General features: G+C 47.5%; 192 protein-coding genes, 1 tRNA gene, 1 rRNA gene and 1 riboswitch (1 of these 195 cut by a window edge). Of the genes, 89 read left to right on the forward strand and 105 right to left on the reverse strand.

Annotation, left to right across the window (positions count from 1 at the left end):
• The 3 genes from AC4BAP_RS00005 to AC4BAP_RS00015 form a co-directional block, all read right to left on the reverse strand.
• Window positions 1-324: ribosomal RNA gene (locus AC4BAP_RS00005) — 16S ribosomal RNA — on the reverse strand; the annotation flags it as partial.
• Window positions 325-511: 187 nt separating this feature from the next.
• Entirely contained in the window at window positions 512-766 is a 255-nt protein-coding gene (locus AC4BAP_RS00010; protein WP_490580553.1) for a hypothetical protein, read from the reverse strand.
• A 320-nt stretch (window positions 767-1,086) separates the two neighbouring features.
• Window positions 1,087-2,346 (reverse strand): NAD(P)-dependent oxidoreductase, encoded by a 1,260-nt coding sequence (locus AC4BAP_RS00015; RefSeq protein ID WP_490580554.1) that lies wholly within the window; start codon window positions 2,344-2,346, stop codon window positions 1,087-1,089.
• A 270-nt stretch (window positions 2,347-2,616) separates the two neighbouring features.
• On the opposite strand from AC4BAP_RS00015, the gene gcvP reads away from it, so the two are divergent.
• The 3 genes from gcvP (at window position 2,617) to AC4BAP_RS00030 (ending at window position 6,984) form a co-directional block, all read left to right on the forward strand.
• Window positions 2,617-5,535 carry an aminomethyl-transferring glycine dehydrogenase gene (gcvP, locus tag AC4BAP_RS00020; protein ID WP_490580555.1) on the forward strand — a complete coding sequence of 973 codons (2,919 nt, stop codon included), beginning with the start codon at window positions 2,617-2,619 and terminating at the stop codon, window positions 5,533-5,535.
• Between the two features lie 344 nt (window positions 5,536-5,879).
• Window positions 5,880-6,257 carry a hypothetical protein gene (locus AC4BAP_RS00025; protein ID WP_490580556.1) on the forward strand — a complete coding sequence of 126 codons (378 nt, stop codon included), beginning with the start codon at window positions 5,880-5,882 and terminating at the stop codon, window positions 6,255-6,257.
• Between the two features lie 106 nt (window positions 6,258-6,363).
• Window positions 6,364-6,984 carry a DUF4136 domain-containing protein gene (locus AC4BAP_RS00030; protein WP_490580557.1) on the forward strand — a complete coding sequence of 207 codons (621 nt, stop codon included), beginning with the start codon at window positions 6,364-6,366 and terminating at the stop codon, window positions 6,982-6,984.
• A 6-nt stretch (window positions 6,985-6,990) separates the two neighbouring features.
• Here AC4BAP_RS00030 and AC4BAP_RS00035 read toward each other — a convergent pair whose 3' ends face one another.
• From AC4BAP_RS00035 to AC4BAP_RS00060, 6 genes are all read right to left on the reverse strand, one after another.
• Complete coding sequence (locus tag AC4BAP_RS00035; protein WP_490580558.1) at window positions 6,991-9,261, reverse strand: TonB-dependent receptor domain-containing protein; 2,271 nt, start codon at window positions 9,259-9,261, stop codon at window positions 6,991-6,993.
• A 194-nt stretch (window positions 9,262-9,455) separates the two neighbouring features.
• Window positions 9,456-11,432: an OmpA family protein gene (locus AC4BAP_RS00040; protein WP_490580559.1), complete on the reverse strand. Its 1,977-nt coding sequence runs from the start codon at window positions 11,430-11,432 to the stop codon at window positions 9,456-9,458.
• Window positions 11,433-11,450: 18 nt separating this feature from the next.
• Window positions 11,451-12,386: a PorP/SprF family type IX secretion system membrane protein gene (locus AC4BAP_RS00045; protein ID WP_490580560.1), complete on the reverse strand. Its 936-nt coding sequence runs from the start codon at window positions 12,384-12,386 to the stop codon at window positions 11,451-11,453.
• A 33-nt stretch (window positions 12,387-12,419) separates the two neighbouring features.
• Window positions 12,420-16,403, reverse strand: coding sequence for an ice-binding family protein (locus AC4BAP_RS00050; protein ID WP_490580561.1), 3,984 nt, complete (start codon window positions 16,401-16,403; stop codon window positions 12,420-12,422).
• A 420-nt stretch (window positions 16,404-16,823) separates the two neighbouring features.
• Window positions 16,824-17,726: a lipoyl synthase gene (lipA, locus tag AC4BAP_RS00055; RefSeq protein WP_490581138.1), complete on the reverse strand. Its 903-nt coding sequence runs from the start codon at window positions 17,724-17,726 to the stop codon at window positions 16,824-16,826.
• Window positions 17,727-17,856: 130 nt separating this feature from the next.
• Window positions 17,857-18,588: a hypothetical protein gene (locus tag AC4BAP_RS00060; protein WP_490580562.1), complete on the reverse strand. Its 732-nt coding sequence runs from the start codon at window positions 18,586-18,588 to the stop codon at window positions 17,857-17,859.
• A gap of 71 nt (window positions 18,589-18,659) precedes the next feature.
• On the opposite strand from AC4BAP_RS00060, the gene AC4BAP_RS00065 reads away from it, so the two are divergent.
• The gene (locus AC4BAP_RS00065; RefSeq protein ID WP_490580563.1) at window positions 18,660-19,064 is read left to right on the forward strand and encodes an OsmC family protein; all 405 of its coding nucleotides are present in this window, start codon (window positions 18,660-18,662) and stop codon (window positions 19,062-19,064) included.
• Window positions 19,065-19,101: 37 nt separating this feature from the next.
• Here the strand turns inward: AC4BAP_RS00065 and ytxJ are convergent, their stop codons facing one another.
• The 3 genes from ytxJ to AC4BAP_RS00080 form a co-directional block, all read right to left on the reverse strand.
• Window positions 19,102-19,443, reverse strand: coding sequence for a bacillithiol system redox-active protein YtxJ (gene ytxJ, locus AC4BAP_RS00070; RefSeq protein WP_490580564.1), 342 nt, complete (start codon window positions 19,441-19,443; stop codon window positions 19,102-19,104).
• A gap of 30 nt (window positions 19,444-19,473) precedes the next feature.
• Window positions 19,474-19,809 (reverse strand): hypothetical protein, encoded by a 336-nt coding sequence (locus AC4BAP_RS00075; protein ID WP_490580565.1) that lies wholly within the window; start codon window positions 19,807-19,809, stop codon window positions 19,474-19,476.
• 301 nt (window positions 19,810-20,110) lie between these two features.
• Entirely contained in the window at window positions 20,111-22,090 is a 1,980-nt protein-coding gene (locus AC4BAP_RS00080; RefSeq protein WP_490580566.1) for an alpha-ketoacid dehydrogenase subunit alpha/beta, read from the reverse strand.
• A 215-nt stretch (window positions 22,091-22,305) separates the two neighbouring features.
• Between AC4BAP_RS00080 and AC4BAP_RS00085 the strand changes: the two genes are divergently transcribed.
• The 7 genes from AC4BAP_RS00085 to AC4BAP_RS00115 all read left to right on the forward strand — a co-directional run bounded on the left by AC4BAP_RS00085 (window position 22,306) and on the right by AC4BAP_RS00115 (window position 30,268).
• Window positions 22,306-23,565, forward strand: a complete 1,260-nt coding sequence (locus tag AC4BAP_RS00085; protein WP_490580567.1) for a M16 family metallopeptidase — start codon at window positions 22,306-22,308, stop codon at window positions 23,563-23,565.
• A 188-nt stretch (window positions 23,566-23,753) separates the two neighbouring features.
• Window positions 23,754-24,203 (forward strand): MarR family winged helix-turn-helix transcriptional regulator, encoded by a 450-nt coding sequence (locus AC4BAP_RS00090; RefSeq protein WP_490580568.1) that lies wholly within the window; start codon window positions 23,754-23,756, stop codon window positions 24,201-24,203.
• Between the two features lie 53 nt (window positions 24,204-24,256).
• A complete protein-coding gene (locus AC4BAP_RS00095) occupies window positions 24,257-25,075 on the forward strand; it encodes an aldo/keto reductase (protein ID WP_490580569.1) in 819 nt (272 codons plus the stop codon).
• 100 nt (window positions 25,076-25,175) lie between these two features.
• Complete coding sequence (locus tag AC4BAP_RS00100) at window positions 25,176-26,276, forward strand: alkene reductase (RefSeq protein ID WP_490580570.1); 1,101 nt, start codon at window positions 25,176-25,178, stop codon at window positions 26,274-26,276.
• A 177-nt stretch (window positions 26,277-26,453) separates the two neighbouring features.
• On the forward strand, window positions 26,454-26,939 hold the full coding sequence (gene ispF, locus AC4BAP_RS00105) for a 2-C-methyl-D-erythritol 2,4-cyclodiphosphate synthase (protein ID WP_490580571.1): 486 nt from the start codon (window positions 26,454-26,456) through the stop codon (window positions 26,937-26,939).
• A 96-nt stretch (window positions 26,940-27,035) separates the two neighbouring features.
• Window positions 27,036-28,679, forward strand: a complete 1,644-nt coding sequence (locus AC4BAP_RS00110; protein WP_490580572.1) for a M28 family peptidase — start codon at window positions 27,036-27,038, stop codon at window positions 28,677-28,679.
• 215 nt (window positions 28,680-28,894) lie between these two features.
• Window positions 28,895-30,268, forward strand: coding sequence for a LutB/LldF family L-lactate oxidation iron-sulfur protein (locus tag AC4BAP_RS00115; protein WP_490580573.1), 1,374 nt, complete (start codon window positions 28,895-28,897; stop codon window positions 30,266-30,268).
• A 232-nt stretch (window positions 30,269-30,500) separates the two neighbouring features.
• On the opposite strand, the gene AC4BAP_RS00120 is transcribed toward AC4BAP_RS00115, so the two are convergent.
• A complete protein-coding gene (locus AC4BAP_RS00120) occupies window positions 30,501-31,454 on the reverse strand; it encodes an asparagine synthetase A (protein ID WP_490580574.1) in 954 nt (317 codons plus the stop codon).
• Window positions 31,455-31,617: 163 nt separating this feature from the next.
• Between AC4BAP_RS00120 and AC4BAP_RS00125 the strand changes: the two genes are divergently transcribed.
• Window positions 31,618-32,076 carry an Lrp/AsnC ligand binding domain-containing protein gene (locus tag AC4BAP_RS00125; RefSeq protein WP_490580575.1) on the forward strand — a complete coding sequence of 153 codons (459 nt, stop codon included), beginning with the start codon at window positions 31,618-31,620 and terminating at the stop codon, window positions 32,074-32,076.
• A gap of 794 nt (window positions 32,077-32,870) precedes the next feature.
• Here the strand turns inward: AC4BAP_RS00125 and AC4BAP_RS00130 are convergent.
• Window positions 32,871-34,127, reverse strand: a complete 1,257-nt coding sequence (locus AC4BAP_RS00130) for a pyridoxal phosphate-dependent aminotransferase (protein WP_490580576.1) — start codon at window positions 34,125-34,127, stop codon at window positions 32,871-32,873.
• A 221-nt stretch (window positions 34,128-34,348) separates the two neighbouring features.
• Between AC4BAP_RS00130 and AC4BAP_RS00135 the strand changes: the two genes are divergently transcribed.
• Window positions 34,349-35,764 carry a thioredoxin-like domain-containing protein gene (locus AC4BAP_RS00135; RefSeq protein WP_490580577.1) on the forward strand — a complete coding sequence of 472 codons (1,416 nt, stop codon included), beginning with the start codon at window positions 34,349-34,351 and terminating at the stop codon, window positions 35,762-35,764.
• A 32-nt stretch (window positions 35,765-35,796) separates the two neighbouring features.
• Here AC4BAP_RS00135 and AC4BAP_RS00140 read toward each other — a convergent pair whose 3' ends face one another.
• Complete coding sequence (locus AC4BAP_RS00140; protein WP_490580578.1) at window positions 35,797-36,360, reverse strand: DinB family protein; 564 nt, start codon at window positions 36,358-36,360, stop codon at window positions 35,797-35,799.
• 178 nt (window positions 36,361-36,538) lie between these two features.
• On the opposite strand from AC4BAP_RS00140, the gene AC4BAP_RS00145 reads away from it, so the two are divergent.
• Both AC4BAP_RS00145 and AC4BAP_RS00150 read left to right on the forward strand, forming a co-directional pair.
• Entirely contained in the window at window positions 36,539-37,213 is a 675-nt protein-coding gene (locus tag AC4BAP_RS00145) for a hypothetical protein (protein WP_490580579.1), read from the forward strand.
• A gap of 154 nt (window positions 37,214-37,367) precedes the next feature.
• Complete coding sequence (locus AC4BAP_RS00150) at window positions 37,368-38,045, forward strand: hypothetical protein (protein ID WP_490580580.1); 678 nt, start codon at window positions 37,368-37,370, stop codon at window positions 38,043-38,045.
• Window positions 38,046-38,051: 6 nt separating this feature from the next.
• Here the strand turns inward: AC4BAP_RS00150 and AC4BAP_RS00155 are convergent, their stop codons facing one another.
• The 4 genes from AC4BAP_RS00155 to AC4BAP_RS00170 form a co-directional block, all read right to left on the reverse strand.
• Window positions 38,052-38,606, reverse strand: coding sequence for a Crp/Fnr family transcriptional regulator (locus tag AC4BAP_RS00155; protein WP_490580581.1), 555 nt, complete (start codon window positions 38,604-38,606; stop codon window positions 38,052-38,054).
• Between the two features lie 15 nt (window positions 38,607-38,621).
• Window positions 38,622-39,611: a DUF4062 domain-containing protein gene (locus AC4BAP_RS00160; protein WP_490580582.1), complete on the reverse strand. Its 990-nt coding sequence runs from the start codon at window positions 39,609-39,611 to the stop codon at window positions 38,622-38,624.
• A gap of 76 nt (window positions 39,612-39,687) precedes the next feature.
• Window positions 39,688-39,972: an acylphosphatase gene (locus tag AC4BAP_RS00165; RefSeq protein WP_490580583.1), complete on the reverse strand. Its 285-nt coding sequence runs from the start codon at window positions 39,970-39,972 to the stop codon at window positions 39,688-39,690.
• A gap of 23 nt (window positions 39,973-39,995) precedes the next feature.
• On the reverse strand, window positions 39,996-41,147 hold the full coding sequence (locus AC4BAP_RS00170) for an App1 family protein phosphatidate phosphatase (protein WP_490580584.1): 1,152 nt from the start codon (window positions 41,145-41,147) through the stop codon (window positions 39,996-39,998).
• A gap of 178 nt (window positions 41,148-41,325) precedes the next feature.
• On the opposite strand from AC4BAP_RS00170, the gene sdaAA reads away from it, so the two are divergent.
• From sdaAA to AC4BAP_RS00200, 6 genes are all read left to right on the forward strand, one after another.
• Window positions 41,326-42,231 carry an L-serine ammonia-lyase, iron-sulfur-dependent, subunit alpha gene (gene sdaAA / locus AC4BAP_RS00175; RefSeq protein ID WP_490580585.1) on the forward strand — a complete coding sequence of 302 codons (906 nt, stop codon included), beginning with the start codon at window positions 41,326-41,328 and terminating at the stop codon, window positions 42,229-42,231.
• Between the two features lie 601 nt (window positions 42,232-42,832).
• Window positions 42,833-43,564, forward strand: coding sequence for a hypothetical protein (locus tag AC4BAP_RS00180; protein WP_490580586.1), 732 nt, complete (start codon window positions 42,833-42,835; stop codon window positions 43,562-43,564).
• A 161-nt stretch (window positions 43,565-43,725) separates the two neighbouring features.
• Complete coding sequence (locus AC4BAP_RS00185; protein WP_490580587.1) at window positions 43,726-44,901, forward strand: DUF4407 domain-containing protein; 1,176 nt, start codon at window positions 43,726-43,728, stop codon at window positions 44,899-44,901.
• Between the two features lie 537 nt (window positions 44,902-45,438).
• Complete coding sequence (locus AC4BAP_RS00190) at window positions 45,439-45,930, forward strand: NADH-quinone oxidoreductase subunit A (RefSeq protein ID WP_490580588.1); 492 nt, start codon at window positions 45,439-45,441, stop codon at window positions 45,928-45,930.
• Between the two features lie 70 nt (window positions 45,931-46,000).
• On the forward strand, window positions 46,001-46,540 hold the full coding sequence (gene nuoB / locus AC4BAP_RS00195) for an NADH-quinone oxidoreductase subunit NuoB (protein ID WP_490581139.1): 540 nt from the start codon (window positions 46,001-46,003) through the stop codon (window positions 46,538-46,540).
• 48 nt (window positions 46,541-46,588) lie between these two features.
• A complete protein-coding gene (locus AC4BAP_RS00200; RefSeq protein ID WP_490580589.1) occupies window positions 46,589-47,185 on the forward strand; it encodes an NADH-quinone oxidoreductase subunit C in 597 nt (198 codons plus the stop codon).
• 562 nt (window positions 47,186-47,747) lie between these two features.
• Here the strand turns inward: AC4BAP_RS00200 and AC4BAP_RS00205 are convergent.
• Entirely contained in the window at window positions 47,748-48,548 is an 801-nt protein-coding gene (locus tag AC4BAP_RS00205; protein WP_490580590.1) for an SPFH domain-containing protein, read from the reverse strand.
• Window positions 48,549-48,550: 2 nt separating this feature from the next.
• Window positions 48,551-48,739 (reverse strand): hypothetical protein, encoded by a 189-nt coding sequence (locus tag AC4BAP_RS00210; RefSeq protein ID WP_490580591.1) that lies wholly within the window; start codon window positions 48,737-48,739, stop codon window positions 48,551-48,553.
• Between the two features lie 189 nt (window positions 48,740-48,928).
• Here AC4BAP_RS00210 and AC4BAP_RS00215 point away from each other — a divergent pair, with 189 nt between their 5' ends.
• From AC4BAP_RS00215 to AC4BAP_RS00230, 4 genes are all read left to right on the forward strand, one after another.
• Window positions 48,929-50,134: an NADH-quinone oxidoreductase subunit D gene (locus AC4BAP_RS00215; RefSeq protein ID WP_490580592.1), complete on the forward strand. Its 1,206-nt coding sequence runs from the start codon at window positions 48,929-48,931 to the stop codon at window positions 50,132-50,134.
• Between the two features lie 75 nt (window positions 50,135-50,209).
• Window positions 50,210-51,073, forward strand: coding sequence for a phosphatase PAP2 family protein (locus tag AC4BAP_RS00220; RefSeq protein ID WP_490580593.1), 864 nt, complete (start codon window positions 50,210-50,212; stop codon window positions 51,071-51,073).
• 68 nt (window positions 51,074-51,141) lie between these two features.
• A complete protein-coding gene (locus tag AC4BAP_RS00225) occupies window positions 51,142-53,553 on the forward strand; it encodes a DUF5686 and carboxypeptidase-like regulatory domain-containing protein (protein ID WP_490580594.1) in 2,412 nt (803 codons plus the stop codon).
• A 162-nt stretch (window positions 53,554-53,715) separates the two neighbouring features.
• Window positions 53,716-55,230, forward strand: coding sequence for an NAD(P)H-hydrate dehydratase (locus tag AC4BAP_RS00230; RefSeq protein WP_490580595.1), 1,515 nt, complete (start codon window positions 53,716-53,718; stop codon window positions 55,228-55,230).
• Here the strand turns inward: AC4BAP_RS00230 and AC4BAP_RS00235 are convergent.
• The 12 genes from AC4BAP_RS00235 to AC4BAP_RS00290 form a co-directional block, all read right to left on the reverse strand.
• Window positions 55,223-56,125 carry a UbiA prenyltransferase family protein gene (locus AC4BAP_RS00235; protein WP_490580596.1) on the reverse strand — a complete coding sequence of 301 codons (903 nt, stop codon included), beginning with the start codon at window positions 56,123-56,125 and terminating at the stop codon, window positions 55,223-55,225. The genes AC4BAP_RS00230 and AC4BAP_RS00235 overlap by 8 nt on opposite strands.
• A 109-nt stretch (window positions 56,126-56,234) precedes the next feature.
• Window positions 56,235-56,795 (reverse strand): inorganic diphosphatase, encoded by a 561-nt coding sequence (locus tag AC4BAP_RS00240; protein ID WP_490581140.1) that lies wholly within the window; start codon window positions 56,793-56,795, stop codon window positions 56,235-56,237.
• Between the two features lie 58 nt (window positions 56,796-56,853).
• Window positions 56,854-58,557 (reverse strand): alkaline phosphatase PafA, encoded by a 1,704-nt coding sequence (gene pafA / locus AC4BAP_RS00245; RefSeq protein WP_490580597.1) that lies wholly within the window; start codon window positions 58,555-58,557, stop codon window positions 56,854-56,856.
• Window positions 58,558-58,731: 174 nt separating this feature from the next.
• Entirely contained in the window at window positions 58,732-59,619 is an 888-nt protein-coding gene (atpG, locus tag AC4BAP_RS00250; protein ID WP_490580598.1) for an ATP synthase F1 subunit gamma, read from the reverse strand.
• 67 nt (window positions 59,620-59,686) lie between these two features.
• Window positions 59,687-61,267, reverse strand: coding sequence for a F0F1 ATP synthase subunit alpha (gene atpA / locus AC4BAP_RS00255; RefSeq protein WP_490580599.1), 1,581 nt, complete (start codon window positions 61,265-61,267; stop codon window positions 59,687-59,689).
• Window positions 61,268-61,269: 2 nt separating this feature from the next.
• On the reverse strand, window positions 61,270-61,827 hold the full coding sequence (gene atpH / locus AC4BAP_RS00260) for an ATP synthase F1 subunit delta (protein ID WP_490580600.1): 558 nt from the start codon (window positions 61,825-61,827) through the stop codon (window positions 61,270-61,272).
• A 49-nt stretch (window positions 61,828-61,876) separates the two neighbouring features.
• Window positions 61,877-62,371, reverse strand: coding sequence for a F0F1 ATP synthase subunit B (locus AC4BAP_RS00265; RefSeq protein ID WP_490580601.1), 495 nt, complete (start codon window positions 62,369-62,371; stop codon window positions 61,877-61,879).
• A gap of 140 nt (window positions 62,372-62,511) precedes the next feature.
• The gene (gene atpE / locus AC4BAP_RS00270; RefSeq protein ID WP_490580602.1) at window positions 62,512-62,775 is read right to left on the reverse strand and encodes an ATP synthase F0 subunit C; all 264 of its coding nucleotides are present in this window, start codon (window positions 62,773-62,775) and stop codon (window positions 62,512-62,514) included.
• A gap of 39 nt (window positions 62,776-62,814) precedes the next feature.
• Entirely contained in the window at window positions 62,815-63,837 is a 1,023-nt protein-coding gene (atpB, locus tag AC4BAP_RS00275) for a F0F1 ATP synthase subunit A (RefSeq protein WP_490580603.1), read from the reverse strand.
• A gap of 38 nt (window positions 63,838-63,875) precedes the next feature.
• Window positions 63,876-64,265 carry a hypothetical protein gene (locus AC4BAP_RS00280; RefSeq protein ID WP_490580604.1) on the reverse strand — a complete coding sequence of 130 codons (390 nt, stop codon included), beginning with the start codon at window positions 64,263-64,265 and terminating at the stop codon, window positions 63,876-63,878.
• A 5-nt stretch (window positions 64,266-64,270) separates the two neighbouring features.
• Window positions 64,271-64,489: an AtpZ/AtpI family protein gene (locus tag AC4BAP_RS00285; protein ID WP_490580605.1), complete on the reverse strand. Its 219-nt coding sequence runs from the start codon at window positions 64,487-64,489 to the stop codon at window positions 64,271-64,273.
• Window positions 64,490-64,530: 41 nt separating this feature from the next.
• Window positions 64,531-64,815: a hypothetical protein gene (locus tag AC4BAP_RS00290; RefSeq protein ID WP_490580606.1), complete on the reverse strand. Its 285-nt coding sequence runs from the start codon at window positions 64,813-64,815 to the stop codon at window positions 64,531-64,533.
• A gap of 1 nt (window position 64,816) precedes the next feature.
• Here AC4BAP_RS00290 and porW point away from each other — a divergent pair, with 1 nt between their 5' ends.
• Genes porW through uvrC form a run of 3 tightly spaced genes read left to right on the forward strand, consistent with a single transcriptional unit; the run spans window position 64,817 to window position 71,817 of the window.
• Window positions 64,817-67,675 carry a type IX secretion system periplasmic lipoprotein PorW/SprE gene (porW, locus tag AC4BAP_RS00295; RefSeq protein ID WP_490580607.1) on the forward strand — a complete coding sequence of 953 codons (2,859 nt, stop codon included), beginning with the start codon at window positions 64,817-64,819 and terminating at the stop codon, window positions 67,673-67,675.
• Window positions 67,676-67,678: 3 nt separating this feature from the next.
• A complete protein-coding gene (locus tag AC4BAP_RS00300) occupies window positions 67,679-69,997 on the forward strand; it encodes a penicillin-binding protein 1A (RefSeq protein WP_490580608.1) in 2,319 nt (772 codons plus the stop codon).
• Window positions 69,998-70,011: 14 nt separating this feature from the next.
• Window positions 70,012-71,817, forward strand: a complete 1,806-nt coding sequence (gene uvrC / locus AC4BAP_RS00305; protein ID WP_490580609.1) for an excinuclease ABC subunit UvrC — start codon at window positions 70,012-70,014, stop codon at window positions 71,815-71,817.
• A gap of 238 nt (window positions 71,818-72,055) precedes the next feature.
• Here the strand turns inward: uvrC and porN are convergent, their stop codons facing one another.
• The 10 genes from porN to lipB form a co-directional block, all read right to left on the reverse strand.
• On the reverse strand, window positions 72,056-72,913 hold the full coding sequence (porN, locus tag AC4BAP_RS00310; RefSeq protein WP_490580610.1) for a type IX secretion system ring subunit PorN/GldN: 858 nt from the start codon (window positions 72,911-72,913) through the stop codon (window positions 72,056-72,058).
• An 18-nt stretch (window positions 72,914-72,931) separates the two neighbouring features.
• Window positions 72,932-74,533 (reverse strand): type IX secretion system motor protein PorM/GldM, encoded by a 1,602-nt coding sequence (porM, locus tag AC4BAP_RS00315; RefSeq protein WP_490580611.1) that lies wholly within the window; start codon window positions 74,531-74,533, stop codon window positions 72,932-72,934.
• A gap of 49 nt (window positions 74,534-74,582) precedes the next feature.
• Window positions 74,583-75,386 carry a type IX secretion system motor protein PorL/GldL gene (gene porL, locus AC4BAP_RS00320; RefSeq protein ID WP_490580612.1) on the reverse strand — a complete coding sequence of 268 codons (804 nt, stop codon included), beginning with the start codon at window positions 75,384-75,386 and terminating at the stop codon, window positions 74,583-74,585.
• Window positions 75,387-75,445: 59 nt separating this feature from the next.
• Window positions 75,446-76,465: a T9SS ring complex lipoprotein PorK/GldK gene (gene porK, locus AC4BAP_RS00325; protein ID WP_490580613.1), complete on the reverse strand. Its 1,020-nt coding sequence runs from the start codon at window positions 76,463-76,465 to the stop codon at window positions 75,446-75,448.
• Window positions 76,466-76,688: 223 nt separating this feature from the next.
• Window positions 76,689-77,648 carry a PorP/SprF family type IX secretion system membrane protein gene (locus tag AC4BAP_RS00330; protein ID WP_490580614.1) on the reverse strand — a complete coding sequence of 320 codons (960 nt, stop codon included), beginning with the start codon at window positions 77,646-77,648 and terminating at the stop codon, window positions 76,689-76,691.
• A gap of 164 nt (window positions 77,649-77,812) precedes the next feature.
• The gene (locus AC4BAP_RS00335) at window positions 77,813-78,622 is read right to left on the reverse strand and encodes a uroporphyrinogen-III synthase (protein WP_490580615.1); all 810 of its coding nucleotides are present in this window, start codon (window positions 78,620-78,622) and stop codon (window positions 77,813-77,815) included.
• 56 nt (window positions 78,623-78,678) lie between these two features.
• Window positions 78,679-79,794, reverse strand: coding sequence for a DUF4271 domain-containing protein (locus tag AC4BAP_RS00340; protein WP_490580616.1), 1,116 nt, complete (start codon window positions 79,792-79,794; stop codon window positions 78,679-78,681).
• 40 nt (window positions 79,795-79,834) lie between these two features.
• Window positions 79,835-80,884, reverse strand: a complete 1,050-nt coding sequence (locus AC4BAP_RS00345; protein ID WP_490580617.1) for an MraY family glycosyltransferase — start codon at window positions 80,882-80,884, stop codon at window positions 79,835-79,837.
• A gap of 100 nt (window positions 80,885-80,984) precedes the next feature.
• Window positions 80,985-81,389 carry a hypothetical protein gene (locus AC4BAP_RS00350; protein WP_490580618.1) on the reverse strand — a complete coding sequence of 135 codons (405 nt, stop codon included), beginning with the start codon at window positions 81,387-81,389 and terminating at the stop codon, window positions 80,985-80,987.
• A 5-nt stretch (window positions 81,390-81,394) separates the two neighbouring features.
• Complete coding sequence (lipB, locus tag AC4BAP_RS00355) at window positions 81,395-82,108, reverse strand: lipoyl(octanoyl) transferase LipB (RefSeq protein WP_490580619.1); 714 nt, start codon at window positions 82,106-82,108, stop codon at window positions 81,395-81,397.
• 203 nt (window positions 82,109-82,311) lie between these two features.
• Between lipB and AC4BAP_RS00360 the strand changes: the two genes are divergently transcribed.
• Window positions 82,312-82,674 (forward strand): YraN family protein, encoded by a 363-nt coding sequence (locus tag AC4BAP_RS00360; protein ID WP_490580620.1) that lies wholly within the window; start codon window positions 82,312-82,314, stop codon window positions 82,672-82,674.
• Here AC4BAP_RS00360 and AC4BAP_RS00365 read toward each other — a convergent pair.
• Both AC4BAP_RS00365 and htpG read right to left on the reverse strand, forming a co-directional pair.
• On the reverse strand, window positions 82,671-83,645 hold the full coding sequence (locus tag AC4BAP_RS00365; RefSeq protein ID WP_490580621.1) for a toxin-antitoxin system YwqK family antitoxin: 975 nt from the start codon (window positions 83,643-83,645) through the stop codon (window positions 82,671-82,673). The genes AC4BAP_RS00360 and AC4BAP_RS00365 overlap by 4 nt on opposite strands.
• A 182-nt stretch (window positions 83,646-83,827) precedes the next feature.
• Entirely contained in the window at window positions 83,828-85,654 is a 1,827-nt protein-coding gene (gene htpG / locus AC4BAP_RS00370) for a molecular chaperone HtpG (protein ID WP_490580622.1), read from the reverse strand.
• Between the two features lie 262 nt (window positions 85,655-85,916).
• On the opposite strand from htpG, the gene AC4BAP_RS00375 reads away from it, so the two are divergent.
• The 3 genes from AC4BAP_RS00375 to AC4BAP_RS00385 all read left to right on the forward strand — a co-directional run bounded on the left by AC4BAP_RS00375 (window position 85,917) and on the right by AC4BAP_RS00385 (window position 89,417).
• On the forward strand, window positions 85,917-86,240 hold the full coding sequence (locus tag AC4BAP_RS00375; protein WP_490580623.1) for a hypothetical protein: 324 nt from the start codon (window positions 85,917-85,919) through the stop codon (window positions 86,238-86,240).
• Between the two features lie 179 nt (window positions 86,241-86,419).
• Window positions 86,420-88,792 (forward strand): TonB-dependent receptor, encoded by a 2,373-nt coding sequence (locus AC4BAP_RS00380; RefSeq protein ID WP_490580624.1) that lies wholly within the window; start codon window positions 86,420-86,422, stop codon window positions 88,790-88,792.
• A 46-nt stretch (window positions 88,793-88,838) separates the two neighbouring features.
• A complete protein-coding gene (locus AC4BAP_RS00385) occupies window positions 88,839-89,417 on the forward strand; it encodes a hypothetical protein (RefSeq protein ID WP_490580625.1) in 579 nt (192 codons plus the stop codon).
• A 70-nt stretch (window positions 89,418-89,487) separates the two neighbouring features.
• Here the strand turns inward: AC4BAP_RS00385 and AC4BAP_RS00390 are convergent, their stop codons facing one another.
• On the reverse strand, window positions 89,488-90,048 hold the full coding sequence (locus AC4BAP_RS00390; RefSeq protein WP_490580626.1) for a YdeI/OmpD-associated family protein: 561 nt from the start codon (window positions 90,046-90,048) through the stop codon (window positions 89,488-89,490).
• A gap of 201 nt (window positions 90,049-90,249) precedes the next feature.
• Between AC4BAP_RS00390 and AC4BAP_RS00395 the strand changes: the two genes are divergently transcribed.
• The 3 genes from AC4BAP_RS00395 to AC4BAP_RS00405 all read left to right on the forward strand — a co-directional run bounded on the left by AC4BAP_RS00395 (window position 90,250) and on the right by AC4BAP_RS00405 (window position 92,677).
• Entirely contained in the window at window positions 90,250-91,494 is a 1,245-nt protein-coding gene (locus AC4BAP_RS00395) for an MFS transporter (RefSeq protein ID WP_490580627.1), read from the forward strand.
• Window positions 91,495-91,658: 164 nt separating this feature from the next.
• On the forward strand, window positions 91,659-92,216 hold the full coding sequence (locus AC4BAP_RS00400) for a hypothetical protein (protein WP_490580628.1): 558 nt from the start codon (window positions 91,659-91,661) through the stop codon (window positions 92,214-92,216).
• Window positions 92,217-92,344: 128 nt separating this feature from the next.
• Complete coding sequence (locus AC4BAP_RS00405) at window positions 92,345-92,677, forward strand: DUF4286 family protein (protein WP_490580629.1); 333 nt, start codon at window positions 92,345-92,347, stop codon at window positions 92,675-92,677.
• An 83-nt stretch (window positions 92,678-92,760) separates the two neighbouring features.
• Here the strand turns inward: AC4BAP_RS00405 and AC4BAP_RS00410 are convergent, their stop codons facing one another.
• The 3 genes from AC4BAP_RS00410 to AC4BAP_RS00420 form a co-directional block, all read right to left on the reverse strand.
• Window positions 92,761-93,231 carry a GNAT family N-acetyltransferase gene (locus AC4BAP_RS00410; RefSeq protein ID WP_490580630.1) on the reverse strand — a complete coding sequence of 157 codons (471 nt, stop codon included), beginning with the start codon at window positions 93,229-93,231 and terminating at the stop codon, window positions 92,761-92,763.
• Window positions 93,232-93,526: 295 nt separating this feature from the next.
• The gene (locus AC4BAP_RS00415) at window positions 93,527-93,988 is read right to left on the reverse strand and encodes a DUF5362 family protein (protein WP_490580631.1); all 462 of its coding nucleotides are present in this window, start codon (window positions 93,986-93,988) and stop codon (window positions 93,527-93,529) included.
• Between the two features lie 134 nt (window positions 93,989-94,122).
• Complete coding sequence (locus AC4BAP_RS00420) at window positions 94,123-96,312, reverse strand: prolyl oligopeptidase family serine peptidase (RefSeq protein WP_490580632.1); 2,190 nt, start codon at window positions 96,310-96,312, stop codon at window positions 94,123-94,125.
• A gap of 215 nt (window positions 96,313-96,527) precedes the next feature.
• Here AC4BAP_RS00420 and AC4BAP_RS00425 point away from each other — a divergent pair, with 215 nt between their 5' ends.
• Window positions 96,528-97,184: a 2OG-Fe(II) oxygenase gene (locus AC4BAP_RS00425; protein WP_490580633.1), complete on the forward strand. Its 657-nt coding sequence runs from the start codon at window positions 96,528-96,530 to the stop codon at window positions 97,182-97,184.
• Window positions 97,185-97,340: 156 nt separating this feature from the next.
• Here the strand turns inward: AC4BAP_RS00425 and AC4BAP_RS00430 are convergent, their stop codons facing one another.
• The gene (locus AC4BAP_RS00430; protein ID WP_490580634.1) at window positions 97,341-98,342 is read right to left on the reverse strand and encodes a sugar phosphate nucleotidyltransferase; all 1,002 of its coding nucleotides are present in this window, start codon (window positions 98,340-98,342) and stop codon (window positions 97,341-97,343) included.
• Between the two features lie 248 nt (window positions 98,343-98,590).
• Between AC4BAP_RS00430 and AC4BAP_RS00435 the strand changes: the two genes are divergently transcribed.
• The 3 genes from AC4BAP_RS00435 (at window position 98,591) to AC4BAP_RS00445 (ending at window position 100,473) form a co-directional block, all read left to right on the forward strand.
• Entirely contained in the window at window positions 98,591-99,169 is a 579-nt protein-coding gene (locus AC4BAP_RS00435) for a LemA family protein (RefSeq protein WP_490580635.1), read from the forward strand.
• Between the two features lie 89 nt (window positions 99,170-99,258).
• The gene (locus AC4BAP_RS00440; RefSeq protein WP_490580636.1) at window positions 99,259-99,696 is read left to right on the forward strand and encodes a TPM domain-containing protein; all 438 of its coding nucleotides are present in this window, start codon (window positions 99,259-99,261) and stop codon (window positions 99,694-99,696) included.
• Between the two features lie 6 nt (window positions 99,697-99,702).
• Complete coding sequence (locus tag AC4BAP_RS00445; protein ID WP_490580637.1) at window positions 99,703-100,473, forward strand: TPM domain-containing protein; 771 nt, start codon at window positions 99,703-99,705, stop codon at window positions 100,471-100,473.
• Window positions 100,474-100,992: 519 nt separating this feature from the next.
• Here the strand turns inward: AC4BAP_RS00445 and AC4BAP_RS00450 are convergent.
• Window positions 100,993-101,601, reverse strand: a complete 609-nt coding sequence (locus AC4BAP_RS00450; protein ID WP_490580638.1) for a hypothetical protein — start codon at window positions 101,599-101,601, stop codon at window positions 100,993-100,995.
• A gap of 246 nt (window positions 101,602-101,847) precedes the next feature.
• On the opposite strand from AC4BAP_RS00450, the gene AC4BAP_RS00455 reads away from it, so the two are divergent.
• Entirely contained in the window at window positions 101,848-104,460 is a 2,613-nt protein-coding gene (locus AC4BAP_RS00455) for an ATP-binding protein (RefSeq protein ID WP_490580639.1), read from the forward strand.
• Here AC4BAP_RS00455 and AC4BAP_RS00460 read toward each other — a convergent pair.
• The 3 genes from AC4BAP_RS00460 to AC4BAP_RS00470 form a co-directional block, all read right to left on the reverse strand.
• Window positions 104,457-105,815, reverse strand: coding sequence for a sigma-54-dependent transcriptional regulator (locus AC4BAP_RS00460; RefSeq protein ID WP_490580640.1), 1,359 nt, complete (start codon window positions 105,813-105,815; stop codon window positions 104,457-104,459). The genes AC4BAP_RS00455 and AC4BAP_RS00460 overlap by 4 nt on opposite strands.
• A gap of 247 nt (window positions 105,816-106,062) precedes the next feature.
• Window positions 106,063-106,209, reverse strand: a complete 147-nt coding sequence (locus AC4BAP_RS00465; RefSeq protein WP_490580641.1) for a hypothetical protein — start codon at window positions 106,207-106,209, stop codon at window positions 106,063-106,065.
• A 46-nt stretch (window positions 106,210-106,255) separates the two neighbouring features.
• Window positions 106,256-106,612, reverse strand: a complete 357-nt coding sequence (locus AC4BAP_RS00470) for a hypothetical protein (RefSeq protein WP_490580642.1) — start codon at window positions 106,610-106,612, stop codon at window positions 106,256-106,258.
• Window positions 106,613-106,911: 299 nt separating this feature from the next.
• On the opposite strand from AC4BAP_RS00470, the gene polA reads away from it, so the two are divergent.
• Window positions 106,912-109,758, forward strand: a complete 2,847-nt coding sequence (polA, locus tag AC4BAP_RS00475) for a DNA polymerase I (protein ID WP_490580643.1) — start codon at window positions 106,912-106,914, stop codon at window positions 109,756-109,758.
• Window positions 109,759-109,925: 167 nt separating this feature from the next.
• On the opposite strand, the gene AC4BAP_RS00480 is transcribed toward polA, so the two are convergent.
• Both AC4BAP_RS00480 and AC4BAP_RS00485 read right to left on the reverse strand, forming a co-directional pair.
• On the reverse strand, window positions 109,926-111,362 hold the full coding sequence (locus tag AC4BAP_RS00480; protein WP_490580644.1) for an SGNH/GDSL hydrolase family protein: 1,437 nt from the start codon (window positions 111,360-111,362) through the stop codon (window positions 109,926-109,928).
• Between the two features lie 15 nt (window positions 111,363-111,377).
• Window positions 111,378-112,616 (reverse strand): OmpP1/FadL family transporter, encoded by a 1,239-nt coding sequence (locus tag AC4BAP_RS00485; RefSeq protein WP_490580645.1) that lies wholly within the window; start codon window positions 112,614-112,616, stop codon window positions 111,378-111,380.
• A gap of 312 nt (window positions 112,617-112,928) precedes the next feature.
• Between AC4BAP_RS00485 and AC4BAP_RS00490 the strand changes: the two genes are divergently transcribed.
• A complete protein-coding gene (locus AC4BAP_RS00490; protein ID WP_490580646.1) occupies window positions 112,929-113,822 on the forward strand; it encodes an NAD(P)/FAD-dependent oxidoreductase in 894 nt (297 codons plus the stop codon).
• Window positions 113,823-113,828: 6 nt separating this feature from the next.
• Here the strand turns inward: AC4BAP_RS00490 and AC4BAP_RS00495 are convergent, their stop codons facing one another.
• Together AC4BAP_RS00495 and AC4BAP_RS00500 are read right to left on the reverse strand one after the other, a co-directional pair.
• Window positions 113,829-114,704: a cyanophycinase gene (locus AC4BAP_RS00495; RefSeq protein WP_490580647.1), complete on the reverse strand. Its 876-nt coding sequence runs from the start codon at window positions 114,702-114,704 to the stop codon at window positions 113,829-113,831.
• Window positions 114,705-114,814: 110 nt separating this feature from the next.
• Entirely contained in the window at window positions 114,815-115,681 is an 867-nt protein-coding gene (locus AC4BAP_RS00500) for a sterol desaturase family protein (RefSeq protein WP_490580648.1), read from the reverse strand.
• A gap of 315 nt (window positions 115,682-115,996) precedes the next feature.
• Between AC4BAP_RS00500 and AC4BAP_RS00505 the strand changes: the two genes are divergently transcribed.
• Together AC4BAP_RS00505 and AC4BAP_RS00510 are read left to right on the forward strand one after the other, a co-directional pair.
• Window positions 115,997-116,161 (forward strand): hypothetical protein, encoded by a 165-nt coding sequence (locus AC4BAP_RS00505; RefSeq protein WP_490580649.1) that lies wholly within the window; start codon window positions 115,997-115,999, stop codon window positions 116,159-116,161.
• A gap of 53 nt (window positions 116,162-116,214) precedes the next feature.
• Window positions 116,215-116,370 (forward strand): hypothetical protein, encoded by a 156-nt coding sequence (locus AC4BAP_RS00510; protein ID WP_490580650.1) that lies wholly within the window; start codon window positions 116,215-116,217, stop codon window positions 116,368-116,370.
• A gap of 617 nt (window positions 116,371-116,987) precedes the next feature.
• Here AC4BAP_RS00510 and AC4BAP_RS00515 read toward each other — a convergent pair.
• Both AC4BAP_RS00515 and arfB read right to left on the reverse strand, forming a co-directional pair.
• Window positions 116,988-117,557 (reverse strand): hypothetical protein, encoded by a 570-nt coding sequence (locus tag AC4BAP_RS00515; protein ID WP_490580651.1) that lies wholly within the window; start codon window positions 117,555-117,557, stop codon window positions 116,988-116,990.
• Between the two features lie 513 nt (window positions 117,558-118,070).
• Window positions 118,071-118,481 carry an alternative ribosome rescue aminoacyl-tRNA hydrolase ArfB gene (gene arfB / locus AC4BAP_RS00520; RefSeq protein WP_490580652.1) on the reverse strand — a complete coding sequence of 137 codons (411 nt, stop codon included), beginning with the start codon at window positions 118,479-118,481 and terminating at the stop codon, window positions 118,071-118,073.
• A gap of 203 nt (window positions 118,482-118,684) precedes the next feature.
• Here arfB and AC4BAP_RS00525 point away from each other — a divergent pair, with 203 nt between their 5' ends.
• The 9 genes from AC4BAP_RS00525 to AC4BAP_RS00565 all read left to right on the forward strand — a co-directional run bounded on the left by AC4BAP_RS00525 (window position 118,685) and on the right by AC4BAP_RS00565 (window position 133,416).
• Window positions 118,685-120,331: an alpha-amylase family protein gene (locus AC4BAP_RS00525; RefSeq protein WP_490580653.1), complete on the forward strand. Its 1,647-nt coding sequence runs from the start codon at window positions 118,685-118,687 to the stop codon at window positions 120,329-120,331.
• Window positions 120,332-120,418: 87 nt separating this feature from the next.
• Window positions 120,419-121,498, forward strand: coding sequence for a site-2 protease family protein (locus tag AC4BAP_RS00530; RefSeq protein ID WP_490580654.1), 1,080 nt, complete (start codon window positions 120,419-120,421; stop codon window positions 121,496-121,498).
• A 512-nt stretch (window positions 121,499-122,010) separates the two neighbouring features.
• Window positions 122,011-122,400, forward strand: a complete 390-nt coding sequence (locus AC4BAP_RS00535; protein ID WP_490580655.1) for a BlaI/MecI/CopY family transcriptional regulator — start codon at window positions 122,011-122,013, stop codon at window positions 122,398-122,400.
• The gene (locus AC4BAP_RS00540; RefSeq protein ID WP_490580656.1) at window positions 122,397-124,424 is read left to right on the forward strand and encodes a M56 family metallopeptidase; all 2,028 of its coding nucleotides are present in this window, start codon (window positions 122,397-122,399) and stop codon (window positions 124,422-124,424) included. The genes AC4BAP_RS00535 and AC4BAP_RS00540 overlap by 4 nt, the downstream gene beginning before the upstream one ends.
• 195 nt (window positions 124,425-124,619) lie before the next feature.
• Window positions 124,620-126,767, forward strand: a complete 2,148-nt coding sequence (locus tag AC4BAP_RS00545) for an IPT/TIG domain-containing protein (protein WP_490580657.1) — start codon at window positions 124,620-124,622, stop codon at window positions 126,765-126,767.
• A 532-nt stretch (window positions 126,768-127,299) separates the two neighbouring features.
• The gene (locus AC4BAP_RS00550; RefSeq protein WP_490580658.1) at window positions 127,300-128,220 is read left to right on the forward strand and encodes a DUF3667 domain-containing protein; all 921 of its coding nucleotides are present in this window, start codon (window positions 127,300-127,302) and stop codon (window positions 128,218-128,220) included.
• A gap of 22 nt (window positions 128,221-128,242) precedes the next feature.
• Window positions 128,243-129,622, forward strand: coding sequence for a dGTP triphosphohydrolase (dgt, locus tag AC4BAP_RS00555; protein ID WP_490580659.1), 1,380 nt, complete (start codon window positions 128,243-128,245; stop codon window positions 129,620-129,622).
• Window positions 129,623-129,882: 260 nt separating this feature from the next.
• On the forward strand, window positions 129,883-131,217 hold the full coding sequence (locus tag AC4BAP_RS00560) for a M16 family metallopeptidase (RefSeq protein ID WP_490580660.1): 1,335 nt from the start codon (window positions 129,883-129,885) through the stop codon (window positions 131,215-131,217).
• A 117-nt stretch (window positions 131,218-131,334) separates the two neighbouring features.
• Window positions 131,335-133,416, forward strand: coding sequence for a M16 family metallopeptidase (locus AC4BAP_RS00565; RefSeq protein ID WP_490580661.1), 2,082 nt, complete (start codon window positions 131,335-131,337; stop codon window positions 133,414-133,416).
• A 432-nt stretch (window positions 133,417-133,848) separates the two neighbouring features.
• Here AC4BAP_RS00565 and AC4BAP_RS00570 read toward each other — a convergent pair whose 3' ends face one another.
• Window positions 133,849-134,757: a DUF72 domain-containing protein gene (locus tag AC4BAP_RS00570; RefSeq protein ID WP_490580662.1), complete on the reverse strand. Its 909-nt coding sequence runs from the start codon at window positions 134,755-134,757 to the stop codon at window positions 133,849-133,851.
• 336 nt (window positions 134,758-135,093) lie between these two features.
• Here AC4BAP_RS00570 and AC4BAP_RS00575 point away from each other — a divergent pair, with 336 nt between their 5' ends.
• The 11 genes from AC4BAP_RS00575 to AC4BAP_RS00625 all read left to right on the forward strand — a co-directional run bounded on the left by AC4BAP_RS00575 (window position 135,094) and on the right by AC4BAP_RS00625 (window position 149,552).
• The gene (locus AC4BAP_RS00575; RefSeq protein WP_490580663.1) at window positions 135,094-135,732 is read left to right on the forward strand and encodes a septal ring lytic transglycosylase RlpA family protein; all 639 of its coding nucleotides are present in this window, start codon (window positions 135,094-135,096) and stop codon (window positions 135,730-135,732) included.
• A 248-nt stretch (window positions 135,733-135,980) separates the two neighbouring features.
• A complete protein-coding gene (locus AC4BAP_RS00580) occupies window positions 135,981-137,627 on the forward strand; it encodes a TldD/PmbA family protein (RefSeq protein WP_490580664.1) in 1,647 nt (548 codons plus the stop codon).
• Between the two features lie 30 nt (window positions 137,628-137,657).
• Window positions 137,658-138,974 (forward strand): TldD/PmbA family protein, encoded by a 1,317-nt coding sequence (locus tag AC4BAP_RS00585; protein ID WP_490580665.1) that lies wholly within the window; start codon window positions 137,658-137,660, stop codon window positions 138,972-138,974.
• Window positions 138,975-139,099: 125 nt separating this feature from the next.
• On the forward strand, window positions 139,100-139,717 hold the full coding sequence (locus AC4BAP_RS00590; protein WP_490580666.1) for a DUF4159 domain-containing protein: 618 nt from the start codon (window positions 139,100-139,102) through the stop codon (window positions 139,715-139,717).
• A 329-nt stretch (window positions 139,718-140,046) separates the two neighbouring features.
• On the forward strand, window positions 140,047-141,042 hold the full coding sequence (locus AC4BAP_RS00595) for an AAA family ATPase (protein WP_490580667.1): 996 nt from the start codon (window positions 140,047-140,049) through the stop codon (window positions 141,040-141,042).
• A gap of 290 nt (window positions 141,043-141,332) precedes the next feature.
• Window positions 141,333-141,872 carry a hypothetical protein gene (locus AC4BAP_RS00600; protein ID WP_490580668.1) on the forward strand — a complete coding sequence of 180 codons (540 nt, stop codon included), beginning with the start codon at window positions 141,333-141,335 and terminating at the stop codon, window positions 141,870-141,872.
• 211 nt (window positions 141,873-142,083) lie between these two features.
• Window positions 142,084-142,308: a hypothetical protein gene (locus tag AC4BAP_RS00605; RefSeq protein ID WP_490580669.1), complete on the forward strand. Its 225-nt coding sequence runs from the start codon at window positions 142,084-142,086 to the stop codon at window positions 142,306-142,308.
• 39 nt (window positions 142,309-142,347) lie between these two features.
• Window positions 142,348-143,241, forward strand: a complete 894-nt coding sequence (locus AC4BAP_RS00610; RefSeq protein ID WP_490580670.1) for a DUF58 domain-containing protein — start codon at window positions 142,348-142,350, stop codon at window positions 143,239-143,241.
• 368 nt (window positions 143,242-143,609) lie between these two features.
• Complete coding sequence (locus AC4BAP_RS00615) at window positions 143,610-145,103, forward strand: BatA domain-containing protein (RefSeq protein WP_490580671.1); 1,494 nt, start codon at window positions 143,610-143,612, stop codon at window positions 145,101-145,103.
• Entirely contained in the window at window positions 145,104-147,275 is a 2,172-nt protein-coding gene (locus tag AC4BAP_RS00620; protein ID WP_490580672.1) for a hypothetical protein, read from the forward strand.
• A gap of 489 nt (window positions 147,276-147,764) precedes the next feature.
• Window positions 147,765-149,552, forward strand: a complete 1,788-nt coding sequence (locus tag AC4BAP_RS00625; protein WP_490580673.1) for a hypothetical protein — start codon at window positions 147,765-147,767, stop codon at window positions 149,550-149,552.
• Between the two features lie 123 nt (window positions 149,553-149,675).
• Here AC4BAP_RS00625 and AC4BAP_RS00630 read toward each other — a convergent pair whose 3' ends face one another.
• From AC4BAP_RS00630 to AC4BAP_RS00670, 9 genes are all read right to left on the reverse strand, one after another.
• Window positions 149,676-151,679 carry an OmpA family protein gene (locus tag AC4BAP_RS00630; protein WP_490580674.1) on the reverse strand — a complete coding sequence of 668 codons (2,004 nt, stop codon included), beginning with the start codon at window positions 151,677-151,679 and terminating at the stop codon, window positions 149,676-149,678.
• A 15-nt stretch (window positions 151,680-151,694) separates the two neighbouring features.
• Complete coding sequence (locus tag AC4BAP_RS00635; protein WP_490580675.1) at window positions 151,695-152,657, reverse strand: PorP/SprF family type IX secretion system membrane protein; 963 nt, start codon at window positions 152,655-152,657, stop codon at window positions 151,695-151,697.
• A 6-nt stretch (window positions 152,658-152,663) separates the two neighbouring features.
• On the reverse strand, window positions 152,664-157,583 hold the full coding sequence (locus AC4BAP_RS00640; protein WP_490580676.1) for an ice-binding family protein: 4,920 nt from the start codon (window positions 157,581-157,583) through the stop codon (window positions 152,664-152,666).
• Window positions 157,584-158,163: 580 nt separating this feature from the next.
• Complete coding sequence (locus AC4BAP_RS00645) at window positions 158,164-159,129, reverse strand: PorP/SprF family type IX secretion system membrane protein (RefSeq protein WP_490580677.1); 966 nt, start codon at window positions 159,127-159,129, stop codon at window positions 158,164-158,166.
• A gap of 2 nt (window positions 159,130-159,131) precedes the next feature.
• Complete coding sequence (locus tag AC4BAP_RS00650) at window positions 159,132-162,830, reverse strand: DUF8696 domain-containing protein (RefSeq protein ID WP_490580678.1); 3,699 nt, start codon at window positions 162,828-162,830, stop codon at window positions 159,132-159,134.
• Window positions 162,831-163,194: 364 nt separating this feature from the next.
• Window positions 163,195-165,567, reverse strand: a complete 2,373-nt coding sequence (locus AC4BAP_RS00655) for an endonuclease (RefSeq protein WP_490580679.1) — start codon at window positions 165,565-165,567, stop codon at window positions 163,195-163,197.
• A 143-nt stretch (window positions 165,568-165,710) separates the two neighbouring features.
• Entirely contained in the window at window positions 165,711-167,633 is a 1,923-nt protein-coding gene (locus tag AC4BAP_RS00660) for a DUF8696 domain-containing protein (RefSeq protein WP_490580680.1), read from the reverse strand.
• A 309-nt stretch (window positions 167,634-167,942) separates the two neighbouring features.
• Window positions 167,943-168,018, reverse strand: a tRNA-Met gene (locus AC4BAP_RS00665).
• An 83-nt stretch (window positions 168,019-168,101) separates the two neighbouring features.
• Window positions 168,102-169,862, reverse strand: coding sequence for a BamA/TamA family outer membrane protein (locus AC4BAP_RS00670; protein WP_490580681.1), 1,761 nt, complete (start codon window positions 169,860-169,862; stop codon window positions 168,102-168,104).
• 224 nt (window positions 169,863-170,086) lie between these two features.
• Between AC4BAP_RS00670 and hemW the strand changes: the two genes are divergently transcribed.
• The 4 genes from hemW to AC4BAP_RS00690 all read left to right on the forward strand — a co-directional run bounded on the left by hemW (window position 170,087) and on the right by AC4BAP_RS00690 (window position 173,480).
• Window positions 170,087-171,214, forward strand: coding sequence for a radical SAM family heme chaperone HemW (hemW, locus tag AC4BAP_RS00675; RefSeq protein WP_490580682.1), 1,128 nt, complete (start codon window positions 170,087-170,089; stop codon window positions 171,212-171,214).
• Between the two features lie 91 nt (window positions 171,215-171,305).
• Window positions 171,306-171,725: a hypothetical protein gene (locus AC4BAP_RS00680; protein WP_490580683.1), complete on the forward strand. Its 420-nt coding sequence runs from the start codon at window positions 171,306-171,308 to the stop codon at window positions 171,723-171,725.
• A 76-nt stretch (window positions 171,726-171,801) separates the two neighbouring features.
• Window positions 171,802-172,575 (forward strand): cyclase family protein, encoded by a 774-nt coding sequence (locus AC4BAP_RS00685; RefSeq protein WP_490580684.1) that lies wholly within the window; start codon window positions 171,802-171,804, stop codon window positions 172,573-172,575.
• Between the two features lie 65 nt (window positions 172,576-172,640).
• Complete coding sequence (locus AC4BAP_RS00690) at window positions 172,641-173,480, forward strand: DUF3575 domain-containing protein (protein WP_490580685.1); 840 nt, start codon at window positions 172,641-172,643, stop codon at window positions 173,478-173,480.
• Window positions 173,481-173,756: 276 nt separating this feature from the next.
• Here the strand turns inward: AC4BAP_RS00690 and metF are convergent, their stop codons facing one another.
• The 4 genes from metF to rplU all read right to left on the reverse strand — a co-directional run bounded on the left by metF (window position 173,757) and on the right by rplU (window position 179,889).
• Entirely contained in the window at window positions 173,757-174,713 is a 957-nt protein-coding gene (metF, locus tag AC4BAP_RS00695; protein WP_490580686.1) for a methylenetetrahydrofolate reductase [NAD(P)H], read from the reverse strand.
• 373 nt (window positions 174,714-175,086) lie between these two features.
• A complete protein-coding gene (gene metH / locus AC4BAP_RS00700; protein WP_490580687.1) occupies window positions 175,087-178,794 on the reverse strand; it encodes a methionine synthase in 3,708 nt (1,235 codons plus the stop codon).
• 71 nt (window positions 178,795-178,865) lie between these two features.
• Window positions 178,866-178,975, reverse strand: a riboswitch (SAM riboswitch).
• Window positions 178,976-179,234: 259 nt separating this feature from the next.
• On the reverse strand, window positions 179,235-179,504 hold the full coding sequence (gene rpmA, locus AC4BAP_RS00705; protein ID WP_490580688.1) for a 50S ribosomal protein L27: 270 nt from the start codon (window positions 179,502-179,504) through the stop codon (window positions 179,235-179,237).
• Between the two features lie 73 nt (window positions 179,505-179,577).
• Window positions 179,578-179,889, reverse strand: coding sequence for a 50S ribosomal protein L21 (gene rplU / locus AC4BAP_RS00710; RefSeq protein WP_490581141.1), 312 nt, complete (start codon window positions 179,887-179,889; stop codon window positions 179,578-179,580).
• Between the two features lie 643 nt (window positions 179,890-180,532).
• Between rplU and AC4BAP_RS00715 the strand changes: the two genes are divergently transcribed.
• The 3 genes from AC4BAP_RS00715 (at window position 180,533) to AC4BAP_RS00725 (ending at window position 185,451) form a co-directional block, all read left to right on the forward strand.
• Window positions 180,533-181,492 (forward strand): ribonucleoside-diphosphate reductase small subunit, encoded by a 960-nt coding sequence (locus AC4BAP_RS00715; protein WP_490580689.1) that lies wholly within the window; start codon window positions 180,533-180,535, stop codon window positions 181,490-181,492.
• A 354-nt stretch (window positions 181,493-181,846) separates the two neighbouring features.
• Window positions 181,847-184,228: a ribonucleoside-diphosphate reductase subunit alpha gene (locus AC4BAP_RS00720; protein ID WP_490580690.1), complete on the forward strand. Its 2,382-nt coding sequence runs from the start codon at window positions 181,847-181,849 to the stop codon at window positions 184,226-184,228.
• Between the two features lie 140 nt (window positions 184,229-184,368).
• Window positions 184,369-185,451 carry an SIR2 family protein gene (locus AC4BAP_RS00725; protein WP_490580691.1) on the forward strand — a complete coding sequence of 361 codons (1,083 nt, stop codon included), beginning with the start codon at window positions 184,369-184,371 and terminating at the stop codon, window positions 185,449-185,451.
• A gap of 153 nt (window positions 185,452-185,604) precedes the next feature.
• Here the strand turns inward: AC4BAP_RS00725 and AC4BAP_RS00730 are convergent, their stop codons facing one another.
• Both AC4BAP_RS00730 and AC4BAP_RS00735 read right to left on the reverse strand, forming a co-directional pair.
• Entirely contained in the window at window positions 185,605-186,288 is a 684-nt protein-coding gene (locus tag AC4BAP_RS00730; RefSeq protein ID WP_490580692.1) for a hypothetical protein, read from the reverse strand.
• Between the two features lie 299 nt (window positions 186,289-186,587).
• A complete protein-coding gene (locus AC4BAP_RS00735; RefSeq protein ID WP_490580693.1) occupies window positions 186,588-187,040 on the reverse strand; it encodes a hypothetical protein in 453 nt (150 codons plus the stop codon).
• A gap of 65 nt (window positions 187,041-187,105) precedes the next feature.
• Between AC4BAP_RS00735 and AC4BAP_RS00740 the strand changes: the two genes are divergently transcribed.
• Entirely contained in the window at window positions 187,106-187,357 is a 252-nt protein-coding gene (locus AC4BAP_RS00740) for a hypothetical protein (RefSeq protein ID WP_490580694.1), read from the forward strand.
• Here AC4BAP_RS00740 and AC4BAP_RS00745 read toward each other — a convergent pair.
• Complete coding sequence (locus AC4BAP_RS00745) at window positions 187,346-189,088, reverse strand: T9SS type A sorting domain-containing protein (protein ID WP_490580695.1); 1,743 nt, start codon at window positions 189,086-189,088, stop codon at window positions 187,346-187,348. The genes AC4BAP_RS00740 and AC4BAP_RS00745 overlap by 12 nt on opposite strands.
• Before the next feature lie 354 nt (window positions 189,089-189,442).
• Between AC4BAP_RS00745 and AC4BAP_RS00750 the strand changes: the two genes are divergently transcribed.
• Window positions 189,443-189,829, forward strand: a complete 387-nt coding sequence (locus tag AC4BAP_RS00750) for an Hsp20/alpha crystallin family protein (protein ID WP_490580696.1) — start codon at window positions 189,443-189,445, stop codon at window positions 189,827-189,829.
• Between the two features lie 53 nt (window positions 189,830-189,882).
• Here the strand turns inward: AC4BAP_RS00750 and AC4BAP_RS00755 are convergent, their stop codons facing one another.
• Together AC4BAP_RS00755 and AC4BAP_RS00760 are read right to left on the reverse strand one after the other, a co-directional pair.
• The gene (locus AC4BAP_RS00755; protein WP_490580697.1) at window positions 189,883-190,149 is read right to left on the reverse strand and encodes a hypothetical protein; all 267 of its coding nucleotides are present in this window, start codon (window positions 190,147-190,149) and stop codon (window positions 189,883-189,885) included.
• A gap of 424 nt (window positions 190,150-190,573) precedes the next feature.
• Entirely contained in the window at window positions 190,574-191,950 is a 1,377-nt protein-coding gene (locus AC4BAP_RS00760; RefSeq protein ID WP_490580698.1) for a serine hydrolase, read from the reverse strand.
• Window positions 191,951-192,608: 658 nt separating this feature from the next.
• Between AC4BAP_RS00760 and AC4BAP_RS00765 the strand changes: the two genes are divergently transcribed.
• From AC4BAP_RS00765 to AC4BAP_RS00785, 5 genes are all read left to right on the forward strand, one after another.
• Window positions 192,609-192,917: a hypothetical protein gene (locus AC4BAP_RS00765; RefSeq protein ID WP_490580699.1), complete on the forward strand. Its 309-nt coding sequence runs from the start codon at window positions 192,609-192,611 to the stop codon at window positions 192,915-192,917.
• 87 nt (window positions 192,918-193,004) lie between these two features.
• Window positions 193,005-193,688 carry a hypothetical protein gene (locus AC4BAP_RS00770; protein WP_490580700.1) on the forward strand — a complete coding sequence of 228 codons (684 nt, stop codon included), beginning with the start codon at window positions 193,005-193,007 and terminating at the stop codon, window positions 193,686-193,688.
• Window positions 193,689-193,715: 27 nt separating this feature from the next.
• The gene (locus AC4BAP_RS00775; protein ID WP_490580701.1) at window positions 193,716-194,438 is read left to right on the forward strand and encodes an alpha/beta fold hydrolase; all 723 of its coding nucleotides are present in this window, start codon (window positions 193,716-193,718) and stop codon (window positions 194,436-194,438) included.
• Between the two features lie 11 nt (window positions 194,439-194,449).
• Window positions 194,450-194,842, forward strand: coding sequence for a septal ring lytic transglycosylase RlpA family protein (locus AC4BAP_RS00780; RefSeq protein WP_490580702.1), 393 nt, complete (start codon window positions 194,450-194,452; stop codon window positions 194,840-194,842).
• A 146-nt stretch (window positions 194,843-194,988) separates the two neighbouring features.
• Window positions 194,989-195,372 carry a hypothetical protein gene (locus AC4BAP_RS00785; RefSeq protein ID WP_490580703.1) on the forward strand — a complete coding sequence of 128 codons (384 nt, stop codon included), beginning with the start codon at window positions 194,989-194,991 and terminating at the stop codon, window positions 195,370-195,372.
• A 1-nt stretch (window position 195,373) separates the two neighbouring features.
• Here AC4BAP_RS00785 and AC4BAP_RS00790 read toward each other — a convergent pair whose 3' ends face one another.
• From AC4BAP_RS00790 to AC4BAP_RS00820, 7 genes are all read right to left on the reverse strand, one after another.
• Window positions 195,374-195,727, reverse strand: coding sequence for an Mpo1-like protein (locus AC4BAP_RS00790; protein WP_490580704.1), 354 nt, complete (start codon window positions 195,725-195,727; stop codon window positions 195,374-195,376).
• An 82-nt stretch (window positions 195,728-195,809) separates the two neighbouring features.
• Window positions 195,810-196,562 (reverse strand): ZIP family metal transporter, encoded by a 753-nt coding sequence (locus AC4BAP_RS00795; protein ID WP_490580705.1) that lies wholly within the window; start codon window positions 196,560-196,562, stop codon window positions 195,810-195,812.
• Between the two features lie 12 nt (window positions 196,563-196,574).
• On the reverse strand, window positions 196,575-197,312 hold the full coding sequence (locus AC4BAP_RS00800) for an SAM-dependent methyltransferase (RefSeq protein ID WP_490580706.1): 738 nt from the start codon (window positions 197,310-197,312) through the stop codon (window positions 196,575-196,577).
• 157 nt (window positions 197,313-197,469) lie between these two features.
• On the reverse strand, window positions 197,470-197,778 hold the full coding sequence (locus tag AC4BAP_RS00805; RefSeq protein ID WP_490580707.1) for a hypothetical protein: 309 nt from the start codon (window positions 197,776-197,778) through the stop codon (window positions 197,470-197,472).
• Window positions 197,779-197,894: 116 nt separating this feature from the next.
• Complete coding sequence (locus tag AC4BAP_RS00810) at window positions 197,895-198,482, reverse strand: hypothetical protein (RefSeq protein WP_490580708.1); 588 nt, start codon at window positions 198,480-198,482, stop codon at window positions 197,895-197,897.
• A 97-nt stretch (window positions 198,483-198,579) separates the two neighbouring features.
• Entirely contained in the window at window positions 198,580-199,437 is an 858-nt protein-coding gene (gene nadC, locus AC4BAP_RS00815) for a carboxylating nicotinate-nucleotide diphosphorylase (protein WP_490580709.1), read from the reverse strand.
• Between the two features lie 66 nt (window positions 199,438-199,503).
• Window positions 199,504-199,905: a DUF4783 domain-containing protein gene (locus AC4BAP_RS00820; protein ID WP_490580710.1), complete on the reverse strand. Its 402-nt coding sequence runs from the start codon at window positions 199,903-199,905 to the stop codon at window positions 199,504-199,506.
• 214 nt (window positions 199,906-200,119) lie between these two features.
• On the opposite strand from AC4BAP_RS00820, the gene gpmI reads away from it, so the two are divergent.
• From gpmI to AC4BAP_RS00835, 3 genes are all read left to right on the forward strand, one after another.
• Window positions 200,120-201,643, forward strand: a complete 1,524-nt coding sequence (gpmI, locus tag AC4BAP_RS00825) for a 2,3-bisphosphoglycerate-independent phosphoglycerate mutase (protein ID WP_490580711.1) — start codon at window positions 200,120-200,122, stop codon at window positions 201,641-201,643.
• A 9-nt stretch (window positions 201,644-201,652) separates the two neighbouring features.
• Window positions 201,653-202,222 (forward strand): hypothetical protein, encoded by a 570-nt coding sequence (locus AC4BAP_RS00830; protein ID WP_490580712.1) that lies wholly within the window; start codon window positions 201,653-201,655, stop codon window positions 202,220-202,222.
• 84 nt (window positions 202,223-202,306) lie between these two features.
• On the forward strand, window positions 202,307-203,803 hold the full coding sequence (locus AC4BAP_RS00835) for a M43 family zinc metalloprotease (RefSeq protein ID WP_490580713.1): 1,497 nt from the start codon (window positions 202,307-202,309) through the stop codon (window positions 203,801-203,803).
• 258 nt (window positions 203,804-204,061) lie between these two features.
• Here AC4BAP_RS00835 and AC4BAP_RS00840 read toward each other — a convergent pair whose 3' ends face one another.
• The 3 genes from AC4BAP_RS00840 to prfA form a co-directional block, all read right to left on the reverse strand.
• Window positions 204,062-204,481: a secondary thiamine-phosphate synthase enzyme YjbQ gene (locus AC4BAP_RS00840; RefSeq protein ID WP_490580714.1), complete on the reverse strand. Its 420-nt coding sequence runs from the start codon at window positions 204,479-204,481 to the stop codon at window positions 204,062-204,064.
• 168 nt (window positions 204,482-204,649) lie between these two features.
• Window positions 204,650-206,023 (reverse strand): hypothetical protein, encoded by a 1,374-nt coding sequence (locus tag AC4BAP_RS00845; protein ID WP_490580715.1) that lies wholly within the window; start codon window positions 206,021-206,023, stop codon window positions 204,650-204,652.
• Window positions 206,024-206,313: 290 nt separating this feature from the next.
• Entirely contained in the window at window positions 206,314-207,390 is a 1,077-nt protein-coding gene (gene prfA / locus AC4BAP_RS00850; protein ID WP_490580716.1) for a peptide chain release factor 1, read from the reverse strand.
• Window positions 207,391-207,698: 308 nt separating this feature from the next.
• On the opposite strand from prfA, the gene AC4BAP_RS00855 reads away from it, so the two are divergent.
• The gene (locus tag AC4BAP_RS00855; protein WP_490580717.1) at window positions 207,699-208,019 is read left to right on the forward strand and encodes a thioredoxin family protein; all 321 of its coding nucleotides are present in this window, start codon (window positions 207,699-207,701) and stop codon (window positions 208,017-208,019) included.
• 7 nt (window positions 208,020-208,026) lie between these two features.
• On the forward strand, window positions 208,027-208,269 hold the full coding sequence (locus AC4BAP_RS00860) for a DUF6952 family protein (protein WP_490580718.1): 243 nt from the start codon (window positions 208,027-208,029) through the stop codon (window positions 208,267-208,269).
• A gap of 62 nt (window positions 208,270-208,331) precedes the next feature.
• Here AC4BAP_RS00860 and AC4BAP_RS00865 read toward each other — a convergent pair whose 3' ends face one another.
• The 8 genes from AC4BAP_RS00865 to rbfA form a co-directional block, all read right to left on the reverse strand.
• Window positions 208,332-208,940, reverse strand: a complete 609-nt coding sequence (locus AC4BAP_RS00865; protein ID WP_490580719.1) for a TetR/AcrR family transcriptional regulator — start codon at window positions 208,938-208,940, stop codon at window positions 208,332-208,334.
• Between the two features lie 118 nt (window positions 208,941-209,058).
• Entirely contained in the window at window positions 209,059-209,739 is a 681-nt protein-coding gene (locus tag AC4BAP_RS00870; protein WP_490580720.1) for a carotenoid biosynthesis protein, read from the reverse strand.
• The gene (gene crtD / locus AC4BAP_RS00875) at window positions 209,732-211,225 is read right to left on the reverse strand and encodes a 1-hydroxycarotenoid 3,4-desaturase CrtD (RefSeq protein ID WP_490580721.1); all 1,494 of its coding nucleotides are present in this window, start codon (window positions 211,223-211,225) and stop codon (window positions 209,732-209,734) included. Before crtD ends, AC4BAP_RS00870 begins: the two co-directional genes overlap by 8 nt.
• Window positions 211,226-211,294: 69 nt before the next feature.
• Window positions 211,295-211,735 (reverse strand): SRPBCC family protein, encoded by a 441-nt coding sequence (locus AC4BAP_RS00880; RefSeq protein WP_490580722.1) that lies wholly within the window; start codon window positions 211,733-211,735, stop codon window positions 211,295-211,297.
• A 218-nt stretch (window positions 211,736-211,953) separates the two neighbouring features.
• Window positions 211,954-214,875: a DEAD/DEAH box helicase gene (locus AC4BAP_RS00885; protein ID WP_490580723.1), complete on the reverse strand. Its 2,922-nt coding sequence runs from the start codon at window positions 214,873-214,875 to the stop codon at window positions 211,954-211,956.
• A 217-nt stretch (window positions 214,876-215,092) separates the two neighbouring features.
• Window positions 215,093-216,316 carry an ABC transporter permease gene (locus tag AC4BAP_RS00890; RefSeq protein ID WP_490580724.1) on the reverse strand — a complete coding sequence of 408 codons (1,224 nt, stop codon included), beginning with the start codon at window positions 216,314-216,316 and terminating at the stop codon, window positions 215,093-215,095.
• Between the two features lie 74 nt (window positions 216,317-216,390).
• On the reverse strand, window positions 216,391-217,200 hold the full coding sequence (locus AC4BAP_RS00895) for a class I SAM-dependent methyltransferase (RefSeq protein ID WP_490580725.1): 810 nt from the start codon (window positions 217,198-217,200) through the stop codon (window positions 216,391-216,393).
• A gap of 24 nt (window positions 217,201-217,224) precedes the next feature.
• Complete coding sequence (rbfA, locus tag AC4BAP_RS00900) at window positions 217,225-217,617, reverse strand: 30S ribosome-binding factor RbfA (RefSeq protein WP_490580726.1); 393 nt, start codon at window positions 217,615-217,617, stop codon at window positions 217,225-217,227.
• A 102-nt stretch (window positions 217,618-217,719) separates the two neighbouring features.
• Here rbfA and AC4BAP_RS00905 point away from each other — a divergent pair, with 102 nt between their 5' ends.
• Window positions 217,720-219,123, forward strand: coding sequence for a hypothetical protein (locus AC4BAP_RS00905; protein WP_490580727.1), 1,404 nt, complete (start codon window positions 217,720-217,722; stop codon window positions 219,121-219,123).
• Window positions 219,124-219,135: 12 nt separating this feature from the next.
• Here AC4BAP_RS00905 and rpiB read toward each other — a convergent pair whose 3' ends face one another.
• The 8 genes from rpiB to AC4BAP_RS00945 all read right to left on the reverse strand — a co-directional run bounded on the left by rpiB (window position 219,136) and on the right by AC4BAP_RS00945 (window position 227,319).
• Window positions 219,136-219,573 (reverse strand): ribose 5-phosphate isomerase B, encoded by a 438-nt coding sequence (gene rpiB / locus AC4BAP_RS00910; RefSeq protein ID WP_490580728.1) that lies wholly within the window; start codon window positions 219,571-219,573, stop codon window positions 219,136-219,138.
• Window positions 219,573-220,415, reverse strand: coding sequence for a twin-arginine translocase subunit TatC (gene tatC, locus AC4BAP_RS00915; protein WP_490580729.1), 843 nt, complete (start codon window positions 220,413-220,415; stop codon window positions 219,573-219,575). Before tatC ends, rpiB begins: the two co-directional genes overlap by 1 nt.
• Window positions 220,416-220,439: 24 nt before the next feature.
• Complete coding sequence (gene glyA, locus AC4BAP_RS00920; RefSeq protein WP_490580730.1) at window positions 220,440-221,714, reverse strand: serine hydroxymethyltransferase; 1,275 nt, start codon at window positions 221,712-221,714, stop codon at window positions 220,440-220,442.
• 176 nt (window positions 221,715-221,890) lie between these two features.
• Window positions 221,891-224,635, reverse strand: coding sequence for an IPT/TIG domain-containing protein (locus tag AC4BAP_RS00925; RefSeq protein ID WP_490580731.1), 2,745 nt, complete (start codon window positions 224,633-224,635; stop codon window positions 221,891-221,893).
• 358 nt (window positions 224,636-224,993) lie between these two features.
• Window positions 224,994-225,689, reverse strand: coding sequence for a metallophosphoesterase family protein (locus AC4BAP_RS00930; RefSeq protein WP_490580732.1), 696 nt, complete (start codon window positions 225,687-225,689; stop codon window positions 224,994-224,996).
• A 96-nt stretch (window positions 225,690-225,785) separates the two neighbouring features.
• Window positions 225,786-226,025, reverse strand: coding sequence for a hypothetical protein (locus AC4BAP_RS00935; protein WP_490580733.1), 240 nt, complete (start codon window positions 226,023-226,025; stop codon window positions 225,786-225,788).
• A 34-nt stretch (window positions 226,026-226,059) separates the two neighbouring features.
• A complete protein-coding gene (locus tag AC4BAP_RS00940) occupies window positions 226,060-226,362 on the reverse strand; it encodes a hypothetical protein (protein WP_490580734.1) in 303 nt (100 codons plus the stop codon).
• A gap of 87 nt (window positions 226,363-226,449) precedes the next feature.
• Window positions 226,450-227,319, reverse strand: coding sequence for an SDR family oxidoreductase (locus AC4BAP_RS00945; RefSeq protein ID WP_490580735.1), 870 nt, complete (start codon window positions 227,317-227,319; stop codon window positions 226,450-226,452).
• A 108-nt stretch (window positions 227,320-227,427) separates the two neighbouring features.
• Between AC4BAP_RS00945 and AC4BAP_RS00950 the strand changes: the two genes are divergently transcribed.
• The 5 genes from AC4BAP_RS00950 to AC4BAP_RS00970 form a co-directional block, all read left to right on the forward strand.
• Window positions 227,428-227,676: a 4a-hydroxytetrahydrobiopterin dehydratase gene (locus AC4BAP_RS00950; RefSeq protein WP_490580736.1), complete on the forward strand. Its 249-nt coding sequence runs from the start codon at window positions 227,428-227,430 to the stop codon at window positions 227,674-227,676.
• An 86-nt stretch (window positions 227,677-227,762) separates the two neighbouring features.
• On the forward strand, window positions 227,763-228,476 hold the full coding sequence (gene rsmI, locus AC4BAP_RS00955) for a 16S rRNA (cytidine(1402)-2'-O)-methyltransferase (protein ID WP_490580737.1): 714 nt from the start codon (window positions 227,763-227,765) through the stop codon (window positions 228,474-228,476).
• 3 nt (window positions 228,477-228,479) lie between these two features.
• Window positions 228,480-229,697 (forward strand): Lnb N-terminal periplasmic domain-containing protein, encoded by a 1,218-nt coding sequence (locus tag AC4BAP_RS00960; protein ID WP_490580738.1) that lies wholly within the window; start codon window positions 228,480-228,482, stop codon window positions 229,695-229,697.
• A 60-nt stretch (window positions 229,698-229,757) separates the two neighbouring features.
• The gene (locus AC4BAP_RS00965) at window positions 229,758-230,561 is read left to right on the forward strand and encodes an inositol monophosphatase family protein (RefSeq protein WP_490580739.1); all 804 of its coding nucleotides are present in this window, start codon (window positions 229,758-229,760) and stop codon (window positions 230,559-230,561) included.
• 34 nt (window positions 230,562-230,595) lie between these two features.
• On the forward strand, window positions 230,596-230,686 hold the 5' portion of the coding sequence (locus AC4BAP_RS00970) for a FeoB-associated Cys-rich membrane protein (RefSeq protein ID WP_490580740.1). Its footprint extends 86 nt past the window's final position; the window shows 91 of its 177 coding nt (coding positions 1-91); it begins with the start codon at window positions 230,596-230,598; the stop codon falls past the right edge of the window.

Genomic DNA, 230,686 nt, shown 5'->3' on the forward strand with positions numbered 1-230,686 from the left:
TCTCAGTACCAGTGTGGGGGACCATCCTCTCAGAACCCCTAGCCATCGTCGCCATGGTGGGCCGTTACCCCGCCATCTAGCTAATGGCACGCATGCCCATCTTCCACCGCCTCAGCTTTGACAAAAAGGTGATGCCACCCCGTTGTGTCATGCGGTATTAATCCGGGTTTCCCCGGGCTATCCCCCTGTGGAAGGTAGGTTGCATACGCGTTACGCACCCGTGCGCCACTAGCCAAGGGACCGAAGCCCCTTGACCCGTTCGACTTGCATGTATTAGGCCTGCCGCTAGCGTTCATCCTGAGCCAGGATCAAACTCTCCATTGTAAAAGAATTTGCGAAGCAAAATGCTTCAATGTGTCTGTCAGACCCCGGCCTCTTGCTGCCCTCCCCCATAAAGAAGAGGGCGAATCAACTTTTCTTTTCTTGTGCTATCTGTCTCTTGCAATCTCTCAAAGAACTTGCCGAAGAGCTTCCCTCTTCGCCTGAGCGCCACCGTTGTGCGCTGTCTCTTTTATTTAACCCCGCTCGTTTGCGGGGTGCAAAGTTCGGAATCTTTTACTTGATATCCAAAACTTTTTTCAATCTTTTTTTTCACTCTCTCCAACCGGAACTTCCTTCCGGGGCGGGCTGCAAAGGTAGGAAACATTTTCCGTTTCGCAGCAACTTTTTTCAGTGTTTTTTTCGGAAAGCTTTTCTTCCCGATTTCCGCCCTCGGCCCTCTTTCGGAACCGGGATGCAAAGGTAAGAAGCGTTTCCCGATCCGCAAGCTTTTTTCGAAACTTTTTTTTCGGCCGTCCCAGCCTAAAAAACAGCCCTCATGGCCATGCGGCGGCGCTTTCCGGCCTCCCCTCTCATTCTCTCTTTCGCCCCGTCCCTGCCGAACCGGGATGCAAAGGTAAGAAGAGTTTCCGATGACGCAAGGGGTATGGAATAAAAACGCAACTAATAAACGTCAACTATCTGACAATTAAGCCAATTATTTTCATTGTTGTTTATGCACTTATCTTCTAGCCTTCGAATTTCAGTTTATTGGCCTTATACTTATCAGTTATTATCAATAATGCTCCCTATTTATCTTTAATAGCTTCATAGTATTCTTTGCCTCTCTTCATTAGTTACTGCACTGTCGGCCTTAGCCCCATCTGCATAATCCTGTAGGTAACTGTACCTTTCTGTAAGCTTGCCGGCTTTTGCTATAGTAGCTCTCTCCAGTATTCCTTCTTTGTCTCCATTAAAGAACTGTGGGAATACGTGATCTATTAAATGCCTACCGAATTCGCGTGAGGCATTTCTTGGAAGCTCACAAGGCAGGTTGTCTACAGCCATTATAGTTATATTCTCTTTTCGGCTATAAGGCGGCTCTATTTCTCCTGTTTCAGGGTTATAGTCGTAGGCTGGTTCCGGAATTGTTGTAGCACGCTTGGTTGTAGGTATAGATCCATCCACATCGCAGGTAATATCGGCTATGGTATCAATTTTAAAACCCGGCTGACGCGTTTCCTCTTCCGTAAAGAGCTTTGGCGCACGCGGGTCCCAGTATGCACAGGCCAACAACAGATCCGTTACTTTAGTAAATTTCCGGAAGGTACTCTTATATAAGTGTGGATTTGCGTAAAAATCCGGCGAGTCCCATACTTCTACGTCTGGCCGTGCATTATAATCGCCGGAGCGGAGTTGGGCATACACTGGCTCCGTGAACTGCTTATATAAATAGTCGAACACGCTAACCTTCCGGATACCCATTTTATCCAGCACCTCCATCGCGCCGCTTGCCACACGCCCGCCTCCGGTTATTGCTATTTTAATAGGCGGAAGCTTTACTTTAAAATACTCTTCCTGCATGTCTTCCTTTTCAAGACATTGGTATGCCGGCTTCAGATTAAACAGCCTGTGCTTTTTACCATAAGTCAATATACCATTATAAGCACCCACCACCCCAGCATAATAGCCAAATGCAACTAAGCGCTGCCCGTTGGCCGATGTCAGGGTTTCGTAATCTATTAAAGTGATGTTCTTTTCGAGTATGGCACGCAATAGTTTTGCGTTGTGGGGTTGCTTCTTTATAGTATGAGAAAAGAAGAAGTATGTCTTATCAGGAATAAGTTGATCAACGGGCACTTCCTTAACCCCCATCAGCACATCGCAGTCGCTTAGGTCTTGTTGCAAAGGAATACCCAGCTCTGTATACTCTTCATCAGTAAAGCAGCGGATATCACTAGGCTGCACCACTATCTCAAGTTCGGGAAACTCCTGAATAGCCTCCACGCATTTTTTAGGCGTTAAGGGCACACGTTTATCTACAGGTATCTTTCCTTCTTTTATGATTCCGATTCTAAGCTTGCTCATGGATGGGATACGCTTGAATTGTTAAGCTGATTTTTTTGTTAGGCTGAATAAACAAAAAGGGACATCTGTGGCTTTATATTATAGTTATCGGGCTTTCTCCTCTTACACCTATTATATATAAGTATAGATGATTAAGACCTAACTATTTGGCCTTGATGCTTCAATATAAGAAACATTTACTATTACTTTGCAGAAAATAAGAGGCAAAGCAGCGCTTCGCCAATCCATTGAGTAGCTAAACCCATTATTCCCAGTCTATAAATCATTGTTATGATATTTAAAACTAAACCTGCAGACGTGTTTAAGGAGCGCCACAACGGCCCTGACAAAGAGCAAATGCAGGATATGCTTAAAACCATCGGGGTAGACTCGCTGGACCAACTGATTGATGAGACCGTACCGGCCGCCATCCGACTGAAAAGACCACTTGACCTGCCAGCAGCCCTGACAGAGACTGAGTTCCTGAACCAGTTCTCCCAGATCGCGAAGCAGAACAAAGTATACAAGTCTTACATTGGCCTGGGCTACAACGATACCATACTTCCTCCGGTTATACTTCGCAATATTATGGAGAACCCGGGTTGGTATACCGCTTATACGCCTTATCAGGCTGAGATCGCGCAGGGCCGCCTAGAGGCACTGATCAATTACCAGACGATGGTGATGGACCTGACAGGTATGGAGATCGCCAACGCATCGTTGCTGGACGAAGGTACTGCTGCCGCTGAGGCCATGGGTATGTTCTATGCAAACCGTAAAGGCACTTGTAAGAACGCCAACCGTTTCTTTGTATCGGAGCAGGTGTTGCCACAGACGATCGATGTACTGGCATCGCGCGCTACACCAATCGGTATTGAGCTGGTAATCGGAGACCACCGTGAGGTTGATTTCTCTGACGATACATTGTTTGGTGCCCTGGTGCAGTACCCTGCCGCCGACGGTGCCATATTTGATTATACTGACTTTATAGCGAAGGCGCATGCGAACGAGGCTTTAGTAGCTGTTGCAGCTGATATCCTTTCGCTTACATTATTAACACCTCCAGGTGAGATGGGCGCTGACGCTGTAGTAGGTACTACGCAGCGCTTTGGTGTGCCAATGGGTTACGGTGGTCCGCACGCAGGTTACTTTGCTACAAAAGACGCCTTCAAGCGTGTGATCCCGGGTCGTATCATTGGTATTTCTGTGGATGCTGCCGGTAACAAAGCGTACCGCATGGCCCTGCAGACACGTGAGCAGCACATCCGCCGCGAGAAAGCAACTTCTAACATCTGTACGGCACAGGTACTGTTGGCTGTTATCGCAGGTATGTATGCCGTTTATCACGGCCCACGTCGCCTGAAGTATATCGGCCTTAACACACACGCCTTAGCGCAGCAGTTGGAGAACGGATTGAAAGCCCTGGGCTTTGAGCAGCAGAACGAGCAGTATTTCGATACGCTGAAGATCGCTGTTGAGAGTGCTGAGCTTGTAAATGCTATCCGTACAGAGGCTGAGGCGGCAGGTATCAACTTCCGTTACTTCGGAGAGAACAACATCGGTATTTCGCTTCACCAGAACACCAACCTGGCAGATGTGAAAGCTATACTTGCCGTGTTTGCGAAAGTGGCTGGCAAGTCTGCTGATGTGTTAAGTATAGATGCTTTACCAGAAGAGACTGAAATCACCTGGTCAGATAAGCTGATTCGTACAAGTGAGTACCTGACGCACGAAGTGTTTAACAAGCACCACTCTGAGCACGAGATCCTGCGCTACATGAAGCACCTGGAGAACAAGGATATTTCTCTGGTTCACTCGATGATCTCTTTGGGCTCTTGCACCATGAAGCTGAATGCAACTGCCGAGATGATCCCGGTTACATGGCCAGAGATCGGGCAGTTACACCCGTTTGCTCCGGCAGACCAGACAAAAGGTTATGCGCAGATCTTTAAAGACCTGGAAGCATGGCTTTGCGAGATCACCCGTTTCGATGCGGTATCGTTGCAGCCGAACTCTGGTGCTCAGGGCGAGTATGCCGGCCTGATGGTTATCCGTGCGTACCACGAGTCGCGTGGCGATCATCACCGTAACATTTCACTCATCCCATCTTCTGCACACGGCACTAACCCAGCCTCTGCTGTAATGGCCGGTATGAAAGTGGTGATCGTGAAGTGCGACGAGAAAGGTAACATTGACGTAGCTGACCTGCGCGCAAAAGCAGAGCAGTATAAGAATGAGCTGTCTTGCTTAATGGTGACCTACCCATCTACACACGGTGTTTATGAGGAGTCTATCATCGAGATCTGCCAGATCATACATGACAACGGTGGCCGTGTATACATGGACGGTGCCAACATGAACGCCCAGGTAGGTTTGACTTCTCCGGCGCACATTGGTGCCGACGTTTGCCACTTGAACCTGCACAAGACGTTCTGTATACCTCACGGTGGCGGTGGTCCTGGCATGGGCCCGATCGGTGTGGTAAAAGACCTGGCTCCGTTCCTGCCGGGCCACGCTGTGGTAGATCTGGGTCGTAAGGATGCCATTAATGCGGTTTCGGCAGCGCCTTGGGGTTCTGCTTCGATTCTGCCGATTTCTTATGCTTACATTGCCATGATGGGCGGCGAAGGTTTGACAGAAGCTACTAAGATTGCCATACTTAACGCCAATTATATCAAAGCTCGCCTGGAGCAGCACTACCCTGTACTTTACGTTGGCTCTAAGGGCCGTTGTGCGCACGAGATGATCCTGGATTGCCGTGAGTTCAAGAAGTATGGCGTAGAGGTAGAGGATATCGCGAAACGTTTAATGGACTATGGTTTCCATGCGCCAACTGTATCGTTCCCGGTTGCGGGTACGCTGATGGTAGAGCCAACCGAATCTGAAGCACAGGAAGAACTGGACAGATTCTGCGATGTGATGATCTCTATCCGTGAGGAGATACGTGAGATTGAAGCGGGCAAAGCTGACCAGAAAGACAACGTGCTAAAGAATGCGCCGCATACGCAACGCGTAGCGCTTGTTGAGAACTGGGAGAGACCTTACTCCCGTGAGAAGGCTGTGTTCCCGATGGCTTTCCTGCGCGATAACAAAGTATGGCCAACCGTTAGCCGCATCGACAGCGCCTACGGCGACCGTAACCTGGTTTGCTCTTGCGCACCGATCGAGGCATACAATGAGAATGAGAACGAGATGGTAGCTATCGGCTAATCCAGCTCCAACATTATATTTTAAGAAAGCCTGACCCATGTGGTCAGGCTTTTTTTTGCACATGTTGCCTGTTCTTACATTAATTCCTTATCACTCTAGCAATTATCTCAAAAAAACCAGCAAAAAAGTTTAAACAGTAAAAGTTATACTTTTATAGCATCTAAAATTGTTTAAACCCGTAACATAGCAAACACCACAAGATAAAATACCATTTACATATCAAACCATAGCATTTTCTAAAGTATACATTTAACAAAATATATAAAAAGGGCTATGTAAATATAATTTGGTTTTATACCTTTGTGCCGTCAAAACAAAAACCCTGAACAAAAACAATATTAGTTATGAAGAAAATGCTAACTGCGGTACTTACTCTGGTAATCCTACTAGTAATATCCTCGCAGGCATCGGCACAGGTTGCTGCTTTCAACAGCCTTTCACTTCATTTTTCTAATACTATCCTGACCACGGCCCAATACAATCAGGTGCTGGAAGGGAAAAATCCGAACAAACAGCTTGCAGAAGAGAGCAATGCACTTACCAAGCAGCACTTGACGGCACTACCTGCTACCGGCTACCTGTTCGGAGACAACACACAGGAAAACCCGGCGGACATACTGGCAGCCCCTGCCGTGGATGCCGAACCAATGACAGCGGCACTGGAAAACTGGATGAACAAAGAACTTGCCCTGCAACAACCCAAAAAACGCGGAAAGCAGTAACCACGGGTCTCTCCAGGCTATACTAAACATTCCCCAATACCCGTTGTTTAGCCGTAAACCCTTTGGTAGCGTATAGTTACCCAAAGAGCATTCTACAGCTAAACCAATGACGTCACTTTCAAAGATTGCCTTAATCGGTTTTAAAGCAACTGTTACACTTCTGGCTATACTTTTCTGCACAGCCTGTGCCCCAACCGTAGCTGTGCAGTCAACCTTTGATCCGTCTGCCAATTTTAAAGTATACCAGACCTTTGCCTGGCACCCCGCCGAAGTACCCGCCCCGAAACAAGGTAGCGGTGGCCTGCTGTACAGCACCCTGGTAGACCAACGCGTGAAAGAAGCCATTGCCAGTGAGCTTGTAAAAAACGGCATTACCCCGGATGTAAGCAACCCGGGTTTGATCGTAGCCTATGACATTGCCGTGACCGCTCCACAAGATCTTGCCGGCATCAACTTTGTAAATCCGAATTTTGGCTATGGATACAGCTATTGGTATGGTTACCGTTTCCGCTACAACGGCGATACGTTGCAGGAATTTAAAAACATTGCCCAGTTCAGGCCCGGCTCACTGGTGATAGACCTGATAGATGCGAATACGAACCGGGTTGTGTGGAGAGGTGCTCTGGATGCAGAATTAGACCCGGTAACGATAGACATTGACCGCATCAATAAATCGGTGGCGCGGGTAATGTCGCAGTTTCCGCCTGTACCGAGCACCTGGCGCTAAGCATACTTATAGTTTATACTTAAGGGTAAGTCCACCATAGTAGTTGCGGTTAGGTGCAGGCTGAAAGAAACGTCCCCCGAAAGCATTTAAGTCATTCCCCAAACTATACTTTTTGTCTGTAAGGTTATCCGCTCCGCCAAACACCTCCAATTCTATGTTTTTACCCAAGGAGCGCTTAATACCTGCCCTGGCCCCAAGTATAAAGTAGTTGTCTGCAAAAACGGTGTTTGCATCGTTTAGGGGTAGTTTACTTACATAATTAGAGGTAAGGTTTAAGTACAGGCCCATTTTAGTTACCGCATCAAGCCCAGCCGCCACAACATGCGGCGCCACGCCGGTTAACTTGTTCCCAGACAGGTCTTCTTCATTTTTCTGATAATCTTTGAACCTGAAATGGCTGTAAGTATAGCTGCTCCATACTTTAACCGAGCTTACTTGTTGTGTTGGCTGCTCTAGCAAAGTATAAGCCGTTTGTACCTCCAACCCTTTCTGGCTGGTGGCCCCCACATTCCCAAAAACCGCCACACTCGACACATCCTGCCTGCTCACGATGGTTTCCTTTAAACGGAAGTAAAAACCCACCACGTCAAAGCTTAGTTTTCCGGCAAAGCCCCTGATTCCGGCCTCATAGTTAGTGCCTTTTTCAGCCTCTAGATCATTGTTTAAGGCACCATCAGATGTCAGAATCTCCTCTTCGGTAGGAGGAGAGAAGCCTGAGCTTAAACTTGCGTGTGCAGAAACCCGGTTTGAGAGTTGTTTTAGCAACGAGAGCCTGGGAGATAGCACAGCCTCAAAATTTCTGTTAAACCTGTAATCACCGCTGCTTACCTGCTGCAGACGAACAATTTTATACTTTGTATCATTCAGGCTAAGGGCAGCTGTGGCAATTATATCGGCAGGCAGCTCCAGTACTGCCTGGGCAAAGGCAAACCCGGTTGTGGCCGTTACTTCGTCATCGGTGCGTAAATTACCGGGCACGCCACCAATATTATCATAAGTGCGGGCCGCCTCAAAGCCCCTCTGAAACTCTGCGCCTAAGGTAAAACTTGAGCCTATACTTCCGATACGAGTGGTATAAGTAAAGCTGCTACGCCCCCCGATCTCCTGGTTTGTGTTGCGTTCATAATCGGTGTTAAATGGGTTATCCTTGAACTTGTGCAGTCCATACACGGCTGTGGTATTGCGTAGCTTTTCATTGAACCTGTATTCCTGCTTCAGGCCAATGTTTATTCCTTCCAGATCGATGAAGGCGTTTTGTCTAACACTACCAAACTGTCCACCACGGGCCTGCCTGGGGTTCTGGTTGTACTGTTCCAGCGTGAGTCCGCCGGGTAACTCATAGTATAGATCTGTGTAAAGAAGGTTTGCGTTGATCGTTCGTTTCGTAGAAGGCCTGAATTCAGATGAGACCAGCAACACATCGCGGTCCATAGCCGAATGTTCCCGGTATCCGTCATACTTCTGCCTGGTGTACTGCACTAGTAAACTGCTGTTCTCTGCGCCTATACTTGCTGTTGCGTTATACTTCCGGAAACCATACGAGCCTGTAATAGTGCCTACCTGCAAAGACCTTTCGCCGGGGGCGGCCCTGCGTGGCTCCAGCAAAACTGTTCCTCCTGTACCCGCCCCATAAATGCTGCCTGCAGGTCCTTTCAGTATCTCGATGCTGCCGATGTTGGCCGCATCCAAGAGGTTAAGTGCAGTGGTGCCGTTGGCCTCGGTAAACGGAATGCCGTCAAAGTATACTTTCACGTTACGGATGCCATACGGTGAACGCAAGGTGCTCCCCCTGACAGACAGCCTGTAACTTGCAGGTGCCCTTTCTTCCATGCGCACGCCGGGTACGGTGTTTACTGCCCTTACCACCGAGCTTTCGTCGAAGCGTGTTATACTTTCCCTGTCCACGATGCTGATGGCCCCGGCAGTTTGCAGCAGCGGCCTGTTGGTTTCGTAGCCTGTTATAGTCACCTCCTGTAGCTTTGCGGCATCAGGCATTAGCAACACCTTCAGTTCCCGTTCATCAAGCGGTAATTCTATACTTTGCGACTTGTAGCCGATCAAATTAAAAACAATCAGGTTGGCAGCAGGTGATATTGCCAAGCTGAATGCACCATCTGATGAAGTATAAGCCTGCTCACCGGTGTTGGCTGTGATAGTCACACCCTCCAGAGGCAAGGCCGTTTCAGCATCAAGCACAAGGCCTCTAAGTATATTTTGGGCACAGACCAACTGTGGCAGCAGTAAAAAGAGGGTAAAGGTCAGTAGTTTTAGCTTCATGGTAAGGGTGGTATTGCTTACAGAAAACGTACCTGGCGGCCTATTGTTCACACAAACGTTCCTGCTTGTTTTACCAATTCATGGTTGTGTGCAGCAGCAAGTATACGTTGCTAAGGGTATAAAAGAAAAAAAGCTCCGACAGAACCTGCGGAGCCTTTCCAAACTATGAAAGCTAATGAGAATCTTTATATCAATTATTTGATAATCCTGAATTCAGTTCGGCGGTTTAGCTGGTGCTCTTCTTCTGAACACTCTACGCCATCGGCGCAGCCATTAACCAACCTCGATTTGCCGTAGCCTTTGGCCTTAAGCCTGTTTCTGTCTATCCCCTGCGATACCAGGTAGTCCACGGCTGCTTTTGCCCTGCGCTCCGATAACGCTATGTTATACTGTACGCTTTCGCGGCTATCGGTGTGTGAGCTCATCTCTATCTTCACCTTAGGGTTATTCTTGAGCACCGTTACCAGCTTATCCAGCTCAGTGGCGGCATCCTGCCTGATATCCCATTTATCCAGATCGTAGTAGATGTTTTCCAGTACAATAGCCCTGTCAAGCTCATTTTTATCGAACAGCATTGCTATTTGCACCGTGTCTCCGGCGGTGGCCGGTATTTGGGCCGATACCTTTTGCGTCAGGTATCCGTCCTTGGTGCCCAGCAGCGTGAACTCATCGCCACGGCGGGCATCCATAAAATACTGCCCCCTCTCATTTGTGATAACCACAGCCGAATCGTTTAGGTTCTTTTGGGCCACCACTATTTTTGCATTCGGCAGCGGAACCTCCATATTTCGCTTCTGGTCGTTTTGTTTACGCTCCAGCGAGATAAGCTTTATCACAACAGGCCGCTTCAGCATTTTAAAGGAATAAATATCCTCGGTGCCATTCTCAGAGTCGCGGTTGGAGGAGAAAAGGCCCTCTTCGCCGGCTTTGGTAAACATAATGCCGTAGTCGTTCTTCGATGAGTTTATAGGCGCACCCACATTCCTTACTTTTACCCAGTTGCCGTGAGCTCCCTCTGCCTCAAACACATCCAGGCCACCAAAGCCCATGTGCCCGTCTGATGAAAAGTATAGCCTGCCTTCTGCATCTACATACGGGAAGCTTTCGCGGGCAGGGGTATTGATGGTTGGCCCGGCATTTACCGGTTTTCCCCAGCTGCCATCGGCCTGCTTTACGCTGTAAAAGATGTCAGTATCCCCTAAAGTGCCTTCCATATCGGAGGCAAAGTATAGCACCTTACCATCCGGTGAAATGGCCGGGTGGCCCACTGAATACTCTTCTACCTTATTATATGCAAAAGGTTTAATATTTGTCCAGGTATTGCCCTGTTTTTCAGCGGTGAATATCTCCAGGCGGTTCACAAACTCCTTTACTTCAGGTTCTTTCACCCAACTGGTAGGATCAGGATTGCCTGGCTTACGCTTGGGCACCATGTGTGTTCTGGTAAAGTATAAAGTCTTGCCGTCTTCTGTGGCAGAGGCGGTGGCGTTATGGTAATCCGTGTTTATCACCTCTTCGAGGGCTTTTGGAGAGCCCCAGTTACCGGCCTCGTCCTGCTGTGCTGTAAACAACTGCAGGTATGGACGGCCTGTCCAGCCATATACATCGGCTTTTTTGCTATTCTGCAACCCTCGGTCAGAGGTGAAGATGATCTGCTTGCCATACTGCATAGGGCTAAACTCAGAGAAGCCAGGCATGTTTATACTTTCTACAGGTTCCACAGTGGCTGCTGCAGGTTTGCTGGCCCATACCATGGCTCTGTCGCAGGCGGCGATCAGTTCCTGTGCCTTTTCATTTTTTTCTGGCATTGCCTTAGCCCAAAGGTCATAGTTGTTTTTGGCCTCTTCGTACTTGCCGTTGCTGCGCAGCGCCTCCGCATAATAGTATAAACTCATGGCGTCGTGGCCTTCCTGCTGCACTACTTTGGCATACCATTCTTCAGCTTTCTGGTTCTGGCGTGTTAGCCGGAAGGCATCTGCAATGCGCTGCATGGTTGCCAGGTTCGGTTCTTTTTTCTGGATGGCCAGTTGGTAATTATCCAGGGCAAGGGCAAACTCATAGTTCTCGTACTGCTTGTTCGCCTTCTTCAGCTCTGTTTGCGCCTGGGCATTTACGCTCAGGCCCATCATGGCCGCTATTACAAAGTATAAGGGTGTAGATTTATAGTTCATCGTATATAGGGCTTATGATTAAAAATACTGCGGCGTGATAATTCTTGTGTCCTGCTTTTTGAAGAAGTAATAGCCAACAGAGATCTCGTGCGTGTTAAACCCGTTCAGGTCATTCAGCATTTTGTCGTAGGCATATCCCAGGCGCAGCGATCTGTGTATTTGCAGCTCTGCGATCAGGGCCACCGCTGTGCGCTTATTGGCATACTCCAGATCAGACTTGTTATTGAAGATGTTTATGCTGGTGCGGTACGAGCTGCCCAGCCAAAGCTTGTTACCTAGTAAGATAAAGGCATTAAAGTCTACGTTGGCAGGTGCTTTAAAGTCTTCTTTTACCAGTACGCTAGGCTTTACCTTTACAAAGCTGCCCAGGTCAAATACATAGCCAGTGGTAAAGTAGTAGTGGCGCTCCGGCTCTATGTACTGCATATCCTTAAACTGCAACAGGTCCGAGGCAGAAAGGCCCGCATAGAAACGCTCTGTGTGAAAGTAGGCTCCAACTTTTACGTCAGGCTTTATACTTGTCTCTTTCCCAGACGGTATGGTAGGGTCATCGTCTATGCCTAAAGCGGTGCCATCCAGTGTGTGCTGTACAAGGCCAGGGGCAAGGCCCAGGCTAAAGATGCCTTTCTCGCTTACCTGCAGCTTTACTGCCAGGTTTGCATAAGCCGAAAGCTGCGACTGCGCACCGATCTTGTCCCGGGTCAGGCCAAGGCCTATGCCCAGCCTGTTATTGGCCGCAATGCCATCCACAGCCAGCGACTGTGTGGCTGGTGCCCCCTCAATGCCCGTCCACTGCGAGCGGTGGAACGCGTTGAGGTTAAGCACGCCTTTGCTGCCCGTGTAGGCCGGGTTAATGTTCATGCTGTTAAAGATGTACTGCGAGTACTGTGGGTTTTGCTGGGCACTAGCTCCATAGGCAAGCAGTAGGGCCAGCAGGGTGTAAAATAATCTCATTGTCTTTTCTTTATCTGTTTGATAAGAATACTGTTAGCGGAATATGGTCACGTACCCGGTAAATACTTTGTCTGCTCCGTCGCACATGGTCACGCTTACTCTGTAGAAGTAGGTGCCGGCCTCCAGTTTATTACCGTTCCAGTCGTTCTGATAATTGTCCTTTTTGTATACTTCTGAACCCCAGCGGTTGAAGATCACCACCTGATTCTTAGGGTATTTCAGCAGGTTCTCAATTACCCAGGTGTCGTTTTTGCCATCGCCGTTCGGGCTAAAGGCTTTCGGGAAGTTTAGGTCGCCCTGTATCTTGGTCTTGTCGATTGGCAGGCTGGCGGCAGGCCCCGAGCAGGTGCCGTTGTTTGCCATCACACTTACCTGGCCAAAGGCATTCGGGTCATCCATTTTCACCTTGATGGTGGTGGTACCCTGGCCTGACACGATGGTGAATCCAGCCGGTACAGTCCAGGTATAGTCTGTGGCGCCTGCTACACCGTCTATGGCATACTCAAGGCCTCCACACAGGATGCTCTGGTCTTTGATAGCCACTGGTGCGGTTGGCGGTGCCGTTACGTTTACCGTAAGCTTGCTGGCTGCGCTGGTGCCGCAATCATTTGTGGCTGTTACGCTTACCTCACCTCCGTTTGTACCTGCGTTCACCGTAATGCTTATGGTACCCTGGCCACTTACGATCGTCCAGCCTTCCGGCACAGTCCAGTTATACTTGTCGCCACCTGTTAACACTGCAATGCTGTAAGTCAGGTTCTGAGTGTTGGTACAGGTTGCGTTTGGTCCTTCTATTGCGCCTGGCGCTGCCGGAACAGGTGCCGGCGCTACGTCAAGTTTTGCAGTTGCACCCTGGCCACAGGCATTTGTACCAGCTACTGTTATCTGTCCGGAACCGTTGCCTACCGTTACTTCAATGGTGCTGCTGCCCTGGCCGCTGTTAATTGTCCATCCTGCTGGCACTGTCCAGGTATAACCTGTTGCGCCTGCTACGCCATCCACGCTGTAGGTCAGGGTAGAACCCAGGCAGGAGCCGTGGCTGCCGTTGATGGTTAATGGAGCTTGCGGCACGTTGTTTACAGTTGTAGTATAAACGCTGGCTTCGCTTGCGCCACACTCGTTCTCAGCTGTTACAGTCACATCGCCTGAGTTGGTGCCGGCCTTTACCTTGATGGTAGTAGTGCCCTGACCACTCTCGATCACCCAGCCCTGCGGCACAGACCAGGTATAGCCAGTGGCTCCGTTCACAGGATCTATGGTATAAGTCAGGTCGCCGGTGTTTCCGCATGAAGCAGATGGGCCAGAGATGGCACCAGGCTTAGTTGGTGGTGTTTTAATTGTTACAGCTTTGGTTGCCGCAGAGCTTGTACCGCAGGCATTAGAAGCTGTTACCGAAACATTGCCTGCATTGCTACCTACGGTTACCGTGATCGTGCCCGTACCTTGCCCGCTTACGATCGTCCATCCTTCCGGCACAGTCCAGTTGTACTCAGATGCACCTGCTACGCCACTTACAGTATAAGTTTGTGTTGAGCCGAGACATACATTGGCTCCGCCAGTTATACTTGCCGGTGCATCCGGGGTTTTACTTACAGTTAGCGGCATGGTGGCTGGCGAACTGGTTCCGCACTCGTTTTCAGCTGTTACCGTAATGTTGCCACCCGCTGTGCCTGCCGTTACTGTTATACTTGTAGTGCCCTGTCCGCTAACGATAGTCCAGCCTTCCGGCACGTTCCAGTTATACTTTGTTGCTCCATTAACCGGGTCAATGGTATATGTAAATCCGCTCTGTCCGGCGCAGGCGCTGCCGCCTCCGCTTATAGCCGTAGGGGCAACCGGCTTGTCTTTTACATTAACTGCAAGGCTTGTGCTGGCACTCTCACCACATTCATTCTTAGCAGCTACCCCAATCGTTCCTCCTGCAGTTCCGGCCGTTACCTTGATCGTGGTAGTTCCGCCGCCGCTCACAATTACCCATCCTGCAGGCACTGTCCAGTTATACGTTGTGGCACCGCTAACTTCTGGTATTGTGTAACTAACCTCAGAGCCTACGCATACTTCCTGGTCGCCTGTTATAGCTGTTGGAGCAACCGGTGGCACTTTGGTTGTTATAGTTATGGTAGTTGCCTCGCTGGTAAAGCATTGGTTGCTTGTTTTCACGGATAATGTACCGCCATTGGCACCAATGTTCACCGTTACGGTCTTGCCATTCTGGCCACCAACTATCTGCACATCACCTGTAGATGCCCACTCATAGGAGTCTCCTGTGCCCTCTGCTGTGTATGTTACGCCGTTGGTATTGGCGCACACACTTGCACTGCCTGCAATGGTTGGCGCTGATGGTGTGGCAGTTACCACAACCTCTTTCTCTGCTGTGTAGGTCTTTCCGCACTGGTCAGTTACACTGGCAATCACTTTGCCCGAAGCAGTTCCTATATTAACCGTAATGGAGTTTCCGGATCTGGATACTTCTGTTAAACCACCTGTCAGCTCAAAGTTGTAGGTAGCCCCCAGGATTGAGGTAACAGTATAAGTCACATTGGCTGTTTCAGCACACTGCGCTGCGCCGCCGTCTATAGCCAGGGTTGGCACCGGGCATGTCACCTCAATCGGCTCCGGATCGATGTTGTTGCCTGGGTTCGGGTCCGGAGTGGTGGTGCCCACGCTTGCCGTGTTCAGAATCTCTCCGGCTTTTAATATTTTAGCTACAATGGTCAGCGTGGCTTTCTCGTCTTTTGCCAGTGTGCCAACAGTATACTTGCCAGTTACCGGGTCGTAGGCTCCTTTGCTTACAGTATAGCTTAGCAGTTCCAGAGAGTTTGGCAGCATTTCGTCTACTACCACATTCTCGGCTGCATAAGGGCCGTTGTTGGTTGTTACAATAGTATAAGTTACAGTTCCGCCCACCACATAAGGTGCGCCGCTGGCTGTTTTTACAATACTCAGGTCTGCTGAGATAACAGGAACTATGATCGGGTCTTCGCCTTCGTTGTTTCCTGGCTTAGGGTCGGGGTTGTTGGCTCCCACTTTAACCTTGTTCACGATCTCGCCTGGGGCCAGAATCTTGAAGGTTATTTTAAGCACCGCCGACTCGTTTATGCCCAGTTCGCTTATCACCCACTCATGTCTTACAGGGTCGTAGCTGCCGGCAGTGGCACTCTCAACGCGTACAAATTCCAGCTCAGAAGGTATGATTTCGCTTACAACCACATTGGTTGCGGCTCCAGGGCCGGCATTTTGCACAGTGATAGTATAAGTTACCTCATCGCCAACTTTATACTCTTTCTCTGCTGCAACTTTGCCTATGCTCAGGTCAGCAATGATAATGTTCGGAAGGAAAATATTGTTTGTGTTCAGGCTGACACCGCCTTTCAGAGAAATGGCCCTGCCTATCAGGTTCACGCCAGTGTCCAGAAAGATATTTCCTTCTGAAATGATGGTGCCCTGAAAGCTGGTAGACACGCCAAGGTTCACGTTGCCTTTAACAATCCAGAAGATGTTTTTGGGCTGTGCACCGTTCTGCAGCAAAAGACCTGTACCAGGAGCCGGCGGATTTGGTGCCGGCGTGGTCAGGTCGCCATCAATTATGAAGATAAACTTAGAGTTGACATCTCCGTTGCCATCTAAAACAATGATACCATCCAGGTTTACGTTACCGCTGCTGCGGTACACACCCGGCATGGTGCCATTTGCTTTAAGGCCAGCATCTGTAAAAGGCACAGATGGCGCGTTGCGCCAATATGTGTAAACGGCCTGGGCGTCTTGCAAGGCATCTGTTGCCAATTGCACACCCAGGTGTCTGGTACCTTTAACAAGTAGCTCGCCATCGTCTGTGAAAACACCTGTTGGCGCCATACCCACGTCTCCTGTAACGCCGGTGGTACCTGTGTTGCTCACATAGCCTGAACCTAAAACTGCAAAAGTGTTAGATTTTCCGAGGCTTGGTTCTGATTGCGCTCTGCTAAGGGTGGTGCTGCCAATCAGAAAAAGGGTTAGTAGCAGTAAAATTCTATTCATATAGCTTAAGTAAAATAAAATATAGCATATGTCTAATATATATAGATTCGACTATAGTTATTGAACATTTCCATTTACTTAAATCACATGAATTAGTTATACCAAATTCAAAAAATCATATAAGTATTTATTTAATTAGCCAAATATATTTGATTATTAATATTTGCAACAACCACCCATTAAAACATTATTTTATAACTACAATTTACAACATGTGCAATTTTTTATTTATTAGAGTATATAAAGCTTGTAAAGAGCCTTTGATTAAGCGCTAAAACAAGGCGTTTTTCCATGTTTTAACGTCAATCACTGAGACAGCGAGGCCAACCCAACAGGAAACTCCGGCAAAATAGTACAATTACAAAAAAAGAGCCCCGCTGCAGTGATACAGCGGGGCTCCCTTATCTTTCTAAAGCACAATTATACGTGCACGTGTCTTTCGGCGTGGTAAGATGAACGCACCAGCGGACCCGATTCCACATACTTAAGTCCTCGCTTCAATCCCTCTTCTCGGTAGTGATCGAATAGGTCCGGGTGTATAAACTCTGCCACCTCCAAGTGCATTTTGGTTGGCTGCAGGTACTGCCCTAAAGTCAGGATGTCGCAGCCATGCGCAGCGAGGTCGTCCATTGCCTGGTATACTTGCTCACGGGTTTCGCCCAATCCTAGCATGATGCCGGTTTTGGTTCGCTTGCCATACTCCTTAGTGCGCTTTATTTGCTCCAGGCTGCGGTCATACTTAGCCTGTGGGCGCACCTGTCGGTACAGCTCTTTTACAGTTTCCATATTATGCGAAACTACCTCCTGCCCCGGCGATATCATCGTGATCAGGGCATCCCAGTTTGCCTTAACGTCAGGTATAAGGGTTTCGATGGTAGTAGCCGGGGAGAGCTCTTTTACCATACGTACGGTCTCATGCCAGATAGCAGCGCCACGGTCCTTCAGTTCGTCGCGGTTTACAGAGGTAATCACAGCGTGCTTAACGCCCATTAGTTGTATGGCTTCTGCCACACGGCGCGGCTCGTCCTCGTCGTACTCGTTAGGGCGGCCTGTTGCCACGGCACAAAAAGAGCAGCTGCGCGTGCACACATTGCCCAGTATCATAAATGTAGCGGTACCTGCCCCCCAGCACTCACCCATGTTCGGGCAATTGCCGCTTTCGCAAATGGTGTGCAGCTTATACTCGTCTACTATACTTCTAACTTTAGCATACTCCTTCCCGACCGGCAGCTTTACACGCAGCCAGTTGGGCTTACGCGGTTTACCTAAAGCATTCAGCCCCTCGGGTGTCGCGTTGGGCTGTATAACCGGAAGTGTAATCAAATCGTCCATGGCGCAAAGATAGGAAGTTATGCTTTAAGAGTTTAGCCATTGGCCAAGATTTGTGCAGCCACTGAGCGCGGCGACACCCTTCCATAACAGGACGTGAACAGGATTTGTTCGTGAAGGGAGCTTATTTTCGGCGTCCGTAGTACAGGTTAAGATAGACAGAGGTAAACAGTTGCTCATTGTCTGCCTGCGGGATGATCACCATTTCTTTGGGGAAGGCCTCAACCATAAAACCAACCTCGATACCGGCAATACTTTCACGGTAACGCCCATACTCAAAGCTAAGGCCTCCTTTTACATGGGCGCCTATGTTAATGTTAGTTTCGCCCAGGCCCTGAAAAACGGACGCATTTCCTAAAACATTCTCCAGGCTACGGTGCTTTTGCGGGTCGTATTGCTCGGTGCGGATGTCCTGTGAGGTAGGCCCGCCATAGTTGTAACGGATGTAATAAGGCACTAATAAGCCAAGCGACGGCCCTCCGCCGACAATGGCATTTACCTGTACCCCAGACTCTGCGGCCTTTCTGAACAGCACAAACTCGCGCCCGTATTGTGGCCTCACAGAGAAGAAGTAGTTCTGTTTGCCGGCGATAAACTGGTCTCCGGTTGCACTGAAAAGTGGATTTTCTTTGGGGTGCTTTACTTCAACTATCTCGAGGGCACCGAACTGGTACATACGATTGTTCATGAAATAGGCCGACCTGGCAAAAACACCGCCGATCAACCCGCCATTGGAGTTAATGTTAACGCCGTAGCTCAGTTCATTCTGAAAGCTTTCGTCTTCTTCGGTTTGTGCGGATGCTGAGAACGTCAGCCCAAAAACAAGTACCAGTGTAAGTGCAAGATATCTTACCACCCGATTAATAATTTATAGTTAGATAAAAGTAACTAAATTTACGCGGTATTCAAAACTATAGTTCACACCCCATGACAACCATCAAAAGCTCATATAAAGGCGATCTGCGCACCTGCGCAACGCACGTTGCCTCCGCCAACACTATCATTACCGATGCACCCGTAGACAACAACGGAAAAGGAGAGGCATTTTCGCCAACCGACCTTGTATGTGCTGCGCTGGGCAGTTGTATGATGACCATTATGGGCATTGCAGCCAACCGCTGCGGTATCAACATTGAAGGCATGGAGATTGAAACCAAAAAAATAATGGCCGCAGAACCACGCCGGATCGCTGAGATAGTGCTTGATTTCAAAATGCCCTCAAACGGCTATTCTGATAAAGACAAGGCCATACTTGAGAATGCGGCCCGTACCTGCCCGGTGGCCCTGAGCCTGCACCCGGACATTAAGCAAACGATCAGCTTTACGTACTAGTATAACTATAACAGCGGCATAGCAAAAAGGATAAAAGCTATGCCGTTATTTTTTTCTTCAGGGCATCCACGCTTATACTTAGGTGCGAGGCATCGTACGTGCACACGCCATCCTGCACAAGCAGCAATTGTGGCGACTCGTGTCTTACATGCAACAGGTCCGCTATTTCATTTGAAACCGGTCTGTAGCTAAGCAGATCCAGGTAGTAGGGTTTTACGTGATCCAGGCCAGCCCCTTGCCACTGGCGCTCTAAACGACTTTTGGCTGTAGAGCTGATCGAGCAGGCAGTACTATGCTTAAAAATAACAACAGGAGTTCCTTTAGACTCCTGCAGCACTTCATCCAGTTGTTCTACGCTGGTTAGCGGATGCCAATTCATATATTACTGTATCTTATTATTTATACTTGCTTAATTGCTTCGCTTTTTCTTCTTTTTTTTGCCAAACAGGCCTTTCTTTTTCACAGGCTCTCCGGCTTCGTTAAACTGAAACTGAGCCCGTTCGTCGCGTTTGGCACGCTTGCGCCCAGACTCGCCTATTTTAAAAGTATAGGAATTAATGTTGAGATGCGTGTTTTTATACTGCGCTTCTGTTTCGCCGGCCTCTTTTATAAACTTTTTGCGTTGCTGCTTATGGTCGTCGTGCGACTTCTGGTCTATCTGGGCAACAGCGGGTGCTGCCGTAAGCAGAAGCACAATTACAGTGCAGGCTAACAGGTTGGCAACTTTTACAAAAACAGGTTTCACATCACACATCATCATCCCGCTGTTTAGTGTTTATACTGTTTTAAAGCAGGCTGGTTTTATTTGTTAAAAAGGCCTTTCTTCTTCTGTACTCTGCCATTTTTATCCATTGGCACTTTTACTCCTTCCATACTTTGGCTGTTGGGTCCCTTTATTTTGATAATACTGCTTTTGCCGGGAGGCTTGGGGCAACGCAAAATACCTTTGTGCTGGCAGCTACCCAAAAGCATGGTCATACTTAAGAGGCAAAGCAAAAGGAAGCGCACAGATTTTAGCGGATTTGGCATAACAGATGATTAAGTTTCTAATAGGAAAGCATTGCTTCCACTTTTTCGCGCAGGCGCTGCTTTGGTAAAAACTCCTGCTCCAGAGGCGGCGCAAACGGCACGGCAGTATCAAGGCTGGCCACGCGTGCCACTGGGGCATCCAGCAGCTCAAAACAGTTTTCACCAATCCAGGCGGCAATCTCACCACCAATACCACCTGTCAGTGTGTCTTCGTGAAGTATAAGTACCCTGCCTGTTTTTTCTACAGCAGCACGCACAGCTTCTTTATCCCAAGGCAATAGTGTACGCAGGTCCAGTATCTCCAGGCTGGCATCTGCAAGCTCCTGCTGCAACTGCTTGGCCCAGTGCACTCCCATTCCGTACGTAATGATGGTCAGGTCTGTTCCTTCGGACACAGTTCTGGCCTTTCCAATTTCTACGGTATAGTAATCGTCAGGTATCTCCTGGGAAATAGAACGGTACAACAGCTTGTGCTCAAAATACATGACAGGATTAGGGTCTTCTAAGGCAGCGTTTAGCAAGCCTTTGGCATCGTATGGCGATGATGGGTACACTACTTTAAGACCAGGCGTATGGAAGAACCAGGCCTCGTTGCTCTGCGAATGGAAAGGGCCTGCCGCGGTACCAGCACCTGTAGGCATACGCACCACCACATCGGCATGCTGCCCCCAGCGGTAATGGCTCTTGGCCAGGTTATTCACGATCTGGCTAAAGCCTGCGCTCACAAAATCGGCAAACTGCATCTCCACCATACTTTTCTGGCCACGCACCGACATACCCAGGCCAATGCCAAGTATAGCCGATTCGCACAGCGGAGTATTACGCACACGGTCTTTCCCGAATTTATCTACAAAGCCTTCTGTGATCTTGAACACACCGCCATACTCTGCAATATCCTGCCCCATCAGCACCAGTTCCGGAAAACGCTCCATACTTTGGCGCAGGCCATCCGAAATCGCATCTACAAACCGTCGTTCTGTTTTCGCATCCGAGGCAGGCTTGATAACTTCCTGATCAAACGGCTTGTACATATCGTCCAGTTCTTCCTGACGATTGGCTACCGGCATTGGCGTGGCAAAAGCAGTCTGCAGGCCTTGTTCGATCTCGGCCTTTAACTCTTCTTTTATACTTTCCATCGCCTTTTGCGTCAGCACCAGTTCGTCCAGCAGGTAGCGCTCAAAATTTTCTACAGGGTCTTTTTTAGCCCATTTCTCGAACAGCTCCTGTGGCACATACTTGGTACCACTGGCCTCTTCGTGACCGCGCATTCTAAAAGTGATCGCCTCTATCAGCATAGGGCGCGGGTTCTTGCGTATACTTGCCGCAGCCTGCCGCACCGTGTCGTATACTTCTAAAACATTATTACCGTCTACCTGCAGCGCATCAATGCCATAGGCTGGGCCCTTGTCTATAAAATGATTGAACTTGAACTGCTCACTATTCGGTGTAGACAAACCGTACCCGTTATTCTCGATCATAAAAATAACCGGCAGCTCCCATACAGCGGCCACGTTCAAGGCCTCATGAAAATCACCTTCCGATGCTCCACCGTCACCGCTAAACACCAGTGTTACCTTTTCTTTCTTTTCCAGCAAATCCGCAAGGGCGATACCGTCTGCCACGGCTAACTGAGGCCCCAGGTGTGAAATCATGCCCACAATATGGTGTTCGTTTGAGCCAAAGTGGAATGAACGGTCGCGGCCTTTAGTAAAGCCTGTCATCTTGCCCTGAAACTGAGCGAACAACCTGTCCAGTGGCATTTCGCGGCTGGTAAAAACCCCCAGGTTACGGTGCAGCGGCAGAATGTACTCATCCTTATCCAGCGCCAGTGCAGAACCCACAGAGATTGCCTCCTGCCCGATACCCGAGAACCATTTGCTTATTTTCCCCTGCCGCAGCAGCACAAGCATGCGTTCTTCTATCATGCGGGGCTTAAGTATGGCTTTGTATAAGTTTAAAAGTTCGTCGTCGGAGTATTCTTTGCGATTGTAATTCATCTTGAAAAAGGAAAACCTCGTTATAGTTGGGCAAGTTACTATATTAGGCATAGCAACAAAAGTTGCTGCTAATTTATACTTTTGTTCTTACAATAGATACAAGATGTAAGACGCAGGACGCAAGACTTTGCCTCTGCACGAATTAACAGATTGCTTTGTAGTATAACAAATAAAAAGTCTAACGTCTTGTATCTTACATCTAACGTCTCAAAAATATGATACACTTTAAAGAGTTCACTTTAGATAATGGCTTGCGCGTGATCGTGCATGAGGATCATACTTCGCCGATGGCGGTTTTGAATGTGCTGTACGATGTAGGCTCCAGGGACGAGGACGAGGCACACACGGGATTTGCCCATCTGTTTGAGCACCTGATGTTTAGCGGATCCATTAACATCCACAGCTACGACGAACCTTTGCAGCGTGTAGGCGGAGAGAATAATGCTTTCACCAGTCCCGACATTACTAACTACTATTTGTCAGTGCCGGCTCAGAACATTGAAACAGGTTTCTGGCTGGAGTCGGACCGCATGATGGAGCTGCTCTTTAACGAGCATGGCCTAGAGGTGCAGCGCAAGGTGGTGGTAGAGGAGTTTAAGCAGAACTACCTAAACCAGCCTTATGGCGACGTGTGGTTGAAACTGCGTCCACTGGCTTACCAGGAGCACCCTTACAAATGGGCCACGATTGGTAAAGAGATCGCGCACATCGAGGATGCTACCATGGATATCGTGAAGGCTTTCTTCAAGAAGCACTACTCACCGAGCAATGCCATACTTGTGGTAGCCGGCAATGTTACTTTTGATAAAGCCAGGGAGCTTACCGAGAAATGGTTTGGCCCTATACCTGCCGGCCAGAAGTATGAGCGTAACATAAAGCCAGAGCCAAAGCAAACGGAGCCGCGCGTGCTGGAGGCAACCGCCGATGTGCCGCTAAGCGCCATCTACAAGGCCTACCACATGCCGCACCGCACTCACCCAGACTATTATGCCATCGACCTGATCAGCGACATACTTGGCCGTGGCAAATCGAGCAGGCTATACGACAAGTTGGTAAAAGAGCAGAAGCTGTTTAACTCTATTGCAGCGTCGGTTACAGGCTCTATTGAAGAAGGTCTACTGATCATACAGGGCAAACTAAACGAAGGCGTTAACATAGAGGAAGCCAATGCTGCCATCGAGGCTATTAACCAGGAGCTGATGGATACTTTGGTGGATGAGCATGAGTTGAACAAGGTGAAGAACCAGGCTGAAACCAGCTTAGTGTTTTCTGAGATAGAGCTGCTGAACCGCGCTATGAACCTGGCTTATGGTAAACTGCTGGGTGATGCTAATTTCGTAAACACCGAAGGCGAAAAGATACAAGCCGTAACCCCAGCCGATATCCAGCGCTGCGCCAAAGAGGTACTAAACCCGAATAACTGCTCTACTTTGCTGTACAAGGCGGAGAAGAAGCAGGAGGTGGTGGAAGCTTAAAATAGACACAAGACGTAAGACATAAGACACAGGACATCGTGTTATGTGAATCATGTTTAGTTTTTCGTTTAATCCGAAAGTCTTGCGTCTTGTGTCTAACATCTTGTGTCTTTCCAAACCTTTCCCGTCCCACATTTGTATATACAAACAATAGCTTATAACTTTGCACAGCAATCGCAAAAAGCACCATGCGCATAGAGGACGAAATACATCAGAAGGACTTTAAAGACGATTACCGTCGTTTGCTGGTAAACCTATTGTTTACGAACAACTGGGTTAACCAACAGGTGATGCCGTTTTTTAAGCAACTGGGTTTAACGTTGCAGCAGCATAACGTGCTGGGTATACTTCGGGGGCAGCACCCCGAGCCGGTTTGCTTTGGCGATATCCAGAACCGCATGGTGGACCGCAACTCCAATGTAACACGCCTGATCGATAAGCTGATTGAGAAAGGCTACGTTACCCGTGATATTTGCGCTGCCAACCGGCGCATGATTGAGGTGCGCATAACCGAGAAAGGACTTAAAAAGCTGGAGCAGGTGGATGAGAAGTTTCCGGAGCTTTTTAAACAATTCCATAACCTTTCGAAGGAGGAGGCTGTTGTAGCTAGTAACCTGTTAGACAAGCTTAGAGGATAGGCTATTTTTTTAGCCAAATATTTGTATATACAAGTAATGTACAAACCTAATTTATGAAGGAAGTAAAAATAAAAGGAGCAACAATACCAGCTTTAGGCCTGGGCACTTTTCAACTGGATGATGACAAGGCTTTTGAGATTACGAAAGCAGCCTTGGCAGAAGGCTACCGCCATATTGATACGGCCCAAATCTACAGAAACGAGGACGGTGTTGGCAGAGCCATTCAAGCGTCAGATGTAGCACGCGAAGATGTTTTCCTTACCACCAAAGTATGGCGTGAGAGCCTGGCTAAGAAGGATTTTCTGCCATCGGTGGAGCAAAGCCTTAAAAAGCTGAAGACAGATTACGTGGACCTGCTGCTGATCCATTGGCCAAATGCCAGTGTACCTGTAGCTGAGTATATGGAGGAGTTGATGAAGGCGCATGAGAAAGGCTACACAAAGTATATCGGAGTGAGCAACCATACTACTAAACTACTGGATGAGGTATTAGCTACAGGTGCAGACATCATTACAAATCAGGTAGAGTATCACCCGCTCATCAACCAGGAGAAGCTATATACTTACCTGCAGGAGCATACCCTGACACTTACTGCCTACAGCCCTATCGCACAAGGCAAAGTAATGGGCAACCCTACCTTAAAAAGTATAGCCGGAAAGTATGGCAAAAACGAAGTGCAGGTATCGCTGCGCTGGTTGATGCAGCAGGACAGTGTGCTGGCTATTCCGAGAACATCAAAAACCAGCCACCTGAAATCCAACATCGATGTATTTGACTTCGAGTTGACGCAGGAGGAGATAAACCAGATAGACCAGCTGAAGAAGGATAACATCCGCGTTGTCAACCCTTCTTTCGCCCCAGACTGGGATTAAAATCAATTTTGAATGAGTGTGTGAGTGAATGAGTGAATTTGGAAAACTGAATCACACTCCGCTCAACAATTCAACAATCAACAATTTAACAATCCAAACTATGTCTCAACCACTTTTAAAACCTATAAAACTACACGACCTGGAACTGAGAAACCGGGTAATTATGGCACCCATGACGCGCAGTCGTGCCGACAATGCAGAGAATGCTCCGAACGACATGATGGTAACGTATTACACGCAACGCGCCGGGGCAGGATTGATCATAACAGAAGGCTCACAGATTTCGAAGCAGGCTGTAGGCTACATTAACACTCCCGGTATTTACACAGAGAAGCAGGTGCAGGGCTGGAAGAAAATAACGGATGCCGTTCACGAAGAGGGTGGCAAAATATTCATTCAACTATGGCATGTTGGCCGCATGTCGCACCCCGACTTCCATAACGGAGAATTGCCTGTGGCGCCGTCGGCTATTAATCCGGAGTCGAAGTCTTTTACACCAGAAGGATTCAAAGATACAGCTACACCGCGTGCCTTAACCATAGAAGATATCCAGCAGATCGTGCAGGATTATAAAGCAGCCGCAGCTAACGCAATGGAAGCCGGTTTTGATGGGGTGGAAATACATGCCTCTAACGGTTACCTTCTGCACCAGTTCTTCGCCTCAACTTCCAATATCCGCACCGATGCGTACGGTGGGTCAAAAGAGAACCGCGCGCGTATACTTTTCGAAGTGATCGATGCCATAAAAGAAGTAATGCCGGTAGAGCGCATAGGCGTAAGGCTTAACCCAAGCCTGCACGGCACTTTCGGGATGACGCTGAACGAAGACACGATCCCAACTTTTGACTACATCATCGAGAACCTAAACAAGTATAAGCTGTCTTATCTGCACTTAACGGAGGCGTCGCCGTCCAACTACGATGTGCCGCATATTGAAAAACACATTTCTAAACGCTATCGCCCAATCTACAAAGGCAACCTGATCATTAACGGAGGCTTTACACAAGAGAGCGGCAATAAAGTGATAGAGGAGGGCAATGCCGACATGGTGGCTTACGGCGTACCGTTTATCTCAAACCCTGACCTGCCGGAGCGTTTCGCGCAAGATGCCGAGCTGCAGGAAGCAGATAGCAAAACATTTTACGTTCCTGGTGCCAAAGGCTATATCGATTATCCTTCGCTTGCGGAGGTAGAGGCCTAAGCCTGAGGCGCTTTTATATATAACCGCAAAGCCAGCTGCAACAGTAGCTGGCTTTTGCTTTTATACTTGCTTTGTTCCACTAAATTCAAAAAATGGTATCTATACTGGTGCGTAATCGTAATTTTCGGTTAGATTTACCTTTTATACCTGCAAGGTTTATACTTAAAGAACACAAAGATGAAACTGAAGATAAGAACCGGGTTTGGCTACGATGTGCACCAACTACAAGAGGGACTGGATTTCTGGCTGGGCGGCATCAAGATTCCGCACACCCACGGCGCCCTGGGCCATTCCGACGCCGATGTGCTGATACACGTGATCTGTGATGCCCTGTTGGGTGCGGCAAACATGCGCGACATCGGCTTCCACTTCTCTGATAAAGACCCAAAGTATAAAGGCATCGACAGCAAAATACTTTTAAAGGAAGTGATGGAGTTGCTTGCACGGGAAGGTTACGAAGTCGGCAACATCGACTCTACTATCTGTTTGCAGGAGCCTAAGGTTAACCCGCATATCCCGGCCATGAAAACTTGCCTGGCTGAGGTAATGGGCATTCCGGAGCAGGATATCTCCATAAAAGCCACTACCACCGAGCACCTGGGTTTTGTGGGCAAGAAAGAAGGAGTAGCCGCATTTGCAACCGTTCTTATCGCAAAGCAATAGCTTTTAGCCAATCTGAAAGTATAAATTAAACCAGCGGCTTGAACAAGAGTCTAAACACCACAAAAACTAAACTTTACTAACACCTTATCACAAACTATGAGACATAATGTCTATACAGCCCTGCTACTGGCCGCCATCGGCTTTGGCTGCACCAAGGGCCCTAGTGCCAGCAACCCTACCATGGATGCTGCCAAGCTGCGCGAAGCCGCACCAAAGTATGCACAGACCGTAACGGCTGCCGACCTTTCCAAACACCTGCACATTATTGCATCGGATGAGTATGAAGGACGCAACACCGGCGAAAAAGGCCAGAAAATGGCAGCCGAGTACATTGCCCGTGAGTTCAGGGAAGATGGCCTGATTGGCCCCGTGAAAAACAGCACCAACCCATACTACCAAACCTTTGACCTGGAAAAGAGCCAGTGGGGTGAAGGATACATGACCGTGGGCACTGAAAAGTACCTGATGGGGCAGGATTTCTTCGTGCTGGGCAGCAGCTCGCCGTTCCAGACGGAGCAGGCTGTAAATGTAGTGTTTGCAGGCTTTGGCATCGACAGCGACACTTACTCCGATTACACCAACCTTGATGTAAAAGACAAGGTAGTGGTCGTGTTGGCCGGCGAGCCTAAAAAAGCAGATGGCACCTATTTCATCAGCGGCACAACAAAAGCCTCTGACTGGGGCAACGACTATCGTACCAAGCGCAACGCAGCCACTAAACGCGGCGCTAAGGCGGTACTAATTGTTACTGGCACAACTGCCAGCGAATTTAACAGCCTTACCCAGCGTTACAAAACATTTGCTTCCCGTCCATCTCTGGGCCTTAAGAGCAACAATAACCAGCCAACAGCAGCCGCTGTGTTCATTTCGCCGGTGGCAGGAGCCGCTTTGCTGGGCACAACAACCGAGAAGCTGACAGGCTATGCAGACCAGGTTGCCAAGGCAGGGAAGCCGGTAGCAAGCACTTTCACAGCTGCAAAGGATATCAAGATACAGGCTTCACGCATCTCTGAGCCACTGCCTACAGAAAACGTTTTGGGCTTTATCGAGGGCTCAGACAAAAAGGATGAAGTTATTGTGGTGACGGCTCACTATGACCACGTAGGCGTAGACGAATCGAAGACAGGAGATAAGATCTATAACGGCGCCAACGACGATGGCTCTGGCACTGTAGCTGTTATTGAGTTGGCCGAGGCGTTTGCACAGGCTAAAAAAGACGGCTATGGCCCGCGCCGCAGCATCCTGTTCATGACGGTAACTGCGGAAGAAAAGGGCTTATTGGGCTCTGAGTACTATTCTGAGAACCCGATTTTCCCACTGGAGAATACGGTTGCCAACGTGAACATTGACATGATCGGCCGCATGGACACCGAGCACGAGAAGACTAACGACAGCAACTACATTTATGTAATTGGCGCTGATAAACTTTCTTCGGAGTTGCACCAGATTAACGAGGAGGCAAACCAGAAACACGTAAACCTGAAACTGGACTACAAGTACAACGACGAGAACGACCCGAACCGTTTTTACTATCGTTCAGATCACTACAACTTCGCCAAGCACGGTATTCCGATCATCTTCTACTTTAATGGCGTGCACAAAGATTATCACCAGCCATCCGACGAGGTAGACAAGATCCTGTTTGACAGCGCCGAGAAAGTGGCCCGCCTGGCTTTCCATGTAACCTGGGAGCTAGCCAACCGCGACAACCGCATTGTAGTAGACAGCAATAAGAAGTAAGACTTCTGATTTAGAGAGTTTGGGAGTTTAGGAGTTAGAGAAGAAAGGGTTAATAAGGGTAAGTGGCAAAGTATAATTGTTACGGATTCTTAAACTCTTTAACTTTCTAACCCTTAAACTCCCAAACTCTTTATACCTTTAAGGGTGTTTTTCTTTTAACAGAAACACTGTGTAGGTGTAGCCTTTGCACCAGAAAACCGTAGGGTACATACAGTATGAGTAAACTGAAACAGTTTCTGCTGGATGCAGAGACAAAAGCATTTGACCAGGGCCACCGCGCGACCATCAAGTTTAACATCGGCAAGTATAACGCCGCTGTGCAGCGTGGCCTTACCCAATACAGCGACCACGAACTAGCCCGCGAGCGCGGCTCCTTTATAAAAACAAACACCATCAATAACCTGGACAAGTACCTGATGGAGTTTGAGTCTAACTTTACTGCCCGTGGCGGCAAGGTGATCTGGGCACGCGATGCGCAGGAGGCCTTGAAGGAAATTGGCGAGATCATGAAGCGCAAACGCGCCCGCTCTGTGGTAAAGTCCAAGTCTATGATCACCGAGGAAATTCATTTAAATGAATACCTGGAGAAAAACGGTATCGAGACAGTGGAAACCGACCTGGGTGAATATATAGTGCAGCTGGCAGAGCAACGCCCTTACCATATCGTAACACCGGCCATGCACATGTCTAAAAAAGACATAGCTGAGCTGTTTGTGCGCAAACTGGGCATACCTCCTACCGATAATGCTGAGGAACTGGTGGGTGTGGCACGCAGGCTGCTGCGCGAAAAGTATACTTCTGCGGAGGTAGGCATAACAGGGGGCAACTTTCTGATTGCAGATATTGGCGGGGTGGCCGTAACAGAGAACGAAGGCAACGCAAGGCTTTCCACTACATTCCCAAAAACGCATATCGCCATAGTAGGTATAGAGAAAATGATTCCTTCGGTGATGGACCTTGATCTGTTCTGGCCACTGCTAAGTACCAGCGGTACAGGTCAGAACGTAACGATCTACAACACCATCATGACGGGGCCGCGCCAGCCAAAAGAGATGGATGGCCCGGAAGAAATGTACGTGATCCTGCTGGATAATGGCCGCACAGAACTTCTGGCATTACCAGAGAAGCGCGAGGCCCTGAACTGCATCCGGTGTGGCGCCTGCCTTAACATTTGCCCGGTATATAAAAACATTGGCGGCCATACTTACGAAAGCACCTACAGCGGACCAATAGGCTCTGTTATCACACCACATTACAGCGGCATGGCCGAGAACAAACATTTGAGCTTTGCCAGTTCTCTTTGTGGCGCCTGCACTTCCGTTTGCCCTGTTAAGATCAATATTCATAATCTGTTGCTGTTAAACCGCAAACAGAGCGTCGAAGAGGGCATGGCCGACAGTCAGGAAAGGACCGCCTTTAAGCTTTGGGTAAAGGCCATGAAGAGCCGCAAACTCATGGATATGGCACCTGCCAGCATCAAGAACTTTGCCCTGCGTTATGTACAAAAAGACACCTGGAGTAAAAGACGGGAGCCCCTGCAAGTGCCTAAGAAATCATTTAACCAGCTCTGGAAAGAGAGGCGGGGGTAGTTTGATTGTTGAATGGTTTAATTGTTGATTGTTGGTGTTTCTGGGGCAAGCTTTAAGGGTTAGCCATGAAGACGCAACGTATTGCGCTCCTACAAATCCTCGAATAACGAATAACCAACAACGAATAACGATAAACGGCCTGCATCTTAATTGGTGCAGGCCGTTTACGTTACCTTATAATTCGCAGGATTGTCTGCATTATCGCTATTGTCATCCATACTTCTTTTTTCATTTAAAATACTGCTTGAGTAAATGGTTTACGAGAGAAAACTGTTGCCTCATCCACATCCTTTAAGCGGCAGATAAAGCGAGTCATGCGTTCTACGCCAAAGCCGCCACCAGCAGTTTTAGGCAAACCGGTTTCCCTTGCCGCTTCCAGGTAAAACTCAAAGGCCTCTTTTTCTGTACCTGTTTCCTCCATGCGCTTCAGTATCTGCTTATACTCATGCTCACGCTCCGCTCCTGATAAGCCCTCTCCAAATCCTTCGGGCCAGATAACATCATAATTCAGATAAGTGCCTGGCTTGGCAGGGTCTTCTTTGTCGTAAAACTCTCGCTTGTGGTTTAGCAGCCAGAAAGGTGCGATAGCCTCTTCTGATTTGATCTTTTCGTAATCAGGCCCAAGTTCCTCTTCAAGTTTGTCGGTTCGGTATACCGGCCACTTCTCAAACACCGGCAGCAATTCCCCACGAAACTCGATCAGGATCTCCGGAATTTCCCTGTTCAGTTTATCAAATACAAAGTTTACGAGCTCCTCCATAAACTCCATCACAAAAAATCTGTCTTTGCCTTTAAACTCAAAGTCTACCTGCGTAAACTCAAACAAGTGGCGGCCAGTGTCAGCACGGTCAGCAAACTCCAGTCTAACGTTCGGCGACACAATATACAGGCTGTCCAGGGCAGGGCTTAGCAAGGCCAGTTGCTTATGAAAGATCATCGATTTGGTCAGGCTCCAGCGGCGGTCTGCATAACTAATGCTGGCATCCACCACTCCATGATTCAGCGGGTCCGTGATCGGAGAGAGCATGAGCGGCATCAGTTGCGTCAGGCCCTTTTTAAACATAAACTCATGCGTTGCCCGTATGATGCCTTGCTGTACTTTAAGCACTTTAGGCAGCTGGGGCCGGCTTAAGTGTTGCAACGTTGCCTCCAGCAGCGTTGGCTCAGTTAATACTTGTACTTCCATACTTTAATAATTTGTTAAAATTTTGAAGATTTATACTTAACAAATCTAAAAAATGATTCTATATTTTAACAAATTATTAATTATTATTTTTTATATTTGAAAATATTTTAACACATAGGCACTTTCATTGAAACTTTGCAAAAAACTAGAAGTATAGCGGCATATGAATTATGAAATTGACAATCTGGATAAGCAGATTCTGAACCTGCTGATGCATAATGTAACCCGGGCATATACAGATATTGCAAAGGAACTTGGGGTTTCTGGAGGCACTATTCATGTTCGCATGAAAAAGCTAACGGACATGGGCGTAGTGAAAGGCTCTCAGCTTATCATTAATCCTTCTGCCATCGGGTTTGATATCTGCGCTTTTATAGGGGTGTTTCTGGAGAAGGGCTCAGTTTACAAAGATGCAGTTAAGCAAATGCAGCAGGTACCGGAAATCGTGGAGTTGCATTATACTACCGGCTCCTACAGTATGTTCATCAAAATTATTTGCCGCGACACTAACCATCTGCGTGAGGTATTAAATGAGAAGATACAACCGGTAAAAGGTGTACAGCGCACCGAAACGTTTATCTCGCTGGAGGAAAGTATAAACAGGCAGATTTCTATTACCTGAGCAGGGACCGGTGATTAAGGGGATTCGATAGATTGAAAGGATTTTTCTTCAGTACCAGATCCAACTCTTCATAGAAACCAGGGAGGTGGGTTATGTGAATGATTACCTACGTCCATTCAAAGGGTAGGGCCGTCGTTTTAATCAAAGTATAAGTTTCATGGCTACGGTCATTCCTCGGACTAGTCGCGACCCAATACCGTCAATTTAAGAGTTTTGTAATGCTGATTCGGACATCCTTGTCCGAATCTTTTTCTGCTGCGGACTTCCTTGTCCGCGCATTACAGTAACACGGGGATTAGGAAATCCCCGTCAGAAAGCTTCCGGACTGAGAAGTCCGTAAGAGCTATTTCCTAAAGCTGACAGCATTGTGTAGCGGCCTGTCCCTACGAACATGTAAACACACCCTTAAGAGCTCCGCTCGCTAGCTCAAAACGGTCGTTTTGGCTAGTTTGCAAGAGGGGGATTCCTGCGTGGGTTTTAGATCACAGATGTAAACATCCCTCTACGCCCCCTTCAAAAGGGGACTTTTCTGCTATTACTGCTTTAAACTTTCTCTCTAGTAGTGACAGTCGTTGGCTAAGAGGTACCGGTTTCAGCCTTTGGGGGGGGAAGGGGCTTATAGTTTACCCCAAATTTTTAAGGGCCTTGCACGCACCAAAGCAAACTTTAAAACGCTAGGTTGATAAAACTGAGGGCGAACAGCAGCCCGACAAAAGAACTTTAGTATAAATAAAAAAGCAGTACATACCATCAGGTATATACTGCTTTAAATTAGCCTCTCAGAAAGTATAGATCTACTTCAACCTCTCCAAAGCTGTTCTTAATCTCCCCAATGAATCTTTTATTTCCTCCAGAGAAGCGCCGCCAACCGATAGTCTGAACCAGTTAAGATCGTGACTGGAACCGAAGGCGGAGAAGGGCACAACCGCCAGCTTGGCCTCGTGCAGCACGTAAAAGGTAACGTCCTGGCTTGTTTGCAGCGTTTTACCTTCAGGAGTAATTCTACCCGACAGGTCTATTTTCACAGAAAGGTAAATGGCACCCATTGGCTCAATAGCATCCACAGGATAGCCATCATTTTTCAGATCCTGAAACGCCCTGTACAGTGCCTCCAGGCTGGCCTGGATCTTTGGTTTGAACTCGCTCATAAAGCCATCCACTTCCTGTGGCTGTTGCAGGAAACCGGCCATGGCCATTTGTTCTGCCTTGGGAGCCCAGGCGCCAACATGCCCAAGTATAGATTTCATTTTATCCATCACTATTGCAGGTCCGAAAGCATACCCAACCCGCACACCGGTGGCGGCAAAGCACTTGGAAGTACCGTCGATGTAAATCACATACTCCCTGATCTCGGGGCGCAGACTTACCGGGTCGTAGTGTTCGGCGTTGCCAAAGGTTAGCATCCAGTAGATCTGGTCGTAGAGGATGTATAATGGCTTTTCGCCTTCTGCCCTGCTACGGTTTTCTTCCAACACCAGGTCACAGATCTCTTCCAGGTCTTTTTTAGAGAACATGGTGCCTGTTGGATTAAGCGGTGAGCAAAGCGCCAGCATAGTAGCCCCTTTCAGATGTGGCTTTACATCCCCGGCAGTTGGCATAAACTTATGCTCCGGTCTGGTTTTTACCTCCACTGGCGTAGCCCCCGACAAATGGCAATAATGGTTATTGTTCCAGGATGGAGTTGGGTACACTACCTTATCACCAGGATCGATCAGGGCCATGTAGGTGGCATAGATCAGGGGGCGTGAACCGCCTGCCACTAATATGTCATTCTCAGGGTACTCAAGCCCAAGTCTTTCTTTTGTAAACTGCACCACAGCCTTCCGAAGCACGGCCACGCCATTGGCAGGCGGGTAGTTTGTATGGCCCTGTTCATAAGCCTTGCTTATACCTTTTTGCAACGCAGTTGGTATAGGGTAGATACTCGGATTAAAGTCGCCGATGGTTAGGTTACAGATTGGCTCGCCTTTCGCGATCATTGCGTTTACCTCTCCGGCCACACGAATTATTTCGGAGCCGATCAGGTTCTGCGCCATTTTAGAGACTGTCATGAGGAGGAAGCATTTATGTGTCCTACAAGTTAAAAATTTACAACAAACTATATAAACGTTCTGTTGTAAAATCCAGCCATAAACATTTTATACTTTTGCTTGCGGTTACAGCCAACTATAGAACAGTAGTATACTTTAAAAGGCTTTGCAAAAAGCAACAACATTTACTTGTTTAAAACTGTACCCATTAAAAGCAACGCTTCTCCTTACCATACTTTATCATGCTTACAGGCCGCGTAAATGCACCAGAAATCAACACCGAATTCGGTTGGCTTAACACCGATCGGGAATGGTCTATCAAAGACTTTAAGGATAAGATTGTGTTGCTGGACTTCTGGACGTTTGGCTGCATCAACTGCCAGCACATCGTACCGGACCTGAAGAAGCTGGAGGAAGAATACGCAGACATATTGGTGGTGATCGGGGTACACTCGGCTAAGTTTGATGCCGAAAAAAGCAACAGCACCATAGAGCAGGCCATCCGGAAGTTTGGTATTGAGCACCCTGTGGTAAACGATGCCGACTATAAGATATGGAACTACTATGGCGTGCGTGCCTGGCCCACAATAGTATTGATAGACCCCAACGGGAAAGTGATAGGGCAGCATGCCGGTGAGGGAGTGTACGACACCGTGCGTCCTTACATTCAGAAACTGAAGGAGGAGTTTAAAGACCAGTTGAACCGTGAGCCTTTCCAGTTCAGGGCACCGGCTACGAAGGCAGCAGGTTTATACTTCCCATCTAAACTTGTGTTTGATGAAGCGCAAAACATATACCTCTCGGATAGCGGTAATAACCGGATTCTGAAGCTGGACCAGCAAGGTCAGGTACTGGAAGTGGTTGGCAGCGGTGAACAGGGCTTTAACAACGGTGGCTATGCGGATGCTACTTTTTACGAGCCGCATGGCATGGCGCTACATGGCGATACCTTATACATTGCCGACGCCAAGAACAACGCCATCCGGAAAGTAGACTTGAAACACAAAATGGTGAGCACCGCAGCAGGCACGGGGCAACTTGAGTATTACTTTCTGGATGATAAACTTAACGAGCCTGTTAACCCTAATAGTCCCTGGGACCTGCTGATCTATGGCGACAGCATGTTTGTAGCCAGCGCTGGCAACCACCAGATCTTGCGCATGGACCTGAAGACCGGGAAAGTATACCGCTTTGCCGGAACCGGACGCGAGGCCCTGACTGACGGACCATTGCGCGAAGCCGCCTTTAACCAGCCCAGCGGACTTGCCCTTAACAAGCATGTACTCTTTGTGGCTGACGCCGAGGCCAGCGCCATCAGAAGTATAAACCTTAAAACAGGCATGGTATTGACACCACTTGGCAGAGGCCTTTTCGATTTCGGGGATGCCGAAGGACATGTGGACGATGCACTGCTACAGCACTGCGTTGGTTTGGAGGTAATAGACCAGGACATCTACATTGCCGACACCTATAATGGCAAGATAAAAGTACTGGATGTTTCCAGAAACAGAGTGTATACCCTCAGCAGCGGCTTTAGCGAACCAAACGATCTTATCTTTTTAAACGGCAAGCTTTGGGTTACCAGCACCAATAGCCACCAGTTATATAAAGTAGACCTTAATACCGGCGAAAAGCAGGAAGTGGTGGTAACATTCTAGTGGCTAGCAAACCACCAGTTCCAGCTTTATACTTACGCCGCCATATGGCTTTCCTGCTGCTTTTTTACGCTTAGCGCCTGCTGTACATGCCGGTCCTGGTGCGTTACAACAAACTCAAGCGTTTCCCCGATGCGCAGCTTCAGTAGCTTGAAAAACTCAACAGGTACGGCTTTTTTGTTCAGGTTTGTGCCTTTGGCATTTTGCAGCAAAGTTTGCAGCTTTTCCTGGTGCTTCAGGAACTCCTCTATGGTACCGCAACCCAGCTTACTGTTGTTAGGGTTCATGTGCTTCACGGTCTTGTGCTTTTTGTTGTTCTGAGGCCGCACCATTTCTAGTGATTTTTTACCTAACCAGCTATAGCTTATACTTTGCAGAAAAGCGCCGTCGGCGTTCTTGGCAATGGCCTTAGCTAGCACTGGGTTGTAGTAGCGGCTGTAAAGGTTCAGGTGCTCCAGGCATTCCAGTATGCTCCAGCTCTCCGTGCCAGGCTTAAAATTCAGGGCATCCAGGTCCATTCTGGCAAACTCGGTGGCCACCGTTTGGGTAATTGTTTTGTTGATTTGAGAGAGTTGCTCCAGCTTGTTCATGTGTTTCATAGTTTTATTTTGTACATCACAAAGGTAACCTGCACCTTACTGCCAATCCTTGATTCAAATCAATATTTAAATTCTTGTCATAACATCGGATCAATCTGTTAAAAATATTTTTTTTGCTTACATAAATCATATTCAAAAAAAGGTATAAATTGTTCGGTATTTATACCCTTAATCTCAAATGAAGACATTATTTAAAACACTTTTATTGTCTGCTGTTTTCACAATAGCAGCTGTGGCAGGCGCATCAGCGCAGTATGTAGCACTTGTAGACCACATGGGTGTGGCGGTTCGTGCAAAAGCGTACACAGATGTTAACGGCTCTCCTTATCTTTTTGAAGACTGGGTTAAAGGAAGCGTAACCATGACGAAGGGCTCACACTTTGATGGCATGGACCTGATGTACGATCTTGTAACTGACGAGCTTATTTTCAAGAGTGAGAAAGGTGAGTCAAAAAATTTTGCTGATCAGGTAAGAGAATTTTCCCTTAAAGATGAAAAAGGCATTGCGCACGTGTTCCGTAATGGTTTTTCTCCTATTGATGATGCTAAACCCATTACATTCTATGAAGTGCTGGTAGATGAGAAAACAGCGCTTCTGAAAAGAACGGTAAGAATAATTCATGAAGAAGTGGGGTATAGCTCAGCTACTCAAGTGAAGAGCTTCCAGACTAAAACCAGTTTTTACCTGGCCAAAGACAGCAAGCTTACCAAGATCAAAAACGACAAGAAATCTGTGCTGGCCGCACTACCAGAGAAAAGCACCCAGCTGGAGGCATACATCAAAGCCCAGAAACTGGACCTGAAAAATGACAGTCACCTGGTTAAGCTTATCGCATACTATAACACACTGTAAGTTATACCGGGTTTAACAATACCACAGCCGGCAGATTGTTTATGACAACTTGCCGGCTGTTTTTTTTAAACACCTGACTATAAAGTGTTAACACACACATCACTATACTTACAAATAATTCGTAAAACGAAAACAAACCCCTAAGCCAAAAAAGATGAGAAAGGTAATTTATACTTTTATACTTTCGGTAGCCTTGGTTTATACTTTTGATGCTACTGCACAGTTTGCCATAGTAGACCAGATGGGGCAGCCTTTTCTCACTAAGAACTACACCGACGTGCAGGGTTCTGCTTACCTCTACGACAAATGGATGAAGGGCAGCATGACGACAACCAGTGGCGTTACCTTTGATGGCGTGGAATTGATGTATGACCAGGTGGCCGACGAACTTGTATTTAAAGGCGAGAAAGGCGAAGCGAAAACCTCTACGCAGCCACTCGTAGAGTTCACGATAAAGGCTAACCAGAAAGAGTTGCTTTTGCAGGAACGTGTTTTCCGGAGAGGCTTTGTACCTGTTGACGGAGCAAACCCGAATACTTTTTACGAGGTGCTGGCCGATGGAGAGACACAATTGCTAAAACGGGTCTCTAAAAGGATTTTTGAAGAATTGCCCTATGGCTCTGCCACTAAAACCAAAGCTTTTAAAACTGATGTATACTACTACATTGCCCGCAACGAAAAGCTGACGAAGATCAGAAACGACAAGAAATCTGTGCTACAGGCGCTGCACAACAAAGAAGCCGAAATAGCCGCTTACATCAAGGCAAACAAGCCTGACCTGAAAAACGACGCGCACCTTGCCGAGCTGGTATTGTATTACAACACGCTGTAGTGTAGGTTATACTTTAAGCCGGCTTAGGGTTTCCGGGGTCATGCGCAGGTAAGAGGCAATATACTTTTTAGGGATGTGCTGAAACAGGTGCGGGCTGCGCTGCATAACACGCTGCAGGCGCTGCTCAGGCTCCGGTAGCAACAGGTCTACTTCCCGCTCTATTTTACCCACCAGTGCTTTCTCTAGCTGCTCGTACCAGAACCGCTTTATATTGGGGCGCTGCTCCATCAACTGTACAAAATCATACTTACTAATGCCTGTCAGTTCGCTTTTTTTAAGTGCCTGTATGTAATAAGCCGAGGGCTTGCCATCTACAAACGATGGAAAAGAGACCAACAACGTGCCGGGGTAGCCAAATCCTACACAAATCTCTTCGTCGGGGAGGGGGTAATAAATGCGCAGCGCACCAGCTGTTACAAAGTATAAACCCTGCTCTACCTGCCCCTGCTGTATCAGAAAATCATATCGGTTTAGCTGTACCTGCTTTTTCCAAAGCGGCAAAAAAGCCTCAATGTCTTCCGGGGTAAAGTATGGCACTTGCTGTAGTAAGGTGCGGAGCATGGGGTATAAATAGAGCTAATTGCTTGTTTCTATCCACTCTAGATTTGGGAGTTCTAATATTTTTCTTGCGTCATTTAAACCATTTACTAGAGAATAGCTATTCTTAAAATTAGAAAGCAATTCATGAAATTTATAATCATCATCAACAGCAACATATTTTGCAACAAAATCTTCAATACTCTTAGCTTTTTCAATAAGAGTTCTAATAACCTCCGGACTTTGATTTCTGCTTTTAATAAAGAAATCTGGTACAGTGGCATTCTCAAAAGCTTTAAGTTTTCTTGCCTCTCTAGCTTCTCTTAGTCTTTGCTCCTCATCTTCGATAATCGTAGAAGCGTCTTCCATTGACACTTTAGTTACCACTTCTTCTAAGTATCTTTTAAGAGTGGTATTGATGTTAGCAAGTTCACTTACTTGTTCAGTTAATGACTTAATCTGTAACATCTCACTTCTAGCCGAAATCATTTCTTTGAACAGTCCTGCCCATTGTTCCCTTAGCCAAAGCTCAATCTCACTATGTTTCTCAAATGCGAATACTGGATTGTTTCTAGGCTGAGCAAGTATGCGTTCTATCATATAAAAGATGTTGATTGAATCAACATGAGCATACTTTATAGTATCATTATCTCTATTATTTTTATATGTATCATATTCTGCAAAAACTGACTTCTCAACTACTATATAAGTCGGAATATCTTTTTGTATTGCAGTTTCATACTCCATCTTTGTGATGCTCTCATACCGATAAAAGAAATCAGTTGGTATTTTCTTATTCGCCGACGAAGGATTACCATATCTACCGCCAATAATTAATACAAAAATATCACATAGGGTTACTTCCTTGTAGCATGATTCATCTAGTGGGATGTCAGGGTTATAAGCAATAACGCCCTTCTCAGATAAAACAGGTTCATACCCAAGTCTTTCTATAAAAATTTCAATAGAAGACCTAATATGTTTTAGATCGTAATATGTGGAACTGATAAATATCCTAGGTTTAGCCATCTTAGAATTTTAGTAAAACCTATACAATATAATATTTTATCAATAAAATGAACACGTATTCAAATAAACTTCATTCTCACCTCCTCTGCTCAAAACCTTTAAAGCCTTTCAACTCATTCAGGGTTTTAATATCCACCCGATCAACCCTTGCCGCTTTAGGGCCCTCGTGTACCCATTGCTCCAGTTTTCGCAGTGTTTCCGCATCGCCTTCGGCTTCTAAGTATACTGTTCCGTCAGCCTCATTCTGAACAAAGCCGTTCAGCCCGAGTTCTTTTGCTTTTTCTTCGGTACTGGCCCTGAAAAACACACCCTGCACCTTGCCATGCACACGTATTGCCACATGCTTCTTATCTTTTGCCATAGTATATGTATAGTATAAGGAGGTTAACTTTCATCCTGCTTTTCATCTTCGTCGCGGGTACGTTTAACGTCTTCCAGTCGGTTCTCGTTGATCCAACCCATTTTGGCGGCGTGCTTGGCAGCGGCATAAGTTTCTTCAGCCAGTAACATTTCAGTACCCTGCTCTTTTACTTTGCGGGCTATCTCTTTAACTTCCTTGTCACGCTTGTCCGGGGTTACATCCCGTATGTAGATGCCAAGTATGCGGCCCGGATACTCTTCAACGATCTTCTGGTATGTTTCTGGGTCGCGCTGGCCGCTGTCGCCGATGCAGATAAACTTAAGGTCAGGGTATGTGTCCAGGATATGGCGGATCTTTTCGCGTTTATACTCTTCCTCGCTGGTTTCATACTTACCCCGGTCCCAGGTGGTGCCCCGGTCGCGGAGCAGCAAAGGGCCCTCCGGTATTTTGTGGTACTTCAGAAAGCTTACAAGCAGATCGTACAGGTTCCACTCGCTTCCGGACACAAAAAAGACAGGGTTGTGGCCTTTGCCATCTTTCCCTTTCTGCAGTGCCCTTAGGAAACCAGCTATACCCGGAAAAGGACTCCGCTCTGTGGCATTCTTTTTCAGCATTAAGCGCATTCTGCCAATAAAATCATTCACATGTGATACCAACACCGTATCGTCCATATCAGAGATCACACCGAATTCTGCATTCTCGCCGGGCACAAACAAATAGCCTTCAGCATCCATTTCATCATTATCGGTGTACTGGTCCTGCAACTGCAGTTTTATACTGCGGCCATGCTTCTCAAAGTCTATCTTTCCATCGGCATGAATCTCCACCTGAAAGTATCCTTCTTCATCCGTTTCAATGTCTATTTCCTTATCCCCGAACCAGGCTTTAAGTTTTGCACCCGGTATCTCGTCAGACTCCATGCGTTTCCACATGTTTAGCCACTGCTCGGGCATGGTATCTACTTCTTTAGGTTTTTTGATTTTCTCACGCTCCAGCACCCGCCCTTTTAGGTATATATAGTTCTCGCTGGCAAACCCATAGTAAGGCATGATCTTGACAGGCTCCAGCACGTTCAGTTTTCTTTTCGCTGCAAACTTCACCTGCGATACGTTGCTCTCAAGCTCGTCAAGTATACTTAGCAGCTTTTGCTTCAGGTCGTCGGATAATTTGGCCATAAGACATTATTTTGATTGAACGCACTATAAATTAAGCAGTTAATTTTACCCCGGTGTACATTAAACAGAACGTTTGCCGCTACCTAATTTGTTATCTTGTAGTTGTATACAGAATTTGTGGCTATATTGGTCGCCCCTTTGCCAGGGGCACCGGATCTGATTATTAGGAGAATTTACAATGTCGTTATTATTCAATGATTTTAAGAGCTGGGAAAAGCATTGCGCCGAAACCGGAGAGCCGCTTTACCAGCCTGTACTGGAATATGAAATAGAGCAGAAGGGCCGCACAGAAGAGTTTATCTGGGAAAACATAGCCAAGGCTTTTGAGGTGATGAAGGATGCCGTGCAAACCGGCCTTACCGAGAACATGACCTCCCGGTCTGGCATGGTGAACAACAGCGCTAAAAAAGTTGCCAAATCGCCGGTAACTGTGTTGTCGCCGGAGTTCCAGATGCTGGTGTCGCGTGCCCTGGGTGCCAAGGAGGTAAACTCGTGCATGGGCCGTGTGGTAGCAGCGCCTACGGCTGGCGCTTCCGGTATACTGCCGGGTACACTTACCACTTTGCAGGAGCTGCATGGTTTAGAAGACAGAAAGATACATGAGGGCCTGCTGGTTGCCGCCGGCATTGCCCTGATCATTGAGCAGAATGCGTCGCTGGCAGGTGCCGTGGGTGGCTGCCAGGCCGAAACAGGAAGCGCCGCCGCCATGGCTGCAGGCGCTATCGTTTATTGCCTTGGCGGCGATGTGCAGCAGGTGTTTAACGCGGTTGCCATTACAATTCAGTGCATGCTTGGCCTGGTATGCGACCCTGTGGCCGGGCTGGTAGAGGTGCCTTGCATTGTGCGTAATGCCAGTGCGGCAGCTATCGCCTACTCATCTTCACAACTGGCTATTGCCGGCGTAGACCCTGTAATACCTGTAGACCAATGCGTGGCTGCCCTGGGCGAGGTAGGCGAAAGTATGGAACGCAAGTATAAAGAAACTGCCGAAGGAGGCCTTGCCAACACACCAAAAGCCCGCGAAATCGAAAGCTTTGTGCTGGTGCAGGACGTGGAGATCCTTCCAGATGAAGACAATGAGTAGTTAGAGAGTCTCGGAGTTAAAGATTTTAAGAGTTAGAGAGGTGGAAGGCTGCATAGGCTTTTCACCTTTTTTGTTTAACTGCTATCTACAAGAGGGGGCTTTTTTGCTTCTACATTTCTGGCGCGAATCTCCAGATTCGTGACTTACGAATAAGGTTGAGTCTTCCCGAGTCTGCGCTCGGGACAGGCCTCATCAACTGGCCCGGAGGGTCAAAAATAAGTTTGAGAGTATGACTGCTTATGTTCTTAGTATTAAACAACGGCCCTGTACCTTTAAGGACCTAAACACACCCCTGTAAACTCCGCTCACTAGCTCAAAACCCTCGTTCTCGATTGTCCAAGGTGGGGAGTTATCGGTATACGATTACACACCCCTGCACCCCTCTCAAGAGGGGAATCTCCTCTATTACAAATTTGTGCTTGCTAACCAGTTGTGACATCCTGTAGCTAAGAAGTGTCCAACCCTAAAGTGTAACTAATGGCCGTTTAGAAGAAGCAAGAAAGCTTTAGGGAAAATTTCAATAACTTCTGGCATTATATATGCTAAGCCTATACTTGCAATTATTAAATTGCATAACTAACTACAAACCAACCCAAAAACTATGAAAAAGTACCTATCATTTGCAGTGGTAGCACTGATGCTGTCACTCTCTGCCTGCTCTGTTCCTCACATGGCCCTTGAGTCAAACTTTAAGTCTCAGGCGCAGGAAATGCCTGTTGAGGGCCGCAAAACATTTAAGCCAAATGGCAACTTTAAGATCGGGGATTATACTGTAGCCAACGTGCACCGTGGCTGGCGCAATATGGGAGGCTTTTCCATACTCAGCTACAACAACGTAAAGGCCCGCCAGCAACACCAGTTCAGCCTTCAGAACGAGCAGGGACATGAATGGTATGTTTTCGGAGCCAGTAAGCTTCAGGAAAAATCCCTTAAATCAACTACTGGCCTTACCATACGCATAGCACCCAATATGGAGTATTATGCCAGCCAGTTTACTTCTCCGGAAAGCGGGCAGTGGCATTTACTAACCGTAGATCCGGGTGACTATATACGGCGCAAAAAGTTTGAAGGGGAGCTTTCAAACGGTAAAACAACGTTTACTATAGCACCAGTATACAAGTTTGAGGGCAAAGGCCTGCCTATGTCGGATATTGTTGGCTATGAGTTTAAAAAAGGAGATGAAACCATGGCGGCTGTGCAGGTTGTGAACAATGGGAAAGTATGGATGAAACCCGAGGCTGATGCCGATACGCGTATGGTTTTAGCCAGTGCCATGGCATCTTTGCTGTTGTATGAAAAATTGAATGAGTCCACTGAAAACTTTGAACTTTAACATCTGCCGCTTCTGTTGCAAATTTAACTTCAGTTTCATCACTTTTAAAGCACTATTCATCACATTTTAGTTTTTAAAAGTATAAAAACCAATAAGTTGCGCGTTAATAATTTACCCGGCATTACTTGCGCCGGTTTTACTCTGTACAGATAGCTTTTTACATGAAAAGATTATTTTGGTGGTGCGCCGGTGCCGATGACACGATACTTGAGAAATGCTCTAAGTCGGAGCACGTAAAGTATGCGGGTATTGGTGCCACTGTGTTCTTCACAGGATTGCTGGCCGGTATCTCCGGTGCATATGCCCTCCACACTGTTTTCGACACTATCGGGCTGGCCATTGTTTTTGGTTTGCTTTGGGGCGCCGTAATTTTTAACCTCGACCGTTTTATTGTTTCCACGCTGCGCAAAGAGGGCAAGTTCTGGAAAGAGCTGCTGCAGGTAACACCGCGTATCTTGCTGGCACTGGTACTGGCCGTGGTTATTTCGAAGCCCCTGGAACTAAAGATTTTTGACAAAGAGATTCAGGCCATACTTAAAGAGAAACAGGCTGAGCTTGCCATACAGCACAAAGCGCTTGTTGGCAAGCAGTTTGCCGAAGTCGACTCTATTAAGTCTGAGATCGCAGGCATCCGGCAGGAAATAGATGCCAAAGTGCAGGAGCGTAATAAACTGTACGAACTAGTTGCCGCTGAGGCCGATGGTACCGGTGGTACTGGCAAAGTGGGCAAGGGTCCCATTTATGAAGAGAAGAAACAACAGTACGACAAGGTTGACGAGGAACTGAAACTGCTGCAGGCAAGCGCCGCCGACAGGATTTTGGTTAAAGAAAAGCGTATTGCCGAGCTGATGTCTAAGTATGACGAAACAGTAGCCGAAGGCCAGGAGAGTTTTTCAAACTACGATGGACTGATGGCACGGATCAATGCCCTGGACGAACTGCCATGGCTTCCGGTGTTCTTTATAACTCTTTTGTTTATTTGCCTCGAAACAGCCCCGATTTTCACGAAGCTTATTTCCAGCAAAGGCCCTTATGATGATATTCTGAAAGGTGTAGAGCATGAACGCACCACCCAGGAAATGCAGCGCGTTTCTGAGCGCCAAAAGCAGTACGACACACGCCAGGCTGTTGCCGAAGCCAAATTCTTTGCCCGTACAGAGTATGAAATAGAGGCTAAACGTGAGGAAGAACGCATTAAGTCCGATGCGCACCTGGAGGTTGTACGTGAGTCTGCCGCTGTTTGGAAAGAACGAAAGTTAAACGACATAAGCCGCAGCCCTAATACCGCAGCCGATATCCTAAACGACGGTGAGGAGAATGGGTATTATAAGTGGTAATTGATTTTAAAGTATAAAAAATCGCCTGAGTCAGTTGCTGGCTCAGGCGATTTTTGTTTATAACTAGTTCGTAGGTAATATTTTGCCTTTTTATCGAACTACTGTTTATCCTCAGTTTTACTTGCCTAAAGTTTCACTTCTTGCTTTGGTGCCCTCAAGGCCGGGTGGCCTCGTTTCTCTGCATCGCCGCTGTGTTCCCTCCTGCGCTTGCGCGCTGCCGCATCCGCGGCACCGGATCTCACAAGGCGGCTCAACAGAGAAACTGGGATTGACACTTCTTCGCAGCGGCTGTCGCAACTGGCAAGCAAATGTAAAAAAGTAAAAGCGGAAATTCCCCTCTAGAGAGGGGTGCAGAGGTGTGTAATCATATACCGAAAACTCCCCGCCTTGGACAAGTCTCGGATCCCGGACTTGATTCGGGAGAGTCACGAATGGCTCGACCCCACCACTACACAAAAGCAAACCTCCCCCGGCAAAAACCCTGCGTTAAAGCAAATCCCATATTTTGTCGTAAATTTGTGTAAATAGCTGAAAGCAATGGCAGAAAATTATACTTCAGATTTCGGCACTATCCTGCTCTTCCTGATAGGTGGCGCAATTTTCGTGGTGATTGGCATGTTAACAAGCAAGCTGATTAGGCCAAAACGGCCTAACCCCGAAAAGCTGACGACCTATGAAAGCGGCGAGGAACCAATTGGTAATGCGTGGGTTCAATTTAACCCTCGCTTTTATGTGGTGGCGCTTATCTTCATCATTTTTGATGTAGAACTGGCGTTCCTGTTTCCGTGGGCAACTGTTTTTGGCCGCAGAGAACTGATAGAAGCTACCGATGGCGCCTGGGGATGGTTTTCTCTGATAGAGATGTTTATTTTTATTGGTGTGCTGGTGCTGGGATTAGCCTATGCCTGGGCCAAAGGACATTTGGATTGGATAAAACCAAAGCCTGTAATTCCGCAGAGCCGCTCTAAAATACCAATGGACGTGTATCAGCAGTTTAATGCGCAGCAGGAATTAAAGCCCAAAGTATAAAGTAAACAAAGTATAAATGGTAGAGATTAAACTTTGCTTTTTGCCATTCATAATTTATAATTCATAACTCATAGTTGCTTTGGACAAAACTGGAGAAGGCGGTGTGATCATTACCAAGCTAGACGATCTGCTTAACTGGGCTCGGCTTATGTCGCTGTTCCCAATGGGTTTTGGTTTGGCTTGCTGCGCCATTGAGATGATGGGTGCTTACTCGTCAGGTTACGACATGGACCGCTTCGGCATTATACCCAGGGCATCTCCAAGGCAGTCGGATGTGATGATCGTGGCAGGCACTGTTACCTTTAAAATGGCTGACCGAATTCGCCGCCTGTACGAGCAAATGCCTGAGCCGCGTTATGTGGTTTCGATGGGGAGCTGCTCTAACTGCGGTGGCCCTTACTGGGAGCACGGCTACCATGTTGTTAAAGGCGTAGACCGCATTATACCTGTGGATGTGTATGTGCCGGGCTGCCCTCCGCGGCCAGAGGCACTGATAGGTGGCTTTTTAAAACTTCAGGAGATCATCCGAAAGGAAACGATACGTGCCCCAAGGGCAGTGCAGCAGATCATGGCAAAAAAAATGAATAATGAAGTAGTGAATAATGCATAATGGAGTGAATGCTTCTAATTAATCATTAATCATTATTAATTTAAAATTATGAATTTCGGAGAGTTAAGAGATTTTATACTGGAGAAATTTGGCCCTGAGGTTATACTTGAGGCCAAGGCCGATGCGCTGCAGCCATACCTAGTGCTACAGCCAGAACGCTTGCCAGAAGTTTGCCTGGAGCTCCACGATAACCCACTTACCTACTTCGATTTCCTGTCTTGCCTCACCGGCATCGACAATGGCCCGGGGGCTGGTACCATAGAGGTAGTATACAATCTGTACTCTATCCCATTTAACCACCACCTGATGCTGAAGGTGCGCGTGCCCCGCAACAACACTCCCGAACAAAGTATACCCGAGGTTCCTACTGTTAGCCACATCTGGCGCACTGCCGACTGGCACGAGCGTGAGGTCTTCGATCTGCTGGGAATCTACTTTAAAGGCCACCCCGACATGCGCCGCATACTTTGCGCCGCCGACTGGGAGGGCCACCCGCTTCGCAAAGATTATAAATTACAGGACTACTACCACGGCATCAAAGTGCCTTTCGACCAGCATAATGAGTTGAATGGCTTTAAAGGAGAGCCCAATGAGTTTGTAAGTCAGCCAACGCCTTTTTCTGATAAGCGAGAGAAGCCGGAGTAGGTTACTCTTTTTCTCTTTAAAGATTTCCTGACTTTCTATCGGGTTACTGATATTCCTCAGTTTTATTTAATACCAGTTTTACCTCTGGCTTTGGTGCCCTCAAGGCCGGGCGGCCTCGCCTTTTCGCATCGCGTTGCACCGTCTTCCTGCCGGGGGTAGGGGCCCTCTTTATCGTGCCTCGGGCTGCCTCACTCCGTTCGTCACCGGAACCCGCTAAGGCGCTCAACGCAAAGGCTGGGATGGACACTTCTTGGTAAACGGCTGACGCAACTGGCAAGCAAGTATAAATCCTGATTCGTAGGGTCACCTGTCCAAGGAATAGCAGAAGCAATGAAACCTACATCTTATCTTAGCAATAGCAGAGATTCCCCTCTCGAGAGGGGCAGGGGTGTGTTAATCGTTTACAGGAAAACTCCCCGCCTTGGACAATCGAGAACGAGAGCTCGAAGATTGCGAGCGTAGCTCTGAGGGGCTAGGGGTGGTTGGACAACGGCAGCCATAAAACAAAAGCCACCGAAAAACACTTCCAGTGGCCTCTGTTTATACTTTTAATAGCTATACGCTACTGCACATTCTTGAAAAACGTAGGCGAATTGCCGTACAACGGGGTTTTGCCATCCCACCGCTCAATAAACTGCTGCTGAATAAGCAAAGGGGTAAGGGTGCGCTGGCGCAGTTCGTTGGCCTTGGCCTCTGCTTCGGCTTCTACTATTTTTTTACGGGCCTGTGCTTCGGCAACTTTTAACTCGTTCTCTACCTGTAGAGCCTGCTGCACCGCACGGTTCTTCAGGTTTACGGCACGCACGATCTCGTCGGGGTACTGCAGGCCGCTGGTCATCTGCTCCAACTCAAAACCTTCTTTGCGTAAGGCATTATCTAAAGCAAGCTGTACTTTGTCTTCGAAGCTTTGGCGGTTCGAGATGATGCTGTCGGTAGTGTACAGGTTAAACTGGATCCGGAACGCGTCGCGGGTATAGTTGTAGAGCGTGGTTTGCGTTATCTGGTCGATGTCTTTTCTGTACTTGGCAAAGATGCGCGGACTCTCCCCCGGAATCACCCTGAACGACATGGTAGGGTCTACGGTAAACACCGAGCCGTCTTTAGCATTCACGGTAAAAGCACTGTAGTCCACGGTCTGCACGAAGGTCGGGAACTGGAATACTTCTTCTGTAAACGGATTGTACCACACACGCCCTGTTACCAGGCTCACATCCTGCACTCCTTTATCGGTACCGTACAGTTTTACGAGTATACCTTCGTGGCCGGCATCGATGCGGGTACACGACTTCATGGCCGTAATAGAGAACACAAGTATAAGTATGAAGCTAAGGCTCCAGGTTAGTATTTGACGGGCATTATTCATGGTTATGCTTTCAGCTTGTTAATGGAAAATCGGATCAGGAAGTAATTGGCAATAACTAATACAACCAATAGGCCCAAGCCTATGGTTACCGACAGATCGGATGGCTGGCGCACCAAAGAGGCGATCTCAGTAAAAGTAAGGATATCGATCAGGAGCAGCAGACCGAGCAGCAGGATATAACCGAATTTCATGAGGTAGTAGGTGTTAGGTTGGCGGTATATATAAAACCGCTACAAGTATAAATCTTATCAAATATAGCCATTTTACAATAGCCAGGCAATACTATTCTTTCAGCCTATTACTGGCTGTATAAAGTCCCTCTTTTTTCCGAACTTTGCTTAACTTTCTAACTCACTAACTTTTTAACTCTCTAACCCACTTTGTCCACCATCTATAAAAACTACCTGCTGCAATCAGAGCCGAACAAGTTTAGCCTTGATAACCTGAAGGCTGGCGAGATGATTGTGAACATGGGTCCGCAGCACCCGAGCACGCACGGTGTATTGCGCCTGGAGGTGGTTACAGATGGGGAGATAGTGCAGGAGGTGGAGCCGCACATTGGTTACCTGCACCGTTGTTTCGAGAAGCACGCCGAAAGTATGGCTTATAACCAGACCATACCCTACGTAGACCGCATGGACTATGTGGCGGCCATTAACTCGGAGCATGTATGGTGCATGGGCGTGGAAAAACTGATGGGCATTACCGACCAGATACCGAAGCGCGTTGAGTACATCCGGGTGCTGGTAGCCGAGCTAAACCGCATCGCATCACACTTTGTGGCCATTGGCACCTACGCCATCGACATAGGGGCCTTTACGCCGTTTCTGTGGCTGCTCCGTGACCGTGAGCACATCCTGCGCCTGCTGGAGTGGGTAAGCGGGGCTCGTATGCTTTACAACTACATTTGGGTAGGCGGTTTATACTATGATTTGCCAATAGGTTTTGAGGAGCGCTGCCGCGAGTTTATAGATTACCTGGTTCCAAAGCTCGACGAACTGGACACCATACTGCTAGATAATAAGATCTTTATAGACCGTACGGCTAACGTGGGCGTACTGCCGCTGGATGTGGCCATTAACTATGGCTGCTCCGGACCAATGCTGCGTGGCTCGGGCTTAAAGTTTGACCTGCGCCGGGTAGATGGCTATAGTGTATACCCTGAGCTAGACTTTGATGTGCCGGTGGGCAAAGGCTTGGCTGGCACCGTGGGCGATTGCTGGGACCGTAATTACGTACGTGCCCAGGAATGCCGCGAATCGGTAAAGATCATCCGACAGTGCCTGGACAGGCTAACCGGCGATTACAAGCGCACCCCCGACTTTGACCCTCAGGCTGCCTGCCCCAAAAAAATACGCATGACCGGCACACAAGAGCTATACTTCCGGGGCGAGACACCACGCGGCGAGGTAGGCTTTTTCTTCCGGACCACCGACAAAAGCGATGTGCCTTTCCGTTGCCATGGACGCTCTGCCTGCTTCACAAACCTTTCGGTGCTGCCCGAAATAAGCCGGGGTTGTATGGTAGCCGATTTGATTGCCATTGTTGGCTCTATCGATTTTGTATTGGGCGAGGTAGACAGGTAAACCCACTCTGCGCATAGCCGTTAAAAAATGTTGATACTGTAGATACTATTCTGACATTTCCACAGTGGCTAAACCATGAAATCTATGCAATTCAACAAACTTATTCTACTTCACTTCCTTTGGATTAGTATAATTTTGAGCCCTGCGACAGCGGTGGCACAGGTTAAACCAAAGAAGCAACCACAAACAGACACGCTCAAAACCATACTCGCACAGCCGAAGATCTTCGTCCCTGGCGATACGGTGCTCCCCGGCCAGAAAAAGCCTTTCACGGAGTCGCAGCGACTGGAAGGAGACAACAAACGTTACCTGCTAAGAGCTGTAGTGCCATCAGTTGCACTGATCGGAGCCGGAATTTATACTATACAGGACAGGGGGGTGATCAGCAGCTTTGATGCCCGCGACGCCCGCAATAAGGTACTGCCCGAGTTCGCCACCAACGCAGACGATTTTCTGATGCTGGGACCTCTGGTGGGATTGTACGGCTTTAACATCATCTCATCCCAAAACCGACATGAGCTTGGCCGCCAGACCCTGTTACTTCTAACATCCGGAACCATTGCCTCTGCGCTGGTGTGGCCTACCAAAAAGCTTACTGACATTGAAAGGCCGAACGGCAAACCCTTTGCCTTCCCATCGGGGCACACAGCCTATGCATTCACCATTGCCACGTTTATGGATAAGGAGTTCCGTCATAAAAGCCCGTGGGTGAGCGTAGTCAGCTATTCCATTGCCGGTGCCACAGGTGTGCTGCGTGTACTCAACAATGCCCACTGGATGGCTGATGTGCTGGCTGGGGCGGGGGTAGGCATCATCTCCACCAACACTGTGTACTGGGTACACGCAAAGCTGACGAAGGGCGGAGGCCTTAAAACCACAGTTGTGCCGGTAATGCTGCCAAACGGATCGCCGGGCATGGCCTTAACCGTAGCGTTTTAAAAGTTAAAACAGCCTAGGGCGCTTATTCTATTGCAGTGTAAGCGCCCTTTTCTTTTTATCTTTGCCGGATGCCTAAGTTCCTGATACCCTTTTTATACTTTATACTTGTAGCCACGGCTGCCCTGGCCCAGGTGCGCAGCGTGCAGGGTGTGGTCCGCGATGCCAAAACCAACGAGAAACTGGCCTTTGTAAGTATAGCCGCCAACAACGGAGAAACAGGAACAACCACTAACCTGGAGGGGCAGTACCAGCTACGCCACAGCAAACCTATCAAATCACTGCGCTTCAGCTATGTGGGCTACGAGCCACAGGTTATTTACCCCGACTCACAACAAACAATACATGTATACCTGCAGCCCTCGGCGGCACAACTGCAGGAGGTGGTGGTAATGGGCACAGGCGAGAACCCGGCGCACCGCATCATCCGGCTGGCAACACAAAACCGCGACCGAAACTCCATTGACAACCTGCCGGCCTATACTTACCGCACCTACAATAAATTTATAATCACGGCCGTAGATGCCAAGGAAATAGACCTCGGGGACACACTGCGCCTTTCGCAGCAAGACTCTTCGTACCTGCGCATGCGCAAGCTGCTAGCCAGGCAGCACCTCTTCCTGATGGAAAGTATAACCGACTACGCTTACCTGAAGCCGGATAAAGTGAAAGAGACCATACTTGCCACTCGCGTATCGGGGTTACAACAGCCCAGCTTTGGGATAGTGGCCGCCGAAAGCCGCGATTTTTCAGTGTACGAGGATATGTCGGTGTTTTTCGGCAAACGCTACCTTAGCCCCCTAAGCCGTGGCAGTACCCGCAAGTATGATTTTGTGCTGCAGGAAACCAACGTTGTAGGCCAGGACACCGTGTTTGTGATTTCCTTTAAGCCAGAGCAGGGTAAGAACTTTGAAGGCCTGCAAGGGCTGCTTTACATCAACAGCAATGGTTGGGCTGTGCAGAATGTGCTGGCACAGTCGGCGGCCGGAGACGAAAAGCGCGGCATTAAGCTACAGCAGCGCTTCGAGCAGACCGGCCCCCAAAACAGGTGGTTCCTTACGGAGCTGGATGTAGAGATCACGATTCCGCAGCTATCCTTGAAAGGGCACCAGCCTTACGGCCGCCTGCGCACCTACGTCACCAACATCAACCTGAACCCCGACTTGCGCAAGTCAGATTTTGGGGTAATTGCTTTGCAGCAAAAAGCCAATGCCCACCTGCAGCCTGAGAGTCTCTATCAACAGCACCGCCCCGATTCGCTTACAGCCAAAGAGCAGCTGACCTACACCCGCATGGACAGTGTGGGCCGGGCCGACAAACTGGACCGCACTATCCGGCTGATGGAGTACCTGGTAGCCAAGCAAATCCCGCTCGGGCCGATCAGCCTGGATATTAACCGCCTGTTTAAGGTGAGTGCCTTTGAGGGAGTGCGCCTGGGTATTGGGGCCCACACAAACGATCTGTTGTCGGAGCGGTTTATACTTGGTGGTTACTGGGGCTATGGCTTTAAAGATGAGAAGGCAAAGTATGGCGCAGATGCCGCATTTATACTTCATAAGCCATCCGAGCTGCAACTTAAGGCTAATTACTTTAAAGATGTACTGGAGCCCGGTGGGATAAGATTGCCTTTCCAGCAGCGCAGCCTGTTTACAGATATCCGGCCTAACCTGCTTACCAAACGCACCTACGCTACGCACAAAAGTATAGCCCTGGCTGGCAGGCTAACGCGCTACCTGCAGGCACAAACCCAACTGCGGCAGGAGCAGCACCAGCCAACCTTGTTTACTCCCGAAAATTCTCCTTTGTCAACCTATAACCTGACTGAGGCTGTGGTAAGTTTGCGCTATGCCTACGGCGAAAAATACATGCAACAGTTTAACCAGCTGTTGCCGGTTGCCTCAGAGTACCCTACACTGTGGCTGCAGTATACCCATGGTTTAGACGGATTGCTGAACGGAGATTTTACCTACAACAAATACGAGGCAAAAGTAGAGGCTGATTTCAGGCACCGCACTTTTGGCCTGAGCAGTTTTAAGCTGGTAGGTGGCTATATTGATGGCAGCGCGCCATTCTTTACATTGTTTAACGGCTATGGCAGCTTTAACCCTAGCTACAAAGTATACTCCGGCGACGGCTTCGAAACCATGCGCCCCTATGAGTTTTTCTCCGATAGGTTTGCGGCCATGTTCTTTTCACAGAACTTTGGGAAGCGTTTACTGCGCACCAGTTTCTTTAAACCGGATGTGGTGGCAGTAACAAACGTTGGCTTCGGGGACCTGAAGCAGGACGTTATTGGGGTAACTGCGGCCGAGCTGGGTACCATGCGAAAAGGCTTCTACGAGTCGGGGCTGATCTTGAACAATGTTATCAGTTCTACCTTCTCGGGTATTGGCATTGGTGCTTTTTACCGCTACGGGCCTTATGCACTAACTGAAACTAAAGACAACCTCCGCATAAAGCTTACCCTAACCCTGGCTTTTTAAAACATACTTCTTCCTTTACCGGGTAACCAGCCATTTTAGTCACAGACTGAGCGGAAACACGTTATACTTTCAAAAGCATTAAATTGCTCCGGGATCGCCTCCATACAGCCTAAACCACATCAGGCCGGCAAGAGTATATCCACAAAAAAAGCCCAAGCAAACATGAAGATACTGACGGCAGCACAAACCAGGGAAGCAGATGCTTTTACGATCAAAGAAGAAGGTATTACTTCCGCGGATTTAATGGAGCGTGCCGCAAAGGCATTTACAAGCTGGTTCGAAAATAAATTTCAGCCGTCGGAGGAGGTTTATGTGTTTTGCGGGCCGGGCAATAACGGTGGAGACGGCTTGGTGGTGGCCAGGCTATTGCACCAGCGCCAATACAGAGTGCGTGTGTTTTTGGTAGGCGACACCGCCAAGGCAAGCCCCGATTTCAAGATAAACCTGGAGCGGTTGTCTGATGAACTGGCCCCTACAAAAGTTCTAGCCACTGAGGAAATTCCGGAGCTGGGCAAAAGTATAAATATAATTGACGCCCTGTTTGGCACTGGCCTGAACAGACCTGTAACCGGTTTTTTTGCTGAGGTAATCGAAAAGATGAATACTAGCACAGCCTGTATCACGGCGATTGACATGCCCTCCGGCCTGTATGCTGACAGCCAGACGCCTGCAGATGGAGCACTTGTAAAAGCAGATTACACGATCAGTTTCCAGTTGCCCAAGCTTGCCTTCTTTATGCCCCAGCACGAGGACTATGTAGGTGAGTGGCATGTGGTGCCTATCGGCCTCAGCGAAAAATTTATAGCAAGCGCTAAAACAGATCTATACTTTGTTACCCACGATTATGCGCAAAGCCTGCTAAAGCCACGCAAACAATTTTCGCATAAGGGGCTTTATGGTCATGCCTTGCTGCTGTGCGGCGGCTTCGGGAAGATGGGGGCTGCTGTGCTTGCGGCTCGTGCCTGTTTGCGCAGCGGCGTGGGCTTGCTAACAGTTCAGGTGCCATCGGCCGGGTACACGTTGCTCCAAACAGCCGTTCCGGAAGCCATGACACTGGCCGACAAAAACCGGAAACATCTTTCGGAATTACCTCAGGAAATCAGCAAGTTTAACGCTATTGGCATTGGGCCGGGTTTAGGAACTGAGCGTGCTACTAAAACAACTGTAGGCCAGTTGCTGGCCACCTCCACTCATGCGCTTGTTATAGATGCTGACGCCATAAACATTATAGCAAGCAGCGAAAAACTGAAAGGGCAGCTCCCTAAAAACAAGGTTATCTTTACACCACATCCTAAGGAGTTTGAAAGGCTGGTGGGCAAAAGCAACAATAATTACGACAGACTACAGGATATGCTGGAGTTTTGCAAAGAATACAAATGCTACATTACACTAAAAGGAAACAACACGGCTATTGGCACCCCTGACGGCAAATTATACTTTAATACCACAGGCAACCCGGGCATGGCAACCGGCGGCACCGGAGATGTTTTAACCGGGATTATCACAGCACTTGTAGCACAGCACTATACTTTAGAAGAGGCTTGTATACTGGGTGTGTACGTTCATGGCTTGGCTGGTGACCTGGCTCTTAAGGAAGTTGGGGCCATCGCCCTAACGGCTTCCGATGTCATCAAGTTTTTACCGCAGGCTTTCCTTCACCTGCAGCGGCCTAACTAAAAGCAAGGTACACCAGGCCGGCATGCAGCAACATAGCGCCATCGGCTAGCAGGGCATAGTATATTCTGGGCTTGTGTTCATCCGAAAACAGCACTACTACAGCTGCTATCATGGCACTGGCTACCAAAGCAACCAGCACCTCCCCGCTTTCAGATAAATAAGCAACACTTACGTAAACTGCCAGCAGCACCAGCGAAACCAGTTTTGTATTTCGCACCCCGATCAAACCGGGTACTGTCAGCGTGTTCTTGCTTCTGTCATAAATATAATCCCGGATATCGAACAGCAGGGCAAGGGCAAGTATGAAAAGGAAGCGGCGTAGCACCAGCAATAAGCCCTGCGCCTCCCAGGCAGCGCTGCCGGCATCCAGTAACGGAAAACCAGCCGTTACCACCGCCCAGACATACGCAATCAGGAATACTTTTAGCAGCGGTATACTTCGTAATGGCCTTATTCTATCCTTTTTGTAAATGACCGGCACTGTATACCCTATCGAAATAACTGCCAGGTGCAATATGATCCAGGCATTGATGCGGAGCCCAAAGTATAAGTACACGCCTACTGCCGCGGCTATGCTGATGGCACCGGCAATCGCCAATGCCTTTTTGTTGCGCTGCCACCACTCGCTGCCTTCCTTGTACCGCTGTTGGTGCGGCCTGCGCATAAAGCTGTACACACTGCTCAGGTTATAGGTAAACAGCGTGGCCAGTAACACAAAAACAGCCATCGGCAACGAAACAGGCACCTTGGCAAGTTTATAGGTTTCTATGGTCAGGCTAAAAGCACAGCAGGAAATGAACACACTGCTATACACCAGTACACCCAGTAGCTGCTCGGCTAGCTGGGGCATCTGTTTATACTTGCCGATCATACTTATGTCCGGGTGCTGTGCCATTACCTGCAATTACGCAACTATTGTGGCCCATGTCAAACCTCTCTGCAAAAACAAAAAGCCTGACGCAGAGAAAATCTCCATGCCAGGCTTAACAGGAAAAGTAAAGCTTTTACAGTGTCTGCACTTTCTTCGGCTCACCAAATGTAGCATTGTAAAGCTCAATGCTCTCGTTGATGATCTTGTAAGCGTGCTCACGGCCTAAGAACTGCTCTACTACTACTTCTTTGTGCTCCAGTTTCTTGTAATCCTCAAAGAAACGGCGCATCTCCAGAAGTGTGTGCGGAGGCAGCTCAGAAATATCATTGATATGACGTACCGACATATCGTTATAAGCCACTGCTATAATTTTGTCGTCTTCTTCGTTGTTGTCGATCATCTGCATTACCCCGATCACTTTCGCGTCGATCAGGCACATCGGCTGTACGTCAATCGAGCAGATCACCAGGATATCCAGCGGGTCCTTGTCGTCGCAGTAAGTTTGTGGTATAAAGCCATAGTTAGCCGGGTAGTTCACTGATGAGAAAAGCACTCGGTCAAGCTTCAGCATACCGCTTTCTTTATCCAACTCATACTTTGCCTTCGAGCCCTTCGGTATCTCAATGATCGCAGTTACTACTTCGGGAGCTTCATCGCCGTAGCTCACGCTATGCCATGGGTTGTTGTTCTCCATATTCTCCATTTTAAAAAAATTTTAAGTGCGCCGTCTTTTCTCTTTCTCCGGCGCTGATTTATTTCATGTATTGTTGTAATGGTTCGCCTACGCTTCCGTTAGGCTCTTGTATGTATAGCCACGACGCAATTGTTGGGGCGATATCTGCAACTTTAGTTTCTACCGACGACTCTCCCGGCTTCACGTTCCAGCCGTACCAGATCAGGGGCACATGTGTATCGTAGTTTGAGTATGAGCCATGCGTTGTGCCACGCTGCGGTCCTGATCCATATCCTTCAAACCATGCCGGGCTCAGCAACAGCACCACATCACCGCTTCTCGATGGATAAAAACCATTCTCTACGCGCCCCATCATGCCACCTGCCCAACTGTTGGTTGCCAAAGTGTATGCCGTAACAGCTCTTTGCACAGGCTCCAGTCCAACCACATACTCTGCCACTCGCTGCTGCACGTCGCTAAGCATTAGTTTCTTACTTAAGATCAGCTTTCTGTTCAGGTAGATGTTCTGGTTTATATAACGCTCTACCCAAGGGCCTTTACCATACAGCTTGCTCAGGTAGTTTTCTACAGAATCGCGGACAGCTGTTGAGCTGGACACGCCTGCCGGTACTTTGTTTTCTGATAAGAAAGCCGGAACATGTGCTGCGCCGTGGTCTGCGGTTAAGAAGAACAGCACATTGCCAGCACCAACCTCTTTCTCTATTTCTGCAACAAGCTCGCCTATTTCCCGGTCCAGCCTTAGAAATATATCCTCAGCCTCTATCGAGTTAGGTCCAAAAGTATGGCCCACATAATCAGGCGTTGAGAAACTTACGGCCAAAAAGTCGGTATGCTTGCCCTTGCCTAGGCTCTCACCTTTCAAGGCAGCCAGCGCAAAATCCTTTGTAATTGTATTACCACCTGGCGTTGACCGAAGCAACTCAAAATCCTTTTTGCGAATAGCGGGCAGGTTATGCGGGAATACAGGCTTTGCTTCACCTGCAAGTGTTCCCTCCCACGGCATATCGTCGGCAGTGCTTTCAGTATACTGCACAATTGGCAGCAATGTATTCCATACCTGGCTCAGGTACTGGTCCGGGTATTGCTGCTTGTTAAAGCTCTGTACCCACTCCGGAAGATCGTTTCTATAAAAGGTACTTGTTATCCAGTTGCCGCTTTCGGAGTCGAACCAGTAGGCGCCGTTTCCTAAATGCCCTGCCGGTAGTATGGAGCCTCTGTCCTTAAGCGATATGCCGATTACTTTAGAGCCCATCCCTGTTGCCAGTCTCAGCTCGTCAGTAATGGTTGTTGTAAGTAGGTTGGCCGGCGACTGCTGACCAGCATTGGATGTACTTCCAACTGTTTTAACCGTATTGTCTTCCGTGCAGTATACTACCCTGCCCGATTTTCTGTCGTACCAGTTATTGCCCACAATGCCATTTAGCGCCGGCTCGCTGCCTGTGTAAATACATGCATGGCCCGGGGCTGTATAGGTAGGTACGTAGCTATACTGTGTGTTCTTGAAGTTAAAGCCATTGCGCAGCAGCTTCTTAAATCCATTGTCGCCATACTTTTCCCAGTAGCGGTACAGGTAATCATAGCGCATCTGGTCTATCACTAAACCTACGATCAGTTTGGGCCTGTTTAATTCAGTGAAAGCAGCAGTACTGTTATTTGCAGAAGTTGTTGTCTGCGCAGGTTTTGTACAGGCGCTTATCACTACCATCAGCGCGACAGCAGCTTTTGCCCATATTCCAACCTTTGCGATTCCTTTACTCTTCATAATGTATAGTTTATACTTTCTACAAATATAACAGCCTCATTTCTTTTAACTCATGTAAAAGTTGTTGCAACTCAAATTTTTCAATTTGATAACATGCGGTGCCATTGTGTAAGTATAAAAAAGAAAGCAGCGCCCACTTTTGATGGGCGCTGCTATATGGAGTATCTTTTCTTCTTATTTTGAAGCCAGAGCCTCTGCACCACCCACAATTTCCAAAATTTCCTTGGTAATCGCTGCCTGGCGCGTCCTGTTGTAGGTCAGCTTCAACTCTTTTAAAAGCTCACCAGCATTTTCTGTTGCCTTATCCATCGCTGTCATTCGGGCACCGTGTTCAGAAGCATTCGATTCGAGCACTGCTTTGTAAACCTGAATTTTCAGAGATTTAGGGATCAACTCCTGAATGATTTCCTCCTTTGAAGGCTCAAAAGTATAGTCGATCAGCAAAGCAGAAGCATTCTCCTCAACCGGCTTTTCTTCTATTGGCAGGAATTGCTCTACCTGTACAACCTGGGTGGCAACGTTCTTAAACTCGTTGTAAACTAAGTGAACCTGATCAAATTCTCCTTTTACGAAGCCTTTCATCGCATACTCAGCAGCTCCTCTTACCATATCAAAAGAAAGGTTAGATAGAACGCCTGTAAAGTCACCATTTACGTTGTAGCCTCTTTTCTTCAGAGCTTCAAAAACTTTACGCCCGATCGTTAGAACAGTAACGTTACCAGCTGCATACTGTGCGCTATACTTTGTGTTAATTAAATTAACAACTCCTTTTAAAATGTTGGAGTTAAAGGCACCAGCCAGACCACGGTCAGAAGAAACGGCAATTATTAGCACGTTTTTAACTTCACGCTTCTCTGAGTACAGGTTTGTCACAGAACCCTCCGTCATTGACGACAGGTTAGCCAGAATTCCGCTTAGGCGCTGAGCGTAGGGGCGCATACGCAGGATGTTATCCTGGGCACGTCTTAACTTAGCAGCTGCCACCATTTTCATGGCTTTAGTGATCTGCTGAGTAGATGAAATGGAAACGATGCGGCCTCTTACCTCTTTTAAACTTGCCATATTGTTGTTGCTATGAGCATAAACCAGGGGTTAGTAGTTTTCTACCAACCCCTGACTTTTAAATCAACTATTTTTTATACTTAGCCGATACTTCTCTGGCTACTTGCTTAATGGTGTTCGTTGTTTCGTCGTCCAACTTACCAGCTTTCAGAGCGTTTAGCACGTCGTTGTGCTGAGCACGCATTGTACGCAGGAAGTCTTTCTCGAAGTTCTTAACTTCTGAAACCGGAACATTGTCCATCAGACCGTTTGTAGCGCAGTAGATGATAGCCACCTGCTCTTCTACTGATACTGGAGAGTACTGCGGCTGCTTCAGGATCTCAAGGTTACGACGACCACGCTCAATTGTAAGCTTAGTTGCCGCGTCAAGGTCAGAACCGAATTTAGCGAACGCCTCAAGCTCACGGAACTGTGCCTGATCAAGCTTAAGCGTACCCGCAACTTTCTTCATTGACTTGATCTGAGCAGAACCACCCACTCGAGATACCGATATACCTACGTTGATCGCAGGACGGATACCTGAGTTGAACAGGTTTGTCTCAAGGAAGATCTGACCGTCAGTAATTGAGATTACGTTAGTCGGGATATAAGCAGAAACGTCACCAGCCTGAGTTTCGATAATTGGAAGGGCAGTTAAAGAACCACCGCCTTTTACCAACGGACGAAGAGAATCCGGAAGATCGTTCATGTTTTTAGCGATCTCGTCAGATGCGTTGATCTTAGCGGCACGCTCTAATAAACGAGAGTGCAGATAGAATACGTCACCTGGGTAAGCCTCACGCCCTGGAGGTCTTCTAAGAAGAAGAGACACCTCACGGTATGCTACAGCCTGCTTAGAAAGGTCATCATAAACAACCAGTGCAGGACGGCCAGTATCACGGAAGAACTCACCGATAGCAGCACCTGTAAATGGAGCGAAGAACTGCATTGGAGCCGGATCAGAAGCAGAAGCAGATACTACTACTGTATAATCCATAGCACCACCTTTCTCAAGTGCCATTACTACCTGCGCAACTGTTGATGCTTTCTGACCAATTGCTACATAGATACAGAATACAGGCTCGCCTCTTTCGAAGTACTCACGCTGGTTCAGGATTGTATCGATTGCAACGGCAGTCTTACCTGTCTGGCGGTCACCGATGATAAGCTCACGCTGGCCACGGCCAATCGGAATCATCGAGTCGATCGCTTTGATACCAGTCTGTAAAGGCTCGTTTACTGGCTGACGATAGATTACGCCTGGTGCTTTACGCTCCAATGGCATCTCATATAGTTCGCCAGAGATTGGTCCTTTACCGTCGATAGGCTGACCTAGTGTGTTTACCACACGGCCAATAACGCCATCACCTACTTTAATAGAGGCAATGCGATTTGTTCTTTTTACGGTAGCTCCTTCTTTGATCTCGCTGTAGTCGCCAAGCAATACGGCACCTACGTTGTCCTCTTCCAGGTTCAGAACGAGTGCCTGAAGTCCGTTCTCAAACTCTAATAGCTCACCAGACTGTGCTTTGGAAAGGCCATAGATACGAGCGACACCGTCACCCACTTGTAGTACAGTACCAACTTCTTCCAGTTCTGCCTCAGAGCGGAAGTTTGATAGCTGCTCTCTTAATATGGCTGATACTTCGTCAGGTCTTACTTCTGCCATGATTATAGTTTATTAATGTATGGGTTGTCTTTGAATTCATTTCTCAGCTTGCGAAGACTGTTCTTCACGGAGCTGTCTATTTGTTTATCACCTACTTTAAGCACGAAGCCACCAATAAGCGATGGGTCAATTATTTCCTCCAGCTGTATTTGCTGGCCATATTCTGCAGCTATCTTCAGTCCCAGTTGCTCGCGAAGTGCCGGTGTTAACGGCAGAGCTGATGTTACCTGGGCCTTTACGATACCTTTGTATTGATTGTACTGCTCTTCAAATGAAGTAGCAACGTACTCTAACAGAGACTCACGCTGCTTGCGCGCGATCAGCATGAAAAAAGCCAGTGTCAACTCCTGCACTTTGCCTTTAAACACACTGTTCAGTACAGCTAACTTCTTCTCTGGCTTCACAATCGGGTTACGAAGCAACAACTGGAAGTCACGGCTCTGAGATACTACCTGCGCAAACAGCTGCATGTCTTCATGCACCTGCTCCAGCAAACCTTTCTCATTCGCCAGCTCAATCAGTGACTTCGCATATCTGGAAGCAACTCTAAATTCTGACATAATGCTAGTTTATGATACAGCGGAAGTATAAACTACCGCTATTTTTCTTTTAGTTAAGCGTTACTTCGCGGATATAGTCTGCTGCCAGCGCTTGCTGAGCATCCGGGTTGCTAAGTTCTTTTCTCAAGATGCGCTCTGCGATTTCTAGAGAAAGTGTTGCAGCCATGTTTTTCACTTCTGTAAGTGCAGCACGCTTCTCGTTCTCAATCGCCTCACGCGCCTGAGCGATCATGCGGGCACCTTCTTCATTTGCCTTAGCTCTGGCAGACTCTACAAGTGCATTACCAGCTTCTGAGGCCTCTTTCAAGATTCTGTCACGCTCTAAACGAGCCTCTGCCAATAACTTTTCGTTGTCTGCTTTCAAAGACTGGATCTCAAGCTTTGCTCTCTCGGCAGCGCTTAAGGCATCTTCAATAGAAGCCTCACGCTCATGAAGCGCTTTCATTATTGGCTTCCAAGCAAACTTAGCAAGCAAGTACAGAACAATCAGAAATGTTACTAGCTGCCAGAAAATTAGACCGATACCTGGGGTTACTAACTGCATTGTTTATTTTGTTAGAGAAATTATTCCTATTAAGTGGCCTCGATTCTACTCTTACAGACGAGTACCGTCAACTGCTTTAAACTACTTTAGACCTCATCGTCCGGACCATGCGTCCGGACGTGAGATCATCAAAAGACTTACTAGCCTTTGAAAGAAATTAACAAGCAAACTACCACACCGAAAAGTGCAACACCTTCGATAAGGGCAGAAGCGATAATCATGGCAGTCTGGATCTTACCACCAGCCTCTGGCTGACGAGCAATAGATTCCATGGCAGAGCCACCGATTCTACCGATACCCAAACCAGCGCCAAGGGCAACCAGACCAGCACCGATACCGGCACCCATGATAGCTAAACCGAAATCAGTTGTAGCTGCTACTGCTTGAAGCAAAATTGCTAACATAATTGTAGTTATATAGAGTTAAAAAATAAAAATTCAGAATTAATGATGCGCTTCTTCACCGTGGTGATCATGTTCCTCAACTGCACCTCCAAAGTACATCGCTGAAAGAAGCGTGAAAATATACGCCTGCAATAGCGCCACGAACAACTCCAGGAAGTTCATGAAGGTAGCAAACGCCACACTCAAAGGACCTACTGCAATACTCTGGAAGATAAAGATCAAGCTGAACAGGGAAAGAATGATGATGTGACCTGCCGTGATGTTGGCAAAAAGACGAACCATCAATGAGAATGGCTTCGTGAAAATACCGATCAATTCTACAGGGATCATGATCGGAGCCAACCACTTTGGTACACCTGGCGTCGCGAAAATGTGACCCCAGTAGCTCTTGTTACCGCTGAACACAGTGATCAACAAGGTAAACAAGGCAAGAATAAGCGTAACCGCGATGTTACCTGTTAAGTTCGCACCACCTGGCATCAGGCCAAGCAGGTTGTTAAACCAGATAAAGAAGAAAATGGTAAGCAGGTATGGCATGTAACGCTCATACTTAGGGCCAATGTTCGCTTTGGCAATCTCATCACGGATAAAGATGATGATCGGCTCAAAGAAAGACTGCATGCCCTTTGGCGCCTTACCCGGATTTCTTTTGTAAGATGCAGCGATGCTAAAGAACACAAAGAATAACAGGGCCACACTAACAAACATAGACGCTACGTTCTTTGTGATAGAGATGTCAAACAAACCTTGATATCCCTCAATTGGCTCGCCTTCCTCGTTGGCCTTGTAGATATGACCATGCTCCATAACGTAGCCCTTATAAGGAACTACCTCATGCGCTTCGTTGTAGAAGTTGCTCGAAGAAAAAACACTAACCTCTCCGTTATCTACCAGAATAACTGGCAAATAAAGAACCACCCCATCTGCGAAATGCCAAGTATAATCATCCGCGATGTGATGTGTGATCATGTCGCCTGGCTTAAATTCGCCACCTTCAGCCGATCCGGCAGCAGAGGCCGTAAGCGTCAAAAAGGAAAACAGTAAAACTAATAACTTCTTCATTAAGAGAGATTTAGAAACAGATTTTATAAAGCTTTGCCTTATACCTTATCCTGCCTTTTCAAATTCGGGCGCAAGTTAGCCAATAAGCTGTAAATTTCAAACCCGGTAAATAGAAAATAAAATACAAAGAAGTTAAAAACGAACTGTAACTCGTTCTCTGAGAAGAGGTAAACATAAATAAAGACAACCGCAATGCTCAGTATCATCCTGAAGCCCATCGAGCCAAAGTAGTATAACTGAAAGTTATCGTTGTCATAGTTTATGCCGAGGCGTGTTACATAAAACGTGAGAACCGTTACAAGTATAAAGAAACCAATTATGTACCACACCAGCGGGTGCAGCAGCTGATCACCTGTAAAATAAGCCAGGGCTCCCGTCAGTATGCCAACCACACCCGAGAAGATCAACAGATTTTTGATAAAGTTCACGTGATTTATTTTTTGTTAAGAGAAAGTATAACCAGGACCATAGAGGCCACAACAGCCACCACCAAAAGGCTTATTGTGAACCACGGGTTCTGTGTTTGAAAATAATCGTCGAGTTTCATGCCTGCAAAGGCGGCCAGCACCATTGCCCCAATCATCTGAAAAGCCAGTCCGGAGTATTTCAGGTATGGCTTTACATTATCACCTTTTTGTTTTTCTGATGGCATAGAACGCAATATTTAGTGCTGATTTAGAACCGGATGCAAAATTACTTCTTTTTTTCGAGCTCAGTGCACCCCAGCGCCTTATCTTTTGTTACCCAAACGGCAACAGCTTCGCCTGAAACCAAAACTGCTTTTGCATAGTTCAATAGCAGGCTGCATTTGGCACCTTGTTTTACTATTGCCATATTATTGTATTTTTGTATAAATAACTTTCTATAATTAAAGAGGCAACCTTCATAACCTGTAGCTTTTGCTAAGCTATACTTTAGTGCCTCCGCTTTACGTTTATACTTTATTATACCGTATCTAAACCTTTGCCCTAAAATCACCTTGGATAAGCGCTATCTGCATTTATATATTGTTCTGGTAAGCCTCTTGTTGGCCGCCTGCTCTGTGGAGCGTAAAAACCCCATCAGCAAGACGTACCATAACACCACTGCCCGCTATAACGGCTATTTTCTGGCAAAAGAGAAAATGAATGCCATTGAGCAGGGGCTGGTGGACAATATGCAGTATGATTACAACCAGGTATTGCCCATTTACCCCAGAATTGACTCCGCTACCGCAAAGGCGCTTAGCCCTGAGCTGGAGGATGTGATCAAGAAGGCCTCTTTTCCGATACAGTATCATAAAAACAGCAAATGGATAGACAATTGCTACATTCTGATCGGCCAGGCCAATTACTACCAGCTTAACTTCGGAGAGGCTACGCGCACTTTTAAATATGTAAACGCCACCAGCAAAGACGCTGATGACAGGCACAAAGCGCTGGTTTGGCTAATGCGTACTTTTTTGCAAACCGGCGAGTTGGACTATGCGCAGCAGGTTTCAGAGTTCTTGCGCAAAGAGCGCTTAAACAAGGACAATGCCCGCGAGTTATACCTGGCGCGTGCACAGTATAACCGCATGCAAAGCGATACTGCTGCCGTTATTAAAAATCTGGCCCTTTCCCTGCCCAACTTCGAGGATAAGGACGATCAGTCCCGGATCCGCTTTACACTGGCCCAGCTTTACCAGCTAACCGACCAGGACAAAGAGGCATATAAGCAGTACAGCAAGATCTTGCGTCGCAACCCACCATACGATATAGGCTTTTTTAGCAGGCTTTATATCGGGCAGGTTTCCAAACTCGACAACAAACAGGATACGGAGCGCATTGCCAACTACTACAAAAAACTGCTTAAGGACGATAAAAACACCGAGTACCGCGACAAGATCTATTATGAGATGGCGCAGTTTGAGCTGCGCAGGCAAAACTACGACAAGGCGCTGGCTTACCTGGAGCAATCGCTGCGCACGCCGGGCACACTAAAAAACCAGAAGGCATACAGCTATGTGCTGGCCGGAGAAATATACTTTGACAACCTGAGCAAGTATAACCTGGCAGCCGCATACTACGATAGTGCCACCACCGCTTACCCCAGAACGGCACCGGAATACGAGGCAGTAGCAGAACGCCGCGACATACTGGCTGATTTTGCAAAACAGTATGCAACAATCCAGAGGCAGGATAGCCTGCAGCGTTTGGCACGTATGGGTGAAACAGAACGCAACGATTACCTGCGAAACCTTATAAAACAAAGGGAAGAGCAAAGGCAGCGTGACTCGGCAAGGCAGGTAGTTGCCACGAAAAGCGAACAGCAGAGCGTGGAACGGAGCCGCCGAAACAACAGCGGTTTCCAGGGCAACAACACGGCAGGTGGGGTATGGTATTTCGATAACCCATCGGCAATGGCATCCGCCAGGTCGGAGTTCATTCGGCGCTGGGGCGACAGGCCTTTGCAGGATTTTTGGCGTATTCGGTCACGTGGCGAGATAGGCAGCACCAACCAGGCAGAAATATCGCGTGCGCCTGTCGTGCCGCTGGAGCAGCAAATGAGTGCCGAGGAAAGGGCTAACATGCAAATGCAGCAGTACCTGAAAGATATCCCTTTGTCCACTGCCGACCTGTTGCGCTCCGAAAAAGAATCAGAGGACGCATACTTCAGGCTTGGCACTATTTACAGCCAAAAGCTGCGCAACCCGACCAAGGCCACTGAAACTTTTGAGGCGTTTGTAAAACGCTTCCCAAATTCTGAGCACACAGCTGAAGTATACTATAATTTATACTTGCTGCACGGCAAAGCCGATAACAAAGAATTGCAACAGGCATACTATGCCAAAATTAAGCAGCAGTACCCGAATACAACTTATGCCCGCTTAGTGGATGACGCTGATTTTATGTCTAAGAATGCCCTTGACAACCTAAAAGCGCATGCCCTCTACGACTCTGCTTATACTTTATATGAGGAGTATGAATATGTAAAGGCTACCACGATAATCAACCAACTTGTAAGCCAATATCCTCTAAACGACATAAAAGACAAGATTGCCTACTTGCAGCTCATGATCACGGCCCGCACTAAAAAGCCAGAGGAACTTTACGCCCAGCTCAATGGCTTTAAAAGGGAGTATCCGGGTAGCCCTCTTGTGCAGCAGGCAGATCAATTGCTTAAAACATATCAGGAGCTGGAACAGAAAAATATGCTGCGCAAAGATGCACCAGAACCTGGCGTGCCTAAGCTGAAGACCGCAACGGCGCTTAAACCTGAAGAGAAAGTTAGCACAGAAATTGCTTCTTCGGCTGTTGCATCTGCAGCAAAAGACGTACAGCCGGCAAACCCAGTAGTGGCAACGCCTGAGCCTGCTAAGACTGATATTGTCAAAACTGAACAGCCTAAAACTGAAACAGAACCGGCAAAACAGCCAGTGAGCACAGAAAGAAAAGAATCAGCTGATGATCTGATCGCATTGCCGGAGCCCTCTGCGCCTGAGGTTGATCCCCTGGCTTACGATGCTAACGCCGACACAGCTTTTTATGTGGTTTTGCTTTACCCAACAGAAACTGAGGCCTTTAAAGATGTGTTATCTAAGTATGAAAAGTATAACAGCACATATTATAAAAACCAAAAGTTAACCATTGACTCGGTGGCCTATGCCGCCGATAAGGCTATGCTGGTAATGCGGACTTTCCCGAACTTAAAGCTGGCAAAATCTTATAGCATCAATCAAAAAGCGCCTCAGTCGCCGGTAGGTAGAATTAGAGGCGTAGAATTCGTTACCTTTGTCATCTCTTCTGCAAACTATGAAAAGCTTTTGCAGAAAAAAGACCTGGAAACGTATCTGACCTTTTATAAAAACAACTATTAATACATGACTACGCGTCAAAAAACTGCTGAACCACAGCCGAAACCAATTTACCCTAAATTAGCATCCACGCTTTGGTTGCTTTTTGCTGGCGGCTTCGTGGCTTTTATACTTTATGTGTATGCAGTAAGTATAAATTTCCTGAACCTGTTTGGTGAAATGCCAAACTTACGCACGCTCGAAAACCCTAAGAGTGAACTGGCATCTGAGCTGTACTCCGCCGATAACGAGCTGCTTGGAAAATATTTCAGAGAGAACCGCTCGCCGGTTGATTACGAGGACCTCCCTGAGAACCTTGTAAACGCCCTTGTTGCAACAGAGGACATACGTTTCGAAGACCACGCCGGCATTGACCCGCAGGCAATGGTTCGTGTGGCAGGTGGTATACTTACCGGCAGCCGCAAAGGCGGTGGTAGTACCCTTACGCAGCAGGTTGCCAAAAACCTGTTCGATACGCGAAGCGACGAGCTGAACAACGGCCTTTTAAATGACGTGCCTGGTTTAGGTATGCTGATCCTTAAAACGAAAGAATGGATCATGGCTGTTAAGCTGGAACGCTCTTATACAAAGCGTGAGATCCTGACCATGTACCTGAATACCGTGGATTTCGGCTCTAACGCTTTTGGCATTAAGGTAGCGGCTAAAACGTTTTTCAACAAAAAGCCCCAGGACCTTAAAGTAGAGGAGTCTGCCGTGCTGGTAGGTTTGCTTAAGGCCCCTACAGCGTTCAGCCCTAAGTTCAACCCTGAAAACTCAAAGCGCCGACGTAATGTGGTCATGTCTCAGATGGTGAAGTATGACTTTATGACTGAAGATGAGTACAACGCTTTAAAAGAGAAAGAGATTGACCTTGATTACCGTGTGGAAAGCCAGAACGTTGGTCTTGCACCATATTTCCGCACAGAGGCCAGCAAGTTTCTATTGCAGTGGTGCCGCGAGAACGGTTATGACCTGTACGCCGATGGCCTGAGGATTTATACTACCATTGACTCTCGTATGCAGAAGTATGCGGAACAGGCCATGGCAGAGCACATGAAAGGGCAGCAAAAGCTTTTCTTTGAGCACTGGAAAGGTCGTAACCCGTGGGTGGACCGTGACAATAAGGAGATAAAGAACTTCCCGGAAACAGCTATTAAACGCACTGACCGTTACCGCAGATTGAACGAACGTTTTGATGGCAACCAGGACTCTATCAATTATTACCTGAACAAAAAGATCCCGATGACGATCTTTACCTGGGATGGTGAGAAAGAGGTTGTTATGAGCCCAATGGACTCCCTGAAGCACTACAAGCATTTCCTTCAGTCAGGGTTTATGGCGATGGAGCCGCAAACCGGCCACATTAAGGCCTGGGTTGGTGGCATCAACTACAAGCATTTTAAGTATGACCACGTGAAACAAGGTGTACGCCAGCCAGGCTCTACTTTCAAGCCTTTCCTGTACACTGCCGCCATCGAGAATGGTTATTACCCATGCTACGAGGTTATCGACACGAAAGTATGTGTGCCTCTGCCTGATGGTAACATGTGGTGCCCTAACAACTCCGACAACAAGTATAGCGGCAAGAAGTATACGCTACGTAATGCACTGGCAGAATCTGTTAACTCCGTGTCGGCTTACTTAGTAAACAAGCTAGGTCCTGAAACGCTGGTGCAAACGGCTAAACGTTTAGGTATCTCTACACCATTGGACCCTACGCCCTCCCTGGCACTTGGAACCAGCGACGTATCGTTGTATGACATGGTAGGGGCTTATGGCACTTTTGTGAATGGAGGCACATGGGTAGAGCCTAACTTTATCACCCGCATCGAAGACAAGCATGGTAACGTGATCGCTGAGTTTGCCCCTAAAACAGTAGAGGCTCTTAGCGAAGAAACAGCCTACCTGATGGTGCATATGCTTAAAGCCGCAGCAGAGCCAGGAGGTACGGCATACTATGGTCTGCGCCACAGAAACGGCCTGAAAAACGAAATTGGCGCCAAAACAGGTACTACTCAAAATCAATCGGATGCCTGGTTTATGGGCCTTACCCCGGACCTGGTGGTTGGCACCTGGGTTGGTGGCGAAGACAGATCGATCCACTTCCGGACAATTGCTTTAGGGCAGGGTAACAAATTAGCTATGCCGGTTTATGGTGCATTCATGCAGAAAGTATATGCCGATAAAACCTTGGGGCTCTCTAAAGATCCTTTCCCTAAACCTTTAGCGCCTTTATCGGTAGAATTAGATTGTGCTAGGTACCATCAGGGCATGCCTGTAGACTCCTCTCAACAAGACGAGTTTCTGAACATGCCTACTGAAATTGACTTAGACGCTGACTTCTAATTCCATAACACTCAATGCCTGCAAACGAGAAACTGAAAGAGCAGATTTTACACCTGCCACATAAACCTGGTATTTATAAGTTCTTCGACGACAAAGGCATTATCTACGTTGGCAAAGCGGTTGACATAAGAAAGCGTGTCAGCTCTTATTTCAACCGCTCTGCGCAACACAATAAAAAAACTCTGAAGCTGGTTTCCCAGATTAGGCACATCGAATTTACCATTGTTGATACTGAGGCAGATGCTTTCCTGCTCGAAAACAATCTCATCAAGCAGTATCAGCCAAAGTATAACATCCTGCTAAAGGATGGCAAAACATACCCTTATATCTGCATCCTTAACGAGCGTTTTCCGAGGGTAATTAGCACACGTAACAAGGTTAATGATGGCTCACGCTATTTTGGCCCTTACCCTAGCGGTACTACCATGTACGTGGTACTCGATTTGATCCGAACTCTATACCCTCTTCGTACTTGTACCTATAATTTATCTCCGGAGAACATTGCTGCTGGCAAGTTTAAAGTTTGCCTTGAATACCATATTGGTAATTGCAAAGGCCCTTGTGAAGGCTTAGAAGATGAAACAGCCTACAACCACTACATTTCTCAGATAAAAAACATACTTTCCGGCAACCTGTCTGTAGCTAAAAATTATTTTAAAGAACAGATGACTGCTGCAGCAGCCGATTATCAGTATGAGTTGGCGCATCAGTTTAAACAGAAACTAGACCTTTTAGAGGATTTTCAGGCGAAGTCTACTGTTGTGAGCAATACGCTTAGCAATATTGATGTCTTCACGATCACAAGTAATGAGGAGTGTGCGTTTATAAACTACCTGAAAGTTATGAACGGCTCTATCATTCAAACACAGTCTCTGGAGATACACAAGAAGCTGGAGGAAGAGGATGCTGATCTGCTTGCCTCCGTTATCGTTCAATTGCGCCAGGATTTTGAAAGCACTTCCAAAGAGGTCATTACTAACATTGAAGTTAACCTGCCCTTAGATAATATTTCTGTTGCTCAGCCTCAGATAGGAGACAAGAAAAAGCTTATCAATCTTTCCCTCAAAAATGCGATGTATTTGCGCAAAGAGCGGGAGGGTAGACAGGAGAAGAACAAAGAACTCAGCGATCAGCGTGAGATCAGGGTGCTGGAAACCCTTAAAAAAGACCTGCGCCTCACCGAATTACCGCGCCAGATAGAATGCTTCGACAACTCCAATTTCCAGGGTGATAATCCGGTGGCTTCTATGGTTTGCTTTAAAAATGGCAGGCCCAGCAAGAAAGATTACAGGCATTTCAACATAAAAACTGTTGTTGGCCCTAACGACTTTGAGTCGATGTATGAGATTGTTACCAGAAGGTACAAGCGGCTCTTAAATGAGAATCAGCCATTACCACAGTTAATCATCATAGATGGTGGCAAGGGGCAGCTGAGCATGGCTGTAAAGGCGCTTAAAGATTTAAATATCTACGGAAAGATTGCTGTTGTCGGAATCGCTAAACGGCTTGAAGAGATCTTCTATCCTGGCGATTCGCTTCCTCTTTATATTGATAAGAAGTCTGAGTCGCTTAAATTGATCCAGCGATTACGTAATGAGGCGCATCGCTTTGCCATCACTTTCCATAGAAGTAAACGCGATGCCGGCACTCTTAAAACTGAGCTTACAGACCTGAAAGGCATTGGTCCAACAACTGCCCAGGCGCTTTTGTTAAAGTATAAATCCGTAAAAAAACTGCGTGAGCTTTCACATCAGGAGCTTACACAGGAGGTTGGCAAAGCTAAGGCTGACATTCTTTATGCTCATTTCCATCAAGCTTAGATCTTCTCAAATCCATTAAACAACTCAAGTTGCGTTTGTTAAGCCAGGCAGGTGTAAATACACACCTACGCCTTTCTCAAGAGAGGTTTGACATGCACGAGTTTAACTCTCCTCCTCTGGACCAGCCAATACGAGCGTTTTGAGCTGGAGAGCATAGCTCTTTAGGAGTGGGTATCACAACCTGAGTAAAATAAAAAAGGCGACCCATTTGAGTCGCCTTTTCTTTTGCTTTGTATTCTTAGTAGCTCCACAAGCTGTATTCATACTCAATCAAAGCTTCCGCAGCTTCCTGGGCAGCTAACAGGCCTTTCTTGCCACCACCATAAATATCTGCCAAGCCTCTGTCGCCTGGGTTAGAGATCTTCGTGATGTATGAGCTGAATAACCACAGGTCAAATGCATCTGCCAGATTTTTATGCTGTGCATCATTCTGTGCGTTATACCATATCGCCAAGTCTGGGTTGTTACGGAAAACGCGCACAAGATCACTCATCTTAAAGCTGGCAATGTTCTGCTCGAAACCCAGAGGGTTTAGTGTGGATGGTACCTTAAGGCTTATTGTCTGTATGTCGTGGTACATGCGCGAACGCTTTTTATCGAACACGACATTTTCTTTTAGTTCCAGTAAGTATAACTGCTTAGGGAAATACTCATTGCTTACAGGAGCGGCAGCTTGTGTAGCTTTCCCACCCAGGGCTTTACCCCATGGGTCGTCTTCTTCCTTCTGCTTTCCAAATCCAGCTGCAATCTCTTCATCACTCAGCTGATCACCAGACTCTTTTGGAGTCATGTTAGCAATAAACTCTTCGCGTGTAATCGGAGTGTTTACTGAGTCACTCTTATAAGCAACCAGCTCACCACTTTTTACAGCGTTGATAATTATCTTGGTGATCTCTCTGTTTTCAGAGAACATCGGCTTATTCTGCTTTTCACGCAGGTCGATTTTGCGCCATACTGTTTTCTTGAACAGCACGTCGTGCTCTGGAATAGGCCTTGCCGAAGGATTGCTTGATGCAGTGGTCGAAACCTGCTGTGCCATCGCGTTAGCAGATAATAATATACCTGCTGCTACACCTATTACTTTTATTAATTTCATACTCCTGTAATCTCAATATTAATTTAGCGGAACTATCCAGCTGTTATCGCCACCAGTTTTGGCATCAACTGCTTCACCTCTGTAGTTCAGTCGTTTTACTTCTAGAACCTCAATCACAACTCGGTCACCTTTGCTGGCCTTGGCCGCGAAATTAGACAAGTTTGCACTTGGCCCGTTGTAATCTCCCTGATCTATCGGAGCGTTATTTCTTACTAAGTATGCTTTCCACTTAGTAACTCTATAACGTGCTTCGTTAGGTAATAATTGTTTAAAGCCCTCATCTGCAACAGCCTGAATTTCTACAGCCCTGATTGACTGAGCTGGAACACCACGCTTCACATCAATTGGACGGCCATTTACTAAAGGCACAAGTTCCGGCTTAGGTATTGGCCTTACTTTAAATCTTTCAGAACCGATTGCATTACCTCCGCTGCTTACACTTACAGTTACCTCAGTTGAGTTAGGAATAATCGTTACAAGACCTTTCTTAGCACCTTTAATAGCGGAGCCACCACTGGCACTGAAGCTAGGATCATAGATAGCACCAAGAGCTGGCACCTGGATATTCAACTCATTGGCACACTGGAAGTATAGCGCCTGCACTGCAGCAGACTGTACCTGAATTACCGGCTTAGCAACGATATACTCTTCCTGAACTGTGAATGTAGTATCGCGGCCATTCTGGTTAATTGTTACCTGGCCTTTCCAGCTTTGCTTTGAGTTACCCTCTGCATCATAGTTAGAAGCAGCTGCAGTAAACTCAACCTGCCCCATACCGTTCACTACTTTGATCGGCTTACCCTGGAAACTCATTTTTGGGGTTATCGCATCAGAGGAAGCGGCAATAAACATGTCTGCTTTATACTTTGTACCAGCCGCCACTACTTTAGACTCGGCTCTGGCCATGGCAAATATCTTCTCAAACTTGATGATATCTGCACCTACCTGCTGCGCCAGTTTTTGTAAAGCATCAGCCTCATACTTCAGAACTTCGTTCTCTTTTTGAGCAAGTACTGCAAGCGCTGCAACAAGTGGCGTTTCACCGAAGTTTAACTCTGCGAAGTCTTTGTTACGCTGCGTTTTATCGTTCTTTGCCACAGGGTCTTCCTTACCATCGTAAGCCAGTTGATCTGGCATGTTCGGGTTAACCTGCTTCAGAAACTTGGCATACTCGTTCAGCTTATCCTTCAGTACATATGCTTCGCCGTTTCTTTTGTTTGCAGCACCGATCATCATCATCGCCACATGGTCCTCACCGCTTGGGTTAGCATACTGGTTTGGATCATCCTGGCTTCTACCGCCTGTCTTCGCGATCAGTCCATCTCTCAGGCCTCTGATATAGGTAACAAGTTCAGACGTTTTAGTACGAATCTCCTGTGCATTGTTCAGAACACGATTATCTGCAGAACGGTTACCACCTTTATCTACCGCAGATTTTATGTTGGATAGCACATCCGCGTTGTCAGTCACTGTTTTACTATTCACGCCCATCAAACTTTCGTCGAGGAACTGGAATTTCAACAGGATCGCGGAGTTCACTTGTAGGGCAAGAAGAGCGGTCAGTACGAGGTACATCATACCGATCATCTTCTGCCGTGGTGTCTCTTTTCCTCCAGCCATTTCTTACTTTTTTAACAGTTGTTTTCTTGATTTAGAACTTCAGAAAGAATTAACCACGCATTGCAGTTAACATGTTACCGTACACTGTATTCAGGGAGTGCAGGTTCTGTGTTAAGCGGGAAACTTCTTCTTTGAACTGTTCTGTATCCTTGCTGGCATCAGTAAGATTTTCCATGGCCATCGTTAAGTTGCCATAGAATTTATTCATTGCTTTCAGGTGGTTGTTGGCATCCTGAAGTTCCATCTCATAAACAGCGTTAAGAGCACCCAGGTTCCTGGTCATGTTCTGGATCTGGTTATGGTATTCTTTCGCATCTACAGTAGAGCCTGCCATGTGAGAAAGTGCCTCGGCTGTAGTTGCATATGCTTTGTTCATGTTGTCAAGCTGGTCGGCAGCGGCTCTAACACGTACTGTGTACTCCTGCGTAGCTGCAGTAGCTTGGCTAATGTCAGCCAGCTGTGCAGTTGTTTCGCTAAGTCTGTTTAAGCCTAAGCCCAGGTTGTTGATCGTATCTGGCGTAATGTCAGCATCACGCATCATGTCATCCAGTTTCTTTGTTAAAGAAGATCCACCGGAAGTTGCTGCAGTAGCCGGGATCAAAGCCTCTCCAGTGTAGTCATCTGCTAACTGAGGGTAAACTCTTGCCCAATCCGGATCATGTGGCTGTGGTTGGAAAGCACTCAGGAAGAAGATAACAGCCTCAGTACCTAGACCCACAATTAGCATTATATCCGCACCATCCCAGTGCTGGATCTTAAACAATGCTCCGACAATTACGACTGCTGCACCAATACCGTAAATTTTTGGCATCAACACGTCGTACATAAAGCTGCGACCTTTTGCTTTGCTCATTTTGTTTTCTAATTAATAAGTGAACGAATGGATTATTGGGTTTTGAAAAGGGTAATATACTATCTGAATTCTCTTCCTGATGATCTTCCTAAGTAGATCATAGCGTTACGGAAGCCGATGAACGAGCGGGCTGAATCCTGGAACTCGAAATTTCTAGTTCCTGTCTCCAGGAAGTAGGCGATATCTTTCCATGAACCGCCTCTTACTACTTTTCTTGGCTCATTGTCATCTACATAAAGTGGGTTAAGGTCCCAAACAACCGGAACTGAAGCATCAAAGTATGCGTCTTCGCACCACTCTGCCACGTTGCCGGCCATATCATATAAGCCAAAATCGTTCGGGAAGTACTGAGCCACCGGAGCTGTATAAGAGAAGCCGTCGCTGTAGTAGTCACCACGGCCAGGCTTAAAGTTAGCTAACAAACACCCTTTTGCATTACGCAGGTATGGGCCACCCCACGGGAACACTGACATATCTCTGCCACCACGTGCTGCATACTCCCACTCTGCCTCTGTTGGTAGTCGGAATTTAGGCATTGGCGCACGGCCATCCTCTGCATTTGCCTGGTTTTTTAACTTGGTACGCCACTCACTGAAACGCTGGGCTGCCCACCAGTTCACGCCTACCACCGGATAGTCGTCAAACGCAGGATGCGAAAAGTAATACTCCATCAATGGGTCACCCATGTGGTAAGTGAAGTCTTTTTTCCAAACCGTTGTATCCGGATAAAGCTTTGACATCACGTACTCTTCTCCTAACACATCGATAGAGTCCTGCATCATTACCTGGATAAACTGACGATACTCGTTATTGGTTATCTCTGTCTCATCCATGTAAAAGCCACTGATAGTTACCTGCTTATTCAGGTTGGCCATCGAAGCTGCTATATCCTGATCGGCTTGTCCCATATGGAAAGTACCTCCAGGGCATGGCACCATGCCATAAGGTATCTCCTGAGCATTATACTCTGGTCGGTCATCCACACCCACAAGGTCACCTTGTGGACCCCTTCTAAGTCCGCAGCTTGCAAGCAGCACTACCGCCAAAGCAAAGGAAGACAGCTTAAGTAGTTTGTTCATATGAAGTAATCAAAAAGTAATTTTTTTCCAGCTAACTTAATTTAGTACACTTTTTCGAATGTAGCAAATATAAAAGGATTAACAATAATAAAAAAACAATTCGCCATGACTGCTTTTTATTATTTTTTAACGCCTTAAGAAACTGATTATTATTATACTATAAATTATTTTTTTACTGTACTTTTCCAAGAAAAGGCCTTACGGGCACATAATCTCCGTTTTTTTATCTGGAGAAATTATAACGCGGGGTTCTGACAGGGGGCTTAAAGCGTATCACAGGCTCTGGCAACCTGTAATTTACCATAACTTCGTGTGAAGTAGGTGCTTTAGCCTCACGATTGAATGTGGTAAAATCAAACGCATATCCAACCCTCAGGGCGTTCTCCTGGAACAAGGATAATCCTATTAGCGCACTAACAGCTTCTTTATGTCTATAATTCACACCGAGCCAATATTTCTCGTTATAAGTAAATCTGGTGCCGGCATCAAATGAGATCGTCTCGGTGTCATGCTTTAGTAATACGGTTGGCGTCACTTCCAAAGCAGCAGTCAGCGGCAATGTATAACCCGCAGTAACATAAATATGATTCTCACTCAGCAATGTACCCGCCCCCGTTCTCGTGGAGTCCGCAAACTGATATTCCGAGTTCAGCAAATTTGTAACTCCGCCGCCAGCATAAAATGTTTCTGACTGATACCACACTCCGGCCCCAAGGTCATACTTGGTATCTGATGAATTGTAAGGCACACTCGGGTCATTGTCATCAATAGCCCTGTATCTTCCCTTTTTTATATTATTTAAATTGCCCTGCACGCCCAACCCAAGCTTGTTCTCTCCGATGTTGATGTGGAATGAATAGGAAAGAGCTGCTGTAAGTATGGTCGTATTGGCGATCTTGTCCCTCATAAGGTTTAATCCCACCCCGCCATGCAGTAGCCTTACCGGGGTATGTGCTGTCAGTAAAAGCGTCTGAGGCGAGCCACCGTCATCGAATGTCGCATTATACCCCAGCCACTGATACCGGTAGATAGACATAAACTCCGGACGGTTCGTTATACCTGCATAAGCAGGGCTTATCTGCATGCCATTAAAGCCATAATGTGTGAACTGTGGCTGCTGTTGCCCCCAAACTTTTGTCTGGCATAAAAGCATCAGCAACAAAAAGGGTAAAAGCTTTCTCATAAGCAGTAGAAAGATGGCAAGAATTTATATAACACGGTACAGATAAGCAGACTATCAAATATAATGATAAAACGATAAAACGCAAAAGCTAGTATGTTTTTGCTCAATACTAGCTTTTGCGTTTTAATAGTAAGTAAAACAGGAATAAAAGTTACGTTAATTTTCTACTTTTTAGCTTCCTGCTGCTTTTGCTGATTCTGTATATATACTTCGATAGCTCCCGTCATGGATGGCGCATTCGGCATAGGCGCCTCAATATCCAGTTCTAAGCCGGCATCTCTTACTGCTTTTGCAGTAGTTGGGCCAAAGGCTGCGATCCGTGTGTTGTTCTGCTTAAAATCCGGGAAGTTGATGAACAACGACGTGATTCCTGAAGGGCTGAAAAAAGCCAGGCAGTCATACGTTACGTCATCCAGGTCAGACAGGTCGGCAGCCACGGTTTTGTAGATGATCGCCTCTGAGTGCTTGATCTTGTTTGCCTGCAGGAACTCTGGGATGTCGTCTTTTCTGATGTTAGAGCACGGGAACAAAAACTTCTCGTTCTTATGCTTCTTGATCACCTCAAACAGGTCTTTCGCTGTTTTTTCGCCTACAAACAACTTACGCTTGCGCAGCGTGATATACTTTTGCAGGTAGTAAGCCGTTTGGTCAGATATACAGAAGTACTTCATATCCGCAGGCATCTCGATCTTGCTTTCCTGACAGATTCTGAAGAAATGATCTACTGCGTTACGGCTAGTAAAAATAACAGCTGTATGCGACAGGATATCCACCTTGTCCTTTCTAAACTCTTTGTAAGGAACAGGCTCAACCTCAATAAAGGCTCTGAAATCTACTTTAATCCCATACTTTTCAGCGATTGACAAGTATGGCGAGTTATCTGTGGTAGGCTGTGGTTGGGTAACCAGAATACTCTTTATAGGAATTTTGTGTCTTTCAGGGTTAGCACTTCCCTTTGCTTTACTCTCAGCCATATAAATTAATGCGGTTATTTAACTTCCACCTGCTTAATTACCAGAGGCTGTGTTTTTTAGAAATTAAAAACGATTAATTTCAACACTATTGCCAATGGAATTACTTCTGTGGCGCAAAGGTATGAAAATAAATGCAAATTTAGTACAGTAGCTTTCTTATTTACAGTTACAAACACCCGCAGCACGGCCAGTAAAAGCAACAGGGAAACCAAAACATTAGACACCATTACAATAATTTCCGGGATGTAGGTGTTCATGGAAAGGTACAAAAGCATTACAAATGGCAGAAAAATGCCCAGGAACAGAAGTGTTTTAATAAACTCCCGGTACTGTAACAGCACCATCTCCTCCAAGCCAAAGATAAAAGCCATAATTCTAAGAAAGAGGTACTTAAACACAATAAACAGGAATATGGCTAATGTATAAACGGCTATCTTGGTGGTTATGTCGGCTTCAGAAACCGGGAAAAGGCGGTTAAACAGGCGTATGTGCTGCACGTTCGTATGGATGGCAGCTATCAGCAAGGCCAGTGACAGCGAGAAGGCGAGTATAAACAATATGCCCGACCAGGAAGCCAGGGGGTTAGAAAGAAACCCTTCGTCAAGCCGGTTGCTACGCCCGCCATACCTTACATCATATAGCGCCTGGAAGTCGGCTGGGTAGTTTACCCGAAGCCACCCGTAAACCAGCCCTATCAGCAACAGCACAAGTATAAAGGCATTCTGATTTACATAGTCGCGCACCCTGATAGAAAGCGGCCGCTGATCGCTTCTGTTACCCTGGCTCACGCTTTGCACATCATTGTAGAAGCTCTTTATATTAGGTTGCTGCGTGGGGTGCCAAACCGAAAGCAGTATTTTACCATCTACAGGCTTCAGGTCATTTATACTTTCAGTCAGGTCCAGTTTATAGGATGCCGTTGAGTCTGCTTTAAAAACCAAGCGGTTGTTCAGGTATATGCAGAGCCCCTGGGGTGCGGCAAAACCAATCGGGAAAGACTGAGACGGAACGATTGAGAGCCACTGGTGCAAGGCCTTCTGGCTGGAATGCTCCACAGAAACAAAGGGCACCAACTCACCGGACGCATTGTCATACACATACCATTCTCCGGTTAATGAGTTGTTTTGCTCTAATGGTAGCACCTGCGCCTTAATTTGCAGCACTGGCCCCATTATGGCAATAAGTATGAAGCAAATAAGCAGTAAAGCGTTTTTAGGCTTTTGATATATTCTGAACACTGCGTGATTTATAAACTCCTAAAAATATACTTAACAGCACTGAGAACACAGTAAGTGCCATAAGCATTGTTAAATTGCCCCAAACCCCTAAGTATACCACAAAGAAAATTACAGAAAGGTTAACGGAAGCCAGCGTGACAACCGTGGCTATCTGTGAAAAACCCATGCCCAACAGGCAATGGTGGATATGGTTTTTGTCCGGGACAAATGGCGAGTTGCCTTTCAGGATGCGGATAAGAAATACCCGGATCGTGTCGAACAACGGGATGAACAAAATACCCAGGGCAACTGATGGCGCGGCAGGCACCACGCGCATTTCTATAAACTGTATGGCTAACACCGAAAGTATAAACCCGCAGAGTAGTGAGCCTGTGTCGCCCATAAATATGGTAGCCCTTCTAAAATTATACCTCAGGAAGCCAAGTATACCGCCAACCAGGCAAAAGGCCACAGCCGCATAGTTTCCGTAAAGCGCGCCGCCGTACAGATAAAAGTAAACCCCGAATGCGCTGGCTGCGATCGCTACCAATGTGCCTGCCAGGCCGTCCAGTCCATCGATCAGGTTAATGGCGTTGGTTACCCCGATGATCACAATAAAGGTGAAAGCGTAACTTGTTCCTATCTCTAGCTCTCCTACCCCAAAAATTCCCTGGAAGCTGGTTACCCTTATATCGGCCATAAAGATCACAATGCCGGTTGCCAGAATCTGCACAGCAAACTTTTTCAGAGCCGAAATATTGATCAGGTCGTCTTTCAGGCCAATAAAGAAAAGCATGATGCACCCTGCCAGCAGCTGCTGCACCCCATTGTTGAGTTCGGCAAATATTGTAAGCGCAGACATAAACCCCGCAAACATGGCCCCTCCGCCCAGCCTGGGCGTAAGCTCTTCGTGTATTGTGCGGCCGTTTGGCTTATCCAGGATGTTTTTTAGATGCGCTACCCTGATTATGGAAGGCACTGCAAAGATAGCTATGAGAAAAGCCCAGCTTGATGCAAGTATAAGAGGTAGTATTCGTTGATCCATAAAGTCAGGATGAAGCGTGCTGCGACATTTTAAATAAAAGTAATTAACGCCAAAATTCCTACATTAATATTAAGCTGGCGTTCATTTACCTATTTTTTTATTAAGAATGTAACACACCTTTTAGCTGCAGCATGTTTATATCAATTAAGTTCTCTTCTGTGATAGAATCAGGAACAAAAACGAATTTCTTATCAAAGATCTGCCTGTCGATGTAATAGCTGACCCAATACTCGTTATTGATATGGAAAATAGCAGGGTCAATTGGCTCGATCTTTACTGAGCTTTTGGGCTCTACACGCTCAAACATGTGCCTTAGCACAGAAGTCTGGACTTCCTGCCCTTTTACAACTCCGTATCCTTTGGATGAGATAAGTACATTTTCGAGAGGGTGCGTGTTATTGTTAAGCAGGTATACATTCCAGATGTCTTCTCCCAGCTCATTCTTCTGTGTAGCAATAGCAACGGCAATGCCCTCAACTGAGCTAAAGTCTATATCCTTTTTCATGTATGTTAGTCTAAAATTTCGGCCTCAAATAAAACTGCCAAATGCTTTTTAAGCTTTCCCTCTACCTCCGGCAGCGGCACCTCAAAGCCAAGCTCCTGGGCAAGCGAGGTTACTTTCTTATCTGAAATGCCGCATGGAACGATATTGCTGAAGTAATCGAGGTTGGCGTTAATGTTAAAGGCAAAACCGTGCATGGTTACCCAGCGGCTGCATTTCACACCCATGGCACATATCTTCCGCGGGTTTTTCTGATCCTCATGATCCAGCCAAACACCTGTCAGCCCGTCTATCCTCCCCGACTGAATGCCATACTCCGCAAGTGTAAGTATAACTGCCTCCTCCAGAAAACGAAGGTATTTGTGTATATCCGTGAAAAAGTTCTCGAGGTCGAGGATAGGGTACCCAACAATTTGCCCTGGCCCGTGGTAGGTGATATCGCCACCCCTGTTGATCTTGTAATATGTGGCCCCCTTCGCCTTTAAACCTTCTTCGTTTAAAAGTAAATGCTCCTCGTGCCCGCTTTTACCGAGGGTGTATACGTGGGGGTGCGAACAAAACAGCAGGTAGTTGGGCGTTGCCTGCTCCTCACCGGCAGCAGCCTTGCGGTTCTGTGCTTTTAAGTCGAGCACGCTGGTAAACAGTTTGTCCTGGTAATCCCACGCCTCTTTGTAATCTATCAGGCCGAGATGCTCGAACTGTATTTTTTTATTCTGCAGCACAATTCTAGTGTTAGTGAAGTATGGCTTTTAACTGGTTTGGTCTAGGTTGCGGCCCATAAACTTTAACGGGACAGCGAAGTATAAATTTTATACTCAAACATGTTAACGTATTGTAGCTATCGGTTTAGAAAATAGCCGCTTAACAATGTTTAAACCATAACCTTTAAAAGAAATATAAGTTTGTTGCAAATTACGAGTTTTAGATGGCTTCTCAAATAAGCGCCCATATAAGCACTGGGCAGAACGGCGAAGACGCAGCCGCAAATTACCTGCAGAAGAAAGGTTATACTATTGTTAAGCGAAACTACAGGCACAGGCGCGCCGAGGTAGACATTATTGCCATACAGGATGAGGTGCTGGTTTTTGTGGAGGTAAAGACCAGAAGCAGTTCCACATTTGGCTTTCCGGAAGAGGCTGTAAGCGCCAGGAAGGAAGCCCAGTTACTGGCTGCGGCAGACGAATACATTCACAAGGCCGAATGGGAGAAAGAAGTGAGGTTCGATATCATTGCCATTACCCTCACCCCTGAATTGGAGATCCATCACATAGAAGACGCTTTCCACTAACGCTGTGCCTGCGAACGTTTGTCGAACTTGTCTTTTTCGAAAATCAGCGTGCCGTGGCGGTCATACTCTTTTATCAGGTATGGCCCAAAAGATTTGTCATAAGCAGTTTCGGGATACTGGAATTCGTAGTGGCGGCGGCCCCTGAAGTCGTAGTGCTTTATCCAAACACCCACTTTCTTGCCTTTCTCATACTTGCCGATCCATTCTACCTCACCGTTTTCATAGAAGCGATAATAGGTGCCCTGCATCTCCCCATACTCATAAGGCAACACCTCTTTAATTTTTTTGCTGCCATCGTAGTAGGTAATCACGGCATCACGCTGGAAACCTTTCTCAAAATGCTGTTTGTTGGTCAGAATACCTTCTTCGCCTCTTCTGTAGTTTTCCCAACGCAGGTGTTTCGTGCCTATGTAATAGTACCCCTCTTCAACGGTATTCCCGCCTACCTTTTTCTCATAGGGTCCGTGCAGCACCTTGTATCGGGCATTGTCTACTTCGTCGGCGCTGGTGCGGTAGAGCACCTTTTTCTTGGTATCGTAGTAGTACTTTAATGGCGCGTAAGGGTTGGGCTGTTTATAGTTTGGCAGGTAGCTGAACGTTTCGATTTCTTCGCGGCTACCCTTGCCTCTTTTCACAAAGCCGCGGCTCACTTTCTCACCCAAAAAGTAACGCTTGCTATACTTCTTTTTACGCTTTTTATCTTTCTCCTCTACCTTGTCGCCCAGCAGGTCGGAATTAATCTCCGGGGCTGTGGTATCGGCGGAGGCCACTGCATTGGTTTTGGCGTTTTCTTTTATCAGGGCCTGATTCAGGTTATAATCGCTGTTCCATTTAGGCGCGCCGCACCCCGACATGGTTAAAAGACCTACGCCTACAGCCAATGAAAATAACAAACGTCCCGAGTGCCTCATGAATTTTGAATGAGCGAATAAGCGATTGAGTGAATAAGTATAGATATCCAACTCAGACATTTATTCAACAGTTAAGCAATTTAACCTTACAGTATAACGTAAAGATGAACATATTTTATATATCCATCAACTCGCACTAATAACTGTGTCTGGCTTGTGATAGTTTCATGGGTAGCTGGCAAAACTAAAAAGCGGCACCCTGGGGGCGCCGCCTTAAATCTGTCAGGTATATTTATTATTTACTATTCTTTGTCTATCAGCTCAAAACTGCGTTTTACGAAAGCCGTTAACGAAGCCCCTGAAAGCATGTTCTGTGATAATAACGCCAGATCATAGGCTTGTCTTGCAATACGTGGCCTGTTTTCTTCTTTGGCATGCAAAATGCGCTGGTTCAGGCTGTGGTTGGCGTTAATGGTTACATTATACGTATCCGGCATGTCTCCCATAAACATCATACCGCCGCCACCGGCTTTGCTCATATCCTTCATGCGTCGCATAAACTCTGGCAATGTAATTACCACAGGCGCATCATCCGGAGACATCGGCGCAACCTCTACCATCATATTCTTATTATCGATGGCTGTTTCGTAAATACCTTTCAGGTCCTCTTTCTCTTTATCCGTTAATACGCTTTCTTTCGCCTCGTCGCGCTCGATCAGTTTATCAACAGTTTCAGAGTCAACACGCTTCAGAGTGGTTTTCTCCAGCTTCTGCTCCAGCATGCCGATAAAGTGGCTGTCGATCAGCGAGTCCAGCTTCAGCACATCGTAGCCACGGTTCTGGGCAGCCTCCACAAAAGCATGCTGTTTGTCGGCATCTGTTGTGTACAGCAGTACCAGTTGATCATTTTTATCTGTCTGATTGGCTTGCGTAAAGGCCTTATACTCTTCTAATGTATAATACTTGCCTTCAACGCTCTGCAGCAACACAAAGTCCTTGGCTTTCTCATAGAACTTGTCGTCGCTTAGCATGCCATACTTCACAAACACATTAATGTCATCCCAGCTGGTCTCAAACGCGGTGCGGTCTTTCTTAAAGATCTCGTTCAGCTTATCGGCTACCTTTTTGGTAATGTAAGTGTTGATCTTCTTCACGCTGGAGTCGGCCTGCAGGAAAGAGCGGCTCACGTTAAGCGGAATATCCGGCGAGTCAATCACACCGTGCAGCAGCATCAGGAACTCAGGCACCACGTCTTTTACCTCGTCGGTAATGAACACCTGGCGGGAGTACAGCTGTATTTTGTTGCGCTGCAGCTCAAAGTCGTTCTTGATCTTAGGGAAGTATAAAATACCCGTCAGGTTAAACGGATAGTCCACGTTCAGGTGAATCCAGAAAAGAGGCGCCTCTGAGAACGGGTATAGCTCTTTGTAGAAGTTCTTATAATCCTCATCTGTCAGCTCGCTTGGCTGCTTTGTCCAGATCGGGTTCGGGTTGTTGATCACCTCGCCTTCAAACTCAACCGGAACAGGCAGGAACTTACAGTATTTCTCAAGTATGGTACGAACACGCGCCGCCTCCAGGAACTCCTCAGAGTCCTGGGCTACATTAAGTATAACATTGGTACCGCGCGTTTCTTTGTGCGCCGGGGCAATGGCAAACTCCGTGCTGCCATCGCAGGTCCAGTGCGCAGCCTCCGAGCCTTCTTTATAGGATTTCGTAACGATCTCTACGCGCTCAGCCACCATAAAGGCAGAATAGAATCCTAAACCGAACTGGCCAATGATCTGGCTCTTATCTCCTCCGGACTCTTTGTAGCGCTCCACAAACTCAGTGGCACCCGAGAATGCGATCTGGTTAATATATTTCTTGATCTCTTCGGCTGTCATACCGATACCATTATCCGAAATGGTTATGGTACGGGCATCCTTGTCAACGGCCACTGTCACTTTCAGGTCGCCAAGTTCTCCTTTATACTCACCAATAGAGGCCAGGCGCTTCATTTTTTGTGTGGCGTCTACGGCGTTGCTCACCAGCTCGCGCAGGAAAATCTCGTGGTCAGAGTATAAAAACTTCTTAATGATTGGGAAAATATTCTCGGTGTGGATCGAAATACTACCTCTTTCTTCCATGTTTATACTTTAAGGTTATGAATCTGCTTTATAGTCTATGGGGTGGGCTTTCAAATCCTGTTCCATTGTAACAAAGCAGCTAATTCTGTGACAGGTTGTCAGAAAATATTTGATTTATTGACCTTAACATGCCGTGCACGTCATTTTTTTCGTTATAATTGGCACACCGGATTAAACCAAACGGATCGATCTGGCTCTAAGCAATAACAGAAGTATAAGTACATTTGAAATTAAACCAGCCTTTTCGTAGTTATACAGTAAGGTGAACCGCTTTCTGAAACATATCGCCGTGCTTTTGCTGGTGCTCTTTATAAGAGCCATGGTACCAGACGCCCTTTTACTAAGGGTGCATAGCCACGCGCATACGCTTCATACCGAACAATCCGACTCACATAAAGCCGAGGTTGGCAAAAAGCATACGCACTGCCCGGTAGAGGACCTTTTTGGGGCACCTTTCCAGGCTGCAGTCAACGCTGTCAGTTTTGAGCCTTTGGCTCATACGTATACTTACACCGTGCATTATACCGGCAACTGGTATGGCGCATCTGTTCACAACACATCTCTCCGGGGGCCTCCCGCAGCTTAGTTTTTAGCTTTTGGCATGCGCCTGCTTTTCACAGTCAGGGCTTATGCATGCCTATTGTCCTTTTATCTAACGCCCAGCCGCTGGCATGTGCTTATGGCACTATGTTAGCTTATGCACGGGTAATGCAGCCTATTTTGGCTATCAGTAAATTATAGCTAAATCTAAGAGAGTTTTCACGATTGCAATACATATTTAAATCTCCGGTAATGGTAGTGCTTTTGGTGCTGTTGGGTATTTCTTCAGCCTATTCGCAGCACCCTGCTGTGCCTGGGCCAAATGCTGGCACCGAGCAGGATTGCGGGCTTACTATATCGGGGAAAATATTAGACCACGACACACGCACCGCTTTGATTGGCGCAACGGTATATATCCCGCAGGTTGACAGGGCTACGGTTGCAGATGAGTATGGCAATTACCATTTTCATCACTTGTGCCAGGGCAATTATACTTTAAAGGTTACCTATATCGGGTATGAGACCGAGAGTTTCTCTGTAAAGCTGGGCACCTCAACTGTACGCGACCTGCAGCTTCACACGGATGCCACCACACTTCGTACGGTGGAGATTACCGGCAGCCAGATAAAAGAGGAAGCGCAGTCATCGCAAGTAATCTCCGGCAGAGAACTGGAGGAAACACGAGGCCTGTCGCTGGCTGAATCGCTGAAGGGCATTGCCGGTGTTACGACCATCCAAACGGGACCTACAATCTCGAAACCTGTTATACATGGCATGCACAGTAACCGCGTGCTGTTGCTCAACAATGGTGTGCGCCAGGAAGGGCAGCAGTGGGGCGCTGAGCATGCCCCGGAAATAGACCCGTTTGTGGCCAGCGAAATGAAGGTGATAAAAGGAGCCGCCGGTGTGCGCTATGGCTCTGATGCCATTGGCGGTGTAGTTATTGTTCAACCAGCACCGCTGCCAGCAGAAGCCGGACTGGGAGGCGAAGTGAACCTGGTAGGTACTACTAACAACCGCCAGGTGGCTGCTTCTGCTACCCTGCAAGGCAAGTTGAGCACCCTACCTTTAAGCTGGCGTATGCAAGGCACGTTTAAAAAGGCAGGCAATGCACGTACTCCTGATTATTATTTAGAGAATACCGGTTTTGAGGAGCAGAATTTTTCGGGTGCACTTGGTTATAAAAAAGAACGGTTTGGTGGCGAATTGTTTTACAGCCAATTCAATACAAAGTTAGGCATCTTAAAGGCTGCACACATACGTAGCCCAACCGATCTGCTTTTTGCCATAGAAAAGGGGCAGCCCGACAATGCAGACCAGGTAGATTTTACTTACAAGATCGGCAGACCTTACCAGGATGTACAGCACCAACTGCTAAAGGCTAAAGCGTTTTTACTTACCGGCGAGGCTGGCAAACTGGAATTTGTGTATGGCTTGCAGCGCAACCTGCGCCAGGAGTTCGATGCGCACAGAAAAGGCCCTAAGCCTGCCCTGGAGCTGGATCTGATAACGCAGACAACAGAGGCAGTATGGGAGCATGCGCCAATCGGAAACTTCTCCGGCTCTGTTGGCCTAAGCACCATGTACCAGAACAATACCTATGAGTATAATGCTTTTCTGCCATACTTTACCGGAGTAACCGCCGGAGCCTTCGCTATTGAAAAATGGCGAAAAGACAGGCTACAGCTGGAGGCCGGCCTTCGCTACGACTACAAGCACCTGCTGGTGAAAAGACTGGTGAAGAACCGCGACCTGGAGAAGCCTGAATTCGATTTTGGCAATGTATCCGGAACACTTGGCGCCATGTATGATCTTGGCTATCACCTTACGTTTGGCCTTAGCGCTACATCAGCATGGCGTGCCCCCAACACCAACGAGTTGTTTAGCGATGGAGTGCACCACAGCTCTGTAGCCTATGAGAAAGGCGACCCTACGCTTAGATCAGAGCAGGCATATAACTTCGAGGCATCCGTGGATTATTACGCCAATAAGCGCTTAAACGGAAAACTGAGCGTGTACCATAACTTTATTGATAATTACATTTATTTGGCTCCTACCCAGGAAGTAGTGCTGGAGATTAGCGGCGCATTTCCACTTTTTAGGTACAAGCAGACAAACGCCACGTTTACAGGCTTTGACCTTAGCATGGAGTATAACCTGCTGCCTAACCTTGCACTGGAATCCAAAACGTCGGTTGTGCGGGCCAGAAACATCAGCGCCGACGATCACCTGATCAACATTCCGCCGGACAGGTTTGACAACAGCCTGCGCTATGAGATCGGAGAAATTGGAAAGGCTGGTGTATTTAAAAACGCCTATGTTACGCTGGGTGGTGTTTACTCGGCAAAACAATCGAGGGTGCCTACAAAAACCGACGAGGATTTTGCCCCGGCCCCGGCTGCCTATTTTTTGTTGCAGGCAGAGGCAGGCACTACGGTATACTTTGGCAAACAGCCTGTTGAGTTTGGCCTGACTGGCAATAACCTTCTGGATACCAGTTACCGCCAGTACCTTAACCGCTTCCGTTATTTTGCCGACGACATGGGTCGCCTGGTAATGTTCCGCGTGAAAATACCTTTAGATTTTAGCAAACCTTAATCCATAACTTTAAAAAGTAAAGTACATCTATCACTATTAAACCATTATGAAAAAATTATTCAGATCTTACCTTCCCCTGGTTATACTAGGCTCTTTTCTATTTACAGCAACGGCTTGCAGCGATGATGACCCGGAGCCAACCGAAGAAGAGGAGCTTATCACAACGCTTAAAATTACCATGGTGCCAGTAGGCAAGACCCAGACAGTGGTAGGCACTTACAGCGACCCAGATGGGCCGGGTGGGAACCAGGCAACTGTAAATACCCTGCGCCTCGAGGCCAATACAACATACAATGCAACAATAACGCTGTTTGATGAAAGTAAAACGCCGGCTGCTGAGCTTACCAGCGAGATAGAGGAGGAAGCAGACGAGCACGAATTCTTTTATCAGACACTGGACAACCTGATGCTGGCCATTACCAAAACGGATAAGGACAAAAGCCAGCGCCCTGTTGGCTTAAAGGCACAGATCGTTACGTCCAGCTCAAGCACAGGCAAGCTGCGCATTACACTTAAGCACCAGCCAAACTTAAAGGTGGGCGCAAACGAGCCTAACCGTGAGCAGGTCGCTATTACCAAAGGAGAAACAGATGTTCAGGCTGAGTTTCCTGTTATTGTAGAGTAACAATTCTCGATTTCCCTTTTTAAAACAGACAAGGGCAGCCAACTGGCTGCCCTTGTCTGTTTTATGCTTGCTATTTTTTTGCTGCCAGGTCGTCTACAGCTTTCTGTATCCGTTTTGCTCGGGTTTCCGGCCTTTTGGCGTCCAACACAGCTACTGTGTATTCCTTGCGATGGGTAAATGCCAATCTGTTAAACTTCTCCAACACTCCTGCCTGCTCCAGTGCCTGCTGCATATCCTCTGGCAGCACAACAGTTTTGGCAGCTCTGTCAATGCCCGGCATGTCTACTCCAAACATAGATGGCTTGCTGCGCTCGGTTTTGTGCCGGAACCTTGCCGACGACCAGGTATCGTCTAACGACACGAGGCGGGTAGTCTCATAACCTGAGTCCGTTACAGCTTGCCATCCGTTATCGCGGCTAAGGTCTGTTTTGATTCCCGATGATTTTTTAGGGTATGCTATCCAGAACAGCGCATCGGAGTTTAACAGCGGTAGCACCTGGGGCACAAAATGGTTTAACTCATCGGTGTTGCGAACAAACAGCTGCACGGCATCATAGGCGCCTACATGCGGTGCCTCAGCTGAATTGGTAAATGTATAACCCTCCGAGGCAAGTGCATCTGCAACTTGCATAGGCGCATTAAGCAACAAAAGTTTGTATGTATGTTTTAATTGTAATTTTTTACCGAGCTCAGCCATTTTCCAGGGTTTGTGTTAGTATAACTATGGATTAACGTTCTAATCTAATGTAAAATCTGGAGTAACTAAAGTATACCTGGCTGCTTTGTAATTTATTATGCAAAAGCTATATTTAAGGATAGACAAACCGCACATATGGCAGCACCAACGAAATCAAGGCAAAAACATTACCTGTTTAATGCATCTGTAATTGTGGCCGCACTAGGTTACTTTGTCGATATTTATGACCTGGTGCTGTTTAGCATTGTCCGGATTCCGAGCCTGCAAGACCTAGGGGTTACCCAGCAAAGCCAGTTGCTGGAGCAGGGCGTTATGCTTTTGAACATGCAAATGGCGGGTATGCTGATAGGCGGCATTGCCTGGGGAGTGCTGGGAGATAAACGAGGACGGCTTTCCGTTTTGTTCGGTTCCATCTTTTTATACTCTGTTGCCAACATCATGAACGGCTTTGTAACTTCAATCCCAATGTATGCCTTTCTTAGACTGGTAGCGGGCATTGGCCTGGCAGGGGAATTAGGGGCTGGCATTACGCTGGTGTCGGAGGTGTTGCCTAAGGAGAAGCGTGGCTACGGCACCATGGTAGTGGCTACCATTGGTATATCAGGGGCCATACTTGCCGGTATTGTGGGTGAGTACTTTGGCTGGCGCACCGCCTATTTTATTGGCGGCGGCCTGGGTCTGCTGTTGCTTTTCCTGCGGGTTGGGGTATATGAATCGGGGATGTTTGATAATATTAAAAAGACCGCAGATGTTACACGTGGAAATTTCCTGAGCCTGTTTACCAACCTGAAACGCTTCTGGAAATACCTTAAATGCATACTTATTGGCGTGCCCATCTGGTATGTGGTGGGTATACTTATTACCTTCTCTCCTGAATTCGGCATTGCATTAGGCATGGAAGAGCCGGTTTCGGCGGCCAAAGCTGTGTCTTTCTGCTACCTGGGTCTGGTTTTCGGAGATTTTGCCAGCGGGTACCTTAGCCAGCGGTTTAAAAGCAGGCGCTACATTGTGGTTGCCTTCCTTATACTTACAGCTGTTTTCATTGGTGCTTACCTGCTTGGGTCTGCCTTTAGCCTGGATGCATTTTATACTTTGTGCGTGGCACTTGGCTTTGCCAGTGGCTATTGGGCTGTTTTTGTTACCATTGCAGCCGAGCAGTTCGGCACCAATATACGGGCAACTGTAACTACTACTGTCCCTAATTTTGTGCGCGGTGCCGTGGTGCCGCTAACCATCTCTTTCTCTTATCTGAAGGATGGGATCGGGCTGGTGCCGGGTGCCATGGTTTTAGGTGTAATTTCGCTGGCACTGGCCGTGGTCTCCATACTTTCACTGGAAGAAACCTACGCAAAAGACCTGGACTATACAGAGCCGATCTAAATTGTATTGCTAAATGCTAAACTTTTATTGCTTTATCAGACCTGCGTCATATCAAAGTATGGCGTAAAGGCGCTAAACCAAACAATAGGCCCACATCCCGACAACCATAAAATTGCACAGCAAGTATAAATAATTAAACATGTTCCGTTTAATCATACTTGCTTATGAATAAAACCTCTACATCAAAAATCTCCGATTATACCTTATTAACTTTCTTGCTGATAGCCTTTCTTTTCAACTCCTGCTCTGCCCATGTAGAGCAAGACACAAAAGAGGCCACGGCAGGCACTGAAACCGAAGTCCCTAAAAAAGCTATCGCCGTTACAGTGGCCGCCATCAAGAAAACCGCAGATGAGGTATACTTCGACCTGATCGCCGAAACTGACAACTGCCTTGGCGAAGACCTATGGCTGGGCGGTAAACTCGAAAGCGCCGATAAGTTGGTTGTAAGCAATTCAGGAGCCTTCTCCAAAACCAAGGTATTTACGGTAACAGAACTCACTGCTACCGGCCTTAGTACGAACAAGCCATACCAGGTAAGCGATAACAGCAATCTGCTGCAGGCTAAGTATGACAATAAGGAAACTATTTACCTGCAACTGTGCGATGGGCAGCTTCAGCTAAAGGCTTACCCAAGTGCAAAGCCAATAGTGGTTGCTTACCAGCCATACACCGAAAGCAGTTACTACGATGGCAACCTAGGGGACTGGCGGTGCCTGTAGCCCATGGTTAAACCCGGAAAAGCAGTAGTGTCCATTTGTACCTGCTGCTTTTCTGCTAGTTACTGCCTCGTTTCACGTCTTTAGCTTATCTGTTGAGCTAAAGTGCTACCTATTTTGTAATTTTGGGTATGATTTTATACAACGTAACTGTAAGTATAGACAACAGTGTGGCCGATGAGTGGCTGCAATGGATGAAAGATGTGCATATACCAGAGGTAATGGGCACAGGCTATTTTCTGGCTAACCAGATTTGCCGCGTAATGGAAGAGGAGGATACAGGAGGCACCACCTATGCCGTACAGTATACTTGCCGCAATATGGATGACCTGCTGGAGTACCAGCGCGATTTTTCGCCGGCGCTGCAGCAAAAGGTAAACGAACGTTATGCGGGCAGGTATGCCTCGTTCAGAACTGTGCTGGACATTGTGGGCGTAAATGTAGAGCGCAAAGACAAAGAATAGTACACAGCAATTCTAAATTAAAAAGCCGCAGCCCGGAAAGTATAAACCGAGCTGCGGCTTTTTAATTTTTAAGCATCTACTACTTAGGCACTATACTTTTGGATCTGATCTTCGGTCATGGTGCAGTTTATCCATTCGGCATCCAGTTCTGCGCCAATCTTGTTGTAAAAGGCAATTGCCGGCTCGTTCCACTCCAGCACCTGCCATCTAAAGCGTTTGGCTCCCAGGGCTTTTGCCTCTGCTGCCACTGCATCAAACAACTTACGGCCTATACCCGCCCGGCGAAGTTTTTCGGTAACAACCAGGTCTTCTAAATAAATAGTTTTACCCTTCCAGGTAGAGTAGGCTGTATAGTATAAAGCAATACCCACAATACCACTCTCATTCTCAGCCACAAAAAACTTGTAGATCGGATTCTCTCCAAAACCGTCGCGCTGCATGTCTGCCAATGTATTGGTTACCTCCAGTGGGGCGCGTTCATACTCTGCCAGTTCCTGTATCAGCCCCAGTACCTGTGGCAGGTCGTCAATTATTCCTTTGCGTATGTTTATCACTTGTAATTGTTATTTGTTGACCGGTGATTAAGGGGATTTTATAGATTAGACAGATTAACTCGATCTCAACAAGCCACTTTAATCGCCAGTCATTGATTTTATCTGCGCCAGCTCATATTCCATGACTGGATACTTCGTGCAAAAGTATACTTTCTGCTTCTACTATGCTAGCCTAACAGGTAATAGAGGCAATTTTCGGGGGCTCTGATTTAGAAGGACTGGTTATACTAATCTACCAGTAAAACAAAAAGCACCCCTGTTGCCAGACGTGCTTTCTGCAATTGCATATTGCTATTTACATCATAGAGCCAATACCGGCACCTATACTTACAAACAAAAGCCCGAGCGCATAAAAGCCAAGCATCACAATGGTTAGCACACCCATAAACTTAAACAGCGACTTCAGGTTTTTGAACGACTCTGTAATAAGCTCCTCATTTTTATACTTAAGCGCATCCTGCATTTTGTTGGAAAACTTGTACAGGTATAGCACCGGAAAGAAGTATAACAGCGCAAAAAGTATGTAAAACGTAACAAAGAAAGTCCCACCTGCAGCTGAGTTACCGGTTGTGTCCATCATGGCGCCAAACATAGAGCCTGCGAAAACGCCCATCAGCACAATAAAGCCTATCATCACAAATCCGACTATAGCCAGAAATTTCCCCCATTTGGCGGTATTCATCAGAAAATCTTCTGATGCAAGGTTTAGGATGAGTGCCTGTGGTTCCGGCGTGTCTGCGTAAAGTTCTGTTTCCATAAATTAACTGTGGTTTAAATATTAAATCATTTCAATCTAAATATATGAAAATATCTATTGTTATCAACAAAAAAGCCGCGCTACCAGATGCAGGCAGCGCGGCTGAAGTATAAATGGCAGATTTATACTTGTTGTTATTGGTTTGGATAAGGATTTATACCCATGTTCTTATAAACAAAAGCCCAGGTATCGGCCCATTCCTGAATGAGTAGCGATGTTGGCTTGCCGGCACCGTGACCAGCACGCACATCCACTCTTATTAAGTATGGATTACCCGGTGCGCCTTTATCCTGCAACTCAGAGATAAACTTGAACGAGTGCGCCGGTACTACACGGTCATCATGGTCAGCGGTTTTAACTAAGGTTGCTGGGTATTTCACGCCTTTTTTGATGTTATGAAGTGGCGAGAAAGTATAAAGGTTTTTAAACTGCGCCTCGTTCTCTGATGAGCCATACTCCGGTACCCATGCCCAGCCAATAGTAAACTTATGGAAGCGCAGCATGTCCATTACGCCCACAGCAGGTATAGCCACTTTAGCCAGGTCAGGTCGCTGGGTCATAAAAGCGCCTACCAGTAAACCACCGTTAGAGCCACCAGCCACAGCCAGTTTATCCGACGAAGTATACTTCTGGTTGATCAGGTACTCTGCTGCTGCTATAAAATCGTCGAACACGTTTTGTTTGTTTGGCGTCATGCCGGCTTTGTGCCAGTCTTCGCCGTACTCACCGCCACCACGCAGGTTAGGCATAGCGTATACGCCACCATTCTCCAGCCACAGCATGTTGGCAATGCTAAAGCTTGGCGTAAGCGAGATATTAAAGCCGCCGTAAGCATACAGGTAAGTTGGGTTGGTACCGTCAAGCTTCAGGCCTTTTTTATGCACGATAAACATCGGCACTTTTGTTCCATCCTTAGAAGTATAAAATACCTGTTTCGTTTCAAAGGCATCCGTATCTACTTTCACTTCTGTTTTGCGGAACTGGGTTACTTTGTTGTTGGCAACATCGTAGCGGTAAATAGTTGGAGGGTAAGTAAAGGATGTAAACGTGAAGAAGGTCTCCTTGTTATCTTTATCGCCACCGAAACCGCTAACAGTGCCCAGGGTTGGCAACTCTACTGTATTCAGCTGCTTGCCGTTCTGGTCGTATACCACTACCTGGCTGGTTGCGTCCTTCATGTAAGTGGCGATGATGCGGCCACCCACCGACGAAACGCCCTGCATCACATTCTGCGACTCCGGCACCACCACTTTCCAGTTCGACTCCTGTGGCTTTTTAGGGTCTATCATCACCAGGCGATAGCGCGGTGCGTTCTTGTTCGTCATCACCAGCAGCTGGTCGCCAAAGTTATCGATCACGTTATACTCATTCTCAAAGTTCTCGATAAGCGGCTTGATGGTAGACTTAGGGTCTTTCAGGTCTTTGTAGTATAGCGCGTTGGCTCCACTGGCACCCTCCGACACGTTCAGAACCAGGTAACGCTCATCATCTGTGGTCTGGCCATAGAAGTTGCGCAGCGGTTTGGTCTTGTCTTCATAAACCAGTTGGTCCTGGCTCTGCGGGGTGCCAATTTTATGGTAGTATACTTTGTGGTACTCATTTTTCTTGGCCAGCTTGTTCCCGTCGGTTGGGGCATCGTAGCGGCTGTAATAAAAGCCGTCTTTGTACCAGCTTGGGCTCGAGAACTTCACCCACTCAATCTGGTCATCCAGCTTTTTGCCGGTGGCGGCATCCAGCACATGGTACGTGTTCCAGTCGGAGCCGCCGCTGGAGGTACCGTAGGCCATGTACTTGCCGTCTTTTGAGAACTTCAAAGCGGTAAGCGCCACCGTACCGTCGCTGCTTAATTTGTTCGGGTCAAAAAACACCTTCGGCTCAGAGTCCAGTGTTTCCTGCACGTACAGCACACTCTGGTTCTGAAGGCCGTCGTTTTTAAAGAAGTAGTACTTACCGCCCTCTTTAAATGGAGCACCATACTTTGGGTAATTCCAGATTTCGGTAAGCCTTCTTTTTATATTGTCTCTGAACTTTATATCATCCAAGTAGTTAAACGTTACCCGGTTTTGCGCCTCGATCCAGGCATCCACTGCTTCATTGTGCGTCTCCAGCCAGCGGTACGGGTCGGCTACTTTTGTTCCGAAATAATCGTCTACCTGCTCAACTTTCTTGGTGTCCGGGTAATCTAAATCGCTTTTGGTTTCTACGTTTGTCGCTACTGCGGTCTCTGTTGTCATGCCGGTGGCAGTTGTGTCTGTTTGCGTTGATTTGCAGGCCGAAACAGCCGTAAGGCTACCCGCCAGCAAAATTGCCGTTGTCTTTTTCATAATTACTTTGCCTGTTCTTTTGTTTTAGAGTTAGGTGTGTAATGAACCAAGATACGCATTTTACGTGAATTTCTGTACGACGCCACATATCTCACATACTTATGCACATTTAGTGTGTTTGCAAATTCTGAAAAGGCTGCGTATACAACCGATAACATTACTCGTTACTTTTGCGCGCTTTTATACTTAGCGCGAGGCTTTTAAAACCGGAATAGATGACAGAAGAAATAGAAGACGAAAAACTGTTACAGAAGTTTGAACAGATAGCCGACAGGTTATCAGAGAAAGGCTATGCTATCATCGACAATTTTCTGGAGCCTGAGGAGGTCCGTAACTTGCTGGAAGTGCTGTTGCACCACCAGGAGCAGGGCACATTTAAGAAAGCCGGTATAGGCACCGCCGATCAGTTTACAGTAGACAAACAGGTAAGGGGTGATTTTATTCGCTGGATCGAGCCATCAGAGGCACTGCCCCCAACCCAGGTGTTCCTGGACCGCATGCACGAGGTAATGCGCTACATTAACCGCACTTGTTTTCTGGGCCTGAAAGACTTCGAGTTTCATTTTACGGTTTACCCTCCGGGGACTGTGTACCAGCGCCACCTCGACCAGTTTCAAACCAACGATCATCGCCGCCTGTCGTTTATCTGCTACCTGAACGAAGACTGGCAGCCGGAGAACGGAGGCAACCTGCGTTTATACTTGCCAAACAAGGATGGAGCCGAAGAAGAGGTGGATATACTGCCAATTGCCGGCCGCCTGGCCTGCTTCCGCGCCGACCTGATCCCGCATGAGGTGCTGGCCGCAAACCGCCCCCGCTACAGCCTCACCGGCTGGATGCTGGACCAGCTGAATGAGTTGACGTTTTTGTAAAAAAAGACGCAAGTATCAAGACACAGGACACAAGATTTTGTTGGAAAGAGCAGCTATGTATTTTTCATGAGACGACTGTAACTAGTAATCTATTATCAAGAGGGTTTAAATAGTATAGTCTTGCATCTTGATACTTGTGTCTTGAGTCCTAAAATCTTACTGCGAAAAGTTGATCTCGGTGCTGTCGCCGATGTTGAGGCTGTGGCTGAAACCCCTGAACGAAGCATCGCTGCCGATGATGGAATCGTGCATAACGGCGTGGCGCAACTCCGAGTAAGAACCGATAATGGAATTGCTAAGTATGGAGTTGGCAATGGTGGTGTTATCACCAATGGCTACGTTCGGACCAATAATGGAATTCGTGATATCGCAATCCTTGCCTATACTTACCGGTGGTATAATAATACAGCCCGGGCACTGCTCACTGTAATCTTTTGTCCGGAAATGTGACCGGTTAAGCAGCGTTGCGTTGGCGGCCAGTAAGGTGTCTTTCTTGCCGCAGTCAAACCAATGGTCTACGCTCCAGGTCACGATCTTCTCTCCATGCTTGATCATGTGCATCAGCGCGTCGGTCAGGTGATACTCGCCCTGGGTACGCTGGTCTTCGGTGATGATGTGCTCCAAAGAGGCGATCAGTTTGCCTGGGTTAACGATCTTGTACAGCCCCACCAGCGCAAAGTTAGACTTGGGGATCTTAGGCTTCTCCACCACCTTTACAATGTATTCATCAGAGCCTACCTCCGTAACACCGAACAATGAAGGTTTTGCCACTTTCTTAACGCCAAGCACCGATGTAGGTGCCTCAATAATAGGCTTCAGGTCTACGTCTACGATGGCATCACCCAGCATGATCAGCAGGCTGTCGTCGTGCTCATAGGTATGCCGGGCTATCCAGAGGGCGTGGCCCAAGCCTTCGCGCGGCTCCTGCACCACAAACTCGGCATTTATGTTTTTATACTTCTCGCGCACATACTGCTCCACTTTTTCACCGAGGTAGCCTATAATAAACACGAAGTCGGTAATACCGGCATCCAGTACCTTCTCGATGATGTGGCCAAGTATAGTATTGTCGGCAACAGGCACCAACGACTTGGGCTGCGTATGTGTGTGCGGCCTAAGCTTTGATCCAACTCCTGCAACAGGTATAACTGCTTTCATAAACTATACTTTTCATGCAATATATTGATTTTATCCCGGTTTATAAATTTATACCTGCCTGTTAACCCAATTAAATTACTGTTACCAATGTAGTTACAACACAAGTTATACTTAGGTTTAATATCTTCAGGTGTTAATTTCTTCATGTTTATAGCCCGGAACCAACACAGGTTTATTAAATTCGTACTGATATAGCTTTTCAGCACATTATTAATCGTATAGCAAAATCATACTTACTAATTAAACTCATGAAAAAACTTTTCTTTTATCTGATCGGCTTCGTTATTCTGGCATCGCAGTCATCGTGCGGCTACAACACCATGGTACAGAAAGACGAAACCGTGGAGGCAGCCTGGGCCAATGTGCAGAATGCGTATCAGCGTCGTGCCGACCTGGTTCCGAACCTTGTAAACACCGTAAAAGGCGCAGCCAACTTCGAACGCGAAACATTAACGAATGTAATAGAGGCCAGAGCAAAGGCAACCAGTGTAAACATCAGCCCCGATAACCTTACGCCGGAAAACATACAGCGCTTCCAGCAGGCACAGGGCGAATTGAGCAGCGCCTTAAGCAGATTGTTGGTTTCTGTAGAGCGTTACCCTGAGTTGAAGGCAAACCAGAACTTCCTGGAACTACAGGCCCAGCTCGAAGGCACAGAGAACCGCATTGCGGTAGAACGCCGTAAGTTTAACGAAACAGTACAGGATTACAACTCATACATCAGGTCCTTCCCGCGCAACATCGTAGCCGGCATGTTCGACTTCGACAAGAAGGGTTATTTTGAGGCTGAGGCCGGCGCACAACAGGCACCTACAGTAGAATTTTAAAATTAAATTGTTTAATGGCTTAACTGTTTAATTGCTGCTCTCATGCAGAGTTAACAATTAAACACTCCAACAATTTAACCATTCAATCTATGCCACGAGATACGATAACCTCTGCGGATGAGGAAAAGATATTAGCGGCCATACGTGAGGCCGAGCAAAACACTTCCGGGGAAATACGGGTGCACATAGAAAGCAACTGCGACAAAGATGTGCTGGACCGTGCCACAGAGGTTTTTGCCGAACTGCACATGCACCAGACAAAACTTCGCAACGGCGTTCTGTTTTATATTGCCTTAGAAGACCATCAGTTTGCGGTTTTGGGTGATGCAGGTATAAACGCCATCGTTCCGGACCATTTCTGGGAAGATATCACCGCGCATGTGATCAAGCACTTTAAGCAAAAACATTACGCCGAAGGCCTGGCTGAGGGAATTCTGATGGCTGGCGAACAGCTAAAAGCACACTTCCCTTATGACCAGAAAGGCGATGTAAACGAACTGAAAGACGACATTTCGTTCGGAGACTAAGTTATCATGAAGAAAATCTTTTTACTGCTACAGTTCTGTTTAATCAGCTTTCTGGCCCAGGCCCAGAGCAACGATTTCCCGCCAAAGCCCAACCGGCTGGTAAACGACTACGCCGATATGCTGGATGAAAGGGAAGAACAGGCGCTGGAGCAAAAACTAAGGAACTACAGCGACACCACTTCCACGCAAATTACGGTGGTGCTGATGACCTCTATCGGAGGGTACGACCCTAACCAGTATGCCGCTGAGCTCGGCGAACGCTGGGGAGTTGGCTCCGGCAAGTATGATAATGGTCTGGTTATACTTGTTGCGAAAGAGGAACGCACCGTGACGATACAAACCGGCTACGGCATGGAAGAGTATGTACCCGACGCCCTTGCCAAGCGCATTACAGAACGCACCTTAAAGCCAGCCTTTGCCCGCGGGCAGTTCTACGAAGGCTTAGACCGGGCCACCAACCTGATCATAGACCTTGCCAGTGGTGCTTACCAGGCAGACCAGGCCATGGCAACCGAAGACGAGGGTGGCGGCCCATCCATCATTTTCATTATCATCATCGTGATACTTGTGCTGATCATTTTCTCGAAGATGGGAGGCGGGGGCGGCCGTGGCGGCAGGCGTTACTCCAGAACATTCGGCGGCCCCGTGATCATACCTGGTGGCTTCGGCACGTTCCGTTCAGGCGGAGGCATGTTTGGCGGCGGAGGAGGCGGTGGCGGCTTCGGCGGTTTCGGAGGAGGCTCTTTCGGAGGTGGCGGCGCCAGCAGTAGTTGGTAAAATTGTTTACAGTGATAGACAAGAAAAACCCTGCACGTATGAAAACCTGCGGGTTTTTTTATACTTCATTTTACTGCCCAAAATTCACTGGGACAGGTTATACTTCTGTAAGCCGTTTTTTATACTTTAAACTGTACTTCCTGTTAGCAAGTAAGACGCAAAATATAGAGTCTCTATAGAGTCTAACAACGAGTAACTAACAACGAGTAACTAACAACGAATAACGAATCACTGCATCTCTACGATCGTGTAACGGTTAACCAATAATCAACAGCGAAACAATCTTCCCTATAGCCGGCAAGACGCAAAATATTGCGTCTCTACGAACGGGTAACGGCTAACTAACAATGAAGCTATTTTCAGTTTTAGTTAAGAAGTATGACCTCGCCATTGTTGGTGTTTTTCACCAACAATTAAAAGACGTTGGCTATTGTACTTGCTGGTGAAAACACGCAGCAAGGGCAGGCAGAGTAGATTTTGATAAATTCTAAACAGGCTCGACGATTAACGAACAACAAATCAAGCTCCACCTACCACACCAATCACGACTACCATATAAATAACGCTTAGCACGGCTGCACCTGCTCCAAAGCCAGCCGCTGCTGTGCCTATTTTGCGCTTTCGGGCCTGCTTCTGGAAAGCTTCCCGGTAAACAGGTTCCTTCATCAGGTGGCGGTTGGGGTTATACTCTGAATCGATGGCTGGAGGCACGGCCGAAATCACAGCGCCTGTTGCCAGGCCAGCGGCCGGATGTATGATGGTGGAGCCCATGGTGGTCCAGAACACGCCCCTTGCTTTGTAGTAATTGTTGGCATCTATCTTAGCCTGCAGCCGTAGCTGTGCCATCTCGTTTATACTTGTCTCTTCATCAGTATACATATGCACCGACACCTCTACAGGGTCAGCGGTTGCCACGAGCTTTAGCTGGGCCACTTCGCTTTTGGGTAAAGTCTTCACAGGTCCGTTCACGTCGCTGAAATAACGGTAGGCTATCGTTTCATCTCCCAGGGCTATTATTTTACCTATGATCTGCTCCCCACTTTTCTTCACGATCACATCCTGGCTATTTGCGTTATACACGAACAGCAACAGCAGCCCCCACAGAATTTTTAAAACGCGGCCAATCATAAACATAAAACTTAAAAGTGAAAAAACTATATTTTACTAACACAAGCGTAATACTAATCAGCATTAACGTATTCGGGGAATATATGGATATATATATTTAACGGAACGATAACATTAATGTTGAAAATTATACTTGACCTCGTTGATATTCGCTAAATTTCAAGGATTAGCAATTATTTTAAGCCAGAATGCGTTGTGTGTTTTTATCTTTTAGCAAGAAGAGCAGGAAAAATCCCCAATAACTAAATGAAACTTTTTGGAGATAGTATAAAAGCGAAGGTTATTACAGGCTTCGGGCTGATATTGAGCGTAGTGGCTGTGGCCGTATACTTTACCTACACCAGCTTTACCCAGCTACTAAACTCTGTAGATGAGCTTTCGCAGCCTAATACCAAACTTAACAGCCTGCATCATACTTTGGCGACCATATCGGCTGCGGAAAGCTCCATCAGGGCTTACTCCTTAACAAGCCAGGAACAGCATTTTAAATCATACTTAAGCCACCTCGACACCATAGAGAGTCAGCTGAATACACTACGGACTCTGATGCAGGCCAATAAGCCGGATGTGGCCCAGATAGATTCCATTTCTGCTCTGCTGAAGGCCAAACAGCGCAGCATGCAGCGCTATGTGGCGTTAAAGAGGGAACAGCAAAAGCTAAACCCGTCCGATAAGGCGCTGCGCCAGATCGCCTCGGCAGCCGAAGCAAAGCCGCTGGCCACTACCATAAAGCAACATACCACCACTACCATTTCCGACAGGCTGAAACCCGAGCCTGCAGACCAGGCAAGCCCAAACGAGGAAACCGGGGACAATAAAAAAGGCTTTCTGAACAAACTGTTTTCCAAAAAAGAAAAAGCCACGCAGCCAACCACTACCCCGCCGCAGGTAATCGTACCCGAGATCAATGTTACCCGCGAGGTAAAGGTAGATACCAATAAAGTGGTGGCACCGGTTGCGCAACTGGCAAAAGTGCGCCGTATCCTTAAAAACGTAAAGCGCGAGTCGGAGCAGACGGAAGCTATGCTTAAAGCAGAAGAGCTTGCCCTGTTGCAGCAAGACAAGCAGATCATGGACCAGATCCGGACCATGATGTACGCCCTGGAAAAGCACGAGAAAGAACTATCGGAGCAAAACTCGGTAAAGGCCCGCAAAGAAGCCAAAGAGACATCTACTATACTTTTGCTCGTGGGTATAGTAGGTTTGGGAAGTGGAGTAGCATTTATCCTGCTAATACTACGTGATATTACCCGAAGCAACAACTATAAATCCAGCCTGGTGCGGGCACAGAAGGAAGCCGTGCAACTTGCCCGGGCAAAGGAGGCTTTTGTGGCCAACATGAGCCATGAAATGCGCACGCCACTAAACGTTATACTTGGCTTCACCGAGCAAATGCAACATGCCCCACTTGAGGAGCAGCAACAGGAGCACGTACAAGCCATTAACAGTGCAGGGCAGCACCTGCTACATGTTGTAAACGATGTGCTGGACCTGTCTAAACTGGAGGCAGGCAAACTTAACCTGAACCCCGGGCCGTTTAGCTTGCAACAACTTGTTACAGAGTTAAAGCAGGCTTTTACCCTGAAGGCTGCCGCAAAGGATATCAGATTTGCATGCACTGTGTCCGATAGTATGCCGGATGCCCTGCAAGGCGATGCACTGCGTATAAAACAGGTGCTGTTTAACCTGATTGATAACGCCATTAAATTCACGCATGAGGGACAGGTACAGGTAAGTATCGATTTAAAAAGCCAGCGTCGAAACCGTATCACCACCTCCATTACCGTCAGCGATACTGGCATTGGCATCCCGAAAGATCGGCTACAGTATGTTTTTGAAGAATTTCACCAGGCTGACGACTCCATCCTCCGGAAGTATGGGGGCACAGGGCTGGGGCTTTCAATCAGCAAAAAACTGGTGGAAATGCAGGGAGGCACCTTAACCGTGGCCAGCGAACCGGGCAAAGGCACCACGTTTGCCATCGTATTATCTCTGGTAGTTTCAAAGCAACACGTAACCAAAACATCTGACATTAAACCGGCAACAAGTTCGTTCGAGGGCTATTCGGCCCTGGTGATAGACGACGACGCCTATAGCAGAACGTTGGCTGAACTTATACTTGGCAGATGGGGCATGCAGGTATACTTAGCAAATGATGGGCAGGAGGTCCTTGATCTGGTGAAGAAGCAGAAGTTTGATGTAGTACTGACTGACCTGCAACTGCCCGGTGTAAGTGGCAAAACTGTATCCAGGGCCATCCGGAAACACGACAAGCAGGTACCTATACTTGCACTTTCAGCCAATATTCTCAGCAACGACCCCGATTTCTTTAAAGGCTCTGCCATTACAGGCCATTTGCTTAAGCCTTACAAGGAAGAGGAAATGTATCAATTGCTCGCCTCAGTTCTGGCAATCACGCCACCTGCCTCAGGAGTACAGGCAACTAATTGTAGCACAGCTCGCCCCGACCATCCATTGCAGTTATATAGTATAGAAGATGTCAGGCTTTTTACCGGGGACGATACCCAAATGCTGCTTATGGTGCTGGACCTACTAGTGCAGGAGCACGAGCAAAACCTGGAGCAGCTAAAAGTATATGCCCTTGATTTGGAGTGGGATAAGGCAGGCTCTGTTGCCCACAAAATGATTACCGGATTTAAGCAACTGAAAGCAGATACTGTGATACCGCACCTGGCCATATTGGAGGATGCCCTTCATTTACCAGAAGTAGACGATAACGCTTTAACGGAAGCCGCCACCTTAACAGAAGCAAACGCACTTCGAGTTCTGGGCGCATTAAAGCAGGAAGTGGAACGTATAAAACAGCAAACTAGCCAGACTGTTGAAAACACGGTTTAGGCATCTATATTATACTGCTTAAGCTTATTGTAAAGGGTTTTCCTGTCTATATTGAGCAGACGCGCCGCCTTGGACTTATTGTACCTTACCTTTTCCAGTGTGCTTACAATCAACTCACGCTCAGTGCGCTCATTTATACTTTTAAGGTTGGTTTCGGCTGCCACATCGGTCGCTGCTGTACCCACATTTGCACTCACAGGTTCAGGCTTATAGTTTACAACCTCTGGTGGCAGCACCTGTATGGTAATCAAATCGCCTTTTGTAAGTAGCACGGCACGCTTTACCACGTTCTTAAGCTCCCGCAGGTTACCGGGCCACCTGTAATGCAGCATCACGTCCTCAGCGGCGGCATCAAAGCCTTTCACCTGTCGTTCCAGTTCCTGGTTGGCCTGCTTCAGGAAATGCTTCGCAAACAGCAACACATCCCCGTTTCGGTTGCGCAAAGGCGGAATGTTGATTTTAAACTCGTTCAGGCGGTGGTACAGGTCCTCTCTGAATTGCCCGGCACTGATAGCCTGCGCCAGGTCTTCGTTGGTAGCGGCTATGATACGCACGTCTACCTCCAGGTCGGTGGTACTGCCCAGCTTCCGGATCTTCCGCTCTTGCAGGGCACGCAGCAGCTTTACTTGTACCTCATAGGACAGGTTGCCTATCTCATCCAGAAACAGGGTGCCACCTTCGGCTGCTTCAAACTGCCCCTTCTTATCATTTAATGCACCGGTAAATGCGCCTTTCACATAGCCAAAAAGCTCACTTCCGGCCAGTTCCCTCGAGAGGGTACCGCAGTCTATGGCAACAAATGATTTGTGGCTGCGCTTGCTGTTCTCATGTATGGTCCTGGCCACGTACTCTTTCCCGGTCCCGCTTTCCCCTTCTATGATCACCGAAAGGTTTGTAGGGGCCACCAATTGTATAAACTCATCTATCTGCTCGGCTTCGGGGCTTTTCCCGTGCACAAAAGCGGCATTCGCCGATGGCTGTTGTACGGGCTGCGCCTCCTTTTTTAAAGCACTCTGAACCAGCAACAATGTCTCGTCGGGGTTTATGGGTTTGGTAAGATACTCCAGCGCACCCATTTTGATCGCCCTCACAGCCGTCTGGATATCGGCGTAGGTGGTCATGAGTATAACAGGCAGCTCCGAGGAAACGGCTTTGATCTGCATAAGTAATTCCAGACCGTTTTTATCGGGCAGCCTGAAGTCGGTAAGTATGAGGTCCGGGGAAAAAGATCTCAGTAACCGCAACCCGTCGCTGGCTGTAAATGCAGTCTCCACTTCATACTGGTGCCTTTGCAAAAAGGCTTTCAGCATCAAGCTAAAGGCTGGGTCATCGTCTATCAGAAGTATTTTGTGCATAGGGCTGGCAACTGTTCCAACTAGGTTTGGGAACAGGCTAGACTGTAACGGCTAAAACCACCCTATTGTTCGTGATTTTGAGGATTTGGGTTGCAGAACCTTACGCTTAAGGCCTAAAAAAGAAAAAGCCCCCGCGCCAACGGAAGCTTCCCCTTTAAAACTTATATATGAATGGCATCAGCCACTTCACTGGCTTCTTTAATGAAACGGGTACCAGCAATTAACAGTACCTGTTTGTTTTAAAGAATCATATGGTTTGCCAGTTTACCAGATCGCTGCATTTGCAGCAGACCTTTAAAGTATAACCTGGCGGTGCGTTGGGCTTTGCCGTACGCTGCAGCGGGGTTCCGCCATTTAATGCAGTCGTAGCAGCTAAAACACTTTTTCTTGTCATAAATTGGTTAGTTAATGCGTTTAACGTTGTTTAAACTGAGATAAATTTATCTTTTACCTGTAACCGCGTTTCCGTTCTTATAGAAACGAGCCACTGATTTTTTCTTTTCTTCGTTTGTCAAGTACACTTCGTACACTGGCTTTGGGTCTGGCTGCTGCACTGTGCCCCTTACCAGGTATACTTCACTGATGTTCCAATGCTTCAGGTCCTGGTGCTTAAGTGCCTTTTTAACGGCTTTCGGCAATTCATTTACCGCAATCTGCTCTTTGCCTGCTTCAGCGGGCATGCCCTGCAGCACACCTTCCGGCAACTGCGAAGAGGCAGCATAAGGAGCCTGCGCACTAGCAGAAGTATAAATCCCCGCAACTATCAGCAACACTGCAAAAGCAAATATCTTATTCATGAACCTGTTTAGCTTGTAATTGTACTTCCTCCATAAAGCATAATCGTGCCAAAAAAGTTCAGACCAGCCAACTTGCTTTAAATAAGACAATTACAGCATAAGGATATACTAACAGGCAGCCTGTCAGATTTAAAAAACTGTAGAATTTTTCCACAGTTTGTAGCATTCGGCCACACTGTGTTGTTAATACACAGGCAGATAAGTGTAACACAAGTATGATTTAAAACTTATTTGCCGGTACTGTAGCAGCTTATACTTCAAAGAGCAAAACACTGCCCAAAAATGACTAAATTAGCCCCATGAGTGAACCACGTAAGAAACTGTTTTTGCTAGATGCTCTGGCACTGATATACCGCGCACACTTTGCTTTCAGCAAGAACCCGCGCATAAATTCCAAAGGCATGAACACAGGCGCCGCCCTGGGTTTTACCAACACACTGGTAGAGGTACTGCAAAAAGAAAAGCCAACACACATTGGGGTAGCTTTTGATTCGGCGGCCAAAACTTTCAGGCACGATAACTTTGCCGACTACAAGGCTAACCGCCAGGCACAGCCCGAAGACATCTCCATTGCCATACCTTACTGCAAGAAGATCGTGGAGGCTTTCAATATTCCGGTGCTGATCATGGATGGGTACGAAGCCGACGATATAATAGGCACCATTGCCTGCAAGGCCGAAAAAGAAGGCTTTGATGTGTACATGATGACTCCGGACAAGGACTATTGCCAGCTGGTAACCGATCATATCTTCCTGTACAAGCCTGCGTTTATGGGCAATGCCATTGAAGTATGGGACGTGCAGAAAGTGCTGGACAAATGGGAGATAGAGCGCGTGGAGCAGGTAATAGACATACTTGGCCTGCAGGGTGACGCCGTGGACAACATTCCGGGCATACCGGGCATCGGCGAGAAAACTGCCAAGGCCTTGATTCAGCGCTTTGGCTCTGTGGAGAACCTGATCGCCAACACTGACCAGCTAAAAGGCAAGCAGAAAGAGAACGTAGAGAACTTTGCCGACCAGGGACTAATGTCCAAAGAGCTTGCCACCATACACCGCGATGTGCCTATCTCCTTTAGTGCCGAGGCACTGCATTACGATGGACCGAACGAGGAACGTGTGACAGAGCTTTTCACTGAGTTGGAGTTCAGGCAGCTAACGCAACGCGTGTTGGGGCAGAGCCTGGGTTCTGCAGCTACCAGTACTGCCACAAAGCCCGCCGCACGTAAATCAAGAGGTGCAACATCAGCACAGACCTCGCTTTTCGACGCTGTGGCAACGCACACTGAGGAGGCTGTCGCAGAAGAGGCTGCGCCTGTTGCCATGCGTAGCTTTAAAACAACCCGGCAAGACTACCACCTCATTGACACCCCGGAATTACGCCAAAACCTGATCAGTTTCCTGCTGAAACAGGAAGAAATATCTTTCGACACGGAAACGACGGGCATAGACCCGATCACGGCAGCCTTGGTAGGCATGTCGTTCTGCTACCGCCCCGGCGAAGCATACTACGTACCCGTGCCGCATGATAACCCGGAGGAGGCACAGCGCATCGTGGATGAATTTAAAGATGTGTTGGAAAACCCTGCCATTGCCAAGATCGGTCAGAATATAAAGTATGACATTCTGGTAATGAAGAACTACCAGTTGGAGGTAAAAGGGTCATTGTTCGACACCATGCTGGCGCATTACCTGTTGGAGCCGGAGATGCGCCACAACATGGACGTACTTGCCGAAACTTACCTCAACTATAGCCCTATTCCTATCACAGACCTGATCGGGCCGAAAGGAAAAGGACAAAAGAACATGGCTGACCTTGATCCTGCGGAAGTAAAAGACTATGCCTGTGAGGATGCTGACGTAACGCTTCAGCTTAAATTATACTTTGAGCCGCTGCTGAAGGAGCAAGGGCTCATGAAACTTTTCAACGATATCGAAAATCCGCTGGTGCAGGTGCTGGCAGATATTGAGAAGGAAGGTATAAGTATAGATTCTGATGCGCTGGCTGATATTTCTCAGCAACTGGAGGCAGAGATCATTACAATAGAAAAACGCATTTTTGAGATTGCCGGCGAGCAGTTTAACATCGGCTCCCCGAAACAGCTTGGAGAGATCCTGTTTGATAAGCTGCAACTGCACGGCAAGGCCAAGATCAAAAAAACCAAGACCGGGCAGTACGCCACCGGCGAAGAAATACTCACCAAAATGGCCGGCGAGCATGAAATCGTACGCCTGATCCTGGATCACCGCCAGCTCACCAAGTTAAAATCGACTTACGTGGACGCCTTGCCGCAACTGGTTTGCGAACTCGACGGACGTGTGCATACTTCCTTTAACCAGGCCGTAACCGCTACTGGCCGCTTAAGCTCTACAAACCCTAACCTGCAGAACATACCGATAAGAACGGAAAGAGGACGGGAGATACGCAAGGCTTTTGTGCCACGCAACAACAAGCACCTAATTATCTCTGCTGACTATTCCCAGATCGAACTGCGCATCATGGCGGATTTCAGCGGAGACCCTACCATGAAAGAGGCCTTTAAAAATGGCCTTGATGTGCACGCCTCCACAGCCAGTAAGGTTTTTAATGTGCCCCTGGACAAAGTGGATGGCGAGATGCGACGCAAAGCCAAAATGGTAAACTTTGGCATCATCTACGGCATCTCGGCATTTGGCCTGGCAGAGCGCCTGGGAATCCCGCGCCGTGAGGCTGCCGATATCATAGAGGCTTACTTTCAGGAGTTTCCGGCTATCAAAGAATTTATGGACAGTGCCATAGAAAAAGCCCGCGAACTCGAGTATACAGAAACATTGCTGGGCCGCCGCCGCTACCTCCGCGACATTAACTCACGCAACCAGACTGTGCGAGCTTTTGCTGAGCGCAACGCCATCAATGCACCAATACAAGGCACTGCCGCTGATATCATTAAAATTGCCATGATCAACATTCACGAGTACCTGAAGCAGGAAAACCTGAAAACACGGATGATACTACAGGTGCACGACGAATTACTTTTTGACGCGCCTAAAGAGGAAGTGGAGATCGTGACGCCAAAGATCGTGGAACTGATGACCAATGCCTTGAAACTTAGCGTACCGATGGAGGTAGGCCTGGGCGTAGGCGAAAACTGGCTGGAGGCACACTAAAATTTATCAAGCAGATTATCATTAAACAAAAGCGGCACCTGATTATGGTGCCGCTTTTGTTTATACTATACAGCCCTTTGTAATTTCTAATTATCTCCCATAGCCATGAAGGCATAAAAAAAGCACCCCCTGAATGGAGGTGCTTTACTTATACTTTAAACTTTTTATTAAGGAAGAAGAACAGCTCTGTATTGTGTAATATCGGTTTGAGGTACCGAAGAATTATACTTTGCATTAATCGCCTTGATCACCTCATTGGCAATAATTGCATACCCGCGTGGTGTTGGGTGCACCCCATCAAGCGAGAACAGGTTACCTGTGATAAACGCAGGAGAATACGCCACACCATCTCTCATAAATCCGTTGCTGATAGATCTGAAGAATGAGAAAGCGTCAAAGAAGGCAAGGCCTTTTGCGTCAGCCTGCGACTTGATATGGTTGTTAAATGCAGTGATTGTGCTTAAAACCTCTGTTTTTTCTGCAGTATCTAAAAGCAATGCGCTAGGCCATGGGTTCTGGGCTGTAAAACCAAAAGCTTTCGTAGTGTCAATGCTGTAGTTTGTTAGCATCTGCGCCAAAAAGCCTTTTACCACCAACGGGTTAGGATCAGGGCTAAGTTGTCTGGCAAGATCTCTCCAGTACTTGCCTGTCGGGGCACCAAGAAGAGGAGCATAAGACGAGCCTGTTAAAGTAAAGAACACGCCATTTTCTGCCGCATTGATCTGAGCAGTAGCAAATTGTACACGTGTACTTCCACTTCCTGTTAATGCAACCATGCCTGGTATGTTGTTAGCAGTAAGCGTTTGCTTAACAGATGGGCCAACTGTTGTAAAGAAAGGTATTGACGTTACGTCTGGAATATTGATCAGAACACCTTTAGCACCGCTTGCAGTTAAGGCATTTAACAGCTCATTATAATTCTGAGTAAACGTATTCACTGGTGTAATTGCATATGCAGATGAGTTTAGCATACCACCTGAGAATGCACCACCTGATGTAGCGTATGCCAGTACATCGTTCTCTGCCATCCAGTTCGTGAAGAATGTGAAGTTGCTAGCCTGCGCCTGCTGCTTCACATAATCAAGGTAAGTTAGTCCAGTATTATCTACAAGGCGCTCATAGAAAGCATTGCCTTGCGAGCTTCCATATCCAACAGTTTTAATGTCTGCTACCTTAATGCCTGGGATAGCAAGGTTCTGGTTCTTGCCTGTAAACTTGGTGTAAAGTGTAGGGTTAACACTTCTGATGGCCAACATGTCTGTAACTGGCAACAGGATAGGAGAACCCTGTGCTGTAAAACCTGCCAGACGCAGATAACCCGAACCGTTTTTCTGAGCTTCCGAGAAAAGTGGCTGGATAAACTCTCCGCCTCCTACTTCTTTAAACTGGTCTGCAAGTATAGCCGGGAAGGAGTTTAGCTGTCCTTCGCGGTACAAACCGTTATCCTGGTAACCTGCAGAAAGTGAGTTACCCACTGCGATGTACGAGGAGAAATTAGCCTGACCTGCCGATGGATCTGGTGCATCTATCTCAGGATCGCAGCTCGTTAATAGAAAACCGGCAGCAACCGCCAGCAAACTGGATTTATAAAATAAGTTTTTCATGACTGTTTCGGGAAATTAAAATTTGTAATTCAGGGCAATACCAGGAATATAAGCTGTTGACTTAAAGGTTCCGGCTACACCTCTTGACAACTCAGCCGAATCTGTTCTCTTTTTCTTGTTAATGTATAAGAAAGATGCATCTACACTGAAGTTATCTGTAAGTGCGTAACCAACACCCGCAGAAAGACCACGAGAGTCGGCGTCCGGCGTCTCTGGTGTCAGGTAACCATCTTGTACCGGTGTCTGGTCATAGTAGGCGCCACCACGAAGGGCAAGCTTCTCATTCATCTGGTATTCTGCACCAACACGGAAAATGAAAGCATCATCGTAGTTTCTAGGGCTCACAGAAACACCTGAGCCAGCCACAGGCTTTGTAAAATCGAAACGCAGCGCCTCATAAGCACTCCAGTCTACGTGGCTAACATCGGCAGCAAGCGTTAACTGCTCGTTTACTTTATAGCCAATACCTAACGTTAGGGTAGCCGGCAAAGGCAACTGTGCCGAAAAGTTAGTGCCGCTTGGGAAGTTAGCTCTGGCAGCAGCAGGTATATCCGTGAAGATCACATCGCCACCTTCTACCTCAAGCTCAATTTTAGAACGGTAGTCTATACCAATAGAAAGTTTCTCTGTTGCCTGGTAGAAAGCACCGATATTAACGCCAAAGCCTGTCTTAGCCTCGCCATCTAGTTCGATGCCGCCTTCAACACCATTTTGGTTCTGTACAGGTAGCACACGCTGCAGGTTAACCGCGCCGGTAGCCACCACAAAGCCTAAACCAAAACCAAACTTATCACCAATCTTATAGCTTACCGTTGGCTGGAAGAAGATCGCCTTCAGGTCAATTTCATTTAAAGCGAAACGTCCTGCCCACTGGTCGCCCCATTTTACACCGCTACCGAAAGGAGTATAAACCCCAAGGCCAACAGTTAACATGTCATCTACCTTGTAAGCGGCATACACCTGGAACGGAGTTCCAAAATCGTTGTCAGCCTCTGCAGTAACATTGGTTGGCTCAGTAGCTCTGAAAGCAATATGAGAACTAATGGCGCTTGCACCTATTGTTACTCCGTTTTCGCGGATATGGCTAAGGGCGCCAGGGTTAAAGAAAATGCTGGAAGTACCGGTTTGCAAACCTGTTCCAGTGTGGCCCATACCAATCTGCCGCTGGCTTGCCAGGTTAACCTGGAAACCACCTGCCATCGCTGAACCGGACAGTAAAGCACTGCCTACTAAGGCTAGTAATTTATTTCTCATGTTACTCTATAATTTGTTGAAGGGTGTTAGTACGTCTAAAACAAATATATTAATTATTTGTCTGCAACATAACGATCGTGTGTTCTTTTTTCAAATATTTTTCAAAATGGGTCGAAAAACAGAAAAACCCTTTGTAAACCCCGATTTGGCAGGTACTGCTATCAAATCTACGCATGTGTGCAGAAAGTATGGGACAAGACCTGTGCAATAATAGCCGGCATACTTCTATGCAAAGCTGTGCAATTTTTTTATGCTGTGCGGCTATCCTATTCCTGTTAAGCTACGTTATCATATCCTTAAAAGAGAAACACCATGTATGATGTATTGATAATAGGAGGTGGCCCTGCCGGATTAAGCGCTGCGATGATCCTGGGGAGGTCCAGGAGAAAGGTGGCAGTGTTTGACAGCGGGGAACCCCGGAACCGCTGGGCCCAGAACATGAACGGCTTCTTAGGCAGCGATGGCATAAACCCCAGGGACTTTATTAAGAAAGGGAGAGGAGAGCTGGTCAAGTATAATGTTGAGATGATAGACCTGGAAGTTGAGGCGGCCACCTACAGTAAAGGAGAGTATATTCTTACTGATAGCAATGGCAAAGTATACCACTCAAAAAAATTACTGCTGGCAACAGGCCTGAAAGATATACTTCCGGAAATTGACGATGTAGAAGAATACTATGGGATAAGCATACACCATTGCCCATACTGCGATGGTTGGGAAAGCCGCGACAAGGCCATAGCCGTGTACGGCAAAGGCCTGGATGGCATAGGGCAGGCGCTTGGCATGAAAAACTGGAGCGAGCGCGTAACCCTTTACACCGACGGTACCAACGAACTGAGAACCGAGGACCTGGAACTGCTGAAGAAAAACAAAGTGGCGCACGTTACCAGCAAAATTGAGCGATTGGAAGGAAAAAACGGCCAACTGGAGTTTATCGTGACTGCCGACGGCAAGAAACACCCGCAGGAGGTCATGTTCTTTTCAACGGGAACTGAACAGAAGTCTGAACTAGGCAAGCACCTGGGCTGTGAGTTTACCACGGATGGCGTAATAAAGACACACCGGCTGCAAAAATCCAATATTCCGGGGCTTTACGTGGCCGGCGACGCTGCCCGCGACGTGCAAATGGTAATTGTGGCGGCCGCAGAAGGCGCAAAGGCCGCCATCGCCATAAACATGGAGCTGCAGCATGAGGAAAGGAAATAGCAGACGCTAAATAGCCCCGGCCGCTGAACTGCCAATAATCCTGTGTAGTTCGGAGGCCGCATCTAGCACACCTAACGTGGCCGGCTTCGGAACAGGCTGGAAGAGGTGCTCTTTCAGGCAATAACGGTAACCGTTAACTAGCAGGTGCATCTTAAGATTCTGAACTGCGATCGGCTCATTCTCTTCTGCTTCATGCACATTGGAGAACTGAACCTGGCTGGCATCGATAATGGTAACCACGCCCGGGCCGAATACTTCCACCTGGTTCCCTTTTTTGATGATGATACCGGTCTCTTCGCTCAATCCAATTCCTATATAATCAGGGTCGTGGGCAACGGCATGGGCAAGGCGGCCAAAGCGGCCACGCTCCGCAAAGTGCGTATCAATGTATACTTTCTTTATAAAGGAGCAACCTGTGGTTGTTTTCATTTCTCCTTTTATCAGGGAGTAGTGCCCATACCCGTCATAGATCATCTTATCAGACATTATGGCGGCGCCGGCACTGGTGCCGGCCACTATGATCTCTTCTTCACGGTATCTTCTGTGTAGCACATCCAGGAGCTCAGAGCCATTTATAAAGCTTGCCAGCCGCACCTGGTCGCCACCGGTAAAAAAGATCACATCAGCCTGCCGGATACGTTTCAGGTTTTTATCCGTATCGGCTTCGTGCTTCTCATCGATGCGCATGAACCGAACGTTATGGCAACCCAACTCCTCAAACGCCTCTTTATAAGCCTGCCCTGCTTCTGCCACTTCAGTGGCTGCTGTCGCGATCACTTCTATTTTAGAGGTACGGCTGCAGATCTTGGAATGAATCAGTTTGATCAAACCGTCGTCGTCTCCACCTCCAAGGGCAATAAGTTTTCCTTTGACTTCTTCCATGTGCTGGTTTACTATAAAATTGGTCTGTTATACTTTAATTTATAACAGCAGGTTGACAAAAGAACACCTAAAGTACGGCCTGTGTTTTTAAAGTATAGAAATATATAAGATCAAGGCAATAACTCTGTCCTTTCCCTGCTCTCTTCCCTGCCTGGTATCTGGCCGTTGGGCAATTGCCACGACCTTTGTTTCCTGAAAGGCATTAATAGTAAGCCCATGGGTGTCTGCTCCGCTGGATCACGATAAGAAGGCACCCCTATCACAAGGTCTTCCTGACGTGCATTTAAGCGAAGGGTACGATGCAGCCTGTCCCAGCAGGAAAGTATAACAGCGTAGTTACTATCTGTTTCGCTTTTAACAACAGAGTGGTGGATGCCATGCATACGCGGTGTAACGACAAAGCGACACAGCCTTTTCTCAAATGCGAAAGGTAAACGCAGGTTACTATGATGAAAGGCAGTACAGCCTTCAAACACAACTTCATAGAGTAGCACAAGCGGAGCAGGCACCCCTATAATGGCAACTGCCATACTTCTGTAAGGAACGGAAGCGATGTTCTCACCCGCATGGAATCGCCACGCCGTACTCAGGTCAAGGTCCATATCGGTGTGGTGCACATTATGGAAGCGCCACAGCAAAGGCACTTTGTGCAGTATAACATGCCACAGGTAGTTAGAGTAATCAAGCAAGGCAAAGCCCAGCGCATACTTAAGCATACCCGGCACTTTAAACCACTGTAGCACACCGAACCGTTTCCGGTTAGCAAAGCGGGCTGCTGCATACATGGCAGGCAGCAAGGCAAAACGCAGGGCAGGCAACGCTGTCAGGGCCACACTCCCATTCTCCATAAAACGCTCTTCCAGAACTCGCACGCGTCGCCTTAACGGACGCCTTAACTGCCATACAAAAAGCGTTATTACGGTAGCGCCAAGCAGCGGAACGCCAATTTTATCAAATTTTGGAAATAGGACTTTCATGCTTCGTGCTACACCCACACCAAAACATAAGTTACAATAAATTAGATAGTTATATAAATATATTTCTACCTCATAACATAAAATGTTCGATACCGAACAAATTCTGTCCGATGCCGGACACAACCATACTTTCACGGGTATCGTTACATTATTACAACAAACTGTAAATCAGAACTTTACCACAATTGGCACGCTAAATGTAATCTTCAAATCAGAATTAGTAAATAAAATAGCACACCGAAGCAACCTTTACCTTCAAGCTGCTATCTATTAATTCAAAAGACATTAATTATCAAACCATTAAATCTTACTACTATGAAAATTATCATTCTTCTTTTCGCCTTCGTATTCGGTTTCGGTGTTAGCGTTAAAAAGCAAGCCGACGACATTAAGGATCTTAAAACAAGAGCCGAAGTTAACGAGTACAAAACTTACCCTAACCTGTTGCCTGTAGTAGAAATTGTTGCTGACCGCAGCTAATAAACGCATCAAGTATAACAGGCTCGCTTTTTAGCCAAAAGCCAACAGAAACTATGAAAATCATATTGCTGCTTTGCTTTATTATAGGTGCATTTTGTTTTGCAGCGAAAGACGCCCTTGATGCCAGAACAACACCATATGCACAAAAAGATCAGGGGCGTACTATTTCGTTGAATTTCGAACCTGCCGCTGGTGCCCAGCATGTATAGCATACAGCACCTGTACACCAGTGGCAAAAAAAAATTTGGAACCACGCCGCCATAACAACGGATGCAATGTTACAAATCCACATCAAAACGCAGCGCATAAAGTGCCTTAAAAGCCTCTTATGCACGTTTAGCGGTTAAAACCAGGTCTAAAACCTATAAAACCGGATGTTACAAAAGCACCTAAAAGGGACTTTTATTGTACACTCTGAGGTATTACATTTGTAACGAAACCAGAACAGTTATCCTTTTCGTGGCAAGCAGGTACTACTTTACTTTGGTTGCCAAGGGTAATTTTAGGATGGCTGGCATTGAGTGATAGTAGCCGCATGGGCTTTGTCTGCGATGCATGGGGTTTTAACAGAAATTGCTTAACTAACGATACAGGAACAGAACAAACATTACCTAACAACTAGCTTTTATTTATTTAGCGCTGCTTTACAAAGGTTAGTTAATATTGTTGCAGTCCCCCAGCTGCACGTCTAAGTAGACAGACAAACTTAAACAGAAATAAGTTAGACAATTAAAGTTGTCGCTAAATAAAGTTCTGTTCCTTGAAAGCCCGGCCCCCACCGGGCTTTCTGCTTTTGGTACATGTAGGACTACTGCTGCCTGCGCAATCAGTTCTTATTCCTGAAAATATCAAAGATGCTTTTCTCCTCTTCCTTGGGGTTTTTGGTGCGTTTTTTCTTAGTATCGTCTTCCTTCTCACCAAAAGGCCACCAGCCTTTCTTTTCTTTTTTCTCTTTAATCAGCACGTACCTCACCGAGACGCCCGACGACAGATCGACCCAATCGGTGTGGTTGATATGCAATGCCGGCTTCAGGTCTGCGGACAAAAGTATAGGCAGCCCGTTCACTTTATACTCTATTCCAAGTATGGCATCGGCACCGGTAAACACACCGCTATCTTTCAGGTTGCCAACGTGTGCCCCGGCACCCACATAATAATTAAACCTTTTGCCCAGCAACGGAAAGTGCCACTCGTAAAGGGCGGTGCCGCTGTACTCGTTAGAACCCACTGCCACAATGCCTTCAATGGTTCCTTTCTCATGCAGTTTCTGCTGAAGCGATATGCCAAACTTATCGCTCTCAAATCTTGGCCCAAGAGCAGTCCGGTATTTCTGTGCATGCCCTGCCACGCTAACTCCACAGGCAAGGCAAAAAACGAAGAGTAATTTCTTTATCATAGAAAAAAGGGTGAAACAAAGTATAAGCTGCAAATACCGCACCTTTTCGCAGAGGTACTATAAAATTTGCTTGCATTACCAACACTCGATGCGCAAAATCCAACCCAAAGATACTGTATTCCAGCAGCTAAACAGTGCTAAAAAAGCTTTTGAAAATTCCTACTTAAAAGGCTTAGCCCGACAGCTTACACACCCAACGGGAAACTACGGACTTGTGATATACCTCAGCCTGGAAAATGAGCTCATTTTATACTTCCGCAGAAGCTGGGAGCTATAATACCAACAGATGGACTGTGCCGGAAACACCCTAAGGCCACACCAGCGCCATACTTAAAAAAACTGGGCTAAATGTAGTGTACCAGTTAGTTTTATACTTTGAGCCTGCTTAGTGTTTACCAGAATCCATACCACCCTTGGTGTGTGTTATCACCAGCAAGTATAATAGCCAATGCTTTTTAATAAAATTCCAAACAGCTTCTTTACAAAACACCAGCCAAAGTATAAGCGCACCTATCAATAGTCACCCCGATAGCCCCGGTCAGCTTTTTTCTTTGCCTGTTTCTTTTTAAACTCCAGCCGCTTCCTCACCGATGCTTTGGTAGGCTTTGTTGCTTTGCGTTTCTTCTGCCTGGTAAGCGCCTGCCTTAGCAGCTCGTAAAATCGTTTTACACACGTCTCCTTGTTCTGCAGCTGGCTGCGTTCCGTCTGGCAGGTCAACAGTAGATAGCCTTCGTTGTTGATGCGGTTCCCAAGCTTGTCCTGTACCAGTGTTTTCTCCTCATCGGTTAGCAGGGCCGAGTTCTGCACATGAAACCTGAGCTCTACCTTGGTTGCCACCTTATTCACGTTCTGCCCACCTGCGCCGCCGCTCCGCGAGGCCTGAAACTCGAGCTTCTGCTCAAACCCTCTGTGTTGTAATTCCATTCCGCTATACTTTATCCCAAATACGACTTTATCTGTACCCCAAAACCATACTTTAAAGTATAGCCGTAGTACATAAGCAAGTTAGCAGTAAGTATGAACAATACTTAAAAAAAGCGAAGGCATGCTGCCGCCTCCTCAGAATATACTTGCCTGAAGCCACAGCTGTTCGCAAAAGGTTTTGGCAGGTGCTAAACAAAAGCTCTATGAAAGAAAGAGACCTCTGGTATAAACGCGCCGTTGTCTACGCCCTGGACGTAGACACTTTTCAGGACTCCAACGGCGACGGCATCGGTGATTTTCAGGGACTGATCGGCCGTCTGGACTACCTGGCTACACTTGGCATTACATGCATCTGGCTACTGCCTTTTTATCCCACCCCTAACCGCGACAATGGCTACGATGTGATGGACTACTATAACATTGACAGCCGCCTAGGCACTCTCGGTGACTTCGCCAGCTTTGTGAAAGAGGCAAGTGAGCGCGGCATGCGGGTGATCGTGGATCTGGTGATAAACCATACTTCGGACCAGCACCCCTGGTTCCAGAAAGCACGCCGCGACAAGAACTCAAAGTATAGAGACTATTATACCTGGCGCACCGAAAAGCCGGAAGAGCCGGCCTACGAACCCTCCTTTTCAGGCCCGCAGAAAAGTATATGGAGCTACGACGAGGAGGCCCAAGCCTATTACCTGCACCGGTTTTACTCGCACCAGCCAGACCTTAACTTCAACAATCCGGAGGTTCGCAAAGAGATCCACCACATCATGGGCTTCTGGCTGACGCTGGGCGTTTCAGGATTCCGGATAGACGCAGCCCACATTCTGGTACAGAGCGACCAGGAGTACGACGTGGATGAGCATTACAGCCTGATCGAGGACATGCGCAACTATATTTCCATGCACAGCCGGGACGCTATACTTCTGGCAGAGGCTTCGGGTTCGCCGCAAACAGTTGGGCAGTTCTTTAAAGGCAAGAACCGCATGCACATGATGTTTAACTTCCTCCTGAACCAGCACATCTTTCTGGCACTGGCAAGGGAGAAAGGAAGTTCTATCGCAAAAGGGTTGAAAATGCTGCCCCATAGTGATTACAGGGAGCAATGGCTCAACTTTCTGCGGCACCACGACGAACTGAACCTGGAAGACCTGGAGCAGGATGAACAGGAGATCGCCTTTAAACAGTTTGCCCCGAAAGAAGACATGCGCGTGTATGGCCGGGGAATACGACGTAGGCTGGCTCCTATACTTAAGGGCAACAGAAAAAAAATAGAACTGGCTTACAGCCTGCTCTTTAGTTTGCCGGGCACCCCCATGATACAGTATGGCGCCGAGATAGGGATGGGGGATGACCTGAGCCTGCCGGAGCGCAACAGCGTGCGTACCCCCATGCAGTGGAGCAGCGAGCCTAACGCAGGCTTTACAAAAGCTACGGACGTACAGCCAATCAGGCCTGTAATAGATAAAGGAGCTTACAGTTATAAAAAAGTAAACGTAGTGGTGCAGCAGCGTGAAACCAACTCGTTGCTAAACTGGATGGAACGCGCCATAAGAGTGCGCAGGCAGTGCCCCGAACTCGGTAACGGCCACTACGACATCCTGGAGACCGGGGACAGCCGCCTGTTTGCCCATTGCTGTGAACTGGAGTACACCACCATCGTTGTACACAACCTTAGCGCGGAAAACTGCCAGGTACAGTTAAAAGACTTGCAGAAGAAGGACATGTACCTGGATGAGATCTTTAGCAGCACTGACTACGAGCCTCCCAAAAAAGGCATGGTAAAGCTGGAACCATATGGTTACCGCTGGTTCCGGCTACACAAACTACCGGAAAAGAAAGAAGAAATGGCCTGAACAAACTGCCTCCGTTAAAAGCGGTGCAGATGCAGCGCACAAACAATACCGACTGTACTTCGTTTACCTTATACAAACAGCATACTCATGAAATGGTCCTTAAAACTTGGTAGCATCAGTGGTATAAAGATACAGGTACACTGGACCTTTATTTTTCTGATTGCCTGGATCGTGTTTTCTGAAGCGCAGCGCGGCAGCGACGTAAACACCACGCTGCTTTCCATAGCGTTTGTTCTTACTGTTTTTCTGTGTGTGGTGCTGCACGAACTGGGGCACGCCCTTACAGCCAAGCACTATGGCATTAAAACAAAGATGATAACCCTGCTGCCCATTGGCGGTGTGGCAAGCCTGGAGCGAATGCCCGAAAAACCGAAACAGGAGCTTCTGATTGCCATTGCAGGCCCCGCCGTGAACGTGGTTATCGCATTTATACTTTGGCTGGTACTGCCTTCACTCCAGAACATCCCAACCGAGGAGTTTTTTGCACGCATCACCCCCGCCAATTTTTTCTACCTGTTGCTGTTCGTTAACGTGATCCTGGTACTGTTCAATGCCATTCCTGCTTTCCCGATGGATGGGGGCAGGGTGCTCAGGGCTTTGCTTGCCTTTAAACTGGGCAGGGTAAGAGCCACCCAGATCGCGGCTAACCTGGGCCAGTTGCTGGCAATCGGCTTTGTTTTCCTCGGCTTTTTTTACAACCCGTTTCTTATACTGATCGGTGCCTTTGTGTTTTTTGGGGCCTACGCCGAGAACATACTGGTGCAGCACCTCGATTTCTTGCGCGGACATGTAGTAAAAGAAGGCATGATGACGAATTTTGTAACCCTGGCCCCTACCGAAACCGTGAAAGACGCCCTGAACAAGCTACTAATGGGCTCGGAGCATGAGTTTATAGTGGAGCAGGACGGAGAGGTAATTGGTACACTTACCCGCATACAACTGATACAGGCCATTAAAGAGGAGCAGCTAAATAAACCTGTGTCGGAGATCATGTCGCAGGAGTTCAAGACCTTTAATGTGCAGGACAAGCTGTCGGAAGCTTATACCGAACTGCAGAAAACCCGAGCCCCGCTTATACCTGTGCTGGAAAACGGCCGCCTGGCAGGTGTTATCAACACCGATAACATCAACGAGTTTATCATGATCAAGTCCGCGCTTATGCATTAGTTGTTCGTTGTTCGTTATTCGTTGATCGTTTCTTTTTATTTCTCTGGCGCAAGTGTTAAACGAAGTGTCACTTGTGCTGATGAATGAAGGCAAGTCTTCAGACTTGCGGAAGTATAAATCAGAAGAAGATAAAGTATGGCTCACGGAAGTCTGAAGACTTCCATCATAGCAAGTCACAAGTCACCGCTGCGCTAAAGACTTGCGCCATAAAAGATGGCATTTGCTTCCAATCTCAAAATAACCCTGCTCTCCTAAGTGTATAGTAATGCGAAGTGTTGCGTTCATCAGCAATCTTCTAAATAACAAAAAACAAGCAGACAAGACTTGCTGCTTGGCAGCCTGCTAGCCATAAATTTCTCATCTCTTCATACACCAATAACCAATAGCTAGCCACCAATAACTAAACTTCTACACCTAAGTACGAAAAAAATCGTAAATAAAATTTCCTTTTACGAAATGTTTCGTATATACTTGTAATGCAATCAGGCACTAACTATAACTATCTATTACTTATGACTTTGGAAAAAACACCGAAACCCACCGAATCTGAACTGGAGATACTACAGGTACTCTGGCAACACGGCCCCAATACCGTGCGCTTTGTGCACGAAGAGCTGAGCAAAAACAAAGAGGTTGGCTATACCACTACCCTCAAGCTGATGCAGATCATGACTGACAAGGACATGCTGCACGTGGACAAATCGAACCGCTCCCATGTTTACAGCGCCGCCCTCGAAGAAGAAAAAACGCAGCAGCAACTGCTTGGCAGGTTCCTGGATGCAGCTTTCAGGGGCTCTGCCAGCAAACTCGTAATGCAAGCCCTTGGCAACAGCAACACGTCCAAGGCCGAACTGGATGAGATCAGAAACTTAATAGATAAACTGGAAGGAGGTAACAAATGAACCAGATCCTGAATTTATTCTCTGAGGCAGTGGTGCAGGCCCTGGGCTGGACGCTGCTGCACTCGCTGTGGCAAGGCGCACTGCTGGCTCTAATACTTAGCCTGCTGATGCTGGCGCTACACAGGCACTCTTCTAAAACACGCTATACCATAGCGGCAGGGGCGCTGCTGTTTCAGGTGCTGGTGTCGGCCATCACTTTTGACCATTATTATTTCCTGCCTGCCCAGGATACGTTTGATGCAAGTATAACTTTAACATCCACAACCCCTATAACGGCTGCACAAGCAGCACCAACTTTCTGGCAAGACCCGCTGGCGGCATCCAAAGTATACTTTGAGAAGCACCTGCCTTTGTTGGTTATGTTCTGGCTGATGGGTTTGGTACTGATGGCGCTTCGCTTTTTTGGAGGCCTTGCCTATACTCAGCGCCTGCGCCACTACAAAACTACCCCGCTAGCCCAGAAATGGCAGCAAACGCTTGCCTCCTTGCAGCAGGAACTGGGCATGTCGAAAGCAGTGCGGCTGGTTGAATCTGGTTTAGTAAAGGTACCTATGGCCATTGGTTACGCCAAGCCAGTGATCCTTTTGCCAGTAGGTGCTGTTACAGGGCTTTCGCAAGCACAGGTAGAGGCCATACTTGCCCACGAGCTGGCACACATACTTCGCCGCGATTACCTGTTCAACATTATCCAATCTGTGGTAGATATTATTTTCTTTTACCACCCGGCCATGTGGTGGATCTCGGGAGTGGTGCGTGCCGAGCGTGAAAACTGTTGTGATGATATAGCCGTGGCAGTGTGCGGTAACAACCTTACCTATGCCCGTGCCCTGGCTGAGCTGGAAGCCATGCGCATGCCGGCAGGTCCGGCGCTGGCTATGGCTTTCTCAGGCAAACGCAATACACTTCTGAGCCGCATCAAAAGACTGGTTAGCCAGCAACCGATCAGGCCTACCTTTACAGAGGGCTTTGTAGCAGCTTTGGTGCTGGTTGCAGGGCTTACCGTTTTCTCATATGGCGCCATGGCCAGCCTGAAACAACTGAATAAAGGTGAGGTAGATGAGAAAATTGAGCTGGCCTCTGTGAGCATAACTGAAGACAAAGTGAATTCTGAACTGCATGTACTGGATGACGAGGGGAACAGCGCTTATACTTACAGTATACAGGATGGCGATGGGAAGACAAGAGATGTCGTGATCATCAAAAACAAAAAAGGAAAAGTAACTGAGCTTTATGTTGATGGCAAGCGTATCCCGAAAAAAGACATACCAAAGTATACTGAACTGATAGAGCAACGCCTGCAGGCCATTGAAAAAGCGCCAAAAGCCTCCGACGCTGAAGTGCAAGCCTTGTTGCACGAAGAACGCAACGCGGTGGCCAGGGCAAAACGCAGCCCAAGACAACAAAACGTAGAGTTTTCTTACAGGTTCTTTGGCTCCGGCGACAGCAGTATGGTTGCCCCGATGCCGCCCATGCCGACCATGGCCCCAATGGCACCTTTAGCACCGATGGCCCCCTTAGCCCCATTACCTCCTATGCCTCCCGTAGCTCCGCCAACTGATGACAAGGAAGCGCAGAAACGCTATAAAGATGCCATGGAAAGCTACAAAAAGGATATGGCCAGGTACAAAGACCAGATCAGAAGATACGAAGAGGAGATACACTTAAAGCATGAGGGCGGGGAGATAAACAGGCAGCGCCACCAGCAGCAGATGCAGCGTCATCAGGAACAGACCGAGCGCCATGCCTTGCGTGCCCGGGAGATGGCTGAGCGCCACGAAGAAATGGCCCGCGTGCATGAGGAAAGGGCCCGCCAGCACCAGGCACGCATGAAAGAACTAAAACAGGAAATGGTAAAAGACGGCCTGATACAGCAGGAGAACGAAAAGATAAACCTGGAGATAACGAAAGACAGCTTTTACGTGAATGGCAAGAAACAAAGCCAGGAGATGTACGAAAAGTATAAAAAGCTGATGAACGTAAACATCACCGGTCAAGGCCATTTCCGATACAACCAGAAGGATTAACTGATCTGCCACTACTACTGCAGCGGCCTGCCATGCCCCACGCCTGGCAGGCCGCTGTATTTTTAGCCTTTGCCGCAAATGGATTAAATTTTTAAGTATATATCCATTTTTATACTAATTTGCGTAAGTATAACACATTGTGGCTTCTGTAGTTACCACAACACTTTTGCTCTACTTATAACCGCATCTGCTAGTATGATAAAACTATTTGCAGCACCTGTTGCGCAGGCACCAACAACGCTGCGCCTGCTCCTTACTTTCCTGAGCCTGTTTTTAACAACTGCCCTATTCGCCGATAACGGGAAGCACATGATCCCGATCTCGCTGGAAGAACGCATCAGCAAGTCCGAAATTATTGTGGAAGGCGAGGTAATTTCCCAAAAGTCTTTCTGGAACGAGAAGCAGACCAATATTTATACTTCGAGCCTCATCAGGGTTTACAAAGTGTTTAAGGGCACCGTGCAGGAGCAACAGCTGGAAGTACTCACACTCGGCGGTAGCGTAGGCTTAAAGAAGCATGTTTCGTCTACGGCGCTTGAGTTGTACCAGGGCCAGCAAGGCATGTTTTTCCTGATGGATGAAAAAGAGGTGAACAGCACCCCACTGAACTCCAAACTGCGTACCAGGACGTATGCAGGCCAGCAGGGCTTTGTGAAATATAACCTGCAGCAAGCCAATGCAGCAGATGTATTCAACACCTACAGCTCTGTTCCGCAGCTGTACAACACAGTTGCTACCAAAACAGGCCGCAGTTACAGAGTAGTACAAGAGAACGCAGAGCTGTTAAGAGCACTTGATGCAAAACTAAACGAGCCCCAGACGCAAACGCAGAACAGCTTGCTTGTGCCTGTTATCACCAGCTTCTCGCCTACGGTGGCCACAGCCGGTACAGGCACCATACTTACAATTAACGGCACCAACTTTGGCAACACACGCGGCTCCGGCAAGGTAGAGTTCCGGAATGCTGATGACGGGGGAAAAACCTTTATGGAGCCTCGCCTGAAAGACTACGTATCCTGGTCTAATACACAGATAAGGGTGCGCATCCCTTCGCGCGGTGTTAACGGCGGTACTGCAGGCTCCGGCGAAATTCGCGTAACTGCCTCAGACGGCAGCGCCATTGTTAGTGCAACCCAGATCACGATTGAGTTTGCCGTACTGAATGTGGCGCTCAGCCAACCCAACATCAAATCTTTCGAGCCACTGCTACAGAACCAGAATAACAGGGGTGGCTACACGGTGCGTTATGCCCCTAGTATCCAGAAAATGTCAGCTGCCCAGGAAGGCTTCCAGCGTGCCCTTAATAGCTGGGTGTGTGCCACTAACGTAAACTGGAACATTGGCGCGCCAACAAATATTGATGCCGCCAACGACGACGATGTAACCGTGATCCGATTTGCCCCTGGCTCCAGCTTTGGCCAGGAAGGGGTGCTGGCCAGCACCTTAAGTTACTGGGAAGGCTATAAGTGCGGCACAGACACCTTGTTCTGGCTAAGCGAGTTCGACATGTCCATCAACAGCAATATAAACTGGCAGTTTGGCCCCGGTGGCCCCTCCGGCAACCAGTTCGACTACGAAACGGTTATCCTGCACGAGCTCGGCCATGCCCATCAGTTAGGCCACGTTATACTACCCCGCGCGGTAATGCACTATGCCGTAGAAGTAAGGGCCCTTGTACGCGACCTCAGCGATGCCGACATCAGAGGTGGCTCCAGGGTAATGGCGCGAAGTGTCATACCAATTACCTGTAATGTCCCCGTCTCAGCCATGATACCCGAAACCCAGGGGGATTGTAATATCTCGCCTGAGGTGATAACCTTTGAAGGGGCCTTCCAGGGGGCGCAGGTAGTGCTCAACTGGACCACGCAACAGGAACAGAACGTTAAAACCTACGTGATACAGCGCAGTCAAAACGGCTCCGACTTTAGTGACCTTGCCAGTGTGAACCCTAAAGGTGCCGGCAGTTATACTTTCACAGACACCGCGCCGCTACCAGACATCAGTTATTACAGGTTAAAAGTTGTTTACAAAGACAACAGCAACAGCTTCTCGGCTCGCATACGCGTTTTAGACCCGCGCTCGCTGCGTAAGCTGCAAGTATACCCTAACCCGGTTCCGCCAGATGTTTACAGCCTGAATCTGCTTTACCTGGTGCAGGCCAGCACTACCTTAAACGTGCAGATCTATAATGCTGCCGGCAAGCAAGTAAGGGACCTGAGCATCCCATTATCCGATGTAAACGTGCCGATAGAGGTTTCGCTGCGTGATCTGGCCGCAGGCATTTATATCCTGAAATGGCAGGAACGAACCAACAGTGGAGAATTTAAGATCGTCAGGCTTTAAGTATACACGGCTGCAGGCGCAGAAACACATACCTATAAAAAGTATAAAGCCGGTGCAACAAACACCGGCTTTATACTTTTAACACAAACAAACGTTCTCATACCCTTTTCAGGAATACGTTCACAAACATTCTGTCAGCAACAGCACTGGAAACTGTAAACAGCTCGCACACTGAGGCCATACCAGAAATGGGGTTTCGGTACAGTAGGTTTTCTAGCTTGGAAAGGACGGATTATGCCACAAATATCAGGGGATTAGAACACCAAAACAATACCTTTTTTAGCTGTTTTGTAACATGCAAAATCGCCTAAAAAGCATGGCTCCACCTACACAAAACCTGCAATACTATTCATCAAGTCACTTTTACATCAAATTTTCGTTGTGGTTTTGTAACATCTGGCAAAATATATTTTAAGCATTTTTTTACAGGCGTAAATGGTTTTTGCGCAGTAACCTGTTGCACAATTGGCTTTATTGCAAGCATAAACCTATATTTGAAATAGTATAGCATCGCCAATACCACAAACTTAACATGGCCAAAAGACGTCGTAAGTTCACACAGTGCCCTAACTGTGGGTATGTTTTTGAGGAAGTTAACAACTTTTGCCCCAACTGCGGACAAGAAAACCATGACCTCAACGTACCGGTCAAGCACCTGATCGCCGAGTTCTTTGAAGGCACCATGCACTTCGACACAAAAGCATGGCATACGCTTAAATACCTCATACTTAAGCCCGGTTCTCTTACCGAGAAATTCAATGTTGGGCAACGTGCATCTTATGTTCCGCCATTCAGGTTATATGTGTTTGTCAGTTTGATTTTCTTCTTCGTGTTGGCCGTTACCTCCGACTCAAAGGTGCAATTACAAGGCAGTGTTAGCCCAGAGGGAGGCAATAACGTTTTACCTGTTGTTACGGCAGGCGTGTCAGAAACAGACTCTGCAAGCATTGCCCAGGCAGAGGCAGTCCGGGAAGAACTAAAGCAGCTGAAACCGATACAGCCAGTCTTGGGAGACAGCGAGTTTGCCTCTGAGTTTTCCGAAAAGTTCAAGAAGTTTTCCAGCTCCGGCGAAACCTCCAAACAGAAGCTTTTCAAGAACCTGTCGTTCATGATGTTCCTGCTGATGCCCTTTTTCGCCTTCGTGTTATACTTGTACTACCGCAAGCAGCAACGAAACTATGTAGAGCACCTGATGTTTGCGATACACCTGCACACATTCTATTTTATTCTGCTGATAGCTGCCATGCTGCTCGGCGAGCTGCTCCCTTCTGTGGATTTTGAGTGGGTGGTTTTCCTGATCATGATTTTATATTTATACCTGGCCCTGCACCGGGTTTATAAACAGTCTTACCTACGCACATTTGTTAGTTTACTCCCTATCGGGTTTGCTTACCTGATTACGTTGTCTGTTTTTTTCCTGGGCACTGTGTTCGTAAGCGTACTTTTAACCTAGCCTTTACCCATTAGCTCATACTATGACCTTAACCGCCACAACCACCACCTGGGCCAGACTGATCTCAAAAAAAAGGTTTGAGACCACAGACGCGAGGTATGCCTCAGACGAATCTGTGCGGGGCGAGTTTCAGCGCGACTATGACCGGATCGTGTTTTCTTCGGCGTTCAGGAGGCTGCAGAACAAGACACAGGTGATGCCGATGCCTGAAAGCGATTTTGTGCACACACGCCTTACACACAGCCTGGAGGCCTCGGTGGTAGGACGCTCGCTGGGGCGCATTGTGGGTAAAAGTATACTGGAGCGCTACCCCGAACTGGCAGAGGAAAAGAACATACAGGAAGCCGATTTCGGGGATGTTGTGGCCGCAGCCTGCCTGGCACACGACATCGGCAATCCGCCTTTTGGACACTCCGGCGAAGATGCCATCTCTTCATACTTTGAGAGTGAGACAGCAAAGCCATACCTGGCCAACCTGACCGATGCACAAAAAGCCGACCTGATGCACTACGAGGGCAACGCCGCTGGCTTCAGGGTGCTTACGTATACTTACCCGAGCCACTGCAACATGCAGGGCGGCCTGAGCCTTACCTATACTACGCTGGCCACCTTTACCAAGTATCCCAAAGAATCGCTACCCAGGCTAAAAGGCACCAGCAACACCAGCGAGAAAAAGTATGGCTTCTTCCAGACAGAGAAAGACTGGTTTAACAACATTGCCAGAGAGTTGGGTCTGTTAAAAAAAGGCGAGGGAGATGAAGTGTTTTACCACCGGCACCCGCTGGCTTTCCTTGTAGAAGCCGCCGACGATATTTGTTACCGTATCATCGACTTTGAAGACGGGTTAAAACTGGGCTTGGTACCACAGGAGCAGGGCATGAGCTTGCTGCGCCAGATCCTGAACCTCGACCCAAACCGTAAATCCACCCTTACTTTCTACGACTGGAAAGAAGAGATCGGCTACCTGCGTGCCCGCATCATCGGCAAACTGATCGAAGAGACCACGGCTATTTTCCTGAAGCATGAGCAGGGCATCCTGGACGGCACTTATGACAAACCGCTTATTAATGAGCTGGCCTGCAAACCAGTGCTGGATGAGATAAAGAAACTGTCTATTAAACTGATCTACCAGAACCGTCCTGTGCTTGAGATTGAGGCAGCCGGTTTTGAGGTGCTGGGAGGCTTACTGGATGCCGGCATTAAAGCCGTTTTCGAAAAAAACTCGAAACACCACCGCAAGCTTGCCGCCCTGATACCGCCACATTACCTGGACCTGCCCGATACAGCCTCGGACTATGAGCGCATCATCCATATAACAGACTTTGTAACCAGCCTCACCGACCAGGCAGCTTTGGGCTTGTACCGCAAAATAAAAGGTATAGAGCTCCCAAAGATGTATTAAACCACTTATCTCGGCAAGCCTTCTGCATAACATCCTGTACTGTGTTCGCAGTACATACGCACGGTGTTATGCACAATTGTTTTTAGTCTACAAAATAGCCGGTTTCATCTGCATAGCCCCCAATTTCGCAGAATCAAACAGGTCGCACACCCTTTCCGGCTGGCATCTTCGCTTAAATTAAGTTAATTTTAACACTATTGTTCTTTACTCAACAATGGTGAAATCCATTTTCAGTATTCTCTTTAATTAAATATCAAAACATGAAACGAAAGTTATTTCTGTGCCTTTTGTGGTGCTTCTCCTGCCTGGCGGCAGTAGCGCAGACAAAGGGCAACAAGATCGAGTTTACAGAGTACACCCTGCCAAACGGCCTGCACGTGATCCTGCACCAGGACAAGTCTACTCCTAATGTGGCAGTATCGGTGCTTTACCATGTAGGCTCTAAAAACGAGTTGGAAGGCCGCTCCGGCTTTGCCCACTTCTTTGAACACCTGATGTTCGAGGGCACAGAGAACATTGACCGCGGGCAATACAGCTCACTTGTTCAGAAGGCTGGCGGCGCGCTAAACGCCAACACTTCCTTCGACCGCACTTACTATTACGAGCTGCTTCCGTCTAACCAACTGGAGTTGGGCCTTTGGCTGGAAGCCGAGCGTATGAAGCATGCCAAAATAGATGAAACCGGCGTTGAAACGCAGCGCAAGGTAGTGCAGGAGGAGAAACGCGAGCGTATCGATAACCAGCCGTATGGCTCTATGGGCGAGAACGTGTTTTCACTGGCTTATACTAAGCACCCGTACAAAACAATGCCGATCGGTTCCTTCAAAGACCTGAATGCAGCTAGCATTGAAGAGTTCCGCGACTTTTACAAGACCTTTTATGTGCCAAACAACGCCACACTTTCCATAGCCGGCGACATAGACATTGAGGCCACTAAGAAGATGATAGAGAAGTACTTTGCGCCTATCCCAAAGGGCACGAAAGAAATACCACGCCCTAACATTGTAGAGCCAAAGCAAACCGAAGAGCGCCGCAAAACTGTTTACGACAACATACAACTGCCAGCGGTTATCCAGGCTTACCATATCCCTGCACAGGGCACCAAAGACTACTATGCTTTGTCCATGCTGACGACTTTGCTATCAGGTGGCGAGAGTGCCCGCCTGCCAAAAGCGCTGGTTGATAAGCAGCAGAAAGCTGTAGCAGCGGCATCTATCCCTTTCCCGACTGAAGATCCGGGCCTGTTCCTGACATTTGCCATTGCCAATATGGGCGTAGAGGTTGATGACCTGGAGAAAGCGATGCTAGCCGAGATCGAGAAAGTTAAAACGGAGACCTTGTCTGACCGTGAGTTTCAGAAGCTGCGCAACCAGGTAGAGAGCGATTTTATACAGCAGAACAGCACTGTGGCCGGCCGCGCCGAAAGCCTGGCGGACTACCATGTATACTACGGCGACGCAAACCTGATCAACACAGAACTGCAACGCTACATGGACGTGGCCAAAGAGGATATCAAGCGGGTAGCAAACGAGTACCTGACAAAGAATAACCGTGTGGTACTACACTACCTTCCAAAATCAGCTCAGCCAAAATAGACGTTAGACGCAAGACTTCAGACACAAGATTTAATTAGATAAACTATAGAGTCAGTAGCAAGTTAAAGTCTTGTGTCTTGTGTCTTGCTACTTATGTCCCTTTTTAAAATAGCAATCATGATAAAAAAATATATAAGTACCGCTTTCCTGGCGCTGGCATTTGTTTATGTGGCCCCTGCCCAGACAAGACAAACGCCTCCGCCACCAGGCCCTGCGCCTAAAATAGAGCTTGGCGAATACAAGCATTTCACGCTTAAGAACGGCCTGAAAGTATACGTAGTTGAAAACCACAAGCAACCTGTAGTGTCCATGTCATTGGTATTAGACCGTGACCCGGTGCTGGAAGGCGATAAAGCAGGGTATGTGCAGGCCGCTGGCCAGATGATGCGTACCGGCACTACCAACCGTACCAAAGACCAGTTTGATGAGCAGGTAGATTTTATCGGAGCCAAGCTTTCGTTTTCTTCTACTGGCTTTAATGCCTCTTCGCTTACGAAGCACCTGCCAACCCTCTTAGACCTGACAGCAGATGCGCTGCTAAACCCTAAGTTCACGCAGGAGGAGCTGGACAAGATCAAAAAGCAGATGAAGGCCAACCTGGCACAGTCGAAGGACAACCCGGATGCTATTGCCAGCCGCACACGCAACCTGGTGCTTTTCGGTAAAGACCACCCATACGGAGAGATTACCACAGAGCAGACCGTTGACAATATTACACTGCAGGACGTTCAGAACTATTATAACACATACTACAAACCAAACATAGCTTACCTGGCAGTAGTAGGAGACATAACGCCAAAAGAAGCGAAAAAGCAACTGAATAAAGCTTTCAGCAAATGGCAGAAGGGTGAAGTAAAGAAGGTGAAGTATGAGTTACCTGCTCAGCCGGCACAAACGCAGGTAGTAATGGTAGACCGACCAAGCTCGGTGCAGAGTGTACTGATGCTTACCAACCCTGCTGATCTGAAGCCGGGTGCAGAAGATGCAGTAGCAGCCTCTTTGATGAACAACATTTTGGGTGGCGGCATGGACGCACGCCTGTTTAAGAACTTGCGCGAAACACATGGCTATACTTACGGCGCGTATTCAGGCATCACAAACGACGAAATTATGGGCCGTTTTAGTGCCAATGCCAGTGTGCGCAACGCCGTAACCGACAGTGCTGTGGTGGAGTTTATGAACGAACTGAATAAAATGCGCAGCCAGCGCGTAACCAACGAAGAACTGCGCGATGCTAAGGCATACATGATGGGCAGCTTTGGCCGTGGCCTGGAAAACCCTGCAACAGTAGCAGTTTATGCCATCAACATTGCCCGTTACGGATTACCGCAGGATTACTATGCCAACTACCTTAAAAAGGTGGAAGCTGTAACTGCAGAAGACGTGCAGCGCGTGGCTCAGAAGTATATTCAGCCGGACAAAATGTATATCCTGGCAGTAGGCAACGCAGGCGAGGTAGCCGATAAACTGCAAAAATTCGACAAAGACGGTAAGATCGACTACTATACTCCAACCGGCGAGGTAGTGGACCGTGCAGCCATGGGCGTGCCGGCAGGCCTTACTGCCGAAACTGTCCTGAACAACTACATCAAGGCTGTTGGCGGCAAAGCAAACATCGAAAAGATGAAGGATGTAACGGTTACCAGCAATGCCACCATCCAGGGCATGCAGCTAACGATTGTACAACAGCAGAAAGGAAACGACAAGTTTGCCACACAAGTACTGATGAACAACAGCCCGATGCAGCGTGTGATCATCAACGGCGAAAAAGGAAAGCTGGAGGCACCGATGCAGGGCATCAGCAAAGACCTGACTGCAGAAGAGCTTAAAACACAGAAGCTGGAAGCCAGCCTGTTCCCATCTTTACAGTACGACAAGCTAGGCATCAAAACTAAGGTTACCGGTATGGAGAAAGTAGATGGCAAAGATGCGTATGCAGTGGAGGTTATGATGCCAAACGGTCAGAAATCGCTGCACTACTTTGCCAAAGACAGCGGCCTTCGCCTGAAAGAAGTGAACAGCCTGCAGGGTCCGCAAGGAGTGATCACCCAAACCAAATCCTTTAGCGATTACAAAGAAGTGAACGGCATCATGTTCCCGTATACTGTTGAGACAGCTATTGGCCCACAAATAATTAAGGCTGAGGTGAAGAATATTGAGGTTAACAAGAATTTAAGCGACGACGCTTTTAAGCTGTAAGTATAAATTTATACTTTGATAGAGGAAAGAGGCTAGCCGATTTGGCTAGCCTCTTTCAGTTTCTACACTTTGTAGCAGTGCGGGTTACGAACAATTGATTTAAATCGCTTTTGTACTTCTGGTTTCACTTCCCAGCCTTTGCTTATCGTTTCAGTTGGTCTTGGTGAGCTCAAGCCTGGGATCGTCACTACTTCATTAGCGGCTGTTACAACTGGAGAGGAAATATAATTGGTAATGGCAAAAAATTCCCCGCCTTTGACAAGGAGGGGGTTGGGGGTGGTTTGATCCGGTATTGCTAAACTCCCCTCTCAAGAGGGGAATTTTACCTCTCCCAGGGGGGAATTACATGCACGAGCAAAATTCCCCTCCACTTTACTAGCCAAAACGATCGTTTGGAGCTAAGTAGTTTAACTCTATATTGCAACAAGCTACCTAAAACAACTCCCCCTGTATCGGCTGTACAAACTTCTTCGGCACTTTCAAATTGAGGCCACATACTTTGTTAAGCTGTTGCGCCAAGTAGGTCCCTAGCTCTGGGGCAAGCGTGTTATCCGGCTCGTGCACGAAAAAGTATAGCTGCTGCAATCCGTTGTCAAACCATACTTTCAGGCGCTGTACCCACTCATCTATGCGTGTATAATCCGTAGGGTGCAGGCCATTGCCAACAAACCGAATCATAGCTGAGGGCGTGGTAAGGCGCATGTGCAGCACATCCCGGCGTCCGGCTACATCTGTCAAAACTGTACCGGCTTTATACTTTCCCAGCACCTCAAACAACTCCAGGCTTGCTACATTGTCCGTAAACCAGTCGGGATGGCGCAGTTCTACTGTAATAGGTATACTTTCAGGTATAAAGGCCAGGAAAGCCTCCAGGTCGTGTAACTGGCGTGGCCCGAAGGTGGGAGGCAGCTGCAGAAACGAATCTCCAAGCTTATCCTCGAAACCGGCAATGGCGGCACAAAAGGCAGCTGTTACATCCTGTGTGCTACGCAATGCCGCCTCGTGGCTGATAAGCTGCGGAAACTTCGGGCAGAACCTGAACCCTTGCGGCACAGCATGACGCCAACGCTCCACGGTGGTATCGCTGGGGATGTGGTAGTGAGTGCTGTTCAGTTCTATGGTATTAAACTGCTTGCCATACCAAAACAGCGACTCCTTTTCAGGCATTTTTGGCGGATAAACACCCCCGACCCAGGCCTTGTTAACCCATACCGGCAACCCGACATAAACCTGAGGGTTTTTATACTTACCAGACCGGTTAAGCAAAGGCAGCGTTTCCGGGTGGTCGGGTGGTAGCTTAAAGTCTACCCGGCTTATATCCTGAAGCTTTCCAAAGTCCATATCCTGTTCAATTTTAGCTATACTATATTAGCACATGTTTCTTATAAAAGCTAATGTCGGGCAGCAGCCAACTTACCCAATTCGGCTGGTTTCTTAGGTAACTCAGCCTTATGTTATAAAATTTTTTTTACTATTTTTTATAGTCTATATTATATACTCTATTGCTAAGAAAAACAGGCCTCTATTAGCTTTAAAACGCAATTTTTGCAGAATTTGACTTATAGCAATTTTGCGACACCTACCTGTATCCCCCCACATCCTTTTTCCAAAAGCTGCGTAAAAGGCCTCATTTGTAAAAATTTTCGTAAATTTGCAGCTTCACCAACTATTATAGTTATGATTAATAATAGAAAGTGCTATCTATTAACCATTCTAATTTTCTTCTTTATCGGCATTAGCCAACCAACATTCGCACAAAACCAGGATGTCCAGACAGGACAAGCTTCGTGGTACGGAAGTAAGTATCACGGAAGAAAAACCAGCAGCGGAGAGCGTTACAACAAGAACGACATGACAGCTGCACACAAGACCCTACCGTTCGGTACAAAAGTGAAGGTGACCAACCTTGAAAACGATGAGTCTGTGATTCTGCGCATCAACGACAGAGGCCCTTTTGTAGGCGACCGCATCATTGATGTTTCGGAGGTAGCTGCCAGAAAACTTGACTTCCATGGTCAGGGAATAGGCAATGTAAAAGTTGAGGTACTAGAACTGCCCGGCGATTACGACCCTAAGAACGCAGGATTTTACACTATCCAGACAGGGGCTTACACCAGCTTTAAGAACGCCATCGCATTAAAGGAAAAGCTTAAAGCGTTTGACAAAACCTTGACTGTTGAGCTGATGGAAGACGAATCCAGAGGCAAGAAGGTGCACCGCATCAGAGCTGGTCGTTTCGAGAACAGAAAAGAAGCAGAAGCTTTTAATGAGCTTTTGAAAGAGGAAGGTCTTTCCGGTTTAGTGAAAGAAGCTTAATAGAGCATTTTAGCATAAACGCAAAGGGCGCAGGGTTCATAAATCCTGCGCCCTTTGCGTTTGTGCCTTTTCAGGCCGTATGAAAGCACAGACCCAACCACGCTGATTCATATAGCTTTAACCCCGATTAATCTAGACAATAGCTGGATTAAGCTTTTTTAGGGTGTTTATACTTTGACATGCGGCCGATTATTATTATACTTAGTTACGAACTAAACTATATAACCTTTAACTAACCTTACTATACTTTGAAAAGACGAAATTTTCTAGAGCTTTCAGCACTGGGGTTTGGCGGCTTGATGTTGCCGAGCATTCCGGTGTTCGGCGATATTGTTGCGCCGGAGCGCCTGCTGGAGACCGTGGATACGGCCCTGAAAAAAAGACTGGCCGATGTGGCCCTGAACACGGCTAAATCGAAAGGCGCCTCTTATGCCGATGTGCGTATTGGCCGATACCTGCAGCAGTATGTGTTTACCCGCGAAAAACAGGTGCAGAACATCGTTAACGCCGAGTCTTACGGCGTGGGTGTGCGCGTGCTGGCCAATGGCACCTGGGGCTTTGCCGCCACCTCCGATGTAACGGATAAAGGCGTGGCAAAAGCGGCAGAGCAGGCCGTGGCCATCGCCAAGGCAAACTCCAAACTCCAGAAAGAGCCTGTAAAACTGGCTCCTGTAAAAGGCTTCGGCGAGGTTACCTGGAAAACACCAATCGAGAAAAATGCCTTTGAGGTACCGATAGGCGAGAAAGCTGACCTGTTGCTAGCCGCCAATGCCGCAGCCATGGACAACGGGGCCAACTTCGTAAACTCCGCCCTGTTCCAGGTAAACGAGCAGAAATACTTTGCCTCTACCGAAGGCTCTTACATAGACCAGGATGTGCACCGCATCTGGCCAAACTTTACTGTAACGGCTGTTGATAAAGCTACTGGCAAGTTTAAAACCCGCGAGGCGCTTAGCGCACCAATGGGCATGGGCTATGAGTACATGATCCCGAAGGCATCCGAGAAAATAAAAGGACCGGAAGGCACCGGCCTGAACGGCTACCGCTATGCCTACGACATGCTGGAGGATGCAGCCCTTGCCGCCAAACAGGCCAAAGAGAAACTAACCGCCAAATCTGTGCTGGCAGGGAAGTATGACCTGGTGCTGGACCCGAACCACCTGGGCCTGACCATCCACGAATCGGTGGGCCACCCACTGGAGTTGGACCGCGTGTTAGGTTACGAAGCTAACTATGCCGGTACTTCCTTTGCTACACTTGATAAGTGGAGGTCGAAGAACTTTAAGTATGGCTCTGATAAGGTTAACATCTTCGCCGATAAAACGCAGAAAGGCTCACTTGGCTATGTAGGCTGGGATGACGAAGGTGTGAAAACCAAGCAATGGGATCTGATCAAGGACGGTATACTGGTTAATTACCAGGCAATCCGCGATCAGGCACACATTATTAACGAACCTGAATCGCACGGCTGCTGCTATGCCGACAGCTGGAGTTCTGTGCAGTTCCAGCGTATGCCAAACGTATCGCTGGCACCGGGCAAAGAGAAGATGAATGTGGATCAGTTGATCTCAGGTATAGACAAAGGCATCTACATTGCCGGCCGTGGGTCATACTCTATCGACCAGCAGCGTTACAACTTCCAGTTTGGCGGTACCACTTTCCATGAGATAAAGAACGGTAAAATTGTTGGCCCATTAGAGGATGTAGCGTACCAGAGCAATACCCAGGAATTCTGGAACTCCTGCGCCGGCTCCTGCGACGAAAGCGATTACCGTTTGTTCGGCTCGTTCTTCGACGGTAAAGGTCAGCCAAGCCAGGTAAGTGCGGTATCACACGGCTCTGCCCACACCCGCTTTAATGGTGTGAACGTGATCAACACAGCGCGAAAAATCTAGTCTTTCACCTTCTAATGAGCATTAAGTAAAATGGCAATATTAACAAGAGAAGAAGCTCAGGCGATACTAAAGAAAGCGCTGAGTTTTTCAAAGGCCGACGAGTGTGAGATTACGCTCAGTGGCAACAATGGCGGCAACATTCGCTATGCCCGTAACGAGGTATCTACGAGTGGTGCAGAAGAGAACACTACCATGGCTGTAGAATCTCGTTTTGGCAAACGTTCCGGCGTAGCTACCATAAACGAGTTCGACGATAAATCGCTGGAGAAAGTCGTTCGCCGCTCTGAGGAGACAGCACGACTGGCACCGGAAAGCCCGGAGTATGTGGAGTTGCTGGGGCCGCAGAAGTACATCACCACTAAAGCACACTTCGACTCAACAGCTAAGATAGACCCGGCTTACAGAGCAGAGGCTGCCGCTAAAAGTATAAAAGCTGCTGCCGACAAGGGCCTCACAGCAGCTGGCTTCCTGGAGCACTACACCAATTTTGTGGCCAAAATGAACAACAAAGGCTTGTTCGCCTATCATCCGTCTACGGTTGTTGACTTTTCTGTAACCATGCGTACCGAAGATGGCACCGGTTCTGGCTATGTAACGCAGGATTATGCTGACGTAAGCAAGCTGGATACAGGCAAAGCCTCTCAGATTGCCGCTGAAAAAGCTGCTAACTCACGAAATGCCAAAGCCCTGGAACCAGGTAAGTATACGGTTATACTAGAGCCTGCTGCCTCTATAGACCTGCTGCGCAATATGTTCTTTAACATGGACCAGCGTAACGCCGAAGAAGGCCGCAGTTTCCTGAGCAAACCAGGCGGCAAAACAAAGGTCGGTGAAAAACTGGTAGATGAGCGCATCACGGTTTACTCTGACCCTACACACCCTGATGTACCGTCCTCTCCATTCGCAGGTGATGGACGTCCGCAAGAGAAGGTAACATGGATAGACAAGGGCGTAGTAAAGAACCTGTACAACACCCGTTACTGGGCTTCTAACAAAGGTTCTGCCTCTATTCCGCCTCCGGGTAACACCATCATGGAAGGTGGCAATCAATCTTTAGAAGATATGATCAAGAGCACCAAGCGCGGTATCCTGGTTACGCGCCTGTGGTACATCCGCGCCGTAGATCCGCAAACGCTGCTCTATACAGGACTTACCCGCGACGGTACTTTCTATATCGAAAACGGAAAGATCATGTACCCGGTAAAAAACTTCCGCTTCAACGAGAGCCCTGTGATTATGCTCAACAACCTGGAGGCGCTCGGCAAACCGCAGCGTATAAACGGCAGCCTGGTACCGCCCATGAAGATCCGTGACTTCACGTTCACGAGCTTGTCGGATGCGGTTTAAAAACTGCTGAGTTACTGATTAATTTTCCTGTCATCTCGACAACAGGAGAGATCTGAAATGAATTTGAATAAGATCTCTCACGTTGTTCGAGATGACAGTTAGTTTAAACACTATCCATTTTATAAGTGCAACCTTTCACCTTCGTGCGCCTGCAATACCGCTCCGGCAACTGGGATACCGACCCGCGTATGCCGAGCAACCTGCTGCACTCGCTTATCCAATACACCACGGTACCGGTAAACGAACAGGAGAAGGTGATCTCTTTGGAAAGCGCGGAGCTGTTTAATTACCCGTTCAGCTATCTGAGCGGGCACAAACTGGTGCAGTTTAACCAGAAGGAGAGGCAGAACTTTGAAACCTATGTGAAGAACGGCGGATTCGTGTTTGTAGACGACTGCAACCATGACATCGACGGGCTATTTGCCAAATCGTTTGAGGAGCAGATGCGGCAGATTTTCGGAGCAAATGCGCTGAAGAAAATCCCAAACAACCACAAGCTCTACCGCAGCTTCTTCACGTTTGAGGAGGGCCCGCCAACTACTAGCTTTGAGCTAAACGGCTGGGGCGATGACCTGGTGCACGACTACCTGAAGGCGATAGAGATAAACGGCAGAATTGGCGTGCTATACAGCAACAAAGACTACGGCTGCGAATGGGATTACGATTTTAGGAACAAGCGTTGGCTGGCCGAGGATAACACGAAGTTTGGTGTGAACATCATCATGTACGCTTTAACTAGTTAATTTGTCAGAATCATGATTTGCAGGATTTTAGGATCAACAGGATTCTCGGGTACGATTAACACACCCCTGCACCCCTCTCAAGAGGGGAATTTTAGCTGCTGATTAAAAATATACTTATACGTGAACAATGAAATAGACTACATTGGCCATGTGCACTAAATGACGCTCCACTGTTCGAGCGTTCAGCGAGTTTGGAGCGTCTTGACTTTTTTGCCTACTTTTTTTGTCAAGAAAAAAAGTAGGTGCCCGCCGCACAGGCGAGCTATGAAACAAGCCAAGTTGAACATGAGAAAGCGTCAACTATAAAAAAATACAAGTCAAAGTATAAAATGACTGAACAAGACATAAACCACCTGTTAAACAAGCTCCCACAGCTAAAGCAGGAGATACAAAAAGTAATCGTGGGCCAGGAGGAGGTACTCGACGAGGTACTAATCACTATGATGGCCGGCGGACACGGTTTGCTGGAAGGCGTGCCGGGCTTGGCCAAAACCCTATTGGTACGCACCCTCAGCAACGCCATGGACCTAGGCTTCCGCAGAATCCAGTTTACCCCGGACCTGATGCCAACCGACATCCTCGGCACCGAGGTGCTGGAAGAAGACCACGCCACCGGCAAGCGCTTTTTCAAGTTCAACGAAGGGCCAATTTTCTCGAACATTGTTTTGGCCGACGAGATAAACCGCACACCGCCCAAAACGCAGGCCGCCTTGCTGGAGGCCATGCAGGAGCACGAGGTAACCTACGCCGGAAAAACATACTTCCTGCCAAAGCCCTTCTTCCTGCTGGCCACGCAAAACCCAATAGAGCAGGCCGGAACTTACCCGCTACCCGAAGCGCAGCTGGACCGCTTTCTGCTTTACATCAAAATAAAATACCCAACTGAGCAGGAGGAGTTGAACATACTTTCCAGCACCACCGGCACGCGCCAGGCACAAGTGCAGCCCATACTTAGCGGCGAAGAGGTAATGCTGCTGCGGCAACTGGTGCGCGAAGTAAGTATAAGCGATGAGCTACTGGGCTTTGTAAACCAACTCGTACGCGCCACCCGCCCCGACAGTACCAGCATAGATTTTGTAAAACAGTACTGCCGCTGGGGAGCAGGACCAAGAGCCGGGCAGGCACTTATACTTACTTCCAAAGCCAGAGCCTTGCTGCACGGCCGCTTCGCTGTAACCGCAGAGGATATCACAACCATGGCCTACCCCGTGCTGCGCCACCGCATATTGGTAAACTTCGCTGCCGAAGCAGAGCGCATAACGCCAGACAGAGTGGTTGATGAACTGCTGCAAAGTATAAAATTGCCGAAGGAGATATTGGTTTGATACCCCACCCCGGCCCTCCCCTAAAAACAGGGGAGGGAGCTAAATGCCTAATATGCTCTTTCGGATTTGCAATCCGAAAGTATAGTACTGCAAGGATTTGTAATCCGCAGTAGCAAGGGCTGTAGCTATCAGTAAGCAAGCGGATTACAAATCCGCTACCAAAAAAGCTCCGGATTGCAAATCCGAAGCAGCAGTAGAGAAAACCTGGCGCGGGTATCTGACCCGTGACGTGGAGTGGGTGCGAGTCTCCAGACTCGCTTGTACTATTTGTAAAACAAAAGCAGAAACAGATGGAAGAGACGGACATTGTAAAGCTGACGGAAACAGGAACCAACCTCCTGCGGAAGGTGCTGGGCGAGCGCATCTGCTATTTCTTTACGGATACGATAAAAGTGGAGGCATCCGGCAGTAAAGTGCTGTACTGGGCACCTGAGTTCGCCATCGGCTTTAAAACCAACCGCGGCGACCAGAGCTTTCTCAACATCAGCGCCGACTATAAACTTACGCCCGTCTCTAGTACCACCTACTACGAGTTTGCCATTGAAGAAAGCAAGATGCCGCTCCGCTGCGAAAAGCTGCTGCAGTCGGGGCAGTACTCTGAGATAAAGGTGCTGTCGGGGCAAGTGCTGATGCTGGAGATTTACCAGGACTGGAACCAGGAGTTCGACGAAACCATCCACTACGACGCCGCCATCGTGCTCTACACCGACTCCCAAAAGTATATGCTAAAGGTGCGCGAAGAGTTAGTTGGCGGGGTGGATGTGATACTTAATGAGGCCGCTATCGAAGCGGAGTTAGTCGATTTGAAACTGAGACAGAGTTTAGTGTAAGTGGATTTTAATATTGATTCTCTAAGTTCAATCTCAATCAATGATGTTAAAACGAATTTTAGTATATGGCTTTTTAATGAGCATTATACAGGCCCTATCTTATTCTATTCTTTTATTTCTAACAAGGCTTCTGCAACTCGTCTTATTAGCGGATAATCACAAAGAAATCTTTTCTGTGTATGCTATACTTATATCAATAATCATTTTTAGTATGATTGTAGTTATTCTGAACTTGATGATAGCAATCATAAACCATAGCTGGTTTACAGGTTTCGCATATGCATTAGCAGCAGTTATCTATATAATTGGCTGGGGAGAAGATTACAATTCTTGGCCATTTAAAACCACCCTCTTTTTATTAATTGGCCTAATAGTATTAATAAGTAAATTCATTATTGATAAAAGAATTAAGACCATACTTGCTAATGACAGATAATCCTGTCCATCCATAAATCCTGAAAATCCTGATCCAGAGTTGAGCACCCATAAATTCATCGACCCGAAGGTACTGGCTACCATAAAAGACCTGCCGCTGTTGGCTAAAACGGTGGTGGAGGGCTTTTTGGCGGGGCAGAACCAGAGTTTGCGGCGCGGGGCGGGGCTGGAGTTTAGCCAGTACCGCAGCTACCAGCCCGGCGACGACCTGCGCCAACTCGACTGGAAGATGTTTGCCCGCTCCGACCGCTATTACATCCGCGAGGCTGAGGTAGACACCAACATTACGGTGCGGTTTATACTGGATGGTAGCGCCTCGATGGCACACGAGGACGTGAACGGCATCAGCAAGATGGATTACGCGCGGTTTCTGGTGGCCTCGCTGGCGTACCTGGCCACCACGCAGGGCGATGCCGTGGGGCTTTATGTGCTGCACGAAAACCAGCTCATCAACCTGACGCCTCGCTCCGACAACATGCACCTGCAGCGCTTCTGGCACCAGCTGGCCGAAGTAAAGCCACAGGGGAAGTTTCCGGGCATGGAGGTGGCCGCCAACCTGTTTGCCGACAGACGGCAGAAAGAGCTCACCGTTTTCCTGTCGGATTTATATGAGCACGAGCACGAGATAAAGGACCTGCTGTACAAATTGGGCGCACAGGGGCACGAGCTGCTGCTGGCCCACCTAATGAGCCGCAATGAACTGGAGTTTAGCTACACCGGCACCCTCACCTTCGAGGACCTGGAGACAGGGCAAACGCTACAGGTAAGCAGCGCCTCGCAGCGGCAGGCATACTTAGCCAAGCAACAGGAGTGGCTTCAGGACATAGAAAAAGACATGCGCAACCGCCACATCGCCTACGATAGGTTTGTTACCGACGGACCCTTGGACAAGGCGCTAAGGACGTTCCTGCAGAAACGACTGCTGTATGGTTGAATTGTTAATTGTTAATTGATGGTTGTTGATTGTTATTTTAAGTATGAAAAAGATATTCATGGCACCTTTTCCATGGCGCGAGCGTCCTCGCTCGTGACCTGCTATAGTTGGGCCTCTGGCCCAGTCAAGTTACAAACTCGACATCATTAGTAGGCACGAGTTGCAAACTCGCGCCAGCAGGTGAATTGGGAACGATTGTCATCCCCCTACCCCCTTCAAAGGGGGACAGTCATCCACGAGTGCTCCCCTCCTGTTTTTAGGAGGGGCTGGGGGAGGTAATATTCCCCTCCTCGGAGGGGCAGGGGTGGGTTAATCGCCCCACAAACTAACAACTAACAACTAACAACTAATAACCAACAAATATAAACTTGACCTTTCTAGCACCATACTTACTCTTCGCAGCATCGGCTATACTTATCCCGATCGCCATTCACCTGTGGAACAAACGGCAGGGGAAGACGGTGAAGGTGGGAAGTTTGCGCTGGCTGGAGGCCTCGGCGAGTAACCGTTGGAGTAGCATAAAACTGAACAACTTCTGGCTGCTGGTGCTGCGCTGTCTGATATTTATACTTCTGGCCGTGGCGCTGGCACAACCGGTGTGGGTGCATCAGGCACAGAAACAGAAAAGCAACAAAGCTGTAGTAGTTGGCAAAGAACTGCTGTATACATCTGCACTAAAACCCATCAAACCAACTATAGATTCGTTGCTGCAGCGCGGTTATATATTGCACAAATACACGCCAGACCTGGAACAGATCGAGCAGGAGAAGTGGCAACAGATCAGCAACAGCATACAAGGCAGCACAGTAACGGCCAACTATAACTACTGGAGCCTTTTGTCTGCCCTGGCTGCCAAGTATAAAAACCCGCAGGATAGCATCTGGCTTTTCACATCGGATCAGCAGCAGTATTTTGCAGGCTCCCGCCCAGAAACAATACCACAGCACATCCGCTGGATTCCGGCTGCTACCGACAAAAGTATAAACTGGCTGCAGGCGGCCATCCAGACCACACCCGACAGCCTGCTGCTCATACTTGGCCACAGCTCCCGCGAGGGCACTACCTACAGCAAGTATAAAACTGCCGCATCAGCACAAAGTATAAACCTAGCCGGCAACCAACAACTGCAACTGCAACGCCAGCAGGACACGCTGCAGGCCACCATCTCCGGCAACAGCAGCAAGGTAAAAGTACAGACGGAGCCACTACAGGTAGCCATATTTTCTGATAAAACGCAACAGGCAGAAGTACGATACTTAAGAGCAGCTTTGCAGGCCATCGGCAACTATACGGGTTTGCCTGTTCAACTTAAGGCCGATACCACAGCAATTGACTGGGTGTTCTGGCTGCGCGATAAACAACTGCCGGAAAGTATAAATCAGCAGGTAAAGCAGGGCTTGCAGGTATGGGTACAGCAAAATCAAAAGCCGCAACCTATAAACACCAGCTTAGCAGGAGCGGGCGGCACAGCTATAAAAATACACCAGCTTAGCCAACCACAACCGCAGCAGCAAAACCAGGTATGGACTACCGCCAACGGAGAGCCTATACTTTACTTCCAAAACTATGGCCGGGGCAAGATATATACTTTCCGGGGCGGGTTTTCGCCTGCCTGGAGCGAACTGGGCCAGAGTGCGCAGCTGCCGGAGCTGCTGCTGCCCTTGCTCTTGCCGCAACCACAGGCCACCCACGACTACCGGGCCATAGACGAGCACCAGTTGGTGCCGGTAAATCAGGTAACAGCAGCACCGTTTAACAAAGACAAAACCGCGCAAACGCCGCTGCTGAAGTGGTTTGTTTTGGCGGCCTTTGTGTTATTTTTGATAGAAAGATTTATCGCCAACAGGCGCAGCAAAGTATAAATGGTCACACCAGAGAGCATCCATATCTTACAGCGGATTCGCAGGCAGTATGTGCAGGCGAAGCTGTGGCTGTATGCGCTGCAGGCATTGGCGGCTATACTTGTGGGGGTGGCTATACTTTGGAGGTGGAGGTTTGAGGCGCCTTTGCTGGCTGCTACCGCCGTGGCTATACTTTTGGTGGCCGTTTTATACTTTATACTTCGCTGGAGATCGGTTTCCGGAACAAATCTGCAACAGGTGGCACGCCACCTCAATAGGCAGTACTCGCAGTTGGAAGACAGCACCGAGTTATTGCTACACGAGCCTAATAACCTGCTCCAAAAGCTACAACAGCAACGTGTATCGGCGGCTTTAGAGCAGTTACATCCGGAGCAGAAAACAACATTTACCCTGCGCAGCACCGCCACTTATTCTTTCCTGGGGCTGGCACTGCTATTTTCTATCGGCATTTTATACTTGCCGGCGGCTCCCCTCAGCACAACCGAGCCTGAAAGTATAAAAGTGGAGTTTCCGGATGCGCCGGCTGTCATTGCCGACACAGCTGCTAAAATTGAGAACATCGAAATCGCTGTAAAGCCACCGGCCTATACCGGCAAAGCCACCTACCGCGCCGAAAGCCCTAACCTACGCGTAGAAGAGGGAGCTACCGTAACCTGGCGCATCCACACAAACAAACCGGCACAGCTGCAACTGGAACTGAACGAGCAAAAGCCTGTCAGCTTTAAGGAGGAAGGCAACAGCTATACGTTGTCGCGCAGCTTTGCCACCGCAGGGCTCTACACCATTAACCTGAACGGGCAGAAGTCGGCTTTTTATACGTTGGAGATCATCCCAGACGAGGCTCCAACCATACAGATTCAGAATCCGGAGCAGTACACGGAGGTGCTTTTTGGAGAGCCGCAGCGCGTAACACTACAGGCCCAGCTAACCGACGACTACGGCATCAGGGAAGCGAATATAATCGCCACTGTGGCAAAAGGAACCGGCGAGGCTGTGAAATTCAGGGAAGAAAAGATCAGACTAAACCTAAGCGGCAGCGCCAAAAACTACACGGTAAAACAAACCCTTGACCTGCAAAAACTGGGCATGACTTACGGCGACGAGCTATACTTTTACCTGCAGGCCTGGGACCGCCACCGTGGCTACACCCGCTCCGAAACATACTTTGTGCAGATCGAAGACACCGCCATCGTGGAGTCGAGCTTTGATATGTCGATGGGCGTGAACCCGGTGCCGGAGTATTTCAGAAGCCAGCGCCAGATCATTATTGATACCGAAAAGCTGCTGAAAGAGGAGAAAAGTATAAGCCGCGCTAAGTTTGAAGAACGCTCCAACAACCTTGGCGTGGATCAAAAGCTGCTTCGCCTGCGCTACGGAAAATTTCTGGGCGAGGAGTTTGAGAGCGGCATCGGTCCGGGAGGCGGCATACCGGAGGGCGAAGAGCACCACGAAAACGATGGCCACGACCATGACAACGAAGAGTTTGCCGACAAGAACAGCGCCGAAGCCCTGCTGGCCCCTTACATGCACAAGCACGACCAGGAAGGCGAAGCCACGTTCTTTGAGCCTGCTACCAAAGCCAAATTAAAAGGCGCCCTGTCCCAGATGTGGGAAGCTGAGTTGCGCCTGCGCACGCACAAACCCAAAGACGCGCTGCCTTACGAGTACAAAGCCCTGCGGATGCTGAAAGAAGTGCAGCAATCGCAGCGTGCCTATGTAGCCAAAACTGGTTTCGAGGCTCCGCCACTTAAAGTGCCAGAACTTAGGTTATCGGGAGAACTGAATAAAATAACCGCCCCATCGGACAGCAGAACTGTTGAAAGCGAGAAGCTGCTGCCGAATACTAAAGCAGCCCTGCAATGGCTGGCAAAGTATAAACAGAGCGGCAAGTATAAAAAGGCAGACGCAACTGTACTGGAAAAGGCAGGGCAGGAGTTAGCACAGCAGTCGCTAAACAAGCCCGGTAGCAACTTAAGGGCGCTGCAAGATCTGAGGACATTGATTTCGGAGATGCAGCGTGGGGAGAAGCTGTGTAGGTCGTGTCTGGTTTCTGTGGAGCGGGCATGGGTTGATCTGTTGCCACCGGCAGCGCAAACGCCACAGCCGCAGCAGGCGGTTAGGAGTAGGTTGGCGAGGGAGTATTTTAGGGAGTTAGAGAGTTTTAGGAGGTAGAGATTAATGGGGAACGATTTACACACCCCTGCCCCTCTCAAGAGGGGAATTACCTCCCCTAGCCCCTCCTAAAAACAGGAGGGGGACTTCTGCAACAACCATTTTATACTTGCTTGCCAGTTGCAACAGCCGCTTACGAAGAAGTGTCGATCCCAGCCTTTGGGTTGAGCGCCTTGTGAGATCCGGTGCCGCGGATGCGGCAGCGCGTCAGCGCAGGAGGGAACACAGCGCGATGCCCGAAGGCGAGGCCTTGCGGCCTTGAGCACACCAAAGCTTGAGATGGAACTGTAGGTTTATAAAACTGAGGATGAACAGTAACTAATAGGGATAACTTGGTTCAAGTTGCGGGAGGCAAGGAGTAAAAACAAACTATGGCTCTCCGAGCCAGTTGAGTTACAAACTCAACATCATAAAAGGACACAAGTCTGAAGACTTGCGCCATTACAAAATTTAAAGCACAGTTTTAGAGACTAGCAATAGCAACAAATAATGTATACTTGGTTCATCGCAATACCTATCACTTTACTCCTGCTATGGCTGGCATGGCGCAGGCCTAACCGACAGCGGCTGGCGCTACGCTTAGTGGCAAGCATGGTGGCAGGTATCAGTTTAACCTTACTCGTTTTTCCGCCAACTATACAGCATGCCATCAACCCGAGTGCTGCCATACTTTTAACCGAGGGCTACAACCATGATACCTTAAAAGCGCTGCTACAACAGCAGGAGGCAAAACCCAAAATTTATACTTTAGAAACTGAGGCTGATAACGCTATTACGCTAACTAACCTTTATACTTTACGCCAGCAACAGCCGGGGCTGCAGACGGTGCACCTGTTTGGTTACGGGCTACAGGAGCAGCAACTGCACGCTTTAGAAGGAATTCAACTTGTACCACACCTGTCAGATTCGCCAGCAGGAGTTCGTGCAGTTAAGTGGCCGCAGGAGATAAAGTTAGGCGAACCAATAACAGTAGCCGGAAAGTATAAATCTAAGAGCAAAAACACTAAACTATACTTGCACGCTGCAGGCCAGCTCCGCGATTCCGTAGAGATCAACTCCGACAGCACTTATACTTTTAACCTCAACTATACACCGAAGCAAACCGGCCGTTATGTTTATACTTTACTAACCAAAATGGGAGAAAAGGTAGACACTCTAGGGCAAGTGCCGGTGCAGGTAACAGCGCAGCAGCAACTAAGTATACTTTTACTTGCCTCCGCGCCGTCCTTTGAGTTTAAGTTTCTCAAAAACCACTTGGCAGAGCAGCAGCATAAGGTAGCCTTCCGCACCACCGTTAGCAAAGGCATCAACCAGACTGAATGGGTGAACATGGCAAAAGCTGACGTCAGCAGGATTACACCTAAACTACTCCAGAACTTTGATGTGGTGATAACGGAACCGCAGGCGCTGCAAAGTATGAGTGCCGGCGAAAGAGCAACCTTACAGCGTGCCGTTACGGAGGGCGGATTGGGTGTGCTTACCATTGCCACAGAGCCAGCCAACAACCGCAGCACAAGCTTTTTTACGGGCTTCCAGAGCAAGCGCCTTTCGCAACAGGACACCCGCAGCACCCGCGCCAATTGGTTTGGAAGTGGGGCAAGTATAAATGCCGCACCTTATACTTTAACCAGCACAACAGCCGTAACAGGTCTGGTAACAGAACAGGGCAACAGCCTTTTAGCCGGAGCCAAAAAGGCTGGCTGGGGCAAAGTAGCCATGAGTTTTGTGCCGCAAACTTTCCCGTGGCAGCTGGAGGGCAAAGATGAAGTATACGCCAGCTATTGGGCCTCGCTTTTGTCGGCTATTGCCAAAGAGCAAGTAAAGGAGAAGTTCTGGCAAGTGGAAAAACCGCAGGTGCCCCAGCCGGATAAGCCGGTTATACTTTCCTATACTGACTATACTATGGCAGCAGGCGTGTCACTTTCAACGGCAACTTTAACCAGCCTTTCAGACTCGGCAAGTATAAACTTACCCCTGGCACAGCACATTCATCAACCTGAAAAGTATAACGGCACCTTCTGGCCACGCCAAAGCGGTTGGCATAAAGTAGAAACTGCTAATGCAGCACCATACTTCTTCTTTGTACAGGAGCCATCTAACTGGGAGCATGAAAGTATAGCCGCACGCAAGGCAGCTACAGAGGATTTCGTGACAAAGCAAAATGCATCGCCTGCCAGTGATGTTGTTGCTTATAAAGAAGAGCCTGTTTCGCTGATCTGGTTTTTTGCCTTGTTTGTGCTTAGCAGCGGGTTTTTGTGGCTGGAGGAGAAACTGTAGATGGAATACCCACAGGCCTGAAAGTCGCTATGAGTTGAGCTGCATTTTTTCTAATAAACAATTATTGTAGATATGAGAAACAAGATAGGCGCAACATGTTGCGCCTATCTTGTTTTCTCTGCTTTACCTTGCCTGGGCTGTGTTGCCAATAATCTTGAATTCTGTTCGGCGGTTTTCGGCGTGCAGGGTTTCAGGGCAGGTTACGCCATCTTTGCACTTATTTACCAATTGTGTTTCGCCGTAACCTTTGGCTACCAAGCGCTCTCTGGCAATGCCTTTCGAGATGATATACTCCACGGCACTTTGCGCCCTCAGCTGCGACAGCATTTCGTTGTAGCGGTGGCTTTGGCGGCTGTCGGTGTGTGAGCTCAGCTCGATGCGGATGCCCGGGTTATCCTTTAGCGTCTGTACCAGTTTGTCCAGTTCTTTTGCGGCTTCCGGTTTAATATCATGTTTATCCAAATCGTAGTAGATGTTTTCGAGCACGATCGGCTTGTTCGGGGTGTCGCGGTTAAACACCATCTCCACCTTTACCGAATCTGTTACAAAGCGGCAATCCGGAGAAACTGATAGTGTTTGCGTAAGGTAGTTCGGCTTTGATCCTTTTATAATATACTGCCCACCTGCGCGTACGGGTATAGTAAAATTACCGTTAGCATCAGACTGAACCTCAATTGGTGCTGCCTCATTTCCGATCTCTGTAATCTGTAGCAAAACCTTACTAACTGCTAATTCTTTCTTCTTGCCCCGGTTTACACGCTCTGCCACATACTCAATTGTTTTACCAGTGATCGTGCACGGCAGGCGTTCTTCCTTAAACGTGAAAATATCGTCGAATCCATTGCTTGCCAAACGCCCCGAAGATAGCAGACCTGTTTTGCCGGTTGCGTCTACCTGTATCCCGAAGTCGTCGTGAGAGGTATTGAGCGGGTATTTCAGGTTCTCGACCCTGGTCCATTTTTTATGGGTGCCTATCGCTTTAAATATATCCAGGCCGCCCATACCAATGTGCCCATCCGAAGAGAAGTATAAATTACCATCCTCGCCTATACTTGCAAAGCTCTCGCGGCCAGGCGTATTGATCACATTACCAGCGTTAACTGGGTTTCCCCACGAGCCGTCAGGCTGTAGCTCGCTGTAATAAATGTCGGTTTCGCCTAATCCGCCGGGCATGTCCGAAACAAAGTATAGCACCTTGCCGTCCGGGGTGATAGCCGGATGCCCGATAGAAAACTCGTCTGTATTGTTATACTTGAAGGGTTTCACGTTGTCCCACTTATCGCCTTTGCGCTCTGCTATGTAAATGCCATGGCGGTTGGTATGGGTGCTGTTTTCGCTGCCTTTAAACCAACTGGTCGGGTCCGGGTTTGATTTTGTTGCGTTGCGCTTTACCACACGCGTGCGGGTAAAGTATAGCGTCTGCGATTTCTCGTGGTAGGCGGCGGGGCCGTTGTGGTATGTAGTGTTTATACTTGATGGCAGCGGCGCAGGAGTTCCCCAGGTACTGTCGGTGAGGGCTTTGGCAAAGTACATTTGTATGTAGCCATTGCCTGTCCAGTTGTTGCGCATGGTTTGTTTGCTGCCATCCAGCCTGTCAGAGGCAAAAAAGAGGCCTTCGCTGGTTTTGATAGGGCTGAATTCTGCCCCTTCAGAATTAAGCGCTTTGTTTTTCTGCACCTTAAACGGCTTTGGATAAGCTATCCATTTCATGGCCGTGTCGCAGGATGCAGCCATGCGTTGCGCTATAACTGCCTGCGCCGGCACTTTATGGCCATACTGCTGAAATAGCAGTTTTGCCTTTTCGTAGTTCCCGTTTCGCTTCGCCGACTCGGCGTACAGGTAAATATTCGTAGGGTCTGCATTCGGAAAGTTAACCACCTGGGCATACCAGAACTCCGCTTCTTTGCTGTTGTTCAGAATGCGGTAACTGTCTGCGATGCGCTGCACCAGGGCAATGTTTGGCTCCCCTGTGTCCAGTATCTTTTTGTAAGCCTCCAGGGCCAGGCTAAACTCAAAATTATTAAAGTGTTTATCTGCTTGCTTCATATCCTGCGCCAGCACAGCTGCTGGTCTCACAAGAGCCATCACCAACAAAAGTATAGCAGGTAGTAAGCGTATTTTCATCATCAAAAAGGTATTGTATTATAGGTTTCGAGGCGTTAAGATACGTCCTCCATGCATTTTAAAGAAAGAGTAACCCAACGATACTTCGTGGCTGGAGTAGTTGTTCATTTCGTTCAGGCTCATGTCGTAGGAGTAGCCCACGCGCATTCTGGGTGTTACATACACCTGCACCAGTGCCGCCGCCGCATTGCGCTTCGAGAGTTGCTTCATTTCCAGGTTCGTGAACATCGGCAAAGAGGTGCGGTATGAGCCTCCCACCCAAAACCTGTCGCTTAAAAGCAGGAAGGTGTTCAGGTCCACGTTGGTCGGGCTATGGAAATCCTCTTTCAAAAGTATACTTGGCTTCAGGCGCATGTCGTTTCCAAGGTCGAACATATAACCCGTTGAGAGAAAATAATGCCTGCGTGGGTTAGTTACGATCAGTTTCTCGCTGTTGTAAGGTACCAGGTTGGCAGCAGTCAGGCCCGCAAAGAAACGCTCGGTGTTAAAGAATATACCCACCTTTGCATCCGGCAACACCTTCGACTCCCGCCCCTCCGGAATGGCTACATCCGGTGTTTGGCTGCCTGAGTTCAGCATGGTCCCATCCAAAGTATACTGTGCCACCCCAACCGATGCCCCAAAAGCCAGCTTCGTATAGCGGTCCAGGTTAATTCTTACCGACATGTTGCCGTAAGCCCCTATTTTGCTCTGGGCACCCAGCCTATCGTTCACCAGGTAGCCTGCCCAGCCTATGTTAGACTTCTTTGTGGGCCCGTCCACACTCAGCGTCTGCGTGGTTGGGGCACCCTCTAACCCTGTCCACTGGCTGCGGTAGGTGGCGTTAATGTTTAGGATGCCTTTACTACCAGCATAGGCAGGGTTAATTACCAGCTCATTAAAGATATACTGCGTGTACTGTGGTGCCTGCTGGGCCGTTACCGCATGTGCGCCTAAGGCGAAGAGCACGAGTAAAAGTTTGTTCAGTAGATTTGTTTTCATAAGCATTTACCTTACAATCATCACGTAACCCTTAAATACTTTGTCCTTACCGTCGCACATGGTGGCACGCACAATGTAGTAGTAGGTGCCTTCGCTCAGGCCATCGCCGGTCCAGTTGTTTTGGTAAGACTTGGCTTTGTATACCTCGTTGCCCCATCGGTTGATGATGGTCAGATCATTATCGGCATACTTGTTCAGGTTTTTAACCACCCAGGTATCGTTGTTGCCATCGTTGTTTGGCGAGAACACATTCGGGAAAACCAGGTCGGTGCTTGCCAGGTCTTTGTCGGCAGGTATGCTCACTGGCTCACTGACACAGGTACCGTTATCTACTGTTACCGCTATGTTTCCTTTGCCTTCGCCGGCAGTTACTGTTATCTTCGTAGTGCCCTGTCCACTGGTAATTGTCCAGCCGGCCGGTACCGTCCAGGTGTAAGTCTTGGCACCTGCTACTGGCTCAACTTCATACACCAACCCTGAACATGGGGCGCTTCTGTCCAGGATCGTAGTCGGAGGAGTCAGGATCTGTACTGTCACGTTCATGGTTGAGGTTAAGCTGGTTCCGCAACCGTTTTTAGCTACTATTGAAATCGCTCCAGATTGCTTACCTACCACAACAGTTACATTTGTTGTTCCCTGACCAGAAACTACCACCCAATCACCTGGAAAGCTCCACTGATAAGATGATGCTCCGGCAGCGGCATCAACCGAATAGCTAACCGTTCGTCCGGAACACGCACTCGTAACACCCCTGATCATGCCAGGCGCAGAAGGAGGACTACTTACCGGTTTTACCTGTAACTGAGATGCCGTGCTGGCGCCACAAGTATTAGTGGCCACCACCCTTACAGTTCCGGCAGTTGTGGTAGCTTTTACTGTGATCTTATTTGTACCCTGGCCTGATGTGATGGTCCAGCCGGTTGGCACCGTCCAGGTATACCCCAAACCTGCTACGGCTGGCACGCTGTATTCCATTGTAGAGCCGTTGCATGGGTCAGCTGAGCCAACAATTGCAGCAGGCTGCGCCGGTACCGTATTTGGTTTAACCGTAAGTGTTTGGGCTGTGCCATTGCCGCACGGGTTGCCAGCCGCCACTGTTACTTCGCCGGTTGTTGCACCTGCCGTTACAGTTATCTCCGTAGTGCCCTGCCCTGATGTGATTGTCCAGCCAGCCGGTACCGTCCAGTTATAGGTGGTTGCACCTGCGATAGGACTAATACTATACTTTATACCCGTTTGGTTCTGGCAGAAGTTGGCTGCAGGCCCGTTTATACTTGCCGGTTTAGCCAGGTTGGTTTGCAGTGGAGCTACATCCAGTGTGCTGGCCGTGCTGCTGTTTCCGCAGGCATTTACTGCAAATACCTTTATATTGCCGGCGTTGCTGCCTGTCTGCACCTGTATACTTGTAGTGCCCTGCCCGGATACTATCGTCCAGCCAGCAGGCACTTCCCATGCGTAAGATGTTGCCCCTGATACTGGTGCTATCGAGAAAATAGAGGACGCTCCCACACAAACAGCACCTGTAGTCGAAATAGGCCCAGGTGCATTTGGTTTGGTGGTTGAGATGGTTACCTGCTTGCTTACCGTGGTGTTGCCACAATCGTTTCTGGCAGTAAGGGAAACAGTTCCGGCAGTTGAGTTCGCTTTTACAGTGATTTCCGTAGTACCCTGACCTGACTGGATTGTCCAGCCGGCTGGTACCGCCCAAACATAAGTGCTAACGTTTACGGCAGGGTCAACTTTAAATGTGGCTGTGCTATTGGTGCAAACATCTGGCCCGCCTTGCACGATCGTTAAGCCGCTAGGCCCTTCTGTTGTAGGCTTCACGGCCAGGGTCTGTGCCTCGCCTGTACCACAATTATTTGTGGCAGTTACCATAATATTTCCTGGGGTAGTTCCCGCAATAACGGTAATAGAAGTGCCGCTCTGAGAAACAACCTGCCACCCTGTTGGCACAGACCAGGTATAACTTAAGGCTGTAGGAACATCTGCGATGCTAAAAGTATACTCTTTACCCACGCAAGGCACAGCGGCACCTGTAATGGCGCCTGGCTTGGCAGGAGGAGCAGTGGTTACAACGGTGGTCAGCTGGGTTTCGCTGGTAACGCCGCAAACATTTACGGCCCTTACCGAGATAGTAGCTCCCACAGATCCGGCATTAACGGTTATACTTGTAGTGCCCTGTCCCGAAACGATAGTCCAGCCATTGTTAATAGTCCAGATGTATGAGGAGGCAGTTGGTACCGGTGCAATCGTGTAAACCAGGTTTTTCTGGTTATTACAAACTGATACAAATCCGGAGATCGCTTCTGGCTTAGCAGGTGGCGATGGCACTACTTTTACATTTATACTTGCCTCGGCACTAACCCCACAATCGTTAACTGCTTTGATAGTTACCTTACCCTCTGTGCCGCTTGGGGTTACGCTTATTTTGTTTGTATTCTGACCTGAGTTGATCACCCAACCGGCCGGCACAGCCCATATGTATTCTGTCACTCCCTCCAGAGGGGTTACACTATACTCGAAACCTGGCATACCCTGGCACACCTCCGCCGGACCAGTAAGCGTGGTAATTGGGCCTGGCACTGTGGTTTGTGGGGTTACATCCAGTTCTCTTACAGCACCCACCCCACATACATTGCTGCCTCTTACCGAGATCTTACCTTTTTCAGAGCCAACAGTTACTGTAATGGTTGTAGTACCCTGTCCGGATAAAATTGTCCAGCCAGTCGGGACTGTCCAGGTATAGGACGTTGCTCCTGAAACACTAGCTATAGTATAAGTTGCCGTGCTTTTGGCGCAGCCATACTGCTTGCCACTGATTGCCCCTGGCATTGCCGGAGGTCCTTGCGTGGGCTGCACCGTTTTTATACTTGCCCCGCTTGGTCCGCACACGTTTACGGCTCTGGCAGTAATCTGACCGCCGCTGGTGCTTGCATTAACGGTTATACTTGTAGTGCCCTGACCAGCCGTTATAACCCAGCCAGATGGCACTGTCCATAAATAACTGGTTGCCCCAGCAACTGGCTCAATGGAATAAACCAGTCCTTTGTCATTAGCACAGGAGTTGAGTTCCCCCATTATCGGGCCTGGTGCATCGGTAGGAGAGAAGGTAGGAGTTACCGTCATCGTCTGGGCTGTACTTAAACCACAGGCGTTAGAGGCTTTTACTGTTATACTTCCAGCTGATTTACCAACCGTTACCGTGATGCTGTTCGTGTTCTGGCCTGATTTGATGATCCAGTCGGATGGCACCGTCCATACATAGCCGGTAGCGCCTGGTGTGGCATCTATCTCGAAGGTGGCGTTGCTGCCCACGCAGCTATTGTCTACACCCCGTATCGATACATTTATCACCGGCACTTCGGTTGTTACCTTCACCTGAAATGTTTGTGCCTCGCTGGCTCCGCATTTGTTTGTTGCTATTACAGATACAGGGCCACTGGTCGGGCCGGCTTTCACCGTTACCTCCGTGGTACCCTGGCCTGCCATGATCGTCCATCCGTCCGGCAACGACCAGGTATAGCTGGTAGCGTCCTGCACCGGATCAATTTTATACTTTAGACCTTCTGCACCAACGCACACATCGTTATTACCGCTTATAGGCCCGGGCTTAACCGGAGGATCTGGCAAAATGGTAACGAAAAGCACCTGCGCCGGACCTTCGCCACAGATATTACTGGCCTTGACTGTGATCTGCCCTGACTGTTGCCCCGGCTTTACACTTACACTTGTTGAGCTAAGCTGTGTAAATTGCCACCCTGCAGGCACGCTCCAGATAAACTTAGAAGCCCCTGCTACCGGTGCGATGCTATAGGTATAGGTACCGTTGCGACATACTTCTGAGGGTCCCGCAATATTGCTTGTTTCGGATAAGAGCACGCAATAGTTGATGATCGTCGAGTTATTCATCAAATCCTCGTCAATATTGTCGCCCTCTACCACGGCACGCGCAAAGCCAAAACCAGACTTATTGAGTTTTACCCGCAACGTAAGCGTTACTGATTCCTTAAACGCAATCTTTCCGATCTTCCATTCACCGGTTTCCGGTGTAAAAATGGTTCCGGGCCTGCTGGTAGTATAGCTAAGCAGATCGCCTATAAAGGCTATGGTCCTGACAAAGGCGTTTAGTTCATCGGCCGGGCCTTTGTTAGTTATCTTGAAATAGATTTGTACTTCTTCGTTGTGCTGATAAGCTTCTGTTCCGGTTACACTGGGGCTCATCGAGATCTCGATCATCAGATCGGAAGGGGTGTTCAGGATAGCCTGACTCAGGAACATCTCGTTCTCAAGCGATATTACACGCCCCTGCAGGCGCACGCCATCACTAAGCGTTACTTTTCCTTTTGCAAGAAAGGTACCTTCCAGCACAGCGTTTTTACCAACAGCCAGGTCTCCTTCAACTACCCACAGGATGTTGCTTGTGGCGGCCTTGTTAGCATAGTCGAGAACGGCATTGTTGGATATGGTGAGGTTGCCCGCAATATGGAAAATATAAGTGGGCTTCGACTTGCCGCCATCGCTCAGCACCACATTGCCCGAAAAAACAGCATCGTTGTCAATTTTGTAAACTCCGGGGCCATAGGTAAGGCTACCCAGGTTACGGTTAGATTCAATAAGCTCTCCGGGAAGTATAAGTGCATTGTTATAGGCAAGCTTGGCATCCAGCAAGGCCTGCTTCGCAGCATTGGTGTTTATCTCGGGTGGGCGAACGGATATAGCCGGCGGAAAACCTGTTATGGTGCCATTGGCGACTCCCAGGTTTGCATTAACAACGGTATTTCCCGTGCTGCTTACCTTTTTTTCAGCCAGCGCATTATAGTTGTAAGCTGATCCGAGTGAAGGGATCTGCTGAGCAGAAGCAAGAAGAGATGGAGCGCAAAGGTATACTACAAGTAGTATAACTTTCCATAATAAGCTTCTCATTAAGATGTTTTGTAAAAGTTTGCTATAAAGACCTTATTTAAATAAACTCTATACAGCTAATGCAGCACTCCCCCTTGCACTAAATTAGCCACCTGGTTTCCGAGCACAACCACTTTAAAAATAAAATGGTGCAATCGCTCAAGAAAAATTCACTAAAAAATTAGTAAAACCTTAAAATTATGCGTCGGTGTCTGTTTGTTCTTCTAAATTTTAATTTTTTTTTGTACAATCCAAATTATATCAGAAAAATAAAATTTAATTGTTTAGAATACATTGTTTTACGCATGAATAACCCTTCATATAAGGTCAATACAATTTATTAACTGTTACCCCAAATCAATATTAAATAGTTAAAAAATTGTACTATTCAAGCAAACCTTTGCCGACTCATCTACAAAGGTAATACTCTATTAATCAGTTACAAATAATTCACAACAATTAAGAGAAGCAATAAATATTGCTGTAGCGAATGGGAGGAGGGTTTTTGTTTTATTTGAAATGACAAAGAAGCTTGAGTTAGTATTTAAACATTAAACAAGTATAAGCTCCTTCGCTAAATTAAAATTTAATTATCCGTATATTACCATATCCATTGCGGACAAATGATTCGTCTGGTATTTAATAATTTAAAGCCAACTACTACTTCATGTGTACCTGCGCTTACGCGGTTTAAATTAGATAAAGTGGCGTCATAGGAGTAGGAAATGTCGATCAGAGGGTTAACGTATACACCCACCATAGCTACTAATGCATCTTCGTGACGGTAGGAGGCCCCTGCCCAAAACTGCTGCCCATAAATCACGCGAACATTTGCATCCACAGAGGCCGGACTTGGATTGGCCAGCTTGAGCATGACAGAAGGTATTACATCGATTTTCTCGGTTGGTGATAACCTGTAGGCACCTGTTACAAAATAATGCCGCTGCAGATCCAGGCTTGGATTGTTATTACCTTCCTGCCTAAAGCTTCCAACATCTTCCAGCAGCTGCGCCCCGGCAACACCCACTGAGAAATTCTTAGAATACAGCCAAAGCCCCAGGTTCAGATCCACCACGTTGTTATTAAAGCTACCTCCGCTTACTAAAGGGTCGTTAGGGTTAGTAAATTCCAGGTCGCTTGCGTTTACGCTGTTCCGGATAACACCTACGGCGGCACCAGCCGAAACATTGATCGAGTTAGTTAATGGCAGATGATAGGCATAGGAACCTGTTAAACCTGTTCGGCGCAGAGGGCCTGTCTTATCTGTATGAAACGCAACGCCCACACCATGATGCGCCAGTGCCCTGTGGTACTTTGTGCTGGCTGTCCCTTTGTTGAGCGGTGTATGTGCCGTTAGGTAAGTCGTAACCGGGGCACCATCCAATCCAACCCACTGCCGCCTGTGGCTCACTTTTATGTCTGCGTAGTCCTCTATGCCTGTAATGGCTGGGTTAAGCAGGTAGTTGTTGAGCATGTATTGGCTGTATTGCGGGCGTTGCTGCGCCTGCACCTGCAGTACAACTGCAAGCAACAGCAGGGCAAGTATATTCAGTAGGTATCTGTTCATTTTTAGCGAATGATGGTAACGTGGCCCGAGATGGGTTTCTCCAGCCTGTCCAGGTAAATCATGTAATAATAGGTGGCTACTGGCAGGTCCTCTCCTTTGTAAGTGCCATCCCAAGGTGTGCCATAGCCATTGGACGTGAATATGAGATTGCCCCAGCGGTTAAAGATCTCAACCCGTGCATCCGGATAGTTTTCAATGTTGCCTATCTCCCATATCTCATTTACGCCATCCCGGTTAGGGGTAAAAGCGTTAGGTATTGTAAGGGCCGGAATTACCTCCACTGTAACCTCATCTGTATCTACGCAGCCTTCAGCAGTGGTAACGGTAACGGTATAGGTTGTGGTCTTGTCCGGGCTGGCCACAGGGTTTGAGACAGTGGCGCTGCTAAGCCCCTCTGCCGGCTCCCACTGATAGGTTACCCCCCCGGATGCACGCAATTCCACCGTTCTGCCTTGTATAATGGTTACGTCTTCGCCGGCGTTGGCCTCTGGCGTAACTACTTTTACAGACGCCGTGGTCCGGGTAGTGCTGGCACATCCCCCCTGACTGACTGCCTGCACAAAATACATCACAGACTGGGTAAGGTTCGGTGTCTGGAAGACCGGGCCTATAAATATTGGCGAACCACCTGTTGCCACGTCATACCACTCATATGTTTCACCGTTTGCGTTGGCAATAGATAAGGTGGCAGACTCTCCGACACAGGCCGTCGCATCGCGCACTGTTAGCTTTGGCGCTGCAGGCACCGGTTTAATGGTGATCATTACTACGGCAGATGTATCGGAGCACCCGGCAGAGGTGGCCAATCGCCTGAACCAGGTGTTTTGGTTAATCGCTGCCGGTGTATAGTTCTGGCCTGTGTTATTACCTGCCGCGTTTACAAACCCTGTTGTGGCACTGATCGTGCTGCTCTGCCACAGGTAAGTATAACTACCAGAACCGCCTGTCGGGTTGCTGCCCGTGAGTTGCTGTGGCTGCGTACCTGCACAAACCGTCTGATCAGCAGAAATAGTATTGTTGGCAACGCCAGGATTAATAGTAATGGCTACCACAGCACTGGTGTCGCCGGCACACGCGGCAGATGTTACAACCCGCCTGAACCAGGTAGTTCTAGTGATCGGGCCAGGAGTATAGCTTTGATTGCTGTTGTTGCCTGCAGCAGGTGCAAAACCTGCCGTTGCGCTTGTTACGCTACTCTGCCACAAGTAAGTATAGCTGCCTGAGCCACCTGTAGGCGCCGACCCTGTAAGTGGCGCCGGAGCAGTGCCCCTGCACACCTGCTGGTCTGCGGAAATAGTATTATTGGCAAGGGTTGGCAACACAGTGATTTTGATTGCCTCGGAGGTGCTGGTACACCCTCCTGATGTAACCTTGCGCCTGAACCAGGTATCCTGCGTCAGGTTGGCCGGAGTATAGTTCTCACCGTTGTTTACCCCTGGCGCTGCGGCAAAGCCTGTTGTAGCGCTTTGCGTGCTTACCTCCCACAGGAAAGTATAAGGCGCCCCACCACCACCTGTAGGCCTTGTGCCTATCAGCGGGGCAGGAGTCTCGTTGGCACAAATCTGTTGCGAGGCGCTGATCGTGTTGGCAGAAGCAGGAACAGGGTCAACGGCCACTATCTCCACTACATTACTGGTATCGGCGGAACAGCTACCCGATATCACCAACCTCCTGAACCAGGTGGTTGTGGTAATAGGCTGCGTAGGGGTATAGTTTGGCGTATTATTTATTCCTGGCGCAGCCGCGAAGCCGCTGTTGGCATTTGTGGTGCTTATCTGCCAGGTGTATAAGTATGGCGTGCTGGTGTCCCCGCCGGTAGGTATGGTTCCGGTCAGGGCCGGCGGGGTTTCGCCTTTGCAGGTGTTGCGCACCGGGTCACCGTCTATGGTGTTATTAGCAACTGCCGGCACCACCTTAAGCGGTATGGCTGTTTTGGGTCCAATACAGATCACGGAGTTTGCCGTATCTACTGCCGCTACATAAAATGTGATATCGGCAGTAAGCGAAGGAGTAGAGAAAGATGGACCAGTGGCAATAGGCGTGGCATTCGGGTCATTGGAATCGAACCACACGTAAATCGGCCCCGGACTGGTTGGCGTTAAAGTAACGATATCGCCGGCACAAGCTGTTTTCGGAGGCTGGATTGATGGCGCCGCGGGCTGCTGAAGTATAACTACCTCCTGTGTGGGAGCGCTTTGCCCTCCCTGGCTACTGTATATATCATCCGAGCTGCCGCACTCGTTCACAGCCTCTACAGCCACTGTATACCTGCCGGGTGTGGTAAAATCATACTTAAAGTCAAAAGTATCGGAGTTGAAAGTACGGGTAACACTGGTTGGGCCAGTAATGGTGATGGTAACCGTTACCTGCTCGCCCAGGTTCTTGTCTATGAACAAACCGCCTGTTCCGCCGCCACCCGGAAAACCGCCTCCGCCTCCGGCACCCCTGCTGCTATAATCGATAGTTGTAGGGCCGCACTCGGTGACGCTGGCAGGCAACTGCACCTGCGGCCAACCCACCACCACAGACTGTGATGTAGTGTCGCTGCCACAGCCATTTGTAACCACCAACTCTATGTTATAGACACCAGATTTTGTAAACTTAAAAACCGGGTCTTTAGAAGTAAGCGTGCCCGACTCCAGTTCAAATCCCTGGTCGGGCTGTATGGCCCACTTATATGAAAGGCCGCCTCCGGAAGAACTATCGGCAGGAGCGATCAGTACGGGCACACAGGGAGGCTGCTGGTTTTCATCCACCCGCTTTTTGTCATTGGCCGAGAAGTTTGCCCTAGGCTCCTTGCTCACTACAAAGTCTTTTTTGAAGATCACTTCGCAGCCATTGCCGGCCACGGCTCTTATCGTTATCGGGAACACCCCCACCGAATCATAGGCTGTGGGGTTTTTTATCGGGAAGTCGCCGCGGCGGTACTGCTGCTGTTCTCCGTTCCCCCAATCCACGAAGTATGTTCTGATATCTGTCAGGAATGGGTCAACTGTTTCGTTTGTGATTTCAGCGAATACCTCAATGTCATCATCGGCAACGGAGTCTGGCAAACAAACCTGGAAGTCCTCTTTTTCCGAGAAATCCACCTCTGGCAGGCTGCGCACTGTTATGGTCTGGCGCACCGTGTCCGACTCACAGCCTGTCTGGCTGGTTGCAAACACCTTCGTTACAAATGGCACTGTTCCTACGCCTTGCGATGCGTAGGTGTGGGTTACGTTGGCACCTCGTGCTGTGCTGCCATCTCCAAAAATCCAGGTATACACGACATCCGGTTGCGGCGCATTAACCGAGAAGGTGAGCTCGGTGCCGGCACATTGCTGCCCGGTCGGGCTTACCAGGAAGTTAGGGTTTGGCGGGTTAGGGTTTACAATCACCTCGATCTCGTTGGAGGTATTTGTCTGGCAATTGGAACCCGTAATGCGCACTGTATACTTGCCAGCTATACTTGCAGTATAGGTGCTACCGGTTGCCCCGGGTATGTCTGCCCCGTCGCGTATCCATTGGTAGCCGGTTATGTTAGCGCCTGTGTTGGCCCTTAGCTCAACGGTTTCGCCCTGGCACAGCACATTGCCGCTGCTTGCCGTAATGGTAGCGCTACAAGGAGAACCTCCTCCCTGTGCACTTACGATGGTGGTAGATAACAAGATCAGGCACAGTATCAGGAAAGTAGTGTATAATTGCTTCAGCAGAAGATGCATTTAATAGTGATTATAGGGTGAATCCAAAGCTTCATCAGCCTATTTTACATTACGATAACTATATATATTCAGATTCAAGGCCGGCCAAACTAGCTTATAAAGTCAGCTTTAGCCAACAGAAGATGTCGGGGAGGGTGTGCCCACTGGAAGAGAATCAGAGGCAGGCGCACAATCACCCTTAACCTCTAGTGCTAAAACCTTAAAAAGGTTACAACCAGGCTTTAGTTTTTGCCCGTTGCTATACTTTTAACGCATTAATTACATGCAAATTGTGTGTGCAGACAACACTGCGATACCACTAAAAACAACAGGCCCCGCAACCGAAGCTGCGGGGCCTGTAATGCTGTGCTAAGGACGCTATAACTTACTTCGTCACAACCAGTCTTTGCACAGCCTGTAGTTTATCGGCTTTGACGTGAACCATGTATACACCTGCAGGCAAATGAGCCACATCCAGGGCCTTCTGACCAGTGAAATTGCCCAGATCCTTGCTGTACACAACCTGGCCTAACATGTTAACGAATATAACCTGAGCCTGCTTTAAAGTATGCTGTGTGTGCAAGACCATCATATCGCTCACCGGGTTTGGATACATGGTTATACCCATAGTTGCGGCTGGTGCGGACAGTGCTGTTGCAGTGGCACCATAAAGCCCAACATCATCCACATTCCATACTTCGTTTGAAGAGTTATTCTTGAGCAACAGTTTAAGCTTTACCGATGACGTGCCGTCCGGGATGTTTACCTGAATTCTGGAAGGGGCTTTATCAAGCGCAATATCACCGATTTCGTTGTTTGCCTTGATAAATGTTTTGGTGATTGGCGAGCCGGCCATCGTAGTTAACACAGCCGTTCCGTTCATGCCATACCTCACATTATTATCAGTCTGGTCACCAGTGATTCTTACATCCGGCGTTGCGGAAAAGGCAGCACCATTAAGGGCCACATATACTTCAAGCAGGTCTCCGTTCTCTATCCCGTTGCCAGTGGATACAGACACTGAAGAATTATACAGCTCCACATAAACACCCGTCTTACCGGTAACATCCACAGAGGCAAACTCAAGGGTGCTCGTAGTGGAGTTAACCTGATGGCTTGATCCGCTGCGCAGACGCTGGCCACTAGGGTAACCTGTGTTTACTGACGATTTGCTAAAGCCGGAAGTAACTGCCCACCCGTCTGTAGCCGTTCCATTAAAGTCCTGAAGCGTAATCAGGTTACCATTGGATACAGGCGGAGTTGTGGTTGCAGCGGTAGTGGTAGCACTTTGAGTCGGGGCATTATTGGTGGCATACTTATACCCATTAGAACAGCTTTCAAACAATTGCACATAGTATAAACTGCCAGCCTCCAGACCAGTTATGGTTACGCTGTTTCCGTTGCCATTGTAAACCAGCCTGCTGCCATCAGGCAACGCTGAAGCCAACGTATAATTTGCATTAGCGCCTGCATAATCATTCCCATCGGCAGGCAGAAACGTTACTCCCGATGCTTTGCGCAGCACAACCAGCCTGCCGTCACCGGTGCCATTTGTCCAGTTAAGTATAAAACTTGTTTGGGTGATGCCGGTTACCGTTACCGCTGATGGTATTGCTGGTGTACCACTGCATGTATAGTCTGGCGTGGTTATCGTGGCTGTCGGTGCGTTAGTTAGCACATAGCTTTCTGTGGAGGAGCAAAACTCGAATACCTGCAGATAGTATGTTTTGTTGGCTGCTAAACCTGAAACGCTTACGCTTGAGCCGCTGCCGTTGTATACAATCCGGTGTCCGTTGCCCTGGTCGGTAGCCAGGCTGTAGTTGCTGTTAACCCCTGTGTAAGTGCCAGATGGATTTAAAGTTACCTGGCTGCCTTCTTTTATTACAACTAAGCGGTTGCTGCCATTGCCATTAGTCCAGCTCAGGTTGAAAGAAGTTGAAGCAAGGTTATTTATCACCAGGTTAGAAACCGGCGTATTGGCCTCGCACACAAACCCCCAGGCTTTGGCTACCAGCTCCGGATAATCGATGTATGGGTTCCTGTTGCCCTGTGCTACCTCAATACGGTTGTTACGCTCCCGCTCTCTTGCGTCTACAGGGTCCTGCAGGTGCCACTGGTACAGTGTATTCGGATCTGCCACCGCCGATAAAACTCCTTTGCCTGCATCAAAGGTTTGCCCGGCGTGCATGGTATAAAAGTAGAAGATAGCCCTGGCCAGGTTACCCTTGTGGTCTTCGCGTGGCTCAAAATGGGTATTGGTGTCCTCACTGTACTCATCAATATTGGAGGTTGGTATACTAGTCTGAGAAGAGGCGCCTCTGATCCATTTTGTAGTTTGGTTGTCTGGTATCTCAGCAAAGGGATCGCTTCCACGGTCACTGTTCCAGGTGGTATGTGTCGGGAAAAGGTGGTGTATGTCTGAGCGCATTCTTACAGCCTCATCAAACCACGATTGCGGCACTGTGTGCTCACAGTTAATGATACCTACATCTGTTGAAATGCCGGTTTCGCTGTAAGGTTTGCTTTCCTGATAACCCGAATATACACAGGTTACCATGTTATTGTAGTTGTCGATGTAGTTGTACATCTTTCCGCGGGCTGTACTGTAATCCAGCACCACACGCTTCCCGTCGTACCAGTTGGTACGAAGCCAGGTTTTTAACTCGTCGCCAGACAGGTTGGATGGAGGTGCGGTTTGCGCATGCGCGTATTGCACTACCAGCAGCAATGCCAGTACAATGCGTAGAATTCTCTTCATATTAAGGATGGAATGGGTTGATTGTGAGGCAAAAGTAATTGATTCCACCACTTACAGAATATGCGCAGGCATTATATTATTGTTATTATCTCAATATTCTACAACTTGTGTTATAAATTCTTTAAAAGAGGCAATCTACAGAGCTACTTTATAATTGCGATTCGTTGCAAAAACTGCCTCTTATCAATTTCCAGGAAAAGGACATACACTCCGTTATTGAGGTGAGTCAGGTCTATGCTAAAATGTGAATTTACCACACTAGTTGCCTGCTTATGCACCTCTCTACCAGCCAAAGTATAAACCGTTACCCTTAAGTTGTGCAAGGGTTGCCGCGTTTGCAAGATAACCTTACCTGAGCTTGGGTTAGGAGCAAGCAAAATACCCATATTTGTAAGGTCGGACGTTATAGCATTTGGTTGTGGTGTTGCATATACTTCCTCTGAAAAATCTGAGAAGCACCCCTGATCATTCTGCACACGCACCTTATAGGTTCCTGTTTCCTCGATAGTAATGCTTTGGGAGGCTGTTTTGTTAAGCTCGACACCATCTTTAACCCATGTATAAGCCACACCTGCTATACTTGAGGTTAGTGTTGTGGCTCCCTGGTTTATACTTGGTTTTGCCGGGGCTGGCAGCACCGTAATTTTAACAGGCTCACTTATACTTGGAGAGCAAAACTCAGACACAACGAGCCTCCTGAACCATGTGGTCTGGGTAAGTGCTGCCGGCTGAAAAAATTTACTGCCTTTTTTATCGAGGTTTGGCACTGGATTATAATTAACGCCATCCGTACTGTATTCCCAGTCATACTCGTACAGTACCAGTTCACCTCCTTTTGGTGCCAGCCCTCCCAACTGGGCAGGAACCATACCCGCACAAATCGTCTGGGGCTCCCCTATATTGTTTTCAGAAAATTCCTCCTGAACCCGAAGCATAACCATTTTCCGTGGCCCTGCGCACCCTGCTCCGTTTACTGCTTCAACAAAATACGCTGTATCCTGCACAACAGGGTCAGTGTAAATAGAAACACCCTCTTTGAACACATAGTTGGGTCCTCCTGCAAAGTACCAGCGATAAGTTAACCCTGACTCAGGGTGCTTTATACTTAGTTTAGCACTGTATCCACTGCAAACATGTAATACATCTACTTCCGGCAATCCTGGTAAAACCGCCACGGTTATGAGCACAACATTACTGTAAGAGCTTTCTGATGAAGCGGCACTAACTTTTCTTCTGAACCATTTCGTATGTTGTAGCTCACCAGGCTCATAATCTTTTGAGGCTGCACCTTCTATCCCCGTAAAGTTTACGCCATCTACGCTTTGCTCCCATTGGTAAGTATAATTACCGCCACCTCCCGTTGGCTGTGAACCTACTAACGTAGCCACCCTTTCTCCGGCACATATCGTATGGCTTGTTCCGATAGAGTTGTTTCCCACAGCAGTATTCACTGTAACAGTATATGCAGCTCTGGAGCTTATGCAACCCAAAGAACTCATGGCTTCAACATAATACGTTCTGCTGCTCACCAGCTGTGGGGTGTAATAAGTAACCCCTGTTGCAATTGGGCTGCCGCCTGTGCTTGCGTTAAACCAACGGTAAGCTAGTGTGGGATCGGGAGATATTACCTGTAGAGTGGCAGAACTCCCATAGGGTATCGTAACACCACCATCAGCAGGCTTTACAGGTACAGCCTGAACTTCTACTTTAACAGCATTGCTTATACTTTGCTGGCAATCACTTGTTACAACACGCCGAAACCAAGCAGTTTGTGTTAAGGCCCCAGATTGATAGTTTTGATTTGTAGCACCTTGAACAGGCACGAAACCTTCATTCGCACCCACACTGCTACGTTCCCACTGATAACTGTAAAAGCCATTACCGCCAGTTGGTACTGTACCTGAAAATATTGCCGGAACCTGACCTTCGCAAATGGTTTGAGCAGAGTTTACCTGGTTGTTTTGTATAGCAGCAATCGGGCAGGTTTGCGCGAATAATGGGTAAGCCTGCAGTAAAAGTAGCTTTGAAAGCAATAAAAGTATGGCTTTGGGTAAAGTTTGATTCATACAATGTATAGTGGCTGGCTTTAAGTATATAGCATGGCTAATATTACTAAAAAGCAATTAATATACAGTCAGCAACACATAATAATTTACTATGAACCAGTGTTATGCGAAGGGTGCTAGAAAAGACGATGCCGATCTAAATTGTGAAACAATACTTAAAGTATAACTGGATATTGTTTTGCTGCGCAGAGGACTTCAGAAGTTTTAAAATGAGCAATCCGCGGTTTGACTTGTGGTAACATGGGATAAAGTTGAAGGCTTAAACAAAAACAAAAAAGCCTGACTCATTTCTGAATCAGGCTTCTCTTTTGGTAGCGGGAACAGGACTCGAACCTGTGACCTTTGGGTTATGAGCCCAACGAGCTACCAACTGCTCCATCCCGCACTGTTATTGTGTTACAAAAGTATAGCAATAAACTTTACTATGCAAGTATATATACCCAAAATCGCTAAAAAAGTTGAGAAGTTTCAGAACTTACTGGTCACCCCAAAGTGTATCTTCGAGTATTTCAAGGACATAGGCTGTTGCTCGGATTTACCCAGAGAGTAAACTAATTGAAAAATACCTGCCCCGGTACTAAAGCTGATGCCGCCGCCTACGCCAAACGGAAAGTCGGAAGCCTCGCTGTTTTCAAGATCGCTGCGGTAGTAGGCCTGATCGTAGAACAACAGCACATACGAATCAGAGGCAGTGAACAGGCGGTACTCCAGTGTACCCACAGCGTAGGAGGATGCAAAGAAGAAGTACTCATCAAAGCCACGCAAGGTGTTCAGTCCCCCGATGCGGTACATATCGTTCAGGAAGATCTGGTCGTTTAAGAGGGCCTCTCCGCGCAGGCGGGTCAGTAAAGCACTGTTCTTACTCAACCGCAGGAAATTCTCTACCCGCAGCCCCAGGCTCAGCTGTGTTGTTTTCAGGTCCAGGGTATCGTAAAAGCTCTTCTCAAGGTCGCTGTTGCGCAGCAGGGTCTTTTTACCAGCCGCAAACTGCAGCTCCACCAGCCTGCCACGCCTCGGGAAATAGAAGTCGTCCAGGTTGTTCCAGAGATAGTTCAGTCCATAGGTGTTGGTGCGGGCATCGGCCAGGTCCAGCCTTTGTAGGCTTTGCACATTTGCCGAAGACAGAATGCGGGAGTTACGCCACTCGGTAAACACACTGAACTTGCCATACTTTAGAGTATAATAAGCCAGCTGTACCCGGGGTTGTATGGTAATAAAAGATGAGTCCTGCTTCAGAAGATTAAACTTTGTACCTAACTCGAAAGGCGTTCCCAACAGGTTTGGGTGCAGGTACTCGCCGTTAAGTATAACCGAGCCTTTGTTTACCCGTCGCCACTGCAGGCCTAACTGTTTGCCACTGCCTCGAATATTCCGGATATTGAGGTTAGCCTCGCCGGTTATCAGCAATTTATCCTGCCGTGTCGGGTCTGGCAAAAAGCCTACAACACCATCTATCTGGTTAGCCTGCCTGTCGTCCAGGAAATAGTATACTTTGGCTTTATCGCGCACGAACTGCACTTGCGGAGGCCGTGTTTGCCGGATGTAGGGCAACGAGGTTACCATGCGCTGCGATGCATTCACCTGGTCCTGGTTGTAAATCTGGCCAGGCAGCAACTGCAGGTAGCGCATCAGAAATTTAGGCTGCGTTTTGGTATCGCCGATAATTGCCAAGGAGTCGTAGGTTACCACAAAGGCTTTCTCTACCATCAGAGCTGCCTCCATTCTGCCATTTTCTATCTTCACGGAATCCAGCCAGACAGAGGCGAAGGGGTAACCGTTGCGTTCAGCATAGTTCAGGATCCGCTGTTGCAGCTTCACGTATTCGGCAGGCTTAAACGGTACATGCCGGTAAAATTTCTCCCGGAAACCCGACTCTATTAATATACCCTCGCTCAGGTTGCCATTGCGGAGCTGTGCCCACTCATAGCGCTGCCCTAAATGCAGTTTCACGTGGAGCGTATCGCGGCGCAAGTATAAACTGTCGGCAGAAGCAAGCAGGTAGCCGTCCTGGTGAAGCTGATACACCAACGCTTTTGCTTCTTTGCCAGCCTCGGCAGAGTCGGGAAGGGCATTGCGGTAAGTATAGTTCTGCAACAAGGGCTGCTCGTGGGGCAGGGGCTGCACATGAAGTATAATTTTGGCCCGGGGCGTAGTAACAGGCTGCTTTTGTGCCTGCACATGCGGCAACCACAAAAGTAAGCTTAATACTACGAGGGCTATTTTATACATTTGCGTGATTAATGTGCTAATGGATTAATGTGCTGATGTGGTAATAATTTAGTTATACATCAGTAGACAAGTATACTTCTAAGGCAAATGTAACGATAAAGCATTGAATGTTTTTGGTTTACTCATTTATCGCCAATTGAACAATTAGTCAAGTTTATACATTCACTTATTAGCGCATTACCACATTAAACAATTACCTCATTAACTAATAAACAATTTATACTTTGTCCGGCATTTACCTCCATATCCCTTTCTGTAAGCAGGCCTGCCATTACTGCGATTTCCACTTCAGTACATCCATGGGGCACAAAGAGGCTACCATACAGGCTATTGCCCGGGAACTGGAGCTGACGCAAGCTTACCTGCAGGGGCAAACGGTGCGCACCATATACTTTGGCGGCGGCACGCCTTCATTGCTTACCAGGCAGGAACTAGAGTTAATGCTAGAAACCATAAAAAAGCTGTACAAAGTTTCTGAGGATGCTGAAATTACGCTGGAAGCCAACCCCGACGACCTGAAACCGGAAAAGCTGCAGGAACTGCGGGCAGCAGGCATTAACCGCCTGAGCATTGGATTGCAGTCGTTTCATGAGCCGCACCTGCAGCTGATGAACCGCGCCCACAACGCTACCGAAAGTTTGCAGTGCGTAATAGATGCACAGGCAGCAGGGTTCGAAAACATTACCGTAGACCTGATCTATGGCATACCGGCACCTGACCACACCATCTGGCACAAAGACCTGGAAACGCTCTTCTCGCTAAATGTGCAGCATGTTTCGTGCTATGCCCTTACCATTGAGCCCGACACTGCGCTTGGTCGCTGGAGCAAGAAAGGCAAGTTCACCCCATCCGAAGATGACTTTACCGCACAGCAGTTTGAGATTTTACTGGAGCAGATGGCGCAGCATGGTTTTGTGCAGTACGAGATCTCTAATTTCTGCCAGCCTGGCTACGAGTCTAAGCACAACAGCAATTACTGGCGTGGCGTGCATTATCTGGGTGTGGGCCCAAGTGCGCACTCTTTTAATGGCGTGTCACGGCAATACAATGTGGCAAACAACCGAAAGTATACCGAAGCCATTACCCAGGGCACAATACCTTTCGAGCTGGAGACGCTAAGTATAGCCGACCAGGCCAATGACTACCTGCTTACAACCCTGCGCACCATCTGGGGCTGCGACCTCACCCTGCTGCGCAATAAGTATAAGCACGACCTGGAGGCAAAGCATGGCGCTTATTTACAGGAACTTCAGCAAAAAGAACTGGCAAACATAACAAACGGAGTGCTGTTTCTAACAGATAAAGGCAAACTACTGGCAGATCAGATCACCCTGGATTTACTGGCAGAGTAAAACAACTGCATTATTAAACACAAAAGCGGCTATGCTCCGTACAAAAATAAAGGCTGTATGCCGAACATCAGGCTAAAATCTCCATAGCACCATGTCTGTATTAAACCTCTCACTAGTGTATCATTCCGATGACTTCAAAATTGAGGCCGATGACAAGCTTGCTTATATCCGCACCGAATGGCTGCGTCCGCTTACAGATAAGGAGTTTACCGCAGAAGCCATGAAAGCGTACCAGGTAATAGCAGACAGAAATGCCGAAAAAGTGCTTGTAAACGCTCAGCAGGTATCTATACTTGGCCCCGAAACCAAAGACTGGCTTTCCAACACCTATTACACTCTTTTCTCAGATACTGCCGTTAAAAAGATGGCCAGGGTTATGCCTGATAATCTTTTTAAAAAGCTTGCACTGGCATCTGTGGTCACCCGTGCCGAGGCATCCACCAACATTTCTTATACTATCCAGGATTTCGCCTCTGAGTCAGACGCTGTCAACTGGCTCCTGAACGGATAAAAGCGCTCAATTTTCCCACTCTCCAAAGTATAGGTTTCAGCAAATTAGTTTATACTTGCCAAAAGCTTGATATACTATGGAAGCCACCATCACTTACCAGAACCAGATTTATACTTTTGATCCGCTGCACCCCCTGGACATCTCCATGCCCCTGCACGACAGGCAACCGCAAATGGAGTGTTTCTGGGCAGAGCCGGTTCAGTTTGATGTGATACGTGTAGGTGATTTTGTGGGCAGCGTGGCAGAGGGCGGCAGCACCAACTACAAACGGGTGCACGTAACCCCGCACGGCAATGGCACCCACACTGAGTGCTACGGCCACATCTCCGCCGACGAGAACGCTACCATCCACAACTGCCTGAAGCGCTTTCTGTTTGTGGCCCAGCTGGTAACGGTGCAGCCAAAGCAGCAGGAAAACGGTGATCTGGTGGTAATGCTGGAAGATGTGGAAAAGCAGCTGCAAAGTATAAAACCCGAGGCGGTTATACTTCGCACCCTTCCGAACACAGATGAGAAACTCACCCGCCACTACTCCGGCACCAACCCGCCATACTTAGAGCACACCATTGGGCAATACCTGGCCGAAAAAGGCATTCAACATTTGCTCCTGGACCTGCCCTCTGTGGACCGTGAGATGGACGAAGGCAAACTGCTGTGCCACCATGCCTTCTGGCAGTACCCGAAAAACACCCGCTGCGGCGCTACCATCACCGAGCTGATCTATGCCCCTGACCATATTGCAGACGGTTTATACTTGCTGAACCTGCAGATCGCCAGCCTGCAACTTGATGCCAGCCCCAGCAAGCCTATACTTTATACTTTGCAGCCAACTCTGAATCAATATTTTTAGTTATAATTTCAATTAATTAAATCCAATTCCGTTCAACCTTCGTTATAGTCGAAAAATTTAATACTATGATGAAAGGTTTCCTTATTATTTGTTTCTTTTACGCGTCGTGCTGCTTTGGGCAGGATTTAAATCCATCTGTAAGTCAATCAGATACAACAAATGTTTTAATTAAGAGTACTGTTACCTCTGAGTTAGAAGTACCTGAGGTATTCAGGAAGAATATCGTGAAAATGAACCTGTCTTCGCTGGCGTTTAACAACTACAGCTTCAGCTATGAACGCTCTCTATCTCGCAAAACCACAATTGTAGCCGGTTATAGATTTATGCCTGAAACTATCGCCTCGCACATGTTTGCTTCTAAAGAGTTGATCAACAGCATTATGGAAGATGAGGGTGACGACATCACTGATGACTTAGATAGTTCTCTTTTGGCAAATACGACCTACACCGGGGAAATAAGGTTTTATACCGGAAAAAAAGAAGGGGCAAGGGGCTTTTACGTGTCTCTTTATGGCCGGCACATGAACCTTGAGCTAGCTTTCCCTTACGATTATACTTATAACAATAACACGTATCAGCTCCCTTTTGATGGCCGGATGACTGGTTTTGGAGGTGGCGTAATGTTCGGAGCCCAATGGCTGATTGCCAAGCGCGTTGCTTTAGACTGGTACATAATAGGGGCTCACTACGGCAAATTTAACATCGACCTGCCTGCTTCTGTAAACCTTAGCACCTTAAGCGAAGCCGGCAGAAAAGATCTAATAGAAGAACTGGAATCAGTAAATGGAGAAATAGCCGGCGTCGACGTAATGGCAACAGTAACGAGCCAAGGCGCACACCTGACAGGCAAGGCTCCTTACATAGGTATAAGGGGGGCAGGGCTAAGCTTAGGGGTAGCCTTCTGACACCTGCCGGTTTATTTCGGTTTGTGAGAAGTAAAGTATAATCTGGGGTCTCCCCTTTTGGGCAGGGCCGTTAAGTCTAACGAAAATTGTCCCCTTGAGGACAAGTGAAAACGGGAGTTTGAAACTTGTCCTCAAGGGGAGAATCGTTGTACTGCTATATTAATGCTTTAAGCATCACTGAGGAGCAAATTCTTAGAACTTAACGGGCCCGCCCCTATGCGGTATCCCATTGTAAGTAAAGCCAGTCTCTCTAAACCGGTATACTTGCCCTACTACTTAAAACAGTGCCTCGGCCACTTTCCGCACTGAGTCTGACTTGCCCATGGAGTAGTAATGCAGACACGGCACGCCGAACTCCATCAACTCTCTGGACTGCTGTATGGCCCATTCCACGCCTACCTGCGCCGCTGCCTTGTTATCCGGGCACGCCTCTATGGCATCCGCCAGGCCGCATGGTATTTCCACATGGAACAGGCTTGGCAGTAGCGTTAACTGGGTCTTGGTCGTCATCGGCTTCAGGCCCGGGATGATCGGCACGTTTATACCTTCGGCACGGCAGGCATTCACAAAATCGAAATACTTCTGGTTATCGAAAAACATCTGCGTAACAATGTAATCAGCGCCTAGTTCTACTTTTCTCTTCAGCCAACGCAGGTCCGATCTCATGTTGGGTGCCTCAAAATGCTTTTCAGGGTAACCGGCCACGCCGATGCAGAAATCGGTGCAGCTGTTGCTCACTTGCTCATCGTCCAGGTAACAGCCGTTATTCATCTTCACCACCTGCTCAATCAGTTCTGAGGCATAATGATGGCCACCCAGCTCCGGCACAAAACGCTGCTCACTCTTCACGCAGTCGCCGCGCAGCACCAGCACATTGTCTATACCCAGGAAGTGCAGATCTATCAAGGCATTCTCGGTTTCTTCTCGGTTAAAGCCTCCGCAAATCAGGTGCGGCACCGTGTCTACCTTATAGTTATTCTGGATGGCTGCGCAAATACCCACCGTGCCCGGCCGCTTACGTGTGGTGATCTTCTCCAGCAGTCCGTTCTCGCGCTGTTTGTACACATACTCCTCGCGGTGGTAGGTTACGTCTATGAACGGTGGCTTAAACTCCATCAGCGGGTCTATGTGGCTGAACAGGGTTTTCATGTTCTCACCTTTGAGTGGGGGCAGTATCTCAAAAGTGAACAGCGTTTTGCCGTTAGCGTTTTTGAAGTGGTCTGTTACTTTCAATTTATGTTGATTTTTACCTCACCCCGGCCCTCTCCTAAAAACAGGAGAGGGTGAAGCAAGATTGAAGTATAACTAATTACATTTTGTGCTGTTCCGGATTTACTGATCTGGAACCTGTTCTGCTGCGGATATCCTTATCCGCTTTACCCACCCCTGCACCCCTCCGAGGAGAGGACTTCTGTCACTACAGCTCTTAAGGCAAATTACCTGTCGTCTCCGCTTAACCTCCCTTCACACAAGATCCTTACAGGATGACAAAATAAGAAAGCAGCTATTATGATGGCAGATGAAGCAGTAACAGCAGATTCCCCTCCTTAGACAAGTCGAAGATCCCGGACTTGTTTCGGGAGAGGGGTTAGGGGTGGTTGGATACTTACACCGCCTGCTGCGCCACCGGCTTTGGCTCATAGTTCAGGTTTGGCGACAACCAACGCTCCAGCTCCTCTTTCGGCATACCTTTGCGCTGCGCAATGTCGGCCACCTGGTCTTCACCGATCTTGCCCAGGCCAAAGTAGCGCGACTCCGGATGAGAGAAGTACAAACCGCTCACCGAGGCAGCCGGGTACATGGCCAGGTTCTCAGTAAGTATAACTCCGGTTTCCTCAGCATTCAGTAAGTTAAACAGCGTGACTTTCTCCGTATGGTCAGGGCAGCCAGGGTAGCCTGGAGCCGGACGAATGCCTTTGTATTGCTCTTTTATCAGGCCTTCGTTATCCAGTTGCTCTTCCGGTGCGTAGCCCCACAATTCCTTGCGCACCTTTTCGTGCATCAATTCGGCAAAGGCCTCGGCAAGCCTGTCTGCCAGCGCCTTTACCATAATAGCTTTATAATCGTCGTGCTCGGCTTCATACTTGGTCAGCAGCTTTTCAATACCAAATCCAGCTGATACCACAAATCCGCCAATGTAATCGGGCACACCTGCCTCTTTCGGTGCCACAAAATCAGAGAAAGCTAGATTCGGCACGTTAGCACCTTTTTTGCCTTGCTGCCTTAAGGTATGGAATTCCGTCAGCACGTTTTCACGTGAATCATCGGCGTATACTTCGATGGTATCGTCGGCCTGCACGTTGGCAGGATAAAAACCTACCACGGCACGTGCTTCCAACAGCTGCTTCTCCACGATCTCCTGCAACATACTTTGTGCATCATTAAACAGCTTGGTTGCCTCAGTGCCCAATTCCGGATCATTCAGGATTTTCGGGTACTGGCGCTTGAGCTCCCAGGTATGGAAGAACGGTGTCCAATCGATGTAGGGGACGATCTCCTCCAGAGGGTAGTTGGTGTATACTTTGTTGCCCAGGAAACTTGGTTTGGTAGGATGTGCCTCAGCCCAATCCACTTTATACTTGTTGGCGCGGGCTTCTGCTATACTTGCAAATGCACGGTCTTTAGTTCGGCCCAGGTGGTCTTCGCGCAGCTTCTCATACTCTGCGTTTATATCGGCAATGTAGCTGTCGCGGTTGCTACCCAGCAGGCTGCTTACCACCGTTACGCTACGCGATGCATCGTGCACGTGCACCACCGGCCCGCTGTACTGCGGCGCGATCTTCACGGCGGTATGTACCCGCGAGGTTGTAGCTCCACCTATCAGCAACGGAATTTTCATACCTCTGCGCTCCATCTCCTGCGCCACATACACCATCTCATCCAGCGATGGCGTGATCAAACCACTCAGGCCAATTATATCTACCTGTTGCGCCTCGGCCTCAGCCAGGATCTTATCCAGCTGCACCATCACGCCCAGATCTATTACCTCGTAGTTGTTACAGGCCAGCACCACACCCACAATGTTTTTGCCGATGTCGTGTACGTCGCCTTTAACGGTAGCCATTAATATTTTACCCTGCGAGGATGAAGAGGAACCAGCCTTCTCGGCCTCCATAAAAGGCATCAGGTAAGCCACCGCCTTTTTCATCACGCGTGCGCTTTTCACCACCTGCGGCAAAAACATCTTTCCGGCACCGAACAGATCACCTACTACCGACATACCTGCCATCAACGGACCTTCAATCACATCCAGGGTTTTAACGGCTTTTTGTCTGGCCTCTTCAGTGTCTTCATCGATATGCTCTACAATACCGCGTACCAGTGCATGCTTCAGGCGTTCTTCTACCGGAGCATCGCGCCATGTGTTGTCGGCTGCTGTGGCTGTTTTACCTTTGCCTTTGATGGTTTCAGCGTAAGTGACCAGCTTCTCTGTTGCATCCGGATAGCGGTTAAAGATCACGTCCTCGATCAGGTCGCGCAGTTCTAGCGGTACTTCCTCGTAAATGCCCAGCATACCGGCGTTCACAATGCCCATATCCATTCCGGCTTTCACGGCGTGGTAGAGGAATACCGTATGCATGGCTTCACGCACAATATCATTGCCCCGGAAGGAGAAAGACAGGTTACTCACACCACCACTTACCTGTGCGTGCGGTAGGTTGGCTTTAATCCACTTCACCGCCTCAATGTAATCTACAGCATAGTTGTTATGCTCTTCGATGCCGGTGGCGATGGCCAATATGTTCGGGTCAAAAATAATGTCCTGCGGTGGGAAGCCTACTTCATCCACCAAAATGCGGTAAGAGCGTTCACAGATCTCAATGCGGCGCGGCAGCGTATCAGCCTGGCCGGTTTCGTCGAAAGCCATCACCACTACAGCAGCACCATACTGGCGCACTTTGCGGGCCAGTTTCTTAAAGGCTTCTTCGCCTTCTTTCAGGCTGATGGAGTTAACAATGCTTTTACCCTGCGTGCATTTCAAACCAGCCTCAATCACGCTCCATTTCGAAGAGTCGATCATGATCGGCAGTTTGGCAATATCGGGCTCGGAGGCGATCAGGTTGAGGAAGTCGGTCATGGCCTGCTCTGAGTCGAGCATGCCTTCGTCCATATTCACGTCAATGATCTGGGCACCGCCCTCTACCTGCTGCTGTGCAACTGCAAGTGCCTCTTCAAACTTACCGTTAACGATAAGGCGGGCAAACATCTTAGAGCCGGTAACGTTGGTGCGTTCGCCGACATTTACGAAAAGTGTGTCCTGGGTGATGGTGAGGGGCTCGAGGCCGCTGTAGCGGGGGAGAGGGGCTACTGGTGTGGGAGTGTGCGGTTTATACTTCTGCACTAAGTCTGCGATTACTTTGGTGTGTACAGGTGTGGTGCCACAACAACCACCGAGTATATTTACTAAGCCTTCTTTCAGGTATTCTTCAACTATAGCGCCCATCTGCTGGGCAGTTTCGTCGTAGCCACCAAAAGCGTTTGGTAAACCAGCGTTCGGGTAGGCGCTGATGTAGCAATCGGAGATACGGGCCAGCTCTTGGATGTGCGTTTTTAACTGACGCGCACCCAGGGCACAATTAAAGCCCACGCTAAGTATAGGTGCATGCGAGATCGAGTTCCAGAAAGCTTCCACCGTTTGGCCAGACAAGGTACGGCCACTGGCATCTGTAATCGTGCCCGACACCATGATCGGGAGCTCCTTGCCGCCGTCGTTTACAAACTGCTGTATCGCAAAAAGAGCAGCTTTACAGTTAAGCGTGTCAAATACCGTCTCTACCAATAGTAGGTCGGAGCCGCCATCCACCAAACCACGCACCTGCTCATAGTATGCCTCCACCAGCTGGTCAAATGTAATGGCGCGAAAGCCGGGGTTGTTCACATCCGGGGAGAGGGAAGCCGTGCGGTTGGTGGGGCCGATGGCACCTGCTACAAAGCGTTTGTGCGCAGGATCTTTCGCTTCTAGCTCGTTTGCTGCCTCACGTGCTATTTTGGCCGATTCATAGTTCAGCTCATACACGATATTCTCCAGACCATAATCGGCCATGGCTATACTTGTGCCGCTAAAGGTGTTTGTCTCTATGATGTCGGCACCGGCCTCCAGGTACTCGGTATGGATGGTTTTGATCACATCGGGACGGGTAATGGATAGCAGGTCGTTATTGCCTTTCAGGTCGGAGGGGTGATCTTTGAAGCGCTCGCCACGGAAATCGGCTTCCGTTAGCTGGTAACGCTGGATCATGGTGCCCATGGCGCCATCGAGCACGAGCACGCGCTCCTGCAGCAAAGTATAAATCGGATGTGTTTTGGCGATCATTGTTGGTGTCTTTCTTCTCGTAAGTCTTTGCGTTCGCTTATCAAGAAGGACACCCCAAGGCAGGATATACTATCTTATCTTTTCCTGGTTAAAGTATAACCAGGAAGGGAATTAGCACCAGGCTTGTACAAGGTTGCTAAGACGTCATAGGGCCCTATCCCTCGGTCTTTCTTGATAAGAAGCTGCAATTTATCAGATATATGTGAAATACGAAATCTTTTCGGTATTGATTTGCTGATGTTAACCCCATAAAACAGAAAAGGACACTTAACGTGTCCTTTTCCTCAAAGTCTAATCTACTTTTAACGGTAAATCAAACTCTATGATATTATATACGCCAGTTTATGGCCGATGTTACCGAATTGTTAAAGTTTTTTCAATAAAAAAAGGGACACCTCATGGCATCCCTTTCTCCTAACTGCATAACAGTTATACTTTGCTTACGCTTCTGCTTCTACCTTAGGAATTACAGAAACATAAGAACGGTTTTTAACGCTCTTTCTGAACTCTACAACGCCGTCAACCAAAGCAAACAAAGTATGGTCTTTGCCCATACCCACGTTTTTGCCCGGGTGGTGTGCAGTACCTCTTTGTCTTACAATGATGTTACCAGCGATGATGTCCTGGCCACCGTAAATCTTAACACCAAGTCGTTTTGAGTGTGACTCGCGGCCGTTATTAGAACTACCAGCTCCTTTTTTGTGTGCCATTTTGTTTAAAATTTAATTCAGGTTAGCGGGTGCATCCCCTGAAAAGATTCTTCGATTAATTTCTTCTTACTGCTTAACCAATGCTCTCGATCAGGACCTTAGTGAAGTGCTGGCGGTGACCATTCTTCTTACGGTATCCTTTTCTTCTCTTCTTTTTGAAAACGATTACTTTGTCGCCTTTCACAGTGCTAGTAAGGATTTTTCCTACAACCTTAACACCTTCAACGAAAGGAGCACCTAAAGTAATAGTGCCGTTATCATCAGTAAGAAGAACATTGGTGAACTCTACGGCGTCACCCTCATTGCCGGAAAGCTTGTTAGCGTAGATGAACTTACCGCTCTCTACTTTGGTCTGTTGACCTGCGATTTCTACAATTGCGTACATCAGCTTCAATGTATGTTTAAAATTTAGTCTGCAAAAGTACGGCACATATTTTAATTATGCAATGCCTTATCGCATAAATTGTTACCAGTTACCAGATCCTACACACTAAAATGTGGATAAAAATGTTGAAATCCACAACGCACTTTTTTAAAGCCCCTGAATTGCCCTGCAACTTGTTTTGCATCAATAGGATACACAAGCCGTCACTTATCCACAAGCCAAACCCCTGATGTGTAAATCTATTTTCAGCTTACACAAATCACCCCAGCCACCCTGCTGGTTTTACACAAACCATTGCGCCTAAATCTGACAAGATTACTCACAAAACCCACTCACATAGCCGCAAAAGGCATTTTACAGAGATTTAATAGTTTCTTAACAATATTCTAACAAAAATATATAGCTTAACAACTATGTGGATAAGCGTGTGCATTGCTGCATAACACACACACGATCAAACGCTTAAAACAATGTGAATAAATTGAACAACTTTCGTCGGCAAATTCAAGTTCAAATCTATATATTTGAAGTCAGGATAGTACCGGATGCCAGTCAGACATCCAGCTAAACATAAATTCTTACAGGGTGTTTTCTAAGCAAAGTTGCTTACCCTTCAACAAATAAAACGCTTACTTACTAGCTTATGGAGCCAATACTACAAGAGAACCCAAACCGCTTTGTACTGTTCCCAATCCAGCACGATGACATCTGGCAGATGTATAAGAAGGCTGAAGCCAGCTTCTGGACTGCCGAGGAGATCGACCTGTCGCAGGACCTGAAAGACTGGGAGAACCTGAACGACGGTGAGCGTCACTTTATCAGCCACGTATTGGCATTCTTTGCGGCATCCGACGGCATCGTGAACGAGAACCTGGCGATCAACTTCATGCAGGAGGTACAAATCCCGGAGGCGCGTTGCTTCTATGGTTTCCAGATCATGATGGAAAACATCCACTCGGAAACATACTCGCTTTTAATAGACACTTATATAAAGAAGCAGTCTGAAAAGGATTACCTGTTTAACGCGCTGGAAACGGTGCCGTGTGTTAAGAAAAAAGGAGAGTGGGCGTTACGTTGGATCAACAGCGAGAAATTCGTGGAGCGTTTGATCGCTTTTGCGGCTGTGGAGGGTATTTTCTTTTCTGGCTCTTTCTGCTCTATTTTCTGGCTTAAGAAGCGTGGTTTAATGCCTGGCCTTACTTTCTCTAACGAGTTGATCAGCCGCGACGAGGGCCTGCACTGCGACTTTGCCTGCCTGCTTTACTCTATGCTGAACAACAAACTGCCGGAAAGCCGTGTGCAGGAGATCATACGCGATGCCGTAACCATTGAGCAGGAGTTTGTAACAGACGCGCTGCCGGTTGACCTGATCGGCATGAACGCAAAGCTGATGAGCCAGTACATCGAGTTTGTGGCTGACAGATTGTTAGTGGCCCTGGGCTGCAGCAAGATCTACAACTCGACCAACCCATTCGACTTTATGGAAATGATCTCGCTGCAAGGCAAGACAAACTTCTTTGAGAAGCGCGTGGGCGAGTACCAGAAGGCCGGCGTAATGGGAGACAAAGACAAAAATGTTTTTTCTCTGGACGAAGACTTTTAAGATAATTAGAGATTCACTATGTTTAGGAAGCCAAAGGGAAAAGGCCCATCTTCTTTTCCTACCTAAACATTAATACATACTTACCACTGCACGATGCCTGCAGCCTTTATGTAACAGGCCTGTGCAGAATCTTAGTTGGCATAACTGCCATCAGATGGGGTATTTCTACCCTGCTATATAGTAAAAGCATTTAGCTTTACACATAATCAGTTGTACTACAACGGCTTATACATATAATACCGTATTGGCTACTTGTATACCTCATAGTGCATAAACTCCTGCCATAAGCAGCAGGGCATCTATATATCATTCAGTCAACCCGAGGCCTTTAACCTCGCTAATAGTATAAATTATATGTTAGTAGTTAAACGAGACGGCAGACGCGAATCCGTCAAATTCGATAAAATTACGGCACGCATCGAAAAGCTGTGCTATGGCCTGAACATGGACTATGTGTCGCCGATCGAGGTGGCCAAGAAAGTGATTGACGGGATTTACGATGGCGTAACTACCGTGGAGCTGGATAACCTGGCGGCAGAAACAGCGGCGTCGCTTACCACCAAGCACCCTGATTATGCGGTACTGGCGGCACGTGTGGCTATCTCAAATTTGCACAAGGTAACGAGCAAGTCGTTCTCCAATACCATGAAGCGACTTTATACTTACACCGACCCAAAAACGGGTGAGAATGCGTCGCTTATCGCCAAAGATGTGTATGAGATCATCCGTAAAAATGCGGCTCTACTCGACTCTACCATCATCTACGATCGGGATTACAACTACGATTTCTTCGGCTATAAAACCCTGGAGCGTTCATACTTGCTTCGCCTGGATGGCAAGATCGTGGAGCGTCCGCAGCACATGCTGATGCGTGTGGCCGTGGGTATACACAAAGAAGACATTGAGTCTGCTATTGAGACGTATAACCTGATGTCGGAGAAGTGGTTTACACATGCCACACCAACGCTATTTAACGCTGGTACGCCTAAGCCACAGCTGTCTTCGTGCTTCCTGCTTGCCATGAAGGACGACAGTATACCAGGCATTTACGATACCCTGAAGCAATGTGCACAGATTTCGCAAAGTGCCGGTGGTATCGGTCTGAGCATCCACAACATCCGCGCAACGGGTTCATACATTAAAGGCACCAACGGCACCTCCAACGGTATCATCCCGATGCTGAAGGTGTTTAACGACACGGCCCGCTACGTAGACCAGGGCGGCGGAAAGCGTAAAGGCGCCTTCGCTATCTACCTGGAGCCATGGCATGCCGATATCTTCGACTTCCTGGAGCTGAAGAAGAACCATGGCAAAGAAGAAAACCGTGCCCGCGACCTGTTCTACGCCCTCTGGACTCCAGACCTGTTTATGAAGCGTGTAGAGGAGAACGGTGACTGGAGCCTGTTCTGCCCGAACGAGGCACCTGGTCTGGCTGAGTGCTGGGGCAAAGACTTTGAGCGCCTATACGAGAAGTATGAGCGTGAGGGCCGTGCCCGCAAAACTGTTAAAGCTCAAGATCTATGGTTCCATGTGTTGGAGTCGCAGATCGAGACGGGTACGCCATACATGCTGTACAAAGACCACGCAAACCGCAAGTCTAACCAGCAGAACCTGGGTACCATCAAGAGCTCTAACCTGTGCACCGAGATCATGGAGTACACCAGCGAAGATGAAGTAGCTGTTTGTAACCTGGCCTCTCTGGCGTTGCCTCGCTTTGTAAAAGAGGAAGGTGGCCATAAGGTGTTTGATCACCAGAAGCTGTTTGATGTAACCTACCATGCAACAGTTAACCTGAACAAGGTTATCGATATAAACTATTACCCGGTACCTGAGGCAAAGAACTCGAACATGCGTCACCGCCCGATCGGGTTGGGTGTGCAGGGCCTTGCTGATACTTTTATTCACCTGCGCATGCCATTTGAAAGTGATGAAGCACGCGGCCTGAATAAGGATATCTTCGAGACGATCTACTTCGCAGCCATGACGGCTTCTAAGGACCTGGCCAAGAAGCAGGGACCATACGAGACGTTCAAAGGTTCTCCGCTATCGGAAGGCAAGTTCCAGTTTGATATGTGGGACGTTACTCCGGAGAGCGGCCGCTGGGATTGGGAAGAACTGCGCCAGGAAGTAATTAAGCATGGTGTGCGTAACTCACTGTTGGTTGCTCCGATGCCTACTGCTTCTACTGCACAGATATTGGGCAACAACGAGTCGTTTGAGCCTTATACTTCTAACATCTACCTGCGCCGCGTACTAAGTGGCGAGTTTATGGTAGTGAACAAGCACCTGCTGCGCGACCTGATTGCCTTGGGCATCTGGAACGATAAGATGAAGAATGACATCATCGCAGCAAACGGCTCTATCCAGGAAATTCCAGCTATACCGCAGCACATCAAGGACCTGTACAAAACAGTATGGGAGATCAGCCAGCGTGCCGTGATCGATATGAGTGCTGATCGTGGCGCTTACATCTGCCAGAGCCAGTCGCTGAACTTGCACGTGCAGAACGTGAACTTTGGTAAGCTGACCTCGATGCACTTCCACGCCTGGAAGAAAGGACTGAAGACAGGTATGTACTACCTGCGCACCAAAGCAGCTGTAGATGCCATCAAGTTTACCGTAGAGAAACAGGCCGCCGAAACCCTGTCGCCAGTGTATAACCAGCAAGATCAAAACCGCAGCGATATGAGCTGCTCACTCGATAACCCAGACGCTTGCGAAGCTTGCGGATCGTAAATAACTAAAGAAGGAGGGCTGATTGTCCTCCTTCTTCTTTTTTCCTACCAATTCTATACTTCCTGTTACTACTGGCTCCCTGCTAGCGGATGGAATACTGTTATTTATACTTTTTAGCCCATTCTTTATAGTATACAACATTGAAACCCATTCTATTTACTGGTAATGGCTTAAACAGGCTATTAGCAAATATTATCAGGAATTACTCTTCGGATAAAGCTCCTTGTGATTTAAAGTTAGAATTAGATATAATTGCTAACAACATTGACGATGTGGCAGGACTTTGGGAAAGATTTAAACAAGCGTTTCCTAAAATCAAGCAGTTTCACCCCAATCTATGTGATGAACAGATACTTAGTATTTGGAATGCATTTTCGGATGAGGACCTTGTCAAAAATGTTATTCCTATGAATTTAATAGATAAGCTGAATAGTAAGTTTGATATAACTCGGAAAGAAAGTCTCAAAGAGGTAGCTTTAGATTTTAAGAGATTTGAAGGCTCCTCAGGTTATAGCACAATACGGAAGCTTTTTCCAAGCTTTGGCTTAAACTTTGAAAATATGCTAAAGCATAATGGAGTAGAAGAGCTTTTTATTTGTACCACAAACTATGATGGCATACTAGATACCTTGCTTACCTACCCTGTAAGGATAAATGGCACTCATTTTATTTACAGTGATGGATTTGGAAAAAGCAGTTTGCCAGGCCATCTAAAACTGTATGAGAACTTTTTAAAAAGTTCCAAAAGGTGTATGGTCCATTTACATGGCTCATATAAATTCGCAAAAAAAGGAGGCAATACATATAAGTTAATAGGTAACATTTATAATGATGAGCCTGTTCTTGTGTTTAATAACCCATTTCTAAAGGAAAAAGAGATTCTTGATGATCAGGTTCTTTCTAGTTACTATAGAACGCTTGTTGAAAAGTTGAAGACCAATAATAGGATAATCATTATAGGAAACTCCTTTAGAAATGAACCGCATATAAAAGAGCTAATAAGTAACTACTTTGATCGTCCTAATACTGAACTCATAGTATGCTCTTTAGATCCGGATGAAGTTGTAAAAGAGCTACAAAACTATTACTCAAAAGAGATTTATCAGTTCTCTACTAAAGAGATACATAGTGAGCGACAGTTATTCAGCTTGCTCTATCAACTCTTTATGCCAAACATTAAGAATAGTGATACAAGTATAAACAACAGAGGTCTTGTAGCATAGCTGCCTAACTTCTACAAAGTTTTACAGACCTCGCGGCGTCTTTACGACCCGCGAGCGTCTAACCCTCCATAACCTAAGCTACGAAGCAATAGCCTTCACATCCTTAGACACTCGCAGGAGCTGCGCACGCTGCGAGGTCTGCAGGGAGCTACTTTAATACTCCAAGCTAACATCTATGGTGTTATAGTATAGCGTGGTTGTTCCCTCGAAACCTGAATCTGTGCCAATAATAAGCCATAAATTGCCATTGCTGTCGGCTGTGATCTGGACAGGATTTTGCAGGTTGTCTCTTTGAATGAGCTTGTACTCCGAAGTATTCCCCGGTATACCTACATTACCCAGCACTACCATGTCCTGGCCGCCCTGCGACTGCCCGCCTTTGTCGATGTTCATCCTGACATTGTTGCCGGCACCCTGCATCTCTACAGGGATTGGCTCAATTGTACTGCCTCCGGCTTTTAAATACACGCTTCCCCCAGGGCTGCCGCCAATTCCCGCTGATTGCTCCGGATACTGTGAAGCGAGTTCTATTTCGAAGGTAACGCTATATGTATGGTTCGGCTCAAGTCCGGTTATCTGCTTTTTCATAAACATGAACAGATCATCGCTTATGTTACGTCCAGACAATTTCATGGCCATACTGTTCTCACCAATCTCGGCTGGGAGGGCTTCACGGTCAAACTCAAACTCGAAGCGGCTTTTGTCCCAATCTTTAGGGTAATCAGCGAACCCTCCTTGCCAGCCTTCAGCGTTTTGCTCAAAAGTATAAGTGTAGGAAGTGTTTGGCGTGATGATGCTGTCGTTGTCATCGTCGCATGCAAAGCACAATACTGACATGACGAGCCAAGCAGAAAGTTTATTAATAGTTTTCATAGTTGTAGACTTAGGTTTTGTATAACATACTTAAGCCTACGGGTGTGTAAAAAGCACGTTATCCTGCAATACATAGTATGAAAGCTGCTTTTTTAAAGGAGAGGCTGGGAATGATCGGCAGGGGAAAAGCTGTTATTTACTTGCGAGAAGCTTTTATACTTGAAAGAAGTATGATCTATACCTGGTAGCTGAAATTGACTCTATTAGCCTTGTTTGCGAGATTGCCCTTATGTACGAGGTGTTCGTTAACCTTAATGTATAAGTTAAGCACCTTTTTGATGAGGTTTATGGTCACTGGATTTCACCTCGGCTTTTAAGGGTTCAAGCAGCCACTCCAGTGCCTCTTCTTCGGTAACGAACTCTTTGATTACCATGTCTCCAATACTGCCAGCCCGCTTATACAATTGTTCCATGGCCATGTTGTTAAAAATGTCTGCAGAGACCACAACGGCCATACGCCGGAGCGGTGTAGCTAATAGTTTTGGTAGAAGTTCTAAGGCCGCCCATTGCAGGTCCTGTTGCCTGATGGCGCGCATTGTTCTTTGATCTGCCAGCCAACGCTCAAGCTTTTCATCCTGACAGAGTTGCGCGCAACGCAAACCGTTTTCTCTAAACTCCGGGCTCGAAAGAAAACCACGCCACTCCGCTTTTCCCAGTTGCTTGTCTTTGTCAACCAGGATGCTAACCACATCACTTTGATAGCGCAACTCCAGCATAGTGTAAAAGTTCTTAATATATTTATTATATACGAACATAGGGGTGATAGGAGAAAGCCCCATACATGGGGAACCTGCTACTGTTTTTAAAGGTAACATTATTCAACAAAATAGCACAACGCTTTTCCCTGAAGCTTCGTTTTCTGCTAAAATGGTTTGTTGCCGATACGGAATTGAAGCCTTTAAGTGAGGGGAGGCACGTTATTATTTGCTTTCCGGTTAGTGGTTTAAAGGGTGTAGACCCTGAAAAAACAAAACCACCTGCCGGAATAGAGCAGGTGGTTTCTAAAACTACACTTAATCTGTTACTGTTTTAAAAAGCGGAGCGTTTCGTGGCGTTGCCCATCGCTTAAAGAAACAAAGTATGCGCCACCTTTCAAGTTCTGTACACTTACTTCGGCTTCTGCTCCTGAGGTAGTAGTCATCTGTTTTACCAGTCTGCCTGATGCGTCCAGAACGGTCAGGTTAACCTTGGTTCCAAAACCCGGAAGGCTGATGTTGATCACATCTGTGGCCACTGTAGGATAAAGTACCGGCTTAGCAGCTATACCTGCCACTTTGTTTGTAAGCTCTATGGCAACAATGGCAGAGAAGGATGTTGTTCCATTGTAGTCTACCTGCTGCAGGCGGTAGTAGTTAAATCCAACCACAGGCTTCACATCATTGAAAGTATAATTTATAGTTCTGTTGCTGTTACCGTTGCCTTTTACTTCGCCAATTTTAGTAAAGGTCTTGCCATCCTGGCTACGCTCTACTAAAAACTTGTCGTTGTCTTTCTCCATTGCTGTTACCCAGGTAAGCACGCTCTGGCCATTCTTCAGTTGCCCTTTAAACGAAGCCAGCTCCACAGGCATTGCTGTTATACTTTCTTCTGCCATAGCCCAGGAGATATCGCTTATCCCTATGCCTTGTCTGCCTTTGGCGGCATCATCGTTAAAGTATCTAAGCTCTACGCGGTCTATGTTGGCAACAAAGCTGATCGTAACGTTACCTTTGTTGGAGGTTACTTTTGAGTCCACACCATCCACTTTAGCTCTTGCTGCGCCATTGCTAAACTCATTCGACACAGTAGGCAGCATCATGTTTTTAGTTAAAGGTATAGCTGTGGCACCGTCATACCCGATCACCTGTATCTTATCTAAAAACTGACCGGCGTTACGGTCCACATCGTACAAGGTAAAAGTCAGACCAGAAACACGCTTACCAAGCTGCATTGTAACCTGCGTGCCTGCTGCTGCTCCGGCCCCAGACTGAATTAGTGTAAGTGTATTTCTATTTAAGAAAGTAGTACTCACCGCGTCTGTCTCTACCGTAGTGCCTGTACCAATGTTAGATCTTGTCCAACGCATGGTTACACCATCTACAGTATAAGGATTAACGGAAGTAGCGGAAGAGGCCGTGAACGGTTTCTCGTTTACAGGCCGCGTGCTCCATCTGAAAGTGGAAGTACCCGTTACAGGTGTGCCGTTAATCATCACGTCATCCATGGCATAGTAATCCGTGTTAACGTTATTTACATTTATTGTCCATCTTAAGCGTACGTTTGGACGATTATTTACTGCAAACGGAAGCGTAATAGGAGCACCATTGTTTACGGCACCCCAGCTGAAGAAATTACTGGTGTTTTGTGTAAACCCCGTCACTTGTACATAGTTCACTCCATCAAGGCTGTACTCCAGCTTAACCGGGTTTGTATTGGCAACGAAAGTAGTATTACCAGAAGGCGAAGTAACGATAGTACCATTTGACCTTCTATGATACTGTGTTCGGTATTCTTTCCAGGTGATCCTGATATCCTTTAGGTTATATGTAGAGATGCTATTGTTAATAACCAACACCTGTTGCCCTGAAGCCGTTGTGCTTGTCTGGGCGTAGTTGCCGGCAGTGTACAGCGTATCGGAGTAAGGAGCAGTATTTGTAATGATAAAATTAGTAGCTGTAAGGCCGCTTATGTTATTATTAAAATTCTCGTGGTAAACTATAACCTGAGCCTGAGCAGCTGCAAGGAAGGTAAAGAGTGTAATAAGTAAAATGTAAAACTTTTTCATAAACTATAGGTAATCTGGCAAGTGTTATGAAAGAAGTATGCCACAGCTTACTACAATTAGTGCCTACACCATAAACCTCATTCGCACTATATACCTAACCTATTGATTAGCAGCACCTAATATTTAACTTTGTTATACTTTAATCGATAATATTTTTTTTCTCCAGCAGTAACGCGCTTTCTCACACCAAAGAATTGTTCCCAAATCAGGAATGACACATTAATTGTGGGAAAACCACTTTTGCATTTCGCAGGCTGCCAAATGTGCAGATCTGTGGCTGGCAGATTGTTAAAAACCGGGTTTGGCACCTGATTTGCAACTACTTATTTGTTAACTAAAGAGGAGATAAATAATATGAAGCAATATGATAGAACGAGCTTTCTGCATACTGTTGCTCTCCACTTAGACCTGTTAAATACAATTGGTGGTGGAGTAAGCGAAACGTATGTAAAGTTGGAAAAAGGACCAGATGAAGCAGTGATCAGGGTTTGGGCAGCTGGTGTTACTCCCGAAACATTTAAAGTAACATTGCGCAGCAACAAGCTCACAATAACCTCTACATTAAAAAGCGCTCAGCAGCCTAATGTATCCGTGCCAATGTTTAGCCGCACGTTTATACTTCCGGCTGATATTAACCAGGCAGGTATAGAGGCTATTTATAAAGAAGGAGAGCTACTTATAAACTTACCGTATTCCGAATCGGCTGACAGGCCACGGGAAATCAATATTAAGGAGATCTAAAAAGAAAGGCACCGCAAAATGGTGCCTTTCTTTTTATGCTTACAAATTCACAATTAAGCTGCTTCCTTGAACTTTGCCTTAATGATAGAAGTAAGGAAGTCATGCACTTCCACGGTTTCTTTATCGTAAACGAAAGTATTATACATATCGGCTGAGGTCTGCTCTATCCGACACCCATTTTCTATCATCATAAAGATTAACTCACGCAAACGATAAGGATGCCCGGCAATATTTATAACGCACTCCATATCACTACTTTCCACGCGCAAAAACATGTGCTGCACGTGGTTTACATCTGTCATTACTTCCTGATTAGACATATACTTTGTACTTTGGCTATAGGTATAAGCCAGATAAAGCCAAAAAAGTGCCACTTTGCTGAGGCGATTTTTGCTACAATACAAATTCACCTTAATGTTGCAGTCTATACTTTAAAGAGTGCAAAACCATACTTCAGCAGTACACGCAGCTTTCCAAAAACCACGCTTAACGGCGAGGGTGCTCTTTGCGCCAGCCAACTACGAATACAATTATCCACACAGGATAAAGGGGTGTAAGCACAGATGCAAGGTATGGATCTACAGTTAGCGCAAGTATAGTCTGTAAAATGAATGTGGCTGCAGCACCAAATATAGCAGCCCTGTAATATCTGTTTTGCCAGTTCATAATAGCTTATACGCTGACAATAAAACAAACAGGAGAGCCACCTAAGTAGCTCTCCTGCAGTATGCGGGGCTTTTGTGTTTAGTTTATTTTCATAGCTGGCATCGCCCTGCCTCCATGATGCATGTACATCTTAGCAATGTTCCCGTTTTCATCCTTCTCGAAAGTTACCCGGGCAGGAGCCACTTTCACGAAAAACTTATCTTCTGCCTCCGGAAAAATCTCAAACTTATCCTGACCTGGCGCCTCTACAAATATTTGATTACCCGACAGTTTTACTGAGAACGACATGTTTGGCGTAACTCTATACTCCCCAGTGTATTTTGCTAATTGTGCTGCGCTCATACTTACTATGGTGCGAACCACCGGCACCTGGTACTTTTCGCCGAGCACAATAGCCGTTACATCACGAGAGATCGGGCCATTAACCTGCTGCGATTCGTAGTTGCTCAGAATCGTGATCGTCATTTCACGCTGTGGAAGCCGGATAAAGTTGGCTTTAAAGCCGTTGATGGCCCCACTATGGCTGATTCTTAACTGCTTGTACACAGAGTCTATTACCCAGCCATAGCCATAGTTATTTTTAACGGGAGTGAACATCTGCTTTTTAGAAGCCTCATTTAAAAGCTTGTTGCCTCTAAGGGCTGCATCAAACTTGCCCAAGTCGGTTGTAGTGCTGTACATGGCACCTGCAGCGTGGCACCAACTCATATCGATAAATTTGGCAAGCTTACGGTCTGCAGCATCATGGTTATAACCTTTTGCCATTCCTTCCACGGGCTTACTAAACTCCATTCCCGTCGAGTTCATTTTCAGCGGCTTCAAGATTTGCTTGTGCAGTACTTTCTCGTAAGGTTTTCCGGTTACTTTTTCGATTACCTGCGCCAAAAGCACAAAGCCAGTACTGCTATAGCTCCATTTGCTGCCTGGCTCAAACTCCAAAGGCTTGTCTTTTACAAGTGCCAGAATATCATTTGTTGTGGCAGGCTTGGTATTAACCTCACCCCAATGGTTCACAAAATCAGGCAAGCCAGAAGTATTGGTAAGCAAATGGTGCAGGGTAATTTTATCGCTGTTAGGAAAACCGGGTATGTATTTGCTAACCTTATCCTGAACATTAAGCTTACCCTGCTCTTGCAGTTGCATTATCATTGTTGCCGTAAACGACTTTGTTACAGAGCCAATCCTATACTTTATATCCTGGCTATTGGCTACGCCTTTCTCATAATCAGCCATTCCGAAACCCTTGCTATACACAGGCACACCTTTCTCTGTAACTACGACTGTTCCGCTAAAGGTGCCTTGCTGTAAGTGTGCATTAAGGTATTGGTCCAGCTTGGCTGTGAAATTCTCTTGCGCAAATATCTTTGAGCTTATAAGGCAAAAGGTAAGAAGTATAGCCAGGGTTATACTTCTTGCGCAGGATGCAGTAAGGCATGTGATCATTCTCTTTTCCATAGTTTTGTTTTTATTTTAATCCCTAAAAATGAATAACTTACAACAAAACTATACTTGATTACATCACTGCGCAATACCTCCGATCATGCTTGTATATGAACTCCTGTGGCGTTTATATGAACGTGCAAAATATAGGGATAAAAGGAAGGGGCAAAAAAATACCCGACTGCTTAAGGTCGGGTATTCATTAATCTAAAAGCCTCTGCTCTAGATATATCTTTCTCAACTATCATCGGTGGGTTGTCATCTTTCGCAACCACCAGAATGTAGTTGTTGTTCGTATCCTGATAATATATGAACGTAGTCAGGTCTTCGTATCCAACACTAAAGATCTTCCTGGGTTCATGCTCGTATCTGTATTTATAACTGTCTAATGATATATTCCTCAATAACCTCATATTCCAACACCTTTCTATTATTCTAACGACGTCTATGCGGCACAATGTTTCAAATCTTACTGATGTACAATAACATTCTTATAATCATTATACCCTTGGTTGCCACATAATTATATCAGAATGTTTTATATTACAGGTTATTTACCATAGTTCTCTAGTATGACTATGGTAGAGCCAAAACCATACCGGACTACAGCAGGGTTTAACTTACGGGGTTTTCTCACAGCTGCACCGGTGCTTGATAATCTTATTTCTATTTGATGCAAAACAGCGGAAAGTATAGCTGGCTTAGCTGGCTTCTTTATTTCATACTTTTTGAAGTGGTAGTTTTTATGGGACTGCAATGGCTTTTATCGGATATGGGTATAAGCAACCAGTATCAGGCCGAGAACACCATTGTGCCCAACTGGGTAAAAGCTGTTATATTTATACTCTTATACCTTTTGTGCCTTCTGTTCGTTGTTATGCTGGTAAGCAACTTTGTGCCAGCCAAACACCGGAGGCAACTTATGCGCTGGGTTTACCTGGCACTGGTTGGTATGGCTGTTATGCTGTTCTTTTTATTTTAACGATGCCGGCACACCCTGCGGCTATTCTCATCAACAACAATGAAAAAACTAGTTTACCTTTTATCATTTTGTCTGCTTACTTGTTTTATGGCAAACGCACAACGCGGCGAGGTAGAAAGCATCCGCCAGGGCCGTTTCTTTATCAAACAGCAGAACGGCCAGATAATCTATGCAAATAAGATACAGTTGAAGTCGCCGTTGTTTAAACAGAACCATTTCCTGCTCGACGACTCCCTGAAGTATAACCCAAGTACAGTGGCCGCATTCCAGAATGAGCAGGGCTATTTTGCAAGGGTAGATTACGGCAACAGTTACGACGATTTTGCCAAGCGCATACTTGATGGTCCGCGCATAGACAAATTTTATACTTCTCGCACCGTTTACGACTATGGTTATGGCTACAACCCTTACGGTTACGGAATACCGCGCACCAGCCGCCGCCGGATAAATTTCTTTTCTAAAGACGACGGGCCACTATACTTGCTTGACTATAATAACCTGCGCGAGGCTTTGGCAGATAATGCCGCCAGTATGCAGATCCTGCAACGGTATCGCCGCGATAAAGTGATCAACACCGGCGTTTCTATCGTTGGCGTTGGCTTACTGGCTGCAGGTTCCCTTTCTACGCTCCAAAATCAGCAGAATAGTGGCATTTCACCATTGGTTTATGCCGGGGCTGGCATTTTGGGAGCTCAGTTCGTCATAAACCTGTTCCAGAAAGATAAACTGACGCAGGCCATGGAAGTCTACAATTACCAGGTAAGGCAATAAGAACGCAGTTTTATACTTAGATCAGCTATGCAGAATATCTTGCTTTTGCACGGTGCGCTTGGCTCAGCCGACACGTTAGATCCGCTAAAACAGGCACTGGAAGGTAAGTATAAAGTATACACCCTGGATTTCTCGGGGCATGGAGGAAAAACCATCCCAGGCGAACCGTATAGTATGCATTTGTTTGCCAACGACATTAGTGCATTGCTCGAAAAAGAGGAAATAGCACAAACGCATATTTTCGGGTATAGTATGGGCGGCTATGCTGGTTTATACTTTGCACTGCAGCACCCTGAGCGTGTAAACAGCATTTTTACACTGGCTACCAAATTTGCCTGGTCTCCGGAAACCGCCGCAAAGGAAACTAAGATGCTGGACCCCGCAAAAGTGGAGGAGAAGGTGCCCGCATTTGCCAACGCACTTGCCCAACGGCATGCCCCACAAGACTGGAAAACGGTGATGCGCAAAACCGCCGACATGATGCTACACTTGGGAAACGCGCCAGGACTTACACCAGATAATTTACCTATGCTGCAAGTGCCGGTATGCGTAAGTGTTGGCGACCGCGATAATATGGTAAGCGTTGAAGAAACCCTTTGGGCATATAAGCACTTACCAAATGCCAGCCTGATGGTATTGCCAGCCACGCGTCACCCCCTCGAAACCATACCAACAGCAAAATTAGCCGCCGAGCTCGACAGTTTTATCAGTACAGTAACATCTCAAACAATTCCTGCGAACCAAACTTAAACCCTGATCCTATGAAATTTAATTACGGTATTGTATTTACTGCGCTAATTGCCTTCATGAGCTCCTGTGCCAGCTCTGCACCTGAGTTTGGCAGAAAAGGATACACTGAAGAGGGCAAGGCATCGTACTATAGCCGCAAGTTGCAAGGTCGCAAAATGGCAAACGGAGAACCCTACCGGAAGGGTAAGCTAACTGCAGCCCACAAAACATTGCCGTTTGGCACCAAGGTTAAGGTTACCAACCTGCAAACAAATAAAACTGTAAAGGTTAAGATCACAGACAGGGGGCCTTTCGTAAAAGGCAGAGTGGTAGACCTTTCGGAGGCTGCAGCCAGGAAAATTGGCTCTGTAAAAGAGGGAGTAGTGCCTGTAAAACTAAAAGTTGTGAAACCAGCCGCCAAGTAATTTTAAAAAAATCAATTTCAGGAACATAATACCGCATTTTACACGTTATGCATAACAAAAAGTATATTCTCTAAATTATCCTACTGATTTATTGATTTTTACATAATTTGCATATATATTTGAGCATGAGAAAACTGTGTCAGGGTATGTTGGGATTTCTTCCTGTAGTGGCTGTAGTACTGCTATGCCTCAGCGCCATGCCTTTTGCACAGGCTAACGGCAATGGCAACGGCAACAACGGAACTACCACTGCCAGTGTTCAGCAAAACACTGTTCCTGCTCAGGCCTCTCCTGCCGCAACACTTACTGCATCCGCAGAGGCAACAAAAGCACAAAAACCAAAGCCAAAAACCACGGTAAAGCCTCAGAACAAATCAGTACTGGATACTGAAATATTAGACAGCCCTATCGGTTATTTTAAGAAGGCATTTGCAACTGAAGAAGATGAGGCTGACGCAGCGTCAAACAACAGTGCTGTTATGATAACAGTGAAAGCTCTTGTAGCTACCCTGCTCTCCACTATTATGTAATTTACCTTTCCTGATCAGTGGTATCAGTACCGCTACTCCTGAATTGCTGCTTCCCGCGGAGTATATCAAAAAACAGCTTAAAGTCTGAAGCCAGGCTATAAAAAGGATATTTAAAAGTAGCCGGCTTATTCCGTTCAAAAAAGAAATGCCCTACCCAGGCAAAGCCATACCCTATTACAGGCACTAACCAGAGTAAGCTATACTTGCCCAGCGCCAGCGCAGCTATGGCAACCAACAACAGTAAGCCAGTACCTGTAAAATGCAGCACGCGACTTGTTGTGTTTTGATGCTCCGATAGGTAATAGGGGTAAAACTCCTTAAAGGAAGTATAGGGCTCAGAGGTTTTATTGGCCATGCTTTCTCCTGGTTTATACTTCTTTAAGCTAACCAAATGTCAGCATAAGATCAAGGTGCAGGCAGCTTTGCAGGCCTTTACGCTAAATGAAACCGCCAAGTACCGCCAGGATTAAACCAAGCATGGTAGCAACCAGCTTATTGCGGTTAAAGTGGTGGTCCGGGCTGGTTTCGAAAAGGATGGTGGTGGAGATGTGCAGGAAGTTGCCTGCCACCAGGCCAGTGAGTGCTGTGTAGACCAAGCCTCCAGGTGCCTGCTGCGCCAGTACCGTATTGCTAAAAATGATACCCAATGGAGACCCCAGTGCGAATATCAGCAACCACAAAAATGCTTTTCTGAAGTTCTCCAACCTCGATAGCAAAACCGACATCAGGGCAAAAGCCGCCGGTATATGGTGTAGTGTAATTCCCATCAGCACCAGGTAAAAGTTCTCGCTGGTAGCGTGGTGGCCCATGTTTTCGGCTCCGTACCTGTGCTCTACCAGTATGCTGCCCTCCAGGAAAGAGTGAACAAACAAAGAGCCCAAAAGCAGAAAGGGTAAAGACCCCACTCTTTCGTTATGGTGGTGGTGCATGTGCCCGTGCTCAACGCCATGCGAGAACAACTCCAGGATAAGCTGTAAAAAGAAGCCGGCCAACACCCAGTAGCCAACGCCAAAGCTGTTGTTTCTCATCAGCACCTCAGGCAGCAGGTGGATGATGGTGATTGTGAACAGGTACGCGCCACTAAATGCAAGGGCCATTTTAAGCCACTTGATGTTAGTGGGAGGGAAGATCTTTACCAGAAAGCCGGAAAAGACCACAGTAAGAAACAAGACTAGTATAGCTATGATCATGCGGGTGCGGCGCTATTTTTTTAAAACAAAAATCATCCGATCGCTATTGTCACGATCATACTTATTCAGGTGATAGTCACCAAACACATCCACCAACCGCAGTTGTGTCATTTTAAAGTATTCCATAAAGTCCTCTTCGCGTAAGGCACGCACACGCTCCTGAAACCGGTAAGTTTCCCCGTTATCTGTAAAGGAGATGGTTTTAACGATAAAATCATGCTCCAGCCCACGGTGTATATTAAATTTTATACCCTGCACCTCCTTCACCTCGTCCGTAACCAGGTTAGCGATCACTTTATCGGTATTCATGAAGTCTATTACCAGCTTGCCACCGTGCTTCAGACTCTCTGCAGTAGCCAGCAGGGCTACTACGTTCTCCGTTTCATGCTCAAAGTATCCGAAGCTGGTAAACAGGTTAAGTATAAAGTCAAAGGCCTCTGGTTTATACACCTGCCGCATGTCATGCACATCAAAATGCAGGCGCTCATGCTCGTACTGTCTGGCATAGGCTATACTTTGCGCCGACAGGTCGATGCCTGTTACATCGTAGCCCTTTTGACTTAAGTATAAGGAGTGCCGCCCTTTACCACATGCCAGGTCCAAGATCTTTTCGTGCTGTTTGGGGTGCAGGTAAGCCAACAGGTTATCCATGAACAACTGTGCCTCTTTCAGGTCACGGTCCTGATACAAAATGTGGTAGTACGATGAGTCGAACCAAGTACTAAACCACTCTACTTCCTGTTGTGCCATTTAAGCTAAACGCAATTGAGTTGCAAATATACGATAATAAGTCCAAAGCGACTATACCCGGCCTTCGGCAGGCATGGCCACTCCTGAGGCAATTGCCACAAAAAAGCCTGCCGCTGCTATAGCTAAGCAACGGCAGGCTTATACTGTAGGTTTAAAACTATCGTTTAGTAGCGCCAGCCTGCGTGTTTGTCTCTGTGGCTTCCATCACGCTGTCACCTTTCTGTATGGTGTTACCACCCAGGTCACGATCAGGCATTACTTCCTGGTGCTCCACGTGATCCTGCACTGTGCCCTGAGCTGTTACTTCAGGAGCTCCGGCGTCGCTTACGTTAAATGTGGTGCGAGTGCCTGGTGCCACCATTTCTGTAGATACTTTTTCGCCTGGTCTCAGGTCTTTAGGAGTATCGCATGAGGCCATAAACAAACCACAAACAGCGGCGAAAACTGCAATTACGTTCTTATTCATTTTTGTACGATTTTATACTTTAGCTATAGTTGCTTTACAGAATCGGGCATCCGTAAAAGCCTACTTATTAATTATTTACGATTAAACAAACAGCTTAGGTTGTGGTACTCCCTGTGCTATGAGATAAAATTCTTGCGGCGCAGCAGGTTATCCATCAGCTTAATGTCGTTCGGGCTGTTAAATATCTTATAAGGCATGTAGATGAACACCGGAACCTCGAAGGTGCGGGCTAGCCAGCCTTTCCAGCCGGTTGGCATTTGTGTGCCGGTTGGCGGCTTTAACCAAAGCAGGTAGGCGTCATCGTTGCGCTGCACCTTTTTGATCATATCCCAGGTCATGGTCATGCCCTCACGCTCATTGCGCTTCATCAGTATCTGGCGGTTATCAATGTCGTAGTGCAGTTTCTCGAACAGCACGTTGCCCTGCTCAATGCGTGTGATGCCCATTACCTGCGCAGAACGCAGTAGCACAAAGATCAATGTCATGATAAAGGCCAGGGCAACCCACCACCACGAGAAACTGAAGATGGCAGGGATCATGAACACTGCAAACACGATTAAAGCATACCACCAGTCTTTCTTCCATACCTGTGTTACCGCAATGCGTGCAAACATGTCCTTGTCCATCTGGTATTTTTTTGTTCGGATGGCGCCAGGGGCTGGCCCTTGTGGCGCTCTGAAACCTCTTTGGTTTATCTGCTGCATAAATTTTAAAGTAAAATTCTCTTTTCTTATTCCTCCCCGGCTATCCCTTCAAGAGAACATCAGGTTTTATAAAGTGCTGCTATACCAGCGGTAATATTTAGTACGCTTTCAGGCTCAGGTCCATACTTTTGATGGAATGCGTTAAAGCTCCCACCGAAATGTAATCCACGCCGCACTCGGCCACTGTTCGTATGGTTTGCTCCGTAATTCCTCCGGAAGCCTCCGTCTCAAACTTTCCACCGATCATGGCCACGGCCTCCCGCATCATTTCGGGTGTCATGTTATCGAGCATGATCCGGTGAATGCCTCCTAATTCCAACGCTTCTTTTACTTCCTCCAGGTTGCGTGTTTCCACCTCAATTCTCAGGTCTTTGCCTTTTTCCTGCAGGTAACGCTGCGTGGCAAGTATGGCCTCCCGGATGCCACCGGCATAATCCACGTGGTTATCTTTCAGGATGATCATATCAAACAGGCCGAACCTGTGGTTGTGGCCACCGCCTATCAACACAGCCCATTTTTCCATGATCCGGAAGTTAGGGGTGGTTTTACGTGTGTCCAACAGTTTGGCGCCAGTGCCTTCTATCAGGCTTGTAAGGTAGTGGGTGTAAGTAGCAATGCCACTCATGCGCTGCATGCAGTTCAGCACCAAACGCTCTGCGGTAAGTATAGACTGCGCCTTGCCTTTTACGATAAGCGCCACATCGCCATACTTTACCTGGGCGCCATCCTGCAACAGCACCTCCACCTTCAGGCCTGGGTCTACGGCATTAAAAATGTAACCGGCAAGCTCTACGCCCGCCAGTATGCCCTCGCCCTTAACCAACAGGCGCGCCTGGTTTTGCGCATCGGCAGGTATGGAGGCCAGCGAAGAGTGATCTCCGTCGCCAATGTCCTCGGCCAGGGCCGTCGAGATAAACTCGTTTATACTTTTTTCGGTAAGGTATGTCGGTTTCACGGCACAAAAATAAAAAAAGGCTCGGAGTTTATACCGAGCCTTCATAAAAATCTCATTATTATCTGCTTAATCTTTTATAAAATTCATCGATTGTATCTTCGAATCCTTCAGCCTGATCAGTACTGTGTAAGTACCATTTTTAGATGTATAGGTGCCTATGGCATATTTCTGGCCTTTATCCGAGGCCCCCTGATGGCTGTAAGAGAAATCTACAGGAGGGTTCTTGCTGAAAAAGTTCTTCATCACAAACTCTGCCTGCGTGCCGCTGTAACTGGTGGCATCGCCGTTTTCCAAGGTAATTTCCACCATGCTGCCGAAGTTACGCGCCAGGTCTTTGGAGGAGCCCGCTTTCACAGCAGACTTTACACTACCCATCAAATCGCCTTGCGCCGCGGCCTGCCCCGTAATAAAAAAGACAGTCGCCAACATCAGCGAAAATACTACCGCAATCTGTTTTAAATTTTTCATAAATCCTGTTTGTGATCTCGCCCTTATAATAGCTAAAACTATGCCAAGTAATGAGGAACGATAAGCAACGCTAAATTACCCGGAATATATTAAAAATATAAAAAACCAGCCTCATTTATACTTAATAATCTACCCCTGATCGTTGAGTGCCAAACAGCTGGCGCAATTGATTGGTGCCACGGCTCGGTTAAAAGATTATACTTATATTTGTGCTATGGATAAAAAGGTACTTCTTGTGATTCTGGACGGCTGGGGAATAAGCACTGTTCCGGAGGCATCTGCCATTCTAAAGGCGCATACACCCTTCATGGATTCTTTGCTGGAGCAGTATCCGCATACGCACCTGAATGCATCCGGGGAGGCCGTAGGCTTGCCGGAAGGGCAGATGGGCAACTCTGAGGTTGGGCACATGAACATAGGCGCAGGCCGCGTGGTGTACCAGGACCTGGTGCGCATTAACAAAGCCATCGCAGAACGCAAACTGGCTACCATGCCCGTGCTGGCAAATGCCTACGCTTACGCCAAAGAGAACAAGAAGCCTGTACACCTGATAGGCCTTTTATCCGATGGGGGCGTGCACTCACACATCGACCACCTGAAGGCACTTTGCTCTGTGGCCGCTGATAACGAGTTGCAGCAAGTATACATACACGCCTTTACCGATGGCCGCGACACCGACCCGAAAGGTGGCGTAAAGTATATAAACGAACTGGAGCAGCACCTGGAGAAAACCACTGGCACCATTGCCTCTGTGGTGGGCCGCTACTACGCTATGGACCGTGACAACCGATGGGAACGTGTAAAGCTTGCTTATGACCTGATGGTAAAAGGAGAGGGCAAGCCTTCTCAGAACCTGATACAGTCGGTGCTGGAGTCTTACAAAGAAGGCGTTACCGATGAGTTCATCAAACCTATTGTAAAAGTAAACGACAAGCAACAGCCGATTGCCACTATACAGGATGGCGACGTGGTGATCTGCTTTAACTTTAGAACAGACCGCGGCCGCGAAATTACCCAGGCTTTAACACAACGCGACTTTCCGGAGCAGGACATGCACAAGCTGAACCTGCGCTACGTTACCATGACCAACTACGACGATACGTTTGAGGGCGTAGAGTCTATTTTTGAGAAAGATAACCTGAACAATACCCTGGGTGAGGTAATTGCCAATGCCGGCAAAAAGCAGATACGCATTGCAGAAACAGAAAAGTATCCGCATGTAACGTTCTTTTTCTCGGGGGGCCGCGAAACCCAGTTTGAAGGTGAAAAACGCCTGCTGTGCCCATCGCCTAAGGTAGCCACGTATGACCTGCAGCCGGAAATGAGCGCCTATGACATCAGGGATGCCATCGTACCGGAGCTAAAGCAGCAGTCAGCTGACTTTATTTGCCTGAACTTTGCCAACCCGGACATGGTTGGCCACACGGGTGTTTTTGAGGCTGCCGTAAAAGCCTGCGAAGTAGTGGATGAGTGTGCAAAGGATGTAGTGACTACTGCGCTGGAAAATGGCTACGACACCATTGTGATAGCAGACCATGGCAATGCCGACATGATGGTTAACCCGGACGGAACACCCAACACAGCCCACACTACCAACCTGGTGCCGTGCGTACTGGCAAGCAAAGACTTTAAAGGAAAGCTGCATCCGGGCAAGCTTGGCGACCTGGCCCCAACCATACTTCAGTTGATGGGTATTAAGAAGCCGGCAGAGATGACCGGGGAAACCTTGATAGATTAAGAGTAAATAATGGGCAGGTATAGCATAGGGTTATTGATATTGGGCATGCTGGCTTTTACAGCCTGCGAGCGGCCGGCGCCCCCTGCAGCTGAGTCGGACTCTTATAACCTCACGCAGTTCCTGCAGGAGCAGATAGCCACCATGCAGGCTAAAAAGCCGATGGTACTGAAGTCTGTAAGCACTGATAACCTGCCCGCCGAGACCATTCAAACCGACGAGGTTGACTGGGAAGATGAACTGGCTGTGTTTGAGCAACTCGACCTGAACAAACCTACACTGGAAGAATATTACATAAAGGATCGGATTCCGCTGGAAGGTGGAGCGTACGCGGTTGTGTACAAAAAGCGAGAAGACAGCGAGCCATTGGTGCATTACCTGTACCTTGGCTTTGGCCCAGATAAGCAACTCAAGCAGCTGCAAGCTATACTTCAGGACAAAAACCCACTCTTTTTTTCACGCCGGAAAGTGATGCTGCAAACCGACCCCGGCACTGGCAATATCTCCGATTATAGGATAGAAGGAGTGCAAAAGCTCATTTTCAGCGATTCGCTGCATTTCAGAGTGGATGCCAATCTGTAGCAAAATGGTGCTTTACACGCCTTTATTTCGTATATTGGCATATATAAACTGCTAATATACCGCCATTTATACTGCGGCTTGCCCATGCGCATACTTCTACTTTTAATACCACTGCTGTTATACTTTACTTTGCCTGTAGTAGCACAAAACATGCCCGTGCAGCGCAACTGTGGCACCGATGGGTATGTGCAGGCGCTGGAGCAAAAGTATCCCGGGTTTAAGCAGCAATACCAGCAGGCAGAGCAAGCCGTGCAGCAGGCCCTACAGCAGCAAAGTAATGCACAGTACCTACGCCAGGCTAGCACCATGTCCATTCCGGTGGTTTTCCATGTGGTGTACAGCAATGCCACACAAAACATTTCAGATGAGCAGGTGCTCTCGCAGCTTGCCGTTTTAAACGCTGACTTCAGAAGAAAGAACAGTGATGCGGCCAATACGCCTTCATACTTCCTGCCCTTTGCCGCTGACACCGAACTGGAGTTTTGCCTGGCTACTTTAGACCCGAACGGCGAGGTAACGAACGGTATTACCCGCACACTCACAACCCGCAGTTCTTTCAGCAACTTTAACGATGATGTAAAATTTACCAGCAAAGGTGGGCATGATGCCTGGGACAGAGACCAATACCTGAATATCTGGATCTGCAACCTCGGCGATATGGTAATCGGGTATGCCACACCGCCTGGCGCACCTGCAGCTATAGATGGTGTTGTACTTGATTATACTACCGTTGGGGCAAAGCCACACAATACATTCAGCACGCCTTTTAACTTAGGTCGCACAGGCACACACGAGGTTGGCCATTGGCTGGGGCTGCGACACATCTGGGGAAAAGGCGCCACCTGCGACGATGATGATGGCATTGCAGACACGCCGAACCAATTCGGGGAAAACTACAGTTGCCCTTCCGGTGTTGTTATCTCCTGCAATGATGCACCATACGGCGATATGTACCAAAACTACATGGATTACACAGACGATGCCTGTATGAGCCTTTTCACGCAAGGGCAGGGTGCATACATGCGCACGGTTCTAAATACTTCCAGGGCGGGTATCCTTAAATCACTTGCCTGCTCTTTTGCCATCCGGGCCGACTTCAGCACTAACTTAGACGGCGATACCCTTATTGTGGCAGGGAACTCGGTGCAGTTCCGGGATGCTTCGGCAGGGGTCAAGCCTGCAACATACTTATGGGAGTTTGATGGAGCCTTTCCATCCACTTCTGCAGAGGAGAACCCTAAAGTAAGCTATCCAAGGCCGGGCAAGTATAAAGTAAAGCTTACGGTATCAACTGGCGGCCTGACCAGTACAGAGGAAAAAGAGGCTTACATACACGTAACCGTAGACAACCTGGTAGTATACCCTAACCCTAGCAATGGGTTTATTATAATTGAGCAACCTGCCCGTGTGCTTGTGCGCCAGGTGCAAATACTCAACCAGCTTGGCCAGATGGTGCTTACTACAGAAGCCCAGAACAGGCAAATACGCCTCGACGTGCGCACCCTTCCGGCAGGGGTATATTTCCTGCGCATTACCAGCAGCAACGGCACTACGATCAGGAGGGTAAGCGTGGTAAAGTAAGTATGTTGGTTGTTAGTTATTAGTTGTTGGAGAGAAATCTTGAGCCTGTTTAGAGTTTATTAAAGGCCATACTGCCTGCCCTTGCTGCGTGTTATCACCAGCAAGTATAATAGCCAGTGCCTTCTTAAAGTAAGTATGTTGGTTGCTGGTTGTTGGTTATTGGTTGTTGGGGAAGACTCCAAAAGTGTAATTTATATGCCACTCATAAACCCTAATAACCAACAACTACCAACTAATAACCAATAACTACAGCTCACTTCACTCTCCCTGCAGCGTTACGACAATGGTTCTCTTAGAGGCGTGGTTCCGGTGTTCGCAAAGGTAAATCCCTTGCCAGGTGCCCAGGTTAAATTCTCCGTTGGTAATGGGTACTGTAACCGAAGAGCCAAGTATGGCAGCCTTTAGATGTGCTGGCATGTCGTCCGGGCCTTCTAAAGTATGGCGGTAGTAGGATTGATTCTCCGGCACCATGTGATTAAAATGGCTCTCAAAATCCTGCCGTACAGTTGGGTCAGCATCCTCGTTTATGGCCAGGCTAGCCGAAGTATGCTTGATAAAAATATGCGCAAGCCCTACCCTAATATCCTCCAACTCTGGCAGCTGCGCTACAATCAAATCGGTAACTAAGTGGAAGCCACGCTTAACGGCTGGCAATCTTATCTCTTTCTGAAACCACATATTTTAACAATGAGTGGATGAGCGAATGTGTGAATGGTTTTATGCTTTTTAGACAAACAGTGTAGTAGTATCAGACTTCCTTCTTTTAAATGATCACCTAACAACAAATAACTAATAACGAACAACTATACATTCACTCATCCACTCAATCACACATTCAAAATTGTTCTAGTCAATAAGCCTCTCAAAAGCGCCGGCATCGGATTTGGTGGTACTGCGGGTTTTACCTTTAAGGTCGGTAAGCACAGTTGGCAGAAACCTGGCGGCACTACTTGCAGGCGATAAAGTGTCCAAAGTAAAGTTGGCTTTGTCAGGTGCCTTAAACTTCGGGATCACATTCAGCTTATTGCCGTTGCTATTCAAAACAGCTTTGTAAACATCAGTCCGAAGCAGGTTGTTGCTAATGTCCATGGCTTCAGACAAGGGGGATATAAACACCTCGTCAATGGCACTGAAATTATCAGAGTATACGATGGAGTTTACAAGCTTAAGCGAAGTTGGCTGGTTTTTGATATTGGTACCCGGTATAAAATCGGCAACCACGAACAGGGGTGTTTCGCGAAGCAGCCGGTTGTTGTAACTCACGATGGTAGAGTACAGCACCTCATACTTGCCGCCACCCAAGCCCCCAAAACCATATTGTCCACAGTTATGGATAAGTGTGTTGATTACTTTGACATCAGAGGTAAAGGCCACGATCCCATCCAGAAAAGCATATTGTATGGCACAGCCTTCCACCAAAGTGCCAGCCATGCCGGGGTTGCCTATGCGCAGGCCGTAAAGTGCGTTTCTGATGTCTGTATACTTCAGGGTGTTGTTGGCGCTTTTGGTAAGTATGCGTATGCCTTCCCACTGGCCCGGCGCTGTCAGGTACTCCGGTTCCCGGCGGTAGCCACTGAATGTTACCCGTTCTTCCGGTGTGCCGTCCGACAGCAGCTGCCCATTCACCAGCAGCACCGATTTGTTGCTGCCGTATACTTTGGTGCCTTTCTCCAGGGTTAGTGTGGCGCCCTCTTGCACCAGTACCGTATCCAGCAGCACATGGGGTTTATCGTTGAGCCAGGTAGTAGTGCCAGTGCTTTCCTTTCGATGGAAATAGGCATTTTGCCCATACGCCACCAGCTTTACGTTTTGCCATTGCCCGTTTGTCCTGAAAAGTATGGAGTCGGCCACCAGAAAGGGGAGGTTAACATCGGTGGGGTTGATATTGACCTTCACAAGCACATAGATGCTATCGCCTCCGCGCAACTCCAGGTTATTTACCAGTGGGCTCTGCACCCCATTTACGGTAAGCTGATATGGAGAAGCTCCCGCACCGGCTAAAGCAATCTCGCTTATCTTAACCGCTTTTTTATTGGGGTTGTATACTTTCAGGCGCTTGGTTATACTTCCTCTGCTTACAAAAACCGTATCAAACAGCACGGTATCGCCGGAGAATGCCAGCACAGCACTTGGGTCTGTGGTGAACACCTCGTCCTTTGGCTCGCAACTGATCATGGAGAGCAGCAGGAGCAGGGGCAGTATGGCGAGCAGGTATCTCAAGTGTTGTTATTTGTTGATCGTTATTGGTTATTCGGGAGTATGTATGACTGTTTGCGTTACATTAATAAGTGGTTTATCGTGTACACCTGTTTTTGAACGACAATCAGAATAAGTTATTTTAATGCTGTTGTAGCTTAAAAGATGGTATACTTTGGGTATAAGCTAAAGATACAGCTATTCGCAATTTAACAGTTAAGCAATTTAACAATTCAGCCTAAAACAGAAAAGGAATGCAGCGCAGCCATACTTGCCTTACTACATTCCTTTGCTTTATCTTGATCTGGTTTTGCTTATTCTGCTGCAGCGCCTTCTTTCAACCTTTCGGCATTTTCCGCGATACGTAGCTCTTCAACAAAGTCATCGATACCGCCATCCATCACATTTGGCAGGTTGTACACAGTATACCCAATACGGTGATCGGTAACACGGCCTTGCGGATAGTTGTAAGTACGGATCTTATCTGAGCGGTCGCCGCCGCCTACCATGCTCTTACGCTGCGCACCTTCGGCTTCGTTCTTCTTGGCAAGCTCTACCTCAAAGATACGGGAGCGAAGTACCGCCAATGCCTTGTCGAAGTTCTTAAGCTGCGATTTCTGGTCCTGGCACTGCGCCACAATACCTGTAGGTATGTGCGTTAAGCGCACAGCAGAGTAAGTAGTGTTAACCGACTGGCCACCTGGTCCGGAAGAACAGAAAAGGTCTTTACGGATATCGTTCATGTCGATTTCCACGTCAAACTCCTCAGCCTCTGGCAACACTACCACCGATGCCACTGAAGTATGGATACGGCCCTGCGTTTCGGTGGCTGGCACACGCTGCACGCGGTGTACACCCGACTCAAACTTAAGCTTACCATACACGTCCTCGCCGGTAATGCCCACAATAATCTCTTTATAGCCACCAGAAGTACCTTCTGTGGCATCCATCAGTTCCATTTTCCAGCCCTGCTTTTCAGCAAAGCGGCTATACATACGGAACAGGTCACCGGCAAAAATAGAGGCTTCGTCGCCACCGGCACCGGCACGGATTTCCATGATGATGTCTTTGCTGTCGTTCGGGTCTTTCGGGATAAGCAACTCTTTAAGGTTTGCCTCCATCTCCTCACGCTGCGGCAGTAACTCATCCAGCTCCTCTTTCGCCATTTCACGGAAATCCTCATCTTTCTCAGTGGCGATTACCTGCTTGGCGTTATCAATATTGCTCAGGATGTTGAGGTACTTCTTGTATTCTACTACTATCTTGTCAAGGTCTTTGTACTCTTTGTTAAGCGCCTTGAACTTCTTCATGTCGCTGGCCACATCAGGCTGTATAAGCAACTGGCTTACTTCTTCAAATCGCTGATTGATGGCTTCTAACTTATCTAACATGGGTTTTGTCTGGTTATAGGCTGCAAAGATACTAAATTGGCTGTAAGTATATTACTCTGTGTTTGCCTTTAGGTATAATTCTGCAGCCCTGCTATGTTCTATGCTATAACTTTAAAGGCTCTGCTTTAGTTTCTGCTTAAATACAGTTTTGGCATAATCCGTTTCACTTGCATCATAAACAAAATCTATCATCCGATAAATTAAATCTATCCAATCTACTACGGCTTTGTCAGCTGAAACTTTTACTTTTGACACTAGTAAATTAATAGCAACAAAGAAGACTTACATAATTTAAAATAAGAAAAACTATGGCCGTTATACTTGCATCTGACAGCGACTTTAAGGAAGTACTGAACTCCAATAAAAAAGTAGTGGTGAAATACTACGCCGACTGGTGTGGAAGTTGCCGCCTGTTCTCCCCTAAGTTCAAGCGCATGTCTGATGATGAGAATTTTGCCAACATTGCCTTTGTGGACGTGAACGCTGAAACAAGCCCTGAGGCGCGCAAACTGGCAAACGTTACCAACCTGCCATTTTTTGCCGTGTTTAAGGACGGGCAACTCGTTGACTCGGTGGCAGCCTCTAAAGAGGAAGCCGTGCTTTCACTTATCCATAAATTAGACGCTTAACAAGTATATGAAAATACCTGCTATCAAAAAGCTAATCGAGACTTACTCGCTGGAAGAACTTACCGCTGCCGAGGAAGCGCTGATGGAGGAACAGCCCTTGGCGATAGAAGTTGAGGGAAGCGACGAGGGAGAACAGCTAACCCACGTTTACGCTGCCATCTGGATCATCAACTACATGAACGACAGCGAAGCTGACTTTAAGACTGCACTCCGGGAGTACACCAAAAAGGTGCGTGTTTCGATAAACTAAGCACAGCATTACTGTAAAAAGCGCAGCGGCCTGAGTACACCCTCAGGCCGCTGCGCTTTTATTTATACATTCTTTTTTGCAAAGAACTCTTCTGCCTGCTTGCCACCTGCCTCTGTACAGATGCCCCGTATGTAGTAAAAGTATATGCTCCTGAAAACCTCAGACAGGCTATACTTGTGTGGCGGAAACACAACAGGATTGATCAGCATAAAGAACTGCTCCAGTATAATTTTAGTAACCAGTTGTAGGTTGAGGTCCTTGCGGAAGTACCCTTCCAGAATGCCACGGTTCAGGATCTCAGCGTTTACGATCTGGTTATTGCTGGTTACGTGTTCGATGCTTGCCTGCCATGCCTCCGGGAATTGCTGCAGGTCGGTAATGTATACAGGATTGATCTGCTTCATCTTTTCAATACCATCTACAAGCAGCATCATGATCTCCTCTACCGGGTTAGTGGCTTTTTCCAGTAGCTTCGCCTGCTCCAGCTTCTGCTGTTTAATGTCATAGTATACGACCTGTATTACCATATCATCCCGGTTGGCAAATAGTTCGTGAAAGGTAGTAGCCCTTATATCTAGTTTCCGGATGAGCTCAGCATCTGAATTGGCATTTATGCCTTCCCGTCTGAATATCTGTAGCAGCTCCTCTAGAATTGTTTCCAGAAATGTCATCTATGTATATATTTATTTAGCTTTTAAAGTATAACCAACTGAAAAATTAAGCCAGGTGTTTAACTGTGCAAGTTAATTCATTTGAGGTTTACACACCTAAAACTTGATGCAAAAACATTTAACTAAGTAGTATATAAAGCCCCATGAAAAAAAGCAGCTGCACAACATAAACGAATAGGGCCATCCGGTTGTGCCTGGTAAAGCCGGCTTTCTGAAAGTATACCTGAAGTATAAACGCAACTGCAAACCAGCCAAGGTAATTGGACAAAGGGATATCGGCTCCATTCCAGCTCCAGAAATCAAACGCCACTGCAACAGGCTCGATAAAAACATCGAGCAGCACCATAAGGGCAGCTCCAAGTATGGCTTTTGCCAACCAATGCCAGCCTGTGTAGTTGCTGATATGGCCTGTAACATACACCAGCATCAGCCAGTTTAAGCCAATCAGCAATGGTACCTCCCACAACTTAGTCCCTAGCGCCTGCCCATAAGTATAGTCGCCAAACATTAAGCCTGTATGCACCCCTACCACCTCCGAAAAGAAACCCACTACATACACCAGCACCCCAAAAAGTATAAACGCCTTGTTCCAGCTTTTATGGAAGGCAAACAGCAATGCATTGGTGAGCAGCAGGTTCATGGGGGTTAGCCGCTGAAAGTATTCCGAATTACCGCTAAACAGCAGCCCCCAAAAGCCAACCGCATGGAACACAACCAGCACAAAAACAGCCAGCCCCAGCGCATACTTTTTATACTTGCCGCTAATAATCTCTGGCTCAGAATAAATTGTTTTAAGCATGTTTAGGTAATGTTACACTATTTGGAACGGGGGCCAGGTCCGCAACAATTTTAGCGGATAGTAAACAAAGCGGAATGCCGCCACCAGGGTGCACACTGCCCCCACAAAAGTATAGCCCTTTTAATTTATTACTAAAGTTTGGATGCCTTAAAAAAGCCGCCATCCGGTTATTGGAACTGCTGCCGTACAAGGCACCGCCATACGATGAGGTTTTGCTTTCGATCAGGAGCGGGTCTAGCACCTGTTCTTCCTCTATCAGCGAGGCAACGTCTGTGTCCAGCATCTTACTTAGCTTTTGTAGTACGGCCTGCCTGGTGGTTTTGGTCAGCTCCTGCCAGTTCTGCCCCTCGTTATGCGGCACATTTACCATCACAAACCAGTTCTCACAGCCTGCAGGGGCATCCTGTGGGTCGGCTTTTGATGTGATGTTCACGTACACAGTCGGGTCGGGGCTGATATTTTTATACTTAAAGATATGCTCAAACTCTGTTTTATAATCCTGGCTGAAGAAGATGTTGTGCACATGCAGCTGTGGAAAGGCACGCTTTATTCCCCAGTAGAAGATAAGTGCTGAACTGGAGCGTGGCTGTTGCAGTGTCTTCTCCGGTGCTTTTTGGTCAGGCAGTAGCTTGCGGTAGGTGGGCACAATGTCCATGTTGCTTACTACAAGGTCGGCTTTATACTTGCCACTGTCAGTTTCCAAACCCTCTACTTTTTTGCCTGAGGTGATAATCTGCCTTACCGGCTCATTGTATCTGAATTCCACACCCAGCTCTTCTGCCAATTTAACGAGGCTTGCTGCAATGGCATAGATACCGCCATCCGGGTAAAAAGCACCTATGTTATGCTCCAGATGCGGAATAATATTGAGGGTGCCAGGTGCCTGGTATGGGTCGGAGCCGTTGTAGGTGGCAAACCGGTCCAGCAACTGCACAAACCTTGGGTCAGAGAACTGGCTTGCATTTTCCTGGTGCATGGTGGTGGTCAGGCCAAGGTCGGTGAGACAGCCCAAGGCTTTTAGCACATCCGGGCTCAGGTAAGTACCCAACTGGTGCAGCGACTTGTGCAGAAACGTATCGGCGGTACCTTTGTAAAGGCGTGCGCTTTTAGCCAAAGCCTTTAGCACCGCCTGCTTTGGCACTCCCAGCTGCTGGTATACTTCATCGGCAAACTTTACGGCGTCTGCAAAGGCTTTTACATGGCTGCCATCGGGCCAGAAGTAGTGCGTTATAGGGTCGAGGCGGTTGTAGGTAAAATAATCGGACGGGTTGCGGCCTGCCAGAGTAAAGAGTTCATCTACCAGGTGTGGCAGCGTAAACAGCGACGGCCCTGCATCGAATCTATACTTGCCCAGCCAAAACTCCTGCATTTTTCCGCCAAAAGTATTGTTGGCCTCAAATACGGTTACCTCATAGCCTTTTACGGCCAGCCTTACCGCAGTGGCAATGCCCCCGATACCAGCACCAATAATTGCAGCCTTTGTCATGGTATAAATGTACGCAAGTTTATACTTTGTGCTGTAACTGCCTGACAGGGCTAAAGGTTTTGTGGCATTTTATACTTTGCCGAATTCTTTTCTGTACACCGGCTTTCGCATGCCGAATTGCAGCCTCATCAGCGGGTACAAAAGCAGGTCCAACAATTTGTTGCCAGTGCTGTACGTGATGATGTCGTGGATAATGGCCCCGCTGCCGTTTTTAGTTACCAAATGTTTGTGGTGCCACTGCCGTAGTGGGGGAGGCAGTTCCTGCCCCTGGTCTACAAAGTATGCCTCGGTAGCCGTTATACTTCTATCGGTTATCAGGCTGGTCCAACGAAAATTTTTGAACCCCGTCTGCAGTTCTACCTCCACCACATCGCCGGGTTCAGAACCATCGAACCTGATAAGCTTTAGCTTTGGATAGGGAGGTGACAGTTTCCTGAACAGCTTCTCATCAAAGGCATGAAACACCTTCAGGTAATCCTGGGCTACGGCTGTTTTAAGGTGGAGCTTCATGATTTAATTGCTAAATTGTTAATGGTTTAATTGTTGAATTCAGCTTAAGTACATTCTCATATGACTTATGCATATTACAGGCTCTTCTGTAATTTATAACCTCCCCTGGATGCTAAAGTTATACTTACAATAATAATCAAAGCCGCTGCAAGTATAAATGCAGCGGCTTCGTATACTTTATGCTGAACAACAATTTAACAATTCAGCCATTCAACAATTTAACTTAACAAATTATCAATATCCTCCTTGGTCAGGCTCTTGATGATAGTTTCGTCGGTACTGATGAGGTCGGTTACCAGCTGGATCTTACGGTTCTGCAGGGCTAGTATCTTCTCCTCCACAGTATCCTTGGTGATAAACTTATAGGTAAACACCTTGTTTTGTTGCCCGATGCGGTGTGCCCTATCCACGGCTTGTGCCTCAACTGCCGGGTTCCACCAAGGGTCAAGTATAAATACATAGTCGGCAGCCGTCAGGTTCAGGCCTACGCCACCAGCTTTCAGGGATATCAGGAAAACCTGTATACTTTCGTCTGTCTGAAAACGCTCTACCTGTGCCTGTCGGTTTTTGGTATTGCCATCCAGGTAAGTATAGGCAATCTCTTTCTCATCCAGAGATTTACGGATGATCTCCAAATGCTTCACAAACTGACTGAAGATAAGCACTTTATGCCCCTTGGCTACAATGCTCTTTGTCATGCGGAGCACTTCCTTCAACTTACCCGACTCGCCCTCGTAGCCGGCATCCGTCATGAGCGGGTGGTTGGCTATCTGGCGGAGCTTGGTAAGGCCCTGCAATAACATGAATTGCGTGTTGCCTGGCCCATGCTCCTCCAGGTTCTTCAGGATCTTATTGCGGTAGTATGATTTTGTTTCTTCGTAAGCATGCTCCTGCTCCTCTGTCATTTTACAGAAAGTAGTGTGCTCTATCTTCTCAGGCAGCTCTTTAGCCACCTGCGATTTATGCCTGCGAAGTATAAACGGCTTTATTAAAGAGTGCAGCTTGCGTGTCTTCTGCTCGTCCTTGTCCTTTTCTATCGGTTTCAGAAACTCGTTACGGAAGAAGTGCTGGTTACCCAACAAACCCGGGTTTATGAACGACATCTGCGACCACAGGTCCATGGTGCTGTTCTCCACTGGTGTGCCGGTAAGTATAAGCCTGTGCCTCGACTTTAACTCTCTAACTGAACGCGAGGTATTGGAATCCGGGTTCTTGATCGCCTGCGACTCGTCCAGTATGATATAATCGAAGTAGTATGATTTTAGCAACTCGGCATCCAGGCGCACAATGCCATACGAGGTAAGTACAACGTCATACTCCTGAAACTGCTCTACATTCTTGTCGCGGTAGGTGCCCGTGTAGTTAAGTATGCGCAGGTTCGGAGTAAACTTCATGGCCTCGTTCATCCAGTTGTACACCAGTGAGGTTGGCATTACCAGCAGCGATGCCGTTTCTGCGCCGTTCTCTTTGCGATGTTGCAGCATGGCCAGCGTTTGCACGGTCTTTCCAAGGCCCATGTCATCGGCAAGGCAACCGCCAAATTTATAGTTTTGCACAAAGTGCAGCCAGTTGTAGCCTGCCTTCTGGTAAGGCCGGAGTTCACCCATAAAACCAGCCGGCAGCGGCTGATCTTCGATGGTTTCGAACTCGCGCAGCTTTTCCAGCTTACGGCTCATGGTTACGGTAGCAAGATTTCCGTTCTGCAGGTCGTTTACCAGCGCCATGTGGTGCTTTTTAAGCGTTAGCTGGTCCTCTCCCTCCGAAAAGGCAAACAACTCAATGTACTGCGTAAACCACTCTTCCGGTATCACCGCTATCTGCCCGTTAGGCAACACAAACTCGTTGTTTTTGGTAAGGATGTGGTTTTTGAGCTTGATAAAGGGAATAGAAAACTCTCCAAAGCGCACTGTGCCGTAAATATCGAACCAGTCGTTTTTCTCCGTAATGCCCACATCCAGCGTTATCTCGCCAATAAAGTAGTTCTTGCCGCTTCTAACTGCTTGCTCTACCACAAAGCCCAATTGCTCCAGCTCCTGCAGGCTATTGTTCAGCCACGAGAAGGCCTCGCTTTTCTCCAGCACCGCCTGCCCGTTCTTTACCTCCAGCTTTCGTTTGTTAAGCTCTTTGGCATATTCCTTTTCGCGGTTCAGGTCACGTATCAGTTTATGGAAGATGTAAGAGTCGGCAGTCTTCTCCATGTTTACACTGATGCGCTTAGCCTCCTGTGCCTGCACTAAGTGTTCGCCATACTTAAAGGCCAGGTTAAAGACAATCTTGCCTGCTCCTTTGTCTGCCTGTGCGTTACCGTTTCCGTTTGTTTTTGTCGTATCGCCAGCAGCGATCTCTGCAAAAGTCAGGAAAGGCTTCGGTTCATACTTCTCGTTCTTTATATCGAAGCCCTTGGCAAACACATTGAACGACTCCATCAAAGAGGCCACAAACTTGCGGTAGTAATTCTCCTCAATAGAGCGCGGGATGGCTATAAACTTCTTATTCAGGAATGGCTGCAGCTTTTTCCCGTCTATCGGCTCATCAAAGCTGTACACCACATCATTCAGCATCAGCCAGGCTGGCTCGTAACAGATAAGGGACGCATTTTTATACTGAAACTCCAGCTTTTCGCCTTTATACCTTATCCTTGGGAAGTAATGCGTATTGTCTTCGTTCCGCATAAAATGGAACAGCACCGAAGCTTTTTCAGGTGCCAGCTTTATGCGTTTCCAGGTTGGCTCGCCGTCTTTGCCCATGATAAAGGTCTGCTTATCGTGGCGCAGCAGCTCCAGTATTTTGCCCATGCGGCCTTGTATGTAATGGCTGATATTCTCCTGCAGCGCTTTATCCCCTTTCTCGGGGTCATAGGATTTCAGGAAAAAATCTGCAGGCGACATCTTTTTGATAGCAAAGCGCTTTAAAACCGCATCCTGCTGTATCTGATCGATCAGCTGTATCAGTTTAAAGTCATCAGCATCGAGGCGTGAGGCAAATTCTTCAGCATTTTTAGCAGAGATGTTCTGATGCTGCAGGGTAAGCTGTCCTTTGGAATTTATCTGTACCACAAACGACTCAAACAGGTAACCTAAGTACTCGTGTTCAAATAAAGAATAAATTACCTGAAAAGGCTGAGTGGTATAGACTTTCATGCCAAAGACAATTTTAGGACTTCAAATTTAACCATTTCTTGGCTTACTTCCTACCAAAAAAGGCCTTCTTAACCATCCGATCATGTGGCTTGGCCAAGTTTTGCTTTAACAGATCAGCCATGCAAAAGTTAAGCAATGCAGCTCCAAAAAGTGCATGGATAGAACAGGTAGGAGTAAGGGTTTATACTTAGAGGGGATGGGGGACTGAGATTTGGTGCTACAGGTTTTCTGTAACCGACATAGCCGCTGCCCTGCGCGCCGGCCTGATAGAAACCAGCAATGTGATGATGATGATGGCAAGTCCCGTAAAAACGAAGTCACCGATCTGCATCTTTACCGGGTAGGCCTCTACCACAGAGGTAGCCATGCCCATGCTTACCAGGCCAAAGGATTGCTGCAGGTTACAGATAAGCATGCCCAAGGTAAGGCCGTACGCCGCGCCAATAAAAGCCACCAGCGCCCCCTCCAGCAGAAAAATATTCCGGATGGTGTTTGCTGTTGCGCCCATGCTGGCAAGTATGGCTATGTCTTTCTTCTTGTCGATCACGAGCATCGAAAGGGAGAAGAAGATATTGAGCGAGGCGATGAAAAGTATAAATGCGAAGGTAATGAACACGAAAAGCTTTTCAACCTTAACGGCACGCAGCAGGCTGGTGTGCTGCTCATCGCTGTTCTGCACCTTAAACTTTTCACCTAACAGCTCCTGCAGCGAACGCTTCACCTGCTCAATTTTAAAGCCTTGGTCTACTTTTATTTCAAGGGCTGTGCGCCGACGGCCATACTCCAGCAACTCTTCGGCAAAGTTGAGAGGCACAAACACATAGGCATCGTCGTATTGCCGCTCAATGGCGAACACACCGCCGGGAGTAATATTCAGGCTGTTAAACGAACCTTCCGGGTTGAGCGGGTTAAACTTTACATTACGCGGGTACAAAAACTGCAGCGGAACAAACTGGTTGCTTGGCCTGATGGACAGCTGGTACTGCACCCCTCGGCCTATCAGGGCATGGTAGGTATCGTCGTAGATCAGCTCGCTGCTGCCTTCCACAACCGACTGAGTTATCTCGTTTTGCTGAAAAAAGTTATCGCTAACCCCTTTCACTTTCACCACCATCTGCCGGTCGTTGTAACGTAGCAGGGCATTGTCCTCTATCACCTCCGACACCACCGCCACGCCAGGCATACGCCGGATACGGTTCATAAATTCCGTGTCAGTTTCAAAAGATTTGCCCTCAACAACCGTTATTTTCAGGTCCGGGTCAAAGCTGGAGTAGATTTCACGGATAAGGTCTTCCAGTCCGTTGAAAACCGAAAGCACGATGATAAGGGCAGCAGACCCCACTGCCACACCGATCATGGCAATATTGGAGATAATACTAATGATGTTCCTCTTCTTCCTGGAGAAAAAATATCGCTTCGCTATCAGAAAAGGGACGTTCATTTGTTTTGTTATTCGTTGATCGTTATTAGTTATTCGGTATCAACAATTAGACAATTTAGCAATCAGCAATTAAATTATTTCCAGGCTTTTACGATCAGGCCAGTGCCTGACGGATGCTTGCCGTTCACGTCCATCCAGTTTAGCACCATACTTACCGGGAAGGTTACCAGGTAGTAGAACGGCAGTATCAGGAAGAAAATTTTTGACAGGTTAAGCATCAACAGCGGGTACTTCATGGAAAGGCGCCAGGATATCTGTCCCGGTTTACCGTAAGAGTAACGTGCTTCCACTCTTCTAAAACCTGCGGACCTTAGTTTGTCCTGTATTTCCTGAATGTTGTAGCCATCACGCACGTGCTCTTCAATAAACGAATGCTCGCCTTCTCCGTGCACATCAGAGCCGCCCTGGTCCGATGGCGTTGAAATTACCAGCATACCGCCAGAACGTAACGACGCATAGAAGTTTTTAAACACCTCCACATCTTCCAGGATATGCTCCATTACATCCACCGAAAGTATAAGGTCGTAGCTGTTTGGCTCTCTATACTTTACCAGGTCTGCAATCTTAAACAGCACATTATGGCGGCCAATCGACCTGATAAAGCAGTTACTGTCTGATATTTGCTCTTCTTTCACGTCCACAGCCAGCACACTCCACTTGCTGCTCATGCCAGACAGGTAATACGTATACTGTCCAAAACCTGAGCCGGCGTCCAGAATATATTGCTCCTTGTTTCTGCGATTTGTAGCCCACTCGCGCAGCTCTTTGTGCACGTGCCAGGTACGCAGCAACAACAAGTCTAATAAGTTGTAAAATACGCGGCGAAGAAAGGGTGTTTTATTAAAGGCATTGCCAAGCACACGCTTTATAGGGTCGTACTGCATAGGGTAGAATAAAGCAGCTGCTTTTTATTTGGTATAAATGTCGTCGTCTTCGTCTTCCTCAGGTGCCGGTGGTATCTCAAGCCCGGAGAAAAGCTTATCCATGTTGGCAGCGTACTCGGCACTGTCGTCCAGGTAGAAGTTAAGCTCTGGTATAATGCGTACCTGGTTTTTTATGCGCTGTGCCAGGTGATGGCGGATGGTCTTAGCATTCAGCCTTATTTCTAGTAGCACCTCTTGCGGGTTAGGCGCCATCATCACGCTTAAGTATACGCGCGCCAGGCCCAGGTCCGGAGACACGCGCACAATGCTGATCGATATATAAGCGCCGCCAAAAAGATGGGGCACCTCACGCTGAAAGATATCCGCCAGCTCTTTCTGTATCAGGCGCGAAAATTTCTGTTGTCTTTTACTTTCCATACGAAGATGCAAATATCATATTAATTTCGCATTTTTACCCCAAAAGCGCCTTACTCATTTCGAGTTGGCCAGGTTTATAGTTTCTTCTAACTCTGTCTTTCCTTGATTAGTTACTTCCGAAGCATACTGCCTTCCCGACTGATCCTGCTGGTTATACTCTACCTTGCTATCCAGTTGCCGTTGATTTTGTTACGCACAACCCCTACGGCTCCAGAGCTGCATTTTATGCTGATAGGGGAGCGTTTGGCCGATGGCTTTAGCATGTACCGGGACATTTATGATAACATGGCGCCGCTTTCGGCCATGGTTTACTGGCTCCTCGACCTGATGACCGGGAGGTCTTTTCTGGCTTACAGAATCACTGCCGTGGTGCTGCTCTTGTTTCAGGCACTGCTTTTGAACGCTACCTTTAACAGGCACAATGTTTTTGCCAGCAAAAATTACCTGCCTGCGCTTTTATACCTGGTGCTCGGTAGCATTTCCTTCGAGTTTAACATGCTTACACCGTTGCTCATTGGCAATACTTTTATCATACTTTCACTGCCCTACATCATAACCCTTTCAAAGGAAGGATTTGATTATAACAGGCTGTTTGTAGGAGGGTTTATACTTGGCCTGGCCGCTTTATGCTACCTGCCGCTGGCGATGTTTCTTTTGGTGGGTACTTTTGCCGTTATACTTTTCGCATCAAACACATTCCGTAGTTTCCTGCTGATGCTTTGCGGTTTTGCATTCCCGTACGCGGTGCTGATGACCTATTATTTTTATAACGGGGCACTTGGCGATTTCCTGGAGTTGCACCTGTTCCGGCCATGGCAGCTGCAGGTTGCTTTTTTAAGGCCTCCTGCCGACGTGGCAAAGCTAATGGCTATTCCAGCCATCATCGCCATACTTTCATTCATGAGTGCCACCTCACTGCCGCAGCGGCTTGTGTTCCAGGTTAAGTTTCAGCAGGTGATGTGGGTATGGATGGTGGTAAGTCTGCTGGTCATCTTTACCCGTGAGGAAATAACGGTTGGCACTTTTATACTTGCCCTTCCGCCAATTGCCTATTTCAGCGAGTTTCTGTTTACCTCTAACCAGAAAAAATGGGTGCTTAGTACGCTGTTTCTGGTCACACTGGCTGGGGTTGGCATGCTGCGCTACAGATCTTTGCTCGGAATCAATAAATACCTGGCCCTGGACGAATCTCCGTTGTTGCTCACAGAAGAGACAGACACAAGCATCACAAACACTTCTGTGCTGGTGCTTGGCAGCAACCTCGACTTTTATATACTTAACAAGCCCGTTACCCCCTACCTAAACTGGGAGTTGGCACAGCGCCACTTCGGTGACCTTAACGAGTACTATGCCGTTTATGAGATCTACAGAAATTTTGAGCGGGAACTACCAGAGTACCTTGTTGATGAGAATAACCTGATGCCTGAGCTTACCTATAAATTGCCTGCCGTTTTTGGCAGGTATGAGCGGCTTGCACCTGATTCTGCCATCTACAGGCTAAAATAAAAATAGCTGCCATTAACAGGCAGCTATCTTATTTACTCTGTTCTGGTGGCGACCACCCTCAAATTTTGTCTCCAGAAATACTTTCACCATTTCCCTGGCTGTTTCCTCGCTTACAAAGCGAGCCGGAATACACAAAATGTTGGCATCGTTGTGCTCGCGGGCAAGCCTGGCCAACTCTGGTGTCCAGCATAGGGCCGCACGTATTTCCTGGTATTTGTTCGCCGTCATGGCTACGCCGTTTCCGCTACCACAAATAAGTATACCCAGGTCGGCGTCGCCGGCGATTACGGCTTTCGAAAGTGGGTGCACATGGTCCGGGTAATCCACAGAGGCTTCTGAGTCAGGTCCAAAGTCTATGCTTTCGAAACCAAGCTCAGCCAGCTCTTGCTTCAGCATACTTTTATAAGTATAGCCTGCGTGGTCTCCACCAATTGCGATTTTTTTTGCCATTACAGTGTATTGTTTTCGTTTAGTCGTTTCAGGTCTTTAGCCCTTATTGATTTGGATATACTTATACTTGCCTCGTACAAGAGCATAAGCGGCATCGATATCAAAAGCTGGCTAATCACATCCGGAGGCGTAATAATAGCCCCTACGATCAGTATTACTATAAACGCATGCCTGCGGTATAGCTTCATGGTTTCAGAGGTGATCAGGCCTGCCTTTGTAAGGAAGTATACGATCACTGGCATCTCAAACATAAAGGCACACGCCAGGCACAAGGTCGTTAACGTGGATATATACGAAGACAGGTCAAACTCATTTACAATGCTTGGGTCTACCTGGTATCCGGCTAAGAAGTTAATGGAGATAGGGGATACCACGTAGTAGCCAAACAGAAGGCCCATTGCAAAGAGAATGGACACAAAGAAAACAGCTCCCTGGGAGTTTTTACGCTCTCGTGCGTATAGGCCAGGCTTAACAAAACGCCATATTTCCCAAAAAGCATAAGGGAATGCAGCTGCCAGGCCAAGTATAGCCGAAACAAGCAGGTGCATCGTGAACTGTCCGCTCATTTGCCTGCTTTGTATGGTAAAACCCATTTCCTTGATGCATAGCACATCCGATCCCATACGTTCTCCTACCTCACACATAACCCTATAACTAAGAAAGTCTGGGCGGGAAGGAGCAAGTATGATATCGTGGAACACAAAGCCCTTCGCCAGAAAGGCTATGGTTCCGAAAATAAAAATTGAGGCTAATGCCCTGATGATATGCCACCGCAGCTCTTCCAGGTGATCCACGAAGGACATTTCGTGCTGTGGCTCCTCATCTAAGTATGGCTGGTCCATTAAACTATGGCTCCTGTTCTAAATTTAGTAAGCGAAAAGCGGGTAATCCTGCATCCAGTTGTTGATCTCCTTGCGCGCGTCACCGATCTTGCTGTCGTTGTCATGGTTGGTCAATACCGCATCTATCAGTTCTACAATGCGGCTCATGTCGGTTTCTTTTAAGCCACGCGTTGTAATGGCTGCCGTACCTACGCGCATCCCCGAAGTTACAAAAGGAGACTTGTCGTCGAATGGCACCATATTCTTGTTGATGGTAATGTCTGCCTTAATCAGGGTATTCTCAGCAAGCTTGCCTGTTATACCCTTAGAGCGCAGGTCAATCAGCATCATGTGGTTGTCGGTGCCACCAGAGATGATGTTATAGCCTCGTTCAACAAAAGCCTTAGCCATAGCCTGTGCGTTTTGCTGCACCTGCTTCACGTAAGTAAGGTAATCGTCAGAAAGCGCCTCAAAGTATGCCACCGCTTTTGACGCGATCACATGCTCCAGCGGCCCACCTTGTGTACCCGGGAAAACAGCACCATCCAGCACAGACGACATCATGCGTGTCTCGCCTTTTGGTGTTTTCAGCCCGAACGGGTTCTCAAAGTCTTTACCCATCATGATCATGCCGCCACGAGGACCGCGCAGAGTTTTGTGGGTAGTAGTGGTTACTATGTGGCAATGCTCAAACGGGTTGTTCAGCAAGCCTCTTGCAATCAGGCCAGACGGGTGGGAGATATCGGCTAAAAGTAAAGCGCCTACTTCATCGGCAGCAGCTCTTAGCTTCTTGTAATCCCAGTCGCGGCTATAGGCAGAGGCACCACAGATTATCAGCTTAGGGCGCTCACGACGGGCTGTGTCAACTACTTTGTCAAAGTCAATCAAACCGGTTTCTTGCTCTACGCCATAGAAAGACGGCTGGTACAGCTTACCAGAGAAGTTTACCGGCGAACCATGTGTTAAGTGGCCACCATGCGACAGGTCGAAACCTAATATCTTATCGCCTGGCTGCAATACTGCAAGCATAACCGCAGCATTTGCCTGTGCCCCGGAGTGTGGCTGTACGTTTACCCACTCAGCACCAAACAGTTCTTTTGCACGGTCAATGGCCAGCTGCTCCGACAGGTCAACCACCTCACAACCACCATAATAGCGTTTTCCTGGCAGGCCCTCTGCATACTTGTTGGTCATAACGCTGCCCATAGCCTGCATCACCTGCTCCGAAACAAAGTTTTCAGATGCTATCAATTCTATACCATGTGTTTGTCTGGCTTTCTCCTTGGCTATCAGGTCAAATATCGCTGTATCTCTTAACATTTCTGGATTTTGTTTTAATGCGCTCAAAATTAAAGTATGCCCCGCAATAAACCAATGTTTCAGTAGTTTATCTCTAATGCCAGCCGGGGCCACACTTATCTATTAGGGGTATATAAATCAAAAGAGCCGGCTCTAACAAAGTTTAGCCGGCTCTTTCTGCATATCCAATATTTTATTTACTTCTTCAAAACTTTTATCTGCTGCGTTTCCCCGCTTTTTTCTATTGTAAGAATGTACATACCGCTTTCTAGCTTGCTCAGTACAGGCAACTCAACTTCATTGCTTCCTGCGCGCAGCTGCAATTCTTTTTTATACAAGCTTTTACCTGTCAATGAGCTGAGCTGAATATTTGCTTTCTCACCCCCGGCCGACACTATCACTAATTTTGATTTATCGGTAACAGGGTTTGGAACTACAGTTGCCTGTTCATTGCTTTGTTTACCCGAGGTTTCCACTGCTATAATCTTGCTATAACTGGAGGTCCCGTCAAAGTCTACCTGTTTTAAGCGGAAGTATACTGTCTGGCCATGATTTGGCAGGTACTGCTGATGCTTGTAGCTTGTGGTAACTGTACTGTTACCCACTTTACTTGCAACCGTGGCAACTTTTTTGAAAGAAGTTATTACACCAATCGCCATTTCAATATCAAAGTGTGAGTTATTTTCTTCACTTGCTGTTTTCCACTCCAATATAACGTCTACACCTTTTGTCTTAGCGGTGAAGGATGCTAACTCTACTGGCATAGGGCCCGCAGCTGTAGCGTTAATTGGTAAACTTCTGGAGGTAGAGCCCTGGCTATGCACGATGGCCCCTGTATGAGGTGAACCATCGGGAGTTTGCGTCAAAGGAGAATACTTCACCCAAATAGTTGTTGGGTTTAGCTTATGATTTACAACACCTCCAACAGATATAGTGCGGCTAAATGTACCGGTTTGTGATGTTGAAATTTCAAATGGCGTACTTGGGTCAGCAATATTTAATGAAACAGGCGTACCGTTTGCCAAACCCTCTCCGCTTAATTGGTAAGATTTCACCTCGCTGCTATTTGCCGGCACATTACTAAAACTAATCGGGTTGGGATTAAATACAATAGATGGAGGCAACAGAACATACGTACCTGTGCTTGTTACCTGTCCGCCATTGGTCCAAACTCTAAGCGTGCCTGTCGTTGCGTTACTTGGCACGTTTAGGGTTATAGTAGTACCATCAGGGCTTACCGTGAATCCAGAAGTGATTGAGCCACTGCCTACGTATACCCTGGTTGCTCCAGTGAAGTTTTGACCTGTTATAGTTAAGGAAGATCCTAAATACCCAGACGAAGGAGAGAAAGAGTTAATAACAGGTGCTGTTTCAACTGTATACAATCCCGCTGTCGTAAACTGACCATTAGTTGTAGTTACCCTGATGGAGCCTGTAGATGCCAATGTAGGCACATTTACTTTGATTTCACTATCTGATTTTGAAATAAAATCCTTTGCTAAAACAGACCCGCTTCCGACATAAATATGCGTTGCATTTAGTAAAGATTGTCCGGAAATGGTAACTACTGAACCTGCCGCGCCTGACTCCGGAGTAAATGAGCTGATAAACGGCGCGCCTTCTACGTTAAACAACAAGCTACTCGTGTGTCTGCCAATTGTAGATATGACAGTGATAGCACCGGAATATGCTGTAGATGGTACAGCAACTTTTATTTCGTTATCTGTCTTACTTATAAAGTTCGCACTTGTGACCGAACCACCACTAAAGCTAACAGAAGTTGCATTTATAAAATTTTGTCCTGTTATCGTTACTACTGTGTTTACAGGCCCACTGGCTGGGGCAAAGCTTTCTATAACAGGAGAAGACAATACTTCAAACGTCTCGGTGCTGCTGCCCTGCCCACTGTTAGATTGAACTCTAACTGTGCTTGTTGATGCACCAACTGGTACAATGATGCTAATGGTGTTGTCATTGATAACAGTAATTTCTGTTGTTGATCCACCACCTACATATACCCTGAATGCATCTTTAATATTTTGCCCTGTTATTGTAAGTGTTGTACCAGCATTACCCTGCACCGGAGAAATACCTGTAACTATTGGGGCACCCTCAACTGTGAATGTTGATCTAGAAGCCTGGCCACCATTTGTTTGTACTCTTACCGCACCGGTTGTAGCTGTAGGAGGAACCTCCACCATAATATCTCCATTTTGGATTGTAAACACTGTTGTGCTACCACTCCCAAAATAAACTCTGGTTGCTCCGTCGAGATTGGTTCCTTTAATTGTAACAGTTGTCCCAACTGTACCTGAAATTGGCGAAAATGAGGAAATAGTTGGAGCTCCTATGATATCGAAATTTACAGCACTATATGCACGTCCCTCATTAGATTGCAATATTGGTTTTGCAGTAGTAGCTGTAGCAGGAACAATTGCCTTTATTTGAGTACTATTTACTACTGTTACTGCTGTTGTATTTCCACTTCCAAAATAAACTCTGGTAACCTCCGATAGGTTCGTACCATTAAAAGTAACCTCGTCACCTGGCACTCCACTACTCGCAGACATAGAGCTTAACGTAGGTGCATATGGCATCTGGAAGATCTCTGTAGTTTTGCTGAGCACATAACCATTTGCATTGTTCACCCTAACTCTACCAGGGTTAGAGGTCACGGGTACTTGCACACGAATCTTTGTTCCATTATCAAGAACTTCAAAAACCGTTGTAGAACCGCTGCCAAAGTATACTCTGTTTGCTGTACTATAACCAGTACCTATTATTTCAACAAAATCTCCCACCCTACCAGACATTGGCGAGAAAGAAGTAATGGTTGGAGCCTGCGCTTGGCCATTGACTACGGCGCAAAGGATCAGCGTGCATTTAAGCAGCAAATAAGCGAAAAGCTTAGGTTTACGAGCAGGAACGTAAATTTGTGCCATAGCCAATTTATAGGGTGAAAAGTATAAAAGAACTTTACTATTGAATTATCGGCACAAAATAAGATAATTTCCATGTTATTTCAGAAACTTTTTCCATAAATATTTCGTAGAGGCACCTCTTTGATTCTAGAAATGTGTAAACGATATATATAAAAATGCATATATAACTTTAAGATCAATCATGATGCAATCTTTTTAGAAGCATCTATTTTTCATGTAGTTTATCTTATAAGTTGCAACGCCACATCTATTTTGTTATAGTGGACGTTCCATAAAAGCACACCCACAGACCAATCCACATTAACCGCTAACTATTAACAGTTTACAAATTAATTTTAGAGATTCCGGGCACGTACTTTCAGCTTTTTCGAGCCACGTTATAAGGCCGATCAACGTTTTGCTGCACAAATAACTGTTGTGTGTCTAAGTCAAGCGCTGCCAAATTGCCATATGCTGCATTCTTGTAATATACACATCCGGCATCAAGGTTAACTTTTGCTTCCTTGTGGGCTACTGCTTTTTTTATACTATGTAAAGGATTTGGCGTATGGCCATGTAGTAATCGCTTGTAATTAATCTTGTTACAGTCAAGTTTATAATTACGAATGTTCAACATTGCATCTTTATCCCGGAATATATTTTGTTGCTTAAAGTCAAATCCAGCGTGCACTAAGAAGAAGTCCGGCAACTCTAAATAGTAAGGAAGGGACTTTATAAATGAAGTATACTTATCGGGTAGTTGCTCAAAATGCGTTATCCCAAAACTTTCAAGGGTTAGTTCTTTCTCGGCAGAAGTGAGGTTGATGGCTTTCTCTCCTTTTTTGGAAGCCTGCAAAAGCATCTGGTCATGATTTCCGCGGAGGCATATGATCTTATACTGCTGCTTCTGAAGGTGAAGTATAAAATCTATCACGCCCCTACTATCCGGCCCTTTGTTCACCAGGTCTCCTAGTATATACAGCTCGTCGTTTTTTTGTAGGTCAAGCTGGTCAAAAACCATGGCTTTTAGTGTCTGGGCACAACCATGTATATCTGTAAGGGCATATCGGGCCATCGTATTAAGGAGGTTCTGTATCTTGCCAAATATACTTTAAAAAGAAATAGCACCTGTTTTACAGGTGCTATACTTCATGGCGTATGTCAGGTATGATTAATTATATTTGTTATTGTCCAGCTCCGTTTTGTCTGTATTACGGTTAGGATTATTTTTCATTATATTTTTCCCTGCCGCTTTGTCTGGCCCTTCAGTGTGTTTTCTTTTTAATTCCTGGTGCTCTGCACGTGTTTGGTTTGGGTCAACAGGTTTCGCTCCGGCATTTTTGTCCTGGCCTTTGCCTGCTGGTCTTCCTTTGTTTTCAGAGCTGTCTTGTGTGTGCTTATAAGATGGCATGGTATTACTCCTTATATTAATGGTTTACTAAAATTTATGTGCCGCGACCTTCGTCTTCGGTGCGCATGTTGTCTGGCGGCTGTATACCGTCGTCGGCATAGTCGTTAACGCCTGTGGCCGACGGGCCTTCGGAGGCAGTGTCGCTGCCAAAACCCTCTTTGCCGTCTCGGTTACCGAAGCCGCCCCGCTGGTGTTCGTTCTTTGGTGGATCGGCACCGGGTATGATGTGCCCGGCCCTCATTTCCTGTTCGCTGGTATCGTCTTCGATAACCCTTATTGGCCGCTTGTTAGGGCCCTGCCCCTGCAGCCTTGTCTCATTGCTTTTATTTTCAGCCATAATACTCCTTTTTAAGTCCTGCCACATAAATGGCCTATACTGTATATGTGTTTTTACTCGATTTAGGCCTCTATGGTTTAACCCAGTCTAAGCTCCTACCTGCTCGCCACCGTTCACATGTATCACCTGGCCAGTAATATATGAGCCATCCTCTGAGGCAAGCAGCACGTAAGCCGGAGCAACCTCTGATGGCTGACCAGGTCGCTTTAAGGGCACGTTGCTGCCAAATTCCTTTACTTTTTTGGCACTGAAAGAAGCTGGGATAAGCGGAGTCCAAATGGGGCCTGGGGCAACACCGTTTACCCTAATATTCTTTTCTGCGAGGTTTTGCGACAATGACCGGGTAAAGGCAGTGATGGCGCCTTTGGTGGAGGCGTAGTCCATGAGGTGGTGGCTGCCGCGATAGGAGGTAACAGAGGTAGAGTTTACGATGCAACTGCCTTCTTTCATATGCTCAAGCGCGGCTTTGGACATGTAAAACATACTGAAGATGTTGGTTTCAAAAGTCTGCTTTAATTGCTCCTTAGTTATGTCTTTCAGGTCCTGTTGCTCGTGCTGTTCTGCTGCATTGTTTACCAGTACATCCAGTTTGCCAAATTCTTTTACCGTTTGCTCTACCGCTTTTTTGCAAAACTCTTCTTTGCCCACGTCGCCAGAAATCAACAGGCATTTGCGCCCTTCCTTTTCAATAAGCTTTTTGGTGTCGTTGGCATCTTTATCTTCGTCGAGGTAAACGATGGCTATATCTGCGCCTTCGCGGGCAAAGTGCACTGCCACTGCCCGGCCAATACCGCTGTCGCCGCCAGTTATAAGGGCTACCTTGCCTTTTAGTTTATCGCTGCCTTTATAGTTTTTCCGGATATACTCCGGCTTTGGGTGCATCTTATATTCGTCTCCTGGCTGGTCTTCCTGCACTTGCGCAGGCATTGTCTTGGGTTTTTTAGCCATAGTTTTCATAGTTTTATAGTGTAATCATTGCTTTAGCCTATACGCCTGTTTTGGGGCTGCGTTGTTCACGCCAAAGTATGAGCAATGGCAACCTGAAAAGTATAAAAACTCATAATTATGTGGAGAGAAGAAAATAACACCTTAAAACGTAGCCTGAAGTTCAAAGACTTTAAGCAAGCCATGGCATTCATGAATCGTGTGGCCGAGGTGGCAGAAGAAATCAACCACCACCCGTGGTGGAGCAATGTGTATAACAAAGTGGAGATAGAGCTTACTACCCACGATGCCGGCAACACCGTTACGGATAAAGACCATGACCTAGCGCGAAGGATTGATCAGATCTACGATAACATGATCGCTGGTTAATCTTCAAAAGTATGGCTATCGCTGCCTGAAATTCATCTAAACCAGGCAGCGGTTAACAATCAGCAATTAACTCGTATCTTTGGGGTATGCAGGAACCTGAGAAAACCAATTTATACTTAGTGCCCACGCCTATCGGCAACCTGGAGGATATTACCCTTCGTGCCATACGTGTGTTAAAGGAGGTGGATGTTATACTTGCCGAGGACACGCGTACCAGCGGAAAGCTGCTGCAGCACCTGGGTATAGAACAAAAGCGCATGCACAGCCACCATCTACACAACGAGCATAAGGCCGCTATGCACTTGGTAGATCGCATGAAAGCAGGCGAGGTGATGGCGCTTGTATCGGATGCCGGTACGCCGGGCATCTCTGACCCTGGCTTTTACCTAGTGCGCGAGTGCCTGAAGCATGACCTGAAAGTAGAATGCCTGCCGGGTGCCACAGCCTTTGTTCCTGCATTGGTTAAGTCTGGTTTCAGTACCGACAGGTTTACCTTTGAGGGTTTTCTGCCCCTGAAAAAAGGCCGCCAGACACGCCTGCAAAGCCTGGCGAATGAAGAGCGCACCATGATCTTTTATGAATCGCCGCATCGCCTGCTTAAAACACTTACCCAGTTTAAAGAGTTTTTCGGGGGAGAGCGCATGGCCTCTGTTTCACGTGAAATCTCAAAAATGTTCGAGGAAACCATTAACGGTACTTTAGACGAACTTATCCAGATATTTACTACCAAATCCATTAAAGGCGAGTTTGTGATCGTAGTGGCAGGGGAGAAGACCGGCAAAGCAACAAGCGCCGAATAAAGTATGAGAGAGTTACTGAAAAAGATCAGCCTGCTGGTTGCATTGCTTCTGCTTGCAATTCAGTCTAAGGCACAGTTTGAGGGTATAAGCATTTCGCCGGATGCTAAGATAAGCCTGATCACCTGCTCCAGCGGTGACGACTTGTATGCCGTTTTCGGGCACAGTGCAGTGCGTGTTCAGGACCAGGCTATGGGGCTGGACGTGATTTTTAACTACGGCACTTTCGATTTTAACGAGCCTAACTTTTACCTCAAGTTTGCAAGGGGTAAGCTGAACTATAAATTATCGGCAGCCCACTTCCAGGATTTCCTGTACAACTACGCGCAGGAGAACCGATCTGTATTTGAGCAAGAACTAAACCTTACACCGGATCAAAAGCAAAAATACTGGCTGTTTTTAACGAACAATTACCTGCCAGCCAACCGCTTTTACCTTTATGACTTCTTTTTCGACAACTGCGCCACCCGTATACGAGATGGCCTGGAAGCCACTTTCCCGGACCAGATCAAGTATAACATTGCGCACCTGGATAAAGACTATACTTTCCGGAACCTGATTGATCTATACTTGCCGCCACAGCCCTGGGGTGACTTTGGCATTGACCTGGCCTTAGGCTCAAGAATAGACCGCGAGGCTACCCCATACGAGTACATGTTCCTGCCAGATTACCTGGCAGAAGGCTTTGCCAACGCTACTTTAGAGCAGGACGGGCAGGCCGTGCCGCTTACCGGAAAACCACAACCGGTATTTGTGCAAACGCCACCGGCCGAGAAACCCTTCTCGCCATTTACGCCAACCATACTTGCCTGGGCTCTTTTTGTAGCTGTTGCCATAGTCACCTTCCTCGATCTGAAAAAAAGAAAACGCTCCCGCACACTGGACTTTATACTTTTCTTTTTGGCAGGCTTGCTGGGTATTGTTATGCTGTTATTGTGGTTTGCCACCGACCATCAGGCTACCGCTTATAACTTTAACCTGCTGTGGGCTATACCTACACACATTGTGCTGGCTGTTTACGTGTCACGCCGCATAGTGCCTGAGTGGGCTGTTAAGTATATGGCCGTTACAGGTATAATAACAGGCTTGCTTACCATATCGTGGTGGCTGTTGCCACAGCAACCACATGCCTCGTTTATCCCGTTAGGCCTGATGCTGTTCCTGAGGGCAGAATACATTGCCTGGTTCGAGAAGAAAAAGGAACTGGTCGCGGCCAAAGTATAAATCCTGTTACACCACATGGCTTCCCGTAAAATGGGGAAGTACAACTGAAAACTGTAAACTATGAACCTGTACCAACTTAGCCAGAACCTGAACATACTTGCCAGAAAAGTAGGCGTTTTTATCAAGCACGAGGGCGAGGGCTTCGATGTTTCTAAGGTAGAAATGAAAGGCTTTAACAACCTGGTGTCTTACGTGGATAAAGAAGCTGAGAAGCAATTGGTAGAAGGGCTGCGGCAGCTTTTGCCGGAAGCAGGTTTTATAACAGAAGAAGACACAGACAATACCAAAGGCGAACGCTACAACTGGGTGGTAGACCCGCTGGATGGCACAACCAACTTTACCCATGGCCTGCCTGCGTATTGTGTAAGTGTGGGGCTGATGGACGGGGACGAAGTTGTTCTGGGTGTAGTTTATGAGCCTAACCGTGACGAGTGTTTCTGGGCTTACAAAGATGGCGGCGCTTACTGCAATGATAAAAAAATAAACGTTTCAGAGGCCCCTGCCCTGAAAGACTCACTTATAGCCACTGGTTTCCCATATTATGAGTTTGGCCTTACGCAGCAGTACCTACAGGTGCTGGGCGAGTTTATGGGGAGATCGCATGGGGTGCGCAGGCTGGGCTCTGCCGCCCTGGATTTAGCTTATGTGGCTATAGGCAGATTTGAGGGCTTTTTTGAGTATAACCTGAATGCCTGGGATGTGGCAGGCGGGGCCATTATTGTGCAGGAGGCTGGTGGCAAACTGTCTAAGTTTAGCGAAGGCGGCGACTATATTTTTGGCCGTGAGATTGTGGCCAGCAATACCCGCATCCACCAAGAGATGTTGGATACGATTGCCCTGCACTGGAAAGGCGCCGAAGTATAAACTTTTTGTACCTTTGCATAGTTGATAGAAGCGTATGGTTCAAGAGCTTATTATTTTCCTAGTTTTTTTAGCGGCCACCTTTTACATTGGCCGCCTGCTGTACCGCAGTTTTGCAGCTAAAAGCG

The sequence above is a fragment of the Pontibacter sp. GD7 genome, assembly GCF_058216375.1.

Excerpts from the sequence above, each read along its gene's own strand:
- atpB (WP_490580603.1), bottom strand. The coding sequence starts at position 63,837 with ATGAAGAAGTTATTAGTTTTACTGTTTTCCTTTTTGACGCTTACGGCC.
- AC4BAP_RS00300 (WP_490580608.1), top strand. The coding sequence starts at position 67,679 with ATGACTACGCGTCAAAAAACTGCTGAACCACAGCCGAAACCAATTTAC.
- AC4BAP_RS00425 (WP_490580633.1), top strand. The coding sequence starts at position 96,528 with ATGACAGAAGAAATAGAAGACGAAAAACTGTTACAGAAGTTTGAACAG.
- AC4BAP_RS00720 (WP_490580690.1), top strand. The coding sequence starts at position 181,847 with ATGTTAGTAGTTAAACGAGACGGCAGACGCGAATCCGTCAAATTCGAT.
- AC4BAP_RS00465 (WP_490580641.1), bottom strand. The coding sequence starts at position 106,209 with ATGACAAGAAAAAGTGTTTTAGCTGCTACGACTGCATTAAATGGCGGA.
- AC4BAP_RS00225 (WP_490580594.1), top strand. The coding sequence starts at position 51,142 with ATGCCTAAGTTCCTGATACCCTTTTTATACTTTATACTTGTAGCCACG.
- AC4BAP_RS00575 (WP_490580663.1), top strand. The coding sequence starts at position 135,094 with ATGATTAATAATAGAAAGTGCTATCTATTAACCATTCTAATTTTCTTC.
- AC4BAP_RS00840 (WP_490580714.1), bottom strand. The coding sequence starts at position 204,481 with ATGTGGTTTCAGAAAGAGATAAGATTGCCAGCCGTTAAGCGTGGCTTC.
- AC4BAP_RS00810 (WP_490580708.1), bottom strand. The coding sequence starts at position 198,482 with ATGCAGCAGATAAACCAAAGAGGTTTCAGAGCGCCACAAGGGCCAGCC.
- AC4BAP_RS00385 (WP_490580625.1), top strand. The coding sequence starts at position 88,839 with ATGAAAAAATTATTCAGATCTTACCTTCCCCTGGTTATACTAGGCTCT.
- AC4BAP_RS00180 (WP_490580586.1), top strand. The coding sequence starts at position 42,833 with ATGAAAAAGTACCTATCATTTGCAGTGGTAGCACTGATGCTGTCACTC.
- AC4BAP_RS00085 (WP_490580567.1), top strand. The coding sequence starts at position 22,306 with ATGATACACTTTAAAGAGTTCACTTTAGATAATGGCTTGCGCGTGATC.
- AC4BAP_RS00870 (WP_490580720.1), bottom strand. The coding sequence starts at position 209,739 with ATGCTTAAAACAATTTATTCTGAGCCAGAGATTATTAGCGGCAAGTAT.
- AC4BAP_RS00045 (WP_490580560.1), bottom strand. The coding sequence starts at position 12,386 with ATGAGATTATTTTACACCCTGCTGGCCCTACTGCTTGCCTATGGAGCT.
- AC4BAP_RS00480 (WP_490580644.1), bottom strand. The coding sequence starts at position 111,362 with ATGAAAAACTTATTTTATAAATCCAGTTTGCTGGCGGTTGCTGCCGGT.
- AC4BAP_RS00530 (WP_490580654.1), top strand. The coding sequence starts at position 120,419 with ATGAAATGGTCCTTAAAACTTGGTAGCATCAGTGGTATAAAGATACAG.
- AC4BAP_RS00140 (WP_490580578.1), bottom strand. The coding sequence starts at position 36,360 with ATGAAACACATGAACAAGCTGGAGCAACTCTCTCAAATCAACAAAACA.
- AC4BAP_RS00755 (WP_490580697.1), bottom strand. The coding sequence starts at position 190,149 with ATGTCTAATCAGGAAGTAATGACAGATGTAAACCACGTGCAGCACATG.
- AC4BAP_RS00630 (WP_490580674.1), bottom strand. The coding sequence starts at position 151,679 with ATGATGAAAATACGCTTACTACCTGCTATACTTTTGTTGGTGATGGCT.
- AC4BAP_RS00190 (WP_490580588.1), top strand. The coding sequence starts at position 45,439 with ATGGCAGAAAATTATACTTCAGATTTCGGCACTATCCTGCTCTTCCTG.
- AC4BAP_RS00505 (WP_490580649.1), top strand. The coding sequence starts at position 115,997 with ATGAAAATTATCATTCTTCTTTTCGCCTTCGTATTCGGTTTCGGTGTT.
- AC4BAP_RS00880 (WP_490580722.1), bottom strand. The coding sequence starts at position 211,735 with ATGAAGCTCCACCTTAAAACAGCCGTAGCCCAGGATTACCTGAAGGTG.
- ispF (WP_490580571.1), top strand. The coding sequence starts at position 26,454 with ATGAAACTGAAGATAAGAACCGGGTTTGGCTACGATGTGCACCAACTA.
- AC4BAP_RS00960 (WP_490580738.1), top strand. The coding sequence starts at position 228,480 with ATGAGAGAGTTACTGAAAAAGATCAGCCTGCTGGTTGCATTGCTTCTG.
- AC4BAP_RS00450 (WP_490580638.1), bottom strand. The coding sequence starts at position 101,601 with ATGATTGGCCGCGTTTTAAAAATTCTGTGGGGGCTGCTGTTGCTGTTC.
- AC4BAP_RS00205 (WP_490580590.1), bottom strand. The coding sequence starts at position 48,548 with ATGAATAATGCCCGTCAAATACTAACCTGGAGCCTTAGCTTCATACTT.
- AC4BAP_RS00820 (WP_490580710.1), bottom strand. The coding sequence starts at position 199,905 with ATGAAAAATTTAAAACAGATTGCGGTAGTATTTTCGCTGATGTTGGCG.
- AC4BAP_RS00330 (WP_490580614.1), bottom strand. The coding sequence starts at position 77,648 with ATGAGAAAGCTTTTACCCTTTTTGTTGCTGATGCTTTTATGCCAGACA.
- AC4BAP_RS00170 (WP_490580584.1), bottom strand. The coding sequence starts at position 41,147 with ATGGCCAAATTATCCGACGACCTGAAGCAAAAGCTGCTAAGTATACTT.
- AC4BAP_RS00765 (WP_490580699.1), top strand. The coding sequence starts at position 192,609 with ATGCAAAACAGCGGAAAGTATAGCTGGCTTAGCTGGCTTCTTTATTTC.
- AC4BAP_RS00115 (WP_490580573.1), top strand. The coding sequence starts at position 28,895 with ATGAGTAAACTGAAACAGTTTCTGCTGGATGCAGAGACAAAAGCATTT.
- AC4BAP_RS00560 (WP_490580660.1), top strand. The coding sequence starts at position 129,883 with ATGAAACGAAAGTTATTTCTGTGCCTTTTGTGGTGCTTCTCCTGCCTG.
- AC4BAP_RS00040 (WP_490580559.1), bottom strand. The coding sequence starts at position 11,432 with ATGAACTATAAATCTACACCCTTATACTTTGTAATAGCGGCCATGATG.
- AC4BAP_RS00735 (WP_490580693.1), bottom strand. The coding sequence starts at position 187,040 with ATGCTGGAGTTGCGCTATCAAAGTGATGTGGTTAGCATCCTGGTTGAC.
- AC4BAP_RS00750 (WP_490580696.1), top strand. The coding sequence starts at position 189,443 with ATGAAGCAATATGATAGAACGAGCTTTCTGCATACTGTTGCTCTCCAC.
- AC4BAP_RS00495 (WP_490580647.1), bottom strand. The coding sequence starts at position 114,704 with ATGGAAGAAGTCAAAGGAAAACTTATTGCCCTTGGAGGTGGAGACGAC.
- AC4BAP_RS00510 (WP_490580650.1), top strand. The coding sequence starts at position 116,215 with ATGAAAATCATATTGCTGCTTTGCTTTATTATAGGTGCATTTTGTTTT.
- AC4BAP_RS00050 (WP_490580561.1), bottom strand. The coding sequence starts at position 16,403 with ATGAATAGAATTTTACTGCTACTAACCCTTTTTCTGATTGGCAGCACC.
- AC4BAP_RS00340 (WP_490580616.1), bottom strand. The coding sequence starts at position 79,794 with ATGGGGCCAGTGCTGCAAATTAAGGCGCAGGTGCTACCATTAGAGCAA.
- AC4BAP_RS00220 (WP_490580593.1), top strand. The coding sequence starts at position 50,210 with ATGAAATCTATGCAATTCAACAAACTTATTCTACTTCACTTCCTTTGG.
- AC4BAP_RS00650 (WP_490580678.1), bottom strand. The coding sequence starts at position 162,830 with ATGCATCTTCTGCTGAAGCAATTATACACTACTTTCCTGATACTGTGC.
- porL (WP_490580612.1), bottom strand. The coding sequence starts at position 75,386 with ATGAGCAAAGCAAAAGGTCGCAGCTTTATGTACGACGTGTTGATGCCA.
- AC4BAP_RS00100 (WP_490580570.1), top strand. The coding sequence starts at position 25,176 with ATGTCTCAACCACTTTTAAAACCTATAAAACTACACGACCTGGAACTG.
- AC4BAP_RS00155 (WP_490580581.1), bottom strand. The coding sequence starts at position 38,606 with ATGCTCCGCACCTTACTACAGCAAGTGCCATACTTTACCCCGGAAGAC.
- AC4BAP_RS00785 (WP_490580703.1), top strand. The coding sequence starts at position 194,989 with ATGTTGGGATTTCTTCCTGTAGTGGCTGTAGTACTGCTATGCCTCAGC.
- AC4BAP_RS00015 (WP_490580554.1), bottom strand. The coding sequence starts at position 2,346 with ATGAGCAAGCTTAGAATCGGAATCATAAAAGAAGGAAAGATACCTGTA.
- AC4BAP_RS00110 (WP_490580572.1), top strand. The coding sequence starts at position 27,036 with ATGAGACATAATGTCTATACAGCCCTGCTACTGGCCGCCATCGGCTTT.
- pafA (WP_490580597.1), bottom strand. The coding sequence starts at position 58,557 with ATGAAGAGTAAAGGAATCGCAAAGGTTGGAATATGGGCAAAAGCTGCT.
- arfB (WP_490580652.1), bottom strand. The coding sequence starts at position 118,481 with ATGGAATTACAACACAGAGGGTTTGAGCAGAAGCTCGAGTTTCAGGCC.
- AC4BAP_RS00025 (WP_490580556.1), top strand. The coding sequence starts at position 5,880 with ATGAAGAAAATGCTAACTGCGGTACTTACTCTGGTAATCCTACTAGTA.
- AC4BAP_RS00670 (WP_490580681.1), bottom strand. The coding sequence starts at position 169,862 with ATGTATAAAATAGCCCTCGTAGTATTAAGCTTACTTTTGTGGTTGCCG.
- gpmI (WP_490580711.1), top strand. The coding sequence starts at position 200,120 with ATGGATAAAAAGGTACTTCTTGTGATTCTGGACGGCTGGGGAATAAGC.
- polA (WP_490580643.1), top strand. The coding sequence starts at position 106,912 with ATGAGTGAACCACGTAAGAAACTGTTTTTGCTAGATGCTCTGGCACTG.
- AC4BAP_RS00360 (WP_490580620.1), top strand. The coding sequence starts at position 82,312 with ATGGCTTCTCAAATAAGCGCCCATATAAGCACTGGGCAGAACGGCGAA.
- AC4BAP_RS00690 (WP_490580685.1), top strand. The coding sequence starts at position 172,641 with ATGATGAAAGGTTTCCTTATTATTTGTTTCTTTTACGCGTCGTGCTGC.
- AC4BAP_RS00455 (WP_490580639.1), top strand. The coding sequence starts at position 101,848 with ATGAAACTTTTTGGAGATAGTATAAAAGCGAAGGTTATTACAGGCTTC.
- AC4BAP_RS00640 (WP_490580676.1), bottom strand. The coding sequence starts at position 157,583 with ATGAGAAGCTTATTATGGAAAGTTATACTACTTGTAGTATACCTTTGC.
- AC4BAP_RS00230 (WP_490580595.1), top strand. The coding sequence starts at position 53,716 with ATGAAGATACTGACGGCAGCACAAACCAGGGAAGCAGATGCTTTTACG.
- AC4BAP_RS00400 (WP_490580628.1), top strand. The coding sequence starts at position 91,659 with ATGAATAAAACCTCTACATCAAAAATCTCCGATTATACCTTATTAACT.
- AC4BAP_RS00795 (WP_490580705.1), bottom strand. The coding sequence starts at position 196,562 with ATGATCATAGCTATACTAGTCTTGTTTCTTACTGTGGTCTTTTCCGGC.
- AC4BAP_RS00790 (WP_490580704.1), bottom strand. The coding sequence starts at position 195,727 with ATGGCCAATAAAACCTCTGAGCCCTATACTTCCTTTAAGGAGTTTTAC.
- rpiB (WP_490580728.1), bottom strand. The coding sequence starts at position 219,573 with ATGGCAAAAAAAATCGCAATTGGTGGAGACCACGCAGGCTATACTTAT.
- AC4BAP_RS00540 (WP_490580656.1), top strand. The coding sequence starts at position 122,397 with ATGAACCAGATCCTGAATTTATTCTCTGAGGCAGTGGTGCAGGCCCTG.
- rsmI (WP_490580737.1), top strand. The coding sequence starts at position 227,763 with ATGCAGGAACCTGAGAAAACCAATTTATACTTAGTGCCCACGCCTATC.
- AC4BAP_RS00780 (WP_490580702.1), top strand. The coding sequence starts at position 194,450 with ATGAAATTTAATTACGGTATTGTATTTACTGCGCTAATTGCCTTCATG.
- gcvP (WP_490580555.1), top strand. The coding sequence starts at position 2,617 with ATGATATTTAAAACTAAACCTGCAGACGTGTTTAAGGAGCGCCACAAC.
- AC4BAP_RS00525 (WP_490580653.1), top strand. The coding sequence starts at position 118,685 with ATGAAAGAAAGAGACCTCTGGTATAAACGCGCCGTTGTCTACGCCCTG.
- AC4BAP_RS00200 (WP_490580589.1), top strand. The coding sequence starts at position 46,589 with ATGAATTTCGGAGAGTTAAGAGATTTTATACTGGAGAAATTTGGCCCT.
- AC4BAP_RS00235 (WP_490580596.1), bottom strand. The coding sequence starts at position 56,125 with ATGGCACAGCACCCGGACATAAGTATGATCGGCAAGTATAAACAGATG.
- AC4BAP_RS00885 (WP_490580723.1), bottom strand. The coding sequence starts at position 214,875 with ATGAAAGTCTATACCACTCAGCCTTTTCAGGTAATTTATTCTTTATTT.
- rpmA (WP_490580688.1), bottom strand. The coding sequence starts at position 179,504 with ATGGCACACAAAAAAGGAGCTGGTAGTTCTAATAACGGCCGCGAGTCA.
- AC4BAP_RS00350 (WP_490580618.1), bottom strand. The coding sequence starts at position 81,389 with ATGAAAAAGGATATAGACTTTAGCTCAGTTGAGGGCATTGCCGTTGCT.
- AC4BAP_RS00345 (WP_490580617.1), bottom strand. The coding sequence starts at position 80,884 with ATGGATCAACGAATACTACCTCTTATACTTGCATCAAGCTGGGCTTTT.
- metH (WP_490580687.1), bottom strand. The coding sequence starts at position 178,794 with ATGATCGCCAAAACACATCCGATTTATACTTTGCTGCAGGAGCGCGTG.
- tatC (WP_490580729.1), bottom strand. The coding sequence starts at position 220,415 with ATGGACCAGCCATACTTAGATGAGGAGCCACAGCACGAAATGTCCTTC.
- AC4BAP_RS00860 (WP_490580718.1), top strand. The coding sequence starts at position 208,027 with ATGAAAATACCTGCTATCAAAAAGCTAATCGAGACTTACTCGCTGGAA.
- AC4BAP_RS00655 (WP_490580679.1), bottom strand. The coding sequence starts at position 165,567 with ATGAAGAGAATTCTACGCATTGTACTGGCATTGCTGCTGGTAGTGCAA.
- porN (WP_490580610.1), bottom strand. The coding sequence starts at position 72,913 with ATGAAATTAATAAAAGTAATAGGTGTAGCAGCAGGTATATTATTATCT.
- uvrC (WP_490580609.1), top strand. The coding sequence starts at position 70,012 with ATGCCTGCAAACGAGAAACTGAAAGAGCAGATTTTACACCTGCCACAT.
- AC4BAP_RS00855 (WP_490580717.1), top strand. The coding sequence starts at position 207,699 with ATGGCCGTTATACTTGCATCTGACAGCGACTTTAAGGAAGTACTGAAC.
- AC4BAP_RS00745 (WP_490580695.1), bottom strand. The coding sequence starts at position 189,088 with ATGAAAAAGTTTTACATTTTACTTATTACACTCTTTACCTTCCTTGCA.
- AC4BAP_RS00165 (WP_490580583.1), bottom strand. The coding sequence starts at position 39,972 with ATGGCAAAAGATAAGAAGCATGTGGCAATACGTGTGCATGGCAAGGTG.
- AC4BAP_RS00365 (WP_490580621.1), bottom strand. The coding sequence starts at position 83,645 with ATGTCTGAGTTGGATATCTATACTTATTCACTCAATCGCTTATTCGCT.
- AC4BAP_RS00335 (WP_490580615.1), bottom strand. The coding sequence starts at position 78,622 with ATGGCTGAGAGTAAAGCAAAGGGAAGTGCTAACCCTGAAAGACACAAA.
- AC4BAP_RS00830 (WP_490580712.1), top strand. The coding sequence starts at position 201,653 with ATGGGCAGGTATAGCATAGGGTTATTGATATTGGGCATGCTGGCTTTT.
- AC4BAP_RS00395 (WP_490580627.1), top strand. The coding sequence starts at position 90,250 with ATGGCAGCACCAACGAAATCAAGGCAAAAACATTACCTGTTTAATGCA.
- AC4BAP_RS00285 (WP_490580605.1), bottom strand. The coding sequence starts at position 64,489 with ATGCCATCAGAAAAACAAAAAGGTGATAATGTAAAGCCATACCTGAAA.
- AC4BAP_RS00090 (WP_490580568.1), top strand. The coding sequence starts at position 23,754 with ATGCGCATAGAGGACGAAATACATCAGAAGGACTTTAAAGACGATTAC.
- AC4BAP_RS00535 (WP_490580655.1), top strand. The coding sequence starts at position 122,011 with ATGACTTTGGAAAAAACACCGAAACCCACCGAATCTGAACTGGAGATA.
- AC4BAP_RS00945 (WP_490580735.1), bottom strand. The coding sequence starts at position 227,319 with ATGAAAACTATGGCTAAAAAACCCAAGACAATGCCTGCGCAAGTGCAG.
- AC4BAP_RS00470 (WP_490580642.1), bottom strand. The coding sequence starts at position 106,612 with ATGAATAAGATATTTGCTTTTGCAGTGTTGCTGATAGTTGCGGGGATT.
- AC4BAP_RS00065 (WP_490580563.1), top strand. The coding sequence starts at position 18,660 with ATGACAACCATCAAAAGCTCATATAAAGGCGATCTGCGCACCTGCGCA.
- AC4BAP_RS00605 (WP_490580669.1), top strand. The coding sequence starts at position 142,084 with ATGATTGTAGTTATTCTGAACTTGATGATAGCAATCATAAACCATAGC.
- AC4BAP_RS00600 (WP_490580668.1), top strand. The coding sequence starts at position 141,333 with ATGGAAGAGACGGACATTGTAAAGCTGACGGAAACAGGAACCAACCTC.
- AC4BAP_RS00660 (WP_490580680.1), bottom strand. The coding sequence starts at position 167,633 with ATGAATCAAACTTTACCCAAAGCCATACTTTTATTGCTTTCAAAGCTA.
- AC4BAP_RS00930 (WP_490580732.1), bottom strand. The coding sequence starts at position 225,689 with ATGGCCCGATATGCCCTTACAGATATACATGGTTGTGCCCAGACACTA.
- AC4BAP_RS00420 (WP_490580632.1), bottom strand. The coding sequence starts at position 96,312 with ATGAAAAAGACAACGGCAATTTTGCTGGCGGGTAGCCTTACGGCTGTT.
- AC4BAP_RS00565 (WP_490580661.1), top strand. The coding sequence starts at position 131,335 with ATGATAAAAAAATATATAAGTACCGCTTTCCTGGCGCTGGCATTTGTT.
- AC4BAP_RS00095 (WP_490580569.1), top strand. The coding sequence starts at position 24,257 with ATGAAGGAAGTAAAAATAAAAGGAGCAACAATACCAGCTTTAGGCCTG.
- AC4BAP_RS00135 (WP_490580577.1), top strand. The coding sequence starts at position 34,349 with ATGCTTACAGGCCGCGTAAATGCACCAGAAATCAACACCGAATTCGGT.
- AC4BAP_RS00405 (WP_490580629.1), top strand. The coding sequence starts at position 92,345 with ATGATTTTATACAACGTAACTGTAAGTATAGACAACAGTGTGGCCGAT.
- AC4BAP_RS00445 (WP_490580637.1), top strand. The coding sequence starts at position 99,703 with ATGAAGAAAATCTTTTTACTGCTACAGTTCTGTTTAATCAGCTTTCTG.
- atpH (WP_490580600.1), bottom strand. The coding sequence starts at position 61,827 with ATGTCAGAATTTAGAGTTGCTTCCAGATATGCGAAGTCACTGATTGAG.
- atpA (WP_490580599.1), bottom strand. The coding sequence starts at position 61,267 with ATGGCAGAAGTAAGACCTGACGAAGTATCAGCCATATTAAGAGAGCAG.
- porK (WP_490580613.1), bottom strand. The coding sequence starts at position 76,465 with ATGAACAAACTACTTAAGCTGTCTTCCTTTGCTTTGGCGGTAGTGCTG.
- AC4BAP_RS00150 (WP_490580580.1), top strand. The coding sequence starts at position 37,368 with ATGAGAAAGGTAATTTATACTTTTATACTTTCGGTAGCCTTGGTTTAT.
- rbfA (WP_490580726.1), bottom strand. The coding sequence starts at position 217,617 with ATGGAAAGTAAAAGACAACAGAAATTTTCGCGCCTGATACAGAAAGAG.
- AC4BAP_RS00760 (WP_490580698.1), bottom strand. The coding sequence starts at position 191,950 with ATGGAAAAGAGAATGATCACATGCCTTACTGCATCCTGCGCAAGAAGT.
- AC4BAP_RS00800 (WP_490580706.1), bottom strand. The coding sequence starts at position 197,312 with ATGGCACAACAGGAAGTAGAGTGGTTTAGTACTTGGTTCGACTCATCG.
- AC4BAP_RS00550 (WP_490580658.1), top strand. The coding sequence starts at position 127,300 with ATGGCCAAAAGACGTCGTAAGTTCACACAGTGCCCTAACTGTGGGTAT.
- AC4BAP_RS00515 (WP_490580651.1), bottom strand. The coding sequence starts at position 117,557 with ATGATAAAGAAATTACTCTTCGTTTTTTGCCTTGCCTGTGGAGTTAGC.
- AC4BAP_RS00080 (WP_490580566.1), bottom strand. The coding sequence starts at position 22,090 with ATGAATTACAATCGCAAAGAATACTCCGACGACGAACTTTTAAACTTA.
- AC4BAP_RS00145 (WP_490580579.1), top strand. The coding sequence starts at position 36,539 with ATGAAGACATTATTTAAAACACTTTTATTGTCTGCTGTTTTCACAATA.
- AC4BAP_RS00940 (WP_490580734.1), bottom strand. The coding sequence starts at position 226,362 with ATGGCTGAAAATAAAAGCAATGAGACAAGGCTGCAGGGGCAGGGCCCT.
- AC4BAP_RS00430 (WP_490580634.1), bottom strand. The coding sequence starts at position 98,342 with ATGAAAGCAGTTATACCTGTTGCAGGAGTTGGATCAAAGCTTAGGCCG.
- rplU (WP_490581141.1), bottom strand. The coding sequence starts at position 179,889 with ATGTACGCAATTGTAGAAATCGCAGGTCAACAGACCAAAGTAGAGAGC.
- AC4BAP_RS00440 (WP_490580636.1), top strand. The coding sequence starts at position 99,259 with ATGCCACGAGATACGATAACCTCTGCGGATGAGGAAAAGATATTAGCG.
- AC4BAP_RS00435 (WP_490580635.1), top strand. The coding sequence starts at position 98,591 with ATGAAAAAACTTTTCTTTTATCTGATCGGCTTCGTTATTCTGGCATCG.
- AC4BAP_RS00490 (WP_490580646.1), top strand. The coding sequence starts at position 112,929 with ATGTATGATGTATTGATAATAGGAGGTGGCCCTGCCGGATTAAGCGCT.
- AC4BAP_RS00545 (WP_490580657.1), top strand. The coding sequence starts at position 124,620 with ATGATAAAACTATTTGCAGCACCTGTTGCGCAGGCACCAACAACGCTG.
- ytxJ (WP_490580564.1), bottom strand. The coding sequence starts at position 19,443 with ATGAATTGGCATCCGCTAACCAGCGTAGAACAACTGGATGAAGTGCTG.
- AC4BAP_RS00935 (WP_490580733.1), bottom strand. The coding sequence starts at position 226,025 with ATGCCATCTTATAAGCACACACAAGACAGCTCTGAAAACAAAGGAAGA.
- AC4BAP_RS00865 (WP_490580719.1), bottom strand. The coding sequence starts at position 208,940 with ATGACATTTCTGGAAACAATTCTAGAGGAGCTGCTACAGATATTCAGA.
- AC4BAP_RS00620 (WP_490580672.1), top strand. The coding sequence starts at position 145,104 with ATGGTCACACCAGAGAGCATCCATATCTTACAGCGGATTCGCAGGCAG.
- AC4BAP_RS00625 (WP_490580673.1), top strand. The coding sequence starts at position 147,765 with ATGTATACTTGGTTCATCGCAATACCTATCACTTTACTCCTGCTATGG.
- AC4BAP_RS00415 (WP_490580631.1), bottom strand. The coding sequence starts at position 93,988 with ATGGAAACAGAACTTTACGCAGACACGCCGGAACCACAGGCACTCATC.
- AC4BAP_RS00030 (WP_490580557.1), top strand. The coding sequence starts at position 6,364 with ATGACGTCACTTTCAAAGATTGCCTTAATCGGTTTTAAAGCAACTGTT.
- AC4BAP_RS00120 (WP_490580574.1), bottom strand. The coding sequence starts at position 31,454 with ATGGAAGTACAAGTATTAACTGAGCCAACGCTGCTGGAGGCAACGTTG.
- dgt (WP_490580659.1), top strand. The coding sequence starts at position 128,243 with ATGACCTTAACCGCCACAACCACCACCTGGGCCAGACTGATCTCAAAA.
- AC4BAP_RS00895 (WP_490580725.1), bottom strand. The coding sequence starts at position 217,200 with ATGCAGTACGACCCTATAAAGCGTGTGCTTGGCAATGCCTTTAATAAA.
- AC4BAP_RS00950 (WP_490580736.1), top strand. The coding sequence starts at position 227,428 with ATGTGGAGAGAAGAAAATAACACCTTAAAACGTAGCCTGAAGTTCAAA.
- AC4BAP_RS00835 (WP_490580713.1), top strand. The coding sequence starts at position 202,307 with ATGCGCATACTTCTACTTTTAATACCACTGCTGTTATACTTTACTTTG.
- prfA (WP_490580716.1), bottom strand. The coding sequence starts at position 207,390 with ATGTTAGATAAGTTAGAAGCCATCAATCAGCGATTTGAAGAAGTAAGC.
- AC4BAP_RS00570 (WP_490580662.1), bottom strand. The coding sequence starts at position 134,757 with ATGGACTTTGGAAAGCTTCAGGATATAAGCCGGGTAGACTTTAAGCTA.
- AC4BAP_RS00805 (WP_490580707.1), bottom strand. The coding sequence starts at position 197,778 with ATGAATAAGAACGTAATTGCAGTTTTCGCCGCTGTTTGTGGTTTGTTT.
- AC4BAP_RS00680 (WP_490580683.1), top strand. The coding sequence starts at position 171,306 with ATGTCTGTATTAAACCTCTCACTAGTGTATCATTCCGATGACTTCAAA.
- AC4BAP_RS00925 (WP_490580731.1), bottom strand. The coding sequence starts at position 224,635 with ATGGCACAAATTTACGTTCCTGCTCGTAAACCTAAGCTTTTCGCTTAT.
- AC4BAP_RS00500 (WP_490580648.1), bottom strand. The coding sequence starts at position 115,681 with ATGAAAGTCCTATTTCCAAAATTTGATAAAATTGGCGTTCCGCTGCTT.
- AC4BAP_RS00635 (WP_490580675.1), bottom strand. The coding sequence starts at position 152,657 with ATGAAAACAAATCTACTGAACAAACTTTTACTCGTGCTCTTCGCCTTA.
- AC4BAP_RS00160 (WP_490580582.1), bottom strand. The coding sequence starts at position 39,611 with ATGGCTAAACCTAGGATATTTATCAGTTCCACATATTACGATCTAAAA.
- AC4BAP_RS00775 (WP_490580701.1), top strand. The coding sequence starts at position 193,716 with ATGCAGAATATCTTGCTTTTGCACGGTGCGCTTGGCTCAGCCGACACG.
- AC4BAP_RS00390 (WP_490580626.1), bottom strand. The coding sequence starts at position 90,048 with ATGCAAGTTGCAGATGCACTTGCCTCGGAGGGTTATACATTTACCAAT.
- AC4BAP_RS00485 (WP_490580645.1), bottom strand. The coding sequence starts at position 112,616 with ATGAGAAATAAATTACTAGCCTTAGTAGGCAGTGCTTTACTGTCCGGT.
- AC4BAP_RS00770 (WP_490580700.1), top strand. The coding sequence starts at position 193,005 with ATGGCAAACGCACAACGCGGCGAGGTAGAAAGCATCCGCCAGGGCCGT.
- AC4BAP_RS00965 (WP_490580739.1), top strand. The coding sequence starts at position 229,758 with ATGAACCTGTACCAACTTAGCCAGAACCTGAACATACTTGCCAGAAAA.
- AC4BAP_RS00585 (WP_490580665.1), top strand. The coding sequence starts at position 137,658 with ATGGCAATATTAACAAGAGAAGAAGCTCAGGCGATACTAAAGAAAGCG.
- AC4BAP_RS00460 (WP_490580640.1), bottom strand. The coding sequence starts at position 105,815 with ATGCACAAAATACTTCTGATAGACGATGACCCAGCCTTTAGCTTGATG.
- AC4BAP_RS00595 (WP_490580667.1), top strand. The coding sequence starts at position 140,047 with ATGACTGAACAAGACATAAACCACCTGTTAAACAAGCTCCCACAGCTA.
- atpG (WP_490580598.1), bottom strand. The coding sequence starts at position 59,619 with ATGGCAAGTTTAAAAGAGGTAAGAGGCCGCATCGTTTCCATTTCATCT.
- crtD (WP_490580721.1), bottom strand. The coding sequence starts at position 211,225 with ATGACAAAGGCTGCAATTATTGGTGCTGGTATCGGGGGCATTGCCACT.
- AC4BAP_RS00740 (WP_490580694.1), top strand. The coding sequence starts at position 187,106 with ATGGGGAACCTGCTACTGTTTTTAAAGGTAACATTATTCAACAAAATA.
- glyA (WP_490580730.1), bottom strand. The coding sequence starts at position 221,714 with ATGTTAAGAGATACAGCGATATTTGACCTGATAGCCAAGGAGAAAGCC.
- AC4BAP_RS00890 (WP_490580724.1), bottom strand. The coding sequence starts at position 216,316 with ATGAACGTCCCTTTTCTGATAGCGAAGCGATATTTTTTCTCCAGGAAG.
- AC4BAP_RS00645 (WP_490580677.1), bottom strand. The coding sequence starts at position 159,129 with ATGAACAGATACCTACTGAATATACTTGCCCTGCTGTTGCTTGCAGTT.
- AC4BAP_RS00685 (WP_490580684.1), top strand. The coding sequence starts at position 171,802 with ATGGAAGCCACCATCACTTACCAGAACCAGATTTATACTTTTGATCCG.
- AC4BAP_RS00130 (WP_490580576.1), bottom strand. The coding sequence starts at position 34,127 with ATGACAGTCTCTAAAATGGCGCAGAACCTGATCGGCTCCGAAATAATT.
- AC4BAP_RS00210 (WP_490580591.1), bottom strand. The coding sequence starts at position 48,739 with ATGAAATTCGGTTATATCCTGCTGCTCGGTCTGCTGCTCCTGATCGAT.
- atpE (WP_490580602.1), bottom strand. The coding sequence starts at position 62,775 with ATGTTAGCAATTTTGCTTCAAGCAGTAGCAGCTACAACTGATTTCGGT.
- htpG (WP_490580622.1), bottom strand. The coding sequence starts at position 85,654 with ATGGAAGAAAGAGGTAGTATTTCGATCCACACCGAGAATATTTTCCCA.
- AC4BAP_RS00125 (WP_490580575.1), top strand. The coding sequence starts at position 31,618 with ATGAATTATGAAATTGACAATCTGGATAAGCAGATTCTGAACCTGCTG.
- AC4BAP_RS00265 (WP_490580601.1), bottom strand. The coding sequence starts at position 62,371 with ATGCAGTTAGTAACCCCAGGTATCGGTCTAATTTTCTGGCAGCTAGTA.
- AC4BAP_RS00730 (WP_490580692.1), bottom strand. The coding sequence starts at position 186,288 with ATGTCAGTATTGTGCTTTGCATGCGACGATGACAACGACAGCATCATC.
- porM (WP_490580611.1), bottom strand. The coding sequence starts at position 74,533 with ATGGCTGGAGGAAAAGAGACACCACGGCAGAAGATGATCGGTATGATG.
- AC4BAP_RS00240 (WP_490581140.1), bottom strand. The coding sequence starts at position 56,795 with ATGGAGAACAACAACCCATGGCATAGCGTGAGCTACGGCGATGAAGCT.
- sdaAA (WP_490580585.1), top strand. The coding sequence starts at position 41,326 with ATGTCGTTATTATTCAATGATTTTAAGAGCTGGGAAAAGCATTGCGCC.
- AC4BAP_RS00715 (WP_490580689.1), top strand. The coding sequence starts at position 180,533 with ATGGAGCCAATACTACAAGAGAACCCAAACCGCTTTGTACTGTTCCCA.
- AC4BAP_RS00185 (WP_490580587.1), top strand. The coding sequence starts at position 43,726 with ATGAAAAGATTATTTTGGTGGTGCGCCGGTGCCGATGACACGATACTT.
- AC4BAP_RS00035 (WP_490580558.1), bottom strand. The coding sequence starts at position 9,261 with ATGAAGCTAAAACTACTGACCTTTACCCTCTTTTTACTGCTGCCACAG.